Below are 229144 nucleotides of genomic sequence, written 5' to 3' on the forward strand. Positions count from 1 at the left end.
GTCGTAGTCGCCGGGCACGCCGCGGGTGTAGCACATGGCGTTGATCGAGCTGCAGCCGCCCAGCACCTTGCCACGCGGCCACCACAGCCGGCGTCCGTGCAGCTGCGGCTCCGGCTCGGTGCTGTAATCCCAGTTGATGCTGCGCTGGTTGACCAGCCGGCCGAGGCCGGCGGGCATGTGGATGAAGGGGTGCCAGTCGCGCGGGCCGGCCTCCAGCAGCAGCACCCGGCAACCCGGGTCCTCGCTCAGCCGCGCGGCCAGCACGCAGCCGGCCGAACCGGCGCCGATGATCACGTAGTCGTACATGCGTTCCCCTGTTCCGCCGCGTGGCGTGGGTGAATGCTGGCGGTGGCCCCGGCGGCGCGCAACCCGGCTCCGGCCTGGGAGGGGCCGGGATCACCCTCTCCGTGGGAGGCGGCGCGCTTCCCTCTCCCGGTGCGAAGCGGGCTGCCGCTGGCGGCATTGCCCGGCATCGGCTAACTTGCGCGCCTTACGGCCGTCCCCCAGGCCGGCAGCCCAGGACGCATGACCCGAACCACCGACGCTCCGACCCGCCGCCGCGGCCTGCGGCAGGTGCTGGACCAGCTCGGGGTGGATTCGCCGGCCCTGTGGTGGTCGCTGCTGTATTTCTTCTGCCTGCTCACCGGCTACTACGTGCTGCGCCCGGTGCGCGAGGCGATGGCCGCCTCCAGCGACATCGAGGCGATCTTCCCGACGGCCATGATCGGGTTCTTCGCCCGGCGCGGCGTGTCCCTGGGCGAGTTCGCGCTGCAGGTGATCTTCACCTCGGTGTTCCTGATCATGCTGGTGCTGCAGCCGGTGTACGGCTGGCTGGTCAGCCGCTTCCCGCGGCGGGTGTTCCTGCCGGTCATCTACGGCTTCTTCATCCTCACCCTGCTGCTGTTCTATGCGATGTTCGACAGCGGCATGCCCGGGCGCGGGCTGGCCTTCATCCTCTGGATCACGGTGTTCAACCTGTTCGCGGTGGCCGTGTTCTGGAGCTTCATGGCCGACGTGTTCGACAACGTCCAGGCGCGCGCCTGCTACGGCTACATCGGCGCGGCCGGCACCGTCGGCGCCTTCCTCGGTCCGCTGCTGACCAAGGCCCTGGTGACCCGGCTCGGGGTGGCCAACATGATGCTGGTTTCGGCGGTCATGCTGGCGCTGTGCGTGGTCTGCCTGTTGCGCCTGCGGCACTACGCCGTGCGCCGCGAGCGCGCGCGCAAGCTGGCCAGCGGCGAGCAGCCGATGGGCGGCGAGGTCCTGGCCGGGCTCAAGCTGATCGCGCGCGAGCCGCTGCTGCGCTGGCTGGCGCTGATGGTGGTCATGGGCGTGGGCGTGGGCACCCTGCTGTACAACGAGCAGAACGCGATCGCCCGCGCCGCCTTCAGCAGCGCCGAGCAGCGCGCCGACTACTTCGCCACCCTGGACCTGGCGGTCAATACCCTGACCCTGGTAGTGCAGCTGCTGCTGACCCGGCGGATCCTGTCGCGCTTCGGCATCGCTCCCGCGCTGCTGATCCCCGGCTTCGCCATCATCCTCGGCTTCTCGCTGCTGGCCGCCTCGCCGCTGCCGCTGCTGGTGGCGGTGGTGCAGGTGGTGACCCGCGCCAGCGAGTTCTCCCTGGCCAAGCCGGCGCGCGAGACGATCTATACCCGCGTCGGCCGCGAGTGGCGCTACAAGGCCGGCGCGGCGATCGACACGGTGATCTACCGCGGCGGCGACCTGACCTTCGTCTGGCTGCACAAGCTGCTGTCGGCCTTCGGCTCCAGCATGGTGTTCGGCGCGGGCCTGCTGGTGGCCGGCACCATGACCGTGGGCGCGTGGCGCCTGCTGCGCGAGGAGCGCAAGCTGCCGGCCGAGCGCGGGGGATGAGGCCGGCGGCGTCGCCGGCGCCGTCCCCGTACCGTCGTCCAGGCGTACGCCGGGATCCAGAGCACTTGCGCAGCGCCGGTGACCCGCGTGCCCCGGGCGCGCTCTGCTTGCCCGGGCTATGCGGCTAGCGCGGTGGGCGCGGCGAGACCCACATGCTGATGCGGGCGCGGAACACGGCCTCGCCGGCGCTGTTGCGCGCCTCGACCCGCACCGGCAGGTCGTAGCCGGTCGTGGCCGCGACCAGCGGCGCTTCCGGCGTGGCCACGGCGTGGATGGTGCCGGCCGCCTTCTTCAGGTATTCCACCTGCATGCCGCGCGGGATCCAGCGCATGGATGGCGGCAGGCTGGCGTCGGTCATCAGCCCGGCGACCAGCTCGGCCAGGTTGCACAGGGCGATCGCGTGCACCGTGCCGATGTGGTTGGTGACCTTGCGCCGGTGGCGGATGCGGCCCTCGCAGCGGCCCGGTTCCAGCGCGGTGATGCGCGGGGCAATGCTGGCGAAGTAGGGCGCCTTGAGGCACACGGCGCGGGAGAACAGCCACTGGCCGGCGGGCCAGGCCTGCATGCGCCGGTACAGGCGCAACAGCGGGGTCTGGGACATGTCGCTTCCTCCATTGGCGGATGCCGGATACGAAGACGGCGGGCACAGGGCCCGCCGTCCTCGTCTTGCCTTGCCGGTCAGGCGGCGGCCTTGGGCCGGCCGTCGTTGCCGTAGCGGTCGTAGAAGCTGGCCGCGCGCAGCTCGTGGACGTCGAAGTCGTCCACGGTGATGGTGTCCAGGGTGATCTGGCGCAGCTCTTCCAGCAGCTTGCGCTCCTCGGCGGTGATCACGCCCTCGGCCACGGCCTCGTCGAGCTGGGCGTTGAAGTCCAGCGCCTCGATGCCCTTGGTCTTGAGCGCCTTGAGGAACTTGCGCTCCACCGGCTCGGCCTGCACGGCCTTGGCCAGGTAGCTGTCGATGCGGCCGCCGGGGTTGTTCTCGCACGGGGTCAGGAACACGCCCTGGCCCAGGCGGTCGCGCGCCTCGTTCGGGGTCATCAGCAGCGAGGCCACGCGGTGGTTCAGGCGGTCGCCGGGGGCCTCGGCGCGGCGGCCCAGCGGGAACACCAGCGCCCACAGCAGCCAGCCCACCGGGCGGATCGGGAAGTTGCGCAGCGCGTCCGACAGCGCCTTCTCGATCACGTGGAAGCTGTTGTACATGCTCCACGCCAGCAGCGGCTTGTCCGCTTCCGGGGTGCCCTCGTCGTGGTAGCGCTTGAGCACGGCGCCGGCCATGTACAGGTGGCTCAGCACGTCGCCCAGGCGGCCGGACAGGGATTCCTTGAACTTCAGCTTGCCGCCCAACAGCAGCATCGACACGTCGGTCATCAGCGCCAGGTTGGCCGAGTAGCGGTCGAGCTTGCGGAAGAACGGGCGGGTGTAGGCGTTGCCCGGCACGCTGCCGAACTGCGAGCCGGTCAGGCCCAGCCAGAACGAACGCACCGCGTTGGAGAAGCCGAAGCGGACGTGCCCGGCCAGGCTCTCGTCAAAGCTGGCGACGGCGGCCTTGCGATCCTTCTCCTGGGCGGCCTTCATCTCCTTCATGACCCACGGATGGCACAGGATCGCGCCCTGGCCGAAGATCAGCAGGCTGCGGGTCATGATGTTGGCGCCTTCGACCGTGATGCTGATCGGGGCGGCCTGCCAGTTGCGGCCGGCGAAGTTGCGCGGGCCGAGGATGATGCCCTTGCCGCCGATCACGTCCATGGTGTCGGAGATGACCTCGCGGCCCATGCTGGTGCAGTGGTACTTGGCGATCGCCGACGGCACCGAGGGCACGTCGCCGCGGTCGACCGCCGCGGCGGTGGCCTGCGACAGCGCGCTGACGGTGTAGGCCTTGCCGCCGATGCGGGCCAGCGCTTCCTCCACGCCCTCGAAGCGGCCGACGGACAGGCCGAACTGCTTGCGGATGCGGGCGTAGGCACCGGTGACGCGGGCGCCGAACTTGGCGCCGCCGGAGGCGGTGGACGGCAGGGTGATCGAGCGGCCCACGGCCAGGCACTCGTTGAGCATGTTCCAGCCCTTGCCGGCCATCTCGGCGCCACCGATCAGCTGGCTCAGCGGGATGAACACGTCCTTGCCGCGGATCGGGCCGTTCTGGAACGGCGAGTTCAGCGGGAAGTGGCGGCGGCCGATCTCGACCCCGGGGGTGTCACGCGGCACCAGCGCCAGGGTGATGCCGATGTCCTTGGTCTGCCCGATCAGGCCGTCCGGGTCGTACATGCGGAACGCCAGGCCGATCAGGGTGGCGACAGGGGCCAGGGTGATGTAGCGCTTGTCGAAGGTCAGGCGCACGCCCAGCACTTCCTGGCCCTGCCAGGTGCCCTTGCAGACGATGCCGTAGTCGGGGATGGAGGTGGCGTCGGAGCCGGCGAACGGGCCGGTCAGGCCGAAGCACGGCACTTCCTCGCCCACCGCCAGGCGCGGCAGGTAGTAATCCTTCTGCTCCTTGGTGCCGTAGTGGTTGAGCAGCTCGCCCGGGCCCAGCGAGTTGGGCACGCCGACGGTGGAGCTGACCACCGAGGAGATCGAGGCGATCTTCTGGATGACCTTGTGGTGCGCCAGCGCGGAGAAGCCCAGGCCGCCGTACTCCTTCGGGATGATCATGCCGAAGAACTTGTTCTTCTTGATGAACTCCCATATCTCCGGCGGCAGGTCCGCGTGGACGTGGGTCAGTTCCCAGTCGTTGATCATCTTGCACAGCTCTTCCACCGGGCCGTCGAGGAAGGCCTGCTCCTCGGCGGTGAGCTGCGGCTTGGGATAGGCGAGCAGCTTCTGCCAGTCCGGGTCGCCGGTGAACAGCTCGCCCTCGAAGCCGACCGAGCCGGTCTCCAGGGCGATGCGCTCGGTCTGCGACAGCGGCGGCAGGATCTTGCGGAACACGTTCAGCAGCGGGGCCACGATCAGCGGCTTGCGGATGAACGGCAGCAGCAGCGGCACGGCGATTACCGCGGTGATGATCGCCAGCACCAGGGTGGTGGTCTGGTGCGCGCCCAGCCACCAGCAGGCGGCCAGGGCGATGGCCTGCAGCACGGCCCAGGTTATCAGGCGCATGCGGTGGTAGGCGGCGAACCCGCTGATCAGCAGGAAGGCCAGGATTGGCGCGGCAATGCTCATGGTAAAGCTCCGTTGACGGACGCTGGATCGGAGGGCGCGGCGCAACGGCCGGTGTGCCCCGTACCGTCCAGTTCGCCCAGGTAGTCCAGCAGGGTGGCGGTAAAACGGTCGTTGTCGTCGCCGGCAAGCATATGCGTGGCGCCGGCGATGCGGACATGGCGCGCGTGCGGCACCAGTCCGAGGAACTCGTCGACGGTGGCGTCGGACACCAGGTCGCTGCGGCCGCCGCTCAGCAGCAGCAGCGGGCAGCGTACCGCACGGGCGGCCGCGGACAGTTCGTCCTGGTGGCGCTCGCCGTCGCGTGCCAGCTCGTCCACCAGGCGGCGGTCCCAGTGCCACTGCCAGCGGCCGTCGGCGCCCTGGCGCAGCACCTCGCGCAGGGCTGCCTCGCTCTTGCGCGCGCGCCCGGGCAGGTAGGCGGCGATCGCGTCGGCGGCCTCGTCCAGCGAGGCGAAGCCTTCCGGGAAGGCGCCGATGAAGCCGAGGATGCGCTGCATGCCGGCCGCTTCCCAGCGCGGGGTGATGTCGACCAGCACCATGGCGCGGAACAGGCCCGGCCAGCGTGCCTCGGCGGCCAGCCCGAACAGGCCGCCCATCGAGGCGGCCACCAGCACCGGCGGCTGCGGCAGCTCGCCGGCGACCACGATCAGGTCGTCGATGAACTGCTGCGCGGCATAGGCCAGGTCCGGCGGATTGCGGTCCGAGCCGCCATGGCCGCGGGCGTCGTAGGCCAGGGCGCGGTAACCCCGCTGCGCGACGCGCCCTGCGCTGGCGCTCCAGGCGCGGCGGGTCTGGCCGAAGCCGTGCGCGAACAGCACTGCCGGCGCATGGCAGTCGCCATGGCAGGTGGCAGCCAGTTCCAGGCCGGCGCCGGACAGGCGCAGCTCGTGGCTGCCGGGGGCAGGGGTCGGGGGAAATACCATACCCAATGGTATGGATGCGTTTCACGCAAAGTCAATACGAAGGCGTATGGCAGTGCAGCATGCACCGTATGGTGCCGGCGGTGGCGCTGCAAATCCCTGTCAGGCCTCGGTTTCCGCGGAAACGGCATACTGCAACGCACCTCGCCGTATGGTTAAATCCGCCCATGGATACCACCACCGCGCCCGCCACCCCGCCCGCCACGCCCGCGCGTGGCGCCCGTCTCAGCGCCGCCGATTGGGCCCAGGCCGCGCTGGACGTCATTGCCGAACAGGGCGTGTCCGCCGTCGCGGTGGAGCCGCTGGCGCGCCGCCTGGGCGTGACCAAGGGCAGCTTCTACTGGCACTTTCCTTCACGCGATGCGCTGCTGCAGGCCGCGCTGGAGCGCTGGGAAGAGGTCGAGCAGGAACAGGTGTTCGGCAGCCTGGAGGAAGTGCCGGATCCGCGCGAGCGCCTGCGCAAGCTGTTCCAGCTGGTCGGCCACGAGACCAAGCCGCACGCGATCTACAGCGAGTTGCTGCGCGCGCTGGAGCATCCGGCCGTGGGTCCGGTGATCCAGCGGGTCTCGCAGCGCCGCCAGGACTACCTCACCGCGTCGTTCCGCCAGGCCGGCCTCGGCCGCAGCGAGGCGGTGAACCGCGCGCGCCTGACCTATGCCGCCTACGTCGGCTTCCTGCAGCTGCGCCCGCAGCAGCCGAAGATGACCCACGAGGAGTTCGAGGAATACCTCGAGCACGTGATCAACACGCTGATCCCGAACTGAGGGGACGGCTGGAAGGCGAAGGGCCCGCGCGAGCGGGCCCTTCGCTTTTTGCGGCTTATCCGGCGAACGCGGCGCGGGTGAGGTTCTCCGGCGCCGCCTCCGTGCACAGCACGTCGTCCTCGATGCGGATGCCGCCGTAGGGGCGGAAGAAATCCACCCGCGCCCAGTCCACCGCGTCGGCGTGGCCGCGGGCCTTCACCTCGTCCAGCAGCATGTCGATGAAGTAGATGCCCGGCTCGATGGTGACGACCATGCCCGGCTCCAGGACGCGGGTCATGCGCAGGTAGGGATGCCCGGCGGGACGGTCGATCGTGCCGCCGCGGTCGCTGGCGGCGAACCCGGCCACGTCGTGCACCTGCAGCCCCAGCGGGTGGCCCAGGCCGTGCGGGAAGAACGCCGCGCTCACCCCGGTGGCAAGCGCCGCTTCCGGCGACACCTTCAGCACGCCGAACTCGCGCAGGATGCCCATCAGCGCCAGGTGCGCGTCGAGGTGCAGCTGGCGGTAGTCGGCGCCGGCGCGCACGCCGGCGCACATCGCCTGCTGCGCGGCGTCCACAGCGTCGATCATGGCCTGGAACTCGCTGGCGCAGTCGCCGGCGTAGGTGCGGGTGATGTCGGCGGCATAGCCGCAGTGGCTGGCGCCGGCATCGATCAGGAAGCTCAGCGACTCCGCCGGGGCCACGCGGTCCAGTTCGGTGTAGTGCAGCACCGCGCCGTGGGTGTTGAGCGCGACGATGTTCTGGTACGGCACCTCGGTGGCGTCCTGCTGCGCGGCGGCGCAGTAGGCCATGTGGATCTCGAACTCGCTGGCGCCGGCGCGGAAGGCGCGCTCGGCGGCGCGGTGGGCGCGCACCGCGCGGCGCTGGGCCAGGCGCATCAGCGCGACCTCGTACGCGGTCTTGTACGAGCGCTGGTAATGCAGATAGTCCAGCGCCGGTTGCGGGTTGTCGGGGACGTAGTCGCCCAGGGCGCTGTTGGCCTCGCCGATGATCGCGCTGCGCGCGGCAGGCGGCAGCAGCGGCAGCGCCTCCTCCGGGGTGCGGATCACCTGCACCTCCACGTGCTCCACCCACCAGCCGCTGGGCGCCTCCGGCACCACGTGCCAGTAGTCGCGCGGCTGCAGGTAGATCAGCCTGGGCTTGTGCCCGGGGGTGTACACCAGCCAGCTGTCGGCGACGCTGGTCAGCGGCACCCAGTGCTTGAAGTGCGGGTTGGCCGCGAACGGGTAGTCGCGGTCGTCGAAGGCCTGGTAGTGGCGGCGCCCGCTCGGCACCAGCAGGTGCTCGCGGCCGCAGCGGGCCAGCGCCTCGTCGGCGCGCGCGCGCAGGGTGGCCAGGTGCTGGGGGTAGAGGGCGGCGATCTCGGTGGCGTTCATCGGGGGCAGTACGGCGGAAAGCGCCCATTCTGCCCCAGCGCATGCGCCGCTGCCGCCGTCAGGCCTCGGCCTCGACCCAGGCGCGCACCCGCGCGCGGTGCACCTCGGAGATGGCCAGGAAGCGGAAGCCGCACCAGGCCTGGCCCGGGGTGTTGGCCGGCGCCGACCACAGCAGGTGCACGCCGACGTCGATCGGATCGCCCGGGTCGTCGAGCACGAACCGGAGCTGGTACAGCGCGTCCTCGCGCAGCGGCGCCGCGGCGAGCAGCAGCAGGCCGCCCTCGGACAGGTTGCCGAGGTGGCCGACCACGGCGCCGGCCATCACGTCTTCCACCGGCACGCTGCCGGGCACCTGGCGCCGCCGCCCGCGGCGGGCATCCTCGTTGTTCATGCACCTGCTCCCGATGGCGCCGGCTCCGCGCGCCCGGCCAGCCCGCGCAGCAGGCGCAGGGTGGCGTGCCAGGCGCGGTCGACCAGGCGGCTGCGTTCCTCGGTGACCACCCGCGCCTGGCCGGCGGCCATCATCCGCGCCAGCGCGTCCAGCGAATGTTCGGCCACCTTCTGGCCGCGGGTGTTGACGAACAGCGCGTGGTCGGTGACCGGGCTGTACCAGGACAGCCGCTGCCGCCGCACCTCGCCCTGGGCGCCGAGGCTGAATTCGAACCAGGTGCCGAACGGCAGTGCCCGCACCTGCTCGTAGCAGGCCTGCTCCCCGGCGCTGCGCGGCGGCAGCGGCTCGCTGCGACGTGCCGCGTCCTCGCCCAGGCGCGCGCGCGCCTTGAGCCGCGCGGTGAGCTCGGTGCGCGAGGTGACCTCGTCGTCCTCGCTGCGCGACAGGCGGCGGGCGATCGCGCCGGCCTCGTCCTCGTGGTAGCCGACCTGGCGCAGCGCGGCCTCGATCTGCGTGCCCAGTGCCGGGTCGGGCGCGGCTTCCGGATCGCAGGTGACCTCGACGATGCGCGCGGTGGCCGCGGTGCGCTCGCGCCATTCCGGCGAGTCCTCGCCGTGGCGCAGGGCGGTGAGGGTGAGCATGTCGGCCCAGGCCTGGTTGAGCAGGGCCTGGGCGAACTGCGGTGGCCTGCGCCCGGCCAGGCAGGCGCGGATCGCGGCGTCGGCCTGGTGCTTGGCACCGGCCAGGCGGTCGCGCCCGCGCGCGGCCTCCACCTGGCGGCGCTCGCTGACCTCGGCCTTGCGCAGCATCGCGCGCTGCTGTTCCTGGACCTCCTGGTTGGCCAGTTCGAACACCGCCGGGTCGCCGTCGTAGGCCTCGACCACCCGCTGCACCACCTGCTCCAGGCGCTGCACCAGCTGCGGGTCGGCATCGTCCTCGCCCAGCCAGGTGGCGCCGGACTCGGCCACCGCGTTGAGCAGTTCGCGCGCCGGGTGGCGCTCGGCGACGAAGAAGCCCTGGTCCTGCAGCGCGGCGCGCGCCAGCGGCACCTGCAGCCGTTCCAGCAGGTCCTGGGCCGGTGCGTCGCCGCGCACCTGGCGGCCGATCTCCTGGTAGAGGATGGACAGCAGGTCGAACGCGTCCTCGTGTTCCGGCGGCAGTGCGGCGGCCGGCCCGTGCTCGGCGCGCAGCCGCGCCAGGGTGGCCTCGCGCAGGTCCTGCATGGTGCGGCGGCGCTGGCCGCGGGCGCGCGCCAGCGGCAGCGATTGCAGGCTGCCCAGCACCTGGGTGACCAGTTGCGGCGGCAGCACCTGCGGCGGGACCGCCGGTCCGGGTGCCGCTGGGCGGGTGGCGGCGCGGTGCGCGGCCAGCAATTCGCGCATGGCGGCGAACGCGGCCTGCACTTCCTTCGGGTCGCCGTCCGCGCTGGCGATGGCGGGCGTGGCCTCTCCGGCCGCGGCCGCGGGCGCGGGCGCGGGCGCGGTGCCGGCAGCCGTCCCTGGCGGCATGCCCCCCGGCAGGCCGGCCAGCGCCCGGCCCCAGCCCGCGCCGCGACCCTGGCCGTGCCAGCCGGTCATCGGCCGCGGGCGGTTCGCGGCCTGCGCCGGCGTGCTGCGCCGCTGCGGGGCGCTGGCACGCGGTGGACGGTAGGGCGTGTACACCAGGCCCGGCAGCACCCCGGCGCGGTCGAGCAGGGCATTGAGCTGGCGGGCGAACTCGCCGTGCAGGTCCATCACCTGGCGTTCGAATTGGCGGTACAGCAGCAGCTGCGCCTCCGGCGGCAGCTGCAGCGCGTCGCCAGCCGTGCGCAGGCACTGGCACAGCGCATGCGGTCCCAGCGGCAGCTGCTCCAGCTCGAACGCCGGCGTGGCGGCCAGCACGGCGAAGCGCTGCGCCAGCAGCAACAGCTCGCTGCCGCCGCGCTGCACCTGGCGGCGGGCGATCTCGCGCAGGACGATGGCGCGGTCCAGTTCGGTGTCCTCGACCAGGGCCAGTGCCGGCCCGGGCGCGGGTTCGGCCGGTTCGGCGGGCTCGGCCGGCGGCGGTGCGCGCAGCCCGGCCAGGCTGCCCTCGAGGGCGGCGAGGAAGCGCGGCTGGAAGGCGGCGCGGTGCTGGCGCAGCAGGCGCATCGCATCCAGGCGCTCGGCCTGCTCGCTGCTGCTGCGCGCGCCCTCGGCCAGGCTGAAGAGCTGGTTTTCCAGCCCGTCCAGGGTGGCCTCCAGCCACGGCCCCAGCTGCGTGGCGGCCAGCTCGCGGACCTGCAGGAGGATGGCGCGCACGCGCGCCGGCAAGGCGGCGTCCGCCAGCGCCGGGAATGCCGGGTGGCCCGGCGTTGGTCGGTTGGTGGCTTGCATTCTGTGACCGCGTTCCCCCTTGGGCGGTATTTAGCACGTTTCCATGCGGGGCGGCATGGCGCGCCGCACCGCGGTCCCGGCGGGGCCGGGGATGGCCTCAGAGGAACAGGGAAATCACGTCGTTGGCGAAGCGCCGGCCCAGTGCGGTGGGTGCCACCCGCTCGCCCTCGAGTTGCAGCCAGCCGCGCCCGCGGGCCTGTTCCAGCGCCGGCGCCAGATGCGCGCGCGGCAGTCCGGTGCGCACCTCGAAGTCGGCCAGGGCGAAACCCTCGTGCAGGCGCAGGGCGTTGAGCATGTACTCGAACGGGCGCTGCTCCGGGGCGATGCGGTCGTCGCCGCCGATCGCCTGGGCGGTGCCGGCGGCGGCCATCCAGGTGGCCGGGTGCTTGTGCTTCCAGCGGCGCAGGATGGCCTGTTCGGCGCCGAGGGTGATCTTGCCGTGGGCGCCGGCGCCGATGCCCAGGTAGTCGCCGTAGCGCCAGTAGTTGAGGTTGTGCGCGCACTGCCGGCCCGGGCGGGCGTAGGCGCTGGTCTCGTAGTGGACGTAGCCGGCGTCGGCCAGCAGGGCCTGGCAGCGCTCCTGCATGTCCCAGGCCAGGTCGTCGTCCGGGATGCCTTGCGGCGGCCGGGCGAAGAACACGGTGTTGGGTTCCAGCGTCAGCTGGTAGTGGCTGATGTGCGCCGGCTGCAGGGCGAAGGCACGTTCCAGGTCGCGCTCGGCCATGGCCAGGTCCTGGCCGGGCAGGGCGTACATCAGGTCCAGGTTGAGGTTGTCGAAACCGGCGTCCTGGGCCAGCTTCACCGCGGCCTCGGCCTCGGCGCTGTCGTGGATCCGGCCCAGGCGCTGCAGGCAGCCGTCGTCGAAGCTCTGGATCCCGAAGCTGATCCGGTTCACGCCGGCGGCGCGGTAGCCCTCGAAGCGGTCGTGCTCGGCGGTGCCGGGATTGGCCTCCAGGGTGATTTCCGCGTCCGGGGCGAAGCGCAGGCGCGCGGCGGCGGCCGAGAGGATGGCCTCGATCGCCGCGGCCGGGAACAGGCTGGGCGTGCCTCCGCCGAAGAACACGCTGTGCACGGTGCGGCCCCAGACCAGGGGCAGGTCGTGTTCCAGGTCGCGTACCAGCGCGGCCACATACTCGTCGAACGGCAGTCCGCCCCTGGCTCCGTGCGAGTTGAAGTCGCAATACGGGCACTTGCGCACGCACCAGGGCAGGTGCACGTACAGCGACAGCGGCGGCGGGATCAGGTCGGGCATGGCAGGCTCGCGCCGGCGCGCTCAGCCAAGCACTTCGGGCAGGCGCGCGCGCAGCAGTTCCAGCGCCTTGCCGCGGTGGCTGATGCGGTTCTTCAGCTCCATCGGCATTTCCGCCGCGGTCAGCCCGTGCGCGGGGTCCAGGAACACCGGGTCGTAGCCGTGGCCGCCGCTGCCGCGGCGTTCGCGGATGATGCGCCCGCGCCACTGCCCCTCGACCAGCAGCGGCTGCGGGTCTTCGGCATGGCGCAGCACCACCAGCACGCACTGGAAGTGGGCGCCGCGGCGCGGGTCGTCGACCCCGTCGAGCGCGGCCAGCAGCTTGTCGATGTTGCGTTGCGGGTTGGCCGGCTCGCCGGCATAGCGCGCCGAGTACAGGCCCGGCGCGCCGCCGAGGGCGTCCACGCACAGCCCGGAGTCGTCGGCCAGCGCCGGCAGGCCGGTGACGCGGGCCGCGTGGCGCGCCTTGATCAGCGCGTTCTCGACGAAGGTCAGCCCGGTCTCCTTGGCGTCCTCGACGCCCAGGTCGGACTGCGCGACCAGCTCGATCCCGCTGTCGGCCAGCAGGTGGTGCAGTTCGTCGAGCTTGCCGCGGTTGGAGGAGGCCAGGACCAGCTTCATCGCATGCTCCCGCCTCAGCCGGCCAGGGCCTGGCGCTGCAGTTCCAGCAGCTGGCCGATGCCGCGCTCGGCCAGGCCCAGCAGCGCGTCCAGTTCGTCGCGGCGGAAGGCATGGCCCTCGGCCGTGCCCTGCAGCTCGATGAAGCCGCCGCCGTCGTTCATCACCACGTTCATGTCGGTGTCGCAGTCGCTGTCCTCGGCGTAGTCCAGGTCCAGCACCGGCACGCCGCGGTATACGCCGACCGAGATCGCGGCGACCGCGCCGTGGATCGGGTCGCGGGAAATCTCGCCGCGCGCCAGCAGCCAGCGCACCGCGTCCGCCAGCGCCACGTAGGCCCCGGTGATGGCGGCGGTGCGGGTGCCGCCGTCGGCCTGCAGCACGTCGCAGTCCAGGGTGATGGTGCGCTCGCCCAGGGCGCCGCGGTCGACGCAGGCGCGCAGGGCGCGGCCGATCAGGCGCTGGATCTCCAGGGTGCGGCCGCCCTGCTTGCCGCGCGCGGCCTCGCGCTCGGAGCGGGTGTGGGTGGAGCGTGGCAACATGCCGTACTCGGCCGTCACCCAGCCCTCGCCCTTGCCGCGCAGGAATGCCGGCACCTTGTTGTCGATGCTGGCGGTGCACAGCACGCGGGTGTCGCCGAAGCTGACGAGCACGGAGCCTTCGGCGTGGCGGGTGAAGCCGCGTTCGATGCGCACGGGGCGCAGCTGGTCGGGGGCGCGGCCACTGGGGCGGACGACGGTCATGTGTGGTTTCCGTAGGCGGGGCCCCGGCGGTCCGCCGGCGGGGCCGGCGAAGGCGGCAGGGTGCCGCGGCGGGCCGGCTAGATTAACATTCGCCCCCTGCCAAAGACGGATTCCCGCATGATCCGCAGCATGACCGCCTTCGCCAGCGGCGAACGTGGTACCTCCTGGGGCGTGCTCTCCTGTGAGTTGCGCTCGGTCAACCACCGCTTCCTGGAGACCGGCCTGCGCCTGGCCGACGAGTTGCGCGCGCTGGAACCGGTGCTGCGCGAGCGCGTGGCCGCGCGCGTGCAGCGCGGCAAGCTGGACCTGGTGATGCGCCTGCGCGCGCCGGAAGGCGCCGCCGGGCTGGCGGTCAACGAGGCCCTGCTGGCGCAGCTGGGCGAGCTGGCCCAGCGCCTGGACGCGCGCTTCCCCAACCTGCAGGTGCAGTTCACCGACCTGCTGCAGCTGCCGGGCGTGCTGCAGACCCCGGTGGCCGACGGCGAGGCGCTGCAGGCGCAGGCGCTGGAGCTGCTGGACCAGGTGCTGGACGAGTTCATCGCCGCGCGCGAGCGCGAGGGCGCGGCGCTGGCCGCCGCGATCCGCGAGCGGGTCGACGCGGTGGAGCGCATCGCCGGCGAAGTGCGCGCGCTGGTGCCGGACATCCGCGAGGGCCAGCGCGCCAAGCTGGCCGCGCGCCTGGCCGACCTGCCGCACCCGGTGGACCCGGGCCGCGCCGAGCAGGAGCTGGTGCTGTGGCTGCAGAAGCTGGACGTGGACGAGGAGCTGGACCGCCTCGCCAGCCACGTCGCCGAGATCCGCCGGATCCTCTCCGGCAAGGCGCAGGCCGTGGGCCGCCGCCTGGACTTCCTGCTGCAGGAGTTCAACCGCGAGGCCAACACCCTCGGTTCCAAGTCGGTCGACGCCCGCACCTCGGCCGCCGCGGTCGAGCTGAAGGTGCTGATCGACCAGATCCGCGAGCAGGTGCAGAACATCGAGTGAGCCGCGCGGGGGCCGCGCGCCGGATGGCGCTCAGGCGATCTCGCGCCGCGACAGCCACCACGCGGTCAGCGGGAACAGCACCGCCGCCAGCATGGGTCCGAGCAGGACCGCCGCGTCGCGCATGGCCTCATGGCCGCCGTTGCTGGCGGCCACCGGATAGGCCCAGGGCAGCCAGTACCAGTATTGCGAGGCGCCGAGCTGCATCGCCGCCAGGGTGGCCACCACCGACACCGCCAGCGGGGTGACCACCGAGCGCAGGCGCCAGCTCAGCGCATGCTGCAGCGCCACCACCGGCAGCGCCGCCAGCGGCGCCGCCCACAGCCGCGGCAGCTGGGCCTGCAGCGCCGCTTCCAGCGGGAATCCGGCCAGGCCGAGGATGGCGGTGCCCAGCGCGAGGGCGAGCAACAACGCCAGCTGCGCGGCCGCCAGCAGCAGCACCGAGACCATGGCCTTGGCCGCGTACAGCTCCAGCCGGCCGACCGGCAGGCTGAGCATCAGCCGCCAGGTCTGGTTACGGTGCTCGTTGCCGTTGACCAGCGCGGTGCACAGGCCGATGTAAAGCGGCAGCATGAGCAGGCTCCACAGCGCCGACGCGCTGCCCCACAGCATCGACCACTGCGCGGCGGTCATGCCGTCCGGGGTGATCCGGCGCAGGGCCATCCCGAACATCAGCGCCACCACCGCCGCCGGGGCAGGCCACGGTGGTCAGCAGCACCAGCGAGCGGCGCAGCTTGAGCAGTTCGACCAGGCAAAGGCGGATCAGCATGCGACGGCTCCCCCGGAGGCGGTCATCTGCAGGAACCAGTGCTCCAGCGTCGGCTTGCGCAACACCGACTGGTAGAGCACGACCCCGGCCTGCACCAGCTGCGAGTTGAGCAGGCCGGCGCGGTCGCGGTCGACGTCGGCCACCAGCACCCGGTTGGGGCTTTCGGCGCGGGCGGCGTAGCCCAGCGCCTGCAGCGTGCGCGAGCCGCGTTCGGCGTCGTCCACGTCCAGGGCCAGGACCCCGGCGAGCTGGCGTTCCAGTTCGCCGGCCGAGGCCTGCAGCCGGATCGTGCCTTCGTGCAGCACGGCCAGGTGGGTGGCGGTCTTCTCCACCTCGTCCAGGTAGTGGCTGGCGAAGAAGATGGTGCAACCGGCGGCTTCGGGGAGGCCGGAGAGCAGGGCGCGGATGTCGCGGATGCCGTCCGGGTCCAGGCCGTTGGTGGGCTCGTCCAGGACCAGCAGGCGCGGACGCCCCAGCAGGGCATGGGCCAGCGCCAGCCGTTGCCGCATGCCCAGCGAATAGTGCTCGATCCGCTGCCGGCGGTCGGGGCGCAGCCCGACCAGTTCCAGCGCGCGGTCGATCTCGCTGCGCGGCAGCTGCTTCAGGCACGCGCCGATGGACAGGAACTCGCGCGCGGTGAGGTTGGGGTAGCTGCTGGGCGCCTCGATCAGGCAGCCCATCTGCGCCAGCACCTCGCGCCGGTGCTGGCGGATGTCCTTCCCCAGCACGCGGATGCTGCCGCGGTCCGGCGCGGCCAGGCCGGCAAGCAGGCGGATGGTGGTGGACTTGCCATGCCCGTTGTTGCCGAGGAAGGCGAACACGCTGCGCTCGGGGACCACCAGCTGCAGGTCCTTCAGTATCCGCCGTGGGCCGTAGGACTTGTCGACGGCCTGCAGTTCGATCGCTGCACTTGGCATGGGGCGTGGGCTCCTGGCTGCCCGCCGCAAGCCGTGGTCCAGCGCACGCCGGCGTCGGGGCGTTGGCGGCGAGCATGCCAAGCGGCCGCAAACGCGGTAAACCCAACCAACGACAGGGGCTGCGCGCAAAGCGTGGCGGCGCCGGGGGCCGGCCGGGGCGGGGGGTCTGCTACCATTCGCGCCCCGTTACCCCATACACGCGGCCCCGGGTCCCAGGCGCGGCAATGGCGCCAGACCCGCCCGGGGCCTGGAGAAGTGGCACCGGTCCCCAGGCCCGAGTTCGCGCCGCCGGGCCGGTGCAGGACAGCCGATGAGCATGCGCGGAACCCTCTTCATCGTTGCGGCGCCTTCCGGCGCCGGCAAGTCCAGCATCGTCAACGCGGTGCTGTCGCGCGATCCGGCCATCCGGCTGTCGATCTCCTTCACCTCGCGCGCGCCGCGCCCGGGCGAGCGCCATGCCGAGCACTACCACTTCGTCAGCGAGGAAGAGTTCCAGCGCATGATCGACGCCGGCGACTTCTTCGAGTACGCCCGCGTGCACGGCGACTGGAAGGGCACGGCGCGGCAGTCGGTGGAGCCGCAGCTGGCGGCCGGCCACGACGTGCTGCTGGAGATCGACTGGCAGGGCGCGGCCCAGGTGCGGGCGAAGGTCCCCGACGCGGTCAGCGTGTTCATCCTGCCGCCGTCGCGGGAGGCGCTGGAGCAGCGCATGCGCAAGCGCGGCCAGGACAGCGACGAGGTCATCGCCCGCCGCCTGGCGGCCGCGCGCGAGGAGATGTCGCACTACGGCGAGTTCGACTACGTGATCGTCAATGAGGTGTTCGAGACCGCGGTGGACGAGATGTGCGCGATCTTCGTCGCCAGCCGCCTGCGCCGCGGCCAGCAGCAGCAGCGCCATGCCGGCCTGATCCGCGCCCTGCTCGGGCAGGACCCCGGCGCCGGCCCCGCTGCCTGAACGCAAGTCCCTGAACGCAAAGGAAGAACCGGCGCCGGGCCTTGCCGCGGAGGCGGCGGCGCGGGTAAACTCCGCCTCCATTTCCCCAGACACGAGTGGCGACCGCAGTCGCCTGGAACCCCTATGGCCCGTATCACCGTTGAAGATTGCCTGGAAGTGGTCAACAACCGCTTCGAACTGGTCATGATGGCCGCCAAGCGCGCCCGCCAGCTGGCCAATGGCGTGCCGGCCACGATCGAGAACGAGGACGGCGACGACAAGCCGACCGTGCTGGCGCTGCGCGAGATCGCCGCCCGCACCGTCGACGCCAACCTGATCGACGAAGTGGAGAAGGCCGAGCGCGAGCGCGCCGAGCGCGAGGCGCTGGAGTGGGCCGCCGCCGAGGTCGTCGCCGACGACGACCTGTCCAAGGGCGACGACTGAGCCGCGCCCGCCTGCATCGCCACACCCGACGGCCCGCCTCGCGCGGGCCGTCTTCGTTGCGGCCGTTCATGCGCCGGAGGACCGGCCGGCGGGGCCGCACGCTATAGTCCGACGCCGCCGCGCCGGCGCCCGCCACCCAGTCCGCAGCCGCCATGCCCGTCCTCGTCATCGGCGCCACCAGCCAGATCGGCCACTTCCTGCTGCCGCGCCTCGCCGCCGGCGGCGATGGCGTGCTCGCGCTCAGCCGCCATCCACGGCCGGCACGGGCCGGGGTGCAGTGGCTGCAGGGCCAGCTGCCGGGACCGATGCCGGAACTGCCGCCGCTGCGCGCGGTGGCCAGCTTCGCCCCGCTGGACACGCTGGCGCAGTGGCTGTCCGGCCTGCAGTCCGCGCCCGCGCCGCGGGTGGTCGCCACCAGTTCGATGAGCGTGCTGACCAAGCGCGACTCCGCGGTGCCGGCCGAGCGCGAGCTGATCGGCCGGCTGGCCGCCGGCGAGGCCGAACTGGAACGGCAGTGCCGGCGCCTGGGCATGGCCTGGACCGTGCTGCGCCCGACCCTGATCTACGGCGCCGGGCTGGACCGCAGCCTGACCCCGATCGCGCGGCGCGCCGCGCGCACCCGCCTGTTCCCGTTGCCGGCCGGCCGCGGCCTGCGCCAGCCGGTGCATGCCGACGATCTCGCCACGGCGGTCCTCGCCTGCATCGATACCGGCGCCGCCGACGGCCGCATCCTTGCCCTGGGCGGCGGCGAGCGCCTGCCGGCGGCGGAGATGTTCGCGCGGGTGCGCGCCAGCCTGCCGTTCGCCACCGTGCCGCTGCCGCTGGGGCGGCCGCTGCTGCGCCTGCTGGCGGCGCTGCTGCCGGGCGCGCGCGGGCCGGTGTCGCGGCTGGACCGCGACCTGGTCGCCGACAACGCCGAGGCCCGCGCCCTGCTGGGCGTGGCGCCGCGCCCGTTCCGGGTCGACGCCTCGATGTGGCGCATGGACGCGGAGGGCTGAGCGGTGCGCGTGTCGGTGGTGCTGTGCACCTACAACGGCGAGCGCTTCCTCGGTCCGCAGCTGGAGAGCCTGCTGGCGCAGCTGCGCCTGCCCGACGAGATCGTGGTCCAGGACGATGCCTCGTCCGACGGCACCTGGGAGCGGCTGCAGGCCTTCGCCGCGCGCGCGCGGGTGCGCGGGGTGGCGGTGGAGCTGCAGCGCAACCCGGCCAACCTCGGCTACGTGCGCAACTTCGAGCGCGCGCTGCAGCGCGCCCGCGGCGACCTGGTGTTCCTCTGCGACCAGGACGACGTCTGGCACCCGGAGAAGATCGCGCGCATGGCCGCGCGTTTCCTCGCCGAACCGGAACTGGGCCTGCTGCACACCGACGCGCGCCTGGTCGACGCCGATGGCGCCTGGCTGGGCGTGGACCTGCTGCAGGCGCTGGAGGTGTCCCCGGCGGAACTGGAGATGGAGCACTCCGGCCGCGCCTTCGACCTGCTGATGCGGCGCAACCTGGTCACCGGCGCCACCACCGCGCTGCGCGGCGCGCTGCTCGGGCGCCTGCTGCCGGTGCCGGAGGGCTGGGTGCACGACGAGTGGCTGGCGATCGCGGCGGCCACCCAGGCCCGGGTCGACTGCATGCCCTGGGCCTCGATCGACTACCGCCAGCATGGCAGCAACCAGATCGGCGCGCGCCCGCGCCGCCTGGTCGAGCGCCTGGCCTACGGCTGGGTGGCGCGGCGGGTCTCGCTGGAGCGGCTGTGCGTGCTGTACCGCTCGTTCCTGCAGCGCATCGACGAGGGTGGGCTGGCGGTGGAACCGGAAGTGCGCGAGGCGGTGGCGCAGCGCCTGCGGCACGCGCTGGCGCGCGCGCGCCTGCCGCGTTCGCCGCTGCGCCGGCTGGCCTCGGTGCGCGAGGAACTGGGCAGCGGCCGCTACGCGCGGTTCTCCTTCGGCCTGCGCTCGGCCGCCGGCGACCTGCTGGGGTTGCGGGTATGAGCCGCGGCGGCGCCGGCGCGCACCCGGCGGCCGTTCAGCCCCCCGACCGGGCGCGCGCCGATCTCGGGTTAGACTCCGCCCGTTCCTGATCCTGGTATTCCTGTGCCTCGACGTTCTACCGCCGGAGATACCGCCCGCGCGAAGTCCCCCGGGGCGTCCGCCTGGCGCGGCCGCCTGCTGACCGTGGTGCTCGCGGCCGCCGCCCTGGCGGCCGGGTTCCTGGTCCCGTACACGGTCCACCTCAACAACCAGGTGACCGAGCGCTTCGGCGCCCTGCAGTGGCAGATCCCCACCCGCGTGTACGCGCGCCCGCTGCACCTGCGGCCGGGCCTGGCGCTGGACGAGCGCACCCTGCGCACCGAGCTGGACGCGACCGGCTACCAGGAGGACGGCGAGGGCCGGCGCCAGGGCAGCTACCACGTCGACGGCGCCCGCTTCACGATCTCCAGCCGCGGCTACGCCGACATCGACGGCGTGGTGCCGCCGCGGCGGATCGAGGTCAGCCTGTCCGGCGGCAAGGTCTCGCGCCTGCGCGATGCCGGAAGCGGCCAAGCGATCAAGGCCGCGCGCCTGGACCCGGCGCGGATCGCCACCCTCTACGGCCAGCGCCAGGAAGAACGGCGCCTGGTGCGGATCGAGGAAGTGCCGGAACTGCTGACCACCGGCCTGCAGGCGGTGGAGGACCGCGACTTCGCCCGCCACCACGGCATCGACGTGTCCGGCATGCTGCGCGCACTGCTGGTCAACCTGCGCTCGGGCGAGAAGAAGCAGGGCGCCTCCACCCTGACCCAGCAGCTGGCCCGCAGCGGCCTGCTGGGCATCGGCAAGGAGCAGACCTGGAGCCGCAAGTTCAACGAGATCCTGTACGCGCTGATCCTGGAGGCGCGCTACGACAAGCGCACGATCCTGGAGACCTACCTCAACCAGGTCTACCTGGGCCAGCGCGGCGGGCAGGCGATCCACGGCGTGGCTTCCGGCGCCGAGTTCTGGTTCGGCCGCGACCTGGACGACCTGACCACCGAGCAGACCGCGCTGCTGATCGGCCTGGTCAAGGGCCCGTCCTACTACGACCCGCGCCGCCACCCGCAGCGCGCGCTGGAGCGTCGCAACGTCGCCCTGTCGATGATGCACGCCACCGGCCTGATCGACGACGCCGAATACGAGCGCGCGCGCAAGGCGCCGCTGGGCGTGACCGCGCGCCCGGGCGTGGCCGCGGCCAACCGCTTCCCCGGCTACATCGACCTGGTGCGCCGGCAGCTGGCCAGCGACTACCCGGAAAGCGCGCTGCAGGGCGCCGGCCTGACCGTGCTCACCGGCATGTCGCCCTCGGCCCAGGCCTATGCCGAGGGCGCGGTGGCGCGCACCCTGGAGGCGCTGCAGACCGGCAAGCGCCCGCCGCTGGAGGCGGCGGTGGTGGTGACCGACGTGCGCGGCGGCGACGTGCTGGCGGTGGTCGGCGGCCGCAACGCCGAGCTGCACGGCTTCAACCGCGCGGTCGAGGCGCAGCGGCCGGTCGGCTCGCTGCTCAAGCCGTTCGTGTACCTGCTGGCGCTGGCGCAGCCGCAGCGCTTCTCGCTGGCCAGCTTCGTCGAGGACGCCCCGGTCACGGTCGAGCTGGGACGCGGCCGGCGCTGGTCGCCGGGCAATTCCGACAACCGCAGCCACGGCACGGTGCGGCTGGTGGACGCTCTGGCGCATTCCTACAACCAGGCCACGGTGCGGGTGGGCATGCAGGTCGGTCCGGACCGCCTGGCGCAGCTGCTGAAGGTGCTGGCGGGGATCGAGGCCGAACCCAATCCCTCGCTGATCCTCGGTTCCACCGACCAGAGCCCGTACGCGATGACCCAGCTGTACCAGTTCCTCGCCTCCGGCGGGCAGGTGCAGCCGTTGCGCGCGGTGCGCGGCGTGCTCGACCCGGAAGGCCGGCTGCTCAAGCGCTACGACACCGCGCCGGCGCCGGCCCAGGAGGGCGACTCGATCGCCGCCCGCCTGGTGACCATCGCCCTGCAGCAGGTGGTCAACAGCGGAACCGCGCGCCAGCTGCAGCGCGACGGCCTCGGCCGCCTGTCCCCGGCCGGCAAGACCGGCACCAGCAACGACGGCCGCGACAGCTGGTTCGCCGGCTACACCGGCGACCACCTGGCAGTGGTCTGGGTCGGCAACGACCAGAACCAGCAGACCGGCCTGTACGGCGCCACCGGCGCGATGCGGATCTGGTCGGGCCTGTTCTCGCGCCTGCCCAGCTCGCCGCTGCAGGTCGATGGCAAGGGCGTGGAATGGCACTGGGTGCAGGCCGAGGGCTCCTACGTCACCGACGCCGATTGCCCCGGCGCGCGCCGGCTGCCGTTCGTGGCCGGCACCGCGCCGGACTACGCGCCGTGCACCCCGGACTACCTGCCGCTGCCGCTGGATGGCACCGCCCCGCCGCCGGCGCAGGCGCAGGAGCGCCAGCCGGGCTTCTGGCGGCGCCTGTTCGGCGGCGGCCGCGCCGCCGATCCGCAACAGGCGCCGGCCCCGGCGCAGCCGCCTGCGCCATAATGGCCGGCATGCAAGCCTTCCCCCGTTTCCCCACCGCAGCGGCCGCCTGCCTGCTGCTGGCCGCCTGCGGTACCACGCCCGCGCCGCCGGCCCCGGCCGTGCCCGAGGTGACCCCGGCGCAGCGCCTGGCCGCGGTCCAGGCCGCCGCCGGCGCCGCCGACACCGAGCTGGACGTGCAGCCGCTGCGCGACCCGCAGGTCGCCGACCTGCGCGAGCGCGCCGCCGCGGCGCTGGCCGCCGGCCAGGCCGAAGCCGCCGCCGAGGCCCTCAACCAGGCCCTGCTGGCCGCCCCCGACGACCCGGCGGTGCTGCAGGAGCGGGCGGAGGTGGCGCTGTTGCAGGGCCAGTACGACCGCGCCGAGACCCTGGCCCGGCGCGCCTATGACCTCGGCTCGCGGGTCGGGCCGATGTGCCGGCGGCACTGGGCCACCATCGAGCAGTCGCGGCTGGCGCGCGGCCAGGCGGAGAATGCCGCCTCGGCCAGGGCGCAGCTGGCCGCCTGCACCGTCCCGGGCGTGCAGCGGTTCTGACGGCGGCGGCCGCGGCGTACCCCGCCGCCGGCCGCGCCGGACCGTGCATCCTGCATCGACCATGTCCCTTCTTGCCCAGGCCAGCCGCGAGGCGCTCAGCGAAGGAGGCGCGCTCGCCGCGCGCCTGGACGGCTTCACCGCGCGCCCGGCGCAGCAGCGCCTGACCGCGGCGGTGGCCGAGGCGATCGAGCACCGCGACGTGCTGCTGGCCGAGGCCGGCACCGGCACCGGCAAGACCTACGCCTACCTGGTGCCGGCGCTGTTGTCGGGGCTGAAGACCATCGTCAGCACCGGTACCCGCGCACTGCAGGACCAGCTCTACCACCGCGACCTGCCGCGGGTGCGCGACGCCCTCGGCAAGGGCATCCGCAGCGCCCTGCTCAAGGGTCGCGCCAACTACCTGTGCCGCTACCGGCTGGAGCAGGCCAGGGGCGACGCGCGCTTCTCCAGCCCCGAGCAGGCCAGCCAGTTCCAGCGCATCGTCGCCTGGGCCGGGCGCACCCGCGCCGGCGACATGGCCGAGCTGGAATCCCTGCCGGATGATTCGCCGCTGCTGCCGCTGGTCACCTCCACGGTGGACAACTGCCTGGGCAGCGACTGCCCGTTCTGGGAGGAGTGCTTCGTGGTCCAGGCGCGGCAGCGCGCCCAGGCCGCGGACCTGGTGGTGGTCAACCACCACCTGCTGCTGGCCGACCTGGCGCTCAAGCAGGAGGGGTTCGGCGAGATCCTGCCCGGCGCCCAGGCCTTCGTGATCGACGAGGCGCACCAGCTGCCGGAGCTGGCCGCCAGCTTCTTCGGCGAAGGCTTCGGCATGCGCCAGATCCAGGAGCTGGGCCGCGACTGCCTGGCCGAGTGCAAGCAGACCACCGGCGCCACCGCGGTGGTGCAGGGGCCGGTGCGCGCGCTGGAGCAGGCCCTGCGCGAGCTGCGCGCGGCGATGGAGGCGCTGCCGCCGCGCGGCACGCGCTACCGCGCCCTGGCCCTGCCGGCGGTGGCCGATGGCTTCGACGTGCTGGCCGACGCGCTGGCCGCGCTGGAGCAGGCCATGGAGCCGCTGGCCGAAACCTCGCCCGGCTTCGAGGCCTGCGTCGCCCGTGCCCGCGACCTGGGCGAACGGCTGCAGCGCTGGCGCGATGGCGACGCCGCTTCCGATGCCTTTGCCGAACCGGCCGACGAGCAGGCCATGGTCGAGGCGGTGGCCGGCGAGGACGGGGCCGATGCCGAGGCCCTGGCCGCCGCGGCCGCGCGCGGCGGCGAGGTCTACTGGTACGAGCTGAGCGCGCGTGGCTTCCGCTGCCAGCGCACGCCGCTGGACGTGTCCGCGCCGCTGCGCCAGCACCGCGAGCGCTCGCACGCGGCCTGGATCTTCACCTCGGCCACCCTGGCGGTGGGCGGGGGCTTCACCCACATCGGCCGCAAGCTGGGCCTGTTCGATCCGCAGACCCTGCTGGAGCCAAGCCCGTTCGACTGGCAGCGCCAGGCGCTGTGCTACCTGCCGCGCAACCTGCCCGAGCCCAGCAGCCGCGAGTTCACCGCGGCCATGCTCGCCGCGGTGCGTCCGGTGCTGGAGGCCTCCGGCGGCCGCGCGTTCCTGCTGTTCGCCTCGCACCGCGCCCTGCGCGAGGCCGCCGCCGCGCTGGAGGGCGGGCCGTGGCCGCTGTTCGTGCAGGGCAGTGCGCCCAAGGTGGAGCTGCTGCGCCGCTTCCGCGAATCGGGCAACGGCGTGCTGCTGGGCTCGGCCACCTTCCGCGAGGGCGTGGACGTGGCCGGCGACGCCCTGAGCGTGGTGGTGATCGACAAGCTGCCGTTCGCCGCCCCGGACGACCCGGTGTTCGAGGCGCGGCTGGAGGCGGTGCGCCGGCGCGGCGGCAATCCGTTCCGCGACGAGCAGCTGCCGCAGGCAGTGATCGCGCTCAAGCAGGGCGTGGGCCGGCTGATCCGCAGCGAGACCGACCGCGGCGTGCTGGTGCTGTGCGACCCGCGCATCACCGGCAAGCCCTATGGCCGGGTGTTCATGCAGTCGCTGCCGCGCTTCGCGGTGACCCGCCGGATCGAGGACGTGCAGGCGTTCTTCGCCACCGCCGCGCCGGACGCCCCGCTGGACTAACCTGCAACCCCCGTTTCCCCGTTCCGCTGCCGAAGACCGCCCCGATGAAACTGCTCGCTTTCGAAACCGCCACCGAGGCCTGCTCGGTCGCGCTGTACCTGGACGGGGAAGTCCGCGAGCGCTTCGGCGTGGTGCCGCGCCGGCACGCCGAGCTGGCCCTGCCGTGGGCACAGGAACTGCTGGCCGAGGCCGGCATTGCCCGCGCGCAGCTGGACGCGATCGCCGTGGGCCGCGGCCCCGGCGCGTTCACCGGGGTGCGCCTGGCCATCGCCCTGGCCCAGGGCATCGCCCTGGCGCTGGAGCGCCCGCTGGTGCCGGTCTCGACCCTGCAGGTGCTGGCCGCCGGCGCCGCGGCCGACGGCCCGGACCGGATCCTGGCCGCGATCGACGCGCGCATGGGCGAGGTCTACGTCGGCGCCTACGAACGCGAAGGCGGGCGCCTGCGGGCGCTGGACCGCGAGCAGGTGCTGGCGCCGGAAGCGGTGCGGCTGCCGGTCGCCTCCGGAGCCTGGCAGGGCGTGGGCACCGGCTTTGCCGCCGCCGACGGCCTGCTCGCGCAGCGCCTGGCGGGCGAAATGGTCGCGGTCGACCCGGCCGCGCTGCCGCGCGCCGCGGTGCTGGCGCGCCTGGCCGCGAGTGCCTGCGAGGCCGGCGAGGCGGTGCCGGCCGAGCGGGTCGAACCGGCCTACCTGCGCGACAACGTCGCCCTGACCCTGGCCGAACAGCAGGCGCTGCGCGCCTCCAGGTGACCCGGCCGAACGGCCGGAGTGGCGGCTGTCCGTGGCCGGCGCCGCGCGCCCGCGCGGCGTGCCGGGGAGGGGTGTGGCAAAATTGGCGTTCCGTTGGCCCGCCACCGCCTGATGACGTCCCAGTTCCGGGCCCGGCCCTCCGGCCGGCTTCCATTGCCGCCGTACCCGCATCTCCCCGCAGGGCAAGCCCATGGCTGACGTGAGCGGCCACCTGCCCCGCGGCCCGCGCCGGATCCTGCAGGCCGCGCAATGGTCGCTGCAGGGACTGGCCGCGGCCTGGCGCCACGAGTCTTCGTTCCGCCTGGAGGTCTACCTGTTCGGGGTGCTGGCGCCGCTGGCGCTGTGGCTGGGCCGGGACGGGATCGAGCGCGCCCTGCTGCTCGGCTCGATGCTGCTGGTGCTGGCCGCCGAGCTGCTGAACTCCGCGATCGAGGCGGTGATCGAGCGCTACGGCCCGGAACACCACGAGCTGGCCGGCCGCGCCAAGGACATGGGCTCGGCCGCGGTGTTCGTGCTGATGCTCAACGTGCTGGCGTGCTGGGGCCTGGTCCTGGGCCCGCGCCTGCTGTGAACCCGCTTACCACTGGAAACATCCCCCATGAACCTTGAATTCCTGGCCGACCCGAACGTCTGGCTGACCCTGGTGACCCTCAGCGCGCTGGAGATCGTGCTGGGCATCGACAACCTGGTGTTCATCTCGATCGCGGTCGGCCGCCTGCCGCAGGAGAAGCGCGCCTTCGCCCGCAAGTTCGGCATCGCCGTGGCCTGCGTCACCCGCATCTGCCTGCTGGTCTCGCTGGCCTTCCTGGCGCGCATGCACACCGAGCTGTTCCACATCGGGCAGATGGGCATCTCGGTGCGCGACCTGATCCTGATCGTCGGCGGCGCGTTCCTGCTGGTGAAGGGCATCATGGAAATCCGCGAGCTGATCAGCGGCGGCCACGACGACGACCCGCGCACCACCAAGGCCTCGCAGGTGTTCTGGGTGGTGATCGCCCAGATCGCGGTGATCGACATCGTGTTCTCGCTGGACTCGGTGATCACCGCGGTGGGCATCGCCGACCACATCCCGGTGATGGTGGTGGCGGTGCTGGTGGCGGTGGCGATCATGCTGCTGGCGGCCAACCCGCTGGGCAACTTCATCGACGCCAACCCCACCATCAAGATGCTGGCCCTGGCCTTCATCCTGCTGGTCGGCGTGGTCCTGGTGCTGGACGGCTTCGACGTGCACGTGCCCAAGCCGTACATCTACTTCGCCATGGCCTTCTCGGTGATGGTGGAGATCCTGAACCTGCTCATGCGCCGGGTGGCGCGTGCCAAGCAGGTCCCGGGCGCGGGCGAGTTCTGAGCCGCGGTGCCCGGCCGCGGCGCCGGGCGGACCCGCCCTGTAATACAGTCCGACTCCGAACCCAGCGCGTGGCCCCATGATCGTCCTGCACCAGATCGACCCCATCGCCCTGAGCCTCGGCCCGTTCAAGGTGCACTGGTACGGGGTGATGTACCTGCTGGCCTTCGCCGCCGCGTGGTGGCTGGGCCAGCGCCGGATCGCCGCCGGGCGCCTGCCCGGAACCGACGCCAACGCCTACTCGGACCTGCTCTTCTACGGGATGCTCGGGGTGGTGCTCGGCGGCCGCCTGGGCTACGTGCTGTTCTACGCGCTGGGAGACGCCCTGCGCGACCCGCTGATGGTGGTGCGGGTGTGGGACGGCGGCATGAGCTTCCACGGCGGCCTGATCGGCGTGCTCATCGCCAGCTGGCTGTGGTCGCGCCGCCAGGGCCTGCACTTCTTCGACACCATGGACTTCGTCGCGCCGCTGGTGCCGCCGGGGCTGGGCTTCGGCCGGATCGGCAACTACGTCGGCGGCGAGTTGTGGGGCAAGTACACCGGCGGCGACTGGGGCGTGGTGTTCCCGTCCGGCCTGCCGGCCGAATACCAGGGCCTGGATCCGGCCGCGCTCAAGGCCCGCTTCGACGCCGGCGCGCTGGACGCGTTCGCGCGCCATCCCTCGCAGCTGTACCAGGCCTTCCTCGAGGGCCTGGTGATGTTCTGCGTGCTGTGGTGGTTCTCGCGCCGGCCGCGCCCGCGCTACGCGGTGGCCGGCATGTTCGCCCTGCTGTACGGCTGCTTCCGCTTCCTGGTCGAATTCGTGCGCGTGCCCGATGCCCAGATCGGGTACCTGGCCTTCGGCTGGCTGACCATGGGCCAGCTGCTGAGCCTGCCGCTGGTGCTGCTGGGCCTGTTCCTGCTGTGGCGCTCGCACGGCGCGCCGGTGCTGCGGCCGGCGCCCACCGCTGACGGAGGCAAGGCGTGAAGCAATACCTGGAACTGCTGTCCCACGTGCTGGAGCACGGCACCGACAAGCCGGACCGCACCGGCACCGGCACCCGCAGCGTGTTCGGCTGGCAGATGCGCTTCGACCTGGGCCAGGGCTTCCCGCTGGTCACCACCAAGAAGCTGCACCTGCGCTCGATCATCCACGAACTGCTGTGGTTCCTGAAGGGCGAGACCAACATCGCCTACCTGAAGGAGAACAAGGTCAGCATCTGGGACGAGTGGGCCGACGAGCACGGCGAGCTGGGCCCGGTCTACGGCAAGCAGTGGCGGCGCTGGACCGGCAGCGACGGCAGCGAGATCGACCAGGTCCGCTGGGTGGTCGAGGAGATCAAGCGCAACCCGGATTCGCGCCGGCTGGTGGTCAGCGCCTGGAACGTGGCCGACCTGCCGAAGATGGCGCTGATGCCCTGCCACACCCTGTTCCAGTTCTACGTGGCCGATGGCCGCCTGAGCTGCCAGCTGTACCAGCGCAGCGGCGACATCTTCCTCGGCGTGCCGTTCAACATCGCCAGCTACGCCCTGCTGACCCACATGGTGGCCCAGGCCACCGGGCTGGAAGTCGGCGACTTCGTCCACACCCTGGGCGACGCCCACCTGTACTCCAACCATTTCGAGCAGGCGCGCGAGCAGCTGGCGCGCGCGCCACGGCCGCTGCCCAAGCTCCGGCTCAATCCCGAAGTGCGCGACCTGTTCGCCTTCCGCTACGAGGACGTCGCCATCGAGGGCTACGACCCGCATCCGGCGATCAAGGCCCCGGTGGCGGTGTGAGCATGCGCGTCGCCCTGGTGGTGGCGATGGACCGCAACCGCGCCATCGGGCGCGGCAACGACCTGCCGTGGCGGCTGCCGGACGACCTCAGGCGCTTCAAGGCCCTGACCCTGGGCACGCCGGTGCTGATGGGCCGGCGTACCGCCGAATCGCTGGGCCGCGCGCTGCCGGGCCGGACCAACCTGGTGCTGACCCGCAGCGGCGCGGTGCCGTTCGAGGGCATGCAGCCGGTGGCTTCGTTGGAGCAGGCGCTTGGGCTGGCGCGCGTGCAGGGCGCTGGAGCCCTCAGCGTGATCGGCGGTGGCGAGGTCTATGCGCTGGCCCTGCCGCTGGCCACCGACCTGCACCTGACCCTGGTCGACACCGTGGTCGAGGACGCGGACACCTTCTTCCCGGAATGGGACCAGGCGCAGTGGCGGGAAGTCGCGCGCCAGGCGCATGCGGCCGACGCGCGCCACGCCCACGCCTTCCAGTTCGTCGACTACCGCCGCCGCTGAGCGGGCCGGCTCATTCCTTGCGCAGGTGCGGCGGGATCGCCGACACGTCGCGGCCGGGAACCTGCTTGACGCACAGTTCGTCGCCGTCCAGGCGCAGCGCGGTGAGCTTGCCGCCCCAGACCGCGCCGGTGTCGATCGCGTGCACGTTGCGGGCGATGGTCAGGCCCAGGGTGGACCAGTGGCCGCAGACGATCTTCAGGTCGCGCGGGGCATGGCCCGGGGCCTCGTACCACGGGTACAGGCCGGGGGCCTGGCTGCCCGGCGGGCCCTTCTCGTCGATCGCGATGCGCCCGCGCGGGGTGCAGTAGCGGGCGCGGGTGAACCAGTTGATGATCGCGCGCCAGCGGTCCTGGCCGCGCAGGCCCGGCGACCAGTGCGGCTTGTCGCCGTACATGTTGCGCAGCAGGCCGCGGTAGCCGTCGCCGCGCAGCTGGCGTTGCACCTCGTTGGCCAGCTGCTCGGCCATCTGCGTGGTCCACTGCGGCGCCAGCCCGGCGTGCACCATCAGCCAGCCCAGTTCGCGGTCCACGTGCACCAGCTTCTGCCGGCGCAGCCAGCCCAGCAGTTCGCCGGCGTCGTCGGCCAGCACCACCCGCTGCAGGTCCGGGTTGACCTTGCGCTTCTCCGCCAGCGGGCGTTCGCCGATGGCCAGCAGCGAAAGGTCGTGGTTTCCCAGCACCACCACGCTGTGCTCGCGCAGCGAATGCACCAGCCGCAAGGTCTCCAGCGACTGCCCGCCGCGGTTGACCAGGTCGCCGCAGAACCACAGGGTGTCCGCGGCCGGGTCGAAGTTGATCTTCTCCAGCAGGCGCTGGGTGGCGTCGTAGCAACCCTGCAGGTCGCCGATGGCCCAGGTGGTCATCCGGCGGCCTCAGTGCAGCGTCCGTGGGACGGTCAGCAGGAACGGGGCGATCGGCGCGTCGAAGCGCGTGCCGTCGGCGGCCAGCATGTCGTAGCTTCCCTGCATCGACCCGTCCCCGGTCTCCAGCACCACGCCGGAGGTGTACTCGAAGTCCTCGCCCGGTTCCAGCCACGGCTGCTCGCCGACCACGCCCTCGCCGTGCACTTCCTCGGTGCGGCCGTGGCCGTCGGTGATGGTCCAGTGCCGCGCCAGCAGCTGCGCGGCCACGCTGCCGCGGTTGCGGATGCGGATGGTGTAGGCGAACACGTAGCGGTCGGCGTCGGGTTCGGACTGGTCTTCCAGGAACCGCGGGGCGACTTCGACCTCGATCGCGTAGGGCGTATCGGAGCGGGACATGGCGACAGTGTAAGCGAACGCCGCGTGATGCCGGGGGCACAAGATCGCGCGTGCCGGCGTCCGCCGCAAGCGCGGCGTCCGCGCACGCCTCAGGCGTTGGCCAGGCGCACGAAGCCGGCGACGTCGACCTGCTCGGCGCGGTCGTCGGCGCTGACCCCCGCGGCCTCGAACTGTTCCGGCGTGCACACGTCGCGCAGGGCGTTGCGCAGGGTCTTGCGGCGCTGGCCGAAGGCCGCGCGCACCACGTGGGCGAAGCGGTCGCGGTCGGCGATGCCGATCGTGGCCGGGTCGCGCGGCACCAGCCGCACCACCGCCGAGTCGACCTTGGGCGCGGGGCGGAACGCGCCCGGCGGCACCACGAACAGCGGCTGCACCTGGCAGTACGCCTGCAGCATCACGCTCAGCCGGCCGTAGACCTTGCTGCCAGGCGCGGCACCCATGCGGTCGACCACTTCCTTCTGCAGCATGAACACCATGTCCCGGATCGCAGCGGCGTGGTCCAGGGCATGGAACAGGATCGGCGAGGAGATGTTGTAGGGCAGGTTGCCGGCCAGCTTGATCCGTCCGCCGCCGGCCAGGGCGGTCAGGTCCACCTGCAGCACGTCGCGGTGGATGATCTCCAGCTGGCCGACCGGGGCCGCCATGTCGGCCAGCGGGCCGACCAGGTCGCGGTCGAACTCGATCACGGTCAGCGCGCCGTGGCGGCGCAGCAGCGGCAGGGTCAGCGCGCCCTGGCCGGGACCGATCTCGACCACCCGGTCGCCGGGGCGCGGGTCGATGGCCTGGACGATGCGCTCGATGTAGCGGGCGTCGTGCAGGAAGTTCTGGCCCAGCGATTTCTTCGGCGTGTGGCTCGTGGTCATGCGCCATTATCGCCGCTGGCGCGGCGCGCGGGGGAGGCGGCGCGGCCGCCTCAGTCCATGCCCAGCTTCTTGAGCTTGTAGCGCAGGGCGCGGAAGGTGATGCCCAGCTGCGCCGCGGCGCGGGTCTTGTTCCAGCGGTTGTCCTCCAGCGCCTTCTGGATCGCGGCCCGCTCCAGCTGCTCGATGTAGGAGGGCAGGGCGCCGCCGGCCGGCTCCAGCGCCGGTTCCGGGGCGGCCGCGGCCGGCGCCGTGGCGGTGCGCATCGGCGCCTGCGGCAGGTGCAGGTCGGCGACCTCGATGCGGTCGCCCTCGGCCAGGGCCAGGGCGCGCTCGAGCACGTTCTCCAGTTCGCGCACGTTGCCCGGGAAGGGGTAGCGCGCCAGCGCCGCCAGCGCGGCCTCGGCCAGCTCCGGCGCCTCCCGGCCCTGGCCCGCGGACAGCCGCGCCAGGATCGCGTTGGCCAGCTGCGGCAGGTCGGCGGTGCGCTCGCGCAGCGGCGGCACCCGCAGCTCGATCACGTTGATGCGGTAGTACAGGTCGTGACGGAAGCGGCCCTCGGCCACCAGCCCGGCCAGGTCCTTGTGGGTGGCCGAGAGGATGCGCACGTCCACTGGCACCTCGCTGGCCGCGCCCACCGGGCGCACCGACTTCTCCTGGATCGCGCGCAGCAGCTTGACCTGCATCGCCAGCGGCAGCTCGGCCACCTCGTCCAGGAACAGGGTGCCGCCGCTGGCGGCCTGGAACAGGCCGGGCTTGTCGGCGTGGGCGCCGGTGAAGCTGCCCTTCTTGTGGCCGAAGAACTCGCTTTCCATCAGCTCGGCCGGGATCGCGCCGCAGTTGACCGGCACGAACGGCCCGGCCGCGCGCGCGCCCTGCTCGTGGATGGTGCGCGCCACCAGCTCCTTGCCCACGCCGGATTCGCCGAGGATGTACACCGGCGCCTGGCTGCGGGCGACCTTGGCGATGGTCGCCCGCAGGGCCTGCATCGCCGGGGAATCGCCCAGCAGGCGGCTGGCCTGCTCGGCCGGCGGCGGGGGCGGGGCCGGGCGCTCGGCGTTGTTGAGCTCCAGCGCGTGCCGCACCAGGCCGCGCAGCACGTTGATGTCCACCGGCTTGCTGACGAAGTCGAAGGCGCCGGCCTTCAGCGCCTCCACCGCCAGGTCCATGTTGCCGAAGGCGGTGATCATGGCCACCGGCGTCTGCGGGTACTTGCGCGCGATCTCGCCGACCAGCTCGATGCCGCTGCCGTCGGGCAGGCGCATGTCGGTGAAGCACAGGTCGTAGCGCCGGGACGCCAGCAGCTCGCGCGCCTCGGCCAGGTTGGCCGCCGTATCCACGCGCAGTCCCATCCGCCCGAGGGTCAGGACCAGCAGCTCGCGGATATCGCGTTCGTCGTCGACGATCAGGGCGCTGCGGGTTTGGGTCATGGCGGGGAACGATAGCCGACTCTTTCGCGCGTGACCAAGTAGGTGATGCCGGTCACACGGCGAGCATGCCCATCGGGCCGGGCAGGGTGATCCGGAAACAGGCGCCGCCGCCCGGCGGGGGAACGTGGCGCAGCGTGGCCTGGTTGGCGCGCGCCAGCTCGCCGGCGATGTACAGGCCCAGGCCGGTGCCATGCTCGGAGGTGGTGAAGAACGGGCGGAACAGCTGCGCCGCCGCGGCCTCGGGGATGCCGGGACCGTGGTCGAGCACCTCGACCACGGCGTTGCGGCCCTCGCTGGCGACCTGCACCCGCACCCGTGCCGGCTCGTCCGGCAGGCGCCCGTAGCGCAGCGCGTTCTGCACCAGCGCGGTGAGGATCTGCTGCAGGTGCGCCGGGTCGACCAGGGCCGGCACCGGGGTGTCCGGCAGCGCCGCCTCCACGGTGTCCGTCTCCAGCGGCAGGGTGCCGCGGTAATCGTCGACGAAACGCCGGACGAAGGCGCGCAGGTCCACGTGCTCGGGCTTGGCGCGCTCGCGCCGGGCCAGGCCCAGCACGTTCTCGACGATGCCGTTGGTGCGCAGGCATTGCTGGTGGATGATCTGCAGCAGGCGGCGGTCGCCCTCGTCCATGCCGCGCGATTCCTGCAGCAGCTGCACCGCGTAGCTGATCGCCGCCAGCGGGTTGCGGATCTCGTGGGCCAGGCTGGCGGAGAAGCGGCCCATCGCCGCCAGGGTCAGGGATTCGGCGCGGCGCGAGACCACGGTGGCGTCGTCCAGGAACACCAGTGCCAGGTCGCTGTCGGCCAGCAGGCGGGCGAAGCGCGGCTGGATCTCCGGCTGGTCCGGGCGCAGCTGCAGCGGGCCGGCGTCGGCCTCGCCGCCCTCGCGCCAGCGCTGCAGCCGGCGCGCCAGTTCCGGCGCGGCGCTGGCCAGGCGGCCGCCGTCGGGGTCCGGGGCGGCGTCGCCCAGCAGCATCAGCGCCGCTTCGTTGGCCAGGGTGATGCGGTTGTCACCGTCGACCACCAGTACCCCCGTGCGCATGCGCCGGATGATCAGCTCGTTGATCTCCACCAGGTTGGCGACCTGGGCGCTGCGGGTGGCGGCCAGCTGCAGGCTGGCGCGGGCGCGCTGGCCGATCTGGTGGCCCAGCCAGCCCAGTGCCAGGTAGCTGGTGACGAACATGGTCAGTTCCGCCAGCGGGCGTGGGGGCGGGCCGTCGCTGCCCAGGACCGACCAGGCGTATTCGCCGACCAGCGCCAGCGAGGCCAGCACCGCCACCGCCAGGCCCTGGCGCAGGCGCAGCAGCATGGCCGCGGCGGCCACGTTGAACAGCAGCATCATGGCGATGCCGGCGCCGACCCCGGGCAGGGCATGGGTGGCCAGCGCCGCGGCCAGGATGTCGATGCAGCTGCCGGTGAGCACCAGCGGCGCCAGCCAGCGCTCGTCGCGGCCCAGCACCAGCAGCACCCCCGCGGCGACGATGTAGCCGGCGGCCACCGCGTAGGCCAGGGGCGCGTCCACCGGCCCGGCCAGGTCGCGCAGCGGGCTGAAGGCCAGGGCGGCGATCAGTCCGGCCTCCAGTACCCGGTACAGGCCGAAGGCGTGCAGTTCGCGCCGCGGGATGGATTCGATCCGGTCGATCAGCGAAGGGTGCGGCAAGCGGGACTCCCCGGTCGGGCTCGGCGTCAGTATAGGAACGGTGCGTTGGCGGGGCGGTTTTGCACGCCCGCCCCGCCATCGGCGACAATATCGCCCCCGCCCGGCACGTCCCGGGGCCGTTTCCGGCCCTTTCCCGCCTGCCACCGGCGGCCGTTCCCCACCCATTGGTGAAGCATGAATTTCCACGAGTACCAGGCGAAACAGCTTTTTGCCGACTATGGCATCCCGGTTCCGGCCGGACGCGTCGCGTCCACGGCCGATGAAGCGGTCGAGGCCGCCAAGTCCCTGGGCGACGGCCCCTGGATGGTGAAGGCGCAGATCCACGCGGGCGGTCGCGGCAAGGCCGGCGGCGTGAAGTTCTGCAAGACCCTCGACGACGTGAAGGCCGCCGCCGGCAAGATGCTCGGCACGAAGATGGCGACCTACCAGTCGGCGGGCGTGGCCCTGCCGGTGAACCTGGTGCTGGTGACCACCGCCGGCGAGATCGTCAAGGAGCTGTACCTGTCGGTGCTGGTCGACCGCGGCACCAAGTCGATCACCTTCATCGCCTCGTCCGAGGGCGGCATGGACATCGAGCAGGTGGCCGCCGAGACCCCGGACAAGATCCACACCCTCAACGTCGATTTCGTCGAGGGCGTGCAGCCGTACCAGGGCCGCGAGATCGGCTTCAAGATGGGCCTGAACGCCAAGCAGGCCAACCAGCTGGCCCACATCATGGGCGCCCTGTACAAGCTGTTCAACGACAAGGACCTGTCCCTGGTCGAGCTGAACCCGCTGGCGATCCTGGACGACGGCAACCTGTACGCCCTGGACGGCAAGGTCAACTCCGACGACAACGCGACCTTCCGCCACAAGGACCTGGCCGCGATGCGCGACGTCAGCCAGGAGGACGAGACCGAGGTCCTGGCCAGCAAGTACGACCTGAACTACGTGACCATGGACGGCAACATCGGCTGCATGGTCAACGGCGCCGGCCTGGCGATGGCCACCATGGACGTGATCGCGCTCAACGGCGGTTCGCCGGCCAACTTCCTCGACGTCGGCGGCGGCGCGACCAAGGAGCGCGTCACCGAGGCCTTCAAGCTGATCCTGTCCTCGGACAAGGTCAAGGCGATCTTCGTCAACATCTTCGGCGGCATCGTCCGCTGCGACATGATCGCCGAGGGCATCATCGCCGCGGTCAAGGAAGTCGACGTCAAGGTCCCGGTCGTGGTCCGGCTGGAAGGCACCAACGTCGAGGCGGGCAAGAAGCTGCTGGCCGAGTCCGGCCTGGCCATCACCCCGGCCGACGACATCAACGACGGCGCCAAGAAGGCCGTCGCCGCCGCTGCCGCCGCCTGATCCGCCCTGGCGGTTCGCGGAACCGGCGTGAATCCCGGCCGGCCCCCTGAGCCAGGGGGCGGCCCGCCGCGAAGCGGCGCGGCGCAGGCCGGGGAGGCGCGCCCCGGGAGCCGGCAACCAACAAGAATTTCGAGGACTTCAAGACAATGTCCGTTCTGATCAACAAGAACACGAAGGTGATCGTGCAGGGCTTCACCGGCCAGCAGGGCACCTTCCATGCCACCCAGATGGTGGAGTACGGCACCCAGGTCGTCGGCGGCGTGACCCCCGGCAAGGGCGGCACCACCCACATCGAGCTGCCGGTGTTCAACACCGTGCGCGAGGCGGTCGACGCCACCGGCGCCGATGCTTCGGTCATCTACGTCCCGCCGCCGTTCGCGGCCGACGCGATCCTCGAGGCGGCCGCGGCCGGCATCAAGGTCATCGTCGCCATCACCGAGGGCATCCCGGTGCTGGACATGCTGCGCGTGAAGAACGTGCTCAAGCAGCACCCCGACGTGGTCCTGGTCGGCCCGAACTGCCCGGGCATCATCACCCCGGGCGAGTGCAAGATCGGCATCATGCCGGGCCACATCCACATGCCGGGCAAGATCGGCATCGTCTCGCGCTCGGGCACCCTGACCTACGAGGCGGTCAAGCAGACCACCGCCGCGGGCCTGGGCCAGTCCACCGTCATCGGCATCGGCGGCGACCCGATCAACGGCCTGAACTTCGTCGACTGCCTCAAGCTGTTCAACGAGGACCCGCAGACCGAGGGCATCATCATGGTCGGCGAGATCGGTGGCGACGCCGAGGAAGCCGGTGCGGCCTACATCAAGGAGCACGTGAAGAAGCCGGTGGTCGGCTTCATCGCCGGCGCCTCGGCCCCTCCGGGCAAGCGCATGGGCCATGCCGGCGCGATCGCGTCGGGCGGCTCGGGCACCGCCGAGGGCAAGTTCAAGGCCATGGAGGCCGCCGGCGTGAAGACCGTCCGCTCGCCGGGCGACCTGGGCGCCGCGATCGCCTCGCTGCTCAAGTAATACCCCCACCGTTTCCGACGGTGGAGCGAAGGCCGCCTCCGGGCGGCCTTCGCGCGTCCGGGCCCCGGGTTTCCCGCGCACCGGGCCCGGCCGATGCAGGATGCCCACGCCGCGCCGGTATCATGGGCCATCCCCAACACGGCCCCCCGTCCATGAAGGATTCGCTGCGCATCGCGCTGGCCCAGTTCGACTTCCCGGTCGGCGCCGTCGCCGCCAACGCCGAACGGATCGCGGCGATGATCGCCGAGGCCCGCGACGAATACGGCGCGGACATCGTGCTGTTCCCCGAACTGGCGATCAGCGGTTACCCGCCGGAGGACCTGCTGCTGCGGCCCTCGTTCCTGGCCCAGTGCCACCGCGACCTGGAACGGATCGCCGCCGGCGTGCACGGCATCACCGCGGTGGTGGGCTGGCCGGAGTCTGCCGGCAGCGTGCTGTACAACGCCGCCAGCGTGCTGCGCGACGGCCGCATCGAGGCCACCTACCGCAAGCGCGAGCTGCCCAACTACGCGGTGTTCGACGAGCGCCGCTACTTCGAGGTCGACCCCGACGGCGGCCCCTGCGTGTTCGAGGTCGGCGGCGTGCCGGTGGGCGTGGTGGTGTGCGAGGACCTGTGGTTCCCCGAGCCGATGGCGGCCACGGTCGAGGCCGGCGCACAGCTGGTGCTGGTGCCCAACGCCTCGCCGTTCGAGCGTGGCAAGCACGCCCAGCGCGACGCCCTGCTGGCCGAGCGCACCCGCGACACTGGCGCGGCGGTGGCCTACCTCAACCTGGTCGGCGGCCAGGACTCGCTGGTGTTCGACGGGGCCTCGGTGGTGGCCGACGGCGACGGCACCGTGCACCCGGCCGCGGCCGCGTTCACCGACCAGTGGCTGGTGGTGGACTACGACACCGCCGGCCGCCGCTTCACCCCGGTGCAGTGGATGGACGACGGCGACGAGAGCATGGACGCGCTGGCCTGGCGCGCGATCGTGCGCGGGATCCGCGACTACTGCGGCAAGAACGGCTTCCGGCGCGCCTGGCTGGGGCTGTCCGGCGGCATCGACTCGGCCCTGGTGCTGGCCCTGGCGGCCGAGGCCCTGGGCCCGGACAACGTCACCGCGGTGCGCCTGCCCTCGCGCTACACCGCCGGCCTGTCCAACGACCTGGCCGCCGAGCAGTGCGCGGCACTGGGCGTGCGCCTGGAGACGATCCCGATCGAGCCGGCCTTCACCGGCTTCCTGCAGTCGCTGGAGCAGGTGTTCGCCGGGCAGGAGAGCGACACCACCGAGGAGAACCTGCAGTCGCGCAGCCGCGGCGCGATCCTGATGGCCCTGTCCAACAAGTTCGGCGGGCTGTTGCTGACCACCGGCAACAAGAGCGAGTACGCGGTCGGCTACGCCACCATCTACGGCGACATGTGTGGCGGCTACGCGCCGCTGAAGGACCTGTACAAGACCGAGGTGTTCGGCCTGGCCAAGTGGCGCAACACCGTCGGCGGCGCGCCGGTGATCCCGCCGGCGGTGATCAGCCGCCCGCCCTCGGCCGAGCTGCGCGCCAACCAGCTGGACCAGGACTCGCTGCCGCCCTACGACGTGCTCGACGGCATCCTCTACCGCTACGTCGACCAGGAGCAGTCGCGCGAGGAGATCGTTGCCGCCGGCTATGCCGCCGAGGTGGTGGACCGGGTCCTGCGCCTGGTGCGGACCAGCGAATGGAAGCGGCAGCAGGCCGCGCCGGGACCGAAGGTCTCGCGGCGCGCGTTTGGGCGCGAGCGCCGCTACCCGATCAGCAACGGCTTCACCGGCTGAGGCCCCACCGGCACACGCAAAAAAAGAAGGGCGCATCCGCGGATGCGCCCTTCCTCGTCGCGGGACCCCGTTGTTCAGCGGCGCGAGGCGTCGCGCTGGCCGGTGGTCGGCGAGCGCTCGCCGGCGAACGGATTGAGCTTGCGGATGGCCCACGGGTACTTCGGCCAGTCGCCGCTCAGGTAGGGGTGCGAGGGCTGGTTCAGGCGCAGCACGCGCGCGGCGTCCTCGGCCAGTTCCGGTTGCCCCAGGTTGCGGTAGGACTCGGCCAGGGCGGCGACGGCGTCGTACTGGTAGTCGCTCTGCGGATAGGTCTCGAGGATGTACTTGGCGCGGCCGATCGCCGACAGCCAGGCGCCGCGGCGCATGTAGTACAGCGCGATGTCCATCTCGTGGCGCGCGAACACGTTGCGCAGGACCACCATGCGCTGGCGCGCGTCGGCGGCGTAGCGGCTGTTCGGGTAGCGCTGGGCGACGGTGTTGAAGTCCTCGTAGGCCTGCTGCGGCGAGGACAGGTCGCGGCGGCTGGGGTCCAGCGACCACACCCGCTGCATGAACACCGCGTCGCGGTTGGAGTTGGACAGGCCGCGCAGGTAGTAGAAGTAGGCGATGTTGCGGTGGGTCGGGTAGGTGCGGATGAAGCGGTCGATGGTGGAGACCGCGTCGTCGTGCTTGCCGGCCTTGTACTGGGCGTAGGCGGTTTCCATCAGCGCCTGCTCGGTGTACGGGCCGTAGGGGTACTGCGCGACCAGGCGCCTGAACACCAGCTCGGCGCTGGCCCAGTTGCCGCGCTCCATGTGGTGGTGGCCCTTCTCGTACAGTTCGGCGACCGGCCTGCCTTCGTCGGCATCCTTCTTGGTCTTGTTGCGCCCGCAGCCGGTGGCCAGCAGGGCCACGAGCACGAGCAGGGCCACCAGGCGGAGGACGGAGAGGCTGGAACGGGGGCTTAGGGCCATCGGGGAGGGCATGCCGGGGAAATCGGAAGGGCCGATGATAGCCTAGTGGCCTGTCCGGCGACTGACTTCGCCTGCCCGGACCCCGAACCGAAGCCCCCGATGTCCCACACTTCCGACGCCCCCCGCCAGGCCATCGTCCCCGACGAGGCCGCCGGCCGCCGTTTCGACGCCGTGCTGGCCGAACTGTTCCCCGAATACTCCCGCTCCCGCCTGGCCGCCTGGATCAAGTCCGGCGATGCCCTGCTGGACGGCCAGGCCGCGCGCCCGCGCGACCCGGTCAAGGGCGGCGAGACCGTGACCCTGGCCGCGGTGGCCGAGGTCCAGACCGAGGCGGTGGCCGAGGACATCCCGCTGGACATCCTGTACGAGGACGAGCACCTGTTCGTGCTCGACAAGCCCGCCGGACGGGTGGTCCATCCCGGCGCCGGCAACCCGGCCGGCACTCTGGTCAACGCCCTGCTGCACCGCGATCCGGGCCTGGCCGCGCTGCCGCGGGCCGGCATCGTCCACCGCCTGGACAAGGACACCAGCGGGGTGATGGTGGTGGCCCGCACCCTGCCGGCGCACACCGGACTGGTGGCGAAGCTGGCCGCGCGCGAGGTGCACCGGCAGTACCTGGCGGTGGTGGTCGGCGCCCTGGTGTCGGGCGGCACCGCCGACGCGCCGATCGACCGCCATCCGCGCGACCGCCTGCGCATGGCCGTGCGCGAGGACGGACGCGAGGCGGTCACCCACTACCGGCTGCGCGAGCGCTTCCGCGCCCATACCGCGCTGGAATGCCGCCTGGAAACCGGCCGCACCCACCAGATCCGCGTGCACATGCAGCACCTGCGCCACCCGATCGTCGGCGATCCGCTGTACGGCGGCCCGCTGAAGCTGCCGCGCGGCGCCAGCGACGAACTGGTCGGGCGCCTGCGCGGGTTCGGCCGCCAGGCCCTGCATGCCGAGGTGCTGGAGTTCGAACACCCGGTCAGCGGCGAACCGGTGCGGGTGGCGGCGCCGCTGCCGGCGGACATGCTCGACCTGCTGCGGGTGCTGCGCGAGGACACCCGCCGCTGGGAGGAGAACCAGCGGCGATGACGGCGGGCGGCGGCGGCCACGGCGGCGCGCGCGATCCGGCCATCCTGGAAGCGGACTGGCCGGCGCCGCCGGGCGTGCATGCCTTCACCACCCTGCGCCATGGCGCGGGCGGCTCGGCCGCGCCGTTCGCCAGCTTCGACCTGGGCGCGCGCAACGGCGACGACCCGGCCGTGGTCGCGGCCAACCGCGCCGAACTGCGCCGCCGCCGTGGCCTGCCCTCGGCGCCGCACTGGCTGCGCCAGGTGCACGGCACCGCCGTGCTGCGCTTCGACCGGCCGCTGCAGGCGCCGCTTCCCACCGAGGCCGAGCCGGAGGCCGACGCGGCCACCACGGCGGTCCCCGGCGTGGTGCTGGCGGTGCTGACCGCCGACTGCCTGCCGGTGGTGCTGGCCGCCGCCGACGGCAGCGAGGTCGCGGTGGCCCATGCCGGCTGGCGCGGGCTGGCCGCCGGGGTGCTGGAGGTGACCGTCGCCGCCATGCATGCCGCCCCGGGACGGCTGCTGGCCTGGCTCGGCCCGGCGGCCGGGCCGCAGGCCTACGAGATCGGGGCCGAGGTGTTCGACGCCTTCGTCGGCGCCGATCCGCAGGCCGCGGAGGCGTTCGTCCCCACCCGGCCCGGCCACTGGAAGGTCGACCTCTACGCCCTGGCCCGGCGCCGCCTGGGCGCCGCCGGGTTGGCACCGGGCGCGATCCACGGCGGCGGGCTGTGTACGATCAGCGACCCGGAACGGTTCTATTCGCACCGGCGCGAGCAGCGCACCGGGCGCATGGCCACGCTCGCCTACATCGCCCCGCGCTGAGTCGCGCCCGGGCGCCTCCGCAACCACCTGCGCTTCCTCGCGGCCCGCGTCCGCGCCGCCGCCCCGCGCGCCGGCCGGGGCGGCAGTGCGGGCCAGCTCAGCGGAAGTTGTAGACCAGGTTGACCGTGGTCAGGGTGTCGGTGCGGCGGGTGGCCGGGTCCTCGACCTCGGTGTTGTGCCGCGCCTGCAAGCCGGCCTTGAGCGCGAAGCGCTCGTTCATCGCCACCGACACGCCGAAGTCGTTCTGGGCGAAGGTGTTGTCCTTGCCGGACTCGACCAGCAGGGTGTTGAACAGCTCGGTGTTGGCGGTGAGCTGGTGGCGCAGGTCGAGCAGGCCGCGGCCGATCAGGCTGCTTTGCACCTCGCCGTCCAGCGCGGTGCGGGCGCGGCGGTAGCCGGGGCCGATTTCGCCGGTGAGCTTGGTGCGCTCGCTGTCGATGAAGCGGCTGCCGAAGCCGATGGCCAGGGTGCCCTGGTAGTCGTAGGAGGAGAAGTCGTCGCGCTCGTAGCGGCCGTTGGCCGAGACATGGTGGCGCGGGCTGAAGCGGTAGGCACTGGAGCCGGAGACGTCGTAGCGGTTGGCGCTGGTCTCGTAGTGGCGTTCCTCGACGCCGTCGCCGTCCACGTCGCTCTCGACCTCGGCGCGCGAGCGCAGCGCCGACAGGGTGAAGCCGTTCTTCCAGCGCTCCTCCTCGCGCGAGAAGCGCAGGCGCGTGTTGAGGCTCTCGGAGCGGGAATTGCCGCGGGCCATGGCCAGGCCGAGCTCGCCGGTGCCGGTCCAGCCTTCCGGTTGGGCCGGTTGCTGGGCGGAAGCCGCCAGCGGCAGCAGGGAAACGAACAGCAGGGCGGGGACGCGACGCATGGGGGAGGACCTCCTGGGGAGCGGAAAGACGCGCGCCGGCATGCCGGCGCGAAGGTCCAATGATGCCGATCGCGGCTGACGCCAGCCTGTCAGGTCGACTCCAGCACCGCCAGGTACTCCTTGCGCCAGGCGTGGATGTCGTGCTTGAGCAGGTGCTCCATCATCGCGTGCCAGCGTTCCTTGCGCCGCGCCAGCGGCATGGTCGCGGCGGTGGCGATGGCGTCGGCGACGCCGTCCAGGTCGTGCGGGTTGACCAGCAGCGCCTCCTTCAGCTCCTGCGCCGCGCCCGCCAGCAGCGACAGCACCAGCACGCCGGGGTTCTCCGGGTCCTGCGAGGCCACGTATTCCTTGGCCACCAGGTTCATGCCGTCGCGCAGCGGCGTCACCAGGCCGACCCGCGCGGTGCGGTAGAACCCGGTCAGGGTGGCGTGCGGGAAGTTGCGGTTGACGTAGCGCAGCGGGGTCCAGTTCGGCGCGGCGTGGGCGCCGTTGATGTGCCCGGCGATCTGCTCCAGCTGGCTGCGCAGGGTGCGGTACTCGCTGACGTCGGCGCGCGACAGCGGCGCGATCTGCAGGTAGGTCAGGGTGCCCTTCTGGTCCGGGTGCCGCTGCAGGTAGCGCTCGAAGCCGTGGAAGCGCTCGGGCAGGCCCTTGGAGTAGTCCAGCCGGTCCACGCCGATCGCCAGCAGGCGGTCCTCCAGGCTGGTGCGCAGGCTGCGTACCGCCGGCTTGGCCGACGCGGCCGCGGCCTGGCGCGCGATCTGCGGGGTGTCGATGCTGATCGGGAACGCCCCGGTGCGGAAGCGGCGCCCGCCGGGCGCCTCCAGCAGGCCGGGGCCGATGATCTTGCCGCCGCCGTACAGGCGCACGTAGGACTGGAAGCGGTCGTTGTCGCGCTGGGTCTGGAAGCCGAGCAGGTCGTAGGAATACAGCGGCGAGAACAGGCGCTGGTGGTCCGGCACCGCCATCAGCAGGTCGGCCGAGGGCACCGGCACGTGCAGGTAGAAGCCGATGCGCGCGCCCACCCCGCGCTCGCGCAGCAGCGCCGCCAGCGGGATCAGGTGGTAGTCGTGCACCCACACCGTGTCGTCGTCGCGCAGCAGCGGCGCCAGGCGGTCGGCGAACATGGCGTTGACCCGGCGGTAGCCCTCGCGGGTGGCGCGGTCGTAGTCCACCAGGTCCAGGCGGAAGTGCAGCAACGGCCACAGCGTGCGGTTGGCGAAGCCGTTGTAGTAGGCGTCCAGGTCGGGGCGGTTGAGGTCCATGGTCACGTAGCGGATGCCGTCGGCCTCCTGCTCGTGGACCTCGCCGCTGTTGCCGCGCACGGTCTTGCCGCTCCAGCCGAACCACACGCCGCCGCGCTCGGACAGCGCCGCCTGCAGGGCCACGGCCAGGCCGCCGGCGCGGTTCTCGCCGGGGACGGCGACGCGGTTGGAAACAACGACCAGACGGCTCATGAGGCCTCCTGCCAGGAACGCGAAAGCCGCATCGCGGCGATGATCAGGCCCACGTGCGAGTAGGTCTGCGGGAAGTTGCCCCAGCCCTCGCCGCTGTCGAAGGCCATGTCCTCCGAGAGCAGGCCCAGGTGGTTGCGGCGCGCCAGCACGCGCTCGAACAGCTCGCGCGCCTCGTCCATGCGCCCGGTCGCGGCCAGCGCGTCGATGTACCAGAAGGTGCAGATGGTGAAGCTGGTTTCCGGCGCGCCGAAGTCGTCCGGCGCCACGTAGCGGAACACGCCGTCGCCGTGGCGCAGCTCGCGGCCGATGGCCTCGACCGTGGCCACGTAGCGCGGGTCGTCGGCCTCGACGAAGCCGATGTCGGCCAGCAGCAGCAGCGAGGCGTCCAGGTAGTCGCTCTGGAACGAGGCGCTGAAGTGGTTGGCCTCCGCGCGCCAGGCGCGCTCCAGGGTGGTCTTGCGGATGGTGTTGGCGCGCAGCCGCCAGTAGTCCACCCGTTCCTGCAGGCCCAGCTGCGCCGCGATCTTGGCCAGGCGGTCGCAGGCGGCCCAGCACATGGCGGCGGTGTAGGTGTGCACCTCGGCGCGGCCGCGGAACTCCCACAGTCCGGCGTCGGGCACGTCGTACAGGGCGAACGCGCGCTCGCCCAGCGGCTCCAGGCGGGCGAAGGTGTGCGCGTCGCCGGGGTCGGCCAGGCGCTGGTCGAAGAACAGCTGGGTCGAGGCCAGGACCACGCTGCCGTACACGTCGTGCTGCTTCTGGATCCAGGCCAGGTTGCCGCGCCGCACCGGGCCCATGCCGCGGTAGCCGGCCAGCGAGGGCACCTCGACCTCGTCCAGGCGGTCCTCGAAGCCGATCCCGTACAGCGGCTGCAGGCTGCCGTCGTGGCTGGCGATGTTGAAGATGTAGCGCAGGAACTCCTCCATGCTGCGGGTCGCGCCCAGGCGGTTGAGCGCGCGCACGACGAAGGCCGCGTCGCGCAGCCAGCAGTAGCGGTAGTCCCAGTTGCGGGTGGTGCCGGGCGCCTCCGGGATGGAGGTGGTCATGGCCGCGATGATCGCGCCGCTGTCCTCGTACTGGCACAGCTTGAGGGTGATCGCGCTGCGGATCACCGCATCCTGCCACTCCAGCGGGATCGACAGGTAGCGCACCCACTCGCGCCAGTACTCGCGGGTGCGGGTGATCGCCTCCTCGACGTAGCCGGTGAGCGAGCGCCCCATCGGCTCGTCCGGGCCCAGCACCAGGTGCATGCGGTGGGTCAGCACGAACGGCAGCGAGTCGCGCACGAAGCGCACCGGCACGTCGGTGGTCAGGCGCAGGGTGAAGTGCGGCAGCAGCCAGCGGATGTGGTTGCTGCCCCAGGTCGACTCGGGCACGCGCGCGCCCCAGTCGGCCAGCGGCCGCACCCGCACCCGGATGCGCGGGTTGCCGGACAGCGGGGTGATCCGGCGGATGATCGACACCGGCCGGTAGAAGCGCCCGTTCTGGCGCCAGCGCGGGGCGAAGTCGACGATCTCCAGCGAGCCGCCGTTGCGGTCGTGCAGCACGGTGCGCAGGATCGCGGTATTGGGCTCGTAGCGCTGCTCGGAGCGCTCGAAGTCCTCCAGCTCGATGGAGAAGTCGCCGCCTTCCTGCCCGCATGGCGACAGCAGCGCGCAGAAGGCCGGGTCGCCGTCGAACGAGGGCAGGCAGCTCCACACCACCCGTCCGCGCTTGTCCACCAGCGCGCCGAAGCTGCTGTTGCCGATCACGCCAAGCTCGAGGTTGGCGTCGTGTACGTTGATGTCCATTGCCTGTCCCGTGATTCGGCGGTACCGGGGCTACCGCGGGCCGACCTCCCCTTTTGCCGCATTGGCGATGAGCCAGGCGTGCACGTCGGCGGTGCGGGCCAGGGCGTGGGTCGCCGCGCTCGGTTCCCGCTGGCCGACCAGCACGCTCCAGCCGCCGGCGCGGTTGGCCGCGGCGAAGCCGTATTCGTCGGTGAGGTCGTCGCCGACGAACACCGGCACCCGCCCGCGGAACGCGGGCTGGGCCATCATCCGTTCCAGCGCCCGGCCCTTGTCGCTGCCGCAGGGCACGAACTCGACCACGTGGTCGCCCGGCTGCAGGCGGTAGCCGGGCAGGCGGGCGAGGTGCTCGCGCGCGAACGCGGCGACCTCCGGGCCGAAATGCGGCGCGGCGCGCCAGTGCAGGGCCAGGCTCACGCCCTTGTCCTCCACCAGCACGCCCGGGCGCGAGGCGGCCATCGCCAGCGCCTGGCGGTGCAGTTCGTGCAGCAGGGCGGAGGTGTCCTCGGGAATGTCCGGATCGGCGCCGGCGGCATGCCGGAACTGGTGCCCGTGCAGGCCGGCGGCCGGCAGCCGCAGCGGCGCGAACAGCGCGTCCAGCTGCGCCAGCGGACGCCCGCTGACCAGCGCGACCGCGCCGTGCAGGCGCCGGCTCAGGCGGCCGATGGCCTCGCGTACCTCGGGCAGCACGTGCACCGCGGCGGGGTCCGCGGTGAACTCCACCAGGGTGCCGTCGACGTCGAGGAAGAGCGCGCAGTCGTCGCCTAGCGCGGGTGGTGATGGACGGGATGGCGTCTCGTCGACCATGCACCCATTGTGCACGAACTGCCCGTGAGGGGCAGGTCGGCAGCGCCGCGGCCACGCGCCGCGACGCCTCAGAACGCGTAGCGCACGCGGCCGTACAGGTAGCGGCCGTTGCTGCCGAGCGGCGAGAGCACGTCGTAGGGCAGGTTGCCGAAGTAGTGGATGTCCTCGTTGGAGCGGTCCGGGTAGGCGTCGGTGAGGTTGCTGCCGCCGAGGGCCAGGCTCCAGCCCGGGGCGGGCGCGTACTCGACCTCGGCGTCCAGCTGCCATTCGGCGCCGTAGCGCTGCTCCGGCTGGAAGCCGCCGCCGAAGTCGAACACCCGCCTGGCGCTGCCGTGGCGCTGCACGCGCGCCAGCAGGTTCCAGCGGTGGCCGGCCCAGCTGGCGCTGAGGAGCGCGCGGGTGCGCGGCGCCGCGTCGGTGAGGGTGTTGCGTTCCTCCACCCCGAACAGCACGTAGGACGGATCCAGCGCCGACAGCTGCGGCGGGGTGGCGACGATGTGCTCCAGTTCGGTCTTCGCGTAGCTCCAGGCGCCGGTCAGCAGCAGGCGGCCACCGGCCAGGTGGTCGCGCCAGTTGGCCACCAGCTCGGCGCCGCGGGTGCGGGTGTCGGCGGCGTTGACGAAGAACTGCGCGCTCTCCAGGGCGGGGACGTCGAAGTTGGCGGCGACGAAGGCGGCCAGCGCGTCGCCGGTGATGGCCTCGGACAGGGCGATGCGATCGTCGATCTCGATCTGGAACAGGTCCAGCGACAGGTCGAGGCGTTCGCCGATGCGCGCGGCCAGGCCCAGGCCGAGGTTGTGCGACTGCTCCGGGTCGAGGTCGCGCGCGCCAAGGGCGCGGGCGATCGGGTTGGCCACCGCCAGCAGCCGGCCCTGCACCAGCTGCCCGGCGGCGTTGTAGCCGGTGCTGGTGGACTCGAAGCCGACCTGCGCCAGCGACGGCGCGCGGAAGTTGCTGGACAGCGTGCCGCGCAGTGCCAGCCGCGGGGTGAACGCGTGGCGCGCGGCGAGCTTGCCGGTGAACTGGCCGCCGAAGTCCTGGTAGTGCTCGTAGCGCGCGCTGAGGTCGGTGCTGAACGCCTCGCCGAAGGACGAGGACACGGTGGCGTAGGCGCTGGCCACCTCGCGGCGGAGGTTGGCCTGGTCCTGCGGGGTGAGGCCGCCACCGGCCTGGGCGCCGGCCGGGCGGTCGCGGTATGGGCCGGCGGCGTAGCTGGCCGGGTCGCCGGCGCCGGTCTGGTAACGCTCGGCGCGGAACTCGGCACCCAGGGCCAGCACGTGGTCCGCACCGGCGCCGGCGAAGCCGCGGCTGAAGTCCAGGTTGGCCAGGGTCTGGGCGAAGCGGTAGTCGGCCACGCGGAAGCGGGTGGGGCTGTCCGGACCCAGCGAGGCGTTGAGCGATTCGCGCAGCCGGTAGGTGAACTCGTTGGCACCATGGTCGAGGCTGGCGTCGTAGTCCCAGGCGCCGAGGCGGCCGCGCACGCCGGCCACCAGGCCGACGTCGAGGTTCTCGCCGACCGAAACCGGGCGGTAGCCGTGTGGATACACCTGCGGCCAGTTGGCCTCGCCTTCCGGGTAACGGTAGTAGTTGGCGCCCTCGGTATCGCGCTGGTGCCAGGTGCCGAAGCCGTACAGCGCGGCGTCGCCGGGCAGCGGCAGTTCGGCGTTGAACCAGCCGTCCAGCTGCCTGGAGTCGCCGTCGCCGAGGTGGTAGTTGCGGCGGCCTTGCACGGCGAGGTTGGCCGGGGTCTGGTCCCAGGGCGGAACCTGGTCGAAGCCGGCGCGGTTGGTGGCATTGCGCTGCTGGTAGCCGGCGCCCAGGCGCAGGAAGCCGCCGTCGCCCAGGGCGATGCCGGCCTGGCCATGGGCATGGCCAGTCTGGCCGTCGCTCAGGCGGCGCCCGATCGGCTCCAGCCGGGTGTGGTGCAAGCCATAGCCGGCCTCCAGGGCGCCGCCTTCGGCGCCGCCGGCGAGGATGATGTTGACCACTCCGGCCACCGCGTCCGATCCGTACTGGGCGCCGGCGCCATCGCGCAGCACCTCGATCCGCGCCACCGCGCCGACCGGGATGGCGTTGAAATCGACCGGCGTGGTGCCGCGGCCGATCTTGGAGTCGGTGGACACCACGGCGCTGGTGTGGCGGCGGCGCCCGTTGACCAGGACCAGCACCTGGTCCGGCGAGAGCCCGCGCAGCTGCGCCGCGCGCACGTGGTCGGCGCCGCCGGAGTTGGACTGGCGCGGGAAGTTGAACGAGGGCAGCAATGCCTGCAGCGCGCTGCCCAGTTCGCCGGACGGGCCCGTGGCGCGGCGCAGGTCCTCGGCGGTGAGCACGTCCACCGGCGAGGTGGACTCCAGCACGGTGCGGTCGCTGGCGCGGGTGCCGGTGACGATGACCTGGTCCAGGGTGGTGGCGGCGACGGGCGCCTGCGCGGCGGCGGTCGCGGGCAGGGCGAGGGTCAGGACGAGGGCGAGGCGGGTGCGGGAATGGGCGGACATGCGGCGGCCTGCTCGGGGATCCTTATATCCATCCGGATGGAGCGATAGGATAGGCGCGTCCTTCGCGGCCACGAGGCGTGGGATCGGCATCAGCACATGACGGCGGGTTATTTCCGTCGCAGGATGGGCTGCCGACACGCTTCGCGCCCTGGTTTCCTGGAGCTGCCATGCATCGTGTCCCCTGCCTTGCGCTGTTGCTTGCCGTGATGCTCCCGGCCTGCGCCGGTGCGCCGGCGGTGGGGCCGCGGCTGCAGGGCGATGCTACGCGCCCGGCCGAGGCCGCCGGCTGGGTGCGCAGCGAGCTGTATTTCGGCGTGGGCCGCGAAGATGGCCCCTCCACGCGGCCGCAGACCGACGCCATCGACGAGGCGCGCTGGCGCCGCTTCCTGGACGAGGAAGTCACCCCGCGCTTTCCCGACGGCCTGACCGTGCTCGATGCCTACGGCCAGTGGCTGTTCCGCGGCGACGCCGAGCCGCAGCGGCTGCGCAGCAAGGTGCTGGTGGTCCTGCACGAGGACACGCCGCAGCGCCGCGCCGATATCGAGGCCATCCGCCTGGCCTGGAAGCGGGCCACCGGCCACCAGTCGGTGCTGTGGTCGCGGCAGCCGGCCGAGGTTTCCTTCTGACCGGCGCGTGCCGGTCCCGCGATGCACGACCGTCCCGTCTCCACCCCACGAGGAGCCACCCGATGAACCCGTCGCACGTCATCCCGGCCCGGCGCTGCCGCCTGGCCACCGCCGTCGCCCTGCTGCTGGCCGTGCCGGTGCTGCACGCCCAGGAGGCCTCCACCCTCGATGCGGTGCAGGTCACCGCGCAACGCAAGGTCGAGAACATCCAGGACGTGCCGGTGTCGATCACCAGCGTGGATGCGGAGAAGCTCGAGCTGTATGGCTCCGGCGGCGCCGACATCCGCTTCCTCTCCGCGCGGGTGCCCAGCCTCAACATCGAGTCGTCCTACGGCCGCGCCTTCCCGCGCTTCTACATCCGCGGCCTGGGCAACACCGACTTCGACCTCAATGCCTCGCAGCCGGTGTCGCTGGTGTACGACGAGGTGGTGCAGGAGAGCCCGCTGCTGAAGGGCTTCCCGCTGTTCGACCTGGAGCGTGTGGAAGTGCTGCGAGGCCCGCAGGGCACGCTGTTCGGGCGCAATACCCCGGCCGGCGTGGTCAAGTTCGAATCGGTGCGGCCGTCGCGGGAGTTCGGCGGCTACGCGAAGCTGGGCCTGGGCAGCGACGAGATGGTCAACTTCGAGGGCGCGGTCGGCGGCGCGCTGGGCCAGCGCTGGTCGGCGCGCCTGTCGGCGCTGTACCAGCGCCGCGACGACTGGGTCGACAACACCCTCGACGGCGCGCCCAACGAGGGTTTCGAGGGCTACGACGAATCCGCGGTGCGGGTGCAGTTCCTGTACGAGGGCGACGCCTTCGAGGCGCTGCTGAACCTGCACCGGCGCGACCTCAACGGCACCGCGCGCCTGTTCCGCGCCAACATCATCCAGCCGGGCACGAACGACCTGGTCCCCGGCTTCGACCGCGAAAAGGTCTCGCTGGACGGCGTGAACTTCTCCGACCTGGAGACCTGGGGCGCCAATGCGCGCCTGCGCTGGGACTTCGATGGCCTGGTGCTGCACTCGATCAGCGGCTACGAGACCGCCGAGTCGCTCAACCGCGGCGACATCGACGGCGGCTACGGCGCGGTGTTCCTGCCTGATTCCGGCCCCGGCGTGATCCCGTTCGCCTCCGAGTCGGCCGACGGCCTGCCCGACCACGAGCAGCTGACCCAGGAGTTCCGCCTCGAATCGGACAACGACGGCCCGTTCAACTGGCAGGCCGGCCTGTTCTGGTTCCGCGAGGACATCACCATCCACGGCTTCAACTACGACTCGCTGGCCCCCGGCAACCCGCAGGCCGGCTTCGCCGTGCAGCAGCAGGAGAACACCGCCTGGGCCGTGTTCGCCTCCGGCGAGTACGACGCCACCGACCGGCTGAAGCTGCGCGGCGGCCTGCGCTATACCCGGGACAAGAAGGACTTCGCCGCCCAGGTGGTCGAAGGCGCGCCGTTTGGCGCGCCGGTGGGCGGCCCGTACCGGGTGCACACCGACGCCAACGATGTCAGCTGGGACGCCAGCGTGGTGTACGCGGTGGACGAGGACGTGAACCTGTACGCGCGCGTGGCCAAGGGCTTCCGCGCGCCCTCCATCCAGGGCCGGCTGCTGTTCGCCGATCCGGGCGCGCCCAACGGCGGCGTGACCACCGCCGATTCGGAGGAGGTGATCTCCTGGGAGGCCGGCATCAAGGCCGACCTGTGGGACCGCCGCGCGCGCCTGGGCTTCTACCTGTTCCGCTACACGGTCGACGACCAGCAGATCATCGCCGTCGGCGGCGGCAGCAACATCGCCACCCTGCTCAACGCCGACCGCACCGTGGGCCAGGGCTTCGAGCTGGACCTGGAGGCGTACCTGGCCGACCAGCTGCTGGTCACCCTCGGTTCCAGCTACAACGACACCGAAATCCGGGACGACACCCTGGCGGTGGCGCCGTGCGCCGCCTGCACCGTGACCGACCCGCTGGACGCATCCGGCCGCGCCCTGATCGACGGCAACCCGTTGCCGCAGGCGCCGGAGTGGGTGCACAACCTCAGCGCGCGCTATGGCGTGCCGCTGGCCGGTGGCGAGCTGTACTTCCTCACCGACTGGGCCTACCGCAGCGAGGTCAACTTCTTCCTGTACGAGTCGCGCGAGTTCCGCGGCAAGTCCTCGCTGGAAGGCGGCCTGCGCATCGGCTACCTGTGGAACCAGGGCGACCGGGAAGTGGCACTGTTCGGCCGCAACATCACCGACCAGGAGCGCATCGTCGGCGCGATCGACTTCAACAACCTCACCGGCTTCCTCAACGAGCCGCGTACCTGGGGCGTGGAGTTCCGCACCCGGTTCTGACCGCGGACGGGGCCGCCGCCGCCGCCGGCCCCGTCGCGCCTTCCCAGCCTCACGGGCCGGCCGGCGCCGTCCCGCTTCCACGCGACCCGAGCGAAGACCATCCCGATGTCCAATGCCCCCGTCCAGCCCCGCCCCCTGCCCTGGATCGTCGCCGGCGACCTCAACGGCTTCTTCGGCCTGGTGGTCGACAACCTGTCCATCCTCGGCTTCATCGCCGCGGCCCTGGTCGGGATCTTCCAGTTCCCGGCGGAGGTCGTGTTCGGGCGCATGTTTCCCGGCACCGCGCTGGGCGTGCTGGTGGGCAACCTGGTCTACACGGTGATGGCGCGGCGCCTGGCACTGCGCAGCGGGCGCGACGACGTCACTGCCATGCCACTTGGCCTGGATGCGCCGACCAGCATCGGCATGGCCCTGCTGGTGCTGGGTCCTGCCTATGCCGGCTTCACGGGGCAGGGCATGGCCACCGATGCGGCGGCAATGGCGACCTGGCAGCTGGGCATGGCCTCGCTGGTGGTGATGGGCGTGCTCAAGCTGGTGCTGTCCTTCGCCGGTGACTGGGTCACGCGGGTGCTGCCGCGCGCGGCACTGCTGGGTTCCATCGGCGGCGCCGCGCTGGCGCTGCTGGGTTTCCTGCCGCTGATCGAAACCCTGCGCAATCCGGTGGTCGGCATCGCCACCCTCGGCCTGCTGCTGTACGTGCTGGTCGGCAAGGGGCGGCTGCCATGGCGGGTGCCGGGCGTGTTCGCCGCGTTCGTCGCCGGCACCGCGCTGTACTACGGGCTGGGCCTGGCCGGCCTGGGCCTGCCGGGCTTCGAACTGCCGCCGCTGCAGCCGCTGGCCTTCGTGCTGCCGCTGCCCAATGCCGGCTTCATCGCCGGACTGCCGTATACCGTGCCCTACCTGCCGCTGCTGCTGCCGTTCGGTCTGCTGATGGTGGTCGGCGGCATCAACGTGGCCGAAAGCGCGCGCGCGGCCGGCGACGACTACCGCACCCGCGACGTGTTGCTGGCCGAGGCGGTGTCCACCCTGGTCGCCGGTTTCTGCGGCGGCGTGGCCCAGACCACGCCCTACATCGGCCAGCCGGCGTACAAGCACATGGGCGCGCGCCACGGCTACACCCTGCTGACCGGCCTGTTCATCGGCCTGGGCGGCGTGTTCGGCTACGTGTCGATGCTGGTGCAGTGGCTGCCGGTGGCGGTGCTGGCGCCGATCATCGTCTACGTCGGCCTGGACATCACCCTGCAGGCCTTCCACGAAAGCCCGCGCCGGCACGCGCCGGCGGTGGCGCTGGCGTTCCTCCCGGCCATCGCCTACCTGCTGGTGATCAAGCTGGGCAATCCGGCCTGGATCCCGACGGCGACCTTCGCCGCGCTGTACGAGGGCGGCGACGGCCACGGCCTGGCCGACCTGGCCGCAATCGTGACCCTGGGCAACGGCTTCATCATCACCGCGATGCTGTGGGGCACGGCGCTGGTGGCGCTGGTGGAGCAGCAGCCGCGCCGTGCCGCAGCGGTGCTGCTGCTGGCCGCGCTGCTGACCCTGGTCGGGGTGGTCCACTCGGTGGATCCGCGCGGCGGGATCTATCTGCCGTGGTCGCTGCAGGGCGTGCGCGCCACCATCGCCTGGCAGTTCGCCGCGGCCTACGCGGTGCTGGCGCTGCTGCTGGGCCTGCTGTCGTTGCAGGCGCCGCGCCCGGCGCAGGCGCCCGGCGCGCACTGAATCCGACCGGCGGCGGGAACCCCGCGCGCCGGCGCCGGTCACACCTGCATGTCCGCAACAGAAGGAGACGACATGCAGCAAGCACGCACGCGGCCGGCCCGTTGGCCCTGGCTGCTGGTGGCCATCGCGGTGGCCGCGGCCGCCTGGTGGCTGTTGCGGCCCGCGCCGCCGGCGCAACCGCAGGCACCGGCGGCGGCCTCCGCACCGGCGACCGGCGACGAACTGCCGCCGCCGCCCATGGCCGGCGAGGACGGGCCGCCTGGCATCCAGCATCCGGTGGAGCCGCCCGCCGAGGCCGCCGACGCGGCCATCCCCGCCCTGGCCGACAGCGATGCGGTGGTGCTGCAGGAACTGGAGGCACTGGCCGGCGACGCCCCGCTCCTGTCGATCCTGGTGCGCGAGCACGTGGTGCAGCGCCTGGTGGTGATGGTCGACAACCTCACCCAGCCGCATGTGCCGGCCACGGCGCTGGCCTTGCGCCAGGTGCCCGGCGGCTACGCGGTGGTGGAAGGCGAGGGCGGCACGGTGGCCGATGGCGAGGCCAATGCCGCGCGCTATGCGCCTTACGTGGCCGCCTTCGCCGCGGCCGACGCGCAGCGCATGGCCGCGCTGTACCGCCGCTTCTATCCGCTGTTCCAGCAGGCCTATGCCGAGATCGCCGGCCCGGACGCGTACTTCAACGACCGCCTGGTGCAGGTGATCGACCACCTGCTGCAGGCGCCGGTGCCGCCGGCCGGCGCGGAGCTGGTGCGCGATGAACGCGGGCGCTGGCGCTACGCCGACCCGGCGCTGGAATCGGCCTCGGTCGGGCACAAGGCGCTGATGCGGCTTTCCGCCGCGCAGCAGGCCGAGGTCAAGGCCCAGCTGCGCGCGCTGCGCCGGGCACTGGCGCGGCCCTGAGGGCCACGGGCGGGCGGCGCGGGAGTATCCTGCCCGCCCGCCCGTGCCGTTTCGCCCCGATGTCCGGCGCCGCCCCACGCCCGTTCTCCCTGTCCACGGCCGCCGAGCCCACCGTGTTCCAGCAGCTGCTGGGCGCGCCGTTCTTCAACCTCCCGCCGAGCCTGCGCCGCCTGCATTCGATCCGCGGCCAGGATGCGTTCGCCGGCGAAGTGGACATCGAGCGCGGCCGCGGCCTGCTGGCGCGCCTGTGCGGCCGCCTGGCGGGCATGCCTCCGGCGATGCAGGCGGCGCCGCTGCGGGTGGAGTTCAGCGCCGATCCGCGGTCCGAGACCTGGCGCCGCCAGTTCGGCAGCCACCGCCTGGCCACCCGCCTGCGCTGCCGCAAGGGCCTGCTGGCCGAGCGCCTGGGCCCGCTGCAGTTCCGTTTCGCGGTGCACGCGGCCGAGGGCACGATCTACTGGAACGTGGCCCGCGTGCGCCTGCTGGGGGTGCTGCCGCTGCCGGCGCGGCTGTTCCAGCGCGTGCGCTGCCGCGAATGGGAGCAGGACGGGCGCTACCACTTCCACGTGGAGGCCGCCCTGCCGCTGGCCGGGCCGGTGATCGCCTACCACGGCTGGCTGGAACCGGCTGCGGACGAAGCCGGCTGAGGCGGCGCGCTCAGGCGGGCAGGTCGGCCGGGCCGGTCTGCAGCAGGAAGGCCAGCTTGCGTTCACGCGGCAGGCGCTTGATCTGCCACTCGGCGCGCGAGGCACTGGCGCGGTCCGGGAACGGGCGGCTGCCAAGCAGGCGCAGCGGCGGGTTGGCCCGGGTATAGCGCGCGCCCTTGCCGGCCAGATGGGCCTGGTAGCGCACCTCCACGTCCGGGCTGATGCCGGCGTACCAGGCGCCGTTGCGGCATTCGATCAGGTACAGGAACCAGGGGCGGGCCGGGGCGGGCATGGCCGGATTATCCCGAACGGAGGCCGGCTCTGCGTATCGCCGGGGCTTGAAACCGGCCAGGCCAGCCGCATCTGGTGGACATCGCCGGCCTCGCCGGCCCCCTCTTCGAGGAATATCCGATGCGGATGGACAAGCTCACCTCGCGTTTCCAGCAGGCGCTGGCGGACGCGCAGTCGCTGGCCGTGGGCCGCGACCACAACCTGCTCGAGCCGGTGCACGTGATGGTTGCCCTGCTGGACCAGGCCGGCGGCAGCACCCGGCCGCTGCTGGCCCAGGCCGGGGTCAACGTGCCGCTGCTGCGCGAGCGCCTGGGCGAGGCCCTGGAGAGGCTGCCGAAGGTCGCCGGCCAGGCCGGCAGCCTGTCGGTCGGCAACGACCTGGGCCGGCTGCTCAACCTGACCGACAAGCTGGCCCAGCAGAAGGGCGACCAGTTCATCGCCAGCGAGTGGTTCGTGCTGGCCGCGCTGGAGGACACCGGCGCCGTCGGCCAGGCGCTCAAGGCCGCCGGCGCTGACAAGGCGCGCCTGCAGGCGGCGATCGACAAGGTGCGTGGCGGCGAGACCGTGCAGTCGGAGAACGCCGAGGACCAGCGCCAGGCGCTGGAGAAGTACACCATCGACCTCACCGCGCGCGCCGAGTCCGGCAAGCTGGACCCGGTGATCGGCCGCGACGAGGAAATCCGCCGCACCATCCAGGTCCTGCAGCGCCGCACCAAGAACAACCCGGTGCTGATCGGCGAGCCGGGCGTGGGCAAGACCGCGATCGTGGAAGGCCTGGCCCAGCGCATCGTCAAGGGCGAGGTGCCCGAGCAGCTCAAGGGCAAGCGCGTGCTGAGCCTGGACATGGGCGCGCTGATCGCCGGCGCCAAGTTCCGCGGCGAGTTCGAGGAACGGCTGAAGGCCGTGCTCAACGACCTGGCCAAGAACGAAGGCCAGATCATCCTGTTCATCGACGAGCTGCACACCATGGTCGGCGCCGGCAAGGCCGAGGGCGCCATGGACGCCGGCAACATGCTCAAGCCGGCGCTGGCCCGCGGCGAGCTGCACTGCATCGGCGCCACCACCCTGGACGAGTACCGCCAGTACGTGGAGAAGGACGCCGCGCTGGAGCGCCGCTTCCAGAAGGTGTTCGTGGGCGAGCCGAGCGTGGAGGACACCATCGCCATCCTGCGCGGCCTCAAGGAGCGCTACGCGGTGCACCACGGGGTGGAGATCACCGACCCGGCGATCGTGGCGGCGGCGACCCTGTCCAACCGCTACATCGCCGACCGCCAGCTGCCGGACAAGGCCATCGACCTGATGGACGAGGCCGCCAGCCGCATCCGCATGGAGATCGACTCCAAGCCCGAGGAGCTGGACCGCCTCGAGCGCCGCCTGATCCAGCTGAAGATCCAGCGCGAGATGTTGAAGAAGGAGACCGACGAGGCCTCGAAGCAGCGCCTGGCCGACCTGGAGAGCGACATCGGAAAGCTCGAGCGCGAGTTCGCCGATCTCGACGAGGTGTGGAAGTCGGAGAAGGCTGCCCTGCAGGGCGCCACGAAGATCAAGGAGCAGATCGAGCAGGCCCGGCTGGAGCTGGAGGCCGCCCAGCGCCGCCAGGACTACGCGAAGATGAGCGAGATCCAGTACGGCGTGCTGCCGGCGCTGGAGAAGCAGCTGGCCGCGGCCGACGAGGCCGAGAAGAAGGAGTTCCGCCTGGTCCAGGACAAGGTGACCGCCGAGGAGATCGCCGAGGTGGTCAGCCGCTGGACCGGCATCCCGGTCAGCAAGATGCTGGAGGGCGAGCGCGACAAGCTGCTGCGCATGGAGGAGGAGCTGCACAAGCGCGTGGTCGGCCAGGACGAGGCGATCCGCGCGGTGTCCGACGCGGTGCGTCGCTCGCGTGCCGGCCTGTCCGATCCGAACCGCCCGATCGGCTCGTTCCTGTTCCTGGGCCCGACCGGCGTGGGCAAGACCGAGCTGTGCAAGGGCCTGGCCGAGTTCCTGTTCGACAGCCCCGAGGCCATGGTCCGCATCGACATGAGCGAGTTCATGGAGAAGCACTCGGTGGCCCGCCTGATCGGCGCGCCCCCGGGTTACGTCGGCTACGAGGAGGGCGGCTACCTGACCGAGGCCGTGCGCCGCCGGCCGTACTCGCTGATCCTGCTGGACGAGGTGGAGAAGGCGCATCCGGACGTGTTCAACATCCTGCTGCAGGTGCTGGACGACGGCCGCCTGACCGACGGCCAGGGCCGCACGGTGGACTTCCGCAACACGGTCATCGTGATGACCTCCAACCTCGGCTCGCACCAGATCCAGGAACTGTCCGGCGACGGTTCGCCGGAGGCCTACGTGCAGATGAAGGCGGCGGTGATGGGCGTGGTGCAGGCGCACTTCCGCCCGGAGTTCATCAACCGGCTGGACGAGATCGTGGTGTTCCACCCGCTGGACAAGGCGCAGATCAAGTCCATCGCCCGGATCCAGCTGCACGGCCTGGAGAAGCGCCTGCACGAGCGCGGCCTGAAGCTGGAGCTGTCGGACGCGGCCCTGGAAGTGCTGGGCAACGTCGGCTTCGACCCGGTTTACGGCGCCCGTCCGCTCAAGCGCGCGATCCAGGCCCAGGTGGAGAACCCGCTGGCGCAGAAGATCCTGTCCGGCGAGTTCGGCAACGGCGACACCGTCAAGGTGGATGCCGACGGGGGCCACCTGGTCTTCGCGCGGGCGTGAACTGGTGATGGGTGATCGGGGCGGGCGGCGCCTGGGGGCGCCGCCCGCCTTTGCGGAATGAGGACATTCCGCGCGGCGATGGTTGGCCCTGAAACCGTGCGATCCGTCGCGCCTTTGCTCGGCTATCTTCGGCGCTCCTGTCCACCGCAACCGCGAGCGCATCGATGAGTGCACCGAACTGGAAGCCCGAGACCCTGGCCGTCCATGCCGGCTACAGCCCGGACCCGACCACCCGCGCGGTGGCGGTGCCGATCTACCAGACGGTGGCCTACGCCTTCGACAACACCCAGCACGGCGCCGACCTGTTCGACCTCAAGGTCCCGGGCAACATCTACACCCGGATCATGAACCCGACCCAGGACGTGCTCGAGCAGCGCCTGGCCGCGCTCGAGGGCGGCATCGGCGCGCTGGCCCTGGCCTCGGGGCAGGCCGCGATCACCTATGCGATCCAGACCATCGCCGAGGCCGGCGACAACATCGTTTCCTCCAGCGCGCTGTACGGCGGCACCTACAACCTGTTCGCCCACACCCTGCCGCAGTTCGGGATCGAGGCGCGGCTGGCCGACTACCGCGACCCGGACGCGTTCGCCAGGCTGATCGACGGGCGCACCAAGGCGGTGTTCGTCGAGTCGATCGGCAACCCGCGCGGCAACGTCACCGACATCGAGGCGGTGGCGAAGGTCGCGCACGAGCACGGGGTGCCGCTGATCGTGGACAACACCGTGGCCACGCCCTACCTGCTGCGGCCGTTCGACCATGGTGCCGACATCGTGGTCCACTCGCTGACCAAGTACCTGGGCGGCCATGGCAACAGCGTCGGCGGCGCGATCGTCGATTCCGGGCGCTTCCCCTGGGCCGAGCACAAGCAGCGCTTCCCGCGCCTGAACGAGCCGGACGTCAGCTACCACGGCGTGGTCTACACCGAGGCCCTGGGCCCGGCGGCCTACATCGGGCGCGCGCGGGTGGTGCCGCTGCGCAACACCGGCGCGGCGATCTCGCCGTTCAACGCGTTCCTGATCCTGCAGGGCATCGAGACCCTGGCGCTGCGCATGGACCGGATCAACCAGAACACCCTGGCCGTGGCCCGCTACCTGAAGCAGCACCCGAAGGTGGCCTGGGTGAACTACGCCGGCCTGGACGACCATCCTGAGCATGCGCTGGTGCGCAGGTACCTGCCGAAGGGCGCTTCCGGCCTGCTGACCTTCGGCCTGCCCGGCGGGCGCGAGGCCGGCGCGCGCTTCCTCGATGCGCTGCAGCTGTTCACCCGCCTGGTGAACATCGGCGACGCCAAGTCGCTGGCCACCCATCCGGCATCGACCACCCACCGCCAGCTGTCGCCGGAGGAACTGGAGAAGGCCGGGGTCAGCGAGGACACCGTGCGCCTGTGCGTGGGCATCGAGCACATCGACGACCTGGTCGCCGACCTGGAGCAGGCGCTGGCAGCGGCCTGATGCGAAACGGCCACCGCGGGCGGGTGCCGCGGTGGCCGTGGATCGACAGGGTGAACAGGCTTTCCACGCGTGTCCCGGGTCAGACCGGCGGCACCGCCACGTCGCCGCGGTTGGCGTAGCGGTAGGCCGGGGTCGACATGACCATCTCCGCCAGCGAGTAGGCCAGCTCGCGCTCGGCCATGACCGCGCCGTCGGCGCCGTGGGCCAGCAGGTGCTTGACCTCGGCGTCGCTGTGCGCGCGCGCCAGCACCGGCAGGGCGGGGTTGAGCGCGCGCAGCTTGGCGATCGCCTCGCCGGCTTCCAGCGGCTGCGGGATGGCGAGGATGGCGATGCTGGCCGATTCCGGATGCGCCTCGGCCAGGACCTTGTCCGAGGCGGCATGGCCGCGGATGCCGGGAATGCCGGCGGCGTGGGCGCGGTCCACGTGCAGGCTGTTGTCGTCGATGATCACCACCGGCACGCCGCGGTCGCGCAGCACGTTGGCCAGTTCGCTGCCGACCCGGCCGTAGCCGATCACGATGGCGTGGTTGCCGGCCTGCAGCGGCGGCCCCGGCTGCACCTCCGGCTCCGGCTGCACCTGGACCTCCTCGCGGTGGCGCGCCTCCCAGCGGTCCAGCAGCATGAAGATCATCGGGTTGAGCATAATCGAGATCAGCGCGCCGGCCAGCACCAGGGCCTGGCCGGTGGGCGGCAGGATCTGCAGGCTCACGCCCAGGCCGGCGATGATGAAGGCGAACTCGCCGATCTGCGCCAGCGAGGCGGAGATGGTCAGCGCGGTGGCCTTGGGGTGGCCGAAGGCACGCACGATCAGGAACGCCGCCGCCGACTTGCCGAACATGATGATCGCCGCGGTGCCCAGCACCTGCCAGGGGTGCTCGAGCAGGATCTTCGGGTCGAACAGCATGCCGACGGAAACGAAGAACAGCACCGCGAACGCGTCGCGCAGCGGCAGCGAGTCGTTGGCCGCCTTGTGGCTGAGCTCGGACTCGTTGAGCATCATGCCGGCGAAGAACGCGCCCAGGGCGAAGGACACGCCGAACAGGGCCGCGGCGCCGAACGCCACGCCCAGGGCGATGGCCAGCACCGACAGGGTGAACAGCTCGCGCGAACCGGTGGCGGCGATGCGCTCCAGCACCCACGGGATCACCCGGCGCCCGACCAGCAGCATCACCGCCACGAACAGGCCCAGCTGGACGAAGGTCCAGCCGATCGAGGCCATCACGCTGCCGAAGCTGTGGCTCTCGCCGCCGGCCTGCGGGCCGAACAGGCCGGCGATCACCGGCATCATGACCAGGGCCAGGACGCAGGCCATGTCCTCGACGATCAGCCAGCCCACCGCGATCTTGCCGCGCACGGTCTCCAGCAGGCGCCGTTCCTCCATGGCCCGCAGCAGGACCACGGTGGAGGCGGTGGCCAGGGAGAAGCCGAACACGATGCCATGCAGGTGCGACCAGCCCATCAGCCAGGCCACGCCCCAGCCCAGCAGGGTCGCCACCGCGATCTGCGCCACCGCGCCGGGAATGGCGATCCACTTCACCTCCAGCAGGTCCTGCATGGAGAAGTGCAGGCCGACGCCGAACATCAGCAGCATCACGCCGATCTCGGCCAGCTGGTTGGCGATCTCCTGGTCGGCGACGAAGCCCGGCGTGAACGGGCCGACGCAGATACCGGCGATCAGGTAGCCGACAAGCGGGGAGAGGCGCAGGCGGTTGGCCAAGGCGCCGAGGACGAAAGCCAAGGCCAGGCCAACCGCGACGATGTCGATCAGGCTGGTGTCGTGATGCATCAGGGGAGGTCGTGTGCGGGAATCCGCCCGGCCCCCGAGTTTCGCTGATGCCGGTGTCCCGCGTAAATAAAACGTTGGCACGAATCGTGCCGCGTGCTCGTCCGGTCCTGGCCGCCGAAGTGGACCAGGCTTCGTGGGACAGGGAAAGCCGGGCTGGAATCACCCGGGTGCCGCGGCGGCGCGGCCCCCGCGGCCAGTCGGGCCCAAAAGGAAAGGCCCCGGCAATGCCGGGGCCTCCATGGGGAGCGGACCGCGCCCGCTTACCAGGCGTAGCCCACCCGGCCGTACACGTAGCGGCCGTTGAAGCCGAACGGCGAGTACAGGCTGTACGGGATCATGCCGGAGGTGGAGTTCACGAAGATCGTCTCCTCTGGGTACTCGTCCAGCACGTTGTCCGCGCCCAGGGTGAGGGTCCAGCCGGTGGCCGGGCGGAAGCTCACCGCGGTGTCCAGGGTCCACCTGGCGCTGTAGGTCTGGTCCTGCGCCGCGATGCTGGCGTGGCGGCTGGTGAACTCGCCGTAGCGGGTGGCGTTGGCGCTGAAGTCCCACTGCGCCAGCTTCCAGATCGCGCCCAGGGCGAACTTGTCGCGCGGCGCGCCTTCCTCGATGCGCCCGCGCTCGTCGCGGCCGATGCGCTCCAGGTTGGCGCCCAGCGAAGCCAGCGCCGCCGGGTTGGGGGCGATCCGGGTGACCTCGGTCTTGTTGTGGTTGTAGCTGGCGGTCAGGTCCAGGTTTGATGCGGCCAGCGGCACCGACCAGGTGCCGACCACGTCCACGCCGCGGGTGCGGGTGTCGACGGCGTTGTTGAAGTAGCGCGCCGCGGTCACCCCGGGGAAGCCGAGCCCGGCCAGCAGGTCCTGCGCCGCCTGGTTGCCGGTGAGGTTGAGGTTGGACGACAGCACGATGCGGTCGTCGACCTCGATCTGGTAGGCATCGATGGTCAGGTACACCCGCTCGGCCGGCTGCAGCACCAGGCCCAGGCTGTAGGACAGCGAGGTCTCGGCCTTCAGCGGCTCGGCGCCCAGGGCCTGGGCGACGGCGCCGGTGGCCGGGAAGGTGCCGGTTTCGGTGACCACGCTGTTGTTGATGTTGGTGGTGACCGCCTGGTAGTTCTGCTGCGCCAGGGCCGGGGCGCGGAAGCCGCTGGCCACGGTGGCGCGCAGGGCGACCGCGTCGCTGAAGGCGTAGCGCGCCGAGAGCTTGCCCGAGGTCTCGCTGCCGAAGTCCGAGTAGTCCTCGTAGCGGGCGGTGATGCCGGCCGACAGCCGCTCGCTCAGGTCCGCCTCCAGCCCGGCGTAGACCGCATGGCTGTCGCGCTGGTAGCTGCCGGCGTTGCGCGGGGTGAAGCCGCCGAAGCCCTCGGCGCCGGAGCCGAAGTAGGAATCCGGCTCGCCCGGTCCCTGGCGCCATTCCTCGTCGCGGTACTCGGCGCCGAAGGAAACGGTGGCCGGGTAGGCCAGGCCGATGTCCAGGGTCTTGGCGAAGTCGGCGTTGAACACGTCCTGGGCGTAGTGCAGGTTGCCGGCGTAGAAGCTGCGCGGGCTGTCCACGCCCAGCGCGTAGTTGATGGTGTTGCGGGTGTGGAAGTCGAGGTCGTTGCTGCCGAAGCTGTAGCTCAGGTCCCAGGTCCAGCCGCTGGCGGTGCTGCCCTTGTAGCCCAGCACCGCGCTGCGGTCCTTGGAATCCTGGTCGATCTGCGGCACGTAGCCGTCCGGGTAGACCTGGGCCAGCAGCGCGCCCTGGTTCCTGTGGTTGCGCGAGCGGTAGAACGCGAACGAGGTGATGTCGCGGTTGCTGGCGATCGCGGTGAGGTAGACCTGGGAGCGCTCGCCGACGTTGAACGCGGCGTTGGCCGAGACCGCGAACTGGTCCACGTCGGCCTCGCCGAAGCGGAAGGCGCGCTCGCCCACGCCGGGGAAGTTGCCGGTGTGCGGCGCGGTGCCCTGGTAGGGGCCGGAGCGGTTGGTCGGGTCCTGCTGCCCGACCTGGGCGGCCAGGTGCACGGTGCCGCCTTCGCGGCCCAGGCTCAGCCCGGCGTCGCCGGCCAGCTGCCACTGGGTGCCGTCGCCCTCGGAATACTCGCCGCCGCTGGCGACCAGGCTGCCGCCTTCGCCGGCGCCCTTGAGCACGATGTTGACCACGCCGGCGATCGCGTCCGAGCCGTACTGCGCCGAGGCGCCGTCGCGCAGCACCTCGACCCGCTCGATCGCCGCCACCGGGATGGCGTTGAGGTCCACCGCCGAGGAGCCGCGGCCGATGGTGCCGTTGACGTTGACCAGGGCCGAGACGTGGCGGCGCTTGCCGTTGACCAGCACCAGCACCTGGTCCGGCGACAGCCCGCGCAGCTGCGCCGGGCGCACGCCGCTGGTGCCGTCGGCCATGGCCGGGCGCGGGAAGTTCAGCGAGGGCAGGGCGCGGGCCAGGGCGGTGGCCAGCTCGGTGGTGCCGGTGGCCGACAGCGCCTCCGGGGTGATGATGTCGATCGGCGACTGCGATTCGGCGACCGTGCGGTCGGCGATGCGGGTGCCGGTGACGATCAGGGTGTCGAGCATGGAGGGGGCGCGGTTGCCGGTGTCGCCGGCGTCCTGGGCATGCGCCGCCGGAGCGGCCAGCAGGGCGGTGGTCACGGCGGCGGCGAGAAGATGCGGCTTGAGGGCCATGGGGGGGGTACTCCTTGCTGCGTGGAACGGATGCACTGCACTGTTGGCGGTCCAGGACTGGATGCTGGCCCGCTGGGATGTCAAGTATTCGTTAACGTAGAATGGACGTCGCAGGATGCCTGGCCATCTGCACATTCCCTTTCGTTCTAAGTCCTCCGTCCGATGATTTCCCTGCGCAACTTCGCGCTGCGCCGCGGCGAGCGCCTGCTGCTGTCGAACGTCGACCTGGCCCTGCACGCGGGCTACCGGGTGGGCGTGGTCGGACGCAACGGCACCGGCAAGTCCAGCCTGTTCGCCGCCATCCGCGGCGAGCTGGAGCCCGACAAGGGCGACGTCGACCTGCCCGGCAGGCTGCGCATCGCCTCGGTGGCGCAGGAGACGCCGGCGTTGCCGGAGCCGGCGCTGGATTTCGTGCTTTCCGGCGACGAGGTCATCGCCAAGGTACTGCGCGAGGAGGCCGAGGCCAACGCCCGCGAGGACTGGGAGGCCGTGGCCGCGGCGCACCAGAAGCTGGCCGAGCTCAACGGCTACGACGCCGAGGCCCGCGCCGGGCGCCTGCTGCACGGCCTGGGTTTCCCGGCCGAGACCCACCGCCGCCCGGTGGCCTCGTTCTCCGGCGGCTGGCGCGTGCGCCTGAACCTGGCGCGCGCGCTGATGATGCCCTCGGACCTGCTGCTGCTGGACGAGCCGACCAACCACCTGGACCTGGACGCGGTCTACTGGCTGGAGCAGTGGCTACTGAAGTACCCCGGTACCTTGCTGCTGATCTCGCACGACCGCGAGTTCCTGGACAACGTCGCCACCCACACCCTGCACCTGCACGGCGGCAACGCGAAGCTGTACGTGGGCGGCTACACCGACTTCGAGCGCCAGCGTGCCGAGCAGCTGCGCCAGCAGCAGATCGCATTCGAGAAGGAGCAGGCCGAGCGCGCCCACCTGCAGAGCTTCATCGACCGCTTCAAGGCCAAGGCCTCCAAGGCGCGCCAGGCGCAGAGCCGGATGAAGCGCCTGGCCAAGCTGGCCGGCACCGAGGCGGTGCGGGTGGAGCGCGAGTTCACGATCGAATTCGCCTCGCCCAGCCGCCTGCCGCATTCGCTGATCCGGCTGCAGGACGCGCAGTGCGGCTATCCGCCCGAGCCGGGCAGTGGCGGCCAGCCCGCGGTGATCCTCAGGGACGTCGGCTTCGGCCTGGAGGCCGGCGACCGCATTGGCCTGCTTGGCCCCAACGGCGCCGGCAAGACCACCCTGGTGCGCACCCTGGTCGGCGAACTGCCGCCGCTGGCCGGCGAGCGCAACGCGCACCCGGACCTGCGGATCGGCTACTTCGCCCAGCACACGGTGGAGTCGCTGCGCGAGGGGCAGTCGCCGATCGACCACTTCCGCGAACTCTCGCCGGACGCGCCGACCCAGGCCTTCCGCGACTTCCTCGGCAAGTGGAACTTCCCCGGCGACCGCGCCTTCGAGCCGGTGGACGGCTTCTCCGGCGGCGAGCGCGCGCGCCTGGCCCTGGCCCTGATCGCCTGGCAGCAGCCCAACGTGCTGCTGCTGGACGAGCCGACCAACCACCTGGACCTGGAAATGCGCGAGGCGCTGGCCGAGGCGCTGGCCGACTTCGACGGCGCGATCGTGATGGTCAGCCACGACCGCCACCTGATCGGCCTGGTCTGCGACAGTTTCTGGCGCGTGGCCGACGGCGTGGTCGAGCCGTTCGCCGGCGACCTGGACGACTATGCGGCGTGGCTGCGCACCCGCCCGGTGGCGCAGGGCACCCGCGCGCGCCTGGAGCAGGAAGCGGCGCCGGCACCCGCGCCGGCGGCGGCCGCGCCTCCGCCGGCGCCGGCGAAGAAGCCGGCCAACCCGGTCAAGCTGGCCGCCGCCGAAAAGAAGGTCGCCGAGCTCGAGGCCCAGCTGGCCGAGGTGGACGCGCAGCTGGCCGATCCGGCCAACATGTCTGACCCGGCGCGCCTGGCCGCCCTGGCCCGCGACCGCGAGGCCCTGGCCGCGCGCCTGGAGCAGGCCGAGCAGGCCTGGCTGGAAATGCTGGATTGAAGGCCTGGGCGCGGTCGTGCGCCCGCCCTCCGGCCGCTTACTCCGCGGCCCGGCCCTGTTCCTCCAGCCACAGCCGGAACCGCCGCGCCGGCTCGCGCTCGGCGCGCGAGCGCAGCCGGGTCAGCCAGTAGCGGCCCAGGTCCACGGTCTGCGCGAACGGCTGCAGCAGCCGGCCCTCGCCCAGCTCGCGCGCGAACAGGCGCAGCGGCAGCAGGGCCACGCCGGTGCCGGCGGCGGCCGCGGCGGCCAGCGCCAGCGAGGAATCGAACACCGGCCCCCGCGCCTCCACGCCGGCAACGCCGGCGGCGCCCAGCCAGCGCGGCCATTCGTCGGCGCGGTAGGAGCGCAGCAGCGGCACGCCGGCCAGGTCGCCGGGCCCGCGCAGGCGCTCGGCCAGCTGCGGCGCGCACAGCGGCGCGAACGGGGTATCCAGCACCGGAGTGCAGGCCTGGCCCTGCCAGTCGCCGTCGCCGAAGCGGATCGCCAGGTCCAGGCCCTCGCTGGCCAGGTCGATGCGGTTGTTGTGGGTCTGCACCCGCAGTTCGATGTCCGGGTGCGCGGCCTCGAACGCCGGCAGCCGCGGCAGCAGCCAGCCGGCGGCGAAGGTCGCCACCGCGCCCACGGTCAGCACCTGCCTGCCCTGCGCGCCGAGGAAGCGCTGCATGCCCTCGGCGATGCGGTCGAACGCGTCCTGCAGCACCGGGTACAGCGCCGCGCCCTCCTCGGTCAGCGCCACCCCGCGCGGCAGGCGGTGGAACAGGGCCACGCCCAGGCGCTGCTCGAGGGTACGGATCTGGTGGCTCAGCGCGGCCTGGCTCACGCACAGCTCCAGCGCGGCGCGGGTCAGGTTCTGGTGGCGGGCGGCGGCCTCGAAGGCACGCAGCGCGTTGAGCGGGAGCGGCGGGCGTGGCATCGCGGACGGAAGTGAAGTGGACGGCCGAGGCTACCGCAGCTGGACCGGCGCGGTGTCCCGGGCCGGCAGCCGCCCCGGCATCCGTGCAGGTCTGCAAGGCGGGCGCCGACCACGGCAGTGCCGGGAACCTGCACGGCGCCACAAGGACAGCTAATGGCTGTTCCCGAAAACTTGCGATGGTGGCCCGTCGCCGGCCCTGCCCATACTCGGCTCCCACCCCCGAGGAGGATGGATCCATGCCCGACCGCCGCAGTTTCCTGCAGTCCGCCGGCCTGGCCGCCGCGTCCATGCTGGCCATGCCGGCACTGGCCCGCGCCGCCGTCCCCGCGAGCGCGGCCGCCGGCGACAGGACGCGGGCACGCATTGCCGCCGCACCGGACTTCGCCGCGCTGGAGGCGGCCAGCCAGGGCCGGCTGGGCGTGGCGGTGCTCGAGGCCGGCAATGGCCGCTACCTGGCCGGGCACCGCGCGGACGAGCGTTTCCCGATGTGCAGCACGTTCAAGGCGTTGCTGGCCGCGGCGGTGCTGGCACGGGCCGATCGCGGCGCGCTGGACCTGGACGAACGCCTGCCGGTGCGCGCGGCCGACCTGGTCCCGCATGCCCCGGTCACCCGCCGCCACGTGGGCAAGGACCTGGGCGTGCGCGACCTGTGCCGGGCCATCGTGACCATCAGCGACAACACCGCGGCCAACCTGCTGTTCGCGCGGATCGGCGGGCCTGCGGCGCTGACCGCGTTCCTGCGCGGCCTGGGCGACACGGTCACCCGCAGCGACCGCCTGGAGCCGGAAATGAATGGCTTCGTCCCCGGCGACCCGCGCGATACCACCAGCCCGCGCGCGATGGCCACCAGCCTGGGCCGCTGCGTGGCCGGCGCGGTGCTGGCCCCGGCCTCGCGCCTGCAGCTGGCCGACTGGCTGATCGACAACACCACCGGCGACGACTGCCTGCGGGCCGGGATCGGCCCGGAGTGGCGGGTTGGCGACAGGACCGGCAGCAACGGCACCGACATCCGCAACGACGTGGCCGTGCTGTGGCCGCTGGCCGGCGGCAGCCCCTGGGTGGTGGCCGCCTATCTGGAGGGCTCCCGGGTCGACAGTGCCGCCCGCGACGCGGTGCTGGCGCGGGCGGGGCAGCTGGCGGTGGCGTCGATCGCGGCGGCCTGAGCGTACGGACGGGGCGGAGCAGCGGTGCCGCGGATCCGGCGCCGGACGGTCACGGGCGTGCGCCACGCTTGCCCGGGCTACGCCTGCTGACCGGGACGGCCAGGGGCGCGGGCCGGGGCCAGGCGGCCGGGGCGCGCGTGGCCGGCATCGGCCGCGGGTTTGCCGGCGTTGGGGTCCAGGGGAGCGCCGACCCGGGCTGCGCCCCGGCCGGGGGCGGACCGCTGCCCGGGGCAGGCGGCCCTTGAAAACGTGAATAGGCATCCCCATAGCGGACCTGGTTTTTCCCATCGCGTGTGTGCCATGCCCATCTACGCCTTCCAGTGCGCTGCCTGCGGTCATGCCTTCGACCGCCTGCAGAAGCTGTCCGATGCCGATCCGGAGGTCTGCCCCTCCTGCAACGCGCCGGGCCAGGTCCGCCGCCAGGTGACCGCGCCGTCGTTCCGCCTTGCCGGCGGCGGCTGGTACGAGACCGACTTCAAGAAGGACGGCGACAAGAAGCGCAACCTCGCCGACAAGGGCGACGGCGGCTCCGGCTCCTCGGGCTCGTCCGCCAGCAGCTCCTCCAACGCTACCGCGACCAGCTGAGCGCGGCGTCCCGGGGCGCCGCGCCGCCGGCCCCCGGAGGATCGGTTCCCGGGCCTGGTACGCGCCAGGCCCGTCCTTGCATCCCGCAGTCCCCACCCGGTCCGGTCGGCCATGCGTCGATGGTCTGGCTCGCGCCACGGCGGCGCGGCGGTCATGATCGGCGCCAGGACCACGAAGGGGAGGGGAAGCATGCAGATCACGCCGTCGCCGGTCACCGCCGCCGTGGCCGGGATCGTCTCGGCCCTGGTGATGGCCGTACTGTGGCCGCGCCTGGGCGACGACAGCCTTTACTGGGTACTGGCCTTCGTGCTGGTGATCGCCCTGCCGCTGCACGTGTTCGTGGTCGGCTTCGGCCGTGCCCGGCCCGCCAACAGCGCCGATCCCGCCCTCATCCGCCGGGTCGCCGTCTGGCTGGTCGCCGCGGTGGTGACCCTGGGGATCGGGCAGCTGTTTGGCACGTGAGCGGTGATTCCGGACGGGTGATTGGTGACAAGTTTCCAATCACCAATCACCAATCACGAATCACCAATCACGAATCACGAATCGCCAATCCCGCTCCAGTCAGCGCACCCCAAACCTCGCCCGGCACCCGCCATCCACCCAGACCGAATTGCCGGTCCAGCCCCAGGTGCGGCCTTCCTCGCAGCGGGTGCTGGACAGCTGCTGCACCAGCACCGGGCGTCCGCGGCGGCGATCCCAGTCGCAGGTGCGGCGGCGCTTGTTCTCGCTGCTGCAGGTCACGCTGTAATCGCTGGTGCCGGGCGGACCCGGGCGATGGCCCGGCGCCGGGCCGCGGGCGACGGAGAATTCGGCGCGGCAGCCGTCGTCCACCCACAGGCTGTTGCCGCGCTGGCCCCAGGTGCGGCCTTCCACGCAGGCGGTCTTCGACAGCTGCCGCACCAGTACCGCGCGGCCGTTGATGGCGCAGGTCCGGCGCTTGTTGTCCTGGCTCTCGCAGCGCACCAGTTCGCCGGTGCCGCCGCCGTTCCAGCCGCCGCGGCCTTCGGCGAAGCGTCCACGACAGCCATCGTCGACCCACATGGTGCCGCCGCCGCCGCCGAAATTGCGGCCTTCGATGCAGCGCGTGCCGGAGATGTTCTCCACCAGCACCGGGCGGCCGTTGAACGGGGTGCGGCATTCGCGCCGGCGACGCTCGTTGCTGGAGCAGACCACGGTGGCGCCGGCCCAGCTGGAGCCGTTCCAGCGGCGGTTGCCCTGGCCGCGCAGGGAGCCGGAGATGTCCGCGCGCACCTGGCCCATGCCCCAGCCGCGCTCGACCTGCTCCAGGTAGAAGGCCAGCTGGTCGTCCGGGATGGCGCGCCCGCGCGACTGCGCGGCGTACTCGCGCTCGATCAGCTCGACCCGCTGCGCCGGCGGCAGCGTACGCAGGTCCTCGACCGGACCGCGCGCTGCGGCGGGCAGGCTGGAGGCCAGGCCCAGGCATAGCGCCAGGGCGAAGGCGGGGACTCGGCTCATTGCAACTCCTTGCATGCAGCATCCGGGAAGTGGCGGGAATTTGCCGGGCAGGTGCTTAACGCCGCCCGACCTGCGCTTCAGCCGCGGCCGCGGCCGCTGCGGGCCGGCACCACCGCCACGCGTTCCACCTCCATCTCCTCGGTGTAGTCCAGCCAGGCGCGGATCACCAGCTGGTCCACCCTCGAGTCCAGCCACAGCGGCAGGCGGATCTGCTGCCCGGGGCGGCCGGGGTCGACCTGCACCCACTCGCGCGCGCGGACCACGGTGCCGTCGTCGGACACCGCCTCCAGCCAGAACGAATGCGAGGGCAGGTTGCGCGCCTGCATCCGCAACTGGTACTGGCCGGGCTGCATCGGCCGCTCCTGGCGCGCCACGGTCAGCGCGCGGCGTGGCCGCGGGCGGGCGTCGGAGGCTTCCTGCAGCGGTGCGTCGACCTGGATGCCCTGTTGCAGCTCGGCTTCCGAATAGAGGGTCAGGGCGTTGTTGCGGTCCACCACCAGCGCGCACCACTCGCCCTTGCCGGGCTCGTCGAGGAAGGCGGTGCAGCGGTCGACGTAGGCCAGGATGTTGTCCGGATCGCGCTGGGCGAACTGCCGCGGCGCGTCCTCCAGCACGATCGAGGCGATGTTCCAGCCCTGGTCGTACTCCAGCATCACCGGCGGGCGGATGCGCTGCACCCCGGCCACCACGCGGTCGTCCTCCACCCGCAGGGTGCGGGTCTCGCTGCCGGTCCACAGCTGGCGGGCGAAGCCCAGATACAGGGGGTAGCGCTCCGGGTCGCGGCGCGCGGCCACGCTGGCGCCCGGTAGCGCCGGATCGCCCAGCAGCGAGCGGCCGAAGCCCAGCGCGCCCAGCTCCGGGTCCAGCAGCTGCAGCAGGGTGGCGCCGGTGTCCAGGGTGGTGCCGGCGGTGGCGACCTGGCGCGGTTCATGGCCGCTGCCGAGGAACAGCAGCAGGTTCTCGCGCTTCATTCCGGCCAGCACGTCGGACAGGTCGTTGGGCATGGCCAGGTGGTCGGAGGCGATCACCACCAGGGTGTCGTCCGCCCAGGGACTGCTGCGGATGCGCTCGACCAGGCGCCCGATCAGGCGGTCGCTGCAGGCGATCGCGCGCAGCAGGCCGATGTCGCCGTGCGGGCTGTCGTAGCGCACGTCGCTGCAGGAGCGCGGCAGGTGCCCGGCCGGGTGGTGGGTGTCCATGGTCAGGGCGGTGAGCATGAACGGCGTGCCGGCCCGGGACAGGCGCTGGAAGTCTTCGTACACGCTGTCCAGCAGCACGTCGTCGTGCACGCCCCAGCTGGAGAAGTGCTTCTTCGCCACCCCGCGCTGGCGGAACCAGGCCTGGTCCTTGACCGTGGCGAAGCCGTGGCTGGCCAGGAACCGGTCCTTGGCGGCGAAGGCCGAGTCGGCGCCGCCGCTGAAGTGCAGGGCGTAGCCCTGCTGGGCGAGGTAGTCGCTGAGGCAGTGCGCGCCAGGCAGGAACTGCTCCATCCGGCCCATGCTGTTCTCGTCGCCGCGCGCGGCGGTCAGCGGCACCCCGCACAGCGAGGCCACCATCCCGGCGATGGTCCAGCCGGTGCCGGGCGGTGAGGCCACGTCGCGGAAGTCCAGGGCCTCGCCCGCCAGCCGGCGGAGGTTGGGCACCAGGCCGGGGAACACGGTCTCGTCGAAATAGGTGCGCTCGAGGCTCTCGGCGTAGATCCAGACGATGTTGCGGCGCTGTCGCAGCGGGCGGTCCGGGACCACGTACTCGGCCGCGACCTGGGCCGCGTCCACCGGCCGGCTGTGCTGGTACAGGCGCCAGGCGTCGCGGGCCAGCGGGCTGGCCAGGGCCGCGACCAGGAAGGTGGCGGCGAAAACCGGGAACACCACCGGCGGGCGCGGCGGGACCGGGCGCCGGCGGGCATGCCGCGCCAGCCAGGCCGGCAGCAGCAGTGACAGCAGCACCAGCACCGCGGCAATGGCCAGCGGGCCGCTGAAATCGGCTACCCCGGCGCCCTCGATGCCGCTGGAGAGGTGGTACAGGGTCGCCGCGTCCACGCCGTCGCCGCTGAGCTGGTCCACCAGCCACCACAGGCTCAGCGCGACCAGCAGGGCGGCCAGCAGCGCGGCCTTGGTCCGCGCCAGCCGTGGCGAGGCCACCACCAGCGCGGCCAGTGCCGCCAGTGCCGCGACCAGCAGCACCCCCGTCATGCGCCAGCGCCCGTTTGCCCGGCCGGAGCCGTCTTCGGCGTGTCATGCAGGGGTGTCATGCTCATCGGGGCACCTCGTGTCGTGACTCGACGCCGAACCTGCCCGCACATTCCTGAACAGAATGTTTCGGCGCCCGCACCACCCGGCCATGGGGCGGCCTTCCCGGCCGGCGTGCCGCGGGGTCGGGGCGAGAGGGTAAAATCGCCGCTTTCCGCCTCTTCCGGGCGGTTGCCCCACTCGCGGAGCCTGCATGCGTACCCATTACTGCGGCCTGGTCGACGAATCGCTGATCGGCCAGACCATCACCCTCGCCGGCTGGACCGACGTCGCCCGCAACCTCGGCGGCGTGTGCTTCATCGACCTGCGCGACCACGAAGGCATCGTCCAGGTCACGGTCGAGCCCGACAATGCCGAGGTCTTCGCCGTGGCCGCCTCGCTCGGCTACGAGGACGTGATCCAGGTCGAGGGCGTCGTGCGCGCCCGCCACGCGGTCAACGACAAGATCCGCACCGGCAAGGTCGAGGTGATCGCCACCTGCATCACCATCCTCAACAAGGCCGCGCCGCTGCCGTTCCACGCGCACGAGAACCCCTCCGAGGAAGTGCGCCTGCGCTACCGCTACCTGGACCTGCGCCGTCCGGAGATGCAGCGCATGCAGCGCACCCGCATCCGCCTGGTGCAGGCCCTGCGCCGCTACCTGGACGAACGCGGCTTCCAGGACATCGAGACCCCGATCCTGACCAAGGCCACCCCGGAGGGCGCGCGCGACTTCCTGGTGCCGGCGCGCATGCACCCGGGCGAGTTCTACGCCCTGCCGCAGAGCCCGCAGCTGTTCAAGCAGATCCTGATGATCGCGGGCTTTGACCGCTACTACCAGATCGCGCGCTGCTTCCGCGACGAGGCCCTGCGCGCCGACCGCCAGCTGGAGTTCACCCAGCTGGACATGGAGTTCGCCTTCGTGCGCGAGCGCGACGTGCAGGACTTCGTCGAGGGCATGATCCGCGCGGTGTTCAAGGAAGTGGCCGGGGTGGACCTGGCCGACCCGTTCCCGCGCATGACCTGGGCCGAGGCCATGCGCCGCTACGGCTCGGACAAGCCGGACCTGCGCATCGACCTGGAGCTGGTGGACGTGGCCGAACTGGTCCGCGACAGCCAGTTCGCGGTATTCACCGGCCCGGCCAATGACCCGGATGGCCGCGTGGCCGCGCTGCGCATCCCCGGCGGCGCGAAGCTGAGCCGCAAGCAGATCGACGAGTACGCCGCCCACGCCGCCAAGTTCGGCGCCAAGGGCCTGGCCTACATCAAGATCGACGAGGCCGGCGCGATCTCCTCGCCGATCCAGAAGTTCTTCAGCGAGGACGCATTCGCCGCGCTTACCAGGCATGTTGGCGCCGGCAACGGCGACATCGTGTTCTTCGGCGCCGGCGCCTACAACAAGGTCTCCGACTTCATGGGCGCGCTGCGCCTGAAGGCCGGCAAGGACTTCGGCCTGGTCGCCGAGGGCTGGCGCCCGCTGTGGGTCACCGACTTCCCGATGTTCGAGTGGGACGAGGAGGAGCAGCGCTACGTGGCCCTGCACCACCCGTTCACCGCCCCGGCCGTGGACGACATCGCCGAGCTGCGCGCGCACGCCAGGACCGCGGTCTCGCGCGGCTACGACATGGTGCTCAACGGCAACGAGATCGGCGGCGGCTCGATCCGCATCCACCGCCCGGAGATGCAGAGCGCGGTGTTCGAGCTGCTGGGCATCGGCGCCGAGGAGGCCGAGGCCAAGTTCGGCTTCCTGCTGGACGCGCTGAAGTACGGCGCCCCGCCGCACGGCGGCATCGCCTTCGGCATCGACCGCATCGCCGCGCTGATGGCCGGTACCGAGTCGATCCGCGACGTGATCCCGTTCCCCAAGACCACCACCGCGCAGTGCCTGATGACCGGCGCGCCGTCGCCGATCCCGGCCGAGCAGCTGGCCGAGGTGCACGTGAAGGTCCGGGAGGAGTCGCTGTCGAAGTGACCCGCGGCCGCGCGCCGTGTGGCGCGCGGCCATCCCCGTCCATCGGCGCGGCCGCGGGCCGCGCCGCCTACCGAAGTGCCCTCCCCGAGGAGTCTGGAGATGACCGAGTTCGCTTTTTCGCTTGAGTGGGAACGCCTGGGCAACGAGGGTTCCGACCCTGCCCTGGTGACCGAGCGCGCCCGCGTGTTCGGCGGCTGGCTGGTGCGCAGCGGCACCTCGCCGGCGGCCATGGCCCTGGCCTTCGTCCCCGACCCTGAGGGCCGCTGGGACGGCGAGGACTTCGGCGAGGACGACTACGAGTACGACGAGGACGAGGAAGAAGAGGACGAGGACGACCTCGACGACGAGGACCTCGACGAGGAAGAGGAAGACGAGGACGAGTGAGCCTGTCGATCCGGCGCGCGACGGTGGCTGACGCGGCGACCCTGTCGTCGCTGTGCGCGCGCACCTTCACCGAGACCTTCGGCCATCTCTACCCGCCGGAGGACCTGGACGCCTTCCTGCGCGACGCCTACGCCGTGGAACGGCAGGCCACGATCCTGGCCCAGCCCGGCTATGCGGTATGGCTGCTGGAGGACGACGGGGTCGCGGTCGGCCATGCCGCCGCCGGGCCCTGCGGCCTGCCGCAGCCGGAAGTTGCCCCCGGCGATGGCGAGCTGAAGCGGCTCTACGTGCTTGCCCCGTACCAGGACGCCGGCTGGGGCGGGCGCCTGTTCGCCGAGGCCGAGCGCTGGCTGCTGCGCGACGGCCCGCGCACCCTGTGGATCGGGGTGTGGTCGGAGAACCACGGCGCGCAGCGCTTCTATGCCCGCCGCGGCTTCGAACGCGTCGGCACCTACGAATTCCCGGTCGGCCGGGTGCGCGATCTCGAATTCATCCTGCGCCGCCCGGCGTGAAGGCGGGTGTTTCCCCGCGCCATGGGGAAGGGTGAGGGCCGGCGCGCAGCGGACGCTGGCATGCCGACCCTCCCGGCAGCCCCCTCCCGCGGGAGGGGGCAGGCGACTGCATCCGGCCTCACTCGCGCAGGAAGTCCAGCAGGTCCTGGTTGAGCTGGTCCTTGTGCGTATCGGTGATGCCGTGCGGGCCGCCGGGGTACAGCTTCACCCGGGCGTGCTTCACGTACTTCGGCACCGCCTTGGCGGAGATCTCCACCGGCACGACCTGGTCGTCCTCGCCATGGATCACCAGGGTCGGCACGTCGAACTTCTTGAGGTCATCGCGGAAGTCGGTGGCTGAGAACGCGGCGATCGAGTCGTAGGTGTTCTTGTGGCCGCCCTGCATGCCCTGCGCCCAGAACGACTGGATCAGGCCCTGGTTGGGCTTGGCACCCGGGCGGTTGAAGCCGAAGAACGGGCCGGAGGCGATATCCAGGTACTGCTGCGAGCGGTTGGCCCGGGCCGCGGCGCGGAAGCCGTCGAACACGTCCTGCGGGATGCCTTCCGGGTTGTCCGCGGTCTTCAGCATGAACGGGGTCACCGCGCCCACCAGCGCGACCTTCTTCACCCGCGAGGTGCCGTGGCGGCCGATGTAGCGCGCGACCTCGCCACCGCCGGTGGAGAAGCCGACCAGGGTGACGTCGCGCAGGTCCAGGGCCTCGATCACCGCGGCCAGGTCGTCGGCGTAGTGGTCCATGTCGTTGCCGTCCCACGGCTGGCTGGAACGGCCGTGGCCGCGACGGTCGTGGGCGACGACGCGGAAGCCGTGGTCGGCCAGGAACAGCATCTGCGCTTCCCAGCTGTCCGAACTCAGCGGCCAGCCGTGGCTGAAGGTGACGACCGGGCCGTCCTTCGGGCCCCAGTCCTTGTAGTAAAGGCGCACGCCGTCGGCGGTGACGACGTGGCTGCCCTCCACGGTCGCCTGGGGCGCGGGCACCGTGGCGGGGGTGGCGGCCTGGGCCGGAAGCGCGGCGTGGACGGCCAGGGCCAGCAGGCCGGCGGCAATCGGGCGGGTAATGGCATTGATGATCGTTCTCTCCTCTTCGGGGGATGGGGGGTACCGCTGGGAGTAATGTGGATCCGCGGCTGCTACGATCGGTCGCGTAAAGTCCGGAAAATTTGACTGGGAGTACGAGATGGGCGACCGACTCGCCGTCCTGCTGGAGCGCTTCCCGGTAAGCGCACAGGTCTTCCACGCCGGCGCGCTGTGCGGCATCAACACCCTCGACGCCATTGACGGCATGGGCCAGCTGCACCTGATCCGGCGCGGTCCGCTGGACGTCAGCCATGGCGGCAGCACCGTGCAGGTCAGCGAGCCGAGCCTGCTGCTGTACCCGCGGCCGCTGCCGCACCGCTTTTCCAGCGATCCCCAGCGCGGCGCCGACATGGCCTGCGCCAACCTGCGCTTCGAGGGCGGCGCCGGCAATCCGCTGGTGGCGGCGCTGCCGTCCTTCGTGTGCCTGCCGCTGCAGTCGCTGCCGGGCGCGGGTCCGGTGCTGGACCTGCTGTTCGAGGAGGCGTTCGACCAGCGCTGCGGCCGCCAGGCCATGGTCGACCGCCTGTTCGAGGTGGTGATGATCCAGCTGTTGCGGCACCTGATGGAGCAGGGCGAGGTGCGCGGCGGGCTGCTGGCCGGCCTGGCGCACGCGCGCCTGCGCCATGCTTTGGTGGCGATGCACGAGGCGCCGGCGCGGGAATGGACCCTGGAGGAACTGGCCGCGGTGGCCGGCATGTCGCGCAGCGTGTTCGCCGAGACCTTCCGCGAAACGGTGGGGCTGACCCCGGGGCAGTACCTGCAGGGCTGGCGCGTGCGCCTGGCGCAGCAGGCGCTGCGCCGCGGGCGGCCGCTGAAGGTGGTCGCCTCGGAGGTCGGCTACGCCAGCGAGGCGGCGCTGTCGCGCGCGTTCAAGTCGCACGCCGGGGTCTCGCCCCGGGCGTGGAAGCGGCAGCAGGAGGTCGCGGCCTGATGCCGCCGGCCGCGACCGGGCCCCGCGAGCGGGTGCTGCTGGTGCACGGCCTCTGGAACTCGCCGTGGTGGCTGTTGCCGCTGGCACTGCGCCTGCGCCGGCTCGGCTTCGAGGTGGAGGGCTTCGGCTATCCCAGCATCGTCGGCGGGCCGGAGCCGGCGATCGCCAACCTGGTCGAACGCCTGCGCGCCGGGCCGCCTTGCCATCTGGCCGGGCACAGCCTCGGTGGGCTGGTCGCGCTGGAGGCCCTGCGCCGGGCACCGGACCTGCCGGTGCGGCGCGTGGTCTGCCTGGGCTCGCCGCTGTGCGGCAGCGCCACCGCACGCCTGCTTGCCGCGCACCGGCGCCTGGCCTGGCTGCTGGGACGCAGCGCGCCGCTGCTGCTGTGCGGCTGCCAGCCCTGGTCCGGGCGGGCCGAACTGGGGGTGATCGCCGGCGAGGTGCCGCGCGGGGTGGGGCGCCTGCTGGCCGCGGTGGGGACTGATTCGGACGGCACCGTGGCCCTGGCCGAGACCCGCCTGCCCGGCGCCAGCGCCTACTGCCGGGTGCGCGCCAGCCATACCGGGCTGGTGTTCTCGGCCGAGGCCGCGCGGCAGGTGGCGGCGTTCCTGCGCGCTGGCGCGTTCCTGCCGCCGGCGCGCGCCGGCGGCGGCGCAGGGGAGGGCGGCGGGCCGCTATAATCCACCGCTTCGCAAACGCAGTACGGTACGCCCATGGGTCGTGGTCCCTCGATCGAAGCGCGCAAGAACGCCAGCGATGCCAAGCGCGGCAAGATCTTCACCAAGCTGATCCGCGAGATCAGCGTCGCCGCCCGCGCCGGCGGAGGCGAGCCGGCCAACAACCCGCGCCTGCGCGCGGCGATCGACAAGGCGCTGTCGTCGAACATGTCCAAGGACGTGATCGAGCGCGCGATCAAGAAGGCCACCGGCGAGCTGGAAGGCGTCGAGTACGAGGAAGTGCGCTACGAGGGCTACGCCCCCGGCGGCGTGGCGGTGATCGTCGACTGCCTGACCGACAACCGCGTGCGCACCGTGGCCGACGTGCGCCACGCCTTCTCCAAGTGCGGCGGCAACATGGGCACCGAGGGCTCGGTGGCCTTCATGTTCAAGCGCCTGGGCGTGCTCAGCTATGAGGGCGCCGACGAGGAGAAGGTGACCGAGGCGGCGATCGAGGCCGGTGCCGACGACGTGGTCGTGTACCCGGAGGACGGCGCGATCGACGTGATCACCGCGCCGGAGAACTTCGAGGCGGTGAAGCAGGCGATGGAGGCCGCCGGCCTGGCCCCGGGCTACGCCGAGGTGACGTTCCGCGCCGACAACGACATCGCCGTGTCCGGGGAGACCGCGCAGCAGGTGCAGAAGCTGCTGCACATGCTCGAGGACCTGGACGACGTGCAGAACGTCTATTCCAACGCCGACCTGGTTGAAGCCGGCTGAGCATGCGTCCGGCCCGGGGCGAACAGGCGGCGGGCCGGAAGGCGTGCGCGGTGGGCGCATGAACGCCGCGCGCGCGACCGCCGCCCCGGTGCGCATCCTCGGCATCGATCCGGGTTCGCAGCGTACCGGCGTGGGCATCATCGACGTGGACGGCGGCGGCCGCGTGCGCCACGTCCACCACCAGCCGCTGGTGCTGCTGGGCGAGGGCGGCTTCGCCGAGCGCCTGCGCCGGCTGCTGGACGGCCTGGCCGCGCTGATCGACGAATACCACCCGCAGGAAGTGGCGATCGAGCAGGTGTTCGTGGGCCGCAGCGCCGAATCGGCGCTCAAGCTGGGCCAGGCCCGCGGCGCGGCGATCAGCGCCGTGGTCCTGCGCGACCTGCCGGTAAGCGAGTACGCCGCGCGCGAGGTGAAGCTGGCCGTGGTCGGCACCGGCGCCGCCGACAAGGCCCAGGTCCAGCACATGGTCGCGGCCATGCTCGGCCTGCCCGGCAAGCTGCAGGCCGACGCCGCCGACGCCCTGGCCATCGCCCTGACCCACGCGCATGTACGGGCCACCGCACAGAGGCTGGGCGTCAGCACCAAGCTGGCCTGGAGGAAATAGAGCCGTGATTGGTGATTCGTCATTCGTGATTCGTGGAAAGCGCGGGCACCTTCCGGCCGTGCCGGCGCTTTCGCCTTTGCTTTCTCGAATCACCAATCACCAATCCCGAATCACGCTCCGTAGGAGCCCCCAATGATTGGAAGACTGCGTGGAACCCTGGTGCTGAAGCAGCCGCCGTGGCTGGTGGTCGACGTCAATGGCGTCGGCTACGAGCTGGAGGCGCCGATGAGCACCTTCTACGACCTGCCCGAGCTGGGCCGGGAAGTCTCGCTGTTCACCCATTACGCGCAGAAGGAGGACAGCGTGGCGCTGTACGGCTTCCTGCGCGAGTCGGAGCGGCGGCTGTTCCGCGACGTGCAGAAGGTCAGTGGCATCGGCGCCAAGATCGCGCTGGCGGTGCTTTCGGGGGTGAGCGTGGAGGAGTTCGCGCGGCTGGTGCAGGCCGGCGACATCACCGCGCTGACCCGGATCCCGGGGATCGGCAAGAAGACCGCCGAGCGCATGGTGGTCGAGCTGCGCGACCGCGCCGCCGACCTGGCCGGCGGCGGCGCCGTGGCCGGGATGACGGCGGTCCCGGGCGATCCGCTGGCCGACGCCGCCACCGCCCTGCAGCAGCTGGGCTACAAGCCGGCCGATGCGCAGCGCATGGCCCGCGACGCCGCCGCGCCCGGCGAGGACGCCGCGGCCATCATCCGCAAGGCCCTGCAGTCGGCCCTGCGCTGAGCGCGCGCTCGCGCCCCGCTCACGCCCGTCCGCGCTAAGGTTCGCCCGCCATGTCCGCAGCGTCATCGCCTTCCCACGCCGGCCACGGGCCCGCCGCCCACGGGCCCGGCGGCTCGCACCTGGCCCTGGTGCTGGGCGCCATCGGCGTGGTCTTCGGCGACATCGGCACCAGCCCGCTGTACACGCTCAAGGAAGCGTTCTCGCCGCACTACGGCCTGTCCAGCGACCACGACACCGTGCTGGGCGTGCTGTCGCTGGCGTTCTGGTCGCTGATGGTGGTGGTCACGCTGAAGTACGTGACCATCATCATGCGCGCCGACAACGACGGCGAGGGCGGCATCATGGCGCTGATGGCCCTGGCCCAGCGCACCCTGCGCAACGGTTCGCGCTCGGCCTACGTGGTCGGCATCCTCGGCATCTTCGGCGCCTCGCTGTTCTTCGGCGATGGCGTGATCACCCCGGCCATCTCCGTGCTCGGCGCGATGGAGGGCCTGGAGGTGGCCGCGCCGGGGCTGCACAACTTCATCGTCCCGCTGACCATCGTGGTGCTGGTGGTGCTGTTCGCCAGCCAGCGCTTCGGCACCGCCAAGGTCGGCAAGGTGTTCGGCCCCGTGACCATGCTCTGGTTCGTGGCCATCGCCGCGATCGGCGCCTGGAACATCATAAAGGCGCCGGAGGTGCTCAAGGCCTTCAATCCGTGGTGGGCGGTGCTGTTCTTCGCCGACCACGGCTGGCACGGCGTGTTCATCCTCGGCGCGGTGGTGCTGGCGGTGACCGGTGGCGAGGCGCTGTACGCGGACATGGGCCACTTCGGCGCGCGCCCGATCCGCCACGGCTGGTACTTCTTCGTCCTGCCCTGCCTGGTGCTCAACTACCTGGGGCAGGGCGCGCTGGTGCTGGAGCACCCGGAGCTGGTGCGCAACCCGTTCTACGAGTCGGTGCCGGGCTGGGCCCTGTACCCGATGATCGTGCTGGCGACGATGGCCGCGGTGATCGCCTCGCAGGCGGTGATCACCGGCGCGTTCTCGATCGGCCGCCAGGCCATGCAGCTGGGCTACATCCCGCGCATGCGCATCAAGCACACCTCCAGCGAGGCGATCGGCCAGATCTACGTGCCCGGCATCAACTGGATGCTGATGGTGATGGTGATCGGCCTGGTGCTGGTGTTCCGCAGTTCCTCCAACCTGGCCGTGGCCTACGGCATCTCGGTCTCGGCCACGATGCTGATCGACACCCTGCTGCTGGCCCTGGTGGCGCGCGCGCTGTGGCCGGCCGGGCGGCGCTGGATCCTGGCCCTGTGCGTGGCGTTCTTCTTCATCGACGTGGCCTTCGTGGTCGCCAACGGCGCCAAGCTGCTGCAGGGCGCCTGGTTCCCGGTGGTGCTGGGCCTGGTGCTGTTCACCCTGATGCGCACCTGGCGCCGCGGCCGCGCGCTGCTGCGCGAGGAGATCCGCAAGGACGGCATCCGGGTGGACACCTTCCTGCCCGGCCTGATGCTGGCGCCGCCGGTGCGGGTGCCCGGCACGGCGATCTTCCTCACCGCCGATCCCGGGCTGGTGCCGCACGCGCTCCTGCACAACCTCAAGCACAACAAGGTGCTGCACGAGCGCAACGTGTTCCTGACCGTGGAGACCCTGCCGGTGCCGTACGCGCCGGTGGAGAAGCGGATCCGGGTGGACGCGATCGGCGACGACTTCTACCGGGTGCTGGTCCGCTTCGGCTTCATGGAGACCCCGGACGTGCCGCTGGCGCTGATGCGCGCCTGCGACCGCGACGGCCTGTCCATGGACCCGATGGACACCACCTACTTCGCCAGCCGCGAGAATGTGGTCGCCGGCGCCCGCCGCGGCATGCCGACCTGGCGCGACAAGCTGTTCGCCTTCATGCACCGCAACGCCGCCCCGGCCACCGGCTTCTTCCGCATCCCCGGCAACCGCCTGGTGGAGCTGGGCGCGCAGGTGGAGATCTGAGCCGGCGCGCCGGCGCGGACCGCCCGGGTCTCGGCACGCGCGACCGGCACCGGCCATAATCCCCGCATGAGCGAACACCGCAGCATCCTCGGCGCCGGCGCCACCCGCGAGGACGAGGCCCTGGAAGCCTCGATCCGGCCGCAGCGACTGGACGAATACCTGGGCCAGCAGCCGGTCCGCGAGCAGCTGGGTATCTACATCGAGGCCGCCCGCGCCCGCGGCGAGGCCCTGGACCACGTCCTGATCTTCGGCCCGCCGGGCCTGGGCAAGACCACGCTCAGCCACGTCATCGCCAACGAGCTGGGGGTGAACCTGCGGGTGACCTCCGGCCCGGTGATCGAGAAGGCCGGCGACCTGGCCGCGCTGCTGACCAACCTGCAGCCGCACGACGTGCTGTTCATCGACGAGATCCACCGCATGTCGCCAGTGGTCGAGGAAGTGCTCTATCCGGCGATGGAGGACTTCCAGATCGACATCATGATCGGCGAGGGCCCGGCCGCGCGCTCGATCAAGCTGGACCTGCCGCCGTTCACCCTGATCGGCGCCACCACCCGCGCCGGCCTGCTGACCGCGCCGCTGCGCGACCGCTTCGGCATCGTCCAGCGCCTGGAGTTCTATACGCCCGAGGAGCTGACGAAGATCGTGCGCCGCTCGGCGCGGATCCTGGGCATCGACTGCGAGCCGGAGGGCGCCGGCGAGATCGCGCGCCGCGCCCGCGGCACCCCGCGCATCGCCAACCGCCTGCTGCGCCGCGTGCGCGACTATGCCCAGGTCAAGGCCGGCGGACGCATCGACAAGGAAGTGGCGCAGGCGGCGATGGCCATGCTCAAGGTCGATCCGGAAGGCTTCGACGAGCTGGACCGGCGCCTGCTCAACACCATCATCGGCCACTTCGACGGCGGCCCGGTGGGCGTGGAATCGCTGGCCGCCTCGCTGTCGGAGGAGCGCGGCACCCTGGAGGACGTGATCGAGCCCTACCTGATCCAGCAGGGCTTCCTGGTGCGCACCGCGCGCGGGCGCATGGCCACGCCCAAGGCCTACCGCCACCTCGGGCTGACGGTGCCTGCGCGGGATACCGGCGAGCTGTTCTGACGCTGCGGCGCAAGCCCGTCGCCCGGACACGGGCGCAGGCCGCTTCCGGGACGGGCGCGTGACGCGGTCCGGCGGTGGATCCGCAGCGCGTGGCAATGCGCCGGGCCCGCCAGCGCCCGGGCACTGCCGCAGTGCGGCGCGCCTTGCCTACCCTGGCTACGGACTCTCCCCGGGAAAGGGGGACCTCAGCTTTGCTGCATCCGCTGCGCCGCCATCCGCGCGCAGGTGGCGACCGCGGCTTCCAGGCTGGAGGGATCGGCCAGGCCCTTGCCGGCCAGGTCCAGGGCGGTGCCGTGGTCGACGGCCACGCGCGGGTAGGGCAGGCCCAGGGTCAGGTTCACCGCGCGCTCGAAGCCGCTGTACTTGAGCACCGGCAGGCCCTGGTCGTGGTACATGGCCAGTACCGCGTCGAAGCCGCGCAGCTTGCCCGGCAGGAACGCGGTATCGGCCGGCAGCGGGCCGGCCAGGCGCATGCCCGCGGCGCGCAGCGACTCCAGCACCGGGGTGATGACCTCGATCTCCTCGCGCCCGAGGTGGCCGTCCTCGCCGGCGTGGGGGTTGAGTCCCAGCACCGCGATCACCGGCTCGGCGATGCCGAAGTCCTCGCGCAGGGCCCGGTGCAGGATGCCGAGCACCCGCCGCAGCAGGCCGGCGTCGATCGCGTTGGCGACCTCGCGCAGCGGCAGGTGGGTGGTGGCCAGTGCCACCCGCACGATGTCGTTGGCCAGCATCATCACCACCTCGCGGCCGGCATGGCCGGCCAGCAGCTCGGTGGTGCCGGTGTAGGGGATGCCGCCCTCGTTGATGGTCGCCTTCTGCACCGGCCCGGTGACCATGCCGTGGAAGCCGCCGCGCACGCAGCCTTCGGCGGCGCCCAGCAGGGCGTCGACGACGGCGCGGGCATTGCGCGGATCCGGGTGGCCGAACTGCACGGCAACCGCATTGCGGACCGGGTGCAGCGGCAGGTCGCCCGGGCGGCGGGCGACGGCGTCGGCGGGCAGGAGGTTCAGCGGCAGGCCCAGCGCCGCCGCGGCGGCCTGCAGGAGCCCAGGATCGGCGAGGGCGACCAGGCTGCAGTCGCGGCGCGGGGCCTGGGCCACGCGCACGCACAGTTCCGGGCCAACCCCGGCCGGTTCGCCGGGAACCAGCGCCAGCCGGGGCATTGCCATGGCTCAGTTGGCGACGGGCTCGGCGCGGTCGCCGGCGCGGAACACGACGTACGCCTCGCCCCGCAGCTCCTGCAGGTAGCGCTCGTATTCCTCTTCCAGCTTGCGGCGGCCGATGGTGTCGCGGACCCGGGCGCGGCGGTTCTCGTCGGTCACGTCGGTCTCGCGCTGGGCCAGGCGCTCGATGATGTGCCAGCCGGCATCGGTGCGGAACGGCTGCGAAACCTGGCCATCCTCCAGCGCGGTCACCTGGCCGCCGAATTCCGGGCCGTAGGCATCGGCCGGGAACCAGCCCAGGTCGCCGCCCTGGCCGCGGGTGTTGTTGTCCTCGGAGGCCTCGCGCGCCACTTCCTGGAAGTCGGCGCCGCCGGCGATGCGCGCGCGCAGGGTGTCGATCTTGGCGCGCGCGGTGGCCTCGTCCTGGCGGTCGTTGACCCGCACCAGGATGTGGCGCACGTGGTACTCGGTGACGGTCTGCGCCGGCGCCTCGCTGCTGTCGCGCACCTCCGACAGGCGCAGCAGCTGGAAGCCGCTGGGGCCGCGGATCGGGCCGAGGATCTGGCCCGGCTGCAGGTTCACGATCTGCTGGGCGAAGGCCGTGGGGATCTCGTCCAGCGAGCGCCAGCCCAGGTCGCCGCCTTCCAGCGCGTTGGGGCTGTCCGAATAGCGCACGGCGGCGGCGGCGAAGTCCATCTCGCCCTTGTTGATGACGTTGAGGATGCCCTCGATCTTGCGCTGGCCGGTGGCGATCTGCTCCGGGGTGGCGCCGTCGGGCAGGGCGACCAGGATGTGCGCCAGGCGGTACTGGCGGCTGTTGCTCGCCTCGCGCTCCAGCGCGGCGTCGACCTCGGCCTCGCTGACGTTGATGCGCGAGATGAAGTTCTGGCGCAGGCGCTGGATGGTGATTTCCTCGGCCAGCGAGCGGCGGAACTCCTCGAAGGACAGGCCGTCGGCGGCCAGGCGCTGGCGCAGGCCGTCCAGGGTCAGGCCGTTCTGCTGGGCGATCGCGGCGACGGTCTGGTTCAGCTCCTGCTCGCTGACGCGCACGCCCTGCTGGCGCGCGCGGGCGACCTGCAGCTTGTTCAGCACCAGCCGCTCCAGCACCTGGCGCTCGAGCACCGGGCGCGGCGGCAGCTGGTTCTCGCGGCCGGCGTACTGCGCCAGGATGTTGCGCACCGCCAGGTCCAGCTCGCTCTGCAGGATCACGTCCTCGTCCACGATCGCGGCGATGCGCTCCACCGGCTGCAGCTGCTGCTGGGCCTCCTGGGCCACGCCGGCGACGGGGAGGGACAGCATGGCGGAAGCCGCCAGGAGAATCGCGGAAAGGCGTCGGCTCATGGACTCACGGGATGAGGTTCGGATCGTAGTCGTCCGGATCGGGCGTGGTGTTGCTGGGCGGGACCAGGTACAGGTCGTCGCGGTGGTAGCCGAGAATAGCACGGCGCAGGGTGCGCTCCGTGTCCTGGCCGGCCGAGCCCAGGCCCTTGAGCACGAATTCCACCTGCAGCGCGTTGTCCAGCTCGCCCTCGCGGTTGCGCACGTAGCGGCGGGCGATGGCGCGCACCGCGAAGCAGCAGCTGTCCCACTGCACGCCGGCGATCGCCTCCAGCAGCTTGTCGCTGGAGATGGAGTGGTAGTAGCGGCCGACCAGGCTCCAGGTCGGGTTGATCGGGTACAGGAACGAGAAGTCGGCCTGCTCCAGCAGCCCGCGGCGGTAGCGGTAGCCGAGGTTGACCACGCCGTCGTCCGGCCACAGGTAGCGGGCGCGGACGCTGGCCAGGTCCTCGCGGCGGAACTTCGGGTCCCACTGGTAGGAAGCGCCGAGGTTCCAGCGGTCGTTGATCATGTAGTTGGCGTCGGCCACCCAGGCCGACTTGCCCTGCGCCACCGGGGTCTCGTTCCTGAGCACCACCCGCGAGTCCTGGAAGTAGCGGATCTGGCCGAGGCTCAGCGACAGCTTCTCGCGGCCGTCGGACTGGCGGATCAGGCGCGAACTGAGGGCGATGGTCAGCTGGTTGGCGTCGGTCTGGCGGTCGGCGCCGGAATAGCGGTTGTCGCGGAACAGCTGGCCCCAGCTGAAGGTGAACGGCCGGGTGTCGAACACCGGCAGGTCGTCCTGGTCGCGGTACGGCGCGTACAGGTAGAACAGGCGCGGCTCCAGGGTGTGCAGGAAGCGCTCGCCGTCCCAGCTGGTCTCGCGGTCGAAGTACATGCCGGCGTCGAAGCTGGCGATGGGCAGGCTGCGGGTGGGGTCCTCCGCGCCGCGGAGGCCCTGGTCGGGGTCCAGCAGCACGCCTTCCTCCAGGCGGTAGGAGGTGTAGCGCCAGGCCAGGGTCGGGGTCGCGTACCAGGCCGGACCGCCCAGGCGCGCGGACACGAACGGCTTCAGGTCCAGGCGCTCGCCGCCGCTGATCCGCGAGTCCGGGTGCGCGAAGTGCACCGCCTCGGCGTACATGCCCGCGTCGATCCAGCGGCCCAGCGGCTGCTGCCAGGTGCCGTAGATGCGCGGCAGGCGGCTGAAGGGCAGGTCGGCGTCGCGCAGGGTGTAGTCGGTGCGCTGGAAGTGCTCGACCATGGCGCCGGCGTTCCAGTGCTCGGCGGTGCCGAACACGCCGGCGGTGCTCTGCAGGTAGGACGCGGAGACGCCGGCCAGGCGGCTGGAGAAGTCCTCGACGAAGCGGTCGTCGCTGACCCAGGCGAGGTTGGCGCGCGCCTGCCAGTGGCGGTCGATGTTGTGGTAGCCGCTGAAGCGGAAGCGGCCGCGGTCGCGGTCGCGCAGGTCGTCGTCGGGCAGGAAGCCGCCCTCGAGGATGCCGCGGCCGCCTTCGTAGAGGTAGCGGAACTCCGCGTCCAGCATCAGGCCGCGCTTGGTCATGATGCGCGGCGACAGGGTCGCGTCGTAGTTCGGCGCCAGGTTGAGGTAGATCGGCTGGCTGTAGTCGAAGCCGTCGCGGCCGGAATTGCTGACCGACGGGTACAGCAGGCCGGTGCGGCGGCGGTCGTCCACCGGGAACTTGATCCACGGCACGTACAGTACCGGGAAGCGGCCCATGCGCAGCACCGCGTTGCGGGCCACGCCGAAGCCCTCGTCGTTGTCCACGTCGATCCGCTGCGCGCGCAGCTCCCAGGCGCGCTGGTCCGGGTCGCAGGTGCTGTAGGTGGAGTGGTACATCTGCCCCACCGGGCCGCGCATGGCGATCGAGTCGGCGCCGCCGTTGCCGCGCCGGTCCACCAGCTGGTAGCGGATGTTGGTGATGACGTGGCTGTCCTCGTCCTGGTTGCCCTCGGCGCGGTCGGCCACGATGCGGATGCCGGAGTCCTGGTAGCGCACGTTGCCCTCGGCCACGTAGCGCCCGGTCTCGGTGTCGAAGCTCAGCTGGTCGGTGCCCAGGAACTGGTCGCCGCGGACCAGGGCGACGTTGCCCTGGTACTTCGGAGTGGTCTCGGTGCCGCTGAGTTCGTCGCCCTCGATGTCGGTCGGCTGCTCGTTGCGGGTCTGCGCCGCGGCCGGGTCCGGCGGCGGCGCCTCGCTGAACGGCGGCAGCACGTCGCCGACCGGGCACAGGCCCCAGTTGAGCGGCTTCTCGTCGGCCATGGCGGGCAGGGCCAGGGCTATGCCCAGGGCCAACGGCAGCAGGCGCAGGGAGGTTCGCAGGGGGCGTCGCACGAGGGAGGGGGCATCCGGGCCGGAAATCGGCGGTAGCTTGCCGGATGCGGGTGCATGCGGGCAATGAACGGCCGTCCCGCGGCCGGCCCGGGTTCAGCCGCCGAGGGCCTTGACATGGGCCACGCAGCACTCGGCCAGGGCGTCGAGGTTGTAGCCGCCCTCCAGCATCGACACCAGCCGGCCCTGGGCATGGCGCAGGGCGATGCCCAGCAGTTCGGTGCTCAGCCAGGCGAAGTCGTCCGCGTCCAGCATCAGGTCCGCCAGCGGGTCGGCCAGGTGCGCGTCGAAGCCGGCGGAAACCAGCAGCAGCTGCGGGCGGAAGTCGTCCAGCATCGGCAGCAGGTGGTCGGCCCAGGTGTTGCGGAAGCGGAAGCCGCCGCTGCCGGGCGGCAGCAGCACGTTGTGCAGGTTGCCCACCCCGCGCTCGCGGTTGTGGCCGGTGTGCGGGTACAGCCCGGACTGGTGGGTGCTGAAGTAGGCCACCGCCGGGTCTTCGCGGAAGATCGCCTGGGTGCCATTGCCGTGGTGCACGTCGAAATCGACGATGGCGATCCGCTCCAGGCCGTGGCGGTCGCGGGCGTAGGCCGCGGCCACGGCGATGTTGTTGAGCAGGCAGAAGCCCATCGGGGTGTCGGCGGTGGCGTGGTGGCCGGGCGGGCGCACCGCGCAGAACGCGACCCGCTCCGGGCCGGCCATCGCCGCGTCCACCGCGGCGATCCCGGCGCCGGCGGCGTGCACGGCCGCGCGCGCCGAGCCGGGCGAGACCACGGTCTCGGCATCGATGTGCTGGATCCCGGACACCACCGGCGCCAGCACCTGGTCGACCATCTCCGCCGCATGCACCCGGCATAGGTCGCCGCGCGCCGCGGCCGGGGCCTCGCGCCAGTCCAGGCCAGGGCAGTGGTGCTGCAGGGCCTCGATCACCACCTGCAGGCGGGCGGGCTGTTCCGGATGGTCCGGGCCGGTGTCGTGGGCCAGGCAGGCGGGATGGGTCCAGGCGAGCATGGGCCCACGCTACCGCGCGCCGCGGGCCGGCGCCATAGAACCTGTGGAGGGGTCAGGCCCCGGGATGGCGCCGCTCATGGCGCCACAGCACCTCGCCCTCGCCGGCGGCGCGCGCCAGCACCCGGGCCAGCACGAACAGCAGGTCTGACAGGCGGTTGAGGTAGCGCAGGGCCTCGCCGCGGACCGCCTCGGCGCGGGACAGGGCGACCGCCTCGCGCTCGGCGCGGCGGACGATGGTGCGGGCCAGGTGGCAGCGCGCCGCGGCCTCGCCGCCGGCCGGGAGGATGAAGTCCTTCAGCGGCGGCAGGGCCTCGTTGTAGCGGTCCAGGGCCTGCTCCAGGCCGGCCACGTCGGACTCGGCGATGGCGGCGTGGCCGGGGATGCACAGCTCGCCGCCGAGGTCGAACAGCTGGTGCTGGACCGTGGTCAGCAGCTGGCGCACGTCGTCCGGCACGTCCGGCGCGGCCAGGACCACGCCAATCGCGGAATTGGCCTCGTCCACGGTGCCGTAGGCGGCGACCCGCAGCGAGTCCTTGCCGGTGCGGCTGCCGTCACCCAGCCCGGTGCTGCCGTCGTCGCCGGTACGGGTGTAGATCTTCGACAGCCGGTTGCCCATGGCGCCTCAGCCGGCGGCCTGGCTGCGGTCCAGGCGCAGCGCCGGGGCGATGCGCTCGGCCGCCACCTGCAGCGCGGCGGCGATGGCGGTGTAGGTGGCGGCGGTGCCCACGTAACCGGGCAGCCAGTCCATGAAGTTCTTCCACCAGCCGGCCACGGTCGGCTCGGCGACCACGCCGCTGTACCAGTAGAAGGTGCCCTGGGCGACCAGCTGGCAGGCGACCACGGCGACCAGGAAGGCGCCGAGCAGGCGCCCGGCCTGGGCCAGGCTGGCCCCGTCGTAGCGGCGGCGCAGCCAGCTGCCGCCGGCCCACAGCGCGCCGTAGGCCGGGATCAGGCCCCAGTAGGCGGCCGAGACGCAGTAGTGGTCCCAGAACGAGGCGGCCTGGCGCGAGATCACCATCCAGTCCACGCCCATGGCCAGCGCCATCAGCACCGGGAAGACCCAGCGTCCCCAGCCGCGCAGGGCGAAGCCGGCCACGAAGAACACCGCCCAGCTGGCGTCCGGCGGCGAGAAGTGGTCGAACACGTGGGCGCGCGAGGCGGCCATCAGCAGGGCCAGGACGGACAGGACGAAGAGGCGTTGGCTGGTGGCGGTCATTGCACGGGGCCTGGTGGATAACGTGGCCGGCATTCTAGCCGAGGGCGTGGCGCCGCGTCGGCCGCCGCCGCGGCGCATGCACGGCGCCGCGTATCATGTGCCGATGATCCGAACGCATGATGTCGTGATCGTCGGTGGCGGCCTGGTCGGCGCCAGCCTGGCGATCGCCCTGGACGGGCTGGCGCTGGACGTGGCCCTGGTCGAGGCCACCCCGGCCGGCGAACTGCCGGCCGTGTTCGACCAGCGCAACCTGAGCCTGGCCCAGGCCTCGGTCAACGCGCTGCAGGCGCTGGGCGTGCTGTCCAGCCTGCAGGCGCCGGCCGGCCCGATCCGCCGCATCCACGTCAGCCGCGCCGGCGACTTCGGCCGGGTGCAGCTGGACGCGGCCGACTACGGACGCGAGGCCTTCGGCCAGGTGGTGGTGGCGCGCGACTTCGGCCAGGCGCTGGAGGCACGGCTGTCCCGGGTCCAGGGCCTGGTGCGCTACCGCCCGGCGCGCTTCGCCGGTCTGGAGGAGGCCGGCGACGGCGTCCGCGGCCTGCGCCTGGAAACCGGCGAAGGCCCGCTGTCACTGCGCACCCGCCTGCTGGTGGCGGCCGACGGCACCGGCAGCGCGGTGCGCGCGGCGCTGGGGATCGGCGTGCGCCGCCACGACTATGGCCAGACCCTGTTCGTGGCGCGCGTGCGCGGCGAGCGCCCGGCCGACGGCACCGCCTGGGAGCGTTTCACCGACAGCGGTCCCACCGCGCTGCTGCCGCGCGGCGACCGCGCCTTCGGCGTGGTCCACGGCGTGCCCACCGCGCAGGCCGCGGAAGTGGCCGCGCTGGACGAGGCCGGCTGGCTGGCGCGGATCCAGTCCGCGTTCGGCTGGCGCGCCGGCCGCTTCCTCGCCGCCGGCGAGCGCAGCGCCTACCCCATCGCGCAGGTGCTGGCCGCCAGCCTGGTGGCGCCGCGCGCGGTGCTGCTGGGCAATGCCGCCCAGACCATCCACCCGGTGGGTGCGCAGGGCTTCAACCTGGGCCTGCGCGATGCCCTGACCCTGGCCGAGCTGCTGCGTGCCGCGCCGGCCGATCCGGGCGCCGAGGCGCTGCTGGCGCGCCATGCCGAACGCCGACGCGAGGACCGCGAACGCACCCTGGCGTTCTCCGACGGGCTGGCGCGGCTGACCTCCAACCCCTCGCCGCTGCTGCGCCCGCTGCGTAGCCTGGGCCTGCTGGCCGCCGACCGCGCCGCCTGGCTGCAGGCCTGGCTGGTCGGCGGGGCCATGGGCTTCCGCGGCGACGTGCCGGAGCTGTGCCGATGAGCCGCGTGCGCCTGGACGTGGTGGTCGCCGGCGGCGGCGTGGTCGGTGCGGCCTGCGCCCTGGCCCTGGCGCGTGCCGGGCTGGAGGTGGCCCTGGTCGAGCCGCGCCCGGCGCCGCGCTGGTCGCGCGAACAGCCGGACCTGCGCGTGTACGCACTGGCGCCGGACAACGCCGCGCTGCTGCAGCGCCTGGGCGTGTGGCCGCAGGTGCTGGACGCGCGTGCCCAGCCCTACCGCCGCATGCGGGTATGGGACGCGGCCGGCGGCGACGAGCTGGTGTTCGATGCCGCCTCGATGGGCCGCCCGGAGCTGGGCTGGATCGTGGAAAACGACCTGCTGGCCGACCGCCTGTGGGCGGCCCTGGCCATTGCCGGCGTGCGTTGCCACACCCCGGCGCGGGTGGAGGCGATGGAGCAGGACCCGGCCGGCGTGCGCCTGCGCCTGGACGACGGCACCCGGCTGGAGTCGCGCCTGGCGGTGGCCGCCGATGGCGCCGCGTCGGCGCTGCGGCGCCTGGCCGGGCTGGAGGTCGACGCCCACGACTACGGCCAGCGGGGCGTGGTCGCCTACATCAGGACGGAGCAGTCGCACCAGGCCACCGCCTGGCAGCGCTTCCTGCCCACCGGCCCGCTGGCGCTGCTGCCGTTCACCGATGGCCTGGCGTCGATCGTGTGGAGCCTGCCGGATGCCGAGGCGGCGCGCGTGCTGGAACTGGACGAAGAGCGGTTCGCGATCGAGCTGGGTGATGCCTCGGCCGCTCGCCTGGGCAAGGTGGGACTGGCGTCGAAGCGCGCCGCCTTCCCGCTGCGCCGCCAGCTGGTGCGGCAACAGGTTGCCGGGCGCGTGCTGGTGCTGGGCGACGCGGCGCACGTGGTGCATCCGCTGGCCGGGCAGGGCGTGAACCTGGGCCTGCGCGACGTGGCGGCGCTGCAGGACGAAGTGGCCGCGGCGCTGCGCCGCGGCGCCGACTGGACCGCGCCACACCGGCTGCAGCGCTGGGAGCGGCGGCGCCTGAGCGACAACACGGTCTCCGCGCACGCGTTCGAGGCGATCAATACCGTGTTCTCCAACGCCCACCCGGTGCCCACCCTGCTGCGCGGGCACCTGCTGGGCCTGGCCGGTCGCCTGCCGCCGCTCAAGCGCGCGCTGTGGCGGCACGCCGCCGGGCTCTAGCTCAGCGGATCCAGCCGGACAGTTCCGCCCGGTCCAGGTGGCCGTCGCCGTTCTCGTCGACCGCGCGGAACTCCGCTTCCAGGGTGGGATTGGCCGCGGCCTCGCGGCGGTCGATGACGCCGTCGCCGTTGGCGTCCATGGCATCGAAGTCGATGCGGTACTCGCCGACCACGCTGTCCGGTTCATAGGAACGGACGACGACGCGCTCGTCGTTGCCGCGCTCGATCACCACCATGCCGCTCTGCCGCTGCATGGGCGCGGCCGCCGGCGGCGGCGGATCGGGCGGCAGGGGCAGGGTGGCGGCCTGGGCCAGCGCGCCGCCGCTGGCGGCGGCCAGCAGCAGCGCGGCGGCGAGGCGGGCAGGGGTCCGGCTCATGCTTGGCTCCTTTGGTCCGGTGCGGGGGCCTGAGCCTGGAAGCAGCGCGGTGAAGCGCGGATTAACCGGCTACAGCACGATGCGGCGGCCGCCCTCGCGCGCGGAGGCGTAGACCGCGTCGACCACGCGCATGTCGCGCAGTCCTTCCTCGCCCGGAACCAGCGGCGGCCGCCCCTCGAGGATCGCCAGCGCGTCGTTGTCCATCTGCAGCGCCTGCTGGTGCGGCACGCCGCCGTCATCGAACAGCTGGCCGTCGCTGGTGCGGCCGGCCAGGCCGTTGTAGGTCTGGAACGGCTCCAGCTGGTACCAGCCGCGCTCGCAGTCGGCGCGCAGGAGGTTCATGTTGCGGCCGAAGCTGGTCGAGCACTCCGCCACCAGGCCATCGCCGAACTCCAGGGTGAAATGCGTGGTCTCGTCCACGCCCTCGAACAGGTGCGGGCGCGTGGTCCCGCTGCGCGCGCTCACCGCCACCGGCTCCTGGCCGGTGATGTAGCGCGCGCCCTGCAGCGAGTACACGCCCATGTCGTACATCGCGCCGCCGCCGTGCTGCGGCAGCAGGCGCCACGGCTTGTTGGCCGGGTCGACGTCGTCGTAGGCGTGGAAGCCGGCGTCGGCGCGCACCTTGAGGATGCGCCCGTACGGCTTCTCCCTCGCCATCGCGCGCAGGCGCAGGGTGCTGGGCTGGTGCTGCAGGCGGTAGCCGATGGCCAGCTGCACGCCGGCGGCGCGGCAGGCATCGATCATCTCCTGGGCCTCGGCGGCGTCCATCGCCATCGGCTTCTCGCACCACACGTGCTTGCCGGCGGCGGCCGCGCGCAGGGCCAGCGGTTTGTGCAGGTCGTTGGGAGTGACGATGTAGACCGCCTGGATGTCCGGGTTGCCGGCGATGCGGTCGAAGTCGTCGTAGCTGTAGACGTTGCGGTCGGGAATGCCGTACTTGCGCTGCCATTCCGGGATCTTGTCCGGCGAGCCGGTGACGATGCCGGCGAGGTGGCAGTTGCGGGTCAGCTGCAGCCCTGGGGCAAGCAGGTTGGTGGCGTAGTAGCCCAGCCCGACCAGGGCCACGCCGATCGAATCCGGGCGGCGGCCGGCGTGGGTGCCGCGGGCCGCGCCGGCGACCGGGCGCGGCGCGGCCGAGGCGGGCAGGGCGGCGCCGATGCCGGCGCCGGCCATGGCGGCCAGCAGGTGGCGGCGGGTCAGTCCGGTGTCGAGCATGGTCCCTCCATATAGATGGTGTGCGTCGTGCGGATGGTCGCCGGCTGGCGGACGGCACACGATGCCACAGGCCGGGCGGACGCCGCGACGCCGGCGTATGCCGCCGTGCCATCCTTGCGCCTGCCGGCGCGAAGGGGGACGGAGGTTGCAAGCGCATCCCAGCCCCTGCGACCGGCGCCGGCGATACTGCGGCACCGGAGGAGGCCAATCCCATGCAGCAGCTCGAACTCAAAGACCCGGCGGCGTTCGCCTCCGAATTCCTGCGCCAGACGCAGCTGCAGGGCTTCGGCGCGCTCAGCAAGCGCGACCTGGAACTGCTGGTGTTCGTGCTGCTGGAGCGCGACGGCGCGATCGACCGCAACGCCAGCAACCACGCCGCCGCGGCGCAGCTGCGGGTGACCCCGGCCAAGCTGCGCGCGCTGCGCCGCGACGGCTACGCGCGCTGGCGGCAGCTGGTGGCCGAGCCGGCGGACGAAGCCCTGCGCCGCATCCTCGGCCACGTCCTGGGCGAGGCCAACCTGCGCGCCGGCGCCAGCCACGTCAGCGAGCGCAGCCGCAAGGAGGGTTTCCTCGCGGTGCGCATCGAGCACCCGGACGACCGCCAGCAGTTCGAGCAGGCCATCCTCGATGCCGGCGGCCTGCCGGTCTACGAGCGCAACCGCGAGGTGCTGGCCGTGCGCTTCGACACCCTGGTGGCCCTGGCCGAGCGCAGCGGCTTCCTGCAGCCGGATACCGAAGTGGTGGTGGCGCGCCTGCGCGCGCTGGCGCCCGCCTCCCAGGAGCTGGCCGAGCTGCTGCGCAAGGACGTGTCCAGCCTGCGCTGGCAGGACGTGCGCAATGCGATCAACAGCCTCGGTGCCAGGGCCGTGGCCGCCAGCGCCGAGGGTGCCCTGCGCGGCGTGCTTAAGCTGGTTTTCCCGTTCCTGCCCTGAGCCGTGCCGCCCCGGGGGCGGGGCTGGCGCCACGCGCAATGCTTGAGTTGCGGAGTGGCAGCCCGGCTTTGCGGAGATTTGTGTTGCGACGCAGCAGTATGTCCGTCGCTGTCGTTCGCGCCGGACGCTTACGTCCGACCGGTATGCAAGTAATGCTTGCATTCCCGTACCTGCGGGGACGGAAATTCCGTGAACACGTTTCCATCCCGCAATGCCTTGATTGGTATGGCACTTTCAAAAGTGCGATCGCGTATTAAGGCGGAATCGGCCGAACGTGCCAGGAATATTGGCCCACGGTGTCATGTTCCAGTTGTTTAGTGCGCGTGAATGTTCCCGCCGAAACAGTAAAAAAACTGTTGCGCTGCAGTGTGGACACCCTGGAAAACAGCTGTTATCCATTCGCCTCGCGTTAAATGGTACCGCTAACTGCTGCACTTGGAGTTCACAGTTTGCGGCCAGCGCGTGGGAGGCGTGGAACGCGCCTTTCTTCCAGATTCGCCGGTGAGGCGTTCGAGCCGGCACACACCCGGGCAATGCGATCCGGGGGAAAAGCAGGTAACGCCTGCGACTAAAAGGCGGAAGGAACCACCATTTCGAACCAGAGAGAGGGGAGGTTTAACAGGATGTACACGTGTCTCCGATGTCCAGCGCTGTCTATCGGCGTGCCTGCGGCCGGGTTCCGGTCGGGCACGCGCCAGCGCACGCCGACGGCTGTCAATTCCCAGTGCTGAGGACCTACTGATGAACCACAAGAAGCTGAAGAAGCTCCGCTCGCGGGCGATGTTCACCATCGTCGGCGGCATGATCGTCATCAATCCCGCGTTCGCGCAGGACTCGCGGGAGGCGACCCAGCTGGACACCGTGACGGTGACCGGCCTGCGCAGCTCCCTCGACCACGCGATGAACATCAAGCGCGACACGCCCGGCGTGGTCGACGCGATCAGCGCCGAGGACATCGGCAAGTTCCCGGACACCAACCTGGCCGAGTCGCTGCAGCGCATCACCGGCATCTCGATCGAGCGCCGCGACGGCGAAGGCGCCCAGGTCACCGCGCGCGGCTTCGGCCCGGGCTACAACCTGGTCACCCTCAACGGCCGCCAGATCCCGGGCGCCGACGGCTTCGGCGGCGGCGGCCTGGAGGTCGGCGGCATCGGCTCCGGTACCCGCGGCTTCAACTTCGCCCAGCTCGCCTCCGAGGCGATCAACGGCGTGACCGTGTACAAGACCGGCCGCGCCTCGCAGCCGTCCGGCGGCATCGGCGCCACGATCGACATCCTGACCGCGCGCCCGTTCAACAACCGTGGCGGCGAAGTGGTCGCCAGCGCCGGCGTCAAGGCGGTGAAGGACGAGTCGCAGACCATCGGCAGCGACATCACCCCCGAGATCTCGGGCATCTTCAGCTACGCCAACCCGGACAAGACCTGGGGCGTGAGCCTGAACGCCAGCTACCAGAAGCGCCACGGCGGTTCGGCCCAGGCCACCGAGAACGGCTGGAACGTGGCCCGCTGGACCGGCACCGACAGCAAGTTCCGTTCCGACGCGGTGATCGAGAACGCGCCGGAGATCGGCCAGCTGTACTCCATGCCGAACGACGTGCGCTACGCGTACCAGAACTTCGAGCGCGAGCGCACCAACGCCCAGGGCGTGCTGCAGTTCGCCCCGACCGACGCGCTGACCTTCACCCTCGACTACACCTACTCGACCAACGAGATCGCGCAGGACCGTGGCGAGCAGACCATGTGGCTGCAGAACAACCTGACCCACGTCACCTTCGACGGTGACAAGAAGGTTGCGACCCCGGTCTACATCCGCGACCTGGCCGGCGGCGGCAAGGACTTCGGCTTCGAGCAGCAGCGCGACGAGCAGAAGTACGAGCTCGACTCGATCGGCCTGAACGTGAAGTGGGACGTCAACGACCGCCTGAGCCTGACCTTCGACGCCCACAACACCAAGGTCAACAGCCGCCCGAACGACCCGGTCACCGGCGGCAGCTCGACCGCGTTCAGCTTCGGCGGCTTCGCGCCCGACCCGAGCACCAACAACTGGACCCAGGAGTACCGCTTCAGCAACGGCCTGCCGGTGATGTGGCGCACGCTGTACCCGACCACCGCCGACGCCCTGGCCAACACCAACGGCGTGGTCAACTCCGACTTCGCGCCGGAGACCCTGGGCAGCCAGATCATGCGCATCTGGTCGACCCGCCAGGACAGCGAGGTCAAGGAAGGCCGCATCGACGGCGAGTTCTCCTTCGACAACGGCCGCTTCCTGTTCGGCGTCAACTCCAGCGACAGCAAGATGCGCCGCCTGAACGTCGACGGCCATGCCCACCTGATGACCCTGGGCGACTGGACCTCGACCGACCGCGGCCAGATCGCGGACATCGCCAACCACCTGCGCAAGTTCAGCATCACCAGGCTGTTCGAGGACTTCAACACCAACGGCGCCGACTCCAACGTGTGGATCGGCAACGCCACCGGCCTGGCGCAGTGGGCCGAGGGCCTGTGCGCCGCGGGCAACGCGCCGGCCGCCTGGAACGCGCAGAACCGCTGCGACGAGATCAAGGCGAGCGTGTACCCGGCGTACGACGCCGACAACCTGGTCCAGGAGAAGACCAAGTCGATCTATATCCAGTGGGAGCAGGACGGCATGCTGGGCGACTTCCCGACCTACATGGTCGCCGGCGTCCGCTACGAGAAGACCGACGTGAAGTCGACCTCGGTCATCCAGGTCCCGTCGGGCATGGCCTGGCTGTCGAACAACGACTTCCAGATCCGCAACTCGCCCGAGGCGATGCCGTTCTCCGAGACGGCCAGCTACAGCTACGTGCTGCCGAACCTGGACTTCAGCATCGACTTCACCGCCGACCTGAAGGGCCGCGCGTCGTTCAGCAAGACCATCGCCCGCGCCCCGTACGGCAACCTGTACGCCGGCCCGAACCCGGGAATCCCGAGCGGCTCGATCCTGTACGGCGAGCAATACCGCGCCACCGGCAACGCGCAGACCCCGAGCCTGCTGCCGCTTGAGTCGGACAACGTCGACATCGGCCTGGAGTGGTACTTCGCCCCGTCCAGCTTCATCGGCGTGACCTACTGGAACAAGCGGGTCAAGAACTTCATCGGCAACACCGTGGTCCGCGAGAACCTGTACGGCCTGGCCGACCCGACCTCGGGCCCGGACGCGCAGGCAGCCAACGCCTTCCTGGGCAGCTCGCAGTGTATTGCCCAGGTGACCGCGGCCGGCAACGACCCGTCCGAGGGCTGCAAGCAGGACTACACCACCCTGTTCGCCGCCACCGCGCTGCTGCGCTACGCCGACCAGACCGGCGGCCTGTCCGCGTACAACGGTTCCAACGCCCAGGTGCTGGAGCTGGAGGCCCTGTACGACGTGATCGGCGACGCCAGCCGCGGCGACCCGCTGTACGAGTTCGACGTCAACCGCCCGGTGAACCAGCGCGGGGCCACGCTGCATGGCTGGGAGATCGGTGGCCAGTACTTCTTCGGCGACACCGGCTTCGGCGTCCTGGCGAACTACACCATCGTCGAAGGCGACGTGGGCGTGGACCGCGCGGCCGACCCGGGCACCGACGTGTTCGCCCTGACCGGCCTGTCCGACACCGCCAACCTCGTGCTGATGTACGAGAAGTACGGCTGGTCGGCGCGCCTGGCCTGGAACTGGCGCGACGAGTACCTGCTGGCCGCCAACCAGAACGGCAACAACCGCAACCCGTACTTCGTCGAGGAGTACGACCAGATCGACCTGAGCGTGAGCTACAAGCTGACCGAGAACCTGTCGGTGTCGGCCGAGGCCATCAACCTCACCGGCGAGGACGTGCGCTGGCACGCCCGTTCCAGCCGCCAGTTCGTGCGCCTGGTCGACCAGTCCCCGCGTTACATGGTGGGCCTGCGCTACACCTTCTGACGTGGGAACGACGTAGCTGTAACCGCTGCAAGGACAGGGACCGTCGCTCCGGCGACGGTCCCTTTTTTTCGCGGCCTGCAGCCGCGCCAAAGTCCGCTTGCGGGCCGTGCGCGGTGCCGATATGGTCAATCGGGGAAGCGCAGCTTCCGGGGAAAGGACCCCCTGCGGTCCGCACCAACCTGCTGGAGCCAAGATGGCCCGTTACGAACTGCTCAACAACGTCGCGCACAGCCACCTGCGCGTGTCCGCGCGCTTCAGTGCCGACTACGGCGATGCCGTCGGCATGGTCGAGGCGTTCCCGACCGAGTTCGCCGAGATGCAGCGCGAATACCCGATCTTCCTGCGCAGGGACCCGGACGGGTCCTGGCACGCGGTGGCGCTGCTGGGCTTCGGCCCGAGCGAGAACCTGTACCTGCGCGACGGCGCCTGGCACGCCAACTACCTGCCGGCGGTGATCGCGCGCGGCCCGTTCCTGATCGGCTTCCAGGAGCAGATGGTCGATGGTCAGCTGCGCAACGAGCCGGTGATCCACGTGGACCTTGACCACCCGCGCCTGCGCGACGGCCACGGCCACCCGGTGTTCGCGCCGCACGGCGGCAACAGCCCGTACCTGGAGAAGGTGATCCGCGTGCTGCACGGCATCCACGTCGGCGTCGAGGGCGCGCGCCGGATGTATCCGGAGCTGGACCGGCTGGGCCTGATCCAGCCGGTGACCCTGGACGTCAGGGTCGACGAAGGGCACCAGTTCAACCTGACCGGGCTGTACGGGATCGACCGCGAGCGCCTGGCGGCGCTGGACGCCGAACAGCTGCATGCACTGCACCGCGAGGGCTGGCTGGAGGGCGTGTACCTGATCCTGGCCTCGCTGAACAACGTGTCGCGCCTGATCGCCGAGAAGCAGCGGCGCCTGCGCGAGGAAGCCGAGGGGAAGGCGGCCTGAGCATGTTCGACCGGCTCGCGAAAGTGCGCGTGCTCGAGGGCTGCACGCCGGAGACGCTGCCGCTGGAACGGCTGCTCGCCGACGCCACGCCCACCGTGCTGCCGGGGCTGGCGCGCGACTGGAGCCTGGTCAGGGCCGGGCTGGAATCGTCGCAGGCCGCGCGCGAGCTGCTGCGCAGCCACTACAACGGCCGCCCGCTGCAATACAACTGGGGCGAGCCGTCGACGGCGGGACGGCCGTTCTACAACGAGGATTTCACCCGCCTCAACTGCGAGGTGCGGCGCGGCACCCTGGACCAGGTGCTGGACGAGCTGGCCGCCTGCGAGGACGACCCGGCGCCGCCGACCTACTACGTGGCCTCGCTGCTGGTCGACTACTGCCTGCCCAGCCTGCGCGGGCACAACGACCTTGGCCTGGAGCGGCACGGCGTGTCCGCGCCGCCGAGCATCTGGATCGGCAACCGGGTGACCGCGTCCTGCCACTACGACGCGCCCAACAACATCGCCTGCTGCGCGGTGGGCCGGCGCCGCTTCACCCTGTTCCCGCCGGAGCAGGTGCACAACCTCTATCCCGGCCCGTTGCATCCCACGCCGGGCGGGCAGGCGGTGAGCGTGGTCGACTTCGAGGCCCCGGACCTGGAGCGTTACCCGCGCTTCGCCGAGGCGATCAAGGCCGGGCAGACGGTGGTGCTGGAGCCGGGCGACGCGATCTTCATCCCCAGCATGTGGTGGCACCACGTGCAGGGCCTGGATCCATTCACCGTGCTGGTCAACTACTGGTGGAGCAGCATGCCGGCCTGGATCCCCACGCCGATGCACGCGCTCAACCTGGCGATGTGGTCGATCCGCGACCGCCCGGAGCAGGAAAAGCGCGCCTGGCGCGAGCTGTTCGAGTACTACGTGTTCGGCCCGGCCGGGCGCGCCGGCGAGCACCTGCCCGAGCAGGCGCGGGGCGAGCTGGCGCCGTTCGACGAAACCTCCGCCCGCCGCATGCGGGCGGCCCTGATCAACAAACTCAACCGCTGACCGCGGCGGGTCGGCGGATCCGGGCGCCACGGGATGGCGCACGCATCCGCCCATCGCGGCCCGGGCGGCCATCGCAATGGAGGGGGACTGTCTTGGACAACAACCGGATCCGCAAGGTGGTGATCGCTGGCGGCGGGACCGCAGGCTGGGTGGCGGCCTGCGCGCTGACCCACCAGTTCCGCGACCTGCTGGAGATCACCCTGGTCGAATCGGAGGAGATCGGTACCGTGGGCGTGGGCGAGTCCACCATCCCCACGATCCGCACCTTCCACCGCCTGCTGCAGATCGACGAGCGCGAGTTCATGAAGGCGGTGGCCGGCAGCTTCAAGCTCGCCATCTCCTTCGAGAACTGGAAGCGGCCTGGCGAACGCTACTTCCACCCGTTCGGCACCACCGGCGTGAACACCTGGTCGTGCGATTTCCACCAGTTCTGGCTCGAGAGCCGCAGGCGCGGCATCCACTCCGACCTGGGCGACTACTGCCTGGAGACGGCGGCCGCGCGCCTGGACCGGTTCGCGCTGTTCGACGCCAACGACAGCGCCCAGCAGTGGTCGATGCGCTGGACCAAGGCCGCCACGCGCCTTGAGCGCTCGGACGTCAGCTATGCCTACCACTTCGACGCGGCGCTGTACGCGGCGTTCATGCGCGCCAAGTGCGAAGGCCGCGGCCTGAAGCGGGTCGAGGGCAAGATCGCCCAGGTCCGGCAGGATCCCGGAAGCGGCTACGTGCAGGCGCTGGTGCTGGAGGATGGCCAGGTGCTCGAGGGCGACCTGTTCATCGACTGCACCGGCTTCCGCGGCCTGCTGATCGAGCAGACGCTGAAGACCGGCTACGAGGACTGGAACAACTGGCTGCCGTGCAACCGCGCGGTGGCCATGCAGGTGGAGTCGGACGTGCCGCCGGTGCCGTACACCCGGGCGATCGCGCACGAGGCCGGCTGGCGCTGGCACATCGCCTTGCAGCACCGGGTCGGCTGCGGCTGGGTGTTCTCCAGCGAGCACATGTCCGACGACGAGGCCGCGGCCAGGCTGCGCGCCGCCTATCCCGACGACAGGCTGGTGCGCGAGCCGTGGGTGGTGCCGTTCCGCACCGGGCGCCGCCGCCAGGCCTGGAACAAGAACGTGGTCTCGCTGGGCCTGGCCAGCAGCTTCATCGAACCGCTGGAATCCACCAGCATCCACCTGACCCTCAGCGCGGTGACGCGGCTGGTGCAGCTGTTCCCGTTCGAGGGCATCAGCCAGGCGGTGGTGGACCGTTACAACAAGGTCAGCCGCGACGAGCTGGAGCACATCCGCAACTTCATCATCCTGCACTACCACCTCAACCAGCGCGACGAGCCGATGTGGAAGCAGTGCCGCGAGATGCAGCTGCCGCCGGAGCTGGCCGAGCGCATCCAGGTGTTCCGCGACACCGCCTACGCCTGGCAGGGCGAGGACGAGCTGTTCCGCCTGGATTCGTGGACCCACTGCATGCTGGGGCAGGGCGTGGTACCCAAGGACCACCATCCGCTCACCCGCGGCCTGAGCGACGCGGACATGCAGACCCTGCTGCAGGGCGTGCGCCGCCCGATCGAGCGCGCGGTGCAGGCGATGCCGCAGCACCACGAGTTCCTCAAGCGCTATTGCCCGGCCGACCCGTCGGTGTGGCACAACCGGCGCCGTTCGACCGTGGGCTGAGCCAAGGCATGATCATCGACCTCAGCCCGCAGCTGCGCGTCCAGCGCCTTTCCATCGGCCGCGAAGGCGCGCCGCTGCTGGTCGTGGACCAGCTGGTGGCCGATCCGGGGCGGCTGGTGCGCAAGGCCGCGCGCCTGGACTTCACGCCGCAGGGCGCGTTCTTCCCGGGCATCCGCGCGCGCGCGCCGGCGTCCTACGAAGTGCTGCTGGAGCGCCTGGCGCAGCCGCTGCTGGAGGAGTTCTTCGGGATCGGGCCGGGCCGGCTGCGCGCGACCTCGCATTACTCGCTGATCACCCGGGCGCCGGAGCAGCTGATGTTCCTGCAGCGCATCCCGCACATCGACGCGGTCTCGCGCCAGGGCCTGGCCGCGGTGCACTACCTGTTCCGTGGCAACTGGGGCGGCACCGCGTTCTACCGCCACCGCGCCACCGGCTTCGAGTACGTGGACGAGACCCGGCACGAGGCCTATTACCGCAAGCTGGACGAAGAAGCCCAGGGACCGGACGCGCCCGGCCCGGGCTACATCGGCGAGGACACGCCGATGTTCGAGCGCATCGGCCAGGTCGAGGGCGTGTTCAACCGCCTGGTGATGTACCGGCGCAATTCGCTGCATTCGGCCACGATCGACAACCACAACGTGCCGCCGCCCGATCCGCTCAACGGGCGGCTGTCGATCAATACCTTCATCGACGTGATCCAGTAGTCCCCGCGGCGCACTTGCCCCCCGCCCGCGTTGCTTCGCGGGTGGGGTGGCCGCGTGCGCGCGTGGCCACCGCGACGCGGATGCCCTGCGTTGCGGCCACATCGGCGGCGCGCATGGCACTGCGCCGCGACGCTACCCGCGGTGAGTCGTGCTGCGGCGCAAAACGAGCGGCATCGCGTTTGCCGAGTCACGGATCGATCGGGAAATCCGCGTGCGTGGCACTGCAAGCAATGATGACGCGCGGCAGCAGCGGCGTGCACACACATGTGTATTCCGCAATGCGCTGATTGCCATGTCGTTTTGAAATGCCGCGGCGCCGGCAGCAAGCGGCCGCATGGCGGGCGCTCGCAAGCATCGCTTGCAGCGCCGAACCCCAGGCTCGTGCTTCCGTGCGGATGCCGCGATAGCAAGGGTCAATAACGCCGCGCCGTGCTTGGACACACTGCAGGACAGCTGTTATCCCTTCGCCCCGCGTTGACAGGCGCCCGCCGCGCAGGTCGATCGAAAGGCACCTGTCAGCGCAGTGGCGCGCGGAAGAATGCGCCCATCCCGATCGCCGACCAGGCAGTCCGTCCCCCAGCTGGCGAGCCAGCACGGCCGGCACGCGCCGTCCGGACCGGAGCCGGAGGTCGAAGGACACCACCCGTTCGCAAGCCCGAGAGATGGAGGTACCAGGATGTACATGCGTTCCCGATGTCCAGCGCTGTCTATCGGCGTAACGGCGGCCACCCCCGGTCCGCACGCGCCAGCGCACGCCGGATAGCCGCCAACCCCCAGTGCCAAGGACTCCCCCCAATGAACCATAAGCTGAAGAAGTTCCGCTCGCGGGCGATGTTCACCGTCGTCGGCGGCATGATCGTGGTCAACCCGGCGTTCGCGCAGGACGCGCAGGATGCAACCCCAGCTCGACGCCGTGCAGGTCACCGGCCTGCGCAGCAGCCTCGACCAGGCGATGAACATCAAGCGAGATTCCGCGGGCATCGTGGACGCGGTCAGCGCCGAGGACATCGGCAAGTTCCCCGACACCAACCTTGCAGAGTCCCTGCAACGCATCACCGGCATCTCGATCGAGCGCCGCGACGGCGAAGGCGCCCAGGTCACCGCGCGTGGCTTCGGCCCGCAGTTCAACATGGTCACCCTCAACGGCCGCCAGGTCCCCGGCGCGGACGCGTTCGGATCGCCCGGGCAGGTGGCAGTGGGCGGCGTGGACGGTGGTACCCGCGCGTTCAACTTCGCGCAGCTGGCGTCGGAGGCGGTCAGCGGCCTGGAGGTCTACAAGACCGGCCAGGCGCATGTTCCCTCCGGCGGCATCGGCGCCACCATCAACATCCTCACCGCGCGTCCGTTCAACAACCGCGGCGGCGAGGTGGTCGCCAGCGCCGGCGTCAAGGGCGTCTACGACAAGTCGCAGCCGTTCGGCACCGACATCACCCCGGAAGTGTCCGGCATCTTCAGCTACGCCAATCCGGACAGGACCTGGGGCATCAGCCTGAGCGCCAGCCAGCAGAAGCGCCGCGCCGGCTCGACCCAAGCCACCGAGAACGCATGGAACGTGCAGGAATGGACCGGCTCGATGCCCGGCAACCCCGCCGTGGTCAACGCCCCGGAGGTGGGTGAGCTGTACGCGCGGCCGAACGACATCCGCTACGCGTTCTCGGACTTCCAGCGCGAGCGCGTCAACGCGCAGGCCGTGCTGCAGTTCGCGCCCAACGACGACGTCGTGTTCACCCTGGACTACACCCACTCGACCAACGAGATCACCGAAAAGCGCGGCGAGATGGGCATGTGGCTGCAGAACGACGCCTACACGCACGTCGAGTTCGACCGCAGCGGCGCGATCGCCACCCCGGTCTACATCCGCGAGATCTCCACCGCCGGCTCCTCGCCGTTCAAGGACTTCGGCATGGAGCAGCAGCGCAACGCGCAGAAGTACGAGTTCAACCAGATCGGCCTCAACGTCGACTGGCGGGTCAACGACAGCCTGCGCCTGAGCTTCGACGCCCACAACTCCAAGACCGAGAGCAAGCCGAACGACCCGCTGACCGGCGGCGGCGCGCTGTACGTCAGCGTGGCCGGCACCAACAACTGCGTCGGCACCGGTGCACCCAACTGCGGCGGCCACTATGCCCAGGAGTTGCGGTTCAACAACGGCCTGCCGATCGGCACGCGTACCTGGTACCCGACCCTGGCCGACGCCCAGGCCGGCACCAACGGCCAGGTCAACCCGCCCTGGCAGGAGGGCCAGGTCGGCTCCCAGGTCCTGCGCATCAACGCCCAGCGCCAGGAGTCGGAGATCAAGCAGGGCCGCATCGACGGCGAATGGGTGTTCGACGACGGCCGCTTCCAGTTCGGCGTGGACAGCTCCACGGTCACCCTGCGCCAGCAGAACAATTCCGAGAACTTCAACACGCTCGGCAACTGGAGCGTGGACAACGTCGCCAGCGACGTGCAGAACGGGCTGATGGGCCTGCTGACCCCGTACGACGTGGTCGGCATGTTCGACGACTTCAGCGCCCCGGGCGCGTTCCGCAGCGGCTTCCGCGGGAATGCCGGCGGGCTGGCGGAGTGGGCACGGGACGTCTACGGCTCGGACATCGGGCTCAACCCGATCCTCAACACCAACAGCATGGTTGAGGAGAAGACCCACGCGGCGTATTTCCAGGTGGACCTGGAGGGCCAGCTCGCCGGCCGGCCGGTGAACACCCGGCTCGGCCTGCGCTACGAGACCACCGACGTGGAGGCGGTCAACGTGGTGGCCAACCGCGCGGCCATCAACTGGCAGTCCAACAACGACTTCCAGATCAAGGACGGCGCTCCGGGCGACGCGACGGTGTACAGGGACACGAACAGCTACAGCTACATCCTGCCGAACCTGGATTTCTCGATCGACTTCACCGATACCCTGAAGGGCCGCGCCTCTTCGGCCGCACCATCGCCCGCGCGCCGTTCACCAGCCTGGCCGCCGGCCCCGGCAACGTGAACCGCCCGAATGGCTCGGTGCTGCTGAACGAATCCAGCCGTGGCTCGGCCGACGCACAGAACACCAAGCTGCGGCCGCTGGAGTCCAACAACGTCGACCTGGCCCTGGAGTGGTACTTCGCCGATGCCAGCTACCTGAGCGCGACCTACTGGAACAAGTCGGTCAACAACTTCCTGGGTACCGCGGTCGAGAGGGGCACGATGTACGACCTGACCGACCCGACCTCGGGCCCGGATGCGCTGGCGGCGCTGGCGTTCCTGGACAGCGCGGACTGCGTGGCCCAGGTGCAGGCGGCCGGCGGCAATCCCGACAGCGCCTGCGCGGCCAGCGACACCAACCTGTTCACCGCCCTGGCCATGCTGCGCAACGCCACCGAGACCGGGGGGCTGGCGGCCTACAACGGCAGCCAGGCGCTGGAGATGGAAAGCCGCTACGACATCGAGGGCCTGCCGACCGACCCGCTGTACGAGTTCAACATCAGCCGGCCGGTCAACCAGCACACCGCCAAGCTCAACGGCTGGGAACTGGCCGGCCAGTACTTCTTCGGCGACACCGGCTTCGGCATCTACGCCAACTACACCATCGTCAACGGCGACGTCGGCTTCAACAACGCGTCCATCGCCGAGCAGTTCGCCCTGCTGGGCCTCAGCGACACCGCCAACCTGATGCTGATGTACGAGAAGTACGGGTGGTCGGCCCGCCTGGCGTGGAACTGGCGCGACGAGTACCTGATCCTCAGCAACCAGGACGACGCCTCGCACAACCCGTACTACGTGGAGGAGTACGACCAGATCGACCTGAGCGTCACCTACCAGCTCGACGACCAGTGGGCCTTCAGCCTGGAGGCGATCAACCTGACCGGCGAGGACGTGCGCTGGCACGGCCGTACTGGCAGCCAGATCGTGCGCCTGGTCGACCAGGCACCGCGCTACATGCTGGGCGTGCGCTACAAGTTCTGATCCTGGCGGGTGAGCGCCGGTTTGGCGCGGGGGCCGCTGCGCGGGCAGCGGCCCCCTGCACGGGCGCGGACCGGAGGGCGGGGCGCCCGTGCCGGTTCCGGCGTGGACGAAGGGCAGGAGGGGGAATGGCGCGTTACGAGCTGCTGGACAAACGAGGCCCACCGCGACCTCAGGGTGGCGCTGGGGCACGGCCCGCAGTTCGGTGATGCGGTGGGCGCGGTCCCGGCGTTCCCCACAGAGTTCGCCGAACTGCTGCGGGATTACCCGATCCTGCTCAAGCGCAATGCCGACGACTCCGGGTGGGAGGCGTTCGCCCTGCTCGGATTCGACCGGGACGAGAACCTGTTGCTGCAGGATGGATGCTGGGAAGCGGCCTACCTGCCCGGTTACGTCGCCAAGGGCCCGTTCCTGATCGGGTTCCAGCCGCGGGTCGAGCACGGCCGGGAAATCCTCGAGCCGGTGGTCCACGTCGACCTGGACCACCCGCGGGTGGGCGCGCCGGATGGCGTGCCCGTGTTCCTGCCGCAGGGCGGGCAGAGCCCGTACCTGGAGTACGTCATCCGGGTGCTGCGCGGGATCCACGACGGGGTGCAGGCGGCGTGGCGGATGTACGCCGAGTTCGACCGGCTCGGACTGATCCAGCCGGTGGAGCTGGAACTGCAGTTCGACGCCACCACGTCCGGGCGGCTGACCGGCTTCCACGCGATCGACCGCGCGCGGCTGGCGACGCTGCCGACGCAGAGGTGGCGTCGCTGCACCGCAGCGGCTGGCTGGAGGGCGCCTATCTGATGCTGGCCTCGCTGCACAACGTCGGTCGCCTGGTGGCGCGCAAGCGGGCACGGCTGGCGGCACAGGCGTGACGGAGGCGGCGGGATGCCTGGTGCGCAAGCGCGCGCACCGGACTCCGGCGCGAAGGAGGCCCGGCCATCCCGCGACGGGCCCCGGCTCAGGCCAGCGCGTAGCGCAGCGCGAACAAGCCGGCCACCAGCCACACCGCCGGATGCACCTCGCGCCAGCGGCCGGTGCCGGCCTTCAGCACCGCATAGGCGATGAAGCCGAAGGCCAGGCCGTTGGCGATGGAGTAGGTGAAGGGCATGGCCAGCGCGCACAGCGCCGCCGGCACCGCCTCGGTCAGCTCGCTCCACTCGATCTCCACCAGCTCGCGCAGCATCAGCCCGGCCACGTACAGCAGCGCCGGCGCGGTGGCGTAGGGGGGCACCATCGCCGCCAGCGGCGAGAACAGCAGTGCCGCCAGGAACAGTGCCGCCACCACCAGGGCGACCAGGCCGGTGCGGCCGCCGACCTGCACGCCGGAGGCGCTCTCGGCGTAGGCGGTGGTGGAACTGGTGCCCAGCAGCGAACCGGCCAGGATCGCGGTGCTGTCGGCCAGCAGTGCACGGCCGAAGCGCTTCTGCCCGTCCGCCAGCTTCAGCAGGCCGGCGCGGCTGGTCACGCCGTACAGGGTGCCGGTGGCGTCGAACACCTCCACCAGCACGAACACCAGCACCACCTGCAGCAGCACCGACCAGCCGGCGCCTTCCTCCCAGTGCAGCAGGCCGGCCAGGTCGAGCTTGAGGAAGGTCGGCTCCAGGCTCGGGGGCAGCGAGACCAGGCCGTTCCATTGCACCAGGCCCATGGCCCATGCGGTGGCGGTGACGGCGAGGATGCCGATGAGGATGGCGCCGCGGACCCGGCGTGCCTCGAGGACGGCGATCAGCAGGAAGCCGCCGAGTGCCAGCAGCGGTTCCGGCTCGGTCATCGGCCCCAGCCGCACCAGGGTGTCGGCGTCGCCGATCACCACGTCGGACTTCTGCAAGGCGATGATCGCCAGGAACAGGCCGATGCCGGCCACGATCGCGCTGCGCAGCGACACCGGGATGCCGTCCACCAGCCAGCGGCGCACCCCGGTCACGGTCAGCAGCAGGAACACGATGCCCGACAGCAGCACCGCCGCCAGCGCCTGCTCCCAGGGCAGGCCGGCGGCGCCGACCACGGTGAAGGCGAAGAACGCGTTCAGGCCCATGCCCGGGGCCATGCCCACCGGGAAATTGGCCGCCAGCGCCATCACCGCCGAACCCAGCGCCGCGGCCAGGCAGGTGGCCACGAACACCGCGCCCGGGTCCATGCCCGTGGTGGCCAGGATCGCCGGGTTGACGAAGACGATGTAGGACATCGTCAGGAAGGTGGTCAGGCCGGCCAGCACCTCGGTGCGCGTGCTGGTGCCGTGCTCGCTCAGCTTGAACAGGCGTTCGGGCAGGGACATGGGCAGGCTCCGGCCTGGCGGGGGCTGGAAAAGGCACCGGCCGCGCGGGGCGGCCGGTGGAAGCTTACTTCAGGGCCTTGAAGCGCAGGCGCTTGGGGCCGGCATCGTCGCCGAGGCGGCGCTTCTTGTCCTCCTCGTACTCGCGGTAGTTGCCCTGGAAGAACTCCACGTGCGAGTCGCCCTCGAAGGCGAGGATGTGGGTGGCGATGCGGTCCAGGAACCAGCGGTCGTGGGAGATCACGAAGGCGTTGCCCGGGAACTCAAGCAGCGCGTCTTCCAGCGCACGCAGGGTCTCGATGTCCAGGTCGTTGGACGGCTCGTCCAGCAGCAGCACGTTGCCGCCCTGCAGCAGGGTCTTGGCCATGTGCAGGCGGCCGCGCTCGCCGCCGGACAGCGAGCCGACCCGCTTCTGCTGGTCCTGGCCCTTGAAGTTGAAGCGGCCGATGTAGGCGCGCGACTGGATCTCCACGCCGTTGATGTTGAGGATGTCCAGCCCGCCGGACACTTCCTCGAATACGGTCTTGTCCGGGTCCAGCGCGTCGCGGCTCTGGTCCACGTAGGCCAGGTTCACGGTCGGGCCGATGATGATCTGGCCCGAATCCGGCTGCTCCTGCCCGGTGATCATCTTGAACAGGGTCGACTTGCCGGCGCCGTTGGGGCCGATGATGCCGACGATCGCGCCCGGCGGCACGATGAAGCTCAGGTCGTCGATCAGCAGGCGGTCGCCGAAGCGCTTGGAGACGTTGCGGAACTCGATGACGTTGTTGCCCAGGCGCTCGCCCGGCGGGATGAAGATCTCGTTGGTCTCGTTGCGCTTCTGGTACTCGACCGACTGCAGCTCCTCCAGGCGGGCCAGGCGCGCCTTGCCCTTGGAGCGGCCGCCCTTGGCGTTCTGGCGCGCCCACTCCAGCTCCTTGGCGATCGCCTTCTGGCGCGCCTTCTCCTGGTTCTCTTCCTGCTTGAGCCGCTCTTCCTTCTGCTGCAGCCACTCGGTGTAGTTGCCCTTCCACGGGATGCCGCGGCCGCGGTCCAGCTCGAGGATCCACTCGGCGGCGTTGTCGAGGAAGTAGCGGTCGTGGGTCACGGCCACCACGGTGCCGGTGTAGCGCTGCAGGAACTGCTCCAGCCACTCCACCGACTCGGCGTCCAGGTGGTTGGTCGGCTCGTCCAGCAGCAGCATGTCCGGCTTCTGCAGCAGCAGGCGGCACAGGGCCACGCGGCGCTTCTCGCCGCCGGACAGGTTGCCGATCTTCGCGTCCCACGGCGGCAGGCGCAGGGCGTCGGCGGCCACTTCCAGCTGCTGCTCCAGGGTGTGGGCGTCGCCGCTGGCGAGGATCGCCTCCAGGCGCTCCTGCTCCTTGGCCAGGGCGTCGAAGTCGGCGCCTTCCTCGGCGTAGGCGGCGTAGACCTCGTCCAGGCGCTTCTGCGCCTGCAGGATCTCGCCCACGCCTTCCTCGACCGCCTCGCGCACGGTGTGCTCCGGATCCAGCTGCGGCTCCTGCGGCAGGTAGCCGACCTTGATCCCCGGCTGCGGGCGGGCCTCGCCCTCGTAATCGGTGTCCACGCCGGCCATGATCCGCAGCACGGTGGACTTGCCGGCGCCGTTGAGGCCCAGCAGGCCGATCTTGGCCCCCGGGAAGAAGCTCAGCGAGATGTCCTTGATGATCTGCCGCTTGGGCGGGACCACCTTGCTGACCCGGTTCATGGTGTAGATGTACTGCGAGGACATGGTCTCTCCGTGCGCAATCCGCCTGGCCCGGCGGGCAGGCGGCGTAGGAATCTGGGGAATCGCGAATTATAGCCCGCCGCCGGGGCGCCTGCCGGGCGCCGCCGGCGGCTGGCTGGATCCTGAACGCGCGCGGCGCGGACCCGGCTGGAACCGGTTTCGCGGGGCGATCCGTTCAGGCGGCGTGAGCAAGATGGAGGCGTCACCACAGCGGGAGAGCCGCCCCATGAAGCGCACCCACCTGATCGCCCTGACCGTCGCGGCCGTGCTGGGCCTCGGCGCAGCGGTCCCCCAGGCCGAAGCGGCCGGTGACCGCCACCATGACCGCCATGGCTGGAACCGGGGCCACGACCGCGGCCCGGCGCACCACCGCCGCGACAACCGTTCCCATTACCGCCCCGGGCACCACCACGCGCCGCCGCGGGTCGTGGTCCACCACCGCCCGGCGCCGCCCCCGCCGCCGCGCCACGTCTGGGCCCGCGGCCAGCGCTTCCACGACCACTACCACGGCCCGGTCTACGTGGTGCACGACTACTCCCACTACCACCTGCGCCCGCCGCCGCACGGCCACCACTGGGTGCGCGACGACCACGGCAACATGCTCCTGGTGGCGATCGCCACCGGCATCATCGCCGACCTGATCCTGCACCATTGAGCCATGCCCCCGGAGGGGCGCATGGACCGCCAGCCGGCCACCCTCGGGTGGCCGGTTGCGTTTGCGGCCGCCGCGTCCGCCGCGGTACGGGCGCCGGGGCGGCGGCCGGCATACAATTGGCCGGCCTTTCCCCTTTTTCCTGCCTGCTGGAGCCGCCGATGTACTCGCGTGATGCCCGTATTGCGTCCTACGACCCCGAACTGGCCCAGGCCATCGCCGACGAGGCCCGCCGCCAGGAGGACCATGTCGAGCTGATCGCCAGCGAGAACTACGCCAGCCCGCGCGTGCTGGAGGCCCAGGGCAGCGTGCTGACCAACAAGTACGCCGAGGGCTATCCGCACAAGCGCTACTACGGCGGCTGCGAGTACGTCGACGTGGCCGAGCAGCTGGCCATCGACCGCGCCAGGCAGCTGTTCGGCGCCGACTACGCCAACGTGCAGCCGCACAGCGGCTCGCAGGCCAACCAGGCGGTTTACTTCGCCCTCCTGCAGCCGGGCGACACCATCCTGGGGATGTCGCTGGCCCATGGCGGCCACCTGACCCACGGTGCCAAGGTCAACGCCTCCGGCAAGATCTTCAACGCCATCCAGTACGGCGTGGACGACCAGGGCCTGATCGACTACGACGAGGTCGAGCGCCTGGCCGTGGAGCACAAGCCGAAGATGGTGGTGGCCGGCTTCTCCGCCTATTCGCAGGTGGTCGACTGGGCGCGCTTCCGCGCCATCGCCGACAAGGTCGGCGCCTACCTGTTCGTGGACATGGCCCACGTCGCCGGCCTGGTCGCCGCCGGCGTGTACCCGAACCCGCTGCCGCACGCGCACGTGGTCACCTCGACCACCCACAAGACCCTGCGCGGCCCGCGCGGCGGCATCATCCTGGCCTCCGCCGGGGGCGCGGGCGACAAGTTCGAGGACATCTCCAAGAAGCTGCAGTCGATCGTGTTCCCGGGCATCCAGGGCGGTCCGCTGATGCACGTGATCGCGGCCAAGGCCGTGGCGTTCAAGGAAGCGCTGGAGCCGGAGTTCAAGGCCTACCAGCAGCAGGTGGTGAAGAACGCCCAGGCCATGGCCAACACCCTGATCGCGCGCGGCTACAAGATCGTCTCCGGCGGCACCCAGAACCACCTGATGCTGGTGGACATGATCGGCAAGGACGTGTCCGGCAAGGACGCGGAGGCCGCGCTGGGCCGCGCCCACATCACCGTCAACAAGAACTCGGTGCCCAACGACCCGCGCTCGCCGTTCGTGACCTCGGGCCTGCGCCTGGGCACCCCGGCGGTGACCACCCGCGGCTACACCGAGCAGGATTGCATCGACCTGGCCAACTGGATCGCCGACGTGCTCGACGCGCCGAACGACGACAGCGTGATCGAAGCCGTCAAGGCGAAGGTCACCGAGCAGTGCCGCAAGTACCCGGTCTACGGCTGAACCGCGGCCGGTCCCGGGCGGTCGCCGCCCGGGACCCGGCGATGCCCGTGGCGGCGGCCGCCGCGGCCGGCGCGCCCATGGCCAGCAAGCCGCGCGCGGGCCGCGCCCGCTGAGGAACACCCATGCATTGCCCCTTCTGCCAGCACAACGACACCCGCGTGATCGACTCGCGCGTGTCCGAGGACGGCGCCACCATCCGCCGCCGCCGCGAATGCGAGGCCTGCGGAGAGCGCTTCTCCACCCTGGAAACGGTCGAGCTGAAGCTGCCGTCGATCATCAAGAGCGACGGCCGCCGCGAGCAGTTCGACGCCAAGAAGCTGCGCCAGGGCTTCGACCGCGCGCTGCAGAAGCGCCCGGTGGCCGAGGAACAGGTCGAGGCCGCGGTGCGCGCCGTGGTGCATGCGGTGCGCATGAGCGGCGAACGCGAGCTGCCGTCGCGGCGCATCGGCGAATTCGTGATGGACGAGCTGCGCAAGCTCGACCACGTGGCCTACGTGCGCTTCGCCTCGGTCTACCGCAGCTTCCAGGACGTGGACGATTTCCGCGAGGAGATCGAGAAGCTGGAGCGCGGCCTGCCCTCGAGCGAGCAGCTGCCGCTGCTGGAAGCGGCCGGCGTGGTCACGCCCGGCCAGGGGCGCGTCGCCGAACGGGCGAAGAAGCGCTGAGCACTCCGGTGCGCATCGACTGGCTCGCCGCGCATCCGCAGCACGCCGCTGCGCTGGCGGCGGCCCACGTGCAGGCCTTCGGCACGCTGCTGCCGGACTGGACGGTGGCGCAGGCGCTGGCCGAACTGCGTTCGCACGACCGCGCCGCGACCATCCCCTCGACCCTGGTCGCCCTGGACGGGGCCGGCGACTGGCTGGGCTCGGTGAGCCTGCTGGCCGAGGACCATCCGGACATCCCGCAGTACTCGCCCTGGCTGGCCAGCCTGTACGTGCGGCCGGAGGCGCGCGGCGCCGGCGTCGGCCGCGCCCTGGTGGCGCGCGCGGTGGCCGAGGCCGGGTCGCTGGGCACGCAGGTCCTCCACCTGTACTGCAAGCCCGACATCGCCGGCTGGTACCGCACGCTGGGCTGGCGCGAGCACGAGCTGCTGCGCCTGGGCCCGCTGGAGGTGCACGTGCTTGCGATCGACTGCAGGGAACATCCATGAACGACCTCTTCGACGCCTTCGACCATGCCTGCATGGCGCGCGCGCTGCAGCTGGCCGCGCGTGGCCAGTACACCGCGCGGCCCAACCCCGTGGTCGGCTGCGTGGTCGCCAACGGCGGCCAGGTGGTCGGCGAGGGCTGGCATCCGCGCGCCGGCGAGCCGCACGCCGAGGTGTTCGCCCTGCGCGAGGCCGGTGATCGTGCGCGCGGCGGTACCGCCTACGTCACCCTGGAGCCTTGCGCCCACCATGGCCGCACGCCGCCGTGTGCCGAGGCACTGGTCGCCGCCGGCGTGGCACGGGTGGTGGCGGCCATGCGCGATCCGTTCCCGCGGGTCGATGGCGCCGGTTTCGCCCGGTTGCAGGCCGCGGGTATCGCCGTGGCCGCGGGGCTGATGGAGGCGCAGGCGCGCGAGCTCAACCGCGGCTTCCTGTCGCGCTTCACCCGTGGCCGGCCGTGGCTGCGGGTCAAGCTGGCCGCCAGCCTGGATGGTCGTACCGCGATGGCCAGCGGCGAGTCCAAGTGGATCACCGGCGCGGCCGCGCGCGCCGACGTGCAGCGCTGGCGTGCGCGCAGCGGCGCGATCCTCACCGGTGCGGACACCGTGCTGGCCGACGACCCGGCGCTGACCGTGCGCCTGGGCGACGACACCCCGTTCCAGCCACCGCTGCGGGTGGTGCTCGACAGCCGCCTGCGCAGCCTGGCCATGCCCAGGGTGCGCGACGGCTCGGCGCCCACGCTTTACCTGCACGGCCCGGACGCGGTGCCGCCGCCGGGCCTGGACGCGGAGTTCGCCGCGGTGCCGCTGCGTGATGGCCGCCTGGACCTGGAGGCCGCGCTGCGGCTGCTGGCGGCGCGCGACATCAACGAGGTCCAGGTCGAGGCAGGCCCGGCCCTGTGCGGGGCGCTGCTGCGCGCCGGCCTGGTCGACGAGCTGCTGCTGTACCAGGCACCGCTGCTCCTGGGCGATACCGCGCGGCCGCTGTTCGCGGGGCTGGGGATCGAGGCCATGGCCCAGCGCCTGCGCATGCAACTGGTCGAGTCGGTGATGGTGGGCGAGGACCGCCGCCTGCTGCTGCGCCCGGCCCGGGACTGAGCGCGCCGCGACGCTGCGTCCCGCCGTTGCCGCGGGGCCTGGCGGGCAGGGTGGTAGAATCCCGCCGCCGGCCTGGCCGGCAGCCAGTACAGAACCAAACGTCTTCAGGGCGGGGTGGAATTCCCCACCGGCGGTAGGCGCCGTTCCCGGCAACGGGACAGGCGCGAGCCCGCGAGCGCCTCCGGCCATCCGGAGGGTCAGCAGATCCGGTCCAATGCCGGAGCCGACGGTTGTGGCGCGCAGGTCGCGCCCTAGAGTCCGGATGAGAGAAGACGCCGCGCCCGGCCGCAAGGACCGGGTGTGCGTGCTTTTTGCCCCTGGACGTTTTTCGCCATCGAACGCGGGAGACGCTCCATGCTGCAACCGACCACCCTCCTCCATGCCGCGCCGGCGCGCGCGCGTCGCCACGGAGGACTGCACTGATGTTCACCGGGATCATCGAGGGCGTGGGCCGCCTGGCCGCGCGCGAGCCGCGCGGCGGCGACGTCCGCTTCAGCTTCGCCACCGGCACCCTGCCGTGGCTCGGCTCCGGCGGCGACGACGTGCGCCTGGGCGAGAGCATCGCGGTCAACGGCGTGTGCCTGACCGTGGTCGCGTTCGACGCGCAGGGCTTCCAGGCCGACGCTTCCACCGAAACACTGTCCCTGACCACCCTGGGCGAGCTGCCCGTGGGCGCGGCGCTGAACCTGGAGCGGGCCATGCGCCCGTCCGACCGCCTGGGCGGGCACCTGGTCAGCGGCCACGTCGACGGCATCGGGCGGGTGGTGTCGGTGCACGAGGACGCGCGCGCCCAGCGCTGGCGCTTCGCCGCGCCCGCGCCCCTGCTGAGGTACGTCGCGAAGAAGGGTTCGATCTGCGTCGACGGCGTCAGCCTGACCGTCAACGAGGTCGACGGCGAAGGCTTCGAGGTGGCGCTGATCCCGCACACCGTGGCCCATACCCGCTTCGCCGAAACGCGGGTGGGCGAGGCGGTGAACCTGGAGATCGACCTGGTGGCGCGCTACGTCGAGCGCCTGCTGGGCGCGCGCGGGGAGCCGGCATGAACTTCGCCACGATCCCCGAGCTGCTGGAGGAGATCCGCGCCGGGCGCATGGTGGTCATCGTCGACGACGAGGACCGCGAGAACGAGGGCGACCTGATCATGGCCGCCGAGCTGGTGCGCCCGGCCGACATCAACTTCATGGTCACCCATGCCCGCGGCCTGGTGTGCCTGTCGCTGACCCGCGAGCGCTGCGCGCAGCTGGGCCTGGCGCCGATGGTCCAGCGCAACACCGCCCAGTTCCATACCAATTTCACCGTCAGCATCGAGGCGGCCGAGGGCGTGACCACCGGCATCTCCGCCTACGACCGCGCCCACACCATCCGCACCGCGGTGCGCCCGGACGCCAAGCCCTCGGACCTGAGCCAGCCGGGCCACGTGTTCCCGCTGATTGCCCAGCCCGGCGGCGTGCTCACCCGTGCCGGCCACACCGAGGCCGCCAGCGACCTGCCGATGCTGGCGGGGCTGGAGCCGGCGGGCGTGCTGGTCGAGGTGATGAACCCCGACGGCACCATGGCCCGGCGCCCGCAGCTGGAGGAGTTCGCGCGCCAGCACGGGCTGAAGATCGGCTCGATCGCCGACCTGATCGCCTGGCGCCTGGCCAACGAGCACACGGTCGAGCGGGTCGACGAGCGCGACATCGACACCGAGTTCGGGCCGTTCCGGCTGGTCACCTACCGCGACCGCATCGCCCACGAACTGCACTTCGCGCTGGTCCGCGGCACGCCGGACCGCCACACCCCGACCCTGGTGCGCGTGCAGGTGGAGAACCCGCTGGCCGACCTGCTGCACTGGCGGCGCGAGGACTTCGGCGTGGCCGGCACCGACGCCCTGCGCGCGATCGCGGCCGAGGGGCAGGGCGTGATGGTGGTGCTGTCGGCCCCGCGCGATCCGGAGGCCCTGCTGGCGCGCCTGCGTGCCGAGCCGGAGGCCCGCCGCGATCCCAGGGACGTGGGCCAGTGGCGGCGCAACGGCGCCGGCGCCCAGATCCTGGCCGACCTCGGCCTGGGCCGGCTGCGGGTGCTGGGCATCCCGCGCCGCCAGGTCGGCCTGGCCGGCTACGGGCTGGAAGTGGTCGAGTACCTGTCGCCGTAAGCCGGCGGTCCCCGCGAACGGCCCCGGCCGGCCATGTCCGGTAAACTGTCCGACCCCTGAGGATCCCCGAACCCATGACCCTGTACGAAGGCGACCTGCGCGTGCCTGCCGGCGCCCGCTTCGCGATCCTGGCCAGCCGCTGGAACGCCCGCATCACCGACGCCCTGGTGGCTGGCGCCCGCCGCAGCCTGGCCGACAACGGCGTACCCGAGGACGCGGTGGACGTGGTCCGCCTGCCCGGCGCCTGGGAACTGCCGATGGCCGCGCGCAAGCTGGCGACCGCCGGTACCCATGCCGCGATCATCGCCCTGGGCTGCGTGGTCCGTGGCGATACCCGCCATTACGAGCACGTCGCCGACCTGTGTGCCGAGGGCCTGATGCGCGTGGCCCTGGACACCGGCGTGCCGGTGCTCAACGGCGTGCTGGCGGTGGAGCGGTTCGAGGATGCCGAGGCCCGCGCCGGCGGCAGCCACGGCAACAAGGGTGAGGAAGCGGCGATGGCCGCGCTGGAAATGGTCAACCTGCTGGAGCGCCTGCCATGAACCGTCCGTTCCGTTCCCGCACCGGCGTCGATCCGGTCCTGCGCGCGCGCGCGCGCCGCCGTGCGCTGCAGGCCATCTATGCCTGGCAGATCTCCGGCGGCAATGCGCAGCAGGTGATCGCCCAGTTCGCCCACGAGCAGGCGCACGAGATCGCCGACCTGGCCTATTTCGAGGACCTGGTCACCGGCGTGCTCGCGCACCGCGCCAGCCTGGACGAGGCCCTGGCCCCGCACCTGGACCGCGGCGTGGAGGAAGTGGACGCGATCGAGCGCGCCGTGCTGCGCCTGGCCGCGTACGAGCTGCTGCACCGCCAGGACGTGCCGTACCGGGTGGTGATCAACGAGGCGATCGAGATCGCCAAGCGCTTCGGTTCCGAGCACGGCCACACCTACGTCAACGGCGTGCTCGACCGCGCCAGCGCGCAGTGGCGCGCGGCCGAAGTGCAGGCCTCGCGCGGCGGCCGCTGAGCCATTCCCGGTGCGCGCCGCCGGCGGCGCGCCCGTCCTGCACGCCGGAGCCGCCATGGCCGAGTTCGACCTGATCGGGCTGATCCGCGAGCGCGCCGCCACGCGCGCCGACGTGCTGCTGGGCATCGGCGACGATGCCGCGCTGCTGCAGCCGCCGCCGGGCCATGCCCTGGTGGTGACTGCCGATACCCTCAACGAGGGCGTGCATTTCCCGGCCGGGACCGCGGCCGCCGATATCGGCTGGAAGGCCCTGGCGGTGAACCTGTCCGACCTGGCCGCGATGGGGGCGAAGCCGGCGTGGTGCACGCTTTCGCTCTCGCTGCCGCGTGCAGACGCCGCGTGGGTCGGGGCCTTTGTCGACGGATTCCTGGACCTGGCCGGTCGCCATGGCATCGCCCTGGTCGGCGGCGACACCACCCGCGGCCCGCTGTCGATCGGCGTGACCGCGATGGGCCTGGTCGAGCAGGGCGCCGCCCTGCGCCGCGACCGCGCGCGGGTGGGGGACGATATCTGGGTCACCGGGACGCCTGGCGAGGCCGCCGGGGCGCTGGTGCTGGGCGGGCATGTCCCGGGACCGGCGCCTGCCGGCGAGGTGGCATCAAGCGCGCGTGCGGCGCTCGATTCGCGCCTGGCGCGGCCCACGCCGCGGGTGGAAGCCGGCCGCGCCCTGCTGGGCCTGGCCCATGCCTGCGTCGATATCTCCGATGGGCTGCTGGCCGACCTGGGCCATGTCTGCGCGCGCAGTGGCGTCGGCGCCGAGGTGCGGCTGGATGCGCTGCCCGCATCGGCCGCGCTGCGCCAAGTTTTCGGCGACGCTTCACGGGTGCTGCAGGCCACCGGCGGCGACGATTACGAGCTTTGCTTCACCGCGCCGGCGAACCTGCGCGAACAGGTCCAGCTGGCGCTGGAGCAGGTGGGCGTCGACGCCAGCCGCATCGGCCGCATCGTCGCCGGCCAGGGCGTGCGCGCGCTGGAGGCGCAAGGCCAGCCGTGGCAGCCGCCACGCGCCGGCTACGAGCATTTCGGCTGAGCGGCCTCAGCCGCGTGCATCCACCGCCGCGGCCATGCGCCGCACGGCTTCCTCCAGCAATGGGCGGGGCATGGCGAAGTTGAGCCGCACATGGCCTTCGCCGCCTGCGCCGCATTCGGCGCCATCGGTCAGCGCGACCTGGGCGTGGCGGCGGAAGAACTGCGCCGGTGGCTGGTCCAGGCCCAGCGCGCGGCAGTCCAGCCAGGCCAGGTAGGTGCCCTGCGGGGCGATGTAGCCGACCCGCGGCAGCAGTTGGGCCAGCAGCCGGCCCAGCAGGTCGCGGTTGCCGCGCAGGTAGTCCAGCACCGCCAGCCGCCAGGGATCGCCCTCGCGCCAGGCCGCGGTGTGCGCGACCACGCCCAGGGTGGCGGTGCTGTTGCCGGCGAAGTGGCCGATGCGCCGCCACACCTCCAGGTCGGCAGGGTTGGTGAACACCAGTTGCGCGCATTTCATCCCGGCCAGGTTCCAGGCCTTGGACGCGGAAACAGCGGTGATCGCCTGGCGTGCGGCTTCCCCGCCGAGCGAGGCATAGGGCACGTGCTGCGCGCCGGGATACACCAGTGGCGCATGGATCTCGTCGGCGAACACGCGCACGTCTTGGCGGGCGACGACCGCGGCGATGCGCTCCAGCTCCTTGCGCGGGTAGACCTTGCCGATCGGGTTGTGCGGATTGCACAGCAGCAGCATGCGCGCGCCGCCGGCCAGCGCGGCCTCCAGCGCGTCCTCGTCCAGCGTCCACTCGTCCCGGCCGCGGTGCATGGGCACCGGCACCACCGGGTTGCCGAGCAGCTCCAGCAGCGGCACGAACGGCATGTAGCACGGCATCGGCAACGCCACCGGCGCGCCCGCCGGCAGGAAGTGGCGCAGCGTGATCTCCAGCGCGGCCAGCACGTCCGGTACCGCGCGCACCTGCGCAGGCTCCACCTCCCAGCCATGGTGCGCGCGCTGCCACTGCGCGCAGGCTTCGGCCAGGGCGCGCACCGGCGCGGCGGAGAGGTAGCCGAGCTGGCCGGCTTCCACCGCATCGTGTAGCGCCTGGCGGATCGGCGCGGCCACGCCGAAGTCCATTTCCGCGACGAAGGCGCCGATGCAGTCGGGGAAGGCGCGCCACTTCAGGCCGCCGGCCTGGCGCAACTGCCCGATGGTGATGCGGTCGAACTGGCTGGTGTCCACGCGTGCTCCTTGCCGGCCAACGATTGCGGGTGCTGTTTCAGCCGTGCGCCGGAGGCAGCACCTTGCCCGGGTTGAGGATGCCATCCGGATCCAGCGCCGCCTTCACTGCGCGCATCGCCGCCAGGGTGGCCGCGTCGAAGGCGCGGTCCATCCAGTCGCGCTTGGCCACGCCGATGCCGTGCTCGCCCGACAGCGTGCCGCCCAGGGCGATCACCTGCGCGAACAGCGCCTCCAGCGCCGCATGCGCGCGCGCGTCCTCGTCCGGGTCCTCCGGGTGGTACATGATGTTGACGTGCAGGTTGCCGTTGCCGGCATGGCCGAAGGCCACGATCGGCAGCGCATGCTCCGCCGACAGCGCCTCGACCGCGGCGACCAGGTCGGGGATGCGCGACACCGGCACCACCACGTCCTCGTTGATCTTGCCCGGCGCGATGCTGCGCAGCGCCGGGGAGAGCGCGCGCCGCGCGGCCCACAGGCGGTCGCGTGCGGCGCCGTCCATGGCCACGTCCAGCGACAGCAGGCCTTCGCCTCCGGCGGCATCGGCCAGCGCCTGCAATGCAAGCGGCAGGGTGTCCTCGTCGCCGTCGGCCTCGACCAGCAGCATGGCGCCCGCGTCCGGCACGTCCGTGCCGTTGCAGCGGAGCAGGGCGATCGCACTGCGGTCCATGAACTCGAGCATCGCCGGCACCTGCGGCTGGCGCATCAGCCGCGAGACCGCCGCGGCGGCGCCGGCCGCGTCGCGGTAGAACACGCGCAGGCCGGCCTGCGCCTTCGGTCGCGGCAGCAGGCGCAGGGTGGCTTCGACGATCAGGGCCAGGGTGCCTTCGCTGCCGACGATCAGGTGGGTGAGGTCGTAGCCGGTGGCGTCCTTGGTCCAGGGGCCGCCGCAGCGGATGACCTCGCCGGTGCCGGTCACCGCCGCCAGGCCCAGCACGTTGTCGCGGGTGGTGCCGTATTTCACCGCGCGCGGGCCGCCGGCATTGCAGGCGAGGTTGCCGCCGATGGTGCAACGCTCGGCGCTGGAGGGATCCGGCGCCCAGAACAGGCCGTGCGGCTGCAGTGCCTGCTGCAGGTCGCCGTTGAGCACGCCGGGCTGGACCACCGCGCAGCGGTCGTCGGGGCGGATGTCGAGGATCCGGTCCATGCGCGCGAACGAGACCACCACGCCGCCGGCGAACGGCACCGCGCCGGCGGCGGTGCCGGTGCCGGCGCCGCGCGCGACCACCGGCACGCGATGTGCGCGGCAGGCGCGCACGATCGCGGCCACCTGTGCCGTGTCGGCGGGCACCGCAACCGCATCGGGCAGGGCCTGGCGCCGCGAATCATCCTCGCCGTGGGCGCGGCGCGCGGCCTCGTCGGTGCGCCAGCCCTGCGGGCCGAGCAGGGCGGAAAGTTCGGCGTCCAGCGCCGCGGGCAGGGCGGTTGTCATCCCGGGATTGTAGGCCGCAGGCATGGCGGCTCAGGCATCGTCCGCGCGGAACGCATCCTTGAGCCAGCGGATCGAGGGCGCCGCCGGATCGCCGCTGGCCTCGGCCACGTCGAAGCGGCAGGGGCAGTCCGCCAGCCGTGGATGGCCGGCCAGGTACAGCTGCGCGGCGCGGACCAGGCGCCGGCGCTTGCCGGCATCGACCGAGGCCAAGCCGCCACCGAAGGCGGAGCCGGCGCGGTAGCGCACCTCGACGAACACCACGGTGGCGCCGTCGCGCATCACCAGGTCGAGCTCGCCGCCGCGGTAGCCGACATTGCGGTCCAGCGTACGCAGGCCGGCGGCTTCCAGCCGCGTCCGCACCGCGGCCTCCACCTGGGCACCGCGGGCGCGGCGGTCGACCTGTCCGGAGCCCGTCCCTGGGCGCCGCATGGGGCCGGCCTCAGTTCCCCAGCGGGACCGGCTGGCCGCCGCTGAAGGTGGCCCAGGCCGGCTGCCGCACCACGTTGCCGAAGCCATCCAGGCGCAGGTCGCCGGTGGCGCCGCGCAGCTGGCCGTTGGTGCCGGACAGCAGGCTTTCCAGGTAGGCGCTGATGCGCCAGGCGTCGTAGCCGAAGGCGAACAGGCGCGCGGCCGGGCCGCGTGCGGTCGGCAGCATCTCCGCCGCGCGGCTGGCGCCGGGCAGGCCGGTGGTGCCGCGGGTCGCCCAGGCCTCGGTGGGATAGACGATGCCGTCGAGCACCGCGTCCTCCTCGGCGCGACCGGTGCCGGAGGCCAGCTGCGAGGTGCCGACCCGGGTGCGCGCAGCGAACCCGGCCAGCGCCAGCTGCGGCGCCAGCGCCCGCGCCTGCGGGCCGCGCACCGCCAGGAACACGCTGTCCGCGCCGGCGGCCGCGGCCTCGACCAGGGCGGCACCAAGGTCGCCCGGCTGCTCGCCCACCGACAGGGTGGCGGCGATGTGGCCGCCGCGGTCGGCCAGCCGGCTGCGGAAGGCTTCCACCGCGCGCAGCGCGTTCTCGTCGGTGCCCGCCAGCACCAGCACGTTGCGGCGCTCGCGCGCCAGCAGGTAGTCCGCGGCCGCCAGGCCATCGTCCTCCGGCGCCAGCGAGAACATCGCATGGCCCGGCGGCGGCGGCGCGTCGCCGCGGTTCAGCGCCAGGCTCGGGACTTCCAGTGCCTGCCCGCGGAACACCGCGCCGACCTCGTCGCGGCCCAGCGGCCCGACCACGAAGTCGCTGCCCTCGGCCACCGCGCGCGCATAGGCCGCCTGGGCGCCGGCGGGCGTGCCGGCGGTGTCGTAGAACACGACCTCCGGGCGCTGCCGGGTTTCGCCGTAGTAGCCGGCCAGCAGGCCATCGCGCACCGGCGCGGCGGCGGTGGCCAGCGGTCCGCTCAGCGGCAGCAGCACCGCCAGGCGGCGCGGCGGGCGGTAGCCGTCGGCGGCGGCCGGCGGGCGCGAGTCGAAATTCCAGCCCTCGCCCGGATCCAGCGGGCGCGGCAGCGGCAGGCCGCGCTGCACCATGGCCCGGGCGGCAAACTTGTACAGCGGATCGCCGGCCGGCAGCGCGGCGGCGAATGCGCCCAGGCCGGCGTCGTCCAGCGTGCCCAGCAGGCGGTCGATCTGGCGGCGGTTCTCCAGCCGCGCCTCGCCGGCCAGGCCGGCGTCGGCGCGGGCGCGCGCCGCGGCGGCGCCGCGCGCGTCGTTGCCTGCCTCCAGCGCGGCCGCGCGGGCCAGCTGCCAGCGCGGCTGCAGCGCCGCCGGCAGCGTGGCCGGATCGCCGCCGGCCAGCGCGGCGGCGGCCTCGGCCGGGCGTCCGTCCTGGATGGCCAGTTCGGCGCCAAGCAGGGCCAGGCGGCCGCGGCTGGCGCCGGCCACCCTGCGCGCGTCGACCTGGGCCAGCAGGCTGCGCGCGCGCGCCGCGTCGCCGGCCTCGTGCCAGGCGAAGGCGGCATCGGCGAGCAGGGCCTCGCGGCGGGCGCCGCTGGCGGCCTGCGCCTGCGCCTCCAGCCGGGTCGCGGCTTCGCGGGCCTGTCCCTGCTCCAGCAGGGCGAGGGCCGCGGCATGCTCCGGCGCGGAGGTGGTGGCCGGGACGCTGGCGCAACCGGCGGCCAGCAGCGCGGCCAGGCCGGTGGCGAGCAGGCGCGGGCGGAAGGACGGGGACTTCGACGTCGCGGGAATCGGCATATCCATCCGTTGGGCCGGAGGCGGTTCGGAAAGGGCTTAGGATTCTACCTTTCCCCCGCTGCCCGGACCCGTGATGCCCGCCGCCACCCTGCATGTCGTCGCCACGCCCATCGGCAACCTCGGCGATCTTTCGCCGCGGGCGCAGCAGGTGCTGCGCGAGGTGGCGGCGATCTGCGCCGAGGACACCCGCCGCAGCGGCCAGCTGCTGGCGCACTTCGGCATTTCCACGCCGCTGGTCGCGCTGCACGAGCACAACGAGCAGCAGATGGCCGAGCGCCTGGTGGCGCGGCTGCTGGCCGGCGAGTCGCTGGCCCTGGTCAGCGATGCCGGCACGCCGCTGGTCAGCGATCCGGGGTTCCGCCTGGTGCGCGCCGCGCGCGCGGCCGGGGTGAAGGTCAGCCCGGTGCCAGGGCCCTCGGCGCTGATTGCCGCGCTGAGCGTGGCCGGGCTGCCCAGCGACCGCTTCGCCTTCGAGGGCTTCCTGCCGGCCAAGGCCAGCGCCCGCCGCGAGCGCCTGGCGGCGCTGGCCGGGGAGCCGCGCACCCTGGTGTTCTACGAGTCCTCGCACCGGATCGAGGAGTCGCTGGCCGACCTGCGCCAGGCTTTCGGCGAGGAGCGTCCGGCGGTGCTGGCGCGGGAACTGACCAAGCTGTTCGAGACCGTGCTCGACGGCACCCTGGCCGAGCTGCACCGGCGGGTGCAGGACGATCCGGACCAGCGCAAGGGCGAGTTCGTGCTGGTGGTGCAGGGCGTGGGCGAGGATGCCGACGCCAGGCTGGCCGAAGGTCGCCGCGTCCACGCCATCCTGGCCAGGCAGCTGCCGCCATCGACCGCGGCCAAGCTGGCCGCGGAGATCACCGGCGCACCGCGCAAGGCGCTCTACGGCGCCGGCCCCGGGGAGTAAGCCGCGGCTGCGTGCAGGGCTGGAGGAGCGGCCGCAAGTCGCCGGCTCCGGGCGGAGCCGCGGCGCTCCGGAACCGGGTTACCCCGCTGCACGCCCCCCGGCCGGGTACACATATGCATGTACGCCCCTCCTTGCCACCGCTCCGTTCGCCCCAGGCCCCCTTGGTAAGGGGGCCGCCGCGGCAGCGGCGGGGGATTGGAGGTGAAGATTCGCGGGGCCCGCGCTTTGCTTCAGCAAAGCGTGGGGTATTCGTACGGCGAAGCCGTAGAATACGTCCCCGCGGAGTCGGCCAGACAGTCGCGTCATGCGCAAGCATGCCGAGGAAAGTCCGGGCTCCACAGGGCACGGTGCCAGGTAACGCCTGGGCGGCGCGAGCCGACGGAAAGTGCAACAGAGAGCAGACCGCCGATGGCCCGGAGCCCGCAAGGGCGAAGGGATCAGGCAAGGGTGAAACGGTGCGGTAAGAGCGCACCGCGAGCCTGGCAACAGGCCGGCACGGCAAACCCCACCGGGAGCAAGACCAAATAGGGAGACGATGCCGTGGCCCGCGGTGTCTCCGGGTAGGTTGCTTGAGCGTCGCGGTGACGCGGCGCCTAGAGGAATGACTGTCCACGACAGAACCCGGCTTATCGGCCGGCTCCGCCCCCATCCCGCCCCGCCTCCTGTCCGGGGGCGGGGCCATGTCTGATGCCCCCTACCTTTCCGTCCCCCGGAGCAGGCATCCCATCGCCTGGGATGCCTGCCTTGCGCAATTCGCGCAAATTGCCCGGTTTCCGCACCGGGGCGTATGCCGGCCGGCCATCAGGGCTCCACGCGGCCTTAACAGGTCCCGCAAACCGCCCAATCTCAAAATTTGAGACTAAACAGCGACTTGTGGAAAACCCTTGAACTTGTCTGTGAACATCTTCGCAAGCCATTGACGCGACAGGCGATTTCGCGCTCCACAGCCTGTTGACAACCCTGTTGGCGGTGCTAAGGTGGGCGCCAGTGGGAAAACCGGGAGTTTCGTGGTTTTCCGTGGATAGCCCCAGCAGCCGATGCGGGTAGCGAAGTGTTCCAAGGCGAGACCGCCATCACAGTGGACGACAAGGGACGGGTGGCCATTCCCACGGCCTACCGTGACCTGGTCGCGCGCGAGTGCGGCAACCGCCTGGTGATCACCTACAACCCGTTCGAGGCCGGCTCGCTCTACCTGTACCCGTACAAGGAGTGGGAGCGGGTGCGCGACGAGGTCAACAAGCTGCCCAGCACCCGCGCCGCGCACCGCCAGCTGCAGCTGAAGCTGGTCGGCGCCGCCACCCCGGTGGAGCTGGACGGCAATGGCCGCATTTCCATTCCCGCCAGCCACCGCGCGGCGGTCGGCATCGAGAAGAAGGCGGTACTGCTGGGCATGGGCGACAAGTTCGAACTGTGGAGCGAGCAGGCACACCACGCCCAGATCCAGCGGACCCTGTCCGACGAGGACCTGAGCGAGCACATGCTCGACCTGAGGTTGTGATGGCGGGGGACCGGATGCGGACTGCGCAGCCCGGCCACCCTGCGGACCCGTCGGCGCCGGCGGCACATCTGCCGGTGCTGTTCGCCGAGGTACTGGAGGGCCTGCGCGTGTTGCCCGATGGCCGCTACCTGGACGGCACCTTCGGTCGCGGCGGCCATGCGCGCGGCGTGCTGGAGCGACTCGGTCCGGGAGGCCGCCTGCTGCTGATGGACAAGGATCCCGAAGCGATCGCGGTGGCCGAGGCCGGCTTCGGTGGCGATCCGCGCGTGTCGATCCGCCGCGGCAGCTTCGCCGGCATGGCGCAGTGGGACGAGGCGCGCGAGCTGGACGGCATCCTGCTGGACCTGGGCGTGTCCTCGCCGCAGCTGGACGTGGCCGAGCGCGGCTTTTCCTTCGGCAAGGACGGCCCACTGGACATGCGCATGGACCCCGACTCGGGCGAGAGTGCTGCCGAGTGGCTGGCGCGCGCCGACGAGCGCGAGATCGCCGAGGTCCTGTGGACCTATGGCGAGGAGAAGCAGAGCCGGCGCATCGCCCGTGCGATCGTGGCCGCGCGCGCGCAGGAGCCGATCACCCGCACCGCGCAGCTGGCGAACCTGATCGCCGGCGTGGTGCCGCGCGGCAAGGACAGGAGCCACCCGGCGACCCGCAGCTTCCAGGCCATCCGCATCCACATCAACCGCGAGCTGGCCGACCTGGAGGCCGGGCTGGACGCGGCCCTGGCCGCGCTGCGCCCGGGCGGGCGGCTGGCGGTGATCAGCTTCCACTCGCTGGAAGACCGCATGGTCAAGCAGTTCATCGCCCGCCATGCCAAGGCCCCGCCGGCCAACCGCCGGCTGCCGGAGGCGCAGGCGTTCGTGCCGGCGCTGGCCGCCCTGGGCGGCGCGATCCGCGCCGGCGAGGAAGAGCTGCAGGTGAACGTGCGCGCGCGCAGCGCGGTGCTGCGCGTGGCCGAGAAGCTGGACGGGCAGGGGAGGCGCGCGGCATGACCCGCTTCCTGGTCGCCATCCTGCTGCTGGCCACGGTCGCCACCGGCATCGCCGTGGTCTACGAGCGCTACCGCCACCGCCAGCTGTTCGTCGAGCTGACCCGGCTGGAGCGGCAGCGCGACGAGCTCAACATCGAATTCGGCCGCCTGCAGCTGGAGCAGGCGACCTGGGCCCAGGCCAACCGCATCGACCAGGTCGCGCGCGAGCGCCTGGGCATGAAGTTCCCCGAGGCCGAGGACATCGTGGTGGTGCGCCCATGAGCGAGCGCCGCCCGGTCCGGAACCGCAACCGCGCCCCGTTCAACCTGCGGGGCCGGATGCTGCTGGTCGGCGTCGCCCTGGGCCTGTGCTCGGTGGCGCTGGTCGGCCGTGCGGCCTGGGTGCAGCTGGTGGACGCGGAGTTCTACCAGCGCCAGGGCGAGGCGCGCTTCGTGCGCGAGATCCCGATCCCGACCTCGCGCGGCATGATCACCGACCGCAACGGCGAGCCGCTGGCGGTGTCCACCCCGGTGGAGTCGATCTGGGCCAACCCGCAGGAGCTGCTGCGCTACCCCGAGCGCCTGCCGGAGCTGGCCAAGGCCCTGGACGTGCCGCTGGACCAGCTGACCACGCGCCTGTCCCAGCGCGCGGACAAGGAGTTCGTCTACCTCAAGCGCCGGATCAACCCGGACCAGGCCAAGGCGATCCTCGCCCACAACATCCCGGGCGTGGCTTCGCAGCGCGAGTTCCGCCGCTTCTACCCGCAGGGCGAGGCGATGGCCCACGTGCTGGGCTTCACCAACATCGACGACCGCGGCCAGGAAGGCCTGGAGCTGGCGTTCGACGAATGGCTGCGCGGCAAGCCCGGCGCCAAGCGCGTGATCCGCGACCGCCACGGCCGCATCGTCGAGAACATCGACCTGGTGCGCCCGGCCGAGCCGGGCAAGGACCTGGTGCTGAGCATCGACCGCCGCATCCAGTTCCTCGCCTACCGCGAGCTGCGCCACGCGCTGGACCAGCACAAGGCCGCCAGCGGCTCGGCGGTGGTGCTGGACGTGGCCACCGGCGAAGTGCTGGCGATGGTCAACCTGCCCAGCTACAACCCCAACGCGGTCACCGGCAACCCGGACAGCCGCCGCAACCGCGTGGTCACCGACCTGATCGAGCCGGGCTCGACCATGAAGCCGATCACCGCGGCCGCGGCGCTGGCCGCCGGCAAGGTGCATCCGGGCACCAAGTTCGACACCAGCCCCGGCTACATGGGCCTGGGCCGCTTCACCATCCGCGACCACCGCAACTACGGCGTGCTGGACGTCACCGGCATCATCACCAAGAGCTCGAACCTGGGCGCGGTGATGCTGTCGCAGCAGCTGAGCGACCAGTACTTCTACGACTTCGTGCGCGGCTTCGGCTTCGGCAGCCCGCCGCGCAGCGGCTTCCCGGGCGAGGCCGCCGGCGTGCTGCGCCCGCCGGCGCGCTGGGACGGCCTGACCAAGGCCACCATGTCCTACGGCTATGGCCTGTCGGTCACGCCGCTGCAGATCGCGCAGGCCTATGCCGCGCTGGGCAACCACGGCCGCCTGATCACCCCGACCTTCGTCAAGGGCCAGATCAACGAGCCGCGCCAGGTGGTGCCGCCGGAAATCGCCGACCAGGTCGTGCGCATGATGCAGACCGTGACCGAGCCGGGCGGCACCGCCACCCAGGCCGCGATCCTCGGCTACCACGTCGCCGGCAAGACCGGCACCGCGCGCCAGGCCGCCGCCGGCGGCTATTCGCGCCGCTACACCACCACCTTCGCCGGACTGGTTCCGGCGTCCAACCCGCGCTTCGCCACCGTGGTCGTGATCAACGACCCGCAGGCCGGCTCCTACTACGCCGGCCTGGTCTCCGGCCCCGTGTTCCGCGCGGTGATGGAAGACGCGCTGCGGGTGATGGACGTGCCGCCGGACGACATCGAGACCTGGCTGGCGGCGCAGGCCAAGGGCGAGGCCAAGCGCCAGGCGGCGCTGCCGCCGCTGCCGGAGGCGATCGACGACCCGGGCGCCGAGGACCCGACCCTGCCACCGGCGATGTCCGGCACCGGGGGGCTGCCATGAGCCGCTCCATGCTCCTGTCGCGCCTGCTGCCCGACGTCGCGCTGCCGCGCGACATCGCCGTTTCCGGGCTGGTGATGGACAGCCGCAAGGTACGCCCGGGCGATGCCTTCGTGGCGATCGCCGGCTTCGGCACCCACGGCCTGGCCTTCGCCGCGCAGGCGCGCGAGGCGGGCGCCGCGGCGATCCTGTTCGAACCGCCGGCCCCGGCCGAATCCCCCGCGCCGGAGGACGCGATCCCGGTGCCGGGCCTGCGCTCGCGCCTGGGCGCGATGGCCGACCTGTTCCACGGCCATCCCTCGCACGCGATGGCCATGGTCGGGGTCACCGGCACCAACGGCAAGACGTCCACCGTGCAGCTGCTGGCCCAGGCCTGGCACCAGCGCGGCCTGCGCGCCGGCAGCATCGGCACCCTGGGCGCCGGCCTGCACGGGCAGGTGCGACCGACCGGCTTCACCACGCCGCTGGTGCTGGACATGCACGCCCTGCTGGGCGAGCTGCGCGACGCCGGCGCCGAGGCGGTGGCGATGGAGGTCAGCTCGCATGCCCTGGACCAGGGCCGGGTGGACGGCGTGCACTACGACGTGGCGGTGTTCACCAACCTCACCCGCGACCACCTCGACTACCACGGCGACATGGCCAGCTACGGCGCGGCCAAGTCGAAGCTGTTCTTCCGCGAGGGGCTCAAGGCCGCGGTGCTGAACCTGGACGACGACTACGCGCGGGCGCTGGCCGCGCGGCTTCCGGCCGGGGTGCGCGTGGTCGGGGTCAGTTCGCGCGGCCGCGAGGATGCGAGCCTGCAGGCGCGCGCGCTGCAGTTCGACGCGCGCGGCATCGGCTTCGAACTGTACGACGGCCACGAGGCGTACCCGGTACGGTCGCCGCTGCTGGGCAGGTTCAACGTCGACAACCTGCTGGCGGTGGGCGGCGTGCTGCACGCGCTGGGCGACGGCGCGGCGGGCGTGGCCGCGGTCCTGTCGCGGCTGCAGCCGGTGGCCGGGCGCATGAACCGCCTCGGCGGCGACGGCGTGCGCCCGCTGGTGGTGATCGACTACGCCCACACCCCCGACGCGCTGGAGCAGGCGCTGTCCAGCCTGCGCGCGCATGCCGGCGCGCGGCTGGCCTGCGTGTTCGGCTGCGGCGGCGAGCGCGACCGCGGCAAGCGCCCGATGATGGCGCGCATCGCCGAACGGTACGCCGACCAGGTCATCGTCACCGACGACAACCCACGCGGCGAGGATGGCGACGCGATCGTCGCCGGGATCATGGCCGGCTTCGCCGCGCCCGAAGCGGTGCAGGTGGAGCGCGACCGCGCGCAGGCCATCGCCCGCGCCATCGCCCGGGCCGGCGCACAGGACGTGGTCCTGGTCGCCGGCAAGGGGCACGAGCCTTACCAGGAGATCGCCGGCGTGCGGCATCCCTTTGACGATACCGAGGTGGCGCGCGCCGCCCTGGACGCGTGGAGCGCGGCGGAGGTGCAGGCATGAAGCGCACCCCGCTTTCCCTGCTCGCGCACTGGGCCGGCGGCGAGCTGCACGGCCCGGACGCGGCCGTCGACGCCATCGTCCACGACACCCGCGCGCTGCAGCCCGGCAGCCTGTACCTGGCCCTGCGCGGCGAGCGCTTCGACGGCCACGACTTCGCCGCCGACGCCCTGGCGCGCGGCGCGGTCGCGCTGCTGGTCGAACGCCTGCTGGACGTTGATGCACCGCAGGTGCTGGTCGAGAACAGCGAGCTTGCGCTGGCGCGGATCGCAGCCGGCATGCAGCGCGGCCGCGATGCGAAGGTGGTGGCCATCACCGGCAGCAACGGCAAGACCAGCGTGAAGACCCTGGTGCTGTCGGTGCTCCGGCAGGCCGGCCACGCCTACGCCAACCCGGGCAACCGCAACAACGAGATCGGCCTGCCGCTGGCGGTGATCGACGCCCCGGAGGACGCCGACTTCGCCATCTACGAGATGGGCGCCGGCAAGCCGGGCGACATCGCCTACCTGACCGACATCGCCCGCCCGGACGTGTCCGTGGTCAACAACATCGCCCCGGCCCACCTGGAGCGGATGGGCGACCTGCTGGGCGTGGCCACCACCAAGGGCGCGATCTACGCCGCGCTGCCGGCCGGCGGCACCGCGGTGGTCAACGCCGACGATGCCTTCGGTGCCTGGTTCGAGCAGCAGGTGGTGCGCGCCGCCGAAACCGGCCGCCGCCTGCTGCGCTTCGGCCTGGACGCCAGCGCCGAGGTGACCGCGCGCGAGGTCCAGGTGGGCGCGGAGGGCAGCCGCTTCGTGCTGGCCACGCCACAGGGCGAGGCCGCGATCGAGCTGGCGCTGCCGGGCCGCCACAACGTGCGCAACGCGCTGGCCGCCGCCGCGATCGGCCTGGCCTGCGGCGTGCCGCTGGCGGCGATCGCCGAGGGCCTGGCGCAGGCGCGGCCGGTGGCCGGCCGCCAGGTCGCGCATGGCCTGGCGGGCGGGGTGGTGCTGGTGGACGACAGCTACAACGCCAACCCCGGCTCGGTGGCCGCGGCGATCGACGCCCTGGCCGCCAGCGGCGACGAGGCCTGGCTGGTGCTGGGGGACATGCGCGAGCTGGGCCCGGAGGCCGCGGCGCTGCATGCCGACGCCGGCCTGCGCGCGCGCCAGGCCGGCATCGCCCGGCTGTATGCGCTGGGCGAACTGAGCGCCCATGCCGCGCGTGCCTTCGGCGCGGAAGGCCGCCATTTCGACAGCCACCAGGCGCTTGCGGCGGCCATCGCCGCGGACCTGGCGGCTCGCGCGCCGGCGGATGCGGCCGGCGCCGAAGGACGGCGCCTGCGGGTGCTGGTGAAAGGGTCGCGCGGCAGCGCGATGGACCGGATCGTGAACGCGCTGCTGGCGCAGGGAGACGCTACGCATGCTGCTTGAACTGGCGCGCTGGCTGCAGGGCCTGGAGAACTTCTTCGGGCTGTTCGCCTATCTGACCTTCCGCGGCATCCTCGCTGCGCTGACGGCGCTGTTCCTGTCGCTGTGGCTGGGCCCGGCGGTAATCCGCAAGCTCGGCCAGCTCAAGGGCGGCCAGCCGATCCGCAAGGACGGCCCGCAGTCGCACTTCTCCAAGGCCGGCACCCCGACCATGGGCGGCGCCCTGATCCTGATCACGGTGATGCTGTCGGTCCTGCTGTGGGGCGACCTGCGCAACAAGTACGTGTGGACCGTGCTGCTGGTGATGCTGGCCTTCGGCGCGATCGGCTGGTACGACGACTGGATCAAGATCGTCAAGCGCGATCCCAACGGCCTGAAGTCGCGCTGGAAGTACCTGCTGCAGTCGGTCTTCGGCCTGGCCGCCGGCCTTTACCTGTACCTGTATGCCGACGTGCCGGCGGCCACCACCTTCTACGTGCCGCTGTTCAAGTCGATCGCGCTGCCGCTGGTGGGCATCTCGTTCGTGGCCATCGCCTACTTCTGGATCGTGGGCTTCTCCAACGCGGTCAACCTGACCGACGGCCTGGACGGCCTGGCGATCATGCCCACCGTGCTGGTGGCCGTGGGCCTTGGCGTGTTCGCCTACGCCTCCGGCCACGCCGTGTTCGCCAACTACCTGCAGATCCCGCAGGTGCCGGGCGCGGGCGAGCTGGTGATCATCTGCGCGGCGATCGCCGGCGCGGGCCTGGGCTTCCTCTGGTTCAACACCTACCCGGCGATGGTGTTCATGGGCGACATCGGCGCGCTGGCGCTGGGCGCCGTGCTCGGCACCATCGCGGTGATCGTGCGCCAGGAACTGGTGCTGGTGGTGATGGGCGGCATCTTCGTCATCGAGACCCTGTCGGTGATGATCCAGGTCGCCAGCTTCAAGCTCACCGGCAAGCGCGTGTTCCGCATGGCGCCCATCCACCACCACTTCGAGCTCAAGGGCTGGCCGGAGCCGCGCGTGATCGTGCGCTTCTGGATCATCTCGGTGGTGCTGGTCCTGGTCGGCCTGGCGACGTTGAAGGTGCGCTGATGAACGACCTGTCCCGCCAGGCGACCCGGCTGGAGGCCATCGGCGGCCGCTACGACCCGTGGCTGTGCTTCGCCGTGCTGGCGCTCGGCAGCCTGGGCGTGGTGATGGTCGCCTCGGCCTCGATCGCCATCGCCGAGAACCTGGGCGCGGGGCCGTTCCACTACCTGGTCAGGCACGTGCTGTTCGTGATGATCGGCGCGGTGCTGGCGGTGGTGGCCATGCGCACCGAGCTGAAGCTGGTGGAGAAGTACAACCAGCAGCTGCTGCTGTGCTGCTTCCTGCTGCTGCTGCTGCCGTGGCTGCCGGGGCTGGGCGTGAGCGTCAACGGCGCGCGCCGCTGGATCAACCTGGGCATCTCGCGCTTCCAGGTGGTCGAGGCGGTGAAGGTCATCTACATCGTGTGGCTGGCCAGCTACCTGGTGCGCTTCCGCGACGAGGTCAACGCCACCTGGCCGGCGATGCTCAAGCCGCTGGGCGTGGCGGTGCTGCTGGTCGGCATGCTGTTGGCGCAGCCGGACTTCGGCTCGGCCACCCTGCTGCTGGGCATCACCGCCGGCATGCTGGTGCTGGGCGGGGTCAACCTGCCGCGCATGTCCGCGCCCATCCTGGTGCTGCTGCCGGCGCTGGTGGCGATCGCGATCATCGAGCCGTACCGCCTGCGCCGCATCACCTCGTTCATGGATCCGTGGCAGGACCAGCTCGGCGCCGGCTACCAGCTGTCCAACGCGCTGATGGCCGTGGGCCGCGGCGAGTGGTTCGGCGTGGGCCTGGGCGCCTCGGTGCAGAAGCTCAACTACCTGCCGGAGGCGCATACCGACTTCATCTTCTCGGTCATCGCCGAGGAGCTGGGCTTCGTCGGCGTGTGCGGCGTCATCGGCCTGTACGTGCTGCTGGTCGGCCGCGCCCTGTACATCGGCATGAAGTGCGTGGAGATGCGCCGCCACTTCGCCGGCTACATCGCCTTCGGCGTCGGCCTGTGGCTGGGCATGCAGAGCTTCGTCTCGATCGGCGTGAACCTGGGCCTGCTGCCGACCAAGGGCCTGACCCTGCCGCTGATCTCCTCCGGCGGCTCCAGCGTGATGATGACCTGCGCGGCGATCGGCCTGCTGCTGCGCGTCTCCTACGAGCTGGAGCGCGCCGAGCGCCAGGTGGCGCGCCTGCGTCCGGAATCGATCGTGCCGGTGGCCGCCGCGGACGCCCCGGCGACGCCTTCCGCACCGCTGGCCGCGCGCCCGGCGCCGCCGCGCACCACCCCGCGCGCCACCCCGGCCGGCGGCCGCGGCACCTCGCGCGTGGAACCGACCTTCGGAGGCTTCGCATGAGCGGCGCCGTGCATGTTCCCGCGCAGGAGCGCCCGGTCATGCTGATGGCTGGCGGCACCGGCGGCCACATCTTCCCGGCGCTGGCCGTGGCCCATGAGCTGCGCGCCATGGGCGTGCCGGTGACCTGGCTGGGTGCAGCCGGCGCGATGGAGACGCGCCTGGTGCCGCAACACGACATCCAGATCGACACCCTGCCGGTGGCCGGTGTGCGCGGCAAGGGCGGGGCCACCCTGCTGGCCGCGCCGCTGCGCCTGCTGCGCGCGGTGCGCGCCGCCAGCACGGTGCTGCGCCGCCGCCGTCCGCGCGCGGTGATCGGCTTCGGCGGCTTCGCCTCCGGCCCCGGCGGCCTGGCCGCGCGCCTGGCCGGCATCCCGCTGCTGGTGCACGAACAGAACCGCGCGCCCGGCATGACCAACCGCGTGCTGGCGCGCCTGGCGCGCCGCACCCTGTCCGGCTTCCCCGGCGCGTTCGCGCGCGAGGAAGTGGTCGGCAACCCGGTGCGCGAGGCGATCGCCGCGCTGCCGGAACCGCAGCAGCGCCTGGCCGGCCGCAGCGGCCCGCTGCGCCTGCTGGTGCTGGGCGGCAGCCAGGGTGCGCGCGCGCTCAACGAGGCGGTGCCGGTGGCGCTGGCGGCGCTGGCCGACGTGGCCATCGAGGTGCGCCACCAGTGCGGCGAGCGCCTGCGCGAGGAGGCCCATGCGGCCTACGCCGCCGCAGGCGTGCAGGCCAGCGTGGAGGCGTTCATTGCCGACATGGCCGCGGCCTACGCCTGGGCCGACCTGGTGGTGTGCCGCGCCGGCGCCTCGACCCTGGCCGAACTGTGCGCCGCCGGCGTGGGCAGCGTGCTGGTGCCGTTCGCCGCCGCGGTGGACGACCACCAGACCCGCAACGCCGAATACCTGGTCGAGCACGGCGCCGCGCTGCTGTTCAAGCAGGGCGAGGGCCTGGCCGCGAACCTGGAGTCGGCGCTGCGCGCGCTGGCCGCCGATCCGCAGCGCCGCCTGGCCATGGCCGTGGCCGCGCGCGGCCTGGCCCGTCCCGATGCCGCCCGGCACATCGCCGGGATCGTGCTCGAAGAGGCCCTTCCTTCCCCCCGATCCCCTGGAGTTTCCGCATGATCCGCCGCCTCCACGACACCGACAACCTGGTGCGCGCGTTCCCGCGCGTGCACTTCGTCGGCATCGGCGGCACCGGCATGAGCGGCATCGCCGAAGTGATGCTGACGCTGGGCTACGAGGTGTCCGGTTCGGACGCCGCCGAGAACGCCGCCACCCGGCGCCTGGCCGGCCTGGGCGCGCGCATCGTGCGCGGCCACTCGGCCGCCAACGTACTGGGCACCGACTGCGTGGTGGTGTCCTCCGCCATCCGCGAGGACAACCCCGAGCTGATGGAGGCGCGCAGCCAGCGCATCCCGGTGGTGCCGCGCGCGGCGATGCTGGCCGAACTGATGCGCTTCCGCCGTGGCATCGCCGTCGCCGGCACCCACGGCAAGACCACCACCACCTCGCTGACCGCGGCGGTGCTGAGCGAAGGCGGGCTGGATCCGACCTTCGTGATCGGCGGCCAGCTGCTGGCGGCCGGCGCCAACGCCAAGCTGGGCGGCGGCCAGTGGCTGGTGGCCGAGGCCGACGAGAGCGACGGCAGCTTCCTGCGCCTGAACCCGCTGATCGCGGTGATCACCAACATCGACGCCGACCACCTGGAGAACTACGGCGGCGACTTCGCGCGCCTGCGCTCGGCCTTCGCCGAGCTGCTGCAGCGCCTGCCGTTCTACGGCCTGGCGGTGCTGTGCATCGACGATCCGGAAGTGGCCAGCCTGGCCGCGGAAACCCCGCGCCACGTGATGACCTACGGCACCGCCGAGAATGCCGACGTGCGCGCCGAGGACATCGTCCAGGAAGGCGCGCGCATGCGCTTCACCCTGCGCCTGCCGGAGGGCGTGAGCGTGCCGGTGAGCCTGGCCCTGCCGGGCCGGCACAACGTGCTCAACGCGCTGGCCGCGGCCGCGGTCGGCTGGCAGCTGGGCGTGGCGCCGCAGGCGATCGCGGCGGCGCTGGAGAAGTTCGCCGGCATCGGCCGCCGCTTCAACGACCTGGGCGAGGTCACCACTGCCTCCGGGGCGAAGGTGAGGGTGGTCGATGACTACGGCCACCATCCGCGCGAACTGGCCGCGGTGTTCGCCGCCGCGCGCGGCGGCTGGCCGGACAAGCGCCTGGTGGTGGCGTTCCAGCCGCACCGCTACACCCGCACCCGCGACCAGTTCGATGCCTTCGCCGCGGTGCTGTCGGAAGCCGACGCGCTGGTGCTCAGCGAGGTCTACCCGGCAGGCGAGCAGCCGATCCCCGGCGCCGATTCGCGCGCCCTGGCCCGCGCCATCCGTGCCCGCGGCCGCAGCGAGCCGGTGGTGGTGGGGCGCGCGGCCGAGCTGCGCGAGGTCCTGCCGGACGTGCTCCAGGACGGCGACCTGCTGCTGATGATGGGCGCCGGCGACATCGGCTACATCGCCCAGCAGGTGGCGGCCGAGGGCTTCACCGGCAAGGGAGGCAAGGCATGAGCGCGATCGCCCTGCCGCCGCCGCGCTTCGCCGACCCGGCCGTGTTCGGCCGCGTCGCCGTGCTGATGGGCGGTACCAGCTCCGAGCGTGAGGTCTCGCTGAATTCCGGCAGCAACGTGCTGGAGGCGCTGCGCGCCCGCGGGATCGACGCGCAGCCGGTGGACGGCATCCCCGCGCTGGTGGAGGCCCTGGCGCAGGAGCGCTTCGACCGCGTGTTCAACATCCTGCACGGCGGCGACGGCGAGAACGGCGTGGTCCAGGGCCTGCTGCAGGGGCTGGGCGTGCCGTACACCGGCCCCGGCGTGCTGGGCAGCGCGCTGACCATGGACAAGATCCGCACCAAGCTGCTGTGGATCGCCGCCGGCCTGCCGACCGCGCGCTTCGTGCGCATCCCCGCCGGCGGCGACCTGGCCGCCGCGGTGCGCGAGCTGGGCCTGCCGGTGTTCGTGAAGCCTTCCTGCGAAGGTTCCAGCGTCGGCGTGTTCCCGATCCGCTCGGAGGATGAGCTGGCGCCGGCGCTGGAATTCGCCGCCGGCTACGAGGGCGAGCTGCTGGCCGAGCAGATGCTGACCGGTGGCGAGTACACCGTGGGCATCCTCGGCGAGGTGGCCCTGCCCAGCATCCGCATCGTCCCGGCCTCCGGCTGGTACGACTACCACGCCAAGTACATCGCCGAGGACACCCAGTACCTGTGCCCCGGCCTGCAGGGCGGGGAGGAAGCGCAGATCCGCGCCCTGGCGCTGGAAGGCTTCCGCGCCGCCGGCTGCAGCGGCTGGGGCCGGGTGGACGTCATGCGCCACGCCGACGGCCGCTTCATGCTGATGGAGGTCAACACCGCACCGGGCATGACCAGCCACTCGCTGGTGCCCAAGGCCGCGGCCCAGCTGGGCATCGGCTTCGAGGAACTGTGCTGGCGGATCCTGGAGCAGACGGTATGAAAAAGCCGGGATTCGTGATCCGGGATTGGGGATTCGTGGAAGCGGCGTCGCGCCGTGCTGGCCGTCTGTCGGCCCGGCTTCGCGTGGCTGTTGCTTTTTCGAATCCCCAATCCCCAATCCCGAATCCCACGGAAGACCGGAGGTCTTCCGCATGAACGCCCTGCTGCGCATCTGCGCCTGGCTGCTGGCGCTGGCGCTGGTCGCGCTGCCGGTGGTGGCCGTGCTCAACGGCTGGGTCGGCGCCGAGCGCTGGCCGCTGTCGCGGCTGCGCGTGACCGGGCAGTTCGAGCGGGTGCAGGCCGAGCAGCTGCGCGCGGCGGTGGCGCCGTACGCGCGCGCCGGCTACTTCGCGGTGCGGCTGGAGGACGCGCAGCGGGCGGTGGAACGCCTGCCGTGGGTGGAGAGCGCCCACGTGAGCAAGCAGTGGCCGGACGTGCTGGAGGTGAGCGTGGTCGAGCACCGGCCGTTCGCGCACTGGGGCGAGGACCGCATGCTTTCCGAGCGCGGCCACCTGTTCCCGCGCCCGGCCGACCTGGCCGATGCGCGCCTGCCGCACCTGGACGGCCCGGACGCGCGCACCGCGGACGTGGTCGAGGTCTATACGCAGAGCCAGTCGCTGTTCGCGCCGCTGGGCTACCACGTCACCCACGTCGCGGTGGACGCGCGCGGCAGCTGGTCGCTGGCGCTGGACAACGGCACCGAGGTGCTGGTCGGCCGCGACGACGCGCAGGCGCGCCTGCAGCGCTTCGCCCGTGTGCTGCCGCAGCTGCTCGCCGGCCAGGCGCGCCCGCTGGAGCGCGCCGACCTCCGCTACACCAACGGCTTCACCCTCGCGTGGGGACAGCCGCGTACCTCTTCCCATCCTCCTTCTGCGCTCCCGCGGGCCCTGGCCGCGCGGACGCAGGCAGCACAGGCGAGCAGTACATGAACCGCAAAGGCGACAAGTCCCTCATCGTCGGCCTCGACATCGGCACCTCCAAGGTGGTGGCGCTGGTGGGCGAGTATTCGCCGGGCAACCCGATCGAGGTGATCGGCATCGGCTCGCACGAGTCGCGCGGGCTCAAGCGCGGCGTGGTGGTCGACATCGAGTCCACCGTGCAGTCGATCCAGCGCGCGGTCGAGGAGGCCGAGCTGATGGCCGGCTGCGAGATCCGCTCGGTGTACGCCTCGATCTCCGGCAACCACGTGCAGTGCAAGAACTCGCCGGGCATCGTCCCGATCCGCGAGGGCGAGGTGACCTGGCAGGACCTGGACCGGGTGCTCGACGCGGCCAAGGCGGTGGCGATCCCGGCCGACCAGCGCATCCTGCACGCGATCCCGCGCGAGTACGTGCTGGACGACTCCCAGGAGGGCATCCGCAACCCGGTCGGCATGACCGGCGTGCGCCTGGAGGTGCACGCGCACCTGGTGACCTGCGCGCAGTCGGCGGCGCAGAACATCACCAAGTGCGTGCAGCGCTGCGGCCTGCAGGTGGACGACCTGATCCTGTCCTCGCTGGGCTCCTCGGTGGCGGTGCTGACCGCCGACGAGCGCGAGCTGGGCGTGGTCCTGGTCGACATGGGCGCCGGCACCACCGACATCGCGGTGTTCGTGCAGGGCGCGATCTGCCATACCGCCTCGCTGCCGATCGCCGGCGACCACGTCACCAACGACATCGCGCACATGCTGCGCACCCCGACCCCGGAGGCCGAGCAGATCAAGGTGCGCTACGGCTGCGCCCTGGCCCAGCTGGCCACCGCCGAGGAAAGCATCCAGGTGCCGTCGGTTGGCGACCGTCCGCCGCGGCGCATGCCGCGCGCCTCGCTGGCGCAGGCGGTGCAGGGTCGCTACGAGGAAATCTTCGAGATGGTCCAGGCTGAGCTGCGCCGCTCCGGTTTCGAGGAGCTGGTGCGTGCGGGCATGGTCCTGACCGGTGGCGCTTCGAAGATGGAAGGCGTGATCGAGCTGGCCGAGGAAATGCTGCAGATGCCGGTGCGCATCGGCATCCCGCAGCACGTCTCCGGCCTGGGCGAGGTGGTGGGCAACCCCGTGCATGCCACCGGCGTGGGCCTGCTGCTGATGGGCAGCCAGATCGAGCATCCGCGGCGGCCCTCGCTGCCCAGCGGCCGCGCCGGCAGCTTCCTGAAGAAGCTGCGCAACTGGTACCGGGGGGAGTTCTGAGGGCCGGGGTCCGGGATTGGTGATCCGTGATTGGTAACAGCGCGGGTTGTTGGTTTGGAAGCAGAGCGGAAGAAGTACGGCAGGAAAGCGGAAGGGAAGGCAGAAGGTAACTGGCAGTAACGGGCGTGGCGGCTCGGTGGATGCGGATCGACCACGCGGACAAGAAAACCAAGAAGAACGCCGGAGAAGGCGAGGGTGGATTCATCGAACCACGAATCCCGAATCACCAATCACGGCTCCACTAGAGGACAACGGACATGGCATGCTTTGAACTGATCGAGAAGATGGCTCCAAACGCGGTGATCAAGGTCATCGGCGTCGGCGGCGGCGGCGGCAACGCGGTCGCGCACATGGTCAACAGCAGCGTCGACGGCGTTGAATTCATCATCGCCAACACCGACTCGCAGGCGATCAAGAACTGCGGCGCCAAGCTGCAGCTGCAGCTCGGCAGCAACGTCACCAAGGGTCTGGGCGCGGGCGCCAACCCGGAGGTCGGCCGCCAGGCCGCGCTGGAGGACCGCGAGCAGATCATCGCCGCGCTGGAAGGCGCGGACATGGTGTTCATCACCGCCGGCATGGGCGGCGGCACCGGCACCGGCGCCGCGCCGGTGGTGGCGCAGCTGGCCAAGGAGATGGGCATCCTGACCGTGGCCGTGGTCACCAAGCCGTTCCCGTTCGAAGGCCGCCGCCGCATGCAGGTGGCGCTCAAGGGCATCGAGGAACTGAGCCAGCACTGCGACTCGCTGATCACCATCCCCAACGAGAAGCTGATCACCGTGCTCGGCCGCAACGCCACCATGGTGCAGGCCTTCCGCGCCGCCAACGACGTGCTGCAGGGCGCGGTGCAGGGCATCGCCGACCTGATCGTGCGCCCGGGCCTGATCAACGTCGACTTCGCCGACGTGCGCACCGTGATGTCCGAGATGGGCCTGGCGATGATGGGCACCGGCTCGGCCCGCGGCGACGACCGCGCCCAGGCCGCCGCCGAGGCCGCCATCCAGAACCCGCTGCTGGACGACGTCAACCTGGCTGGCGCCAACGGCATCCTGGTCAACATCACCGCCGGCCCGGACTTCACCATGGCCGAGTTCGACGAGATCGGCCGCTCCATCGAGGCCTTCGCCTCCGAGGACGCGACCGTCGTGGTCGGCACCGTGCTGGATCCGGACATGCAGGACGAGGTCCGCGTGACCGTGGTCGCCACCGGCCTGAACCGCGCCGCCGCCCGCCAGCCGGTGCGCGAGCGCGAATTCGGCGGCCGCGACCTGGGCATGCGCCAGGAAGCGCCGCGCCCGATGCGCGTGGTCCGCGACGGCACCACCGGCCTGCCGATCGACGACGGCTTCAACGCCGACCCGGTCGCCAACGCGGTCAACGTGCTGGGCCTGCGCCGTTCCGGCAGCGCCGCCGGTGCCGCCGCCCCGGCCAGCACCCCGGCCGCCGCCGAGCTGCCCAGCGACTACCTGGACATCCCGGCGTTCCTGCGCCGCCAGGCCGACTGAGCAATACCCCCGAAGGCGGAACGCCATGTCCGCCGCCGGGGCTTGCCCCGGTGCCACCTACGTGGTGGCATCGCCGGGGCGCCGTGTGTCCTCACTGCTGCCGGGCCGCAAGGCCCGGCAGGTTTTGCGGCCGCGGCGCCGGGGATACCGGAAGCCGCTGAAAAACCGCGCCGATGCGGGTTCCCCGCGGCCCCGCTGGGCCGGGGTTCATGCGGTCGCATGCTATTCTCGTCGCGCCAAGCGACCACCACCCGAAGTCGCAGTTCCCATTCCATGACCCGGCAGCGCACCCTCAAGAACACGATCCGCGCCACAGGCGTCGGCCTGCACAGCGGCAACAAGGTCTACATGACCCTGCGCCCGGCGCCGGTCGACCATGGCATCGTGTTCCGCCGCACCGACCTGGACCCGGTGGTCGAGGTGCCCGCGGCCGCCAGCCTGGTCACCGAGACCACGCTGTGCACCGGCCTGACCTGCGGCGAGGCCAAGATCCAGACCGTCGAGCACCTGATGTCGGCGGCCGCCGGCCTGGGCGTGGACAACATGATCGTGGAGCTGTCCTCGGCCGAGCTGCCGATCATGGACGGCTCCTCCGGCCCGTTCGTGTTCCTGCTGCAGTCCGCCGGGATCGAGGAACAGGACGCACCCAAGCGCTTCATCCGCATCCTCAAGGAAGTGGAAGTGCGCGACGGCGACAAGGTGGCCCGGTTCTCGCCCTACGACGGGTTCCGGCTGGACTTCACCATCCAGTTCGACCACCCGATGATCCCGGCCAAGCAGTCGCACCATGTGCTTGAGTTCTCCACCGCGGCCTACATCCGCGAGATCTCCCGCGCGCGCACCTTCGGCTTCATGCGCGACCTTGAATACATGCGCGACCTCAACCTGGGCCTGGGCGGCTCGATGGACAACGCCATCGTGCTGGACGAGTTCCGGGTGCTGAACGAGGACGGGCTGCGCTACGCCGACGAGTTCGTCCGCCACAAGATCCTCGACGCGATTGGCGACCTGTACCTGGTCGGCGGCCCGGTGCTGGGCGCCTACGAGGGATACAAGTCCGGCCACGCGCTCAACAACAAGCTGGCCCGCGCCCTGCTCGCCGACGCCAGCGCCTGGGAAAAGGTCAGCTTCGAGGAAGCCGGGGCACAGGCCCCGCTGGCCTACGGCACCGCCGCCCTGGCCTGAGCCGCCGCCCGCCGCGTCGCGGGCTGCCGCCATTCCCGCCGGAACCCTTGCCGCGCAAGCCATTGTGCGGTTGGCGCGTGCCCGTGGGCGTCGCAGGCCGCCCGGCGCGACTCCTTGCACCATCCTGGTGCAATCTTCATGCAAGTGGCCGAAGCGTGAACCCGGACGGGGCTGGCCCCGGCTGATAACGACTTCTTAACGAAGTGCTAACGACGTGAGCGGAATGTGAGGCTAGGATGCCCCGACCCTCTGGTTGGTTGCGTTACCAACGCGGCCATCCGGCGGGGACGGTTCCGGGGAGGATGGGGATCAACCCTTGGAGCCGTCGGGATCTCCCGGAAGGGGATCCCGCAAGGATGCCAATGCGTCGCTCACGGCTTTCAGGGCGGTCGCTGAAACCAAGGGGGACGTTGCGGGCGCCGCTGGCGCATGCAATGGCACGGTGGTCGTTTTGAGGATGACTGCAGTGGGGTTCAGCCCGATGGACCGGGCCGCATCGAGGAGCTGGGCTTCTGCCAGGCGCAGCCGCGCCCGCCAGACCGGCGAATCGGTGACAAAAACGAGCTGTTCGCCGGAGACGTTGGCCAGCCTGCAGTGGGCTGCCGCACCGGGGGGCAGCAGGGGACGCAACTGCTGGTCCAGCGCGTCGAGCCACAGGGCACGACGCAGGGGGGCGCCAGTTTCGCCCGCCAGCGCGGCTTCGGCCGCGGGAAGCGGAATGGTGGCCCTGCGGGCGTTGGGCTTCAAATCAGGCATACCTAAAGCATGAGCTACAAACTGATCGTAAGGAACCCGCTTTCGGGCCATAAGGCCGGGTTGTGGGGCCGTATCCAGGCTTGGGGCGTGCAGCGCCCGGCCCTGATGTCCGGCATCCTTCTGGCGGTGGGCGGCCTGGCCGGGTTTGGAGCCGGTGCCGGGGTCGGCCTCGCCAATGCCTCCCATACCGATTCGGAACTGGCGCGCCAGCAGCAGGAGCTGGAACAGATCCGCCGCCAGTCCCAGCAGGAAATCAATGCCCTGGCCGCGCGCCTGGGCGAGCTGCAGGCCCAGGCCAACCGCCTCAACGCCCTCGGCGAGCGCCTGACCGAGGCCGGCCAGCTGGAGGACGGCGAGTTCGACTTCCAGGGCACGCCTGGCCAGGGTGGCGCGGAAATCGCGCGCGACATGCCGAAGGAAGAACTGCTGCAGGGGCTGGACGAGGTCGAGCGCCAGTTTGCCGCCTCCGGGCGTCAGCTCTCGGTGATGGAATCGCTGCTGTTCGACCTGCAGCTGGAATCCAACGCCGTGCCCTCGCGCTCGCCGGTGCGGCGCAGCTACATCACCTCCAGCTTCGGCCGGCGCGCCGACCCGTTCGGCCGCGGCGGCCAGTTCCACAAGGGCATCGACTTCAACGCCAACGTCGGCGACCCGGTCATGGCCGTGGCCGACGGCGTGGTCAGCTTCGCCGCCACCCGCAACGGCTACGGCAAGACCGTGGAGATCGACCACGGCAACGGCTACGTCACCCGCTACGCGCACAACTCGCGGCTGGTGGTGAAGGCCGGCGACCTGGTGCGCGCCGGGCAGGAAGTGGCCAAGGCCGGTTCCACCGGCCGCTCGACCGGCGCCCACGTGCACTTCGAGGTGTGGGAAAACGGCCGGGTGGTCAACCCGCGCAAGTTCCTGGGCGACAACAACCGCGCCCCGGTGGCGCGCCGCAGCCGCGGCTGACCCGGGCCCGCGCCCGCAAGGCCCGCCCCCAGGGGGCGGGCCTTTTCGTTTGCGCCGCCGGCGCCACCGGCCGACGAACGGGCGCTTGAGTTCGGCCAACTGCGTCCCAAGCTACAATGAACAATTGCCGCCGGCCGGGGCACCGCTCCGGCGCCACGGCGCCCCCGGCGCCCGCGGCGTTCATTCCCAATTGGCCTTTTCGATGATCAACAAACTGCTCACCCGTGTCTTCGGCAGCCGTAACGAACGGCTCCTGCGCCAGCTGGACCGTATCGTCGCCAGGATCAACGCCCTGGAGCCGGAGATGCAGAAGCTCTCCGACGATCAGCTGAAGGCCAAGACCCCGGAGTTCCAGCAGCGCATCGCCAACGGCGAGCCGCTGGACAAGATCCTGCCGGAGGCGTTCGCCGTCTGCCGCGAGGCCAGCTCCCGCGTGCTGGGCATGCGCCACTACGACGTGCAGATGATCGGCGGCATGGTCCTGCACATGGGCAAGATCGCCGAGATGCGCACCGGCGAGGGCAAGACCCTGGTGGCGACCCTGCCGGTCTACCTCAACGCCCTGGAAGGCAAGGGCGTGCACGTGGTCACCGTCAACGACTACCTGGCCCGCCGCGACGCGGCCTGGATGGGCCGCCTGTACAACTGGCTGGGCCTGTCGGTCGGCGTGGTCTACCCGGGCATGCCGCATTCGGACAAGAAGGCCGCCTACGCCGCCGACATCACCTACGGCACCAACAACGAGTTCGGCTTCGACTACCTGCGCGACAACATGGCGTTGTCGAAGCAGGACCGCTTCCAGCGCGGCCTCCACTACGCCATCGTCGACGAGGTCGACTCGATCCTGATCGACGAGGCGCGCACCCCGCTGATCATCTCCGGCCCGGCCGACGAATCACCGGAGCTGTACATCCGGGTCAACCGCATCGTCCCCCAGCTGAAGCGCCAGGAGACCGAGGACGCCGAGGGCGACTACTGGGTCGACGAGAAGGGCAAGCAGGTGCACCTGTCCGAGGCGGGCATGGAGCACGCCGAGGAGCTGCTGCGCCGCGCCGGGATCATCTCCGAAGGCGACAGCCTGTACGGCGCCAACAACCTCTCCGTGGTCCACCACCTCAACGCCGCCCTGCGCGCGCACGCGCTGTTCCAGCGCGACGTGGACTACATCGTGCGCGATGGCGAGGTGGTGATCGTGGACGAATTCACCGGCCGCACCCTGGCCGGGCGCCGCTGGTCCGACGGCCTGCACCAGGCGGTCGAGGCCAAGGAAGGGGTGCCGGTCCAGCGCGAGAACCAGACGCTGGCCAGCATCACCTTCCAGAACCTGTTCCGCATGTACAACAAGCTGTCCGGCATGACCGGCACGGCGGACACCGAGGCCTACGAGTTCCAGAGCATCTACGGCCTGGAGGTGGTGGTGATCCCGACCCACCGCCCGGTGCAGCGCGTCGACCACCCGGACCAGGTGTTCCTCAACCGCCAGGGCAAGTTCCGCGCGGTGCTGGCCGACATCCAGGACTGCCACAAGCGCGGCCAGCCGGTGCTGGTCGGCACCACCTCGATCGAGACCTCCGAGATGCTCTCGGAGTACCTGCGCAAGGCCGGCGTCCCGCACGAGGTGCTCAACGCCAAGCAGCACGAGCGCGAGGCGCAGATCGTGGCCCACGCCGGCCGCCCCGGCGCGGTGACCATCGCCACCAACATGGCCGGCCGCGGCACCGACATCGTGCTCGGCGGCTCGCTGGAAGCCGAACTGGCGGCGCTGGGCGAGGACGCGTCCGAGGAAGAGAAGGAGAAGGTCCGCACCGACTGGCGCAAGCGCCACGAGCAGGTCAAGGCCGCCGGCGGCCTGCACATCATCGGCACCGAGCGGCACGAGAGCCGCCGCATCGACAACCAGCTGCGCGGCCGCTCCGGCCGCCAGGGCGACCCGGGTTCGTCCCGCTTCTACCTGTCGCTGGAAGACAACCTCATGCGCATCTTCGCCTCCGACTGGGTGCAGAAGGCGATGCGCATGATGGGCATGAAGGAAGACGACGTCATCGAGGACCGCCTGGTCACCCGCCAGATCGAGAAGGCGCAGCGCAAGGTCGAGGCCCACAACTTCGACATCCGCAAGAACCTGCTGGACTTCGACGACGTCAACAACGACCAGCGCAAGGTCATCTACGCCCAGCGCGACGAGCTGCTGGAGGCCGACTCGGTCAAGGAGAACATCGACGGCATCCTCGGCGACGTGGTCAACGAGCTGGTGACCCGCTTCGTGCCGCCGGAGTCGGTGGACGAGCAGTGGGACCTGCCCGGCCTGGAGGCCGCGCTGGAGGGCGAACTGGGCCTGCGCATGGACCTGCAGGGCCTGGCCAGGTCCAGCGAGGAGCTGGACGCGGAAGGCGTCGAGCGCCACGTGCAACAGGCGGTGGCCGCCCTGTTCGAGGAAAAGGAACGCCAGCTGGGCAGCGAGACCATGCGCGCGCTGGAGAAGCACATCATGCTGACCGTGCTCGACCAGGGCTGGAAGGAGCACCTGGCGCGCATGGACTACCTGCGCCAGGGCATCCACCTGCGCGGCTACGCGCAGAAGCAGCCCAAGCAGGAGTACAAGCGCGAGGCCTTCGAGCTGTTCTCGGAGATGCTGGACAACGTCAAGCGCCAGGTGATCAGCCTGCTGGCGCGGGTGCGGATCCGCAGCGAGGAGGAGGTCGCCGCGCTGGAGGCCCAGGAACGCGCCCAGGCCGAGGCCGCGCTGCGCCAGGCCCAGTTCCAGCACGCCCGGGAGGAAGGCTACGGCACCGAGGACGAGGTCGCGGCGCTCGCCGGCGCCCAGGCCGGCGGCACCGTCGTGCGCGAGGAGCCGAAGGTCGGCCGCAACGATCCCTGCCCCTGCGGCAGCGGCAAGAAGTACAAGCACTGCCACGGCCAGCTGGGCTGAGCCCGGGCAGGCATCCCGGCCTCCGCGCCGGAACCCGGACGCCCCCGCAAGGGGGCGTTCGCGTTTCCGGACCGGGTGGCGCCAGGCGGCCACGGCCCCGGGCCCGGAGTGCCGGAACTGTTACCGGCGCCACGCGTTTGCCCTCCGCCGGCGGCGGCGTGCGATATCGGAGCCCGCCCCGTCCCGGTTAAGCTTCGGCCATGGAAGCACCGTTGCGATCGATCCACGTCGTGGCCGGCGTCATCACCGACGTCCGCGGCCGCATCCTGCTCACCCAGCGCGGCAAGGACAGCGACCTGGCCGGACTGTGGGAATTCCCCGGCGGCAAGCGCGAGCCCGGCGAGACTTCGCAGGAAGCCCTGGCGCGCGAACTGGTCGAGGAACTTGGGATCGAGGTCGAGGTGGGCGAGCGCCTGATCGAGGTGCCGCAGCAGTACCCGAGCAAGCACCTGCGCCTGGAGGTGTTCCGGATCGCGCGCTGGAAAGGTTCCCCGCGCGGCAGGGAAGGGCAGGCGATGACCTGGGTCGAGCCGGAACGGCTGCCGCGCTACTCCATGCCCTCGGCCGACGTGCCGGTGGTCGGCGTGCTGCGCCAGCCGGAGCTTTACTTGGTCACGCCCGCCCCGGGCGGCGACCTGCCGGCGTGGCTGGCGGCGCTGGACGCGGCGCTGGAATCGGGGATCACCCGGGTCCAGCTGCGCGCCCCCGGCCTGGAACCGGCGGCCTGGCGCGAGCTGGCCAGCGCGGCCCTGGAGCGTTGCCGGCGCAGCGGCGCCGAGCTGCTGCTCAACCGCGACGTGGCCCTGGCCCGGGAGCTGGGCACCGGCGTGCACCTGGGCAGCGAGCAGCTGGGGCTGCTGGGCGAGCGGCCGCTGCCGGCGGGGCAGGCGGTGGGCGCGTCCTGCCATACGCAGGAAGAACTGAGGGCGGCCCAGGCGCTGGGCTGCGATTTCGCCGTGCTTGGCCCGGTGCGCGCCACCGCCACCCATCCGGATGCCTCGCCGATCGGCTGGGAGGGATTCGCCGGACTGCGCCAGCACGTGGGCCTGCCGATCTACGCGATCGGCGGCCTGGGGCCGGACGACGTCGAGGCGGCGCGGCGCCAGGGCGCGCAGGGAATCGCGGCGATCCGCGCGCTGTGGGAGCCGGTTACGGCCTGAGCGGGTCGGCGTTGCCGTCGGGGGAGGCTGCCCCGGCCAGGGCGCTGTAGCGGGCGTGCAGCTCGGCCACCATCGCGTCCAGGTGCGAGGGCTCGCCGTCGTTGACCACCAGGTCGTCGGCCAGCGCCAGCCGTTCCTGGCGTGAGGCCTGGGCGGCGATCATCCGCCCGGCCAGGGCTTCGTCCACGCCGTCGCGGCGCATGAGGCGGGCGTGCTGGACGGCTTCCGGGGCGTCCACCACCAGGATCCGGTCCAGCCAGGGATAGCCAACGCGGCCGCCGGCTTCGGCCAGCAGCGGGATCGCGGCAATGGCATAGGGGCTCGGGGCCCGGCGGCACTGGGTTTCCAAAGCCGCGCGGATGGCGGGGTGGGTGATGGCTTCCAGCGTCCGCCGCGCGGCCGGGTCGGCGAAGATCCGCTCGCGCAGCTGGCGCCGGTCCAGGCGCCCATCGGGCTGCAGCACGCCAGGCCCGAACTCGCGCACGATTGCCGCCAGGGCCGGCTGCCCCGGTTCCACCACCTCGCGCGCGACCACGTCGGCATCGGCCACGTGCACGCCCAGCGCCTCGAAGCGCCGGGTCAGCTCGCTCTTGCCGGAAGCCACGCCCCCGGTCAGGCCGATGATCAGGTTGCTCATGTGGAAGTGCGTGGCGGGTGGTGCGAGGGCGGCCGCCGCGGGAGGCGGCCGGCGCCGGTCAGCCGAGCCCGGCCAGGCGCATGTAGGCGCCCATCATCGCATCGCCCCAGAAGAAATAGATCCAGCCAGCGATGGCCAGGTAGGGGCCGAACGGGATCGGGGTGGCGCGGTCGCGGCCCTTCCAGGCCAGCCAGATGCTGCCGACGATGGCGCCCACCACCGAGGAGAGCAGGATGATCGGCAGGATGCCCTTCAGGCCGCACCAGGCGCCCAGCGCCGCCAGCAGCTTGAAGTCGCCGTGGCCCATGCCTTCCTTGCCGGTGAGCTGCTTGAACAGCCACCACACGCTCCACAGCGACACGTAGCCGGCGATCGCGCCCAGCAGGGCGGGCTTGGCCGGCATGTAGAGGTTGTCCAGGCTGGCGATCAGGCCCAGCCACATCAGCGGCAGGGTCAGCTGGTCCGGCAGCAGGCGGGTGCGCAGGTCGATGCCTGACAGCGCGACCAGGAACCAGGTCAGCAGCATCGCGCCGAAGCCCTGCCAGCCGAAGCCGAAGCGCCAGGCGCACAGCACGGTCAGCACGCCGGTGAGCAGTTCCACCAGCGGGTACTGCAGCGAGATGCGCTGGCCGCTGTAGCGGGAGCGGCCGCGCAGCAGCAGGTAGCTCAGGACCGGGATGTTCTCCCACCACTTGAGGCGGTCGCCGGTGACCGGGTCGTGGGAAGGTTCCACCACCACCCCGGGCGGGGGCGGGTCATAGATCTCCGGCTGGCCGAGGATCTCGCGGGCGTCGCGCTTCCACTCCCACTCCAGCCGGCGTGGCAGGCGCAGGATGACCACGTTGAGGAAGCTGCCGACCGCCAGCCCCACGCCGGCAACGAGCGGATAACCCAGCAGGGGCTGTTGGTCCAGGAACGCCATGGAGTGTCTTGGTCAGATGGTGGAAGCGAGCTTGAAGATGGGCAGGTACATGCCGACGACCATGCCGCCCACCAGGACGCCCAGCACCACCATGATCATCGGTTCGATCAGGCTGGCCAACGCGTCGACGGCGTTGTTGACCTCCTGCTCATAATACTCCGCCACCTTGAAGAGCATGGTGTCCAGGGCGCCGGCCTCCTCGCCGATGGCCGCCATCTGCACCACCATGTGCGGGAACAGGTTGGTCTGCTTCATGGCCAGGTTGACCGGGTAGCCCACCGCCACGTCGTCGCGGATGCGTAGGATGGCTTTCTCGTAGACCGAGCTGCCGGTAGCGCCGGCGACCGAGTCCAGGGCCTCCACCAGCGGCACGCCGGCCTTGAAGGTCACCGCCGTGGTGCGGGCGAAGCGGGCGATGGCGCTGTTGTTCACGATTTCGCCGATCACCGGGATCTTCAGCACCACCCGGTCCAGGAAGTGCTGGAAGCTGGTCGAGCGCTTGTAGGCGTAGATGAAAGCGCCAATAGCACCTACGGCCGCGATCAGCACGGCCCACCAGTAGGCGACCATGAAGCGCGAGGCATTGACGATCAGCTGGGTGAAGGCCGGCAGGTCGGCGCCGAAGCCCTTGAAGGTCTCCTCGAACTGCGGGACCACGAACACCAGCAGGATGGCGCTGACGATGAGGGCCACGGCGATGGTCATCGCCGGGTAGAACATCGCCTTCTTGATCTTGCCCTTCAGGGCCTCGATGTTCTCCTTGTAGTTGGCGATGGTGTCGAGCACCGTCTCCAGCACGCCGGCGCCTTCGCCGGCCCGGACCAGGTTGCGGTACAGCTCGTCGAACTGCACCGGGTGCTTGCTGATCGCCTCGTGCAGCGAGGAGCCGCCCTCGATATCGGCACGGATGCCACCGACCATGTTCTTCATCCGCGGGTTCTTCTGGCCGCCGCCGATGATCTCCAGCGCGGTGACGATGGGCACGCCGGATTTCATCATGGTCGCCATCTGGCGGCTGAAGAAGGCGATGTCCTTGGGGGTGATGGCCTTGCCGGCCGAGCCGAACAGCGGCTTGGACTTGGGCTTGACCACGGTGGGCGTGATGCCCTGCCGGCGCAGCTCGGCGCGGAGCATGTTGGCGTTACGGGCCGACTGCTCGCCCTTCATCTTGACGCCGCGCTTGTCGGTCCCCTCCCAGACGAACTGCGCGAGCTCGCTGGTCGAGCGAGCCGCCGGCGCGGACTTGACGGCAGAACGGGTTGCGGACATGTGCTTGTTCTCCCCAGCCGGCATCCCCATGCCGGCACGAACCGGCATGGTAGCGGGTATTGGGGCGGCAGGCACCCGCCGCCGGGCTGACCTGGGCGGCCTCCTGGAGGAACCCGTGCCACCCCCTCGCCGATGGTCTCCGGGCCGGATAGCCGCTGATCGAGGGGGTGGGGCGTCTGCACCGTACCTTCAGGTGACGCGAAACGTCACTTTTTGCCAAATGCGCCATGGAGCAGGTTTGTGGTGCGGATCACGCATTGGGGACGGCCAGGGCTCGGTGTTGCCGCGCAAGATTGGTAAGATGCCGCCGCGGGCGTCGCGTGGGGGAGTTGGCACGTAACCTGCGTGGGGACAGATACGTGGTCGTCGATCACGGGCTCGCTTGAAGGGCACGGGAGGTTCCGCGCCCGCCAACAACCGTTCTAGGGGAATCAACATGAAGAAGCAGCAGGGCTTTACCCTGATCGAACTGATGATCGTCGTGGCGATCATCGCCATCCTGGCCGCCATCGCGCTGCCGGCCTACCAGAACTACGTCGCCAAGTCGCAGGTCACCGCTGGCCTGGCCGACATCCGCGGTGGTGTGACCGCTTACGAAGAGCTCATCCAGTCTGGTACCAAGACTGGCACGCCTGATCTGGATGACCTTGGTCTGGCTTCGAGCACTGCGCGGTGTGCCATCACTGCAGGTGGCAACATCGAAGATAAGGAGGGGGGCCAGAGCATCGCGTGTAAACTGAAGGGCAACCCCAAGGTCGTTGACGAGACGATCAAGCTGGTTCGCACCGAGGAGGGGGCTTGGGACTGCGTCATTGACGGGGAGCTGGACGAGAAGTTCTGGCCGGCCGGTTGCAAGGCTGCCCCGGAGTCGAACGAAAACGGCTAATTATCCATTAGAAGGGGGCGTCATCGCCCCCTTCTTTGGGGGCTTCGCAATGTGGCATGGAGGGGGACATGCGCGGGCATCGAGGATTCACTCTGATCGAGCTGATGATCGTCGTGGCGATCATCGCCATCCTGGCCGCCATCGCGTTACCCGCTTACCAGAATTATGTCGCCAAGAGCCAGTTGACGGCTGGTCTGTCCGAAATTCGAGGGGGGCTAAATGCTTTCGAGGCGCATGTGCTGGTCGAAAGCGTGGAAACCTTCGATCTTGCCGATATCGGTCTGCCTGACAGCACCGCGCGCTGTGACCTCTCCATGGAATCGGGCGCCACGGGATTCATCCGCTGCAGGCTCAAGGGCAATCCCAAGGTGGCGGGCAAGACCATCGAGCTGGCGCGCGCCGAGGATGGGGAGTGGTCTTGCAAGGTTGACCCCGAAATCCCCGCACACCTTTACCCTGATGGGTGCACAACCGGCGACTAATCCGGTTAACTCCAGGCGCTCCTGCTTCTGGGAATCGCGGTATCGGTCCCTGCGATAGCTACGCGCTACCGGTCTGGCGCTTCTTGAACATTTGCAGGGGCGAACTTGTCTGCTCGCGCCGAGCGTAACTACAGCTCCCGCAGTCTGGTTCTTCAGAAGGCTTTCGACTCTTGACTGGCTTGGGGTCGGGCGCCTGAAGACCTCATCACACCACGTCTGAAGCTGCGAGCATTTCGCGGGCCATCTGGGCCGGCAATCTTCGATGTGACTATCGCAGCATGTCTTCAAGTCTGGCTGCTTGTCAGGCATTCGTGCGGAGACGGGCGCGTCTTCCGATAGTTTCTTGTTGGGGGCGGCTACGCCACTACCGCAGATGACACGTGTGGACGTCTTTCGGGCTCCGCGATCCACACGTCGTGGCTAAGCCTGCGGGAACAGCTCCCGGATGGCCGGAAGCGTGCGGCGCAGGCCCTCGGCCTCGTTCTTGGCCGGAAGGATGATGCTCAGGCTGTTCAAGCTGGTTTCCCCGGGATCCCCGGCGCTATCGTAATGCCTGTCGGGGAGGGACGGAACGCGCTGGGTCCGGTCGTCCGGCGGTGATCGCCGGCGGATCGGCCGGGGTTTTGCAGTACTCTTTCCATGGCCAAGGGGAAAGCCACCTCCATATGAATGCGATGTCCGCCAATCTTGTCGGAATCACGGGTATTGCCCGTCGCCTGGTCCAGGACGGAGCCATGGACGAGGCGGCCGCCCGCGCCGCCATGGCCCAGGCCGCCGAGGCCAAGGTGCCGCTGGCCCAGTTCATTGCCGAGAAGAGGTTGGTCACCCCGGCCCAGCTGGCGGCCGCCAACTCCATCGAGTTCGGCATCCCGCTGCTCGATACCTCCGCCTTCGACCCGTCGCAGAACGCGATGAAGCTGGTCAGCGAGGAGCTGGTGCAGAAGCACCACGTGCTGCCGCTGTTCAAGCGCGGCAGCAAGCTGTTCGTGGGCGTCAGCAACCCCACCCAGACCGGCGCGCTGGCCGAGATCCAGTTCCATACCAACCTGGCGGTCGAGCCGATCCTGGTCGACGAGGACCAGATCCGCCGCACCCTGGAGCAGTGGCAGAACGCCAGCGCCCAGCTGGACAGCGGCCTGGGCGAGGACGACGAGGGCCTGGAGAACCTCGAGGTCGGCGCGGGCGACGAGGACGGGATCGGCGAATCGGGCGTCGACGCCAAGGGCGACGACACGCCGGTGGTCAAGTTCGTCAACAAGGTCCTGGTTGACGCCATCCGCCGCGGCGCCTCGGACATCCACTTCGAGCCCTACGAAACCGACTACCGCGTGCGCCTGCGCATCGACGGCCTGCTCAAGACCGTGGCGCGGGCCCCGGTCAAGCTCAACCAGCGCATCGCCGCGCGCCTGAAGGTCATGGCGCAGCTGGACATCGCCGAGAAGCGCGTGCCGCAGGACGGCCGCATCAAGCTCAACCTGTCGAAGACCAAGCAGGTGGACTTCCGTGTCAGCACCCTGCCGACCCTGTTCGGCGAGAAGGTGGTGCTGCGTATCCTCGACGGCAGCGCGGCCAAGCTGGGCATCGACAAGCTCGGCTACGAGTCGGAGCAGCAGAAGCTGTTCCTGGACGCGATCCACAAGCCCTACGGCATGGTCCTGGTCACCGGCCCGACCGGCTCGGGCAAGACGGTGTCGCTGTACACCGCGCTGGGCATCCTCAACGACGAGACCCGCAACATCTCCACCGCCGAGGACCCGGTCGAAATCCGCCTGCCCGGCGTCAACCAGGTGCAGCAGAACAACAAGCGCGGCATGACCTTCGCCGCGGCCCTGCGCAGCTTCCTGCGCCAGGACCCGGACGTGATCATGGTCGGCGAGATCCGCGACCTGGAGACCGCCGAGATCGCGATCAAGGCCGCGCAGACCGGCCACATGGTGCTGTCGACCCTGCACACCAACGACGCGCCGCAGACCATCGCGCGCCTGATGAACATGGGCATCGCGCCCTACAACATCACCTCGTCGGTGACCCTGGTGATCGCCCAGCGCCTGGCGCGCCGGCTGTGCTCCAAGTGCAAGCGCCCGGTGGACCTGCCCGAGCACGCCCTGCTGGCCGAGGGCTTCACCCCGGAGGAGATCCGCGAGGGCTTCACCGTGTACGAGCCGGTGGGCTGCGAGGAGTGCACCGAGGGCTACAAGGGCCGCGTCGGCATCTACCAGGTGATGCCGATGAGCGAGGAGATCCAGGCCATCGTCCTGGCCGGCGGCAACGCCATGCAGATCGCCGAGGTGGCGCAGAAGGCCGGCGTGCGCGACCTGCGCCAGTCGGCCCTGCTCAAGGTCCGCCAGGGCATCACCAGCCTGGCCGAGATCAACCGCGTCACCAAGGACTGAGTACCCGACGCCCCGCCATCCGTGCGGGCCGGCCCGGGTTGTCGCCGTGGTGCGGCGGCGACCGTAGGCCGGTGGCCGGCGGCTGGCCGCGCCGGCTGCCTTGGTCGCGGCAGATCGCGCCCGGCCACCGGAGGCACCGCCCGGCTGCCGCGGCCACTGCGCGCGCAGCCGTACCGGTCCGGCCAGGCACCCTCGGATCGGCTGGCGCGGACATGCGTCGCCGGTCCGCGGCGCCGGCCGCCGCCGTGCCCTCATCCGAAAGTCGATGATCGGCGGATTCCTACTTGATGGCGCGGATTTTCCCGCTTTTTTCGGGCCTGTCGGCGCGCCAATCTCGGCGCATGGACATGCCAGTCGCCAATCCCGGCCCCGGCATCCTGGTGGAGGAGGGGTCCGACGTTCCGCTGCAAGGCGGTGTCTTCCACGTGTCCGTGGTGACCCGTGGCCGATACGCCTGCTTTGCCGACTTCCACGTGGCCTGGACGGCCGTGCGCGCCTTCCGCGACCCGGCGGCGCTGGGCGATGCCCGACTGCTGGCCTGGGTGCTGCTGCCGGACCGGGTGGCGTGGCTGGTCCAGGGCGGCGAGCAGATGCCGATGGAGAAGGCGGTCAGCCGGATGAAGTCCTGCAGCGCAGTGCAGGTCAACAAGACCCTGTTCCGTGCCGGGCCGCTGTGGGAACCGGGCTTCAAGGCGCGCGAGCTGGCGCCCGACGAGGACCCGCGGGCGGTGGCGCGGCGCCTGCTGGTGGCGCCGCTGCAGGCCGGGCTGGCCTCGGACCTGATGGATTACCCCTTCTGGGACTGTGTCTGGCTGTGAGGTCCCCGGCGGGACGGGCGGCGGATGGCTTTCCAGGGGAGGAAGGCGGCAGGCAGGCTGCCGGTGGGGGCGCCGGCAGCCTGCCCCCCTCCGTCCGTCCCGCCGCGGCTCCTGCCATGCCGGCGAGTGGGGCGCTGGGGCATGGCTCCGGCCGGGTTTGCCGGGCTGGGATTTGTGCTGGCGGCTGGCCGGGCAGGGCGGCGGGCTGATGGGCCCGTGGTGCGGATCGATGGCGATGCGCCAGTGACGCAGGGGCTGGCCGAAGGGGCGCGGAAGCGTCATGCTTTCGCGCTTGGACGCTGCCTCCCCTGCCGATGTTCAGCATTCCGATACGGGTTTACTGGGAAGATACCGACGCCGGTGGCGTGGTCTACCACGCCCGCTACGTGGCCTTCCTGGAGCGCGCGCGCAGCGACGCGTTGCGCGCCATGGGCCGTGGCCAGCACGCCCTGCAGGCGGCCGGACGGGTATTCGCGGTCCACTCGATGCGGCTGGACTTCCTGCGCCCGGCGCGGCTGGACGACCTGCTCGAGGTAACCGCGGAAGTGTCCCGGCTCGGCCGCGCCAGCGTGGTGTTCTCCCAGCGCATCCTGCGCGGGGAGGAGACCCTGCTGGAGGCCGAGGTCAAGGTGGCGTCCCTGCGCGCGGCCGATTTCCGGCCCTGCCCGATGGACCCGGCGCTGTACGAGGAACTCCGGACGCTGCAGGCCGGTCCGATGCGCTGACCGTATCGCCCGCGGCGGGGCCATCGCCCCGCTGGCATTGCACCAAGACGAAGCCATTGAGGAACAAAGGATGATCGGATCGAGCCTGGCCCTGCTGGCCACCGTGGTGGAGGCACTGCCGCCGGACGCGGCCGCGGCGGCCACCGAGGCGGCGGCCACCGCCGCCCATGGCGGCATCAACTACCTGGACCTGATGCTGCGGGCGAGCCTGCCGGTCAAGCTGATCGTGCTGCTGCTGCTGGCCGGTTCGCTGATCAGCTGGGTGATCATTTTCCGCAAGCTGGGCGCGTTCAAGCGCGCCGACCAGGAAGCGGACGAGTTCGAGAACCGGTTCTGGTCCGGCGCCGACCTCGGCAAGCTGTACGCCGCGGCGACCGACCGCAACCGCGTGGTCGTGGGCCTGGAGGCGATCTTCGAGGCGGGTTTCCGCGAGTTCGCGCGCCTGCGCGACAAGCGCCGCCACGACGGCCGCGCCCAGCTCGAGGGCGCGCAGCGCGCCATGCGCGTGGCCTTCACCCGCGAGGTCGGCCAGCTGGAGCGCAACCTGGAGCTGCTGGCCAACATCGGCTCCACCGCCCCGTACGTGGGCCTGGTCGGCACCGTGTTCGGCATCATGGTGACCATGCACGACATGGTCAGCCAGGGCCAGCAGGTCGGCATCGCCTCGGTGGCGCCGGGCATTTCCGAGGCGCTGTTCGCCACCGCCATCGGCCTGTTCGTGGCCATCCCCGCGGTGTGGGCCTACAACCGCTACACCACCCGGGTCGAGCGCCTGTCGCAGCGCTACGAGAGCTTCGCCGACGAGTTCAGTTCGATCCTGCAGCGCCAGGCCGGCGGCGACGAATGAGCCGCCGCCCCGACGGGAGCACGCCATGAGCACATTCGCCCGGCACAAGCGCCGCAAGCTCAAGTCCGAGATCAACGTCGTTCCCTACATCGACGTGATGCTGGTGCTGCTGATCATCTTCATGGTCACCGCCCCGCTGCTGAGCCTGAGCGTGGACGTGGACCTGCCCAAGTCCAACGCCCGCTCGGTGGACAGCAAGAAGGACCCGGTGATCGTCACCGTGGACGCCGAGGGCCGCTACTTCCTGACCCTGGAAGGCGGCAAGGCGCAGCCGATCGACGCCACCGAGCTGAGCGCGCGGCTGGCGGCGTTCGTGGCCCAGAACAAGGACTTGCCGGTGTTCGTCGCCGCCCCGGGCGGGGTGGAGTACCAGAAGGTGATGGACACCATGGTCCTGGTGCAGGCCGCCGGCGTGCCGCGGGTGAGCCTGATGAGCCAGCCGGGCGGTCGCTGAGGCCGGCCCGCAGGTGAGCATGCACGCCGACGCCTTCTACCATCGCCCCGAAGACCGCGAGAGCGGCCTTGCCGGCCCGCTGCTGCTGGCGCTTGCCCTGCACATCGGCGTGGCCCTGCTGTTCTGGCTGGCCTGGTGGTGGTCGCCACAGCGCAAGGTGGAGCCGGCGGCCGGTTCCCCGGCGATCGAGGCCTCGCTGGTGATGAGCCCGGCCGACCTGGCCGCGGCCCAGCGCCGCGCCGAGGAAGCGCCCAAGCCGGAGCCGCTGCCGGAGCCGGTGGCCGAGACCGCGCCCGAGGAAACCGTGCCACCGCCGCAGCCGCTGCCCGAGCCGCGTCCGCAGGACGCCACGGTGCAGCCGCAGCAGAAGGCCCAGGACTTCATCCCGCAGCCGGACACCGTCGACCAGGACGAGGCCCGCCGCGACGCGATCGCCAAGGAAAAGGCCGAGAAGGAACAGGAAGAGCGCCGCCGCCAGCAGCAGATCGACCTGACCGAACAGCAGCGGCAGAAGGAAGCCGAGAACCAGCGCCGCCTGGCCGCCCAGGCCGAGGAGGCCGAGCGCCAGAAGAAGCTGGCCGAGATCCGCCGCCAGCGCGAGCAGGCCGCGCGCGAGGCCGAGCGCGCCGAGCAGCGCCTGCGCCAGCTGCAGCAGGTCCAGCAGCGCCAGTCCGCGCCTGCCCAGGCCAGCCAGGGCTCGCCGGGGCAGGGCGGCACCAGCGAGGACCTGACCGCCAAGTACGCCGCCGCGATCCAGCAGGCGGTGACCAACCAGTGGATCCGCCCGGACACCGTGCCCCTGGGCCAGCGCTGCCGGGTGCAGATCCGCCAGCTGCCCGGTGGCGAGGTGATCGACGTGAAGGTGCAGCCCGGCTGCCCCTACGACGAGGCCGGCCAGCGCTCGCTGGAGGCGGCCGTCCTGCGCGCCCAGCCGCTGCCCTACCGCGGCTTCGAATCGGTGTTCCAGCGCACCCTGATCCTGAACTTCGAGGCCCGGGACCGCTGAGGCGGACGTGGGAACTTCTTCCTTCCATGGCGGTCTTTGCCGGCCGCCGCGCTCCGTAGCCAGGGAAGCCCCCGGTCGCGGGGTCGTGCCCGCCGGCGGCGGCCGCGGACGGTTCAGGCCGTTGGCTGGGTGTTCACGCGGTTTTCGTTCATGATTGCGAATATGTTCACGCCACCGCTGGTATCCCTAGCGTCCCCCAAGAGTGTCCAAGCCCTGCCCATGAAAGCATCCCTGCGCTGGTTCTTCCTGCTTGTCTGCCTGGTCGTGCCGGGCCTGGCGACCGCCCAGCAGCAGGGCCTGGAGATCGACATCATCGGCGGCAACGCCTCGGCGCTGCCGATCGCAGTGGTGCCGATGCCGTACGAGGGCGGCGGCACCCCGCCGCAGACCGACGTGGCCAAGGTGGTGCGCGACGACCTGGCGCGCTCGGGCCAGTTCCGCACCCTGCCGGTGGAGCAGATGGTCGAGCGCCCGACCCGCGGCGGCGAGATCCAGTACCCCACCTGGCGCCAGCTCAAGCAGGACTACCTGGTGGTCGGCCGCGTGCTGGACGCCGGCGAGGGTGGCTACCGCGTCGAGTACGAGCTGTTCGACGTGGCCCGTTCCGAGCGCCTGCTGGGCCTGGCGATGACCGCGCGCGCCAGCGCCATGCGCGACGTCGCCCACCAGATGGCCGACGCGATCTACGAGAAGATCCTCGGCGTGCGCGGCGCGTTCTGGACCCGCATCGCCTACGTCACCGCCAGCGGCACCGGCGGCGCGATGCGCTACGCGCTGGTGGTGGCCGACTCCGACGGCTGGAACCCGCAGGTGGTGGTGCGCTCGGCCGAGCCGCTGCTGTCGCCGGCGTGGAGCCCGGACGGGCGCAAGCTGGCCTACGTCAGCTTCGAGCGCGGCAACTCCTCCATCTACATCCAGGACATCGCCACCGGTGCGCGCGAGCTGGTCTCCAGCTTCCGCGGCATCAACAGCGCGCCGTCGTTCTCGCCGGACGGGCGCAAGCTGGCCCTGTCGCTGTCGCGCAGCGGCAACCCCGAGATCTACGTGATGGACCTGGCCAGCAAGCAGCTGACCCAGCTGACCAACCACTTCGGCATCGATACCGAGCCGACCTGGAGCGCCGACGGTTCCACCATCTACTTCACCTCCGACCGCGGCGGCCGCCCGCAGATCTACCAGGTGCCGTCCAGCGGCGGCGCCGCCACCCGGGTGACCTTCCAGGGCAACTACAACGCCACCGCGACCATCTCGCCGGACGGCAAGAAGATCGCGGTCGCCCAGGGCTCGGGCAACACCTACCGCATCGCACTGATGGACTCCAGCCTGGGCGCGCCCCGCTGGAGCACCATCTCCACCGGCTCCCTGGACGAGTCTCCGAGTTTCGCCCCCAACGGCAGCATGCTGATCTACGCCGCGCGCGAGGGTGGCCGGGGAGTGCTGTACGCAGTTTCGGCCGACGCCCGGGTGCGCCAGCGCCTGGTCCTGGCCGACGGCGACGTGCGCGAACCTGCGTGGTCGCCCTACCGCAGCGCGCGTTAAAAATCGGTTGTAAGATTCGCCCGTTGCACGCTTATCTCAACCACCACCCACTGTGCATCACAAGGAAATGATCATGAACAGTTCCACCCGCGTTCTGCTGGTTTCCCTCCTGTCCGTTGCAGCCCTCGCGGGCTGCTCCAAGAAGGTCAAGGAGCAGCCGGCTCCGGAACCGGCGCCGACTCCCGCCCCGACCGCCCCGGTCGCCGACGACGGCCGTTATGGTCCGGAAGACCTGGATACCGATGCCTGCCTGCGCCAGCGCGTCGTGTACTTCGACTTCGACCAGGACGCCCTGAAGCCGGAGTTCCAGGCCATCGTCGCCTGCCACGCCAAGTACCTGCGTGACCGTCCGTCCTCGCGCATCACCCTGCAGGGCCATGCCGACGAGCGCGGCAGCCGCGCCTACAACCAGGGCCTGGGCGAGCGCCGCGGCAACGCCGTCAACTCCGCCCTGCAGGCGGCCGGCGGTTCGGCCAGCCAGCTGGAGGTCGTGAGCTATGGCGAGGAGCGTCCGGTCTGCACCGAGTCGACCGAGAGCTGCTGGGCGCAGAACCGTCGCGTCGAGATCGTCTACACCGCTCGCTAAGCGATGCTTCGCCCTCGTGCCATCGGCATGATGCTGGTCGTGGCGGCCCTCGCGGCCGCCACGCCCGCGTCTGCGCAGAAGCTGAGCCTGGCCGACCGGGTCGCACGGCTCGAGGCACAGGCCAACAACACCCAGGCCACCCAGGACCTGCTCAACCAGCTGGCGCAGCTGCGCAGCGAGGTGCAGGAACTGCGCTCGGCGCTGGAACAGCTGCAGTACGAACAGCAGCAGATGCAGCAGCGCAGCCGCGACCAGTACCTGGACCTGGACGGCCGCCTCAACCGCCTGGAAGGCGGGGAACTGCCCGCACCGCCGGCCGCCACCACCGGCGCCGCCGCGCCCACCGCACCGGCTGCCCCGGCCGCGACGGCCACCGCCGGCAGTGATGCCCCGCGGGTCCATGGCGATCCGGGCTCGCTGGCCCTGGGTGCCGACGAGCGCGCCGCTTACGAGGCCGCGTTCAATACCCTCAAGGCCGGTGACTACGCCCGTTCGGCCGAGGCCTTCCAGGCCTTCCTGGACACGCATCCGGCCGGTGTCTACGCGCCCAACGCCCTGTACTGGCTGGGCGAGAGCTACTACGCCACCGGCAACTACGCCCTGGCCGGGCAGCAGTTCCGCGCCCTGATGGAGCGCTACCCGACCCACGACAAGGCGCCCGGCGCGCTGCTGAAGCTGGGCCTGTCCCAGTTCGGCGAAGGCGAGGTGCGCCAGGCCCAGGCCACCCTGCAGCAGGTCGAATCGCAGTATCCGGGCAGCGATGCCGCGCGGATCGCCGCCGACCGCCTGCGCTCGATCCAGATCAGCCAGCTGCGCTGATCCGCGTCGCCCCGCGGGCGACCGCCACATTCCGCTTCCAGCCCCGGCATGCGCCGCATGCCGCGCTTGCGCCCGCTTGCCGCGCTTCGTTCCGGCGCCGGCGGCCATGGCCACGGGCCCGTGGGCTTACAATTGCCCCATGAATACCCCCACTCCGCAGAACCGCCTGCGGATCACCGAGATCTTCCTGTCCCTGCAGGGCGAGGCCAACGCCGCCGGCTGGCCGACCGTGTTCGTGCGCCTGACCGGCTGCCCGCTGCGCTGCCAGTACTGCGATACCGCCTACGCCTTCCATGGCGGGCAGTGGTGGGAGATCGACGACATCCTCGCCGAGGTCGCCCGCCATGGCGTGCGCCACGTCTGCGTGACCGGTGGCGAGCCGCTGGCGCAGAAGCGCTGCCTGGACCTGCTGCGGCGCCTGTGCGACGCCGGCTACGACGTCTCGCTGGAGACCTCCGGCGCGCTGGACATCGCCGGGGTCGACCCGCGGGTGTCGCGGGTAGTCGACCTCAAGACCCCCGGTTCGGCCGAGATGGCGCGCAACCGCCTGGAGAACCTCCCGCTGCTGACCGCGCGCGACCAGGTCAAGTTCGTGCTGTGCGGCCGCGCCGACTACGAGTGGGCGCGCGACATGGTCGCCGAGCACGGCCTGGCCGCACGCTGCGACGTGCTGTTCTCGCCCTCCAAGGGCCAGCTGGAGGCGCGCGACCTGGCCGACTGGATCGTCGCCGACCGCCTGCCGGTGCGCTTCCAGATGCAGCTGCACAAGATCCTCTGGAACGACGAGCCGGGGCGCTGACCCGGATGCGGCCCTACAATGGGCCACCCCACACAAAGCAGTTCCCATGAAGAAAGCCGTCGCCCTCGTCTCCGGTGGCATGGATTCGGCCGTCGTCCTGGCCATCGCCCGCGAACAGGGATTCGCCGTGCACGCGTTGAGCGTGCGCTATGGCCAGCGCCATACCTCCGAACTGGATGCCGCCGCGCGCGTGGCCAGCGCCCTGGGCGCGGTCGAGCACAAGACCGTGGCCATCGACCTGCGCAGCATCGGCGGCTCGGCGCTGACCGACGACATCGAGGTGCCGGAGGCCGGCGGCGAGGGCATCCCGGTCACCTACGTGCCGGCGCGCAACACCATCATGCTGTCGGTGGCGCTGGGCTGGGCCGAGGTGCTGGGCGCGGCCGACATCTTCTGCGGCGTCAACGCGGTGGACTATTCCGGCTACCCGGACTGCCGCCCGGAGTTCGTCGCGGCCTTCGAGCGGCTGGCCAACCTGGCCACCAAGGCCGGCGTGGAAGGCGCGGGCATCCGCGTGCACGCACCGCTGATCCGCATGGGCAAGGACGAAATCGTGCGCGAGGGCCTGCGCCTGGGCGTGGACTTCGCCCAGACCGTGTCCTGCTACCGCGCCGATGAGCAGGGCCGCGCCTGCGGCCACTGCGACGCCTGCCAGCTGCGCGCGGCCGGCTTTGCCGCCGCCGGCGTGGCCGATCCGACCCGCTACGTCGCGGCCGCCGGCTGAGGCGCGCGTCGCTGGCGGACGCCGCCGTTGCCGCCGGCAGGCGCAGCAGCCGCCTGATCGGGTAAAATGCGCGGCCCCGGCCTGGCCGGGCTCCGTGGGCCGTTAGCTCAGTCGGTAGAGCATCGGACTTTTAATCCGCTGGTCGTTGGTTCGATTCCAACACGGCCCACCATTGCTTCCGCGCCGGCCTGCCAGGCCGGTCGCCCTGGACCCCGTCGCCGCACGGGGTTTTTTTGTTGCCCACGCCCCTACCCGGAGCTGAGGATGAGCGCAGACGAGGCGGCGCTGAGCGCCGAACAGGTGGCCCACAGGAACCGGATCCACGCCTACGGCCTGGTCGCCGGGACGATGGCGGTGATCGCGGTCGCCGCCATCCTGTGGTTCTGGCTGGCGCGCGATTACCCGGTGCTGCGCTACGTGTTCATCGCCGGTGCGGCGCCGTTCGCCTGGTACGCCGGACGGCTGCCGATGGAGGCCTGGCTGGCCGCGGACGCGCGCTGCGCGGCCTGCGGCGCGCCGTACGCGGTATCCGAGACCGGCCGCGAGGAAACCCTGGTCGCGGCCACGCCGCGCCGGCGCGAGTCGGTGGTGGGGCGCTCGATCTCCGGCCCCAACGAAGGCAAGACCCTGGTGCGCAAGGAGAGCTGGACCGAGGAGCGTTACCAGGTCGTGGTCACCCGTGCCTGCAGCGAATGCGGCGACGTGCGCAGCACGCAGTCGGTGCGCACGATCCAGGCCAACAGGACCAGCGACGACGTCTACCGCCGCTGAGCACGGAAAAAGGGAGGCTGCCGCACCACGCCGGTGCGCGGAAGCCGGCACGCGCGGCGCAGGGACGAGAACGCCCGTCCCGGCCGCGTGCAGCGTCGGACGACGTGGTGAGCCGGCGTGGCTGCCGGTCGGGAACGGAGCGCTTCAGTCCTCGCCGCGATAAATCCGCGACAGCCGCGCCCCGTCGTGCGACACGAAACGGCCACTGTCACCCGTCAGCGCGAATCGCCATGCCGCCAGCAGCGCGGTGACGGGGGGGGAACGCCATTGCCTTGCCTTGCGGTACGCCTTCCCGAAATCGTGAAGGCGTTGCTGCAGTCCTGCCCGTTGGGGTGCGGGCTGCCGAGGGTTTTCCTTCACCATTGCATTCTCTCCGGCCGCGGGGGGCGGCCATCGGGTCACGCTGAGTCCTCCCCTGTCGGCGACCATACCGCGTCCCTGGCGTTCCCGGCCACCGCGCCGCTGAACGGCTGCGCGACGGGCGCGGAGGCCGCGTTGAAGCCATCGCCTGGCGGGCCCATAGTCCTCCTGCACACCCCCCCGCGCCCGCGCGTCGCAGGCCGTTCCCGGGCCCCATGAGCACCGCCGCCTTCCATCCCGCCGTCGCCCGCTGGTTCGACGCCGCCTTCCCGGGCCCGACCGAGGCCCAGGCCGCGGCGTGGCCGGCGATCATGGCCGGGCGCAGCACCCTGGTGGCCGCGCCGACCGGCTCGGGCAAGACCCTGACCGCCTTCCTTGCCGCGATCGACGCCCTGGTGCGCGAAGCCCTGGAGCAGGGCGGGCTGGCGGACGAGACCCGGGTGGTCTATGTCTCCCCGCTCAAGGCGTTGTCCAACGACATCGCCCTGAACCTGGAAGCACCGCTGGCCGGCATCGGCGTGGCGCTGCGCGAACTGGGCCTGCCCGAGGTGGGGATCCGCACTGCCGTGCGCACCGGCGACACCCCGCAGTCGGAGCGTGCGCGGCTGCGGCGCAGGCCGCCGCATATCCTGGTGACCACGCCCGAGTCGTTGTACGTGCTGCTGGGCTCCGAATCCGGGCGGGCGATGCTGCGCACGGTGCGCAGCGTGATCGTGGACGAGATCCATGCCCTGGCCGGCAACAAGCGCGGCAGCCACCTTGCGCTGTCGCTGGAACGGCTGGAGGCGCTGTGCGCGCGGCCGCTGGTGCGGATCGGCCTTTCGGCCACGCAGAAGCCGGTGGAGGAGGTGGCGCGCTTCCTGGTGGGCGCCGGCAACGTGCATCCCGGCCGCGACCGCCTGCCCGCCGCTGGCGGCGGCTGGCAGCGCGGCGGCGCGGTGCATGGCGGTAGCGCGAAGCGCGACGTCCCCGACTGCGCCATCGTCGATATCGGCTACACCCGCCAGCGCGACCTGGCCCTGGAACTGCCGCCCACGCCGCTGTCGGCGGTGATGTCCAACGACCAGTGGGAGCAGGTCTACCTGCGCGTTGCCGAGCTGGTGCGCGAGCACCGCACGACGCTGGTGTTCGTGAATACCAGGCGCATGGCCGAGCGCGCCGCGTTCCACCTGGGGCGCCTGCTTGGCCATGACGCGGTCGCCACCCACCACGGCAGCCTGTCGAAGGAACTGCGCCTGGCCGCCGAGCAGAAGCTCAAGGCCGGGCAGCTGCAGGTGCTGGTCGCCACCGCCTCGCTGGAGCTGGGCCTGGACATCGGCGACGTGGACCTGGTGTGCCAGTTCGGCTCGCCGCGCTCGATCGCCGCCTTCCTGCAGCGCGCCGGGCGCGCCGGCCACCATGTCGGCGGCGTGCCGCGCGCGCGCCTGTTCCCCACCACCCGCGACGACCTGGTCGAATGCGCCGCGCTGCTGGACTGCGTGCGCCGCGGCGAGCTGGATGCACTGCGGATCCCGGAAGCGCCGCTGGACGTGCTGGCGCAGCAGATCGTGGCCGAGGTCGCCGCCGCCGAGTGGGACGAGGACGCGCTGTTCGAACGCCTGCGCCGGGCCTGGCCATACGCGCGGCTGCAGCGTGGTCGCTACGACGAGGTGGTGGCGATGCTGGCCAACGGCTTCAGCGACCGCCGCGGCGCGCGCGCCGGCTGGGTCCACCGCGATGCCGTGCACCGCCGCCTGCGCGGCCGCGAGGGTGCGCGCCGGGTGGCGGGCATGTCCGGCGGCACCATCCCCGAAGCCGGCGACTACGCCGTGGTGCTGGAACCGCAGTCGACCTTCGTCGGCACGGTCAACGAGGACTTCGCGGTCGAGAGCATGGCCGGCGACGTGTTCCAGCTGGGCAATGCCAGCTACCGCATCCTGCGGGTCGAGTCCGGCAAGGTGCGGGTCGAGGACGCGCAGGGGCAACCCCCCAGCATCCCGTTCTGGCTGGGCGAGGCGCCCGGGCGCAGCGACGAGCTGTCACTGGGCGTGTCGCGCCTGCGCGCGGAAGTGGCCGCGCGGCTGCGTGGCGCGGATGCCGCGCAGGCGGAGGCGCCGCTGGCGCCGGAGGGCATCGCCGCGGCGCGCCGGTGGCTGCAGGAGGACGTCAGACTCGGCGCGGAAGCCGCGCGCCAGCTGGTCGACTACCTCGGCGCCAGCCTGGTGGCGCTGGGTGCCATGCCCACCCAGGACGCGATCGTGCTGGAGCGCTTCTTCGACGAGACCGGCTCCACCCACCTGGTGGTGCACAGCCCCTGGGGCAGCCGGATCAACCGCGCCTGGGGCCTGGCGCTGCGCAAGCGCTTCTGCCGCCAGTTCAACTTCGAGTTGCAGGCCGCGGCCACCGAGGACGCGATCGTGCTGTCGCTGTCCACCAGCCACAGCTTCCCGCTGGCCGAGGTGGCCAGGTACCTGCATTCGTCCTCGGCCACCGACGTGCTGGTGCAGGCGCTGCTGGACGCGCCGATGTTCGCCGTGCGCTGGCGCTGGAACGCGGGCACCGCGCTGGCCCTGCCGCGCTATTCCGGCGGCGGCAAGCGGGTGCCCCCGCAACTGCAGCGGATGAAGTCCGAGGACTTGCTGGCCACGGTGTTCCCCGACCAGGTCGCCTGCCTGGAGAACATCGTCGGCGAGCGCCAGGTGCCGGACCATCCACTGGTGGCGCAGACCCTGCACGACTGCCTGCACGAGGCCACGGACCTGGACGGCTGGCTGGAGCTGCTGCGCGGGCTGGAGTCCGGGCGCATCGCGGTGGTGGCGCGTGACCTGGCCGCGCCTTCGCCGCTGGCGGCCGAGGCGATCAATGCGCGGCCCTATGCCTTCCTCGACGATGCGCCGCTGGAGGAACGCCGTACCCAGGCGGTGCAGGCGCGGCGCTACGCCGATCCGGAATCGGCTTCGGACCTGGGGCGCCTGGACACCGAAGCGATCGGGCAGGTGCGACGCGAGGCCTGGCCGCAGGCGCGCGACGCCGACGGCATGCACGAGGTGCTGACCGGGCTGGGCTTCGTCACTGGCGAAGAGGTGGCGCGCGAACCGCAGTGGCCGGCGCTGTTGCAGGCGCTGGCCGGCGACGGCCGCGCCGCCTGCGTGGAAGCCGGCGGCCAGCGCTGGTGGGTGGCGGCCGAGCGCCTGCCACAGCTGCTGGCGCTGCATCCGCAGGCGCGGCGGGAACCCGCGCTCGCGGCGCCGGATGAGTTCGCGCGCGTGGCCTGGACTGCCGAGGGGGCGGCGATCGCCCTGCTACGCGCACGCCTGACCGGGCTGGGGCCGGTGACCGTGGCGGCACTGGCCACCAGCCTGGCCCTGCCGCCGGCCGCGGTCGAACAGGCATTGCTGGCCCTGCAGAGCGAGGGCTATGCGATGCAGGGGCGCTTCAGCCCCGGCGCGCCGGCGCAGGAGTGGTGCGAACGCTACCTGCTCGCGCGCATCCATCGCCTCACCCTGAAGTGCCTGCGCCGCGAGATCGAGCCGGTGGCGCCGCGTGACTTCATGCGCTTCCTGTTCCAGTGGCAGCGGGTGGCGCCGGAGGCGCGGGTGAGCGGGCCGGATGCGCTGGCCGGCGTGCTGGCGCAGCTGGAAGGCTACGAGGCACCGGCCCCGGCCTGGGAAGCGGAGCTCCTGCCGGCGCGGCTGCGCGACTACGCGCCGGCCTGGCTGGACGACCTGTGCAGCGGCGGGCGCACGCTATGGACCCGGTTGCGTGCCGCCGGCAACGAGGCCGAGGGCAACCGCGCCGGTACCTCGCTGCGCAATACCCCGGTGCTGCTGCTGCCGCGCCGGCATGTCGGCCACTGGGCGGCGCTGGCGCCGCCGCTGGATCCCGGGCTGCCGGGACTGTCCTCGCGCGCACGCAAGGTGGCCGACTGCCTGGCCACGCATGGCGCCTCGTTCTTCGACGAACTGCTGGACGCCACCGGCCTGCTGCGCACCGAGCTGGAAGACGCGCTGGCCGAGCTGGTGGCGCGCGGCATGGCCCATTGCGACAGCTTCGCAGGGCTGCGCGCGCTGCTGGTGCCGCCGTCGAAGCGGCCCTCGCCGGGGCGCGGCCGCCGTCGCGGTGCACTCAACGCGATCGAGGATGCCGGGCGCTGGGCCCTGGTGCGCCGGCCCGCGGCGGCGGAAGACGGTGGCCGCCGGCGCCCGGACCCGGAGGCGGTGGAACACGTGGCGCGGGTGCTCTTGCGCCGCTATGGCGTGGTCGGCTGGCGCATCCTCGAACGCGAGGCGGCCTGGCTGCCGCCGTGGCGCGAGCTGCTGCGCGTCTACCACCGCCTGGAGGCGCGCGGCGAGGTGCGCGGCGGACGCTTCATCGAGGGCCTGAGTGGCGAGCAGTTCGCGCTGCCGGAGGCGATCGCGCCGCTGCGCAAGGTGCGCAACCGGCCGCCGGACGGGCAGCTGGTGGAAGTCAGCGCACTGGATCCGCTGAACCTGTCGGGCACGGTGTTGGCCGGGGACAAGGTGCCGCGCATCGGCGGCGCACGCTTGCTGTTCCGCGACGGCGTGCCGGTGGCCGCGCGCGTGGCCGGCGAGGTGCGGTTGCTGGCGGCGCTGGAGCCGGCGGTCGAGCAGGAGGTGCGCAGGCGCCTGTCCGGCGAGCCGGAATCCGGGCTGGAAGCGCTGCTGGCCAGGATCCAGGCCAACCTGCCGCAGCCGACGCGCTGAGCCCGGCACCGCGAAGCGCTAGCCGTACTCGCGGATCACGTCCAGCACGTCCTGGCCGTAGCGCGCCAGCTTGCCGCCGCCGACGCCGCCGACCCGCGCCAGTTCGCCGATCGTGGCCGGGCGCAGCTGGGCGATGTCGCGCAGGGTGCGGTCGTGGAAGATCACGTAGGCCGGCACGTTCTGCTCGCGCGCCAGCGCGGCGCGCCAGGCGCGCAGGGCGTCGAACAGCGGGCGATCGTACGAATCCACATGCAGCGTGCTCTGGCTCGGGCGGTCGCTGCCGCCGCGGCCGGAACGGCGCGCCGGTTCCTCGCGCATCAGCACCTGGCGCTCGCCCTTGAGCACCGGCCGCGCGGCCGCGCCCAGGCGCAGGCCGCCGTGGCCCTCGGCATCGACCTCCAGCAGCCCGGCGACCACCAGCTGGCGGAACACGCTGCGCCAGGTATTGGCGTCCAGGTCGCTGCCGATGCCGTAGGTGGACAGTTCGTGGTGGCGGAACTGGCGGATCTTCTCGGTGTCCGCGCCGCGCAGCACCTCGATCAGGTGCGCGGCGCCGAAACGCTGGCCGGTGCGGTACACGCAGCTGAGCGCCTTGCGCGCAGCCTCGGTCGCATCCCAGGTGCGCACCGGCTGCAGGCAGTTGTCGCAGTTGCCGCAGCCCTGGCGGCCATCCGGCGCCTGGTAGGCCTCGCCGAACGCGGCCAGCAGCGCCTGGCGGCGGCAGCCGGCGGTCTCGCAATAGCCCAGCAGCTGGTCCAGCTTGCGCCGTTCCAGGCGCTTGCGTTCCTCGCCGGCCTCGGATTGCTCGATCATCTGCCGCAGCAGGACCACGTCGCCCAGGCCGTAGCCCATCCAGGCCTCGGCCGGCTCGCCGTCGCGGCCGGCGCGGCCGGTCTCCTGGTAATAGCCCTCGATCGACTTGGGCAGGTCCAGGTGGGCGACGAAGCGCACGTCCGGCTTGTCGATGCCCATGCCGAAGGCGATGGTCGCGCACATCACGATGCCGTCCTCGCGCAGGAAGCGGCGCTGGTTCCCGGCGCGCACCTCGGCCGGCAGGCCGGCGTGGTAGGGCAGGGCGGCGATGCCCTGGCCGGCGAGGAACTGCGCGGTCTCCTCGACCTTGCGTCGGGACAGGCAGTAGACGATGCCCGATTCGCCGCGATGCCCGCCGAGGAAGTCCAGCAGCTGCCGCCGCGGGTTGTCCTTGTGCGCCACCGAATAGCGGATGTTCGGGCGGTCGAAGGAGCTGAGGAAGCAACGCGCTTCCTCCAGCGCCAGGCGCTCGGCGATCTCGCGCCGGGTGGGCGGGTCGGCGGTGGCGGTCAGGGCGATGCGCGGTACCTGCGGCCAGCGCTCGTGCAGCACCGTCAGCTCGCGGTACTCGGGGCGGAAGTCGTGGCCCCACTGCGAGACGCAGTGGGCTTCGTCGATCGCGAACAGGGCGATGCGGCTGCGCTCCAGTAGCGACAGGAAGCGCGTTGTCAGCAGCCGCTCCGGGGCGACGTAGAGCAGGTCGAGCGTGCCGTCGAGCAGTTCGCGCTCGACCTGCCGGGCCTGTTCGGCGTCCAGGGTCGAGTTGAGGCAGGCGGCGCGCACGCCCAGCTGCAGCAGCGCTTCGACCTGGTCCTGCATCAGCGCGATCAGCGGCGAGACCACGATGCCGGTGCCCTCGCGCAACAGCGCCGGCACCTGGTAGCACAGCGACTTGCCGCCGCCGGTGGGCATCAGCACCAGGGCGTCGTTGCCGGCGGCGACGTGTTCGATGATGTCCCGTTGCTGGCCGCGGAAGGCATCGTAGCCGAACACCTGGCGCAGCACGGACAACGCATCGCGCGCCACGGTCGCGCTGCCGGCGCGCGACGGCGTGGCGTTCAAGGATTCCTGCATGGGCCAAGGATACCGGCGCGCGCCGGTGCCGGCATGAACAGAGTCGCTTGCATCCGGGCTCAATCCGCCAGCGCGGCTAGCTTCTGCGCCAGCTTCTTTGGCGAGACGCCGCCGCGCGAACCCAGTTCCTGCGCAAACAGCAGCACCCGCAACTCCTCCACCTCCCAGCGCAATGACTGCCAGCCCGGCTGGTCGGCCACGCCGCGCGCGGCGGCCGCGGCCAGGGCATCGGTGAACGGCTTCAGCTCCAGCATGCGCGCCTGGTCGCGCGCCGGATCACGCAGGGCGCGCTCGGCGCGCAGGCTCATGCCCTTGAGCCAGCGCGGGAACTGCGCCAGTGCCTCGGCCGGGGTGTGGCGCAGGAAGCCCGGATGCACCAGGCCGTCCAGTTGCGCGCGCAGGTCGTCGAGGTTGGCGCCGGCCCAGCCCATCAGCGGGGCTTCCAGCTTCGGCTTGAGCGCGGCCACCGCGGCCAGGATCTGCTCGGCCAGCTGCAGGCGCTGCATGGCCTCGGCGAACAGCTGGCGGCCGGCGGCCTCGGCGCGCTTCTGGAATGCGGCGTGGTCGCGGATTTCGCCGAGCCCGTCGGCCAGCACCGCGTTGAGCGCGGCCTCGACCAGGTCGGCGCGCAACTGTTCCTTTTCCTGCGCCTTGTCCTGCGGCGATCCGCCGAACTGCTCGATCGCCGCGTAGAGCAGGCCCAGCTTGGGCGAGACCGGCAGCTGCTTGCGCGCCTGCCTGGCCTTGTCGGCCAGGGCGATGCGCAGCAGGCGGTCGACCCCGCGCGGGTGTGCGGCCTCGGCCTGGGCGCGGTCGGCGAACACCCGCAGCACCGCATGCGTGCCTTCGTCCACCAGCGCCGGGAAACCGGGCACGCCGGCCTCGCCGGTGACCTGCAGCGGCAGCGGCTCCCCGGGGAACTCGCGCAGCTCGCGGGTGCTGGTGGCCAGCGCGTTGGCGGCGCGGGCGGCAAAGGCGCGCGCGGCGCGTTCGCCGAAGCGCGCGCGCAGGTCGTCCAGGTCGCGCGACTCGGCCAGCACCTTGCCGCCGCGGTCCGGCAGCTCGCGCAGGCGCAGGTTCATGCGCAGGTGCGGTTCCAGCGCGGCCTCGTCGAAGTCCAGCGCCGACACCGGGCTGCCGGTGGTACGGGTGAGGAAGCGCGCCAGCTCGCCGGCAATGGAGTCGGCGCTGGGTTGCGGGAAAGCCTCGGCGAAGGCGCGGCCGAAGTCCGGCGCCGGCACGTAGTTGCGGCGCATGGCCTTGGGCAGGGTGCGGATCAGGCCGGCGGCCTTGTCGGCGACGAAGCCTGGCGCCAGCCACGACAGCCGCGCCGGATCCAGCGCGTTGAGCAGCGGCAGCGGCACCTCCAGGGTGACGCCGTCGTCGGCCGCGCCCGGCTCGAACCTGTAGTGCAGCGGCAGGCGCGCGTCGCCCAGCGCGAAGTACTTCGGATACAGGTCGCCCTGCTGGCCCTCGCCCGGCAGCAGGTCGGCCAGCGACCAGCGCAGGGCCTGCTTCTTCTCCTGCTCCAGCTTGCGGTACCAGGCATCCAGCGCGGTGGCCGAGTGGATCTCGGCCGGGATCCGGTCCAGGTACCAGCGCGCCTGCCAGTCCTCGTCGGCGACCAGGCCGGCGCGGCGCAGCTTGGCCTCTTCCTCGCGCGCCTGCTCCAGGGTCTTGAGGTTGGCGGCCACGAACGAGGCCCTGGTGTCGATCTCGCCGGTGACCAGGCCCTGGCGCACGAACAGGTCGTGGGCGCCGGCCGGGTCGATGCGGCCGTAGTGGACCGGGCGCTTGGGCGCCAGCACCAGCCCGAACAGGCTGATCTGCTCGGAGGCCAGCACGTTGCCCTGGGCGCGCGACCAGCGCGGGTCGAAGTGCTTGCGCGCCAGCAGGTGCGGCAGCTCGGCGATCGCCCAGTCCGGCTCGACCGCCGCCGCGGTCAGGCCCCAGACCTTCTGCGTGTCCAGCAGGGTCGCGACCAGCACCCACGGCGGCGGCCTCTTGGCCAGCGGCGAGGCGGGGAACAGCTGGAAGCGGCGCTGGCGCGGGGCCTGGAAGTCGCCCTTCTCGGTGCGGTGGCCGAGCTGGGTGGGCAGGCCGGCGATCAGGGCGCGGTGCAGCGCCTGGTAGGCGGCGGCACGCTCGCGCGCGCCGAAGCGGCCTTCCCCGGAAACGGGGTCAGAGCCACTTTCCGAGCGGGGAGGCGGCGATGGCGAGCGTGAAGCGGGGGAAAGCGGCTCCGACTCCGTTTTCCCCTCGCGCGCAAGGCGCGCGGCGCGGTGCAGCTCGCCGCGGCTGGGGCGGTTGCCCTGGCGGGCCTCGCCCGGGGCCGGCGCGCCGGCCAGCAACGGCAGCAGGGAGCGTTCCGGCTCCTCCTCGCTCCAGCCCAGCTCGTTGCACAGCAGCCTGAGCTGGCGGTGCAGTTCGCGCCATTCGCGCATGCGCAGGAAGCCGAGGAAGCGCTTGGTGCACCAGTCGCGCAGTTTCGACTGGGTCAGCTCGCCATGGGCGTCGTCGTAGGCCTGCCACAGGCGCAGGATGCCGACGAACTCCGAGCGCGGATCGGCGAACTGGGCATGGGCGTTGTCGGCGGCCTCGCGCGCGTCGGCCGGGCGCTCGCGCGGATCCTGCACGCCGAGGAAGGCGGCGATCGGCAGCATCGCGCGCAGGCAGCCATGCGCCTGTGCCGCCACCAGCATGCGCGAGAGCTTCACGTCCACCGGCAGGCGCGCCATCTGCCGGCCGATCGCGGTCAGCCGGCGCTGGCCGTTGCCGGCGTCCTCGACCGCGCCCAGCTCGATCAGCTGCTGCCAGCCGTCGGCGATGGCGCGTTCGTCCGGCGGCTCCAGGAACGGGAAGTCCTCGATCCGGCCCAGGCCCAGCTGCAGCATGCGCAGGATCACCCCGGCCAGGCTGGAACGGCGGATCTCCGGGTCGGTGAATTCCGGGCGGGAGAGGAAGTCGGCCTCCGAATACAGGCGGTAGCACACGCCCTCGGACACGCGGCCGCAGCGGCCCTTGCGCTGGTTGGCGCTGGCCTGGCTGATAGGCTCCACGTGCAGGCGGTCGATCTTCGAGCGCGGGCTGTAGCGCTTGACCCGGGCATCGCCGGGGTCGATCACGTAGCGGATCCGCGGCACCGTCAGCGAGGTCTCGGCGACGTTGGTCGCCAGCACGATGCGCCGCTGCGGGCCGGGGTTGAACACCCGGTCCTGGTCCCTGGCCGACAGCCGCGCGTACAGCGGCAGCACCTCGGTGGAACGGTACTGGCGTTTCTCCAGGGCGCGGTGCACGTCGCGGATCTCGCGCTCGCCGGGCAGGAACACCAGCACGTCGCCGCGCGGGTCCTCGGCGGTGATCTCGTCGACCACGGCGGTGATCGCCGCCACCGGGTCGGCCTCGCGCTCGTGCCGCGCCGGCTTGCGGCCGGTCTGCGCCGGCGGCTCCTCCAGCGGGCCGTCCGGCGGCCGGTAGCGCACTTCCACCGGGTAGGTGCGGCCGGCGACCTCGACCACCGGCGCGTCGTCGAAGTGGCGGGCGAAGCGCGCGGTGTCGATCGTCGCCGAGGTGACGATCAGCTTCAGGTCCGGGCGCTTGCGCAGCAGCTGCTTGAGGTAGCCCAGCAGGAAGTCGATGTTGAGGCTGCGTTCGTGGGCCTCGTCGACGATGATCGTGTCGTAGGCCGACAGCCAGCGGTCGGAGGCGATCTCCGCCAGCAGGATGCCGTCGGTCATGAACTTGACCCGGGTATCGGGGCCGACGTTGTCGGTGAAGCGCACCTGGTAGCCGACCATCCCGCCCAGCGGGGTCTTCAGCTCCTCGGCCACGCGCGCGGCCACCGCACGGGCGGCGATCCGGCGCGGCTGGGTGCAGCCGATGGTCCCGGCCACGCCGCGCCCGGCGGCCAGGCACAGCTTGGGCAGCTGGGTGGTCTTGCCCGAGCCAGTCTCGCCGGCCACGACCACCACCTGGTGCTGGCGCACCAGTTCGACGATGCGCTCGGCCTCGGCGGTGATCGGCAGGGCCGGGTCCAGGGTGACCTGCGGCAGCCCTTCGGCGCGCGCGCGGCAGGCGGCGACCGAGGCCGCCAGTGCCTGCTCGAAGCGCGCCCGCAGTTCGGCGTCGGCCGGCTTGCCGCGCCAGCGCGACCACAGCCCGTGCAGGCGGCCGCGGTCGCGGCTGAGGGCACCGGAAATCGCAACCCGACCATCGTCGAGGGCCTGTCGCAGGTCGTCGGTTATCGATTCCATCTATGGGGCCGTGTGAAACTTTGCATAACGCTTTCGGGGTTAGTGTCTATTCTGACAGTCCCCACCCATTCCGTGGACCCAAGCCCCAGGAGTGCAACATGGCAAAAGCCAAGCCCGCCACGAAATCCACCGCTTCCACCAAGCCGCGCAAGGCCACCGGCCTCAACCCGGTCGCGTCCACCTCGCGCATCGAGATCGGCATCGACGCCAACGACCGCAAGGAGATCGCCGAGGGACTGGCGCGCTTCCTGGCCGACGCCTTCACCCTCTACCTGAAGACCCACAACTTCCACTGGAACGTGACCGGCCCGATGTTCAACTCGCTGCACGCGATGTTCATGGACCAGTACACCGAGCAGTGGAACGCGCTGGACGAGGTCGCCGAGCGCACCCGCGCGCTGGGCTTCAACGCCCCCGGTTCCTACGCCGAGTTCACCCGCCTGACCTCGATCCGCGAGGAGCAGGGCGCCGACGGCGTGCCGGACTGGAAGGGCATGGTCCAGCAGCTGGTCGAGGGCAACGAGGCGGTGTGCCGCACCGCGCGCAGCGTGCTCAGGATCGCCGACGAGGCCGGCGACGACCCGACCGTGGACCTGCTGACCCAGCGCCTGCAGACCCACGAGAAGTACGCCTGGATGCTGCGCTCGCTGCTGGAATAAGCGGCCGCCGCGGTACCCCCTCTTGCGGCTGCCCCAGGGCGGCCGCATCTGTTTTGGCGTACGCAGCGCCCCGGCGTCCGTCCATGGCGGGGCCGGCTTGTTGGCGCGGTGCATTGATCGATAGTGTAGGCACAACCCCACGCGCCGGAATGGCCTTGTCGCGCCCCTCCATCGACGGATTGCATGCCCTGCTGCGGGACCCGGCCGCGTCCCGGTTGCCGGCCAGCCTGCGCGAGCTGCTGCTGCAGGCATGGGACGCCGAGGGCACCGGGCACCAGGCCTCGCTGCCGTGGCCGGTGATCGCCGATACCCTGCGCAACCTGGTCGCCCTGGACGCCGACGAGCCGGCGCTGGCCGCCGCCCTGCTGTACGACCTGCCGGGGCTGCGTGCGGTGGTGGCCGCCAGGGTATGCGCGCAGTGGCCGGCGGTGACCGGCCTGCTCGACGGCCAGGACGCGGCCGACCAGGTCTGGGCCCTGCACGCCGGGCGCGAGGCCGGGCGCAACGGCGAGGGCCTGCGCCGGCTGCTGCTGGCGATCATCCAGGACCTGCGCGTGGTGCCGGTGCTGCTGTCGCGGCAGCTGGCGCGGATGCGCGCCGCCCAGGACCTGCCGGGCGAGGAGCAGCGCGCGCTGGCGCAGCTGACCCGCGACATCCACGCCCCCCTGGCCAACCGCCTGGGCATCTGGCAACTGAAGTGGGAACTGGAGGACCTGGCGTTCCGGGCGCTGGAGCCGGACACCTACCGCCGCATCGCCCACGAGCTGGACGAAAGCCGCGCCGACCGCGAGCGCTACATCGAATCGGTCAAGGCCCAGCTGGGCCGGGCCCTGGCCGAGCACGGGCTGGCCGCGGAGATCAGCGGCCGGCCCAAGCACATCTACAGCATCTGGCGGAAGATGCAGAAGAAGCAGCTGCCGCTGGACAAGCTCTACGACCTGCGCGCGGTGCGGGTGATGGTGGCCGACGTGGCCGCCTGCTACGCCGCCCTGGGCGTGGTCCATTCGCTGTGGGTGCCGGTGCCGGGGGAGTTCGACGACTACATCGCCCGGCCCAAGCCCAACGGCTACAGTTCGCTGCACACCGCGGTGGTCGGTCCGGAGGGACGCACGCTGGAGGTGCAGATCCGCACCCGCGAGATGCACGAGCAGGCCGAGCTGGGCGTGGCCGCGCACTGGCGCTACAAGGAGACCGGCGGCAGCGCGGCCGGCAAGGGCGCCGGCCGCGCGTTCGAGCGCAAGATCGCGTGGATGCGGCAGCTGCTGGAGCAGGCGTCCGAAAACCGCGACGAGGGCCTGGCCGCGGCGCTGGACGCCGAGCTGGTCGAGGAGCGGGTCTACGCGCTGACCCCCAAGGGCGAGGTGATCGACCTGCCGCGCGGCTCCACCCCGCTGGACTTCGCCTACCACGTGCACACCATGGTCGGGCACCGCTACCGCGGGGCCAAGGTCAACGGCCGCATCGTGCCGCTGGGCTACCGCCTGCGCAGCGGCGACAAGGTCGAGATCCTGACCGGCAAGGAGCCGGACCCCAAGCGCGACTGGCTGCTGCCGGCCAACGGCTACCTGGCCAGCGGCCGCTCGCGCGACAAGGTCCGCGCCTGGTTCCACAAGCTGGACCGTTCGCGCAACGTCGCCGCCGGCCGCGAGCTGCTCGAGCGCGAGCTCAAGCGCCTGGGCCTGCAGGCCGCCGACCTGGCCCCGGTGGCGAAGAAGTTCCATGCCGAGACGGTGGACGACCTGTACATCCAGGTCGCCCTCGGCGACGTCGGCCCGCACCAGATCGGGCGCGCGCTGCACGAGCTGGAGCGCGCGGCCGAGGCCGCCGCCAGCCAGGCCGCGCCGGCGCTGCCGCCACGCCCGGCCAGCCGCCAGGCGGCGCGTGCCAGGCCGCGGCCTGGCTTCACCGTGGAGGGCGTGGGCAACCTGCTGGTGCAGCTGGCGCGCTGCTGCCAGCCGGTGCCGGGCGAGCCGATCACCGGCTACCTCACGCGTAGCCGCGGCGTGACCGTGCACCGCGCCGAATGCGCTTCCTTCGCCCGCCTGGCCGCGGCCCAGCCGCAGCGCGTGCTGCCGGTGGAGTGGGGCTCTGGCGGCAGCGGCTACGAGGTCGACGTGGCGGTGCGGGCGGTGGACCGCAAGTGGCTGCTGAAGGACGTCACCACCCTGATCGCCCAGGAGGACGCCCACGTGGCCGACATCCGCTCGGACCTGCACGCCGACGGCCGCCTGCAGCTGCGCCTGCGCCTGCGGGTGAACGATTACGGCCAGCTGGCCACCCTGCTGGGCAAGCTGGACGCGCTGCCGGGCGTGGAGCGGGCGTGGAGGCTCGGTTGAGGCGCGGAAACGGGGCGGATGCACGTCGCCGCGGGCGCCGCAAGGTTTGCCGCCGACAGCCCGCTGGCATAGGCTTTTGCGCATGAACCCAGGCACTTCAGCACAGGCAGTCGCGAGCGCGCCGCCGGCCACCGGCGAGCCGGTCCCCGACTACGTCCTCGAGCTGGAGCGCGCCGCTTCCTACCTCCCGGTCGAGCAGCTGCCGCTGCTGCGCGAGGCCTGGCGGGTGGGGGCCACGGCCCATGCCGGACAGACCCGCAAGTCCGGCGAGCCCTACATCACCCACCCGGTGGCGGTGGCCACGGTGCTGGCCGAGCTGGGCCTGGACGTGGAGACCCTGGTCGCCGCGATCCTGCACGACACCATCGAGGACACCCCGCTCACCCGCGAGGAGCTGGCCGCCCAGTTCGGCGAGGACGTGGCCCTGCTGGTGGACGGCGTCACCAAGCTGGACAAGCTCAAGTTCCGCGACCGCCAGGAGGCGGCGGCCGAGAGTTTCCGCAAGATGCTGCTGGCCATGTCGCGCGACCTGCGCGTGATCATGATCAAGCTGGCCGACCGCCTGCACAACATGCGCACCCTGGGCGCGCAGAGCCGCGAGGCGCGGGCGCGGATCGCGCGCGAGACCCTGGAGATCTACGCCCCGATCGCGCAGCGCCTGGGCATGAGCCTGGTCAAGTCCGAGCTGCAGAACCTCGGCTTCCGCGCCCTGCATCCGTGGCGCCACGCGATCATCGAGAAGCACATCCGCAGCCAGCCGGTGGTGCGCCGCGAGTCGATGGCCCAGGTCGAGGTGCAGCTGTCGCAGGGCCTGGCCCGCGAAGGCCTGGAGCACCGCCTGGTCAGCCGGATCAAGACCCCCTGGAGCATCTACAACAAGATGCGCAGCGAGGGCAAAAGCTTCGACCAGGTGATGGACGTGTTCGGCTTCCGCGTGGTGGTGCGCTCGGTGGCCGACTGCTACCACGCCCTCGGCGCGGTGCACGCCCAGTTCAAGCCGCTGGACGGGCGCTTCCGCGACTTCATCGCCATCCCCAAGGCCAACGGCTACCAGTCGCTGCACACGGTGCTGTTCGGCCCCTACGGCTCGCCGATCGAGGTGCAGATCCGCACCGAGGAGATGGACCTGATCGCCGAGCGCGGCATCGCCGCGCACTGGACCTACAAGCACGGCGGCGACAGCCCCAACAGCGCGCAGAGCCGCGCCCACGCATGGATCGTGGAGCTGATCGAGTCGCAGCGCGCCGCCGGCTCGTCGCTGGAGTTCCTGGAGAACGTCAAGGTCGACCTGTTCCCGGACGAGGTCTACCTGTTCACCCCCAAGGGCCGGATCCTGGCCCTGCCGCGCAACTCCACCGCCCTGGACTTCGCCTACGCGGTGCACACCGACGTCGGCAACCAGGCCGTGGCCGCACGCGTGGACAAGAAGCTGGTGCCGCTGAAGACCAAGCTCTCCAGCGGCCAGACCGTGGAGATCATCACCGCCAAGTCGGCCGCGCCCAAGCCGCAGTGGCTGGAGTTCGTGGTCACCAGCAAGGCGCGCACCTCCATCCGCCACCAGCTCAAGCAGCTGGAGCACGAGGACGCGGTGCAGCTGGGCCACCGCATGCTCGACCGCGCGCTGGAGGCGATGGGCAGCTCGCTGGAGCGCCTGCCGGCCAAGCGCCTGGAGTCGTTCCTGGCCGAGCACCGCTTCCCGCGCCTGGAGGCGTTCCTGGCCGAGGTGGCGCTGGGCAACTGGATGCCCAGCCAGGCGGCGCAGGCGCTGATGGCCTATGCCGAGCTGCGCGGCGGCGCCCAGTCCAAGCACTCGCAGGAGAAGATCCTGATCAACGGCACCGAGGGCGGGGTGGTCAGCTTCGCCAACTGCTGCCAGCCGATACCCGGCGACGAGATCATGGGCTACCACACCTCCGGCAAGGGCGTGGTGGTGCACCGCCTGGACTGCCCGAACCTGGCCGAGTTCCGCAAGTCGCCCGAACGCTGGGTGCCGATCGACTGGGACCAGAACGTCACCGGCGACTACGACACCTCGCTGATCGTGGACGTGGAGAACCACACCGGCGTGCTGGCGCAGCTGGCCGCGGCGGTGGCGCAGAGCCAGTCCAACATCGAGCGGGTGGACTACCTGGACCGCGACATGAACGCCGCGCAGCTGCGCTTCGCCATCCAGGTGCGCGACCGCACCCACCTGGCCGAGGTCATCCGCCGCCTGCGCCGGCTCAACGTCGTCCAGGGCGTGCGCCGCCAGTAGCGGCCGCCGCCACCCCGGGCCGGCGGCGGCGCGGGACGCTAGAATCCGCCCCTGTCCTACACCACCCGGGAATCCGCCCCCATGCTGCAGATCGTCCACACCGACCACGCCCCGGCCGCCATCGGCCCCTACTCGCAGGCCGTGCGCAGCGGCAACACGGTGTATTTCTCCGGCCAGATCCCGCTGGTGCCGGCCACCGGCGAGGTGGTCGAGGGCGGCATCGAGGCACAGGCGCGGCAGGTGTTCGAGAACCTCAAGGCGGTGGCCGAGGCGGCCGGCGGTTCGCTGGACCGGATCGTGCGCCTGGGCCTGTACCTGACCGACTTGTCCCAGTTCGCCGCGGTCAACGCGGTGATGCAGCAGTACTTCACCGCGCCGTACCCGGCCCGTTCCACCATCGGCGTGGCCGCGCTGCCCAAGGGCGTGGCGTTCGAGGCCGACGCGGTGATGGTGCTGGACTGACCGCGCAGGCGTGGCACCCCGGGTCCCCGCGCCAGCGCTGGCAGGGCAGGGCGCCACGTCGCTGGCGTCCCTGCGCGGCGTAGGCGCCCGGCTCGCCGGGAGCCTGGCCGCGCGCGGGCTGGCCACGGTCCAGGACCTGTGGTTCTGGCTGCCGCTGCGCTACGAGGACCGTACCCGCCTGACCGGGATCGCCGACCTGCGTCCCGGCGAGCCGGCCCAGATCGAAGGCACGGTCGAGGCGGTCGAGCGCGGCTTCCGCTACCGTCCGGTGCTGTGGGTGGCGGTGGGCGACGGCTCGCGCCGCACCCTGGTGCTGCGCTTCTTCCATTTCCGCGCCGCGCAGGTGGCGCAGTTCCGCCCGGGCGTGCGCCTGCGCTGCTTCGGCACGCCGCGGCCCGGCCAGCACGGGCTGGAGATGGTCCATCCCAGCTACCGGATCCTGGCGCCGGACGAGGATCCGGGCCTGGGCGACACCCTGGACCCGGTCTATCCCGCGATCGAGGGCGTGGGCCCGGCAACCCTTCGCAAGCTGATCGCGCAGGCGCTGGAGCGGTTGCCGCCGGCCGAGGCGCTGGAACTGCTGCCGCCGGGCATGCCCGGCCTGGCCGGCCTGCCGGGGTTGCGTGAATCGCTGTTGGTGCTGCACCGGCCGGCGCCCGGCGAGGACCTGGCGGCGCTGGCCGCCGGAACCCATCCGGCGCAGCGCCGGTTGGCGCTGGAGGAGCTGCTGGCCCACCACCTGGGCCTGCGCCGGCAGCGGCTGGCGCAGCAGCAGCTGCGCGCCCGCGCCCTGGACGGCCCCGGCGAGCTGGCGCGGCGGCTGCAGGCAAGCCTGCCGTTCGCCCTGACCGGGGCACAGCGCCGGGTGTTCGAACAGATCCGCGCCGACCTGGCCGGCCCCAGCCCGATGCAGCGGCTGGTGCAGGGCGACGTCGGCTCGGGCAAGACCGTGGTCGCGGCGCTGGCCGCGACCCTGGCGGTGGAGCGTGGCGGCCAGGTCGCGCTGGCCGCGCCAACCGAGCTGCTGGCCGAGCAGCACCTGGCCAACCTGCGCGCCTGGCTGGAGCCGCTGGGCATCCGCGTCGCCTGGCTGGCGGGCAAGGTCACCGGCAAGGCGCGCGCGGCGGCGCTGGCCGACGTAGCCTCAGGCGCCGCCCAGGTGGTGGTCGGTACCCATGCGCTGATGCAGGAGGGCGTGGCCTTCCACGACCTGGTGCTGGTGATCGTGGACGAGCAGCACCGCTTCGGCGTGCAGCAGCGCCTGGCGCTGCGCGACAAGGGCCCGGCCCACGGCCACGTGCCGCACCAGCTGGTGATGACCGCCACTCCGATCCCGCGCACCCTGGCGATGACCGCCTACGCCGACCTGGATGTGTCGGCTATCGACGAATTGCCGCCCGGCCGCACCCCGGTGCAGACCGTGGCGGTCAGTGCCGACCGCCGCCCGGAACTGGTCGAGCGCATCCGCGTGGCCTGCGCCGAGGGCCGCCAGGTGTACTGGGTCTGCACCCTGATCGAGGAGGCCGAGGACGCCGGCAACGGCCAGGGCCCGGGGCTGCAGGCGCAGGCGGCCGAGCGCACCTTCGAGCAGTTGACCGCGCAGCTGCCGGGCGTGCGCGTGGGCCTGGTCCACGGCCGCATGAAGGCCTCGCAGAAGCAGGCGGCGATGCGCGCGTTCAAGGACGGCCAGACCGACCTGCTGGTGGCCACCACCGTGATCGAGGTCGGCGTGGACGTGCCCAACGCCTCGCTGATGATCATCGAGAACGCCGAGCGCCTGGGCCTGGCCCAGCTGCACCAGCTGCGCGGCCGGGTGGGGCGCGGCGCGGCGGCCTCGACCTGCGTGCTGCTGTACCAGCCGCCGCTGTCGGCGATGGCGCGCCAGCGCCTGGACGTGCTGCGGCGGACCGGCGACGGCTTCGTGATCGCCGAGGAGGACCTGAAGCTGCGCGGCCCCGGCGAACTGCTGGGTACGCGCCAGACCGGCCTGGCCGCGTTCCGCATCGCCGACCTGGCGCGCGACGCCGACCTGCTGCCGAAGGTCCACCAGCTCGCCGACCGCCTGCTTGCCTCCGCGCCGGAGACCGCCGACCGCGTGATCGCGCGCTGGGTCGGCGGAGCGGCGCGCTACGCCGGCGCCTGACATCGCACGCGTGTTCCCCCGGCATTGCCCTGCGCGCGCGGCGGCGCGACACTGCGCGGCCCTCTCATGGAGAACACGATGAGCGACCGTATCCCGCTGCTGATCGACACCGACCCCGGCGTCGACGACGCGCTTGCCCTGCTGATGGCCTTCAACGACCCGCGCCACGAGGTAGTGGGCCTGACCATCGCCGCCGGCAACGTCGGCCTGCAGCACACGGTGCGCAACGCGTTGAAGCTGCGCGAGGTCGCCGGCCAGCTGCAGGTGCCGGTGTTCGCCGGCTGCGACCGCCCGCTGGTGCACGCCCCGCGCGAGGACGCGGCCCATGTGCACGGCCGCGATGGCTTCGGCGACGTCGGCTATCCCGACCCGGCCGGCCAGGCCGAGGACGAGCACGCGGCGCTGGCGATCCTGCGCCTGTCCCACGAGCACGCCGGGCGCCTGGTGCTGGTCGCGCTCGGGCCGCTGACCAACCTGGCCCTGGCCCTGCGCCTGGACCCGACCCTGCCGCAGCGCGTGGCGCGGCTGGTGGTGATGGGCGGCGCGGTCAGCGCCCACGGCAACATCACCCCGGTGGCCGAGTTCAACGTCGGCTTCGACCCGGAGGCCGCGCACGTGGTGTTGTCCGGTTTCCCGAAGTACGACCTGGCCGACTGGGAGGCCACCCTGGCCCATGGCTTCCACCACCGCGAGGTGGAGAAGTGGCTGGCCGCCGACTCCCCGCGCGCGAGGTTCTACGACGCGATCTCGCGCCAGACCCGGCTCTGGTCCGAGGACCGCCGCGGCGACCACTGGCATTCGGCCGACGCGCTGGCCATGGCCTGGGCCCTGGAGCCGGACGGTGCGCTGGAGACGGCCGAGCGTCCGGTGGCGGTGGAGACCGAAGGCCGGTTGACCCGCGGCCTGACCGCGGTGGACTGGAACCGCCAGACCGGCGCCCCGGACAATGCGCGGATCCTGCTGCGTTACGACCAGGCCCGGTTCGACGCCCGGGTGCGGGCGGCCCTGGCCGCCGGCTGAGCCGGGCGGGTTCCGCGACCTTCCCCCGGCTTGCACCAGCCGGGGGCGAGCCGCTAGAATACCGGGCTCAGTCCGCTACAGCCTACGGTGCGCCGCCATGAAGGCCGACATCCATCCCGAGTACCGCGAAGTCGTCTTCCACGACGTCACCTCCGACTTCAAGTTCCTGACCCGTTCGACCTTGGCCGCCACCGCCAAGGAGTCGGTCAAGTGGGAAGACGGTAACGAGTACCCGCTGGTCAAGATCGAAATCTCCTCGGCCTCGCACCCGTTCTACACCGGCAAGCACAAGGTCGTGGACACCAGCGGCCGCATCGACAAGTTCCAGCGCCGCTACGCGCGCTGATCCCGGGCGCGCCGCCACCGGCGGCGACCCGGCCGATGTGATGCAGATGGAGCGGCCGCACTCGTGCGGCCGCTTCGTCGTGCGCGCGTTTTGCCGCGATGGGACGGACCGTGCCGCCTGCGCCCGGCTTCTACGACTTCCGTCCAGCGGACCGGGGCGTATGGGTATGCGATAATCCCGGCGTTCCGCGGCGTGCCGCCACGGACCCCCCCTACCGCGACCCTTGCGCTCCCGCGCGAAGGATCGCGCTTACCCCAAAGAGGAGCGCACACCGTGTCCAATCTCGACCAGGTCACGTTGAATGCCGGCGACAAGTCGGTGACCCTGCCGGTGCTCAAGCCGACCCTGGGCAACGGCTGCATCGACATCTCGAAGCTGACGAAGGAAACCGGCCTTTTCACCTACGACTCCGGTTTCACCGCCACTGCCAGCTGCAAGTCGGCCATCACCTACATCGATGGCGACAAGGGCGTGCTGCTGTACCGCGGCTACCCGATCGAGCAGCTGGCCGAGCACTCCAGCTTCCTGGAGGTGGCCTACCTGCTGATGAACGGCGAGCTGCCGACCGAGGCCGAGTTCAAGAAGTTCGAGCACGAGGTCACGCATCACACGATGATGCATGAGTCGCTGAAGAACTTCCTGCAGGGCTTCAACTACGACGCGCACCCGATGGCCATGCTGGCCGGCACCGTGGCGTCGCTGTCGGCGTTCTACCACGACACCCTGGACCTGAACGATCCGGAGCAGCGCCGCCTGGCCGCCATCCGCCTGCTGGCGAAGATGCCGACCCTGGCCGCCGCCGCCTACCGCTACTCGATCGGCTGGCCGATCCGCTACCCGCGCAACAACCTCGACTACGTCAGCCGCTTCCTGCACATGATGTTCGAGGTGCCGAGCGAGCCGCTGGAGCTGAACCCGGTCGTGGCCAAGGCGCTGGACCTGCTGTTCATCCTGCACGCCGACCACGAGCAGAACGCCTCCACCTCGACCGTGCGCCTGGTCGGCTCGACCGGCGCCAACCCGTACGCCTCGGTGGCGGCGGGCATCACCGCGCTGTGGGGCCCCGCGCACGGCGGCGCCAACGAGGCGGTGCTGAAGATGCTCGAGGAGATCGGTACCCCGGACAAGGTCGACACCGCCATCGCCAAGGCGAAGGACAAGAACTCGGGCTTCCGCCTGATGGGCTTCGGCCACCGCGTGTACAAGAACTTCGACCCGCGCGCCAAGATCATCCGCGAGATGACCCACAAGGTGCTGGGCGAGCTGGGCGTCAACGACCCGCTGCTGGAAGTGGCCATGAAGCTGGAAGAGGCCGCGCTGAAGGACGAGTACTTCATCCAGCGCAAGCTGTACCCGAACGTCGACTTCTACAGCGGCATCATCTACAAGGCGCTGAAGATCCCGACCGAGATGTTCACCGTCATGTTCGCCATCGGCCGCACCGCCGGCTGGGTGTCGCACTGGCTGGAGCAGCAGGTCGACCCGGAGGCGAAGATCGGCCGTCCGCGCCAGATCTACACCGGTTCGGACGTGCGCGACTACAAGCCGTTCGCCCAGCGCTGAGCGGCGCCGTAGCGCGACCAGGAACGCCCCGCACCCGCGGGGCGTTTCCTTTTGCGCGGCCGCCGGCTCAGCCGCCGGCCAGCAGGCCGCGCACCTGGGCCAGCGAGGCGCGCGGCATCGGCCGCTCGTCCAGCGCCGACAGCGGCGCCTGGCGCAGCACCGCGCCAGGCAGCACGGTCAGCTCGAAGGCCAGGTCCTCGGCCTCGAACAGCCAGGCGGTGACCTGCAGCTCGCGGCGGCGGTCCAGGCGCACGCGGCGCCCGCGCGGCTCGGCCGGGATCCGGTGCTCGGCCAGGAAGCGGGCCACCGCCTCCGGGTCGTCCGCGTGCAGGTGCAGGGCCACCGGCGAGCCGGCGTCGGCGGTGCCGTCCAGCACCGGGCCCACCAGGCGCGGCTGGAAGGCGGCGAAGAACTCCATGGCGCGGGCCGCGGCCTCGCGCCGCACCCGCACCGCGTCGGCCTGCGCCGGGCCGAGGAAGATGCGCTGGTACTCGCGCAGCGCCTCCTCGATCTCCTGGTTGCGCGGCAGCGAGGCCTCGTCGTGGATGCCCAGGCGGCTGGCGGCCTTGCGCCGGGCCTGGTTGTAGTCGCGGATGCCGCTCTCGGCCATCAGCCGCGCCGCCTCGTTGGCGAGCCGGCGGCGGCGTTCGCCCTGCCTGGCTTCCGCATGCTGGCGCGCGCGGCCCATGGCGATTCCCCCGTCAGAACCTGGGAACGACTGTAGCGCAGCGCGGTGACGGTGCGGTCACGGCGCCGCGCGGGCGTTCAGAAGATGTCGAACGCCTCTTCGTCCATGTGCTCCGGCGCCAGGTAGTCGAGGTTGTTCTGCAACCGCTCCAGGTCCTCGACCTTGATGTACTCGGCCAGGCCCTCGCCGAAGGTCGAAACCCGCCCGGAGCCGTCGACATAGACCTTGACCATGCCCTCCGGCGGCTCGTTCGGCGTCACCGGCTGGCCTTCCAGCGCCACCTTCATGTAGTCGATCCAGATCGGCAGCGCGGCCTTGCCGCCATACTCGCGGTAGCCCAGTGACTTGAAGTCGTCGCGGCCGACCCAGACCGTGGTGGCCAGGTTGCCGCCGAAGCCGGAGAACCAGGCGTCGCGGTGGTCGTTGGTGGAGCCGGTCTTGCCGCCGACGTCCTCGCGGCCCAGCACCCGGGCCGCGGTGCCGGTGCCGCGCAGGACCACGTCGCGCATCATCGACACCAGCTGGTAGGCGGTGCGCTCGTCGATCGCCCGCGGCGCGATCTTGCCGGCCGGCGGCTGCGGCAGGGCCTCGCGCGCCGGCGCCGGCTGCGCCTGTGCCTGGCCCGGCGCGGGCAGGGCGCCGAAGTTGAAGCCGTCCACCACCTGCGGCGCCGCGGCGGAGGCCGAACCGCCGCCGCAGCCGCGGCAGGCCACCGCCGGCTCGGCCTTGAAGATGACCTTGCCGTCGCGGTCGCGGACCTCGTCGATGAACCACGGATCCACCCGCGAGCCGCCGTTGGCGAACACCGCGTAGCCGCGCGCCACCGACAGCGGGGTCAGCGAGGCGGTGCCCAGCGACATCGACAGGTTGGGCGGCAGTTCCGCCTCGTCGAAGCCGAACTGGGTGATGTAGGTGCGGGCGAAGTCCACGCCGATGGCGTCGAGCATGCGCACCGAGACCAGGTTGCGCGACTGCACCAGGGCCTCGCGCAGGCGCATCGGGCCGCGGAAGCCGCCGTCGTCGTTCTGCGGCGACCAGGTCTTGCCGCGGCGGTCGCGGAACACGACCGGGGCGTCGAGCACGATCGAGGCCGGGTTGAAGCCCTTCTCGAACGCGGCCGCGTACACGAACGGCTTGAAGCTGGAGCCGGGCTGGCGCCGGGCCTGGGTGGCGCGGTTGAACTTGTTGCCGGAGAAGCTGTAGCCGCCGACCAGGGCGCGCAACGCGCCGGTGTTGGCGTCCAGCGACACCAGCGCGGCCTGGCCGCGCGGCACCTGGTCCAGGACCAGGCCGGCGTCGCCGTCCTGGCGCACCCGCACCACGTCGCCGCGCTTGAGCAGGGCGGCCGGGTTCTTGTTCGTCCAGCGCGCCGAACCGGCGGCCAGGGTGGCGCGGCTGCCATCGGCCAGCACCACCTCGGCGCTGCCGTCGGCGGCGGTGGCGGCCACGATCGCAGGCAGCAGGTCGGCCTGCGCCGCGGTGCCGCGCAGCTCGCGCGCCAGCACCGCGTCGTCGGCATCGGCGGGGAGCTCGACGTGGCGCTCCACCCCGTGCCAGCCGTGGCGGTGGTCGTACAGGCGCAGGCCGTCGCGCACCGCCTTGTCCGCCGCCGCCTGGAACGCGGAGTCGATGGTGGTGGTGACGCGGTAGCCCTGGGTCAGGGCCTCCGGGCCGTAGCGCTCGATCATCTCCTGGCGGACCATCTCGGCCACGTACGGCGCCGAGGCCTCCAGCGGCGGCTCGTGGGCGCCGGCGTGCATCGGCACGGCCTTGGCCTGGGCGGCCTCGGCCGCGCTGACGAAGCCCAGCTCGGCCATGCGGTCGAGGATGTAGTCGCGGCGGATCTTCGCGCGCTCGGGGTTGTTGAGCGGGTTGCCGGAGGAGGGGAACTTGGGGATGCCGGCCAGCGAGGCCATCTCGTCCAGGTCCAGCTCGTCCAGCTTCTTGCCGTAGTAGAACTCGGCGGCCGCGGCCACGCCGTAGGCGCGGTTGCCGAAGAAGCTCTTGTTGAGATACAGGGCCAGGATCTCGTCCTTGCTCAGCTCCCGCTCCATGCGCATGGCCAACAGCATTTCCGCGGCCTTGCGCTTGAGCTTGACCTCCGGGCTCAGGTAGACCTGGCGCGCCACCTGCTGGGTGATGGTGGAGCCGCCGGGGACCTTGAGGCTGCGGGTGGTGAGCATCAGCCAGATGGCGCGCGCGGTGCCCTTGTAGTCGACGCCGCCGTGCTCGTAGAAGCGCGCGTCCTCGATCGCCAGGAACGCCTGGCGCAGGCGCAGCGGTACCTGGTCGATGGTCACCGGGTAGCGCCGGGCCTCGCCGAACACCGCCATCAGCTTGCCGTCGGCGGTATGCACGTACAGCGGCTCCTGCAGCTCGATCTGGCGCAGGGCGGAGACGTCGGGCAGGTCGGCCGCGATGCTCCGGTAGAGCAGGGCCAGGACGACAAGCCCGGCCAGGGCCAGGCCGGCGGTGGCGACCAGGGCCCAGCGGAGCACGCGGCGGAGACGGGGCATCACGGTTCCGATTGCAGATTTCGCGGCCGCAGAGTATAGATGAGCGCAGGATGCCGCCGGGGGGGCATCCTTGGGGAACCAGGTCAGGCAGCCAGACAGCCGGTAGCGGGTCGAGCGACCCATTGCCGCGGGAGGGTTGCCAAGCCTGAAAAGGCCATTTTTAATGCGCGGGCACAGCAGTTGCGTCCAAGTGCCCGTCGGCAGGGGAGAAACCGTGGGGCTCATCCCGAAAAGCCAGTCGCCGCTGATCGGCGTCGACATCAGCTCGACTGCGGTCAAGCTGCTGCAGCTGTCGCGCAGCGGCAACCGTTACCGCGTCGAACACTACGCAGTCGAACCGCTGCCACCGAACGCGGTGGTGGAGAAGAACATCGTCGAGGTCGAGGCGGTGGGCGAGGCCATCCGGCGCGCCGTCACCCGTTCCGGCACCAAGGCCAGGAACGCCGCCGCGGCGGTCGCCGGCGCGGCGGTGATCACCAAGGTGATCCCGATGCCGGCCGACCTTGACGAGGACGAACTGGAGGCCCAGGTCGAGTTCGAGGCGGTCAACTACATCCCGTACCCGATCGAGGAAGTGAACCTGGACTTCGAGGTGCTCGGCCCGATGCCGAACAACCCCGAGACCGTCCAGGTCCTGCTGGCCGCCTCGCGCTCGGAGAACGTCGAGCTGCGCCAGTCGGCGCTGGAGCTCGGTGGGCTGACCGCCAAGGTGATGGACGTGGAGGCCTTCGCGGTCGAGAACGCGTTCGCCCTGATCGCCGACGACCTGCCGGTCGGCCGCGACGGCGTGGTCGCCCTGATCGACATCGGCGCGACCATGACCACGCTCAACGTCCTGCGCGGCGGCCGCAGCCTGTACAGCCGCGAACAACTGTTCGGCGGCAAGCAGCTCACCGACGAGGTGATGCGCCGCTACGGCCTGACCTACGAGGAAGCCGGCCAGGCCAAGCGCCAGGGCGGGCTGCCGGAGACCTACGAGCTGGAGGTCCTGGAGCCGTTCAAGGAAGCGGCCGTGCAGCAGGTCAGCCGCCTGCTGCAGTTCTTCTACGCCGGCAGCGAGTTCAACCGCGTCGACCAGATCGTGCTGGCCGGCGGCTGCGCCTCCATCGCCGGGCTGCCGGAGATGGTCGAGGAGCAGCTGGGCGTGCCGACCCAGGTCGCCAACCCGCTGGCGCAGATGACCCTCGGGCCGCGCGTGCAGGCGCACGCGCTGGCCCAGGACGCGCCGGCACTGATGATCGCCACCGGCCTGGCCCTGAGGAGCTTCGACTGATGGCACGCATCAACCTCTTGCCGTGGCGCGCCGAGCGCCGCAAGCAGCGCCAGCGCGAGTTCCAGGCCATGCTCGGCGCCGCCGCCCTGGGCGGCATCCTGCTGTCGATCCTGGTGTGGTTCCACTACGACATGGAAGTCAGCGGCCAGCACCAGCGCAACGACTTCCTGCGCGCCGAGATCGGGAAGGTCAAGGAGCAGAACAAGGAAATCGCCGAGCTCGACAAGAAGAAGAAGCGGCTGCTGGACCGCAAGGCCGTGATCGAGGAGCTGCAGGCCAACCGCTCGCAGATGGTCCACCTGTTCGATTCGCTGGTGCGCACCATCCCCGACGGCGTGGTCCTGACCGCGCTCAAGCAGGAAGGCAACATCCTGACCCTGCAGGGCACCGCGCAGTCCAACGCGCGCGTCTCCAACTACATGCGCAACCTCGAGACCTCCGGCTGGATGACCAAGCCGGACCTGTCGATCATCGAGGCGCGCAAGGACAACAAGGCGCCGATGACCAGTGGCGCCCGCTCGCTGCCGTACGACTTCACCCTGAAGGTCCAGCTCGCCAACCCCGGCGCCGACGCGAACGGCGGGCAGGCAATCGATCCGGAGGCGCTGGCCGCGCAGGCCGAGGCCGAGGCGGCGGCCGCCGCCGCGGACCCGGCCGCGGCCGACGCGGCGCAGCCGGCCGGCGAGGCCGCCGAGGCGGCCGTGGACCAGGGGAACAAGCCGGCGGCCAACGCCGCGGGAGGACCGGCGTCATGAGCAAGAAGAAGGTCAAGCTCAGCGAACTCGACTTCAACAACATCGGCTCCTGGCCGCAGCAGGCCAAGGTGGTGTTCTGCGTGCTGGTCGCGATCATCATCATGGCGGTGGCCTGGTTCGCCCTGATCAGCGGCAAGCGCGACGAGCTGCTGGGCCTGGAGAGCGAGGAGGCCTCCCTGCGCCAGGAGTTCGAGCGCGAACAGGGCCGCGCCACCAACCTGGAGCCGCTGCGCCAGCAGCTGGCGCAGATGGAGCAGGTGCTGCAGCAGATGCTGCGCCAGCTGCCCAGCAAGACCGAGATGCCCGACCTCATCGTCGACATCTCCCAGACCGCGCTGTCCAGCGGCCTGTCCAACGAGCTGTTCCAGCCGCTTGACGAGATGCCGCGCGAGTTCTACGCCGAGAAGCCGATCAGGCTGCGCATGGTGGGCAACTACCACCAGTTCGGCGCCTTCGTCAGCGGCGTGGCCTCGCTGCCGCGGGTGGTGATCCTGACCATGCACGACATCTCGCTCAAGCCGATGGAGCGCGGCGGCGGCGTCAGCCGCACCGGCGCGCTGGAGCTTTCCGGCACGGTCAAGACGTACCGCTACCTCGACGAGAACGAGATTTCCGACGTCGAGGGCGCGAATGCAAACGCGGGAGGTCGCTGAGATGCACGCCAGTCGTTTCTTGGGGATGTGCGTGCGCACGTGCGGCCTGGCGGCCCTGGTCCTGGGACTGGGCGCCTGCGGCCGCGGGATCACCAGCACGCCGGGCGAGGCGCCCAACCTGGAGCGGTGGGTCGCCGACGTGCGCGCGCGCCCGGCGCCGCCGCTGGAACCGCTGCCGGTGATGCAGCAGTTCGAGACCTTCGAGTACGCCGCGCAGGACATGCGCGACCCGTTCAGCGACGCCTGGCGGAACCCGGAAGGGGGAGCCGGCCTGCGTCCCGACCCGAACCGGCCCAAGCAGCCGCTCGAGCAGTTCCCGCTGGACAGCCTGGACATGGTCGGCACGATCGGCCAGGGCCCCGGCCTGCTCGCGCTGGTGATGGCGCCGGACAAGGTCACCCACCGCGTCCGGCCGGGGACCTACATGGGGCAGAACGACGGCCGCGTGGTCGGGGTGTACGAGGACCGGGTCGAGCTGGTCGAGCTGGTGCCGGATGGCGCGGGGGGATGGCTGGAGCGTCCGGCCTCGATCGCGCTCGAAGATCAATGATTAGGGGATAGCACGATGACCTTTTCCAACGACCGGAGTCTGTGCAAGCCGCGGCACCCGGCGACCTTCAGGGCCTGTGCACTCGGGCTGGCGCTGGCCCTCGCCGCCACCACCGGCTTCGCCGCCAACCCGGCGGCCTCCGCGCAGCCGGCCGCTGCCGCCACGGGGACGGCGGCCAAGGCCAGCGTTTCCCACATCGATTTCAAGCGCGGCGACGGCGGCGCCGGGCGCCTGGTCCTGCGCTTCGACGGCGAGGGCGTGGCCCCGGACCTGCGCACCCAGGACGGCAGCGTCGTGGTCGACGTCGCCAACGCGGTGCTGCCGGCCGAGCTGCAGCGTCCGCTGAACGTCACCGACTTCGCCACCCCGGTGCAGCGCATCGACGCCCGCCCGTACGCTGGCGGCGCGCAGCTGGTGCTGGCCACCCGCGGCGAGTACGAGTCGCTGGCCTACCAGACCGGCAACGAGTACGTGGTCGAGATCGCCCCGCGCGCCAGCGCCCCGGCGGTCGGCGCGGTCAACAGCGAGAGCCTGGCCAGCGCCCAGGCCAAGGTCGCCGGCCGCGCCTATTCCGGCCGCCCGGTGACCTTCAACTTCCAGGACGTGCCGGTGCGCACCGTCCTGCAGCTGATCGCCGAGGAGTCCAACCTCAACATCGTCGCCTCCGACACCGTGCAGGGCAACGTGACCCTGCGCCTGGTGCACGTGCCGTGGGACCAGGCGCTGGACATCGTCCTGCGCGCCAAGGGCCTGGACAAGCGCCGCGACGGCAACGTGATCTGGGTGGCGCCGCAGCCGGAGCTGGCCGCGTTCGAGAAGGCCCGCGAGGACGCCCGCATCGACCTGGAGAACCGCGTCGACCTGGTCACCGACTACATCCAGATCAACTACCACTCGGCCGGCGCCATCTTCAAGGCGCTGACCGAGGCCCGCGGCGTGGGCGGCGGCTCCGGCGGCGACGGCGGCAACCGCGAGAATGGCTTCCTGTCCTCGCGCGGCCGCCTGGTCGCCGACGAGCGCACCAACACCCTGATGGTCAGCGACATCCCGAAGAAGGTCGCGCAGATGCGCGAGCTGATCAACGTGATCGACCGTCCGGTCGACCAGGTGCTGATCGAGAGCCGCATCGTCATCGCCACCGACACCTTCGCCCGCGACCTGGGCGCGCGCTTCGGCGTGCAGGGCCGCCGCAGCGGCAACAACACCGCCGCCATCGGCGGGTCGCTGGGCGAGACCGCGGGCATCGTCAACGGCGGCGTCACCGTCCCGGGCGACCTCAACGTGAACCTGCCGGCCTCGCCCGAGAACGCCGGCGCCCTGGCCTACACCCTGCTGGGCAACAACTTCGCGCTGGACCTGGAGCTGAGCGCGCTGCAGCAGGAAGGCCGCGGCGAGGTGCTGTCCAACCCGCGCGTGGTCACCTCCAACCAGCGCGAGGCGGTGATCCGCCAGGGCCGCGAGGTCGGCTACGTGACCCTGACCGGCGGCGGCACCCAGGGCGTGGCCACCCCGAACGTGCAGTTCAAGGACGTGGTCCTGGAGCTGAAGGTCACCCCGACCATCACCAGCGACAACCGCGTGTTCATGGTGGTCAACGTGCTGAAGGACGAGATCCTGCAGTACATCGACACCTCGATCGGCCAGGTGCCGGAGATCGCCACCCGCGAGATCAACACCGCGGTGCTGGTGGACGACGGCCAGACCGTGGTCATCGGCGGCGTCTACGAGTTCACCGACAGCAACAGCGTGTCCAAGGTGCCGTTCCTGGGCGACGTGCCCTTCCTGGGCAACCTCTTCAAGAAGAAGAGCCGCCTGAAGGAGAAGGCCGAGCTGCTGATCTTCCTGACCCCGAAGGTCATGCGGGTCGAGAAGCGCGCCTGACGGCCGCCCTCTGGCACGAACGGAACGGGGCCCACGGGCCCCGTTCCCGTTTCCGGCGCCGGAGCGGCGGCGATGGAACCAGGCCGCGCCCGGATCGGTCAGAATCGGGGCATGGACAATCCCAACGCCGAACCGGCCGGCCAGCCCGGTGCCACCGACGCCGCGCACGCGGCCTTCCTGCGCCTGCGCGAGAGCCTGGCGGCGAGCATCGTCGGCCAGGACGCGCTGGTCGAGCGCCTGCTGATCGCGCTGCTGGCCGACGGCCACCTGCTGGTGGAGGGTGCGCCCGGCCTGGCCAAGACCACCGCCATCCGCACCCTGGCCGCGCACCTGGAGGCGGACTTCGCCCGCGTCCAGTTCACCCCGGACCTGCTGCCGGCCGACCTCACCGGCACCGAGATCTGGCGCCCGCAGGAGGCACGCTTCGAGTTCCAGCCCGGGCCGGTGTTCCACCCGCTGCTGCTGGCCGACGAGATCAACCGCGCCCCGGCCAAGGTGCAGTCGGCGCTGCTGGAGGCCATGGGCGAGCGCCAGGTCACCGTGGGCCGGCGGACCTACCCGCTGCCGCGGCTGTTCCTGGTGATGGCCACCCAGAACCCGATCGAGCAGGAAGGCACCTTCCCGCTGCCGGAGGCGCAGCTGGACCGGTTCCTGATGCACGTGCGCATCGGCTACCCGGACGCGGCGATGGAGACCGAGATCCTGCGCCTGGCCCGCACCCAGGCGCGCAGCGAACTGCACGCGCCGGCGGCCGCGCCGGCGCGCATGCCGCAGGCGGTGGTGTTCGCCGCGCGCGAGCAGGTGCTGGGGCTGCACATGGCCCCGGCGCTGGAGCGCTACCTGGTGGAACTGGTGCTGGCCTCGCGCGATGCCGGCCGCTACGACCCGGCGCTGGCCCGGCGCATCGCCTGGGGTGCCAGCCCGCGTGGCTCCATCGCGCTGGAGCGCTGCGCCCGTGCCCGCGCCTGGCTGGCCGGGCGCGACTACCTCACCCCCGAGGACATCCGCGCCGTCGCCCCGGACGTGTTGCGCCACCGCGTGCTGCCCAGCTACGAGGCCCTGGCCGAGGGCTGGGACGGCGATCGCCTGGTGGCGGCGCTGCTGGAGCAGGTGCCGCCGCCATGAACGTGGTGGCGCGTCCGCGCCAGGAGGCGGCCGGCGAAGGCCTCGCGCCGCGGCTGGAGGAACTGGTCGCGCTGCGCCATGAAATCCCGCGTGCGGGCACGCCCGGGGTCGGCCGCGCCGGCCTGCGGGCCGCCGCGCCCTCGAGCCTGCGCGGGCGCGGCATGGAGTACGCCGAGTCACGCGAATATGTGGCCGGCGACGACGTGCGGCGCATGGACTGGCGCCTGACCGCGCGCACCGGCCGCGCCCACACCAAGCTGTTCCAGGCCGAGCGCGAGCGCCTGGCCCTGCTGGTGGCCGACACCTCGCCGGCGCTGTACTTCGGCACCCGGGTGCGCTTCAAGTCGGTGCAGGCCGCGCGTGCCGGCGCAGTGGCGGCCTGGGCCGCACTGCGCGCCGGCGACCGCATCGCGGCCCTGCGCGGCGGCGAGGCCGCCATCCCGCCGGCGGCCGGCATGCGCGGGGTGATGCGGGTGCTGGAGGCGCTGGTGCGCTGGTACGCGCAACCGCCGCAGGACGATGCCGGGCTGGAACTGGCCCTGGAACATGCCCAGCGCCTGCTGCGTCCGGGCGCACGCGTGGTGGTGCTGGCCGATCCGCAGGCCGCCGCGCGGGTGCCACTGCAGCGCTGGGCCGCGCTGGGCCGCCACCACGAGGCCGACCTGGTGCTGCTGCAGGACGCACTGGAAACCACGCCGCCGCAGCGCGCGCTGGCGGTGGAGGCGGGCGGGCGGCGCCTGCACCTGCCGCTGCAGCGCGAACAGGCGCGGGCGCAGTGGCATGCGGCGCTGGTGTTGTCGGCCGAGGTGCTGGCACGCACGCTGCCGGCCCATGGTTGGCGCGTGCACTGCCTGGCCACCGATGCGGCGGCCAGCGACTGGATGCAGCCGTCGCGATCCGCGCCGGGCGAGGCATGACCGCCATGGATCCTGCACGGCTGCCCCTGCGCGACGTCCACCTGCCGCCCGCTCCTGGCTGGTGGCCGCCGGCCCCGGGCTGGTGGTGGCTGGGCGCGGGCCTGCTGGTGCTGCTGCTGGCGCTGGCCGGGTACCGGGCGTGGCGCTGGCGGCGCCGCCGGCGCTGGTCACGCTGGTTCCTGCGCGAAACCGGCGAGGGCGCGCCGCCGCAGCGGCTGGCGCAGCTGTCGGCGCTGCTGCGCCGCGCCGCGCGCCAGGCGCAGCCGGGCGCGGAACGGCTGCAGGGCGAGGACTGGCTGCACTTCCTCGATGGCGCCCGCGGCCAGGCATTCAGCGCCGGTCCCGGGCGGCTGCTGCTCGACGGCGCCTTCCGCCCGCAGGCGGATGCCGCCGCGGTGGAACAGGTCGCCGCGCTGGCGCACGCGCGCTTCCTGGAACTGATGGACGCGCGCCGGGGGCGGACATGAGCGCGTGGCTGGCACAGGCCTGGGACGGCTTTGCCGGATTCGCCTGGCCCTGGGCCTGGGCGGCGCTGCCGTTGCCGCTGCTGGTGCGCCTGCTGCTGCCGCCGCGGCGCGATGCCGGTGCCGCGCTGCGGGTGCCGTGGAGCGCACAGCTGCAGGACGTGGCCCCGGTCGGCGGCGCGGCGGGCGTGCGCGGCGGGCTGGCGCTGCTGGCCTGGCTGCTGCTGTGCGCCGCCGCCGCCCGCCCGCAGCAGCTGGGCGAGGCGGTCGCGCCGCAGCAGCAGGCGCGGCAGATGCTGCTGGCGGTGGACCTGTCCGGCAGCATGAGCGAGCTCGACATGATGCTGGGGATGCAGCCGGTGGACCGGCTGACCGCGGCCAAGGCGGTGATCGCCGACTTCCTGCAGCGCCGCAGTGGCGATCGCGTGGGCCTGCTGGTGTTCGGCCAGCGCGCCTACATGCTGACCCCGTTGACCCTGGACCTGGCCGCGGTGCGCGAGCAGCTGCGCGACACCGCCGCCGGCATGGCCGGGCGCGAGACCGCGCTGGGCGATGCGATCGGCCTGGCGGTGAAGCGCCTGCGCGAACAGCCCGAGGGCCAGCGGGTGCTGGTGCTGCTGACCGACGGCGTGAACACCGCCGGCGTGCTGCCGCCGCTGAAGGCGGCCGAGCTGGCCGCCACCGAACGCGTGCGCGTGCACACCATCGCCTTCGGCGGCAGCGGCGGTGGCTTCTCGCTGTTCGGCGTGCCGGTCCAGCCCGGCGAGGACGTGGACGAGGACACCCTGCGCGCGGTCGCGGAGGCCACCGGCGGCCGTTTCTTCCGCGCGCGCGACGCCGACGAGCTGGCCGGCATCTACGCCGAGCTGGAGCGCCTGGAACCGGTGGACGTGGACGCCGCCCCGGTACGCCCGCGGCGGGAGGCCTATGCCTGGCCGCTGGCCGGCGCCCTGGCCCTGGCCCTGCTGGCCTTCGCCATGCCGGCAGGCCGCCGGCGCGAAGCAGGGGGCGCGGCGGCATGAGCGCATGGCTGCCGTTGCTGCATTTCCAGCGCCCGCTGTGGCTGTGGGCGCTGCTCCTGCTGCCGCTGCTGTGGGTTGCCTGGGGCCTGCGCCGCGACCGCGACTGGCGCGGGGTGGTCGATCCGCACCTGCTGCCGGCGCTGCTGGTGCCGGGGCAGGGCCGCGCCTGGCTGCGCCTGGCCGGGGTTTCGCTGGCCCTGCTGCTGGCGATCCTCGCCCTGGCAGGGCCAGGCTGGCGCCAGCAAGGGCAGCCGCTGGTGCGCCCGCACATGCCGCTGGTGGTGGCGCTGGAACTGTCGGCCGCGATCGCCACCCCCGACCTGCCTCCCTCGCGCCTGGCGCATGCCCGGCTGAAGCTGGAGCGGCTGCTGCACCAGCGCCGCGGCGGCGAGATCGGCCTGGTCGCCTGGGCCGAAGATGCCTACACGGTGGCGCCGCTGACCGCCGACACCGGCAACATCGCCCTGTTCCTCGACGCGCTGGCGCCGGACGTGATGCCGGCGGACGGCCAGCGCGCCGACCGCGCGATCACCCAGGCCGCGACCCTGTTGCGCCAGGCCGGCTTCGAGCGCGGCCAGATCCTGCTGCTGGCCGCCGGTGCCGACGAACGCGCGCGGCAGATCGCCGCGGCCACCGCCGCTTCCGGTTACGAGGTCTCGGTGCTGGGCCTGGGCACGCCCGGGGGCGGCGCCTACCGCGATTCCAGCGGCAGGCTGCGTACTTCGCAGCGCGACGACGCGGCCCTGCGTGCGCTGGCAGCCGCCGGGCAGGGCCGCTACGCGCCGCTGGCCATGGGCGATGCCGACCTGCAGGCACTGGGCGTGCTGCAGCCGGTGGAGGTGGAAGGAACGGCCGGGACGGACGGCGCGCTGGCCTGGCTGGACCAGGGCTACTGGTTGCTGCTGCCGTTGCTGCTGCTGGGCGCGCTGGCGTTCCGCCGTGGTGCGCCGCTGCTGGCACTGGTGCTGTTGCTGGGCGCGCTGCCAGCGACGCCGGCGCTGGCGCAGGACAGCCCCTGGCTGCGTCCGGACCAGCAGGCGCAGCGGCAGCTGCAACGCGGCGTGGAGGCCTACCGCCGCGGCGACTTCGCCGCCGCCGCCGAGGCCTTCGCCGCGGCCGGCGCGCGCGGGGCCGAGGCGCAGTACAACCTCGGCAACGCGCTGGCGCGCCAGGGGCGTTACGAGGAGGCGTTGCAGGCCTACGACCGCGCCCTGGCCCAGGCGCCGGGCATGGAGGATGCGCGCGCCAACCGCCAGGTGGTCGAGGCGGCGATGCGCCGGCAGCCGCCGCAGGGCGGCGGCGGACAGTCCGGCGATGCCGGCCAGTCCGGCAAGGACCCGGCCGGGCGCGGCCGGGATCCGGCGGATGACCCGCGCGGCAATAGCCAGGCCGGCGGACAGGACGCGCCGCCGCAGCCACCGGCGCGGGAACGGCCGCGACCTGGCGGGGACGGCGAGGGCGGCCAGGAGGACGCAGCGCAAGCCCGCGCCCGCCAGGAGCAGGCCGACCGCGAGCAGCGCGAGCGCATGCGCCAGGCGCTGGAGCGGCGCGGCCAGGAAGAAGGACAGGCGCAGCCGGCGGACGCCGGCGGGGAGGAACAGCGCGCGCAGCGCGAGCAGCGCCAGGCGCACGAGGCCTGGCTGCAGCGCGTGCCGGACGATCCCGGTGGCCTGCTGCGCGCCAAGTTCCGGCTCGAGCACGAGCGCCGCCAACAGGAGGGACGATGAACGACCCGCTATACCCGCGGTGCGACCAGCGCACTTCGCGGCGGCTGCGCGGCGCCTGCCTGGCGCTGCTGTGGCTGCTGGCCGGCGTCGCCGGTGCCGAAACCCGCGCCTGGCTGGACCGCAGCCAGGTGCGCGAGGGCGAGACCGTCACCCTCAACATCCAGACCGACCAGCCCGGCGTGGCGCCGGACTACGTGCCGCTGCAGGCCGACTTCGAGGTGGGCTCGCCGTTCCGCAGCGATACCGCCGGGCGTGGCGTGCTGTTTGGCGTGCGCCTGGTGCCGCGCCGCGCCGGCGCGCTGGAGGTGCCAGCGCTGCGGGTGGGCGCCGAACGCACGCCGCCGCTGGCGCTGCGCGTGGGGGGCGGGCGCCAGGATGCGCGCGGCGAGGTGTTCCTCGAGACCCGGGTCGAGGAGGAGGCACCGTGGGTGCAGCAAAGCGTCGGGGTCAGCGTGCGCCTGTACTTCGCCACCCCGCTGCTGTCCGGCGAACTGACCCAGGAGCCACCCGAAGGCGCCTCGCTGCAGCGCGTGGGCGACGATGCCACCGGACGCGAGCGCATCGGCGGCCGCGACTACCAGTACGTGGAGCGGCGGTTCCTGCTGGTGCCCGAGCGCAGCGGCCCGCTGGAGGTGCCGGCGCCGCGGTTCCGCGGCAAGGCCGCGCCGCGGTTCTTCGACGACTTCTTCGGCACCGACCGCACCCTGGCCGCCAGCGGCCAGCCGCAGCGGCTGCAGGTGCGCGCGCAGCCGCCCGGCGCGCCGCAGCCGTGGCTGCCGCTGCGCGACCTGCGCCTGCGCTACCTGCAGCCGCCGTCCGCCGCGCGCGCCGGCGAGGCGCTGGAACTGGCGGTCGAGGCCCGCGCCGAAGGCGCCTCCGGCGCGCAGCCGCTGGACCTGCCGGTGCCGCAGGTGGAGGGCGCCCAGGTGTTCGCCGAACGCGCCGAGACCACCGAGCGCTTCGTCGACGGCCGGCCGCAGCTGACCGTGGTGCGCCGCTTCGCGGTGGTGCCGCTGCGCGCGGGGCCGCTGCGGATCCCCGGCCTGGCGGTGGACTGGTGGGATGCAGGCGCCGGGCAGGCGCGCCAGGCGACCCTGCCGGACCTGGAACTGGAGGTGGCCGCGGCCGCACCCGGGCGCGCCCTGCCGGCGCCGGACGGGGCCGTGCCGGCGCCGGCAGGCGAGACCACCCAGGCGTTGCCGGCGACCCTGGCCGGACCCGCCGAAGGCGCCGCCTGGCGCTGGCTGGCCCTGGTCCTGGGCCTGCTGTGGCTGGCCACCCTCGGCTGGGCGCTGTGGCTGCGCGCGCGCCAGCGCCGCCGCACGGCATCGCCCGTCCGCGCGGGACCCGGCGTGGTGCCGACCACCGCCGAGCTGCGCCGCGCCCTGGACACGGAAAGCTTCGGCGAGGCGGTGCGCCTGCTGCAGGCGATGGCGCGGCCGCCGGCGGCCGACCTGGACGAAGTGGTCGGCCGCCTGGCCGATCCGGTGCAGCGCGAGGCCTTGCAGGCCATGCGCCGCGCGCTGTGGGCCGGCGACGGCGATCCGGCCGGCGCGCGCCTGGCGCTGCGCGCGGCGTTCCGCGACGGGCCGCGCTGGGCCGGCGCGGCCGCGGCCGGCGCCGAACCGCCCTTGCCGCCGCTGTACCCGCCCGCGCGGGACGCCTGAGCGCGTCTGCTAACCTGCCGGTTTCGCACGTTTCCAGGAATACCGCATGACCTCCAAAGGACGCCCCTGGCCCATGCCGCTGAAGATGGGCGTGGGCTTTGCCGCCGGCCTGCTGCTGGGCCTGGTGGTGCACCTGACCGCCGGCGCCGATGCCGCTTGGGTCCAGGCGTTCACCCGCTACGTCACCACCCCGGCGGCGGGGCTGTTCCTCAACCTGATCTTCATGCTGATCGTGCCGCTGCTGTTCTCGGCGCTGGTGCTGGGCATCGCCGAGATGGGCGACATCCGCGCGCTCGGCCGGATCGGCTGGAAGACCCTGGCCTACACCGTGGTGCTGTCCGGCGCGGCGGTGCTGCTGGGGCTGGTGCTGGTCAACCTGCTGCGCCCGGGCGCCGGCGTCGACCCGACCCTGGCCTCGCAGCTGCTGGCGCAGAACGCCGAGCGCAGCCGCGACATCGTCGCCAGCATCGAGTCGCAACCGCGCGGCATCGACATGCTGCTGTCGATCGTGCCCAGCAACGTCGTGGCCGCCGCCTCGGACAACGGCTCGATCCTGGCGCTGATGTTCTTCGCGCTGATGTTCGGCGTGGGCATGGTGCTGACCGACGACGACAAGGTCGCCACCCTCAAGCGCGGCATCGAGGGCATCTTCGAGATCTCCATGACCCTGATCGGGCTGGTGATCCGGCTGGCGCCGTACGCGGTGTTCTGCTTCATGTTCAACCTCGCGGCGATCTTCGGCTTCGACCTGCTGCTGCGGCTGGGCGCGTACGTGGGCGTGGTGGTGCTGGCGCTGGGCCTGCACATGTTCGTCGGCTACGGCCTGGCGGTGCGCATGGCCGGGCGCTCGCCGCTGAAGTTCTTCCGCGACATCCAGGAAGCGGCGGTGATGGCCTTCTCCACCGCCTCCAGCAACGCCACCCTGCCGACCGCGCTGCGCGTGGCCGACGAGATCGGCCTGCCGCACAAGGTGTCGCGCTTCGTGCTGACCGTCGGCGCCACCGCCAACCAGAACGGCACCGCGCTGTTCGAGGGCGTGACCGTGATCTTCCTGGCCCAGTTCTTCGGCGTGGACCTGAGCCTGGGCCAGCAGTTCATGGTGATGCTGGTGTGCATCCTCGGCGGCATCGGCACCGCCGGCGTGCCCTCCGGCTCGCTGCCGGTGGTGGCGCTGATCTGCGCCATGGTCGGGGTGAACCCGATCGGCATCGGCCTGATCCTGGGCGTGAACCATTTCCTGGACATGTGCCGGACCACGCTCAACGTCAGCGGCGACCTGACCCTGGCCGCGCTGGTGGCCGCCGGCGAGCCGGAGGACGGCGGCGCCGCGGCCGGCCCGGAGGCGGCCACCTGAGGGCGACGGTTGCAGGCAAAACCGTGGCGGGAACGTTCCCTCGCCGGAAATGTCGGAAACGCTGCGTTCAGGGCGCCAAATCAAGGGCTTGCGACGGGACAGGACGGGCGCGGGATGCAACAATGGCCGGCCCGCATCCCGCGGTTGCCATCGAACTAGCCGAATCCCACATGACGAAGCCGACCCGCCGCCAGCTCGCCAATGCCATCCGTTTCCTCGCCGCCGATGCGGTCGAGGCCGCCAAGTCGGGCCACCCCGGCATGCCGATGGGCATGGCCGACATCGCCGAAGTGCTGTGGAACGACTACCTGCGCCACAACCCGTCCAACCCGGACTGGTTCAACCGCGACCGCTTCGTGCTGTCCAACGGCCACGGCTCCATGCTGCACTACGCGCTGCTGCACCTGAGCGGCTACGACCTGCCGATCGAGGAGCTCAAGCGCTTCCGCCAGCTGCACAGCAAGACCGCCGGCCACCCGGAGCGCTACGAAACCCCGGGCGTGGAGACCACCACCGGCCCGCTGGGCCAGGGCTTCGCCAACGCCGTGGGCTTCGCCCTGGCGGAGAAGCTGCTGGCGCAGCGCTACAACCGCCCCGAATTCGAGGTCGTCGACCACCGCACCTGGGTGTTCATGGGCGACGGCTGCATGATGGAAGGCGTGTCCCACGAGGCCGCATCGCTGGCCGGCACCTGGGGCCTGGGCAAGCTCACCGCCTTCTGGGACGACAATGGCATCTCGATCGACGGCGAGGTGCACGACTGGTTCACCGACGACACCCCGGCGCGCTTCGAGGCCTACGGCTGGCACGTGGTGCGCGGCGTGGACGGCCATGACCCGGAGGCGATCAAGGCGGCGATCGAGCAGGCCATCGCGGTGGAGGACAAGCCGAGCCTGATCTGCTGCAAGACCACCATCGGCTTCGGTTCGCCGAACAAGGCCGGCAAGGAGGAATCGCACGGCGCGCCGCTGGGCAAGGACGAGGTCGAGGCCACCCGCAAGGCCCTGGACTGGCCGTATGCGCCGTTCGAGATCCCGCAGGAGATCTACGACGGCTGGCGCGCCAACGGCGCCGGCCAGCTGCGCCAGGCCGAGTGGGAGCAGCTGTTCGACAAGTACGCCAGGCAGTACCCGGCCGAGGCCGAGGAACTGGTCCGCCGCTCGCGCGGCGAACTGCCGGCCGACTTCGTGGCCCAGGCCGACGCCTTCATCGCCAAGGTCCAGGCCGAGGGCGCGACCATCGCCTCGCGCAAGGCCTCGCAGAACGCGATCGCCGCGTTCGCGCCGCTGCTGCCGGAGCTGATCGGCGGCTCGGCCGACCTGGCCCCGTCCAACCTGACCCAGTGGAAGGCCAGCAAGTCGGTGACCGTGGCCGACCGCGAGGCCAACTACGTGCACTACGGCGTGCGCGAGTTCGGCATGAGCGCGATTGCCAATGGCATCGCCCTGCACGGCGGCTTCCTGCCGTTCGACGCCACCTTCCTGGTGTTCAGCGACTACGCGCGCAACGCGCTGCGCATGAGCGCGCTGGTCCCGGCGCACGTGATCCACGTGTTCACCCACGACTCCATCGGCCTTGGCGAGGACGGCCCGACCCACCAGCCGGTCGAGCACCTGGCCTCGCTGCGCTACATCCCCAACAACGACGTGTGGCGCCCGTGCGACGCGGTCGAGTCGGCGGTGGCCTGGAAGCAGGCGATCCTGCGCAAGGACGGCCCGAGCGTGCTGGTGTTCAGCCGCCAGAACCTGCCGCACCAGGCACGCAGCGAGGAGCAGGTGAAGCTGGTCGAGCGCGGCGGCTACGTGCTGGCCGACGCCGAAGGCGGCAACCCCGACGTGATCCTGATCGGCACCGGTTCGGAAGTGTCGCTGGCGATGGAGGCCAAGGCGCAGCTGGACGCGGCCGGGATCAAGGCGCGCGTGGTGTCGATGCCCTCGACCACCGTGTTCGACCGCCAGGACGAGGCCTACCGCGAGTCGGTGCTGCCGAAGTCCGTGCGCAAGCGCGTGGCGGTGGAAGCCGGCGTCACCGACTTCTGGCGCAAGTACGTGGGCCTGGACGGCGCGGTCATCGGCCTGGACCGCTTCGGCGCCTCGGCCCCGGCCGGCGAGCTGTACAAGTACTTCAACATCACCACCGAGGCGGTGGTGGCCGCGGCCAGGGCGCTCTGAGTCCTGGCCATCCGTCGGCTGGGCCACGTGCCCGCCCGACGGAACCGCGATGCAAAGGGAAGGGGACGCGCAGGCGTCCCCTTTCCGTTTCCGGTCAGCGCCGGCCGAACTGCGCGACCAGCCAGGCGTCGATCGCGGAAACCCCGCCCGGCAGCGCCGGCAGGCGCGCCCAGTGCAGGCTCTCGATCTCCGGGTCCAGGGCGTGGCCGTGGCGCCGCTGCAGGCCGCGGGTCGCGAACAGCAGGCCGGTCAGCGGCCACGGCGAGCGAGGCGAGCGGATGCGCAGCCAGCCGGCGGGCTCCAGCGCGCCGGCGGCGTGGCCGGTTTCCTCCAGCAGTTCGCGCGCGGCCGCGCGCAGCGGCGGCTCGCCGGGATCGACCCAGCCGCCGGGCAGTTCCAGCACCTGGCGCGCGGCATTGCGCACCAGCAGGATCCGGCCGAGGTCGACCGCCAACACCAGGACGAAGTCCGGCGCCGCGCCCGGCGCCCGGCCGCGGCCGGCGGCGAGCAGCACTTCGCCGCGCTCATTGCAGGGCGGCGGTTCGGGGACGGGGATCGGTGCGGATGCGGACACGGTTCGCGTTGCGGGCAAGGCCACGAACAACGGTCCGGGGCGTGCGCATTGTGGCCGAAGCCGGCGCCGGCGGACATGCCGCCGGCGCTGACCGCCCGCCACCACGTGCGGGTGGGCTTGCCTGCCCGCGGATGCGGGTGCGGCTCAGTGCGCGGCCGGCTTGTCGTGCTTGCTGCCGCCGCGGCAGCGCGGCGACTCCGGCACGCTGGCGTCGGCCTCCCATTCGGCCGGGGTGTAGGTGTGCAGGGCCAGTGCATGGATCTGCTGCATCAGCCCGCCCATGGCCGCGTACACCGCCTGGTGGCGCTGCACCGGGCGCTTGCCGGCGAAGGCCTCGCTGACGATCACCGCCTTGTAGTGGGTCTCCAGGCCGCGGCTGTGCATGTGGCTCTCGTCCAGCACCTCCAGGTGCAGGGGCTGCAGGGCGGCGAGGGCCTGGCGGATCTGGTCGGCGCGGGTGCTCATGGGCGGTGGCGTGTTGGAAGTCGCTAACAGGATGGAGGCGGATTGGCCGGGTTCAAGCGGACGGCCGCCCTGCCGGCGCGGGGCGTGCGCATTCCGGGCAGCTTCAGGGCGCCGGCAGCGGCAGGTCGGGTGCCGGCTGGCGCAGCAGGTGGCGGCGGATCGCAGCGCGTGCCGGCGCGTCCCATTCCGGGCGCCAGGCGCAGTGCGCCGCGCTCTCCACCTCCGCGTGGTAGCCGAGGTTGCCGGTGGCGCCGAGCAGTCCGTACACCTCCCGTGCCGCCAGCACGCTGGCGCGTGCGGCCGGCGCACCCAGCCAGGCGATATGCGGGTTGTCCAGCACCAGCAGGCCGCGTGGCGCGACCAGGGCCAGCACCTGGTGCTGGTCCACCGCCAGCCGCCGCGGGTCGTCGGCATAGGTGCCGAACGCGTCGCCCAGCCAGGGCTGCTCGCCAAAGGCGCTGGTGGCCGGCTGCGCGCCCTCCGGCGCGTGGCGCCAGGTGGGCACGCCACCAGCGCCGGATTCGATCGGCACGGTCAGGACCACGCGCGGGTCGAAGGCGCCGGCCGCCAGCGCCCCCTTGCCGTGGCGCGAGCAGCCGCTGACGCCGATCGCATCGGCGCGCAGCAGGCGGCCGTCGTCGGCGGCGATCACATCGATGACCCGGCTCACGCCCCAGGCCCAGGCCATCAGCGTGCCGGTGCCGGCGACCTCGTCGCCGTACAGGCGGTAGAACGCGCCCTCCTTGCGCCGCCCCTGGCCGGTCTCGGCACCGATGTCGGTGCTGGGGAACTCGATCCAGGCCACGCCCTCGCTGGCCAGCAGTTCCGGGCTGACCCCGGCCACCCCGGCCATCACCAGCATCGCCGGGAAAGGTCCCTCGCCCGGGGGCAGGTGCAGGCGCGCGGCGAAGCGCTCGCCGCGGCCGCCGTGGCGCACCTCGACCTCGATCCGCTCCGGGGTGACCGTGCCGGCCACCGCCTCCGGTGCCGGCCCCTTGCTGCCGTAGACCTGGGCCTCCAGCGCATGCAGGGTCTGCTGCCGCAGGCAGTGCCATTGCCCCGGTTCATGCGCGCGGCTTCCATCGGGCAGGCGCAGCGGATCGGGCAGTTCCGCCTGCAGGCCGGCTGCGGGTGGCAGGACCGGGCAGTCGCGGGCCTCGTCACCGGCCGTGGCAGCGGCCGCGCCGTGCCAGGCCAGCAGCAACAGGCCCGCAAGCAGGGGCCGACTCGGGTTCCAGCGCATGCGTTCTCTCCATCCCCGGTACGGGGGGATCATGCCAGCGCCCGAGGGCTTGACGCGGGCTTGCGTTTACGCTTGTAATCCAATCTCGATTACAGGCGTAAACGGAGGTCCGCATGGCGCACGAACCGATCCCCGTAACCGATGCAGAGGCCACGGTCATGGAAGTGCTGTGGCAGTCCAGCCCGCGCAGCTCCGAGGACGTGGTCGCGGCGGTGGCACCGGCCACCGGCTGGGCCGAGCCCACCATCAAGACCCTGCTCAACCGCCTGCTCAACAAGGGCGCGATCAGCGCCGAGCGCGAGGGCCGGCGCTACCTCTATTCGCCGGTGCTGAGCCGCGAGGCCTGGGTGGAGCAGCAGAGCGAAGGCCTGCTGGCCCGCCTGTTCGGCGGCCGGGTGGCGCCATTGGTGGCGCATTTCAGCGAGCGCGGCCGGCTGTCGGCCACCGACATCGCCGAGCTCAAGCGCCTGGTGTCGCGGCTGGAGGAGGGCGGGGACGATGGACGCTGAGCTGGTCCTGCTGTTGCGCGCCACCCTGGCCCTGACCGTGGCCGGCGCGCTGGTGCTGGCGCTGCGCCGTCCGGCGCGCGCGCTGTGGGGCGCGCAGGGAGCCTACCTGCTGTGGACTTGCGTCCCGGTCGCGGTGCTGGCCGCGTCGTTGCCGAAGGGCACCACGCTGCCGCTGCCGGTGGCCGCGGCCTGGCTGGAGCCGGTGCAGGCCGGCGTGGCCGCCGCGGCCGCAGCCACGTCGCCGGCCTGGCGGGCCTGGCTGCTGCCGCTGTGGCTGGCCGGCGTGCTCGCCAGCGCCGCGCTCATGGCCTGGCAGCAGTGGCGTTTCCGGCGCGCGCTGGGGCCGCTGCAGGCGCGCCCGGACGGGCTGTTCCAGGCCCGCGGCACCCACCCGGCGCTGCCGGCGGTGGTGGGCCTGCTGCGGCCGCGGATCGTGCTGCCGGCCGATTTCGAGCGGCGCTACAGCGCGGCCGAGCGCGAGCTGGTCCTGCAGCACGAACGCCTGCACGTGCGCCGCGGCGACCTGCCGGCCAATGCACTGGCCGCGCTGCTGCGCTGCCTGTTCTGGTTCCACCCGCTGCTGCCGGCCGCGCTGCGGCGCTTCCGCCACGACCAGGAACTGGCCTGCGATGCCGCGGTGATCGCGCGCCATCCCCGCCAGCGGCGCGTGTACGGCGAGGCCATGCTCAAGGCGCAGCTGCCGCACGCGCCGCTGCCGCTGGGTTGCCACTGGCCGCCGCTGCATGCGCTCAGGGAGCGGATCGAACTGCTGCGGCGCCCGGCGGCGTCACCGCGGCAGCGGCTTGCCGCCGCGCTGGTGGCGTGCGCGCTCGCCTGCGGCATCGGCGGCCTGGCCTGGGCCGCGCGGCCGGCCGCGGCCGCCGCGCAGGAGGGGGACTGGCTGCCGGTACCGGCGGCGTTCATGCCGCCGCCGCGCTATCCGAAGGAGGCCGCCGAGGCCGGGATCGCCGGCGAGGTGAGCCTGCTGCTGGACCTGGCCGCCGACGGCAGCGTGGCGGCGGTGGAAGTGGAGCGCGCCGCGCCGGCCGGGGTGTTCGAGGCCGCGGCGGTGGAAGCGGCGCGGCAGTGGAAGTTCAGGCCGGACGCGGACGACGGCGTGGCCAGGGTCCGCCGCGTGCGCGTGCCGATCAGTTTTGCCCCGGACAAGCGGGCCACGGACCAGGGAGGCCAGGAATGACGATGTGGTTCCATCACGCTTGCGGCGGCGGACGTGCCGCGCGGTGGCTGTGCGGTGGCCTGCTGGCGCTGGCCGCGGCCGGTTGCGCCAGCCGCGGCGGGATCGACGAGGCCCAACCCGATGCCAGCGCCGGCGTGGGCCAGCGCATGATCGTGCCGACTACCGACACCCGTTACGAGCTGGCGCCCCACCAGGGCTTCGTGTTCCCGCGGATCCTGGCCAACGACAGCCCGGCGTTCCCGGCGCACTACCGCCCGCCCAGTCCGTTCTCCGCGACCCTGTGCGTGTCGCTGGCGGTGGGCGAGGACGGCGAGGTGCGCAACGTGCACCTGGTCGGCGCACCGGGCTGCATCGCGCCCGAGGAAGCACCGGAACCGCTGGGCACGGCGGTGCTCGAAGCGGTCGCGGCCTGGGAATTCGAGCCGGCATTGCTGTGCGAATACCCGGACGCGGCCACCCGCAACCGCGACTGGAACGGGGGCGGCTGCACCGGCGCGGTGAGCGCGGTCAAGCCGGTGCCGGTCACCCTGGCCTGGGCCTTCACCTTCGAGCTGCAGCAGGGCCAGGCGCGGGTTTCCAACCGGCGGTCCTCGCCCTGACTACTGCCCCAGCATTTCCGGGCGGAACAGGCGGCGCCGGCTGGTTTCATCGCCGGACAGCATGAAGCGGCCGTCGCCGCGGTAGTGCACGGTGCGCGGGCGCTGCGGCCGCGCCGCCACGTGCGCGCGCACGACCTGCCACACGAACAGCGGGTAGTCGTCGTTGAGGTGGGTGCGGCGCAGGCGGCATTCGAAGCTAGCGTGGCATTCGCCGATCAGCGGCGCACCGACCAGCTCGGCCGCCTGCGCGGTCAGGCCGAAGCGCTGGAACTTGTCGACCTGCGCGCTGCTGCAGTTGCCGATGCCGACCACCGCGTCCAGCAGCGGCGCGGTGGGCAGGTTGATCACGCACTGGCGGCTGCGCCGTGCCAGCGCATGGCTGGTGTTGGCGTCCCAGATGTAGGTGCCGACCAGGTCGTAGCCGAGCATCATGTGCCAGCCGCAGGTCATGATCGCGCGCTGGCCCTTCCACGCGGTGGTGACCAGCACCACCGGGCCGGGCTCGAGGAAGCGCCAGATCTTCTCCACCGGGAACGCGGTCTTGCGGGGCAGGGCCATGCTCGGCTCCTTCGTGGACGCCGCCAGCCTGCGCACGCGCGCGGCAACGGCGCGTCAATCCAGCACGTGGATGGCGTCGGCCAGGCGCCGCACTTCGTCGGGATGGTGGCTGACGTAGAGCATCGGCAGGCGCACCTCGTCGCGCACCTTCCGCAGCCACGGGATCAGTTCCTCGCGGCGCGCCGGGTCCAGCGCCGACAGCGGCTCGTCGAACAGCAGCACCGCCGGCTGCGACAGCAGGGCGCGACCGATCGCCACGCGCTGCGACTCGCCGCCGGACAGGTGGCGGGTGCGCCGGTCCAGCAGGTGGCCGATGCCCAGCAACTCGACCACCGCGTCGAAGGCGAAGCCGGCCTGGCCGCCGCGGTGGCGGCCATAGAGCAGGTTGCGGCGTACGTCCAGGTGCGGGAACAGGCGCGCGTCCTGGAACACGTAGCCGACCTGGCGGCGATGGGTGGGCACGTCGATGCCGCGCGCGCTGTCGTACAGCACGCGGCCGTCGATCTCGATGTAACCCGATTCCGGCCGCACCAGCCCGGCGATGGCATTGAGCACGCTGGTCTTGCCGGCACCGGACGGGCCGGCGAGCGCCAGCACCCGCGCCTGCTCGTCGATCCGCACGTGGCGCTGGAAGCGGCCGCGGCGCAGATGGATGTCGACCTTCAGCATGGCGCGGCTCCGCGCATGGGCTGGTCCATGCTCATTCCTCCTCGCCCCCGCGCTGGCGCCGCACCAGCCATTCGGAGAACAGCAGCGCGCCCAGCGAGATCACCAGCGCCACCGCGGCCAGGCGCCAGATCCCCGATTCGCCGCCCGGTACCTGCATCAGCCCGTAGATCGCCGAGGACAGGGTGCGGGTCTCGCCGGGGATGGCGGAGACGAAGGTGATGGTGGCGCCGAACTCGCCCAGCGCCTTGGCGAAGCCCAGGGCGGCGCCGGCCACCAGGCCCGGCCAGGCCAGCGGCAGGGTCACGGTGAGGAATACCCGCCACGGCGCCGCGCCCAGGGTGGCCGCGGCCTGCTCCAGGCGCCGGTCCACGTTCTCGATCGACAGCCGGATCGCGCGCACCATCAGCGGGAAGCCCATCACCGCGCAGGCCAGCGCCGCGCCGGTCCAGCGGAAGGCGAGGCTGATGCCGAAGGTGTCCTCCAGCCAGCGCCCGGCCGGGCCCTGCTGGCCGAACAGCACCAGCAGCGCGTAGCCCATCACCACCGGCGGCAGCACCAGCGGCAGGTGCACCAGCGCGTCCAGCAGCGACTTGCCGGGGAAGCGCCGGCGCGCCAGCAGCCACGCCACCGCCACCCCGAACGGCAGGCTGGCGAGGGCGGCCACGGCGGCCACTTTCAGGCTCAGCGCGATGGCGGTGATCTCGTCCTGGGTGAAGCCGGGCAGGGCCATGCTCAGTCCTGGGGATGGAAACCGTGCCGGGCGAAGATCGCCCGCGCCTGCGGCCCGGCCAGCCAGCGCACGAATCCGCGCGCGGCGGGCGTGGCCGGCGCCACCGCGGCGACCGGGTAGATGATCGGCGGATGGCTGCCGGCGGGGAAGGTCGCCACCACCTGCACCCGCGGCTCGGCGCGGGCGTCGGAGGCGTAGACCACGCCCAGCGGGGTCTCGCCGCGGGCCACCAGCATCAGCGCCACGCGCACGCTCTCCGCCTCGGCCAGCCGGCCCTGGACCGCCGGCCAGTGGCCCAGCGCCTGCAGCGCCTGGCGCGCGTACTTGCCGGCCGGCACCGTCTGGGTCTGCGCGACCGCCAGCCGGCCCTTGCCCAGGGCCGCCGCCAGGGCGCCGGGCCGGGCCAGGTCCACCGCCGGCGCCGCCGCGGTGCGCGGGGCGACCAGCACCAGGGTGTTGCCCAGCAGTTCCTGGCGGCTGCCGGGATCGATCCGCCCGCGTTGCTGGAGGTAGTCCATCCAGGCATCGTCGGCGGAGAAGAACACCTGCGCCGGCGCGCCCTGCTCGATCTGCCGGGCCAGGGTGGAGCTGGCCGCGTAGGACACGCGCACCGGCACGCCGGTGGCCTGGCGGTAGGCGGCGGCCGCCTCGTCCAGCGATTCCTGCAGGCTGGCCGCGGCGAACACCGTCAGCGGCGCGCCGCCGGCCGCGGATGCGCCGCTGCCCGCCGCCAGGCCGGCGACGGCCAGCGCGGTGGTGGTACACAGGCGCAGCAGGAGGCTCGGCTTGGACATGGCGTTTCTCCGGTGGGGTTGCGGCGAAAGCGATGCGGTCGGGCCGGGCGGCGGCCGGGTTATCCGGGATCGCCCAGGGTGGCTTCCAGCACCTCGGCCAGGCGCGCCGCACCCAGGCGCAGCTGCGCCTCCTGGGTCGGCAGGTGCGCGTCCACGTAGGCATCGTCGACCACGTGGCCCTGCGGGTACACCCCGGGGGCGAGGCCGGTGCGGCAGGACTGCTCGACCCAGGGCAGCGGGAAGCCGGGGCGCGGCGGGCGGCCGACCGGTTCGACCGCCGGCGCGGGCAGGGTGCGCAGGCGCTGCAGCCAGGCCTCCTCGTCCAGCCGCCGGGTGGCGAGCAGGCCGCTGTCCCACAGCGAGTGCAGGTTGCTGCCCTTGCCGCGGTAGTTGACCTGGTAGTTGTTGCCGCCGCGGTCGTGGCGGTAGCCGGCGTGCAGCGGCTGGTGCGCGTCGCCGGCCAGGTGCACGACGAACTTCAGCGCCTGCAGGCGCTCCGCGTCGCTGCGGCTACGGTCGGCGAGGATGCGCGCCTGCGCCTCGAGCGCCTCGTTCACGCAGTTGCCGTCGGGGCAATGGGCCTGGCGCTCGTAATGGCAGTCGGCCTCGCCGATGTTGACGTAGTGCCAGGCGGCGGTGCGCCGGCCCAGCACCGGATCGGACCCGCGCAGGTTGTCGGCCCAGTTGGCGATTCCGGCCAGGCCGGGTTCGGGCTCGCCGCGCAGCAGGCGCTGGGCTTCGGCGCGCGCGGCCGGCGAGAGCTGTTCCTCGGCCAGGCGCGCCACCAGGCGGTGGCCGAGCGGTCCCCAGGCCTGCGCCGGCAGGGCCACGGACAGCAGCAACAGGAAGCCCGGCAGCCACGCGGAGTGGCGCCGGGCGCGGATCGGACGGGTGGAAGCGGTGCGGGACATCATCGGCCAACTTTAACCGACTGTCCCGCACCACCGCCTTTCCCCGCCAAGGGAAGCGTTGTCGCTCAGAACTTCATGACGTAGGACGCGCCGTACACCAGCGGGTCGATGTTGGCGGTGCCGAGCTTGGCGCCGTCGACCTTGACGTCGGTGTCGATGTCGGCCCAGCGCACGTCGACGCGCACCGAGGCCTTCTCGCTGACCTTGAAGTCCAGGCCGGCGTGCGCGGCCAGGCCGAAGGAATCGTCCAGCTTCAGCTTGGTGCCGGCCAGGGCGCCGGTGGTGTCCTCGCTGAAGAAGGTGGTGTAGTTGATGCCCACGCCCAGCAGCGGCGAGACCTTGCCGGCGCTGTTGAAGTGGTACTGCAGGGTGATGGTCGGCGGCAGGTGCTTGGTCTGGCCGACCTTGCCCACGCCCTTGACCGCGATCTCGTGCTTGAACGGCAGCGCACCCAGGACCTCGACGCCGAGGTTGTCCTTGACGAAGTACTCGAAGGTCACGCTGGGCTTGGCGTCGCTGTCGATGGCCAGCGGCAGGGTACCGTCGGCCAGCTTGCCGTTGTCGGACTTCGGGTCGACCTGGTGCAGGCCCACGCCCAGGGTCCAGTCGCCGGCGGACTGGGCGAAGGCCGGGGCGGCGGCGACGGCGGCAAGGGAAGCGGCAAGCAGCGGGAGAAGCTTGTGTTTCATCGGTAACACTCTGCGTGTTGGGTGTGGCGGGAAGTCTCCGCCCGGTCCCCGGGGCGCGCCTTGATTCCAGTCAAGCCGGGCGCAGGTGGCGCCGGTGCCGGTGCGCTAGAATGGCCATCCGCTGCATTACCCCCTTCATCCACCACGGGCCGCGCCCCGGCGCGGCGTCAGGAGTCATCAGAATGGCGATCAAGGTAGGCATCAATGGCTTCGGCCGCATCGGCCGCAACGTTCTGCGTTCTGCCGTGCAGAACTTCGGCGACGACATCGAGATCGTGGCGATCAACGACCTGCTGGAGCCCGACTACCTGGCCTACATGCTGAAGTACGACTCCGTGCACGGCCGCTTCAAGGGCGAGGTGCAGGTCGAGGGCAACACCCTGGTCGTCAACGGCAGGAAGATCCGCCTGACCCAGGAGCGCGACCCGGCCAACCTGAAGTGGGACGCGGTGGGCGCCGAGGTGGTGATCGAGTCCACCGGCCTGTTCCTGGACAAGGACAGCGCGGGCAAGCACCTGGCCGCCGGCGCGAAGAAGGTGATCATGTCGGCCCCGTCCAAGGACGACACGCCGATGTTCGTCTACGGCGTCAACCACGACACCTACGCCGGCGAGGCGATCATCTCCAACGCCAGCTGCACCACCAACTGCCTGGCGCCCCTGGCCAAGGTGATCCACGACAAGTGGGGCATCAAGCGCGGCCTGATGACCACCGTGCACGCCGCCACCGCCACCCAGAAGACGGTCGACGGCCCGTCCAACAAGGACTGGCGCGGCGGCCGCGGCATCCTCGAGAACATCATCCCGTCCTCCACCGGCGCGGCCAAGGCGGTGGGCAAGGTGATCCCCTCGCTCAACAAGAAGCTCACCGGCATGAGCTTCCGCGTGCCGACCTCGGACGTGTCGGTGGTCGACCTGACCGCCGAGCTGGAGAAGCCGGCGACCTACGAGGAGATCAAGGCCGAGATCAAGGCGCAGAGCGAGGGCGCGCTGAAGGGCATCCTCGGCTACACCGAGGACAAGGTGGTGGCCACCGACTTCCGCGGCGACACCCGCACCTCGATCTTCGACGCCGACGCCGGCATCCAGCTCGACCCGACCTTCGTCAAGCTGGTGGCCTGGTACGACAACGAGTGGGGCTACTCCAACAAGTGCCTGGAGATGGCCCGCGTGGTGGCCGGCAAGTAAGCCGCACCGCAAGCGCTGCAAAGGACGAGCCCCGGCCCTGCCGGGGCTTGTTTTTTGCGCCGGCGGCGGCTGCCTAGAGCGCCTGCAGGATCAGCGAGTGCCAGCCGCTGCGGTAGGTCTCGTAGCCCGGCGAGGCCGCGTGCGCGACGCAGTGCGGGCGGCCCTGGAACTCCACCACCCGTGCCGCGAGCGGCTGGCGCAGCAGTTCGTCGCGCCCGGGGAAGTCGATAACCTCCTGCAGGATGCGCCCGGCCGAGTCGGCCAGCACCCGGCCCTGGCCGTCGACGATGCATGCCCGGCTGCGCGTCCATTCCTGCTGCGACAGCGGAGTACGCTGCACCACCGTCTGCGCCAGCGCGTCCCAGCGGAACACGATGCCGAGCACGCCCAGCAGGCGGCCGTCGACGCGTCCGCCCTCGCGCACGCCGCAGGCGTAGACCAGCACCCGCTCGCCGCCGGCCAGCGCACTGGCATGCACCTCCTGGAAGCCGAATTCCTCGCCGCTGGCGCAGCGCCTGGCGCTTTCGAACCAGGGCGCGTCGCGCACGTCCATGCCGGCGGAGCGGTACTGGCCGGGGCGGCCGTTGGCCAGCACGCACCCGTCCAGGCCGACCAGCACCAGGTCGAAGTACACCGTGTACGAATCCAGGATCTGGCCCATGCGCCGCGAGGCGTGCGCCAGTTCCTCCGCGGTGGCGCCCGGGCGCGCGGCCGCGACCACCGCCGCGTCGGTCGCCCACCAGCGCACGTCGCAGCTGCGCTCGTAGAGGTTGCGGTCGATCAGGTCGATGTTGACCAGGGCCAGCCCGGCCAGGCGCGTATGCCGCACCTCGTCCTCCAGCCGCGCCAGGGTAGCCTGCATGTCGGCGCGGGTGGCCTCGGCGCGGCGGTCGATCTCGCCGGCGGTCTCGGCCACCCGGCGCGAGAGCGTATCCATCTCCTGCGCGATCACCGCGAAGCCGCGCCCGGCCGCGCCCATGCGCGCCGATTCCACGCGCGCGTTCATCGAGATCACCAGGGTGGTGCGGTTGATTTCCTCGATCCGCCGCAGCGATTGCCGCAGCTCGCCCAGCATGCGGCCGGACAGGCCAGCCACGGAACGGATGTGGTCGTCGACGCTGGCCTGGGCAGGCGTGGCTGGCGTGTTCATGCGGGGATGGGGGACGGTTTCATATGAAAGATGACCGGGCTTCATCGGCCCGCCGCGACCGGACTTGAGCCGGGCCGCCGGCAAGCCAGGACGCTCCGGTAGCATGCCCGCAGCGCCTGCCGGGGAGGGGCGGCCCATCCATGACGGGGGATAGCTTGGAAGCGATCATCGTGCTGGTGGTGTTGGCGGTACTGGCGGTGCCGGTGCTGCTGGGCGTGCTGGGCCTTGCAGTGCTCGGCCTGCGCCGGCGGGTGGCGGAACTGGAGCGTGCGCTTGCTGCCCTGCGCCCGCCGGCGCCGACGGGCATGGCGGCCTCGCCACCACCCGCGGAAGCCGCGCATGCACCGGCGGCCGCGGCGGGTTCCGTGGCGGCGGCCGTGCCGTCCACCGCGGCCGGCTTACGCCCGTCCGCGGCACCGCCACCGCTGCCACCGGCCGGAACGGCAGCGGCGCATGCCGGCGGCGACGCGGGCGCGCCGCGCGTCCCCGCGGAGAACGTGCTGCTGCGCGTGGTCAAGCGCTGGTTCACCGTGGGCAACGTGCCGGTGAAGATCGGTGTGCTGGTGGCGCTGGCCGGCGTGGCGGCGCTGCTGAAGTACGCTTCCGACCAGGGCCTGTTGCAGTTGCCGGTGGCGCTGCGCCTGTCCGCCGTGGCCGCGGCGGCGCTGCTCGCACTGGGCTTTGCCTGGCGCCGGCGCGAGGGCAACCGGGTCTTTGCCCTGAGCGTGCAGGGCGGGGCGATCGGCACCCTGCTGCTGGTGGTGTTCGCGTCGTCCAGGCTCTATGGCCTGGTCGACGCCGGCCCGGCGTTCGCCCTGAGCGTGGTCCTGGTCGCGGGCGCGGCCCTGCTGGCGGTGCTGCAGAACGCGCAGGCGCTGGCCGCGTTCGCCCTGCTGGCCGGCTTCCTGGCGCCGGTGTGGTTGTCCACCGGCGGCGGCAACCACGTCGCCCTGTTTTCCTACTACGCGCTGGTCAACGCCGCGGTGGTGGCGATCGCCTGGTTCAGGTCCTGGCGCCTGCTCAACCTGCTTGGCTTCGCGTCCACCTTCGGCATCGGCAGCCTGTGGGGCGCCAGCGCCTACGCCCCGGAGAAGTACGCCAGCACCCAGCCGTTCCTCGCCCTGTTCTTCGCGTTCTACCTGGTGGTGCCGCTGCTGTTCGCGCGGCGCCGGCCGGCGGGACGGCGCGACCTGGTCGACGGTTGCCTGGTGTTCGGCACCCCGCTGGTGGCGTTCTCGCTGCAGGCGGCGCTGCTGGAAGGCCAGCGCATGCCGCTGGCGTTCTGCGCGCTGGGCCTGGCCGTGCTGTACGCGATGCTGGCGCGGGCGCTGTTGCGGCGCTCCGGCTACGAGCTGCTGGCGCAGTCCTGGGCGGTGCTGGCAGTGGGCTTCGCCACCCTGGCGGTGCCGCTGTGCCTGAGCGCGCGCGCCACCGCCAGCGTGTTCGCGCTGGAGGGCGCCGGGCTGGTGTGGCTGGGCCTGCGCCGGCAGCGCTGGCTGCCGCAGGCCAGCGGCGTGGCGCTGCAGCTGTTGGCGGCGTTGGCGTTGCTGCTCGGGCTGGACAATGCGCACGGGGATCTGCGTGCCGTGTCCAATCCGACGGCGATGGGCATGTTCCTGCTGGCGCTGGGCGGCTGGGCCAGCGCCTGGGCGGCACGTGCCCATGGCCGGACCGTGCCGGCGGCACTGTTCTTCCTGTGGGGCACGGCGTGGTGGGCCGGCGACTGCGCGCACGAGATCGCGCGCTTCGCCGCTCCGGCCTTGCGCGCCGACCTGGCCCTGGTGCTGGCCGGCGCGACCGGCTGGCTGGCGGCGGAAGTCCATCGCCGCCGCCCGGCCGCATTGCTGGCCCAGACCCTGCTGGCGGCGGTCGTGCTGGCCGCGCTGGTGCTGTTCTGGCAGTCGGAGCGGCACCAGCATCCGCTGGGCGGGAGCTTCGGTGCGCTGGCGTGGCTGATGTTCGGCCTGCTGGGCCTGCGTGGGCTGGCCTGCCTGCGCCTGGATGCCGGCCGCAGTGCTGGCGCCGCACAGTTGGCCTGGTGGCTGCTGTGGGCCCTGCTGGCGTCGCTGGAGGGGCGCTGGGTCGCGCTCGAGGCCAGCCTCGGCCAGGGCTGGGAGGTCGCGCTGGCGGCCCTGCCATGGCTGGTGCTGATCGCGCTCGCGCAGTGGCGCTGGGACTGGCTGGCGCTGCCGCGCGATGCCGCGGTGGCCGCACCGATGCGCACGCCGGTGTCGTGGTCCGGTTTCGCGGTCGCCGCCGCGATCTGGCTGGCGATGCTCAAGCGCCCGCTGTCCCCGGCGCCGCTGCCCTGGCTGCCACTGCTCAACCCGGGCGAGCTGGTGCAGCTGGCGACCCTGGGCCTGGGTGCGGCCTGGCTGGGCAGCAGGCATGCCGGGGCGCTGCTGCCGCGCTGGCGACCTGCGCTGCTGGCCGGCGGCGGCTTCCTGCTGCTGAGCGCCTCCACCCTGCGCTGCGTGCATTACTGGGGTGGCATCGGCTGGACCCCGGGCCTGCTGTCCAGCGCCCTGGCCCAGACCAGCCTGACCGTGGCCTGGAGCGTGCTGGGCGTGCTCGGCTGGGTGCTCGGTTCGCGCCGCGGCCAGCGCGGCCTGTGGCTGGCCGGCGCGGTGCTGATGGGTGTGGTCCTGGCCAAGCTGGTGCTGGTCGACCGCACCCACCTGGGCAACCTGGCCGGCATCGTGTCTTTCATCGCCTACGGCGTGCTGTGCATGATCGTCGGCTACCTCGCCCCGGCGCCGCCGCGCGCCGGGGACAACGTGGAGACGGACGCATGAGCAAACGATCCTGGTACGCACTGGCGCTGGTTTCCGTGCTGGCCGGAGGCGCACAGGCCAGCGCCCCGGCGCAGGACTATGCGCGGCAGTGGCCGCTGGCCCTGGGCCAGGACAACGCCGGGGCCTACCGGGTACTGCTCGACGAGGCGGTGTACCTGGGGGCGCACGAGCGCGGCCTGCGCGACGTGGAGGTATTCAACGCCCAGGGCCAGGCGGTGGCCGCGGCGGTGCTGTCGCCGGCGCAGCCGTTGGCGCAGGCGCCGCGTACCACGGGGCTGCCCTGGTTCCCGTTGCCGGCGCAGGACGGCGCCGGCAACGACATCCACCTGATCGCCGAGCGCGACGACGAGGGCAACATCCGCCGGGTGCAGGCGGGGTTCCCGGCGCGTACGCCCGCCGGCGGCGCCGGCAGCTGGCTGGTCGATGCCAGCCGCGTGCGCGAGCCGGTGCGCGCGCTGCTGCTGGAGTGGAAGACGCCATCGCAGCCGCTGCAGGCCGGCTACAAGGTCGAGGGCAGCGACGACCTGCGCAGCTGGCGCACGCTCAACGGCAGCACCACCCTGCTGGACCTGGAGCGCGGCGGCGAACGCCTGCGCCAGGGCCGCATCGCCCTGGATGGCCAGGCCCGCTACCTGCGCCTGCTGCCGCTGCGCGCCGGCCCCGGGCCGGAGCTTACCGGGGTCGCGGCCGAGCTGGCGCCGGCGGAGGCGCAGCTGCAGTGGGATTGGCAGGAGCTGCGCGGCGAGCGTCGCAGCGTGGCCGGGCGGGAGGGTTTCGAGTTCCGCCTGCCCGGACGCTTCCCGGTGGAGCGCGCCGACGTGCGCCTGCCGGACAACGCCGCGGTGCAGTGGACCCTGTACAGCCGCGAGGACCCCGACGCTTCCTGGACCTGGCGCGCCGGCCCCTGGGTTGCCTACCAGGTGGGCGACGACCGCGCCGGGGCGCGCTCGGAACCGCGCGCGCTGGCCGCGGCGGTGCGCGACCGGTACTGGCGACTGGTCCCGACGACCCCGGTGGGCGAGGGCATGCCGGTGCTGCGCCTGGGTTACCGGTCCGAGGTACTGGTGTTCCTGGCCCAGGGCCAGCCGCCCTACACCCTGGCCGCCGGCAGTGCCCGCCGCCAGCGCGGCGAGGCGCCAATCAAGCCGCTGCTGGACGCGCTGCGCGCCCAGCGTGGCCCCGACTGGGAGCCGGCCCCGGCCTACCTGGCCGGCGAGGCCCAGGAGCTGGCCGGCGAGCGCGCCCTGGAGCCGCTGGTCGAGCACGACTGGAAGAGCTGGCTGCTGTGGGCGCTGCTGGTCGGTGGCGCGGTGCTGGTCGCGCTGCTGGGAATGAGCCTGCTGCGGCAGCCGCCGCGGGCGCCCTGAGCGCCGGGTTTGCCGCCGCCACGTCCCGTCCCGGAAAATGCCCGCACCCGCGCGCCGCGCCGGCGCGACCCACCTTGATCCCCCACACAGAGACGTGAGCATGACGATCATCCGGATGACCGACCTCGACCTGACCGGCAAGCGCGTGCTGATCCGCCAGGATCTCAACGTGCCGATCGACAACGGTCGCATCACCTCCGAGCAGCGCATCACCGCCTCGGTGCCGACGCTCAAGCTGGCACTGGAGAAGGGCGCCGCGGTGATGGTCACCTCGCACCTGGGGCGGCCCAAGGAAGGCCAGTGGAGCGAGGCTGATTCGCTGGCGCCGGTGGCTGCGCGCCTGTCCGAGCTGCTGGGCGTGGACGTACCGCTGGTGAAGGACTGGGTCGACGGCGTCGAGGTCAAGCCTGGCCAGGTCGTGCTGCTGGAGAACTGCCGCATGAACGTCGGCGAGGGCAAGGACGACGAGGCGCTGGCGAAGAAGTACGCGGCGCTGTGCGACGTGTTCGTGATGGACGCCTTCGGCACCGCGCACCGCGCCCAGGCCTCGACCCACGGCGTGATCCGCTTCGCCCCGGTGGCCGCCGGCGGGCCGCTGCTGATGGCCGAGCTGGATGCACTGGCCAAGGCGCTGGACAACCCGGCGCGCCCGCTGCTGGCCATCGTCGCCGGCAGCAAGGTCTCGACCAAGCTGGAGCTGCTGACCAACCTGGTCGGCAAGGTCGACCAGCTGATCGTCGGCGGCGGCATCGCCAACACCTTCATCGCCGCGGCCGGCTACAACGTCGGCAAGTCGCTGTACGAGGCCGACCTGCTGGAGACGGCGAAGAAGATCGCCGCCGATGCCCAGGCGCGCGGCGCGCAGATCCCGCTGCCGGTGGACGTGGTGGTGGCCCAGGCGTTCGCCGCCGACGCCCCGGCCACGGTCAAGCCGGTCGACCAGGTCGGCGCCGAGGACATGATCCTGGACATCGGCCCGCAGACCGCCGCGCAGTACGCCGGGCTCATCAAGTCCGCCGGCACCGTGGTCTGGAACGGCCCGGTGGGCGTGTTCGAGTTCGATGCCTTCGGCAAGGGCACCGAGACCCTGGCCCGCGCCATCGCCGAATCGAAGGCGTTCTCCATCGCCGGCGGCGGCGACACCCTGGCGGCGGTGGACAAGTACGGCATCGAAAAGGACGTCAGCTACATCTCCACCGGCGGCGGCGCCTTCCTCGAGTTCCTGGAAGGCAAGACCCTGCCGGCCGTGGCCGCCCTGCAGGCGCGCGGCGGCTGAGGCCTGGCGCGACCCAGCGCCCCCTGTGACCGGAAGCCGGCGCCGCGAAGGCGCCGGCTTTTCCTTTTGCGCACCGGACTTTTTATCCGCTGCTCCCGCCAAATGCGTTCTCCGGGCGCGTAGCTTCGGACGGCGCCGCGACAGGCCAGGCCTGCGGTGGCCGCCCGGGCGCACGTCCATGCGCGCACCCGCTACCGCGGCCACGGCCTGCCCGGCCTGGCAGGTCCTGCTGGCGCTTCGGGGGGCTTGGCCCGGCCACTCCTGGCCAAATGGCGCCTACGGTCTCGCCAGGCCTGCGGAACTTGACCGGGCGTCAACGAAGCTGGCCGACCTGACGCTCACCGAGGCCGCCGTATCCGCGCATGCCGGGGCAAGTGGCACATGGACGTGCCACGGCCGCGCGTACGGACAGGACGTCCGTCCGCGCAGTGCACCGGCATGCGTGGATGCGGCGGCCCCCTCCGAAGCCAGCGCCCTTGCTCTTGCTCTTGCTGTTGCTGGAGCTGGAGCTGGAGCTGGAGCTGGAGCCGGCCAGGTTCCCTGCTAGAGTTCGCGCCATGCCTACCGAACGACCAATCGACCGCCTGCTGGCGATCATGGCCCGCCTGCGCGACCCGCAGGGCGGCTGTCCCTGGGACCTGGAACAGGATTTCTCCACCATCGCCCCGTACACCATCGAGGAGGCGTACGAAGTCGCCGACGCGATCGACCGCAAGGACCTGGCCGCGCTGAAGGACGAACTGGGCGACCTGCTGCTGCAGGTGGTGTTCCATGCGCAGATGGCCGCCGAACAGGGCGCGTTCGCGTTCGACGACGTGGCCAACGCGATCAGCGACAAGATGGTGCGCCGCCACCCGCACGTGTTCGGCGAGGCCAGCTTCGCCGATGCCGAGGAGCAGACCCTCAACTGGGAGGCGATCAAGCGCGCCGAGCGCCAAGCCGCCGGCGAGCAGGACACCTCGGCCCTGGCCGGCATCTCCCGCGGCCTGCCGGAATGGCAGCGCGCGGTGAAGCTGCAGTCGCGCGCCGCGCGCACCGGCTTCGACTGGCCCGGCCCGGAGCCGGTGCTGGAGAAGCTGCAGGAGGAGATCGCCGAGGTGCGCGCCGAGTTCGCGCGCGGCGACGTGGCCGCCAACCGCGAGCGCCTGGAGGACGAGATCGGCGACCTGCTGTTCGTCGCCGCCAACGTCGCCCGGCACGCCAAGGTCGATCCGGGCGCCGCGCTGCGCCGCGCGAACCACAAGTTCGAACGCCGCTTCCGCGCGATGGAGGCACTGGCCGCGGCCGCCGGCACGCCGCTGCCGACCCTCACCCTGGAGCAACAGGAAGCGCTGTGGCAACAGGTCAAGCAGGCCGAACGCGAGGGCGCGGGGGCGGCGTGACCACCTTCGCGCTGTTCGTGGCCACCGCCATCGCCGAGATCCTCGGCTGCTGGCTGGTGTGGTCATGGCTGCGCAATGACGGTAGCGCCTGGCTGCTGCTGCCGGCGGCACTGAGCCTGGCGGTCTTCGCCTGGCTGCTGACCCTGCATCCGACGGCCACCGGGCGCGTGTACGCCGCCTATGGAGGGGTCTACATCGGCACCGCGCTGGCCTGGCTGTGGGCGGTGGACGGCGTGCGCCCCACCCGCTGGGACCTGCTGGGCGTGGCCCTGTGCCTGGCCGGGATGGCGGTGATCATGTTCGCGCCCAGGCAGGCCTGAGTACGCCGCATGCGGTTCAGTGCGAGGCCGCGCTGCCGCCGTCGTAGAACATCAGGAAGGCCGCGCCCACGATCAGGGCGAAGGCCGCGTAGTGGTTCCACTTCAGCGGCTGGCCCAGGTACCAGGCCGAGAAGCCGGCAAACACCACCAGGGTGATGATCTCCTGGATGGTCTTGAGCTGGACCACCGAGTACACCCCGCTGCCCATGCGGTTGGCCGGGACCATCAGGCTGTACTCGAAGAAGGCGATGCCCCAGCTGACCACGATCGCCATGAACAGCGGCGCGCTCTTGTACTTGAGGTGGCCGTACCAGGCGAAGGTCATGAACACGTTGCTGGCCAGCAGCAACAGCACCGGGACGAGGTAGTTCGACAGGGGCAGGGCGGGCATCGTCGGGCCGCAGGGCAGGGATGAGGCGCGCAGGATAATCCACCGCCGCGGCCCGGGCGGGCCGCGGCAGTGGCCTCAGTACTGGCGCAACGCCAGCATCGGCGGCGTGCGCAGGATGGCGCGGGTGCCCGACCAGCCGGCCACCAGGCTCAGCGCGATGCCGATCGCGCCGCCGCCCAGCAGCGCCGGCCACGGCGGCGACAGCGCCAGCTCGAACAACTGGCGCGAGACCAGCGCGCCGATCACCGCCGCCGCCGACACCGCCAGCAGCGCCGCGACCAGCCCCAGCATCCCGAACTCCACCAGTACCGCGCCGCGCAGCTGGCCATGGCGCGCGCCGAGCGTGCGCAGCACCGCGCTGTCGTAGCGGCGTTCGCCGGCGGTGGCCTGCAGCGCCGCCAGCAGCACCAGCACGCCGGCGGCCAGGCTGAAGCCCATCACCAGCTGCACCGCCTGGGCCACGCGTTCGATCACCTCGCGCACCCGCTCCAGCAACGCCTCGATCTCCAGCACCGAGACGTTCGGGAACTCGCGCACGACCGGCGCCAGCGCCGCGGTGCGGCCGGAGGGCAGGTGGAAGCTGGAAATCAGGTTGCATGGCGCATCGCCCACCGCGCCGGCATTGAGCAGGACGAAGAAGTTGACCCGGAACGAATCCCAGTCGGCCTTGCGGATGCTGGTGACGGTGAAGGTGCGTTCCTGTTCGCCCAGCTGCAGGGTCAGGCTGTCGCCCAGGCCGATGCCGTAGCGGCCGGCCCAGCCCTGTTCGATCGAGGCCTCGGCGGCGTCGGTGGTCTCGCTCCAGAACGCGCCTTCGAGCAGGGTGTTGGCCGGCGGGAACGTGTGGCGCCAGGAGAAGTTCACCGGGCGGTCGGCGTCGTTGCCGTCGTCGCCTTCGTCCACCGCGGTCCGCTGCGGCGGCTTGCCATTGATCGCGACCAGGCGCCCGGTGCCGAACGGCTGCAGGTCCGGATCGGCCACGCCCATTCCGCGCAGCGCCTGTTCTACCGCCTCGGCCTGGTCGCGCTGCACGTTGAGCAGGAAGTGGTTGGGCGTGTCCGGCGGCAGGCGCTCGCGCCATTGCCCGAGCAGGCCGGGGCCGACCACCGCCAGCAGCAACAGCGCGCACAGCGACAGCGACAGGCCCACCAGCTGCACCACGGCCAGGCCGCGGCGCCGCGCCAGCGCGGCCAGGCCAAGCCGCCACGGGCCATGCAGGCGCGATTGCAGCCGTCCCAGCAGCCACAGCAGGCTGGCGCCCGCGGCGGCCGCGAGCAGGGCAAGCACCGCCAGGCCGCCCAGCACCCAGGCGGCCAGCCGCGCATCGCCGGTGGCGTACACCGCCAGCGCCACGGTGGCGGCGAGCGCAGCCACGTAGGCCAGCAGCGAGGTCGCGGGCAGGGTGGCGAAGCTGCGGTTGAGCACGCGCATCGGCGGCACCCCGCGCAGGCGCAGCAGCGGCGGCAGGCCGAAGCCGAGCAGGATCAGCAGGCCGATGCCGGCGCCGGCCAGCATCGGCGCGGCCTGCGGCAGCGGCAGCCGCGCCGGCACCAGGCTGCCCAGCACCTCGACCAGGGCGACCTGGGCGAGCATGCCCAGGCCCACGCCCAGGGCGCAGGCGGGGATGGCCAGCAGCACCAGCTGCACCGCCAGCGAGGCGAGGATGTCGCGCTGGCGCGCGCCCAGGCAGCGCAGGATCGCCACCGCGTCCACCCGGCGCAGGGCAAAGCGGTTGGCGGCCAGCGCGGTGGCCACGCTGGCCAGCAGCACTGCCAGCAGCGCGGCCAGGGCGAGGAAGCGGCCGGCGCGGTCGAAGGCATTGCGCAGGCCCTGCTGCGCGTCCTCCACCCCGACCAGGCGCTGGCCGGGCTGCAGGCGCGGTTGCAGCCATTCGCGCATGCCCGCGATCGCCGCCGGCAGGCCGGCGAACATCAGCCGGTAGCCGGCGCGGCTGCCTGGGCCGAGCAGGCCGGCGGCCTCGACGTCGTCGCGGTGCACCAGCAGCGGCGGCGCCATCTCCATCAGCCCGCCGGAGGCATCCGGTTCGGACAACAGCACGCGGGTGATGCGCACCTGGCTGCTGCCCAGCTCGATGCTGTCGCCCACCTCCACGCCCAGGCCGGCCAGGATGCGCGGATCGGCATAGGCCTCGCCCGGCGGTGGGCCGCCGGCATCGGCAACCTGCAGGCCTGCCGTATCGCTCGCCACGCGCAGGCGGCCGCGCAGCGGATGGGCACCGTCCACGCCCTTGATCGTGGCCATCTGGCTGGAATCGCCATGGAACAGCACGCTGGGGAAGGTCACCAGACGCGCGACCGCCAGGCCACGCGCGCGCGCTTCGGCGGTGAATTCGGCGGGCGGGTCGGTGCGTCCCTGCACGCCCAGGTCGCCGCCGACCACCTCGGCCGCGCTGGAGGCCAGCGCCAGGGTGACCCGGTCGACCAGGGTGCCGACCGCGGTCATCGCCGCCACGCCCAGCACCAGCGCGGCGAACAGGGTCAGCAGGTCGCCGGAAAGGAACTCGCGGCGCAGCGAGCGCGCCGCGTGGCGCAGCACGTTCATGCGCCTTCCCCGCCTTCGTCCAGCCGCACCAGGCGGCCGCGGTCGAGCCGGTAGACGTGGTGGCAGCGCCGTGCCAGGGCCAGGTCGTGGGTCACCATGACCAGAGTGGTGCGGTTGCTGCGGTTGAGCTCGAACAGCAGCTGGCTGACGTGCTGGCCGGTGGCCTGGTCGAGGTTGCCGGTGGGCTCGTCGGCGAACAGGATCCGCGGCCTGGCAACGAAGGCGCGGGCCAGGGCCACGCGCTGCTGCTCGCCGCCGGAAAGCTGCCGCGGATGGTGCCGGCGGCGGTGCTCCAGGCCGACCGCGGCCAGCACCTCGGCCACCCGCGCCGGATCCTCGCGCCCGGCCAGTTCCAGTGGCAGGGCCACGTTCTCCTCGGCGGTCAGCGAGGGCAGCAGGTGGAAACTCTGGAACACGAAGCCGACCTCGCGCGCGCGCAGCGCGGCGCGGGCTTCCTCGTCCAGCTGGTCCAGGCGCTGGCCGGCGAGGGCGATGCTGCCGCGGGTGGGCAGGTCCAGCCCGGCCAGCAGGCCCAGCAGGGTGGTCTTGCCCGAGCCGGAGGCGCCGACGATGGCGACGCTGTCGCCTTCAGCCACGGTCAGGTCGACGCTGTCGAGAATGCGGACCTCGCCCTCGGGGCCGGCCGCGGACTTGCCCACGCCGCGGACCTCGATGGCGCTGGCTATGCTGGTCAGGGTCTGGGTATCGATGGGAGGCTCCGGATGCGCAAGTTCAGGTGGGGGACGGCCATGGGCCGCGCGCTGGCGGTCCTGCTGGCGGCGCTGCTGCTGCCAGGTCCGCTGCTGGCCGCGCCGCAGGCCCGGGCCAGGGGCCCGGTGCTGGTGGTCGGTGACAGCCTCAGCGCAGAGCACAACATACCCAGAGGCACCGGCTGGGTCAGCCTGCTGGAGCGGAAGCTGCAGGCCGAGCCGTCCCTGGCACGGCCGGTGGTCAACGCCAGCATCAGTGGCGAGACCAGCGCCGGCGCCCTGACCCGCCTGCCTGCGCTGCTGGAAAAACACCGTCCTTCGGTGCTGGTGATCGAGCTGGGCGGCAACGACGCCCTGCGCGGCCTGGCCCCGGCCCAGCTGGAGGCCAACCTGCGGCGCATGGTCGAGCTTGGCACCGCCGCCGGCGCCCGGGTGCTGCTGCTGGGCATCGACGTCCCGCCCAACTACGGCCCGGCCTACCGCGAGCGCCTGCGCCGCACCTACGAGGGCCTGGCCCAGCGCCAGGGCGTGGCCCTGGTCCCGTTCTTCCTGGAGGGCGTGGCCCTGGAAGAAGGGCTGATGCAGGCTGACGGCCTGCACCCCACCGCCGCGGCCCAGCCGCGGCTGCTGGACAATGTCTGGCCGGCGCTGCGGCCGTTGCTGTAGCGGTCGCCGCCTTCACGCCCCATCCACCGGGGCTGCGGCATGTTTCACAAAGCTGAAAATCCGATATGGAGCGTCCGAAACATGCGTCAGGGCAAAGAAACCTCAGGGCTGGTGCTGGTCGTCGAGGACAACCGCAACATCTCCGAGATGATCGGGGAATACCTGGAAAGCCGTGGCTTCGAAGTCGACTACGCCGCCGACGGACTGGACGGCTACCGGCTGGCGGCCGAGAACAGCTACGACGCGGTGGTGCTTGACCTGATGCTGCCGCGCCTGGACGGCATCGAGGTCTGCCGCCGGCTGCGCAGCGATGCGCGCAAGTCGACGCCGGTGCTGATGCTGACCGCGCGCGACACCCTGGACGACAAGCTCACCGGCCTCGGCCACGGCGCCGACGACTACCTCACCAAGCCGTTCGCGATCCAGGAGCTGGAGGCGCGCCTGCGCGCGCTGATCCGGCGCGAGCGCCGCCAGGTGGGCTCGGAGGTGCTGACCGTGGCCGACCTGGTGCTGGATCCGGTCAGCATGCGCGTGACCCGCGGCGGCGTGGAGCTGCAGCTGTCGCCGATCGGCCTGAAGCTGCTGACCATCCTGATGCGCGAGTCGCCCAGGGTCGTCAGCCGCCAGGAGATCGAGCGCGAGATCTGGGGCAACAGCCTGCCCGATTCGGACACCCTGCGCAGCCACCTGTATAACCTGCGCAAGGTGATCGACAAGCCGTTCGACCGCCCGCTGCTGCATACCGTGCAGAGCGCCG

At 71.9% G+C, this 229144-nt stretch carries 190 protein-coding genes, 1 tRNA gene, 1 other RNA gene, 4 pseudogenes and 1 riboswitch (2 of these 197 only partly in view); of the genes and pseudogenes, 130 read left to right on the forward strand and 66 right to left on the reverse strand.

Going from position 1 to position 229144, the window contains the following annotated elements; genetic code table 11:
• Window positions 1-306 carry the 5' end (the start) of a choline dehydrogenase gene (locus EIM47_RS01785; RefSeq protein ID WP_125075900.1) on the reverse strand. It extends 1281 nt beyond the left edge of the window, so 306 of the gene's 1587 nt are visible here — the first part of the coding sequence; its start codon is at window positions 304-306; its stop codon lies beyond the left edge, outside the window.
• A gap of 219 nt (window positions 307-525) precedes the next feature.
• Here EIM47_RS01785 and EIM47_RS01790 point away from each other — a divergent pair, with 219 nt between their 5' ends.
• Entirely contained in the window at window positions 526-1875 is a 1350-nt protein-coding gene (locus EIM47_RS01790) for an MFS transporter (protein WP_233581612.1), read from the forward strand.
• A gap of 124 nt (window positions 1876-1999) precedes the next feature.
• On the opposite strand, the gene EIM47_RS01795 is transcribed toward EIM47_RS01790, so the two are convergent.
• From EIM47_RS01795 to EIM47_RS01805, 3 genes and pseudogenes are all read right to left on the reverse strand, one after another.
• Entirely contained in the window at window positions 2000-2476 is a 477-nt protein-coding gene (locus EIM47_RS01795) for a hotdog fold domain-containing protein (protein ID WP_019397508.1), read from the reverse strand.
• 77 nt (window positions 2477-2553) lie between these two features.
• The gene (locus EIM47_RS01800) at window positions 2554-5031 is read right to left on the reverse strand and encodes an acyl-CoA dehydrogenase (RefSeq protein ID WP_125075901.1); all 2478 of its coding nucleotides are present in this window, start codon (window positions 5029-5031) and stop codon (window positions 2554-2556) included.
• Between the two features lie 80 nt (window positions 5032-5111).
• Window positions 5112-5954: pseudogene (locus EIM47_RS01805) on the reverse strand (alpha/beta hydrolase); the annotation flags it as partial.
• Window positions 5955-6118: 164 nt separating this feature from the next.
• Between EIM47_RS01805 and EIM47_RS01810 the strand changes: the two are divergent.
• Window positions 6119-6715 (forward strand): TetR/AcrR family transcriptional regulator, encoded by a 597-nt coding sequence (locus EIM47_RS01810; protein WP_019397505.1) that lies wholly within the window; start codon window positions 6119-6121, stop codon window positions 6713-6715.
• Window positions 6716-6770: 55 nt separating this feature from the next.
• Here the strand turns inward: EIM47_RS01810 and pepQ are convergent, their stop codons facing one another.
• The 6 genes from pepQ to rph form a co-directional block, all read right to left on the reverse strand.
• Entirely contained in the window at window positions 6771-8090 is a 1320-nt protein-coding gene (gene pepQ, locus EIM47_RS01815) for a Xaa-Pro dipeptidase (RefSeq protein ID WP_019397504.1), read from the reverse strand.
• A 58-nt stretch (window positions 8091-8148) separates the two neighbouring features.
• A complete protein-coding gene (locus tag EIM47_RS01820; RefSeq protein ID WP_019397503.1) occupies window positions 8149-8481 on the reverse strand; it encodes a PilZ domain-containing protein in 333 nt (110 codons plus the stop codon).
• A complete protein-coding gene (locus tag EIM47_RS01825; protein WP_125075903.1) occupies window positions 8478-10835 on the reverse strand; it encodes a DUF1631 domain-containing protein in 2358 nt (785 codons plus the stop codon). Before EIM47_RS01825 ends, EIM47_RS01820 begins: the two co-directional genes overlap by 4 nt.
• Before the next feature lie 97 nt (window positions 10836-10932).
• Window positions 10933-12087, reverse strand: coding sequence for a radical SAM family heme chaperone HemW (gene hemW, locus EIM47_RS01830; protein WP_019398436.1), 1155 nt, complete (start codon window positions 12085-12087; stop codon window positions 10933-10935).
• A gap of 21 nt (window positions 12088-12108) precedes the next feature.
• Complete coding sequence (gene rdgB / locus EIM47_RS01835; protein WP_019398435.1) at window positions 12109-12705, reverse strand: RdgB/HAM1 family non-canonical purine NTP pyrophosphatase; 597 nt, start codon at window positions 12703-12705, stop codon at window positions 12109-12111.
• 14 nt (window positions 12706-12719) lie between these two features.
• Window positions 12720-13445, reverse strand: a complete 726-nt coding sequence (gene rph, locus EIM47_RS01840) for a ribonuclease PH (protein ID WP_019398434.1) — start codon at window positions 13443-13445, stop codon at window positions 12720-12722.
• A gap of 117 nt (window positions 13446-13562) precedes the next feature.
• Between rph and EIM47_RS01845 the strand changes: the two genes are divergently transcribed.
• On the forward strand, window positions 13563-14426 hold the full coding sequence (locus tag EIM47_RS01845; RefSeq protein ID WP_019398433.1) for a YicC/YloC family endoribonuclease: 864 nt from the start codon (window positions 13563-13565) through the stop codon (window positions 14424-14426).
• A 30-nt stretch (window positions 14427-14456) separates the two neighbouring features.
• Here EIM47_RS01845 and EIM47_RS01850 read toward each other — a convergent pair whose 3' ends face one another.
• The gene (locus tag EIM47_RS01850) at window positions 14457-15095 is read right to left on the reverse strand and encodes an ABC transporter permease (protein WP_125075904.1); all 639 of its coding nucleotides are present in this window, start codon (window positions 15093-15095) and stop codon (window positions 14457-14459) included.
• A gap of 90 nt (window positions 15096-15185) precedes the next feature.
• Window positions 15186-16109, reverse strand: a complete 924-nt coding sequence (locus tag EIM47_RS01855) for an ATP-binding cassette domain-containing protein (RefSeq protein WP_125075905.1) — start codon at window positions 16107-16109, stop codon at window positions 15186-15188.
• Window positions 16110-16425: 316 nt separating this feature from the next.
• Between EIM47_RS01855 and gmk the strand changes: the two genes are divergently transcribed.
• From gmk to EIM47_RS01920, 13 genes are all read left to right on the forward strand, one after another.
• Window positions 16426-17064, forward strand: coding sequence for a guanylate kinase (gmk, locus tag EIM47_RS01860; RefSeq protein ID WP_026010483.1), 639 nt, complete (start codon window positions 16426-16428; stop codon window positions 17062-17064).
• A 123-nt stretch (window positions 17065-17187) separates the two neighbouring features.
• Window positions 17188-17487: a DNA-directed RNA polymerase subunit omega gene (rpoZ, locus tag EIM47_RS01865; RefSeq protein ID WP_026010482.1), complete on the forward strand. Its 300-nt coding sequence runs from the start codon at window positions 17188-17190 to the stop codon at window positions 17485-17487.
• 152 nt (window positions 17488-17639) lie between these two features.
• Window positions 17640-18485 carry an NAD-dependent epimerase/dehydratase family protein gene (locus EIM47_RS01870; protein ID WP_125075907.1) on the forward strand — a complete coding sequence of 282 codons (846 nt, stop codon included), beginning with the start codon at window positions 17640-17642 and terminating at the stop codon, window positions 18483-18485.
• Window positions 18486-18488: 3 nt separating this feature from the next.
• Entirely contained in the window at window positions 18489-19466 is a 978-nt protein-coding gene (locus EIM47_RS01875; RefSeq protein ID WP_019398427.1) for a glycosyltransferase family 2 protein, read from the forward strand.
• Between the two features lie 102 nt (window positions 19467-19568).
• Window positions 19569-22004, forward strand: a complete 2436-nt coding sequence (gene mrcB / locus EIM47_RS01880) for a penicillin-binding protein 1B (RefSeq protein ID WP_125075909.1) — start codon at window positions 19569-19571, stop codon at window positions 22002-22004.
• The gene (locus EIM47_RS01885; RefSeq protein WP_125075910.1) at window positions 22004-22534 is read left to right on the forward strand and encodes a tetratricopeptide repeat protein; all 531 of its coding nucleotides are present in this window, start codon (window positions 22004-22006) and stop codon (window positions 22532-22534) included. Before mrcB ends, EIM47_RS01885 begins: the two co-directional genes overlap by 1 nt.
• A 61-nt stretch (window positions 22535-22595) precedes the next feature.
• A complete protein-coding gene (locus tag EIM47_RS01890) occupies window positions 22596-24641 on the forward strand; it encodes an ATP-dependent DNA helicase (protein ID WP_125075912.1) in 2046 nt (681 codons plus the stop codon).
• Window positions 24642-24685: 44 nt separating this feature from the next.
• Complete coding sequence (gene tsaB / locus EIM47_RS01895) at window positions 24686-25390, forward strand: tRNA (adenosine(37)-N6)-threonylcarbamoyltransferase complex dimerization subunit type 1 TsaB (RefSeq protein WP_019398423.1); 705 nt, start codon at window positions 24686-24688, stop codon at window positions 25388-25390.
• A 190-nt stretch (window positions 25391-25580) separates the two neighbouring features.
• On the forward strand, window positions 25581-25961 hold the full coding sequence (locus EIM47_RS01900; RefSeq protein ID WP_125075914.1) for a diacylglycerol kinase: 381 nt from the start codon (window positions 25581-25583) through the stop codon (window positions 25959-25961).
• A 27-nt stretch (window positions 25962-25988) separates the two neighbouring features.
• Window positions 25989-26738 (forward strand): TerC family protein, encoded by a 750-nt coding sequence (locus tag EIM47_RS01905; protein WP_028914613.1) that lies wholly within the window; start codon window positions 25989-25991, stop codon window positions 26736-26738.
• A gap of 76 nt (window positions 26739-26814) precedes the next feature.
• Window positions 26815-27702 carry a prolipoprotein diacylglyceryl transferase gene (gene lgt, locus EIM47_RS01910; RefSeq protein WP_028914614.1) on the forward strand — a complete coding sequence of 296 codons (888 nt, stop codon included), beginning with the start codon at window positions 26815-26817 and terminating at the stop codon, window positions 27700-27702.
• A complete protein-coding gene (locus EIM47_RS01915; RefSeq protein WP_125075915.1) occupies window positions 27699-28493 on the forward strand; it encodes a thymidylate synthase in 795 nt (264 codons plus the stop codon). The genes lgt and EIM47_RS01915 overlap by 4 nt, the downstream gene beginning before the upstream one ends.
• 2 nt (window positions 28494-28495) lie before the next feature.
• Complete coding sequence (locus EIM47_RS01920) at window positions 28496-28990, forward strand: dihydrofolate reductase (protein ID WP_125076100.1); 495 nt, start codon at window positions 28496-28498, stop codon at window positions 28988-28990.
• 10 nt (window positions 28991-29000) lie between these two features.
• Here EIM47_RS01920 and EIM47_RS01925 read toward each other — a convergent pair whose 3' ends face one another.
• The 5 genes from EIM47_RS01925 to EIM47_RS01945 all read right to left on the reverse strand — a co-directional run bounded on the left by EIM47_RS01925 (window position 29001) and on the right by EIM47_RS01945 (window position 34195).
• Window positions 29001-29852 (reverse strand): symmetrical bis(5'-nucleosyl)-tetraphosphatase, encoded by an 852-nt coding sequence (locus EIM47_RS01925; RefSeq protein ID WP_019398417.1) that lies wholly within the window; start codon window positions 29850-29852, stop codon window positions 29001-29003.
• Between the two features lie 9 nt (window positions 29853-29861).
• Window positions 29862-30248 (reverse strand): Co2+/Mg2+ efflux protein ApaG, encoded by a 387-nt coding sequence (gene apaG, locus EIM47_RS01930; RefSeq protein WP_028914617.1) that lies wholly within the window; start codon window positions 30246-30248, stop codon window positions 29862-29864.
• 89 nt (window positions 30249-30337) lie between these two features.
• A complete protein-coding gene (rsmA, locus tag EIM47_RS01935) occupies window positions 30338-31111 on the reverse strand; it encodes a 16S rRNA (adenine(1518)-N(6)/adenine(1519)-N(6))-dimethyltransferase RsmA (protein WP_019398415.1) in 774 nt (257 codons plus the stop codon).
• A gap of 50 nt (window positions 31112-31161) precedes the next feature.
• A complete protein-coding gene (locus EIM47_RS01940; RefSeq protein ID WP_019398414.1) occupies window positions 31162-32538 on the reverse strand; it encodes a sigma-54 dependent transcriptional regulator in 1377 nt (458 codons plus the stop codon).
• Window positions 32539-32590: 52 nt separating this feature from the next.
• On the reverse strand, window positions 32591-34195 hold the full coding sequence (locus tag EIM47_RS01945; RefSeq protein ID WP_028914619.1) for an ATP-binding protein: 1605 nt from the start codon (window positions 34193-34195) through the stop codon (window positions 32591-32593).
• 174 nt (window positions 34196-34369) lie between these two features.
• Between EIM47_RS01945 and sucC the strand changes: the two genes are divergently transcribed.
• From sucC to EIM47_RS01960, 3 genes are all read left to right on the forward strand, one after another.
• Window positions 34370-35536 carry an ADP-forming succinate--CoA ligase subunit beta gene (sucC, locus tag EIM47_RS01950; protein ID WP_019398412.1) on the forward strand — a complete coding sequence of 389 codons (1167 nt, stop codon included), beginning with the start codon at window positions 34370-34372 and terminating at the stop codon, window positions 35534-35536.
• A gap of 146 nt (window positions 35537-35682) precedes the next feature.
• Entirely contained in the window at window positions 35683-36555 is an 873-nt protein-coding gene (sucD, locus tag EIM47_RS01955; RefSeq protein ID WP_028914620.1) for a succinate--CoA ligase subunit alpha, read from the forward strand.
• A 152-nt stretch (window positions 36556-36707) separates the two neighbouring features.
• Complete coding sequence (locus tag EIM47_RS01960) at window positions 36708-38345, forward strand: NAD+ synthase (protein ID WP_125075917.1); 1638 nt, start codon at window positions 36708-36710, stop codon at window positions 38343-38345.
• Window positions 38346-38419: 74 nt separating this feature from the next.
• Here EIM47_RS01960 and EIM47_RS01965 read toward each other — a convergent pair whose 3' ends face one another.
• The gene (locus tag EIM47_RS01965) at window positions 38420-39298 is read right to left on the reverse strand and encodes an outer membrane protein assembly factor BamD (protein ID WP_037034306.1); all 879 of its coding nucleotides are present in this window, start codon (window positions 39296-39298) and stop codon (window positions 38420-38422) included.
• Window positions 39299-39397: 99 nt separating this feature from the next.
• Between EIM47_RS01965 and rluD the strand changes: the two genes are divergently transcribed.
• Both rluD and pgeF read left to right on the forward strand, forming a co-directional pair.
• On the forward strand, window positions 39398-40378 hold the full coding sequence (gene rluD, locus EIM47_RS01970; protein WP_028914622.1) for a 23S rRNA pseudouridine(1911/1915/1917) synthase RluD: 981 nt from the start codon (window positions 39398-39400) through the stop codon (window positions 40376-40378).
• Complete coding sequence (gene pgeF / locus EIM47_RS01975; protein ID WP_019398407.1) at window positions 40375-41178, forward strand: peptidoglycan editing factor PgeF; 804 nt, start codon at window positions 40375-40377, stop codon at window positions 41176-41178. The genes rluD and pgeF overlap by 4 nt, the downstream gene beginning before the upstream one ends.
• Window positions 41179-41275: 97 nt before the next feature.
• Here the strand turns inward: pgeF and EIM47_RS01980 are convergent, their stop codons facing one another.
• The 5 genes from EIM47_RS01980 to EIM47_RS02000 all read right to left on the reverse strand — a co-directional run bounded on the left by EIM47_RS01980 (window position 41276) and on the right by EIM47_RS02000 (window position 48586).
• Entirely contained in the window at window positions 41276-42040 is a 765-nt protein-coding gene (locus EIM47_RS01980; protein ID WP_125075921.1) for a DUF481 domain-containing protein, read from the reverse strand.
• Between the two features lie 89 nt (window positions 42041-42129).
• Window positions 42130-43497 (reverse strand): alpha,alpha-trehalose-phosphate synthase (UDP-forming), encoded by a 1368-nt coding sequence (gene otsA / locus EIM47_RS01985; RefSeq protein ID WP_019398405.1) that lies wholly within the window; start codon window positions 43495-43497, stop codon window positions 42130-42132.
• Window positions 43494-45287: a glycoside hydrolase family 15 protein gene (locus EIM47_RS01990; protein ID WP_125075923.1), complete on the reverse strand. Its 1794-nt coding sequence runs from the start codon at window positions 45285-45287 to the stop codon at window positions 43494-43496. The genes otsA and EIM47_RS01990 overlap by 4 nt, the downstream gene beginning before the upstream one ends.
• Before the next feature lie 30 nt (window positions 45288-45317).
• Window positions 45318-46091, reverse strand: a complete 774-nt coding sequence (otsB, locus tag EIM47_RS01995) for a trehalose-phosphatase (RefSeq protein WP_026010477.1) — start codon at window positions 46089-46091, stop codon at window positions 45318-45320.
• 68 nt (window positions 46092-46159) lie between these two features.
• Window positions 46160-48586: a TonB-dependent receptor gene (locus tag EIM47_RS02000; RefSeq protein ID WP_125075925.1), complete on the reverse strand. Its 2427-nt coding sequence runs from the start codon at window positions 48584-48586 to the stop codon at window positions 46160-46162.
• 206 nt (window positions 48587-48792) lie between these two features.
• Here EIM47_RS02000 and EIM47_RS02005 point away from each other — a divergent pair, with 206 nt between their 5' ends.
• The 5 genes from EIM47_RS02005 (at window position 48793) to EIM47_RS02025 (ending at window position 54784) form a co-directional block, all read left to right on the forward strand.
• Window positions 48793-49212 (forward strand): DUF3574 domain-containing protein, encoded by a 420-nt coding sequence (locus EIM47_RS02005; RefSeq protein WP_019398401.1) that lies wholly within the window; start codon window positions 48793-48795, stop codon window positions 49210-49212.
• Window positions 49213-49274: 62 nt separating this feature from the next.
• Window positions 49275-51518: a TonB-dependent receptor gene (locus EIM47_RS02010; RefSeq protein ID WP_125075927.1), complete on the forward strand. Its 2244-nt coding sequence runs from the start codon at window positions 49275-49277 to the stop codon at window positions 51516-51518.
• A gap of 105 nt (window positions 51519-51623) precedes the next feature.
• On the forward strand, window positions 51624-53237 hold the full coding sequence (locus EIM47_RS02015; RefSeq protein WP_037034314.1) for a hypothetical protein: 1614 nt from the start codon (window positions 51624-51626) through the stop codon (window positions 53235-53237).
• A gap of 72 nt (window positions 53238-53309) precedes the next feature.
• The gene (locus EIM47_RS02020; protein ID WP_028914628.1) at window positions 53310-54137 is read left to right on the forward strand and encodes a DUF3014 domain-containing protein; all 828 of its coding nucleotides are present in this window, start codon (window positions 53310-53312) and stop codon (window positions 54135-54137) included.
• Between the two features lie 59 nt (window positions 54138-54196).
• Entirely contained in the window at window positions 54197-54784 is a 588-nt protein-coding gene (locus EIM47_RS02025; protein WP_051403626.1) for a DUF4166 domain-containing protein, read from the forward strand.
• Between the two features lie 10 nt (window positions 54785-54794).
• Here the strand turns inward: EIM47_RS02025 and EIM47_RS02030 are convergent, their stop codons facing one another.
• Window positions 54795-55076 (reverse strand): GIY-YIG nuclease family protein, encoded by a 282-nt coding sequence (locus EIM47_RS02030; RefSeq protein WP_125075928.1) that lies wholly within the window; start codon window positions 55074-55076, stop codon window positions 54795-54797.
• A gap of 119 nt (window positions 55077-55195) precedes the next feature.
• Between EIM47_RS02030 and clpB the strand changes: the two genes are divergently transcribed.
• Both clpB and EIM47_RS02040 read left to right on the forward strand, forming a co-directional pair.
• Window positions 55196-57781 carry an ATP-dependent chaperone ClpB gene (clpB, locus tag EIM47_RS02035; RefSeq protein WP_125075930.1) on the forward strand — a complete coding sequence of 862 codons (2586 nt, stop codon included), beginning with the start codon at window positions 55196-55198 and terminating at the stop codon, window positions 57779-57781.
• 164 nt (window positions 57782-57945) lie between these two features.
• Window positions 57946-59232: an O-acetylhomoserine aminocarboxypropyltransferase/cysteine synthase family protein gene (locus EIM47_RS02040; RefSeq protein WP_125075932.1), complete on the forward strand. Its 1287-nt coding sequence runs from the start codon at window positions 57946-57948 to the stop codon at window positions 59230-59232.
• 79 nt (window positions 59233-59311) lie between these two features.
• Here the strand turns inward: EIM47_RS02040 and ybaL are convergent, their stop codons facing one another.
• Together ybaL and EIM47_RS02050 are read right to left on the reverse strand one after the other, a co-directional pair.
• Window positions 59312-61018 (reverse strand): YbaL family putative K(+) efflux transporter, encoded by a 1707-nt coding sequence (gene ybaL, locus EIM47_RS02045; RefSeq protein ID WP_125075934.1) that lies wholly within the window; start codon window positions 61016-61018, stop codon window positions 59312-59314.
• Window positions 61019-61278: 260 nt separating this feature from the next.
• On the reverse strand, window positions 61279-63678 hold the full coding sequence (locus tag EIM47_RS02050; RefSeq protein WP_125075935.1) for a TonB-dependent receptor: 2400 nt from the start codon (window positions 63676-63678) through the stop codon (window positions 61279-61281).
• A 162-nt stretch (window positions 63679-63840) separates the two neighbouring features.
• Here EIM47_RS02050 and EIM47_RS02055 point away from each other — a divergent pair, with 162 nt between their 5' ends.
• Window positions 63841-65727 (forward strand): ABC-F family ATP-binding cassette domain-containing protein, encoded by a 1887-nt coding sequence (locus EIM47_RS02055; protein ID WP_019397106.1) that lies wholly within the window; start codon window positions 63841-63843, stop codon window positions 65725-65727.
• 37 nt (window positions 65728-65764) lie between these two features.
• On the opposite strand, the gene EIM47_RS02060 is transcribed toward EIM47_RS02055, so the two are convergent.
• A complete protein-coding gene (locus tag EIM47_RS02060; RefSeq protein ID WP_125075937.1) occupies window positions 65765-66640 on the reverse strand; it encodes a LysR substrate-binding domain-containing protein in 876 nt (291 codons plus the stop codon).
• Window positions 66641-66876: 236 nt separating this feature from the next.
• On the opposite strand from EIM47_RS02060, the gene bla reads away from it, so the two are divergent.
• The 3 genes from bla to EIM47_RS02075 all read left to right on the forward strand — a co-directional run bounded on the left by bla (window position 66877) and on the right by EIM47_RS02075 (window position 68850).
• On the forward strand, window positions 66877-67803 hold the full coding sequence (gene bla / locus EIM47_RS02065; RefSeq protein ID WP_125075938.1) for a class A beta-lactamase: 927 nt from the start codon (window positions 66877-66879) through the stop codon (window positions 67801-67803).
• Window positions 67804-68103: 300 nt separating this feature from the next.
• On the forward strand, window positions 68104-68388 hold the full coding sequence (locus EIM47_RS02070; protein ID WP_019397109.1) for a zinc ribbon domain-containing protein: 285 nt from the start codon (window positions 68104-68106) through the stop codon (window positions 68386-68388).
• A 189-nt stretch (window positions 68389-68577) separates the two neighbouring features.
• A complete protein-coding gene (locus EIM47_RS02075; RefSeq protein ID WP_019397110.1) occupies window positions 68578-68850 on the forward strand; it encodes a hypothetical protein in 273 nt (90 codons plus the stop codon).
• 99 nt (window positions 68851-68949) lie between these two features.
• On the opposite strand, the gene EIM47_RS02080 is transcribed toward EIM47_RS02075, so the two are convergent.
• Both EIM47_RS02080 and EIM47_RS02085 read right to left on the reverse strand, forming a co-directional pair.
• Window positions 68950-69864, reverse strand: a complete 915-nt coding sequence (locus EIM47_RS02080) for a DUF3011 domain-containing protein (RefSeq protein WP_019397111.1) — start codon at window positions 69862-69864, stop codon at window positions 68950-68952.
• Window positions 69865-69941: 77 nt separating this feature from the next.
• Window positions 69942-72056, reverse strand: a complete 2115-nt coding sequence (locus tag EIM47_RS02085; protein ID WP_125075939.1) for a phosphoglycerol transferase I — start codon at window positions 72054-72056, stop codon at window positions 69942-69944.
• A gap of 250 nt (window positions 72057-72306) precedes the next feature.
• On the opposite strand from EIM47_RS02085, the gene aspS reads away from it, so the two are divergent.
• The 3 genes from aspS to EIM47_RS02100 all read left to right on the forward strand — a co-directional run bounded on the left by aspS (window position 72307) and on the right by EIM47_RS02100 (window position 74960).
• Window positions 72307-74064 carry an aspartate--tRNA ligase gene (gene aspS, locus EIM47_RS02090; protein WP_125075940.1) on the forward strand — a complete coding sequence of 586 codons (1758 nt, stop codon included), beginning with the start codon at window positions 72307-72309 and terminating at the stop codon, window positions 74062-74064.
• Between the two features lie 99 nt (window positions 74065-74163).
• Complete coding sequence (locus EIM47_RS02095) at window positions 74164-74448, forward strand: hypothetical protein (RefSeq protein WP_028914639.1); 285 nt, start codon at window positions 74164-74166, stop codon at window positions 74446-74448.
• The gene (locus EIM47_RS02100) at window positions 74445-74960 is read left to right on the forward strand and encodes a GNAT family N-acetyltransferase (protein ID WP_125075942.1); all 516 of its coding nucleotides are present in this window, start codon (window positions 74445-74447) and stop codon (window positions 74958-74960) included. Before EIM47_RS02095 ends, EIM47_RS02100 begins: the two co-directional genes overlap by 4 nt.
• A gap of 118 nt (window positions 74961-75078) precedes the next feature.
• On the opposite strand, the gene EIM47_RS02105 is transcribed toward EIM47_RS02100, so the two are convergent.
• Window positions 75079-76026, reverse strand: a complete 948-nt coding sequence (locus tag EIM47_RS02105) for an alpha/beta hydrolase (RefSeq protein ID WP_125076101.1) — start codon at window positions 76024-76026, stop codon at window positions 75079-75081.
• A gap of 109 nt (window positions 76027-76135) precedes the next feature.
• Between EIM47_RS02105 and EIM47_RS02110 the strand changes: the two genes are divergently transcribed.
• The 7 genes from EIM47_RS02110 to ruvB all read left to right on the forward strand — a co-directional run bounded on the left by EIM47_RS02110 (window position 76136) and on the right by ruvB (window position 82791).
• Window positions 76136-76966, forward strand: a complete 831-nt coding sequence (locus EIM47_RS02110) for an AraC family transcriptional regulator (RefSeq protein ID WP_019398267.1) — start codon at window positions 76136-76138, stop codon at window positions 76964-76966.
• Window positions 76966-77646 carry an alpha/beta hydrolase gene (locus EIM47_RS02115; RefSeq protein ID WP_125075944.1) on the forward strand — a complete coding sequence of 227 codons (681 nt, stop codon included), beginning with the start codon at window positions 76966-76968 and terminating at the stop codon, window positions 77644-77646. The genes EIM47_RS02110 and EIM47_RS02115 overlap by 1 nt, the downstream gene beginning before the upstream one ends.
• Before the next feature lie 33 nt (window positions 77647-77679).
• Window positions 77680-78402 carry a YebC/PmpR family DNA-binding transcriptional regulator gene (locus EIM47_RS02120; protein WP_125075946.1) on the forward strand — a complete coding sequence of 241 codons (723 nt, stop codon included), beginning with the start codon at window positions 77680-77682 and terminating at the stop codon, window positions 78400-78402.
• A 58-nt stretch (window positions 78403-78460) separates the two neighbouring features.
• On the forward strand, window positions 78461-79006 hold the full coding sequence (gene ruvC, locus EIM47_RS02125; protein ID WP_028915970.1) for a crossover junction endodeoxyribonuclease RuvC: 546 nt from the start codon (window positions 78461-78463) through the stop codon (window positions 79004-79006).
• A gap of 132 nt (window positions 79007-79138) precedes the next feature.
• On the forward strand, window positions 79139-79729 hold the full coding sequence (ruvA, locus tag EIM47_RS02130) for a Holliday junction branch migration protein RuvA (protein ID WP_026010450.1): 591 nt from the start codon (window positions 79139-79141) through the stop codon (window positions 79727-79729).
• A gap of 50 nt (window positions 79730-79779) precedes the next feature.
• Window positions 79780-81699, forward strand: coding sequence for a potassium transporter Kup (locus EIM47_RS02135; protein WP_233581611.1), 1920 nt, complete (start codon window positions 79780-79782; stop codon window positions 81697-81699).
• A 66-nt stretch (window positions 81700-81765) separates the two neighbouring features.
• Window positions 81766-82791 (forward strand): Holliday junction branch migration DNA helicase RuvB, encoded by a 1026-nt coding sequence (ruvB, locus tag EIM47_RS02140; protein ID WP_019398273.1) that lies wholly within the window; start codon window positions 81766-81768, stop codon window positions 82789-82791.
• Window positions 82792-82976: 185 nt separating this feature from the next.
• On the opposite strand, the gene pdxA is transcribed toward ruvB, so the two are convergent.
• From pdxA to EIM47_RS02170, 6 genes are all read right to left on the reverse strand, one after another.
• Window positions 82977-83960: a 4-hydroxythreonine-4-phosphate dehydrogenase PdxA gene (gene pdxA, locus EIM47_RS02145; RefSeq protein ID WP_125075948.1), complete on the reverse strand. Its 984-nt coding sequence runs from the start codon at window positions 83958-83960 to the stop codon at window positions 82977-82979.
• A gap of 3 nt (window positions 83961-83963) precedes the next feature.
• Window positions 83964-85295, reverse strand: a complete 1332-nt coding sequence (locus EIM47_RS02150) for a peptidylprolyl isomerase (RefSeq protein WP_026010451.1) — start codon at window positions 85293-85295, stop codon at window positions 83964-83966.
• 4 nt (window positions 85296-85299) lie between these two features.
• A complete protein-coding gene (gene lptD / locus EIM47_RS02155) occupies window positions 85300-87612 on the reverse strand; it encodes an LPS assembly protein LptD (RefSeq protein WP_083852408.1) in 2313 nt (770 codons plus the stop codon).
• 105 nt (window positions 87613-87717) lie between these two features.
• Complete coding sequence (locus tag EIM47_RS02160; RefSeq protein ID WP_028915967.1) at window positions 87718-88629, reverse strand: histone deacetylase family protein; 912 nt, start codon at window positions 88627-88629, stop codon at window positions 87718-87720.
• A 52-nt stretch (window positions 88630-88681) separates the two neighbouring features.
• Window positions 88682-89245: a cob(I)yrinic acid a,c-diamide adenosyltransferase gene (locus tag EIM47_RS02165; protein WP_019398278.1), complete on the reverse strand. Its 564-nt coding sequence runs from the start codon at window positions 89243-89245 to the stop codon at window positions 88682-88684.
• 6 nt (window positions 89246-89251) lie between these two features.
• Window positions 89252-89845, reverse strand: a complete 594-nt coding sequence (locus EIM47_RS02170; protein ID WP_019398279.1) for a hypothetical protein — start codon at window positions 89843-89845, stop codon at window positions 89252-89254.
• Window positions 89846-89948: 103 nt separating this feature from the next.
• On the opposite strand from EIM47_RS02170, the gene ubiH reads away from it, so the two are divergent.
• On the forward strand, window positions 89949-91148 hold the full coding sequence (gene ubiH / locus EIM47_RS02175) for a 2-octaprenyl-6-methoxyphenyl hydroxylase (protein ID WP_125075950.1): 1200 nt from the start codon (window positions 89949-89951) through the stop codon (window positions 91146-91148).
• The gene (locus EIM47_RS02180; protein ID WP_125075951.1) at window positions 91145-92320 is read left to right on the forward strand and encodes a UbiH/UbiF family hydroxylase; all 1176 of its coding nucleotides are present in this window, start codon (window positions 91145-91147) and stop codon (window positions 92318-92320) included. Before ubiH ends, EIM47_RS02180 begins: the two co-directional genes overlap by 4 nt.
• 1 nt (window position 92321) lies before the next feature.
• On the opposite strand, the gene EIM47_RS02185 is transcribed toward EIM47_RS02180, so the two are convergent.
• Both EIM47_RS02185 and EIM47_RS02190 read right to left on the reverse strand, forming a co-directional pair.
• Entirely contained in the window at window positions 92322-92696 is a 375-nt protein-coding gene (locus EIM47_RS02185; RefSeq protein WP_028915965.1) for a hypothetical protein, read from the reverse strand.
• A gap of 69 nt (window positions 92697-92765) precedes the next feature.
• Window positions 92766-93911 (reverse strand): Gfo/Idh/MocA family oxidoreductase, encoded by a 1146-nt coding sequence (locus EIM47_RS02190; protein WP_125075953.1) that lies wholly within the window; start codon window positions 93909-93911, stop codon window positions 92766-92768.
• Window positions 93912-94123: 212 nt separating this feature from the next.
• On the opposite strand from EIM47_RS02190, the gene EIM47_RS02195 reads away from it, so the two are divergent.
• The 8 genes and pseudogenes from EIM47_RS02195 (at window position 94124) to EIM47_RS02230 (ending at window position 107905) form a co-directional block, all read left to right on the forward strand.
• Window positions 94124-94843, forward strand: a complete 720-nt coding sequence (locus tag EIM47_RS02195; RefSeq protein ID WP_125075955.1) for a hypothetical protein — start codon at window positions 94124-94126, stop codon at window positions 94841-94843.
• A 741-nt stretch (window positions 94844-95584) separates the two neighbouring features.
• Complete coding sequence (locus tag EIM47_RS02200) at window positions 95585-98761, forward strand: TonB-dependent receptor (RefSeq protein WP_125075956.1); 3177 nt, start codon at window positions 95585-95587, stop codon at window positions 98759-98761.
• A 193-nt stretch (window positions 98762-98954) separates the two neighbouring features.
• Window positions 98955-99701, forward strand: a complete 747-nt coding sequence (locus EIM47_RS02205; RefSeq protein WP_028915962.1) for a SapC family protein — start codon at window positions 98955-98957, stop codon at window positions 99699-99701.
• 2 nt (window positions 99702-99703) lie between these two features.
• Entirely contained in the window at window positions 99704-100726 is a 1023-nt protein-coding gene (locus tag EIM47_RS02210) for a cupin-like domain-containing protein (protein ID WP_125075957.1), read from the forward strand.
• Window positions 100727-100818: 92 nt separating this feature from the next.
• Entirely contained in the window at window positions 100819-102402 is a 1584-nt protein-coding gene (locus tag EIM47_RS02215; protein ID WP_028915961.1) for a tryptophan halogenase family protein, read from the forward strand.
• 8 nt (window positions 102403-102410) lie between these two features.
• A complete protein-coding gene (locus EIM47_RS02220; RefSeq protein WP_125075959.1) occupies window positions 102411-103106 on the forward strand; it encodes a DUF6445 family protein in 696 nt (231 codons plus the stop codon).
• A gap of 795 nt (window positions 103107-103901) precedes the next feature.
• A pseudogene (locus tag EIM47_RS02225) lies at window positions 103902-107045 on the forward strand (TonB-dependent receptor).
• Between the two features lie 125 nt (window positions 107046-107170).
• Window positions 107171-107905: pseudogene (locus EIM47_RS02230) on the forward strand (SapC family protein).
• Between the two features lie 86 nt (window positions 107906-107991).
• Here EIM47_RS02230 and EIM47_RS02235 read toward each other — a convergent pair.
• Both EIM47_RS02235 and ettA read right to left on the reverse strand, forming a co-directional pair.
• Window positions 107992-109308 (reverse strand): NCS2 family permease, encoded by a 1317-nt coding sequence (locus EIM47_RS02235; protein WP_125075961.1) that lies wholly within the window; start codon window positions 109306-109308, stop codon window positions 107992-107994.
• A gap of 64 nt (window positions 109309-109372) precedes the next feature.
• Window positions 109373-111037, reverse strand: coding sequence for an energy-dependent translational throttle protein EttA (ettA, locus tag EIM47_RS02240; protein ID WP_019398294.1), 1665 nt, complete (start codon window positions 111035-111037; stop codon window positions 109373-109375).
• A gap of 223 nt (window positions 111038-111260) precedes the next feature.
• Here ettA and EIM47_RS02245 point away from each other — a divergent pair, with 223 nt between their 5' ends.
• The 10 genes from EIM47_RS02245 to thiL all read left to right on the forward strand — a co-directional run bounded on the left by EIM47_RS02245 (window position 111261) and on the right by thiL (window position 119533).
• Window positions 111261-111689 (forward strand): RcnB family protein, encoded by a 429-nt coding sequence (locus tag EIM47_RS02245; RefSeq protein ID WP_019398295.1) that lies wholly within the window; start codon window positions 111261-111263, stop codon window positions 111687-111689.
• A gap of 158 nt (window positions 111690-111847) precedes the next feature.
• Window positions 111848-113116 (forward strand): serine hydroxymethyltransferase, encoded by a 1269-nt coding sequence (gene glyA, locus EIM47_RS02250; protein WP_028915958.1) that lies wholly within the window; start codon window positions 111848-111850, stop codon window positions 113114-113116.
• A gap of 122 nt (window positions 113117-113238) precedes the next feature.
• Window positions 113239-113781, forward strand: coding sequence for a transcriptional regulator NrdR (gene nrdR, locus EIM47_RS02255; RefSeq protein ID WP_019397190.1), 543 nt, complete (start codon window positions 113239-113241; stop codon window positions 113779-113781).
• Between the two features lie 8 nt (window positions 113782-113789).
• Window positions 113790-114266: a GNAT family N-acetyltransferase gene (locus tag EIM47_RS02260; protein ID WP_125075963.1), complete on the forward strand. Its 477-nt coding sequence runs from the start codon at window positions 113790-113792 to the stop codon at window positions 114264-114266.
• The gene (gene ribD, locus EIM47_RS02265; RefSeq protein WP_125075965.1) at window positions 114263-115360 is read left to right on the forward strand and encodes a bifunctional diaminohydroxyphosphoribosylaminopyrimidine deaminase/5-amino-6-(5-phosphoribosylamino)uracil reductase RibD; all 1098 of its coding nucleotides are present in this window, start codon (window positions 114263-114265) and stop codon (window positions 115358-115360) included. Before EIM47_RS02260 ends, ribD begins: the two co-directional genes overlap by 4 nt.
• A 96-nt stretch (window positions 115361-115456) precedes the next feature.
• Window positions 115457-115638, forward strand: a riboswitch (FMN riboswitch).
• Between the two features lie 144 nt (window positions 115639-115782).
• Window positions 115783-116403 (forward strand): riboflavin synthase, encoded by a 621-nt coding sequence (locus EIM47_RS02270; RefSeq protein WP_125075966.1) that lies wholly within the window; start codon window positions 115783-115785, stop codon window positions 116401-116403.
• Window positions 116400-117494: a 3,4-dihydroxy-2-butanone-4-phosphate synthase gene (ribB, locus tag EIM47_RS02275; protein WP_125075968.1), complete on the forward strand. Its 1095-nt coding sequence runs from the start codon at window positions 116400-116402 to the stop codon at window positions 117492-117494. Before EIM47_RS02270 ends, ribB begins: the two co-directional genes overlap by 4 nt.
• A gap of 74 nt (window positions 117495-117568) precedes the next feature.
• Complete coding sequence (gene ribH / locus EIM47_RS02280; RefSeq protein WP_125075969.1) at window positions 117569-118036, forward strand: 6,7-dimethyl-8-ribityllumazine synthase; 468 nt, start codon at window positions 117569-117571, stop codon at window positions 118034-118036.
• Window positions 118033-118503 carry a transcription antitermination factor NusB gene (gene nusB, locus EIM47_RS02285; protein ID WP_019397184.1) on the forward strand — a complete coding sequence of 157 codons (471 nt, stop codon included), beginning with the start codon at window positions 118033-118035 and terminating at the stop codon, window positions 118501-118503. Before ribH ends, nusB begins: the two co-directional genes overlap by 4 nt.
• A 55-nt stretch (window positions 118504-118558) precedes the next feature.
• A complete protein-coding gene (gene thiL / locus EIM47_RS02290) occupies window positions 118559-119533 on the forward strand; it encodes a thiamine-phosphate kinase (RefSeq protein ID WP_125075971.1) in 975 nt (324 codons plus the stop codon).
• Between the two features lie 6 nt (window positions 119534-119539).
• Here thiL and EIM47_RS02295 read toward each other — a convergent pair whose 3' ends face one another.
• The 4 genes from EIM47_RS02295 to EIM47_RS02310 are packed head-to-tail and all read right to left on the reverse strand — an operon-like array spanning window position 119540 to window position 124317.
• The gene (locus EIM47_RS02295; RefSeq protein ID WP_125075972.1) at window positions 119540-120706 is read right to left on the reverse strand and encodes an aminotransferase class I/II-fold pyridoxal phosphate-dependent enzyme; all 1167 of its coding nucleotides are present in this window, start codon (window positions 120704-120706) and stop codon (window positions 119540-119542) included.
• Between the two features lie 37 nt (window positions 120707-120743).
• On the reverse strand, window positions 120744-122135 hold the full coding sequence (locus EIM47_RS02300; RefSeq protein ID WP_125075973.1) for an FAD-linked oxidase C-terminal domain-containing protein: 1392 nt from the start codon (window positions 122133-122135) through the stop codon (window positions 120744-120746).
• A 30-nt stretch (window positions 122136-122165) separates the two neighbouring features.
• Window positions 122166-122564, reverse strand: coding sequence for a YraN family protein (locus EIM47_RS02305; RefSeq protein WP_019397180.1), 399 nt, complete (start codon window positions 122562-122564; stop codon window positions 122166-122168).
• A gap of 10 nt (window positions 122565-122574) precedes the next feature.
• Window positions 122575-124317 carry a penicillin-binding protein activator gene (locus EIM47_RS02310; RefSeq protein WP_084220894.1) on the reverse strand — a complete coding sequence of 581 codons (1743 nt, stop codon included), beginning with the start codon at window positions 124315-124317 and terminating at the stop codon, window positions 122575-122577.
• 73 nt (window positions 124318-124390) lie between these two features.
• Here EIM47_RS02310 and rsmI point away from each other — a divergent pair, with 73 nt between their 5' ends.
• The 17 genes from rsmI to lpxC all read left to right on the forward strand — a co-directional run bounded on the left by rsmI (window position 124391) and on the right by lpxC (window position 143417).
• Window positions 124391-125221 (forward strand): 16S rRNA (cytidine(1402)-2'-O)-methyltransferase, encoded by an 831-nt coding sequence (rsmI, locus tag EIM47_RS02315; protein WP_125075974.1) that lies wholly within the window; start codon window positions 124391-124393, stop codon window positions 125219-125221.
• 281 nt (window positions 125222-125502) lie between these two features.
• An RNA gene (gene rnpB, locus EIM47_RS02320) (RNase P RNA component class A) lies at window positions 125503-125866 on the forward strand.
• Window positions 125867-126272: 406 nt separating this feature from the next.
• The gene (mraZ, locus tag EIM47_RS02325; protein ID WP_019398571.1) at window positions 126273-126719 is read left to right on the forward strand and encodes a division/cell wall cluster transcriptional repressor MraZ; all 447 of its coding nucleotides are present in this window, start codon (window positions 126273-126275) and stop codon (window positions 126717-126719) included.
• 14 nt (window positions 126720-126733) lie between these two features.
• The gene (rsmH, locus tag EIM47_RS02330; RefSeq protein ID WP_019398570.1) at window positions 126734-127708 is read left to right on the forward strand and encodes a 16S rRNA (cytosine(1402)-N(4))-methyltransferase RsmH; all 975 of its coding nucleotides are present in this window, start codon (window positions 126734-126736) and stop codon (window positions 127706-127708) included.
• Window positions 127705-127968 carry a cell division protein FtsL gene (ftsL, locus tag EIM47_RS02335; RefSeq protein ID WP_019398569.1) on the forward strand — a complete coding sequence of 88 codons (264 nt, stop codon included), beginning with the start codon at window positions 127705-127707 and terminating at the stop codon, window positions 127966-127968. The genes rsmH and ftsL overlap by 4 nt, the downstream gene beginning before the upstream one ends.
• Window positions 127965-129785: a penicillin-binding protein 2 gene (locus EIM47_RS02340; protein WP_019398568.1), complete on the forward strand. Its 1821-nt coding sequence runs from the start codon at window positions 127965-127967 to the stop codon at window positions 129783-129785. Before ftsL ends, EIM47_RS02340 begins: the two co-directional genes overlap by 4 nt.
• Window positions 129782-131269 (forward strand): UDP-N-acetylmuramoyl-L-alanyl-D-glutamate--2,6-diaminopimelate ligase, encoded by a 1488-nt coding sequence (locus EIM47_RS02345; RefSeq protein WP_026010510.1) that lies wholly within the window; start codon window positions 129782-129784, stop codon window positions 131267-131269. The genes EIM47_RS02340 and EIM47_RS02345 overlap by 4 nt, the downstream gene beginning before the upstream one ends.
• Window positions 131266-132681: a UDP-N-acetylmuramoyl-tripeptide--D-alanyl-D-alanine ligase gene (gene murF, locus EIM47_RS02350; RefSeq protein ID WP_028915947.1), complete on the forward strand. Its 1416-nt coding sequence runs from the start codon at window positions 131266-131268 to the stop codon at window positions 132679-132681. Before EIM47_RS02345 ends, murF begins: the two co-directional genes overlap by 4 nt.
• Window positions 132671-133756: a phospho-N-acetylmuramoyl-pentapeptide-transferase gene (gene mraY / locus EIM47_RS02355; RefSeq protein ID WP_019398565.1), complete on the forward strand. Its 1086-nt coding sequence runs from the start codon at window positions 132671-132673 to the stop codon at window positions 133754-133756. The genes murF and mraY overlap by 11 nt, the downstream gene beginning before the upstream one ends.
• Entirely contained in the window at window positions 133756-135078 is a 1323-nt protein-coding gene (gene ftsW, locus EIM47_RS02360; protein ID WP_019398564.1) for a putative lipid II flippase FtsW, read from the forward strand. Before mraY ends, ftsW begins: the two co-directional genes overlap by 1 nt.
• The gene (gene murG, locus EIM47_RS02365) at window positions 135075-136196 is read left to right on the forward strand and encodes an undecaprenyldiphospho-muramoylpentapeptide beta-N-acetylglucosaminyltransferase (protein ID WP_125075978.1); all 1122 of its coding nucleotides are present in this window, start codon (window positions 135075-135077) and stop codon (window positions 136194-136196) included. Before ftsW ends, murG begins: the two co-directional genes overlap by 4 nt.
• Window positions 136193-137632: a UDP-N-acetylmuramate--L-alanine ligase gene (murC, locus tag EIM47_RS02370; protein ID WP_019398562.1), complete on the forward strand. Its 1440-nt coding sequence runs from the start codon at window positions 136193-136195 to the stop codon at window positions 137630-137632. The genes murG and murC overlap by 4 nt, the downstream gene beginning before the upstream one ends.
• A complete protein-coding gene (locus EIM47_RS02375) occupies window positions 137629-138570 on the forward strand; it encodes a D-alanine--D-alanine ligase (protein WP_125075980.1) in 942 nt (313 codons plus the stop codon). Before murC ends, EIM47_RS02375 begins: the two co-directional genes overlap by 4 nt.
• 151 nt (window positions 138571-138721) lie before the next feature.
• A complete protein-coding gene (locus tag EIM47_RS02380) occupies window positions 138722-139498 on the forward strand; it encodes a cell division protein FtsQ/DivIB (RefSeq protein ID WP_125075982.1) in 777 nt (258 codons plus the stop codon).
• Window positions 139495-140730 (forward strand): cell division protein FtsA, encoded by a 1236-nt coding sequence (gene ftsA / locus EIM47_RS02385; RefSeq protein ID WP_019398559.1) that lies wholly within the window; start codon window positions 139495-139497, stop codon window positions 140728-140730. Before EIM47_RS02380 ends, ftsA begins: the two co-directional genes overlap by 4 nt.
• Window positions 140731-140987: 257 nt before the next feature.
• A complete protein-coding gene (gene ftsZ / locus EIM47_RS02390) occupies window positions 140988-142232 on the forward strand; it encodes a cell division protein FtsZ (RefSeq protein ID WP_019398558.1) in 1245 nt (414 codons plus the stop codon).
• A 273-nt stretch (window positions 142233-142505) separates the two neighbouring features.
• Window positions 142506-143417, forward strand: a complete 912-nt coding sequence (gene lpxC / locus EIM47_RS02395; protein WP_019398557.1) for a UDP-3-O-acyl-N-acetylglucosamine deacetylase — start codon at window positions 142506-142508, stop codon at window positions 143415-143417.
• A 309-nt stretch (window positions 143418-143726) separates the two neighbouring features.
• Here lpxC and EIM47_RS02400 read toward each other — a convergent pair whose 3' ends face one another.
• Window positions 143727-144173 (reverse strand): DUF721 domain-containing protein, encoded by a 447-nt coding sequence (locus EIM47_RS02400; protein ID WP_125075984.1) that lies wholly within the window; start codon window positions 144171-144173, stop codon window positions 143727-143729.
• Window positions 144174-144182: 9 nt separating this feature from the next.
• Here EIM47_RS02400 and EIM47_RS02405 point away from each other — a divergent pair, with 9 nt between their 5' ends.
• The 3 genes from EIM47_RS02405 (at window position 144183) to EIM47_RS02415 (ending at window position 149216) form a co-directional block, all read left to right on the forward strand.
• On the forward strand, window positions 144183-145127 hold the full coding sequence (locus tag EIM47_RS02405; RefSeq protein ID WP_125075985.1) for a M23 family metallopeptidase: 945 nt from the start codon (window positions 144183-144185) through the stop codon (window positions 145125-145127).
• Window positions 145128-145329: 202 nt separating this feature from the next.
• Complete coding sequence (secA, locus tag EIM47_RS02410) at window positions 145330-148056, forward strand: preprotein translocase subunit SecA (RefSeq protein WP_125075988.1); 2727 nt, start codon at window positions 145330-145332, stop codon at window positions 148054-148056.
• Between the two features lie 200 nt (window positions 148057-148256).
• Window positions 148257-149216 carry a Nudix family hydrolase gene (locus EIM47_RS02415; protein WP_125075990.1) on the forward strand — a complete coding sequence of 320 codons (960 nt, stop codon included), beginning with the start codon at window positions 148257-148259 and terminating at the stop codon, window positions 149214-149216.
• Here the strand turns inward: EIM47_RS02415 and coaE are convergent.
• The 3 genes from coaE to EIM47_RS02430 are packed head-to-tail and all read right to left on the reverse strand — an operon-like array spanning window position 149206 to window position 152044.
• Window positions 149206-149853, reverse strand: coding sequence for a dephospho-CoA kinase (gene coaE / locus EIM47_RS02420; protein ID WP_028915939.1), 648 nt, complete (start codon window positions 149851-149853; stop codon window positions 149206-149208). The genes EIM47_RS02415 and coaE overlap by 11 nt on opposite strands.
• Before the next feature lie 58 nt (window positions 149854-149911).
• Window positions 149912-150775 (reverse strand): A24 family peptidase, encoded by an 864-nt coding sequence (locus tag EIM47_RS02425; protein WP_028915938.1) that lies wholly within the window; start codon window positions 150773-150775, stop codon window positions 149912-149914.
• Between the two features lie 12 nt (window positions 150776-150787).
• The gene (locus EIM47_RS02430; protein WP_125075991.1) at window positions 150788-152044 is read right to left on the reverse strand and encodes a type II secretion system F family protein; all 1257 of its coding nucleotides are present in this window, start codon (window positions 152042-152044) and stop codon (window positions 150788-150790) included.
• Window positions 152045-152480: 436 nt separating this feature from the next.
• Between EIM47_RS02430 and EIM47_RS02435 the strand changes: the two genes are divergently transcribed.
• From EIM47_RS02435 to EIM47_RS02510, 15 genes and pseudogenes are all read left to right on the forward strand, one after another.
• Window positions 152481-152930: a pilin gene (locus tag EIM47_RS02435; RefSeq protein WP_125075993.1), complete on the forward strand. Its 450-nt coding sequence runs from the start codon at window positions 152481-152483 to the stop codon at window positions 152928-152930.
• Between the two features lie 68 nt (window positions 152931-152998).
• On the forward strand, window positions 152999-153412 hold the full coding sequence (locus tag EIM47_RS02440) for a pilin (protein WP_125075995.1): 414 nt from the start codon (window positions 152999-153001) through the stop codon (window positions 153410-153412).
• Window positions 153413-154077: 665 nt separating this feature from the next.
• Window positions 154078-155805, forward strand: coding sequence for a type IV-A pilus assembly ATPase PilB (pilB, locus tag EIM47_RS02450; protein ID WP_125075997.1), 1728 nt, complete (start codon window positions 154078-154080; stop codon window positions 155803-155805).
• Between the two features lie 341 nt (window positions 155806-156146).
• Window positions 156147-156623, forward strand: coding sequence for a transposase (locus EIM47_RS02455; RefSeq protein WP_125075999.1), 477 nt, complete (start codon window positions 156147-156149; stop codon window positions 156621-156623).
• A 314-nt stretch (window positions 156624-156937) separates the two neighbouring features.
• Window positions 156938-157348 (forward strand): tol-pal system-associated acyl-CoA thioesterase, encoded by a 411-nt coding sequence (gene ybgC, locus EIM47_RS02460; protein ID WP_125076001.1) that lies wholly within the window; start codon window positions 156938-156940, stop codon window positions 157346-157348.
• A gap of 70 nt (window positions 157349-157418) precedes the next feature.
• Window positions 157419-158195: a protein TolQ gene (gene tolQ, locus EIM47_RS02465; protein ID WP_028915928.1), complete on the forward strand. Its 777-nt coding sequence runs from the start codon at window positions 157419-157421 to the stop codon at window positions 158193-158195.
• Between the two features lie 25 nt (window positions 158196-158220).
• A complete protein-coding gene (gene tolR / locus EIM47_RS02470) occupies window positions 158221-158649 on the forward strand; it encodes a protein TolR (RefSeq protein ID WP_019399255.1) in 429 nt (142 codons plus the stop codon).
• 19 nt (window positions 158650-158668) lie between these two features.
• Window positions 158669-159655, forward strand: a complete 987-nt coding sequence (gene tolA / locus EIM47_RS02475; protein ID WP_019399254.1) for a cell envelope integrity protein TolA — start codon at window positions 158669-158671, stop codon at window positions 159653-159655.
• Between the two features lie 219 nt (window positions 159656-159874).
• Window positions 159875-161194 carry a Tol-Pal system beta propeller repeat protein TolB gene (tolB, locus tag EIM47_RS02480; RefSeq protein WP_019399253.1) on the forward strand — a complete coding sequence of 440 codons (1320 nt, stop codon included), beginning with the start codon at window positions 159875-159877 and terminating at the stop codon, window positions 161192-161194.
• A 73-nt stretch (window positions 161195-161267) separates the two neighbouring features.
• Window positions 161268-161780, forward strand: a complete 513-nt coding sequence (gene pal, locus EIM47_RS02485; RefSeq protein WP_026010651.1) for a peptidoglycan-associated lipoprotein Pal — start codon at window positions 161268-161270, stop codon at window positions 161778-161780.
• Window positions 161781-161783: 3 nt separating this feature from the next.
• Window positions 161784-162599 (forward strand): tol-pal system protein YbgF, encoded by an 816-nt coding sequence (gene ybgF / locus EIM47_RS02490; RefSeq protein ID WP_125076002.1) that lies wholly within the window; start codon window positions 161784-161786, stop codon window positions 162597-162599.
• Window positions 162600-162738: 139 nt separating this feature from the next.
• Window positions 162739-163398 (forward strand): 7-carboxy-7-deazaguanine synthase QueE, encoded by a 660-nt coding sequence (gene queE, locus EIM47_RS02495; protein ID WP_028915926.1) that lies wholly within the window; start codon window positions 162739-162741, stop codon window positions 163396-163398.
• 25 nt (window positions 163399-163423) lie between these two features.
• Window positions 163424-164122: pseudogene (queC, locus tag EIM47_RS02500) on the forward strand (7-cyano-7-deazaguanine synthase QueC); the annotation flags it as partial.
• A gap of 96 nt (window positions 164123-164218) precedes the next feature.
• Window positions 164219-164294, forward strand: a tRNA-Lys gene (locus EIM47_RS02505).
• A gap of 92 nt (window positions 164295-164386) precedes the next feature.
• Window positions 164387-164893: a hypothetical protein gene (locus EIM47_RS02510; protein WP_019399248.1), complete on the forward strand. Its 507-nt coding sequence runs from the start codon at window positions 164387-164389 to the stop codon at window positions 164891-164893.
• Between the two features lie 144 nt (window positions 164894-165037).
• Here the strand turns inward: EIM47_RS02510 and EIM47_RS02515 are convergent, their stop codons facing one another.
• Window positions 165038-165256: a hypothetical protein gene (locus tag EIM47_RS02515; RefSeq protein WP_125076004.1), complete on the reverse strand. Its 219-nt coding sequence runs from the start codon at window positions 165254-165256 to the stop codon at window positions 165038-165040.
• 212 nt (window positions 165257-165468) lie between these two features.
• Here EIM47_RS02515 and EIM47_RS02520 point away from each other — a divergent pair, with 212 nt between their 5' ends.
• A complete protein-coding gene (locus EIM47_RS02520; protein ID WP_125076006.1) occupies window positions 165469-169956 on the forward strand; it encodes a DEAD/DEAH box helicase in 4488 nt (1495 codons plus the stop codon).
• 18 nt (window positions 169957-169974) lie between these two features.
• Here the strand turns inward: EIM47_RS02520 and recQ are convergent, their stop codons facing one another.
• Together recQ and hrpA are read right to left on the reverse strand one after the other, a co-directional pair.
• The gene (gene recQ / locus EIM47_RS02525; RefSeq protein ID WP_233603037.1) at window positions 169975-171843 is read right to left on the reverse strand and encodes a DNA helicase RecQ; all 1869 of its coding nucleotides are present in this window, start codon (window positions 171841-171843) and stop codon (window positions 169975-169977) included.
• A 59-nt stretch (window positions 171844-171902) separates the two neighbouring features.
• On the reverse strand, window positions 171903-176096 hold the full coding sequence (gene hrpA / locus EIM47_RS02530) for an ATP-dependent RNA helicase HrpA (protein ID WP_125076007.1): 4194 nt from the start codon (window positions 176094-176096) through the stop codon (window positions 171903-171905).
• Between the two features lie 98 nt (window positions 176097-176194).
• Here hrpA and EIM47_RS02535 point away from each other — a divergent pair, with 98 nt between their 5' ends.
• The 8 genes from EIM47_RS02535 to EIM47_RS02570 all read left to right on the forward strand — a co-directional run bounded on the left by EIM47_RS02535 (window position 176195) and on the right by EIM47_RS02570 (window position 186879).
• Complete coding sequence (locus EIM47_RS02535) at window positions 176195-176755, forward strand: Dps family protein (protein WP_019399244.1); 561 nt, start codon at window positions 176195-176197, stop codon at window positions 176753-176755.
• Window positions 176756-176910: 155 nt separating this feature from the next.
• On the forward strand, window positions 176911-179091 hold the full coding sequence (locus EIM47_RS02540; RefSeq protein ID WP_125076009.1) for a bifunctional (p)ppGpp synthetase/guanosine-3',5'-bis(diphosphate) 3'-pyrophosphohydrolase: 2181 nt from the start codon (window positions 176911-176913) through the stop codon (window positions 179089-179091).
• Window positions 179092-179173: 82 nt separating this feature from the next.
• Window positions 179174-181345, forward strand: coding sequence for a bifunctional (p)ppGpp synthetase/guanosine-3',5'-bis(diphosphate) 3'-pyrophosphohydrolase (locus EIM47_RS02545; protein ID WP_125076010.1), 2172 nt, complete (start codon window positions 179174-179176; stop codon window positions 181343-181345).
• Between the two features lie 81 nt (window positions 181346-181426).
• Window positions 181427-181807 (forward strand): RidA family protein, encoded by a 381-nt coding sequence (locus EIM47_RS02550; RefSeq protein WP_019399241.1) that lies wholly within the window; start codon window positions 181427-181429, stop codon window positions 181805-181807.
• A gap of 10 nt (window positions 181808-181817) precedes the next feature.
• Entirely contained in the window at window positions 181818-183950 is a 2133-nt protein-coding gene (gene recG, locus EIM47_RS02555) for an ATP-dependent DNA helicase RecG (protein WP_125076012.1), read from the forward strand.
• 78 nt (window positions 183951-184028) lie between these two features.
• Window positions 184029-184970, forward strand: a complete 942-nt coding sequence (locus tag EIM47_RS02560; protein ID WP_028915919.1) for a nucleoside hydrolase — start codon at window positions 184029-184031, stop codon at window positions 184968-184970.
• 97 nt (window positions 184971-185067) lie between these two features.
• Window positions 185068-185316, forward strand: coding sequence for a type B 50S ribosomal protein L31 (locus EIM47_RS02565; RefSeq protein WP_028915918.1), 249 nt, complete (start codon window positions 185068-185070; stop codon window positions 185314-185316).
• 273 nt (window positions 185317-185589) lie between these two features.
• Window positions 185590-186879 carry a citrate synthase gene (locus tag EIM47_RS02570; RefSeq protein WP_028915917.1) on the forward strand — a complete coding sequence of 430 codons (1290 nt, stop codon included), beginning with the start codon at window positions 185590-185592 and terminating at the stop codon, window positions 186877-186879.
• 67 nt (window positions 186880-186946) lie between these two features.
• Here EIM47_RS02570 and EIM47_RS02575 read toward each other — a convergent pair whose 3' ends face one another.
• Entirely contained in the window at window positions 186947-187567 is a 621-nt protein-coding gene (locus EIM47_RS02575; RefSeq protein ID WP_028915916.1) for a hypothetical protein, read from the reverse strand.
• 77 nt (window positions 187568-187644) lie between these two features.
• The gene (locus EIM47_RS02580) at window positions 187645-190083 is read right to left on the reverse strand and encodes a penicillin-binding protein 1A (RefSeq protein ID WP_125076014.1); all 2439 of its coding nucleotides are present in this window, start codon (window positions 190081-190083) and stop codon (window positions 187645-187647) included.
• A 214-nt stretch (window positions 190084-190297) separates the two neighbouring features.
• Here EIM47_RS02580 and EIM47_RS02585 point away from each other — a divergent pair, with 214 nt between their 5' ends.
• The 13 genes from EIM47_RS02585 (at window position 190298) to tkt (ending at window position 205642) form a co-directional block, all read left to right on the forward strand.
• Entirely contained in the window at window positions 190298-191356 is a 1059-nt protein-coding gene (locus tag EIM47_RS02585; protein WP_019397032.1) for a pilus assembly protein PilM, read from the forward strand.
• Window positions 191356-192111, forward strand: a complete 756-nt coding sequence (locus tag EIM47_RS02590; RefSeq protein WP_019397031.1) for a PilN domain-containing protein — start codon at window positions 191356-191358, stop codon at window positions 192109-192111. Before EIM47_RS02585 ends, EIM47_RS02590 begins: the two co-directional genes overlap by 1 nt.
• The gene (gene pilO / locus EIM47_RS02595) at window positions 192108-192764 is read left to right on the forward strand and encodes a type 4a pilus biogenesis protein PilO (protein ID WP_125076017.1); all 657 of its coding nucleotides are present in this window, start codon (window positions 192108-192110) and stop codon (window positions 192762-192764) included. Before EIM47_RS02590 ends, pilO begins: the two co-directional genes overlap by 4 nt.
• Before the next feature lie 25 nt (window positions 192765-192789).
• The gene (locus tag EIM47_RS02600; RefSeq protein WP_019397029.1) at window positions 192790-193314 is read left to right on the forward strand and encodes a pilus assembly protein PilP; all 525 of its coding nucleotides are present in this window, start codon (window positions 192790-192792) and stop codon (window positions 193312-193314) included.
• Between the two features lie 15 nt (window positions 193315-193329).
• A complete protein-coding gene (locus tag EIM47_RS02605; RefSeq protein ID WP_028915914.1) occupies window positions 193330-195195 on the forward strand; it encodes a type IV pilus secretin PilQ family protein in 1866 nt (621 codons plus the stop codon).
• A gap of 111 nt (window positions 195196-195306) precedes the next feature.
• Complete coding sequence (locus tag EIM47_RS02610) at window positions 195307-196320, forward strand: MoxR family ATPase (protein ID WP_019397027.1); 1014 nt, start codon at window positions 195307-195309, stop codon at window positions 196318-196320.
• Window positions 196317-197237, forward strand: coding sequence for a DUF58 domain-containing protein (locus EIM47_RS02615; RefSeq protein WP_019397026.1), 921 nt, complete (start codon window positions 196317-196319; stop codon window positions 197235-197237). Before EIM47_RS02610 ends, EIM47_RS02615 begins: the two co-directional genes overlap by 4 nt.
• 5 nt (window positions 197238-197242) lie before the next feature.
• Window positions 197243-197704: a DUF4381 family protein gene (locus EIM47_RS02620; protein ID WP_125076019.1), complete on the forward strand. Its 462-nt coding sequence runs from the start codon at window positions 197243-197245 to the stop codon at window positions 197702-197704.
• Window positions 197701-198723: a VWA domain-containing protein gene (locus tag EIM47_RS02625; protein WP_125076021.1), complete on the forward strand. Its 1023-nt coding sequence runs from the start codon at window positions 197701-197703 to the stop codon at window positions 198721-198723. The genes EIM47_RS02620 and EIM47_RS02625 overlap by 4 nt, the downstream gene beginning before the upstream one ends.
• A complete protein-coding gene (locus EIM47_RS02630; protein WP_019397023.1) occupies window positions 198720-200450 on the forward strand; it encodes a tetratricopeptide repeat protein in 1731 nt (576 codons plus the stop codon). Before EIM47_RS02625 ends, EIM47_RS02630 begins: the two co-directional genes overlap by 4 nt.
• Window positions 200447-202117: a BatD family protein gene (locus EIM47_RS02635; RefSeq protein ID WP_125076022.1), complete on the forward strand. Its 1671-nt coding sequence runs from the start codon at window positions 200447-200449 to the stop codon at window positions 202115-202117. Before EIM47_RS02630 ends, EIM47_RS02635 begins: the two co-directional genes overlap by 4 nt.
• A gap of 46 nt (window positions 202118-202163) precedes the next feature.
• Window positions 202164-203471 carry a dicarboxylate/amino acid:cation symporter gene (locus tag EIM47_RS02640; protein ID WP_026010757.1) on the forward strand — a complete coding sequence of 436 codons (1308 nt, stop codon included), beginning with the start codon at window positions 202164-202166 and terminating at the stop codon, window positions 203469-203471.
• 170 nt (window positions 203472-203641) lie between these two features.
• Window positions 203642-205642, forward strand: coding sequence for a transketolase (tkt, locus tag EIM47_RS02645; protein ID WP_019399793.1), 2001 nt, complete (start codon window positions 203642-203644; stop codon window positions 205640-205642).
• A 94-nt stretch (window positions 205643-205736) separates the two neighbouring features.
• Here tkt and EIM47_RS02650 read toward each other — a convergent pair whose 3' ends face one another.
• The 3 genes from EIM47_RS02650 to EIM47_RS02660 form a co-directional block, all read right to left on the reverse strand.
• Entirely contained in the window at window positions 205737-206216 is a 480-nt protein-coding gene (locus EIM47_RS02650) for an NUDIX hydrolase (RefSeq protein WP_125076024.1), read from the reverse strand.
• Window positions 206217-206360: 144 nt separating this feature from the next.
• Window positions 206361-206681 carry a BolA family protein gene (locus EIM47_RS02655; RefSeq protein ID WP_019399795.1) on the reverse strand — a complete coding sequence of 107 codons (321 nt, stop codon included), beginning with the start codon at window positions 206679-206681 and terminating at the stop codon, window positions 206361-206363.
• Between the two features lie 103 nt (window positions 206682-206784).
• Complete coding sequence (locus EIM47_RS02660) at window positions 206785-207924, reverse strand: topoisomerase (protein WP_164514523.1); 1140 nt, start codon at window positions 207922-207924, stop codon at window positions 206785-206787.
• A 128-nt stretch (window positions 207925-208052) separates the two neighbouring features.
• Between EIM47_RS02660 and EIM47_RS02665 the strand changes: the two genes are divergently transcribed.
• From EIM47_RS02665 to EIM47_RS02675, 3 genes are read left to right on the forward strand one after another with little or no spacing between them, the layout of a single operon-like run.
• Window positions 208053-208433, forward strand: a complete 381-nt coding sequence (locus EIM47_RS02665; RefSeq protein WP_026010759.1) for a BlaI/MecI/CopY family transcriptional regulator — start codon at window positions 208053-208055, stop codon at window positions 208431-208433.
• Window positions 208423-209631, forward strand: coding sequence for a TonB family protein (locus tag EIM47_RS02670; RefSeq protein ID WP_019399798.1), 1209 nt, complete (start codon window positions 208423-208425; stop codon window positions 209629-209631). The genes EIM47_RS02665 and EIM47_RS02670 overlap by 11 nt, the downstream gene beginning before the upstream one ends.
• 2 nt (window positions 209632-209633) lie before the next feature.
• The gene (locus EIM47_RS02675) at window positions 209634-210230 is read left to right on the forward strand and encodes a hypothetical protein (RefSeq protein WP_125076026.1); all 597 of its coding nucleotides are present in this window, start codon (window positions 209634-209636) and stop codon (window positions 210228-210230) included.
• On the opposite strand, the gene EIM47_RS02680 is transcribed toward EIM47_RS02675, so the two are convergent.
• The 6 genes from EIM47_RS02680 to EIM47_RS02705 all read right to left on the reverse strand — a co-directional run bounded on the left by EIM47_RS02680 (window position 210231) and on the right by EIM47_RS02705 (window position 214581).
• Window positions 210231-210788 (reverse strand): flavin reductase family protein, encoded by a 558-nt coding sequence (locus EIM47_RS02680; RefSeq protein ID WP_125076028.1) that lies wholly within the window; start codon window positions 210786-210788, stop codon window positions 210231-210233.
• Between the two features lie 54 nt (window positions 210789-210842).
• On the reverse strand, window positions 210843-211457 hold the full coding sequence (locus EIM47_RS02685; RefSeq protein ID WP_019399801.1) for an ATP-binding cassette domain-containing protein: 615 nt from the start codon (window positions 211455-211457) through the stop codon (window positions 210843-210845).
• A 31-nt stretch (window positions 211458-211488) separates the two neighbouring features.
• Window positions 211489-212181: a molybdate ABC transporter permease subunit gene (gene modB, locus EIM47_RS02690; protein ID WP_164514529.1), complete on the reverse strand. Its 693-nt coding sequence runs from the start codon at window positions 212179-212181 to the stop codon at window positions 211489-211491.
• A gap of 8 nt (window positions 212182-212189) precedes the next feature.
• Window positions 212190-212981, reverse strand: coding sequence for a molybdate ABC transporter substrate-binding protein (gene modA / locus EIM47_RS02695; RefSeq protein ID WP_125076030.1), 792 nt, complete (start codon window positions 212979-212981; stop codon window positions 212190-212192).
• A 59-nt stretch (window positions 212982-213040) separates the two neighbouring features.
• Window positions 213041-213895, reverse strand: coding sequence for a S1/P1 nuclease (locus tag EIM47_RS02700; RefSeq protein WP_125076032.1), 855 nt, complete (start codon window positions 213893-213895; stop codon window positions 213041-213043).
• A gap of 62 nt (window positions 213896-213957) precedes the next feature.
• Window positions 213958-214581, reverse strand: a complete 624-nt coding sequence (locus EIM47_RS02705) for an OmpW family outer membrane protein (protein WP_019399805.1) — start codon at window positions 214579-214581, stop codon at window positions 213958-213960.
• A 182-nt stretch (window positions 214582-214763) separates the two neighbouring features.
• On the opposite strand from EIM47_RS02705, the gene gap reads away from it, so the two are divergent.
• Window positions 214764-215768: a type I glyceraldehyde-3-phosphate dehydrogenase gene (gene gap / locus EIM47_RS02710; RefSeq protein WP_125076034.1), complete on the forward strand. Its 1005-nt coding sequence runs from the start codon at window positions 214764-214766 to the stop codon at window positions 215766-215768.
• Between the two features lie 73 nt (window positions 215769-215841).
• On the opposite strand, the gene EIM47_RS02715 is transcribed toward gap, so the two are convergent.
• Window positions 215842-216918, reverse strand: a complete 1077-nt coding sequence (locus tag EIM47_RS02715) for a methyl-accepting chemotaxis protein (RefSeq protein WP_125076036.1) — start codon at window positions 216916-216918, stop codon at window positions 215842-215844.
• Between the two features lie 155 nt (window positions 216919-217073).
• Between EIM47_RS02715 and EIM47_RS02720 the strand changes: the two genes are divergently transcribed.
• The 5 genes from EIM47_RS02720 (at window position 217074) to EIM47_RS02740 (ending at window position 224058) form a co-directional block, all read left to right on the forward strand.
• Window positions 217074-219713 carry a DUF2339 domain-containing protein gene (locus EIM47_RS02720; protein ID WP_125076038.1) on the forward strand — a complete coding sequence of 880 codons (2640 nt, stop codon included), beginning with the start codon at window positions 217074-217076 and terminating at the stop codon, window positions 219711-219713.
• Window positions 219710-221080, forward strand: coding sequence for a DUF3999 domain-containing protein (locus EIM47_RS02725; protein WP_164514524.1), 1371 nt, complete (start codon window positions 219710-219712; stop codon window positions 221078-221080). The genes EIM47_RS02720 and EIM47_RS02725 overlap by 4 nt, the downstream gene beginning before the upstream one ends.
• 100 nt (window positions 221081-221180) lie before the next feature.
• Window positions 221181-222356: a phosphoglycerate kinase gene (locus tag EIM47_RS02730; protein WP_125076040.1), complete on the forward strand. Its 1176-nt coding sequence runs from the start codon at window positions 221181-221183 to the stop codon at window positions 222354-222356.
• A 557-nt stretch (window positions 222357-222913) separates the two neighbouring features.
• Window positions 222914-223738 carry a nucleoside triphosphate pyrophosphohydrolase gene (mazG, locus tag EIM47_RS02735; protein ID WP_019399811.1) on the forward strand — a complete coding sequence of 275 codons (825 nt, stop codon included), beginning with the start codon at window positions 222914-222916 and terminating at the stop codon, window positions 223736-223738.
• Window positions 223735-224058, forward strand: a complete 324-nt coding sequence (locus EIM47_RS02740; RefSeq protein ID WP_028915901.1) for a YnfA family protein — start codon at window positions 223735-223737, stop codon at window positions 224056-224058. The genes mazG and EIM47_RS02740 overlap by 4 nt, the downstream gene beginning before the upstream one ends.
• A 16-nt stretch (window positions 224059-224074) precedes the next feature.
• Here EIM47_RS02740 and EIM47_RS02745 read toward each other — a convergent pair whose 3' ends face one another.
• From EIM47_RS02745 to EIM47_RS02755, 3 genes are all read right to left on the reverse strand, one after another.
• A complete protein-coding gene (locus EIM47_RS02745) occupies window positions 224075-224449 on the reverse strand; it encodes a DMT family protein (protein WP_125076042.1) in 375 nt (124 codons plus the stop codon).
• Between the two features lie 75 nt (window positions 224450-224524).
• Complete coding sequence (locus tag EIM47_RS02750) at window positions 224525-227011, reverse strand: FtsX-like permease family protein (protein ID WP_125076044.1); 2487 nt, start codon at window positions 227009-227011, stop codon at window positions 224525-224527.
• Complete coding sequence (locus tag EIM47_RS02755) at window positions 227008-227670, reverse strand: ATP-binding cassette domain-containing protein (protein WP_232211037.1); 663 nt, start codon at window positions 227668-227670, stop codon at window positions 227008-227010. Before EIM47_RS02755 ends, EIM47_RS02750 begins: the two co-directional genes overlap by 4 nt.
• A gap of 63 nt (window positions 227671-227733) precedes the next feature.
• Between EIM47_RS02755 and EIM47_RS02760 the strand changes: the two genes are divergently transcribed.
• Complete coding sequence (locus tag EIM47_RS02760) at window positions 227734-228387, forward strand: arylesterase (RefSeq protein ID WP_026010765.1); 654 nt, start codon at window positions 227734-227736, stop codon at window positions 228385-228387.
• A gap of 81 nt (window positions 228388-228468) precedes the next feature.
• A protein-coding gene (locus EIM47_RS02765) for a response regulator transcription factor (protein ID WP_026010766.1) crosses the window boundary here: on the forward strand, window positions 228469-229144 show its 5' portion. The gene runs 41 nt beyond the window's last position; the window shows 676 of its 717 coding nt (coding positions 1-676); its start codon is at window positions 228469-228471; its stop codon lies beyond the right edge, outside the window.

Source organism: Pseudoxanthomonas sp. SGT-18, assembly GCF_003931645.1.
Classification (GTDB): Bacteria; Pseudomonadota; Gammaproteobacteria; order Xanthomonadales; family Xanthomonadaceae; genus Pseudoxanthomonas.

Coding starts and splice junctions, on each gene's coding strand:
- sucC (WP_019398412.1), top strand. CDS start 34,370: ATGAATTTCCACGAGTACCAGGCGAAACAGCTTTTTGCCGACTATGGC.
- murC (WP_019398562.1), top strand. CDS start 136,193: ATGATCCGCCGCCTCCACGACACCGACAACCTGGTGCGCGCGTTCCCG.
- pepQ (WP_019397504.1), bottom strand. CDS start 8,090: ATGAACGCCACCGAGATCGCCGCCCTCTACCCCCAGCACCTGGCCACC.
- ribD (WP_125075965.1), top strand. CDS start 114,263: ATGAACGACCTCTTCGACGCCTTCGACCATGCCTGCATGGCGCGCGCG.
- EIM47_RS02435 (WP_125075993.1), top strand. CDS start 152,481: ATGAAGAAGCAGCAGGGCTTTACCCTGATCGAACTGATGATCGTCGTG.
- EIM47_RS02055 (WP_019397106.1), top strand. CDS start 63,841: ATGATTTCCCTGCGCAACTTCGCGCTGCGCCGCGGCGAGCGCCTGCTG.
- EIM47_RS02070 (WP_019397109.1), top strand. CDS start 68,104: ATGCCCATCTACGCCTTCCAGTGCGCTGCCTGCGGTCATGCCTTCGAC.
- ftsZ (WP_019398558.1), top strand. CDS start 140,988: ATGGCATGCTTTGAACTGATCGAGAAGATGGCTCCAAACGCGGTGATC.
- EIM47_RS02600 (WP_019397029.1), top strand. CDS start 192,790: ATGTGCGTGCGCACGTGCGGCCTGGCGGCCCTGGTCCTGGGACTGGGC.
- modA (WP_125076030.1), bottom strand. CDS start 212,981: ATGTCCAAGCCGAGCCTCCTGCTGCGCCTGTGTACCACCACCGCGCTG.
- EIM47_RS01820 (WP_019397503.1), bottom strand. CDS start 8,481: ATGAACAACGAGGATGCCCGCCGCGGGCGGCGGCGCCAGGTGCCCGGC.
- clpB (WP_125075930.1), top strand. CDS start 55,196: ATGCGGATGGACAAGCTCACCTCGCGTTTCCAGCAGGCGCTGGCGGAC.
- ubiH (WP_125075950.1), top strand. CDS start 89,949: ATGATCCGAACGCATGATGTCGTGATCGTCGGTGGCGGCCTGGTCGGC.
- EIM47_RS02430 (WP_125075991.1), bottom strand. CDS start 152,044: ATGTCCGCAACCCGTTCTGCCGTCAAGTCCGCGCCGGCGGCTCGCTCG.
- murF (WP_028915947.1), top strand. CDS start 131,266: ATGAAGCGCACCCCGCTTTCCCTGCTCGCGCACTGGGCCGGCGGCGAG.
- EIM47_RS02120 (WP_125075946.1), top strand. CDS start 77,680: ATGGGTCGTGGTCCCTCGATCGAAGCGCGCAAGAACGCCAGCGATGCC.
- tolR (WP_019399255.1), top strand. CDS start 158,221: ATGAGCACATTCGCCCGGCACAAGCGCCGCAAGCTCAAGTCCGAGATC.
- EIM47_RS02425 (WP_028915938.1), bottom strand. CDS start 150,775: ATGGCGTTCCTGGACCAACAGCCCCTGCTGGGTTATCCGCTCGTTGCC.
- EIM47_RS01885 (WP_125075910.1), top strand. CDS start 22,004: ATGGCCGGCATGCAAGCCTTCCCCCGTTTCCCCACCGCAGCGGCCGCC.
- EIM47_RS01790 (WP_233581612.1), top strand. CDS start 526: ATGACCCGAACCACCGACGCTCCGACCCGCCGCCGCGGCCTGCGGCAG.
- EIM47_RS02415 (WP_125075990.1), top strand. CDS start 148,257: ATGGAAGCACCGTTGCGATCGATCCACGTCGTGGCCGGCGTCATCACC.
- EIM47_RS02725 (WP_164514524.1), top strand. CDS start 219,710: ATGAGCAAACGATCCTGGTACGCACTGGCGCTGGTTTCCGTGCTGGCC.
- EIM47_RS02020 (WP_028914628.1), top strand. CDS start 53,310: ATGCAGCAAGCACGCACGCGGCCGGCCCGTTGGCCCTGGCTGCTGGTG.
- EIM47_RS02085 (WP_125075939.1), bottom strand. CDS start 72,056: ATGACGGGGGTGCTGCTGGTCGCGGCACTGGCGGCACTGGCCGCGCTG.
- EIM47_RS01845 (WP_019398433.1), top strand. CDS start 13,563: ATGATCCGCAGCATGACCGCCTTCGCCAGCGGCGAACGTGGTACCTCC.
- EIM47_RS02675 (WP_125076026.1), top strand. CDS start 209,634: ATGTGGTTCCATCACGCTTGCGGCGGCGGACGTGCCGCGCGGTGGCTG.
- EIM47_RS01960 (WP_125075917.1), top strand. CDS start 36,708: ATGAAGGATTCGCTGCGCATCGCGCTGGCCCAGTTCGACTTCCCGGTC.
- EIM47_RS02745 (WP_125076042.1), bottom strand. CDS start 224,449: ATGCCCGCCCTGCCCCTGTCGAACTACCTCGTCCCGGTGCTGTTGCTG.
- EIM47_RS02000 (WP_125075925.1), bottom strand. CDS start 48,586: ATGTCCGCCCATTCCCGCACCCGCCTCGCCCTCGTCCTGACCCTCGCC.
- EIM47_RS02060 (WP_125075937.1), bottom strand. CDS start 66,640: ATGCCACGCCCGCCGCTCCCGCTCAACGCGCTGCGTGCCTTCGAGGCC.
- recQ (WP_233603037.1), bottom strand. CDS start 171,843: ATGCAGGAATCCTTGAACGCCACGCCGTCGCGCGCCGGCAGCGCGACC.
- EIM47_RS02180 (WP_125075951.1), top strand. CDS start 91,145: ATGAGCCGCGTGCGCCTGGACGTGGTGGTCGCCGGCGGCGGCGTGGTC.
- EIM47_RS02095 (WP_028914639.1), top strand. CDS start 74,164: ATGACCGAGTTCGCTTTTTCGCTTGAGTGGGAACGCCTGGGCAACGAG.
- EIM47_RS02110 (WP_019398267.1), top strand. CDS start 76,136: ATGGGCGACCGACTCGCCGTCCTGCTGGAGCGCTTCCCGGTAAGCGCA.
- EIM47_RS01890 (WP_125075912.1), top strand. CDS start 22,596: ATGTCCCTTCTTGCCCAGGCCAGCCGCGAGGCGCTCAGCGAAGGAGGC.
- EIM47_RS02005 (WP_019398401.1), top strand. CDS start 48,793: ATGCTCCCGGCCTGCGCCGGTGCGCCGGCGGTGGGGCCGCGGCTGCAG.
- EIM47_RS01800 (WP_125075901.1), bottom strand. CDS start 5,031: ATGAGCATTGCCGCGCCAATCCTGGCCTTCCTGCTGATCAGCGGGTTC.
- rluD (WP_028914622.1), top strand. CDS start 39,398: ATGTCCCACACTTCCGACGCCCCCCGCCAGGCCATCGTCCCCGACGAG.
- EIM47_RS02515 (WP_125076004.1), bottom strand. CDS start 165,256: ATGGTGAAGGAAAACCCTCGGCAGCCCGCACCCCAACGGGCAGGACTG.
- EIM47_RS02750 (WP_125076044.1), bottom strand. CDS start 227,011: ATGAACGTGCTGCGCCACGCGGCGCGCTCGCTGCGCCGCGAGTTCCTT.
- EIM47_RS02025 (WP_051403626.1), top strand. CDS start 54,197: ATGTCCGGCGCCGCCCCACGCCCGTTCTCCCTGTCCACGGCCGCCGAG.
- EIM47_RS02550 (WP_019399241.1), top strand. CDS start 181,427: ATGCTGCAGATCGTCCACACCGACCACGCCCCGGCCGCCATCGGCCCC.
- apaG (WP_028914617.1), bottom strand. CDS start 30,248: ATGTCCCGCTCCGATACGCCCTACGCGATCGAGGTCGAAGTCGCCCCG.
- EIM47_RS02640 (WP_026010757.1), top strand. CDS start 202,164: ATGACCTCCAAAGGACGCCCCTGGCCCATGCCGCTGAAGATGGGCGTG.
- EIM47_RS01905 (WP_028914613.1), top strand. CDS start 25,989: ATGAACCTTGAATTCCTGGCCGACCCGAACGTCTGGCTGACCCTGGTG.
- EIM47_RS02015 (WP_037034314.1), top strand. CDS start 51,624: ATGTCCAATGCCCCCGTCCAGCCCCGCCCCCTGCCCTGGATCGTCGCC.
- secA (WP_125075988.1), top strand. CDS start 145,330: ATGATCAACAAACTGCTCACCCGTGTCTTCGGCAGCCGTAACGAACGG.
- ybaL (WP_125075934.1), bottom strand. CDS start 61,018: ATGCATCACGACACCAGCCTGATCGACATCGTCGCGGTTGGCCTGGCC.
- tolB (WP_019399253.1), top strand. CDS start 159,875: ATGAAAGCATCCCTGCGCTGGTTCTTCCTGCTTGTCTGCCTGGTCGTG.
- EIM47_RS01990 (WP_125075923.1), bottom strand. CDS start 45,287: ATGGACATCAACGTACACGACGCCAACCTCGAGCTTGGCGTGATCGGC.
- EIM47_RS02345 (WP_026010510.1), top strand. CDS start 129,782: ATGAGCCGCTCCATGCTCCTGTCGCGCCTGCTGCCCGACGTCGCGCTG.
- aspS (WP_125075940.1), top strand. CDS start 72,307: ATGCGTACCCATTACTGCGGCCTGGTCGACGAATCGCTGATCGGCCAG.
- tolA (WP_019399254.1), top strand. CDS start 158,669: ATGCACGCCGACGCCTTCTACCATCGCCCCGAAGACCGCGAGAGCGGC.
- EIM47_RS02520 (WP_125076006.1), top strand. CDS start 165,469: ATGAGCACCGCCGCCTTCCATCCCGCCGTCGCCCGCTGGTTCGACGCC.
- tsaB (WP_019398423.1), top strand. CDS start 24,686: ATGAAACTGCTCGCTTTCGAAACCGCCACCGAGGCCTGCTCGGTCGCG.
- EIM47_RS01795 (WP_019397508.1), bottom strand. CDS start 2,476: ATGTCCCAGACCCCGCTGTTGCGCCTGTACCGGCGCATGCAGGCCTGG.
- ribB (WP_125075968.1), top strand. CDS start 116,400: ATGAACTTCGCCACGATCCCCGAGCTGCTGGAGGAGATCCGCGCCGGG.
- EIM47_RS01855 (WP_125075905.1), bottom strand. CDS start 16,109: ATGCCAAGTGCAGCGATCGAACTGCAGGCCGTCGACAAGTCCTACGGC.
- EIM47_RS01965 (WP_037034306.1), bottom strand. CDS start 39,298: ATGGCCCTAAGCCCCCGTTCCAGCCTCTCCGTCCTCCGCCTGGTGGCC.
- EIM47_RS02440 (WP_125075995.1), top strand. CDS start 152,999: ATGCGCGGGCATCGAGGATTCACTCTGATCGAGCTGATGATCGTCGTG.
- EIM47_RS02190 (WP_125075953.1), bottom strand. CDS start 93,911: ATGCTCGACACCGGACTGACCCGCCGCCACCTGCTGGCCGCCATGGCC.
- EIM47_RS02235 (WP_125075961.1), bottom strand. CDS start 109,308: ATGTCCCTGCCCGAACGCCTGTTCAAGCTGAGCGAGCACGGCACCAGC.
- EIM47_RS01940 (WP_019398414.1), bottom strand. CDS start 32,538: ATGACCCAAACCCGCAGCGCCCTGATCGTCGACGACGAACGCGATATC.
- pilB (WP_125075997.1), top strand. CDS start 154,078: ATGAATGCGATGTCCGCCAATCTTGTCGGAATCACGGGTATTGCCCGT.
- EIM47_RS02610 (WP_019397027.1), top strand. CDS start 195,307: ATGGACAATCCCAACGCCGAACCGGCCGGCCAGCCCGGTGCCACCGAC.
- EIM47_RS02210 (WP_125075957.1), top strand. CDS start 99,704: ATGTTCGACCGGCTCGCGAAAGTGCGCGTGCTCGAGGGCTGCACGCCG.
- murG (WP_125075978.1), top strand. CDS start 135,075: ATGAGCGGCGCCGTGCATGTTCCCGCGCAGGAGCGCCCGGTCATGCTG.
- EIM47_RS02580 (WP_125076014.1), bottom strand. CDS start 190,083: ATGCCCCGTCTCCGCCGCGTGCTCCGCTGGGCCCTGGTCGCCACCGCC.
- EIM47_RS02185 (WP_028915965.1), bottom strand. CDS start 92,696: ATGAGCCGGACCCCTGCCCGCCTCGCCGCCGCGCTGCTGCTGGCCGCC.
- EIM47_RS02615 (WP_019397026.1), top strand. CDS start 196,317: ATGAACGTGGTGGCGCGTCCGCGCCAGGAGGCGGCCGGCGAAGGCCTC.
- EIM47_RS02455 (WP_125075999.1), top strand. CDS start 156,147: ATGGACATGCCAGTCGCCAATCCCGGCCCCGGCATCCTGGTGGAGGAG.
- EIM47_RS01825 (WP_125075903.1), bottom strand. CDS start 10,835: ATGCAAGCCACCAACCGACCAACGCCGGGCCACCCGGCATTCCCGGCG.
- EIM47_RS02405 (WP_125075985.1), top strand. CDS start 144,183: ATGAGCTACAAACTGATCGTAAGGAACCCGCTTTCGGGCCATAAGGCC.
- EIM47_RS02050 (WP_125075935.1), bottom strand. CDS start 63,678: ATGGCCCTCAAGCCGCATCTTCTCGCCGCCGCCGTGACCACCGCCCTG.
- EIM47_RS02590 (WP_019397031.1), top strand. CDS start 191,356: ATGGCACGCATCAACCTCTTGCCGTGGCGCGCCGAGCGCCGCAAGCAG.
- hrpA (WP_125076007.1), bottom strand. CDS start 176,096: ATGGAATCGATAACCGACGACCTGCGACAGGCCCTCGACGATGGTCGG.
- EIM47_RS02510 (WP_019399248.1), top strand. CDS start 164,387: ATGAGCGCAGACGAGGCGGCGCTGAGCGCCGAACAGGTGGCCCACAGG.
- pgeF (WP_019398407.1), top strand. CDS start 40,375: ATGACGGCGGGCGGCGGCGGCCACGGCGGCGCGCGCGATCCGGCCATC.
- rdgB (WP_019398435.1), bottom strand. CDS start 12,705: ATGAAGCTGGTCCTGGCCTCCTCCAACCGCGGCAAGCTCGACGAACTG.
- mazG (WP_019399811.1), top strand. CDS start 222,914: ATGCCTACCGAACGACCAATCGACCGCCTGCTGGCGATCATGGCCCGC.
- nusB (WP_019397184.1), top strand. CDS start 118,033: ATGAACCGTCCGTTCCGTTCCCGCACCGGCGTCGATCCGGTCCTGCGC.
- ybgC (WP_125076001.1), top strand. CDS start 156,938: ATGTTCAGCATTCCGATACGGGTTTACTGGGAAGATACCGACGCCGGT.
- rsmH (WP_019398570.1), top strand. CDS start 126,734: ATGCGGACTGCGCAGCCCGGCCACCCTGCGGACCCGTCGGCGCCGGCG.
- EIM47_RS02575 (WP_028915916.1), bottom strand. CDS start 187,567: ATGGGCCGCGCGCGCCAGCATGCGGAAGCCAGGCAGGGCGAACGCCGC.
- pal (WP_026010651.1), top strand. CDS start 161,268: ATGAACAGTTCCACCCGCGTTCTGCTGGTTTCCCTCCTGTCCGTTGCA.
- EIM47_RS02195 (WP_125075955.1), top strand. CDS start 94,124: ATGCAGCAGCTCGAACTCAAAGACCCGGCGGCGTTCGCCTCCGAATTC.
- ybgF (WP_125076002.1), top strand. CDS start 161,784: ATGCTTCGCCCTCGTGCCATCGGCATGATGCTGGTCGTGGCGGCCCTC.
- rsmI (WP_125075974.1), top strand. CDS start 124,391: ATGCCCGCCGCCACCCTGCATGTCGTCGCCACGCCCATCGGCAACCTC.
- tkt (WP_019399793.1), top strand. CDS start 203,642: ATGACGAAGCCGACCCGCCGCCAGCTCGCCAATGCCATCCGTTTCCTC.
- ruvB (WP_019398273.1), top strand. CDS start 81,766: ATGAGCGAACACCGCAGCATCCTCGGCGCCGGCGCCACCCGCGAGGAC.
- EIM47_RS02165 (WP_019398278.1), bottom strand. CDS start 89,245: ATGGGCAACCGGCTGTCGAAGATCTACACCCGTACCGGCGACGACGGC.
- coaE (WP_028915939.1), bottom strand. CDS start 149,853: ATGAGCAACCTGATCATCGGCCTGACCGGGGGCGTGGCTTCCGGCAAG.
- EIM47_RS02705 (WP_019399805.1), bottom strand. CDS start 214,581: ATGAAACACAAGCTTCTCCCGCTGCTTGCCGCTTCCCTTGCCGCCGTC.
- lpxC (WP_019398557.1), top strand. CDS start 142,506: ATGACCCGGCAGCGCACCCTCAAGAACACGATCCGCGCCACAGGCGTC.
- ftsL (WP_019398569.1), top strand. CDS start 127,705: ATGACCCGCTTCCTGGTCGCCATCCTGCTGCTGGCCACGGTCGCCACC.
- EIM47_RS02300 (WP_125075973.1), bottom strand. CDS start 122,135: ATGACAACCGCCCTGCCCGCGGCGCTGGACGCCGAACTTTCCGCCCTG.
- EIM47_RS02655 (WP_019399795.1), bottom strand. CDS start 206,681: ATGAGCACCCGCGCCGACCAGATCCGCCAGGCCCTCGCCGCCCTGCAG.
- EIM47_RS02205 (WP_028915962.1), top strand. CDS start 98,955: ATGGCCCGTTACGAACTGCTCAACAACGTCGCGCACAGCCACCTGCGC.
- bla (WP_125075938.1), top strand. CDS start 66,877: ATGCCCGACCGCCGCAGTTTCCTGCAGTCCGCCGGCCTGGCCGCCGCG.
- gmk (WP_026010483.1), top strand. CDS start 16,426: ATGCGCGGAACCCTCTTCATCGTTGCGGCGCCTTCCGGCGCCGGCAAG.
- rsmA (WP_019398415.1), bottom strand. CDS start 31,111: ATGACCACGAGCCACACGCCGAAGAAATCGCTGGGCCAGAACTTCCTG.
- glyA (WP_028915958.1), top strand. CDS start 111,848: ATGTACTCGCGTGATGCCCGTATTGCGTCCTACGACCCCGAACTGGCC.
- EIM47_RS02760 (WP_026010765.1), top strand. CDS start 227,734: ATGCGCAAGTTCAGGTGGGGGACGGCCATGGGCCGCGCGCTGGCGGTC.
- EIM47_RS02635 (WP_125076022.1), top strand. CDS start 200,447: ATGAACGACCCGCTATACCCGCGGTGCGACCAGCGCACTTCGCGGCGG.
- EIM47_RS02605 (WP_028915914.1), top strand. CDS start 193,330: ATGACCTTTTCCAACGACCGGAGTCTGTGCAAGCCGCGGCACCCGGCG.
- EIM47_RS02380 (WP_125075982.1), top strand. CDS start 138,722: ATGAACGCCCTGCTGCGCATCTGCGCCTGGCTGCTGGCGCTGGCGCTG.
- lgt (WP_028914614.1), top strand. CDS start 26,815: ATGATCGTCCTGCACCAGATCGACCCCATCGCCCTGAGCCTCGGCCCG.
- hemW (WP_019398436.1), bottom strand. CDS start 12,087: ATGCCCGACCTGATCCCGCCGCCGCTGTCGCTGTACGTGCACCTGCCC.
- EIM47_RS02680 (WP_125076028.1), bottom strand. CDS start 210,788: ATGGCCCTGCCCCGCAAGACCGCGTTCCCGGTGGAGAAGATCTGGCGC.
- ruvC (WP_028915970.1), top strand. CDS start 78,461: ATGAACGCCGCGCGCGCGACCGCCGCCCCGGTGCGCATCCTCGGCATC.
- ruvA (WP_026010450.1), top strand. CDS start 79,139: ATGATTGGAAGACTGCGTGGAACCCTGGTGCTGAAGCAGCCGCCGTGG.
- EIM47_RS02545 (WP_125076010.1), top strand. CDS start 179,174: ATGAACCCAGGCACTTCAGCACAGGCAGTCGCGAGCGCGCCGCCGGCC.
- EIM47_RS02685 (WP_019399801.1), bottom strand. CDS start 211,457: ATGCTGAAGGTCGACATCCATCTGCGCCGCGGCCGCTTCCAGCGCCAC.
- ribH (WP_125075969.1), top strand. CDS start 117,569: ATGACCCTGTACGAAGGCGACCTGCGCGTGCCTGCCGGCGCCCGCTTC.
- pilO (WP_125076017.1), top strand. CDS start 192,108: ATGAGCAAGAAGAAGGTCAAGCTCAGCGAACTCGACTTCAACAACATC.
- EIM47_RS02630 (WP_019397023.1), top strand. CDS start 198,720: ATGAGCGCATGGCTGCCGTTGCTGCATTTCCAGCGCCCGCTGTGGCTG.
- otsB (WP_026010477.1), bottom strand. CDS start 46,091: ATGGTCGACGAGACGCCATCCCGTCCATCACCACCCGCGCTAGGCGAC.
- EIM47_RS02715 (WP_125076036.1), bottom strand. CDS start 216,918: ATGAACACGCCAGCCACGCCTGCCCAGGCCAGCGTCGACGACCACATC.
- EIM47_RS01810 (WP_019397505.1), top strand. CDS start 6,119: ATGGATACCACCACCGCGCCCGCCACCCCGCCCGCCACGCCCGCGCGT.
- ettA (WP_019398294.1), bottom strand. CDS start 111,037: ATGTCCTCGCAGTACATCTACACCATGAACCGGGTCAGCAAGGTGGTC.
- ftsA (WP_019398559.1), top strand. CDS start 139,495: ATGAACCGCAAAGGCGACAAGTCCCTCATCGTCGGCCTCGACATCGGC.
- EIM47_RS01920 (WP_125076100.1), top strand. CDS start 28,496: ATGCGCGTCGCCCTGGTGGTGGCGATGGACCGCAACCGCGCCATCGGG.
- queE (WP_028915926.1), top strand. CDS start 162,739: ATGAATACCCCCACTCCGCAGAACCGCCTGCGGATCACCGAGATCTTC.
- gap (WP_125076034.1), top strand. CDS start 214,764: ATGGCGATCAAGGTAGGCATCAATGGCTTCGGCCGCATCGGCCGCAAC.
- EIM47_RS02700 (WP_125076032.1), bottom strand. CDS start 213,895: ATGATGTCCCGCACCGCTTCCACCCGTCCGATCCGCGCCCGGCGCCAC.
- tolQ (WP_028915928.1), top strand. CDS start 157,419: ATGATCGGATCGAGCCTGGCCCTGCTGGCCACCGTGGTGGAGGCACTG.
- EIM47_RS02625 (WP_125076021.1), top strand. CDS start 197,701: ATGAGCGCGTGGCTGGCACAGGCCTGGGACGGCTTTGCCGGATTCGCC.
- EIM47_RS01980 (WP_125075921.1), bottom strand. CDS start 42,040: ATGCGTCGCGTCCCCGCCCTGCTGTTCGTTTCCCTGCTGCCGCTGGCG.
- EIM47_RS02565 (WP_028915918.1), top strand. CDS start 185,068: ATGAAGGCCGACATCCATCCCGAGTACCGCGAAGTCGTCTTCCACGAC.
- EIM47_RS02560 (WP_028915919.1), top strand. CDS start 184,029: ATGAGCGACCGTATCCCGCTGCTGATCGACACCGACCCCGGCGTCGAC.
- EIM47_RS02660 (WP_164514523.1), bottom strand. CDS start 207,924: ATGCGCTGGAACCCGAGTCGGCCCCTGCTTGCGGGCCTGTTGCTGCTG.
- EIM47_RS01925 (WP_019398417.1), bottom strand. CDS start 29,852: ATGACCACCTGGGCCATCGGCGACCTGCAGGGTTGCTACGACGCCACC.
- pdxA (WP_125075948.1), bottom strand. CDS start 83,960: ATGGCAATGCCCCGGCTGGCGCTGGTTCCCGGCGAACCGGCCGGGGTT.
- EIM47_RS02200 (WP_125075956.1), top strand. CDS start 95,585: ATGAACCACAAGAAGCTGAAGAAGCTCCGCTCGCGGGCGATGTTCACC.
- nrdR (WP_019397190.1), top strand. CDS start 113,239: ATGCATTGCCCCTTCTGCCAGCACAACGACACCCGCGTGATCGACTCG.
- EIM47_RS01850 (WP_125075904.1), bottom strand. CDS start 15,095: ATGTTCGGGATGGCCCTGCGCCGGATCACCCCGGACGGCATGACCGCC.
- EIM47_RS02730 (WP_125076040.1), top strand. CDS start 221,181: ATGACGATCATCCGGATGACCGACCTCGACCTGACCGGCAAGCGCGTG.
- EIM47_RS02150 (WP_026010451.1), bottom strand. CDS start 85,295: ATGAGCCGACGCCTTTCCGCGATTCTCCTGGCGGCTTCCGCCATGCTG.
- mraY (WP_019398565.1), top strand. CDS start 132,671: ATGCTGCTTGAACTGGCGCGCTGGCTGCAGGGCCTGGAGAACTTCTTC.
- EIM47_RS02340 (WP_019398568.1), top strand. CDS start 127,965: ATGAGCGAGCGCCGCCCGGTCCGGAACCGCAACCGCGCCCCGTTCAAC.
- ftsW (WP_019398564.1), top strand. CDS start 133,756: ATGAACGACCTGTCCCGCCAGGCGACCCGGCTGGAGGCCATCGGCGGC.
- EIM47_RS02375 (WP_125075980.1), top strand. CDS start 137,629: ATGAGCGCGATCGCCCTGCCGCCGCCGCGCTTCGCCGACCCGGCCGTG.
- EIM47_RS02010 (WP_125075927.1), top strand. CDS start 49,275: ATGAACCCGTCGCACGTCATCCCGGCCCGGCGCTGCCGCCTGGCCACC.
- EIM47_RS02670 (WP_019399798.1), top strand. CDS start 208,423: ATGGACGCTGAGCTGGTCCTGCTGTTGCGCGCCACCCTGGCCCTGACC.
- EIM47_RS02220 (WP_125075959.1), top strand. CDS start 102,411: ATGATCATCGACCTCAGCCCGCAGCTGCGCGTCCAGCGCCTTTCCATC.
- EIM47_RS02040 (WP_125075932.1), top strand. CDS start 57,946: ATGAGTGCACCGAACTGGAAGCCCGAGACCCTGGCCGTCCATGCCGGC.
- EIM47_RS02170 (WP_019398279.1), bottom strand. CDS start 89,845: ATGACCGCCACCAGCCAACGCCTCTTCGTCCTGTCCGTCCTGGCCCTG.
- EIM47_RS02075 (WP_019397110.1), top strand. CDS start 68,578: ATGCAGATCACGCCGTCGCCGGTCACCGCCGCCGTGGCCGGGATCGTC.
- EIM47_RS02080 (WP_019397111.1), bottom strand. CDS start 69,864: ATGAGCCGAGTCCCCGCCTTCGCCCTGGCGCTATGCCTGGGCCTGGCC.
- EIM47_RS02030 (WP_125075928.1), bottom strand. CDS start 55,076: ATGCCCGCCCCGGCCCGCCCCTGGTTCCTGTACCTGATCGAATGCCGC.
- EIM47_RS02620 (WP_125076019.1), top strand. CDS start 197,243: ATGGATCCTGCACGGCTGCCCCTGCGCGACGTCCACCTGCCGCCCGCT.
- thiL (WP_125075971.1), top strand. CDS start 118,559: ATGGCCGAGTTCGACCTGATCGGGCTGATCCGCGAGCGCGCCGCCACG.
- EIM47_RS01870 (WP_125075907.1), top strand. CDS start 17,640: ATGCCCGTCCTCGTCATCGGCGCCACCAGCCAGATCGGCCACTTCCTG.
- EIM47_RS02310 (WP_084220894.1), bottom strand. CDS start 124,317: ATGCCGATTCCCGCGACGTCGAAGTCCCCGTCCTTCCGCCCGCGCCTG.
- rph (WP_019398434.1), bottom strand. CDS start 13,445: ATGACCGTCGTCCGCCCCAGTGGCCGCGCCCCCGACCAGCTGCGCCCC.
- EIM47_RS02270 (WP_125075966.1), top strand. CDS start 115,783: ATGTTCACCGGGATCATCGAGGGCGTGGGCCGCCTGGCCGCGCGCGAG.
- sucD (WP_028914620.1), top strand. CDS start 35,683: ATGTCCGTTCTGATCAACAAGAACACGAAGGTGATCGTGCAGGGCTTC.
- EIM47_RS02305 (WP_019397180.1), bottom strand. CDS start 122,564: ATGCGGCGCCCAGGGACGGGCTCCGGACAGGTCGACCGCCGCGCCCGC.
- rpoZ (WP_026010482.1), top strand. CDS start 17,188: ATGGCCCGTATCACCGTTGAAGATTGCCTGGAAGTGGTCAACAACCGC.
- EIM47_RS02115 (WP_125075944.1), top strand. CDS start 76,966: ATGCCGCCGGCCGCGACCGGGCCCCGCGAGCGGGTGCTGCTGGTGCAC.
- EIM47_RS02535 (WP_019399244.1), top strand. CDS start 176,195: ATGGCAAAAGCCAAGCCCGCCACGAAATCCACCGCTTCCACCAAGCCG.
- EIM47_RS02135 (WP_233581611.1), top strand. CDS start 79,780: ATGTCCGCAGCGTCATCGCCTTCCCACGCCGGCCACGGGCCCGCCGCC.
- EIM47_RS02245 (WP_019398295.1), top strand. CDS start 111,261: ATGAAGCGCACCCACCTGATCGCCCTGACCGTCGCGGCCGTGCTGGGC.
- EIM47_RS02400 (WP_125075984.1), bottom strand. CDS start 144,173: ATGCCTGATTTGAAGCCCAACGCCCGCAGGGCCACCATTCCGCTTCCC.
- otsA (WP_019398405.1), bottom strand. CDS start 43,497: ATGAGCCGTCTGGTCGTTGTTTCCAACCGCGTCGCCGTCCCCGGCGAG.
- EIM47_RS01900 (WP_125075914.1), top strand. CDS start 25,581: ATGGCTGACGTGAGCGGCCACCTGCCCCGCGGCCCGCGCCGGATCCTG.
- EIM47_RS02160 (WP_028915967.1), bottom strand. CDS start 88,629: ATGCTCGCCTGGACCCATCCCGCCTGCCTGGCCCACGACACCGGCCCG.